General features: G+C 62.5%; 216 protein-coding genes, 4 tRNA genes and 5 pseudogenes (2 of these 225 only partly in view). 127 read left to right on the forward strand and 98 right to left on the reverse strand.

The genetic code is table 11. The features are described 5' to 3' along the window. The 3 genes in view from NLY33_RS17105 to NLY33_RS17115 are tightly spaced (at most 52 nt apart) and all read left to right on the forward strand, a layout consistent with a single transcriptional unit that may run on beyond the window. Positions 1-755, forward strand: the final stretch of a protein-coding gene (locus NLY33_RS17105) for a prolyl oligopeptidase family serine peptidase (RefSeq protein WP_023706072.1). It extends 1315 nt beyond the left edge of the window; the window shows 755 of its 2070 coding nt (coding positions 1316-2070); the start codon falls outside the window, past its left edge; the stop codon is at positions 753-755. Between the two features lie 32 nt (positions 756-787). Beyond that, positions 788-910, forward strand: a complete 123-nt coding sequence (locus tag NLY33_RS17110; protein ID WP_023670422.1) for a hypothetical protein — start codon at positions 788-790, stop codon at positions 908-910. 52 nt (positions 911-962) lie between these two features. Next, positions 963-2342 carry an aspartate aminotransferase family protein gene (locus tag NLY33_RS17115; protein ID WP_023706071.1) on the forward strand — a complete coding sequence of 460 codons (1380 nt, stop codon included), beginning with the start codon at positions 963-965 and terminating at the stop codon, positions 2340-2342. A gap of 424 nt (positions 2343-2766) precedes the next feature. Here the strand turns inward: NLY33_RS17115 and mmsB are convergent, their stop codons facing one another. Next, positions 2767-3651, reverse strand: coding sequence for a 3-hydroxyisobutyrate dehydrogenase (mmsB, locus tag NLY33_RS17120; RefSeq protein ID WP_023706070.1), 885 nt, complete (start codon positions 3649-3651; stop codon positions 2767-2769). 24 nt (positions 3652-3675) lie between these two features. Next, positions 3676-4842: an isobutyryl-CoA dehydrogenase gene (locus NLY33_RS17125; protein ID WP_023706069.1), complete on the reverse strand. Its 1167-nt coding sequence runs from the start codon at positions 4840-4842 to the stop codon at positions 3676-3678. Positions 4843-4990: 148 nt separating this feature from the next. On the opposite strand from NLY33_RS17125, the pseudogene NLY33_RS17130 reads away from it, so the two are divergent. Together NLY33_RS17130 and NLY33_RS17135 are read left to right on the forward strand one after the other, a co-directional pair. Then, positions 4991-5598: pseudogene (locus NLY33_RS17130) on the forward strand (dimethylsulfonioproprionate lyase family protein). Positions 5599-5600: 2 nt separating this feature from the next. Further along, on the forward strand, positions 5601-7076 hold the full coding sequence (locus NLY33_RS17135; protein ID WP_286438807.1) for a cobyric acid synthase: 1476 nt from the start codon (positions 5601-5603) through the stop codon (positions 7074-7076). A gap of 148 nt (positions 7077-7224) precedes the next feature. Here the strand turns inward: NLY33_RS17135 and NLY33_RS17140 are convergent, their stop codons facing one another. Both NLY33_RS17140 and NLY33_RS17145 read right to left on the reverse strand, forming a co-directional pair. After that, positions 7225-7395, reverse strand: a complete 171-nt coding sequence (locus tag NLY33_RS17140; RefSeq protein WP_023670429.1) for a hypothetical protein — start codon at positions 7393-7395, stop codon at positions 7225-7227. Positions 7396-7447: 52 nt separating this feature from the next. Continuing rightward, the gene (locus NLY33_RS17145) at positions 7448-8233 is read right to left on the reverse strand and encodes a TSUP family transporter (RefSeq protein ID WP_023707858.1); all 786 of its coding nucleotides are present in this window, start codon (positions 8231-8233) and stop codon (positions 7448-7450) included. Between the two features lie 196 nt (positions 8234-8429). Here NLY33_RS17145 and NLY33_RS17150 point away from each other — a divergent pair, with 196 nt between their 5' ends. Beyond that, positions 8430-8861 carry a TerB family tellurite resistance protein gene (locus tag NLY33_RS17150; RefSeq protein ID WP_023688142.1) on the forward strand — a complete coding sequence of 144 codons (432 nt, stop codon included), beginning with the start codon at positions 8430-8432 and terminating at the stop codon, positions 8859-8861. Between the two features lie 115 nt (positions 8862-8976). Here the strand turns inward: NLY33_RS17150 and NLY33_RS17155 are convergent, their stop codons facing one another. The 5 genes from NLY33_RS17155 to NLY33_RS17175 form a co-directional block, all read right to left on the reverse strand. Next, positions 8977-10599, reverse strand: a complete 1623-nt coding sequence (locus tag NLY33_RS17155) for an ABC transporter ATP-binding protein (protein WP_023670432.1) — start codon at positions 10597-10599, stop codon at positions 8977-8979. Next, the gene (locus tag NLY33_RS17160) at positions 10596-11465 is read right to left on the reverse strand and encodes an ABC transporter permease (protein ID WP_023706066.1); all 870 of its coding nucleotides are present in this window, start codon (positions 11463-11465) and stop codon (positions 10596-10598) included. The genes NLY33_RS17155 and NLY33_RS17160 overlap by 4 nt, the downstream gene beginning before the upstream one ends. Next, positions 11462-12409 (reverse strand): ABC transporter permease, encoded by a 948-nt coding sequence (locus tag NLY33_RS17165; protein ID WP_023707859.1) that lies wholly within the window; start codon positions 12407-12409, stop codon positions 11462-11464. The genes NLY33_RS17160 and NLY33_RS17165 overlap by 4 nt, the downstream gene beginning before the upstream one ends. Before the next feature lie 244 nt (positions 12410-12653). Further along, positions 12654-14129 (reverse strand): ABC transporter substrate-binding protein, encoded by a 1476-nt coding sequence (locus NLY33_RS17170; protein WP_023706065.1) that lies wholly within the window; start codon positions 14127-14129, stop codon positions 12654-12656. A 121-nt stretch (positions 14130-14250) separates the two neighbouring features. Beyond that, positions 14251-15531 carry an acetylornithine deacetylase/succinyl-diaminopimelate desuccinylase family protein gene (locus tag NLY33_RS17175; RefSeq protein WP_023706064.1) on the reverse strand — a complete coding sequence of 427 codons (1281 nt, stop codon included), beginning with the start codon at positions 15529-15531 and terminating at the stop codon, positions 14251-14253. A 222-nt stretch (positions 15532-15753) separates the two neighbouring features. On the opposite strand from NLY33_RS17175, the gene NLY33_RS17180 reads away from it, so the two are divergent. After that, positions 15754-16185, forward strand: coding sequence for a L,D-transpeptidase (locus NLY33_RS17180; RefSeq protein WP_023681747.1), 432 nt, complete (start codon positions 15754-15756; stop codon positions 16183-16185). Positions 16186-16198: 13 nt separating this feature from the next. Here NLY33_RS17180 and NLY33_RS17185 read toward each other — a convergent pair whose 3' ends face one another. The 7 genes from NLY33_RS17185 to NLY33_RS17215 all read right to left on the reverse strand — a co-directional run bounded on the left by NLY33_RS17185 (position 16199) and on the right by NLY33_RS17215 (position 25025). After that, positions 16199-17206: a lipid A biosynthesis lauroyl acyltransferase gene (locus NLY33_RS17185; protein ID WP_031196351.1), complete on the reverse strand. Its 1008-nt coding sequence runs from the start codon at positions 17204-17206 to the stop codon at positions 16199-16201. A 4-nt stretch (positions 17207-17210) separates the two neighbouring features. Then, positions 17211-18239 (reverse strand): zinc-binding dehydrogenase, encoded by a 1029-nt coding sequence (locus NLY33_RS17190; RefSeq protein WP_023706062.1) that lies wholly within the window; start codon positions 18237-18239, stop codon positions 17211-17213. Positions 18240-18275: 36 nt separating this feature from the next. Beyond that, on the reverse strand, positions 18276-19547 hold the full coding sequence (locus NLY33_RS17195; protein WP_023706061.1) for a beta-ketoacyl-ACP synthase: 1272 nt from the start codon (positions 19545-19547) through the stop codon (positions 18276-18278). 42 nt (positions 19548-19589) lie between these two features. After that, entirely contained in the window at positions 19590-20780 is a 1191-nt protein-coding gene (locus NLY33_RS17200; protein ID WP_023706060.1) for a beta-ketoacyl-ACP synthase, read from the reverse strand. A 55-nt stretch (positions 20781-20835) separates the two neighbouring features. Continuing rightward, positions 20836-21117, reverse strand: coding sequence for an acyl carrier protein (locus tag NLY33_RS17205; protein WP_010909964.1), 282 nt, complete (start codon positions 21115-21117; stop codon positions 20836-20838). A gap of 209 nt (positions 21118-21326) precedes the next feature. Beyond that, positions 21327-21875 (reverse strand): histidine phosphatase family protein, encoded by a 549-nt coding sequence (locus tag NLY33_RS17210; RefSeq protein ID WP_023670442.1) that lies wholly within the window; start codon positions 21873-21875, stop codon positions 21327-21329. A 99-nt stretch (positions 21876-21974) separates the two neighbouring features. Continuing rightward, a complete protein-coding gene (locus tag NLY33_RS17215) occupies positions 21975-25025 on the reverse strand; it encodes a caspase family protein (protein ID WP_023706059.1) in 3051 nt (1016 codons plus the stop codon). A 143-nt stretch (positions 25026-25168) separates the two neighbouring features. Here NLY33_RS17215 and NLY33_RS17220 point away from each other — a divergent pair, with 143 nt between their 5' ends. From NLY33_RS17220 to NLY33_RS17230, 3 genes are all read left to right on the forward strand, one after another. After that, a complete protein-coding gene (locus NLY33_RS17220) occupies positions 25169-26119 on the forward strand; it encodes an AEC family transporter (RefSeq protein ID WP_023709673.1) in 951 nt (316 codons plus the stop codon). A 250-nt stretch (positions 26120-26369) separates the two neighbouring features. Beyond that, entirely contained in the window at positions 26370-27827 is a 1458-nt protein-coding gene (locus NLY33_RS17225; RefSeq protein ID WP_023707861.1) for an NAD-dependent succinate-semialdehyde dehydrogenase, read from the forward strand. Positions 27828-28017: 190 nt separating this feature from the next. After that, positions 28018-29043, forward strand: coding sequence for an aldose epimerase family protein (locus tag NLY33_RS17230; protein WP_023681740.1), 1026 nt, complete (start codon positions 28018-28020; stop codon positions 29041-29043). 4 nt (positions 29044-29047) lie between these two features. Here NLY33_RS17230 and NLY33_RS17235 read toward each other — a convergent pair whose 3' ends face one another. Further along, positions 29048-29968 (reverse strand): sugar kinase, encoded by a 921-nt coding sequence (locus NLY33_RS17235; RefSeq protein WP_023707862.1) that lies wholly within the window; start codon positions 29966-29968, stop codon positions 29048-29050. 154 nt (positions 29969-30122) lie between these two features. Here NLY33_RS17235 and NLY33_RS17240 point away from each other — a divergent pair, with 154 nt between their 5' ends. Both NLY33_RS17240 and NLY33_RS17245 read left to right on the forward strand, forming a co-directional pair. Further along, a complete protein-coding gene (locus NLY33_RS17240) occupies positions 30123-30566 on the forward strand; it encodes a FixH family protein (protein WP_023670448.1) in 444 nt (147 codons plus the stop codon). 4 nt (positions 30567-30570) lie between these two features. Next, complete coding sequence (locus NLY33_RS17245; RefSeq protein ID WP_023706057.1) at positions 30571-31770, forward strand: cytochrome-c peroxidase; 1200 nt, start codon at positions 30571-30573, stop codon at positions 31768-31770. A gap of 1 nt (position 31771) precedes the next feature. Here the strand turns inward: NLY33_RS17245 and NLY33_RS17250 are convergent, their stop codons facing one another. Further along, a complete protein-coding gene (locus tag NLY33_RS17250) occupies positions 31772-32233 on the reverse strand; it encodes an Lrp/AsnC family transcriptional regulator (protein WP_023670450.1) in 462 nt (153 codons plus the stop codon). Between the two features lie 156 nt (positions 32234-32389). Between NLY33_RS17250 and putA the strand changes: the two genes are divergently transcribed. Together putA and NLY33_RS17260 are read left to right on the forward strand one after the other, a co-directional pair. Next, positions 32390-35998: a bifunctional proline dehydrogenase/L-glutamate gamma-semialdehyde dehydrogenase PutA gene (gene putA, locus NLY33_RS17255; protein ID WP_023706055.1), complete on the forward strand. Its 3609-nt coding sequence runs from the start codon at positions 32390-32392 to the stop codon at positions 35996-35998. An 87-nt stretch (positions 35999-36085) separates the two neighbouring features. After that, positions 36086-37150, forward strand: a complete 1065-nt coding sequence (locus NLY33_RS17260; RefSeq protein ID WP_023706054.1) for a glycosyltransferase — start codon at positions 36086-36088, stop codon at positions 37148-37150. 45 nt (positions 37151-37195) lie between these two features. On the opposite strand, the gene hmuQ is transcribed toward NLY33_RS17260, so the two are convergent. The 4 genes from hmuQ to NLY33_RS17280 form a co-directional block, all read right to left on the reverse strand. After that, entirely contained in the window at positions 37196-37510 is a 315-nt protein-coding gene (hmuQ, locus tag NLY33_RS17265; RefSeq protein ID WP_023706053.1) for a heme-degrading protein HmuQ, read from the reverse strand. Positions 37511-37560: 50 nt separating this feature from the next. Next, on the reverse strand, positions 37561-38469 hold the full coding sequence (locus NLY33_RS17270; protein ID WP_023707863.1) for an energy transducer TonB family protein: 909 nt from the start codon (positions 38467-38469) through the stop codon (positions 37561-37563). Between the two features lie 177 nt (positions 38470-38646). Beyond that, positions 38647-39081, reverse strand: coding sequence for a hypothetical protein (locus tag NLY33_RS17275; protein ID WP_023706051.1), 435 nt, complete (start codon positions 39079-39081; stop codon positions 38647-38649). Between the two features lie 5 nt (positions 39082-39086). Then, a complete protein-coding gene (locus tag NLY33_RS17280; RefSeq protein ID WP_031196347.1) occupies positions 39087-41216 on the reverse strand; it encodes a TonB-dependent hemoglobin/transferrin/lactoferrin family receptor in 2130 nt (709 codons plus the stop codon). Between the two features lie 273 nt (positions 41217-41489). Between NLY33_RS17280 and hemP the strand changes: the two genes are divergently transcribed. The 5 genes and pseudogenes from hemP (at position 41490) to NLY33_RS17305 (ending at position 45603) form a co-directional block, all read left to right on the forward strand. Continuing rightward, positions 41490-41696, forward strand: a complete 207-nt coding sequence (hemP, locus tag NLY33_RS17285; protein ID WP_023673860.1) for a hemin uptake protein HemP — start codon at positions 41490-41492, stop codon at positions 41694-41696. Between the two features lie 36 nt (positions 41697-41732). Beyond that, a pseudogene (locus NLY33_RS17290) lies at positions 41733-42793 on the forward strand (hemin-degrading factor). An 11-nt stretch (positions 42794-42804) separates the two neighbouring features. Then, positions 42805-43692, forward strand: a complete 888-nt coding sequence (locus NLY33_RS17295; protein ID WP_031196346.1) for a heme/hemin ABC transporter substrate-binding protein — start codon at positions 42805-42807, stop codon at positions 43690-43692. 4 nt (positions 43693-43696) lie between these two features. Next, complete coding sequence (locus NLY33_RS17300) at positions 43697-44791, forward strand: FecCD family ABC transporter permease (protein ID WP_286438808.1); 1095 nt, start codon at positions 43697-43699, stop codon at positions 44789-44791. Between the two features lie 23 nt (positions 44792-44814). Beyond that, positions 44815-45603, forward strand: coding sequence for a heme ABC transporter ATP-binding protein (locus NLY33_RS17305; protein WP_023707864.1), 789 nt, complete (start codon positions 44815-44817; stop codon positions 45601-45603). A 108-nt stretch (positions 45604-45711) separates the two neighbouring features. On the opposite strand, the gene rirA is transcribed toward NLY33_RS17305, so the two are convergent. After that, positions 45712-46173: an iron-responsive transcriptional regulator RirA gene (rirA, locus tag NLY33_RS17310; protein ID WP_023672640.1), complete on the reverse strand. Its 462-nt coding sequence runs from the start codon at positions 46171-46173 to the stop codon at positions 45712-45714. 295 nt (positions 46174-46468) lie between these two features. Here rirA and NLY33_RS17315 point away from each other — a divergent pair, with 295 nt between their 5' ends. The 3 genes from NLY33_RS17315 (at position 46469) to NLY33_RS17325 (ending at position 48952) form a co-directional block, all read left to right on the forward strand. After that, entirely contained in the window at positions 46469-47764 is a 1296-nt protein-coding gene (locus NLY33_RS17315; RefSeq protein ID WP_023691056.1) for a DUF445 domain-containing protein, read from the forward strand. A 107-nt stretch (positions 47765-47871) separates the two neighbouring features. After that, positions 47872-48294 (forward strand): phasin family protein, encoded by a 423-nt coding sequence (locus NLY33_RS17320; protein ID WP_023706045.1) that lies wholly within the window; start codon positions 47872-47874, stop codon positions 48292-48294. Between the two features lie 160 nt (positions 48295-48454). Next, entirely contained in the window at positions 48455-48952 is a 498-nt protein-coding gene (locus tag NLY33_RS17325) for a MaoC family dehydratase (RefSeq protein ID WP_023681725.1), read from the forward strand. Between the two features lie 15 nt (positions 48953-48967). On the opposite strand, the gene NLY33_RS17330 is transcribed toward NLY33_RS17325, so the two are convergent. Then, positions 48968-50437 (reverse strand): MFS transporter, encoded by a 1470-nt coding sequence (locus NLY33_RS17330; protein WP_023706044.1) that lies wholly within the window; start codon positions 50435-50437, stop codon positions 48968-48970. A gap of 131 nt (positions 50438-50568) precedes the next feature. On the opposite strand from NLY33_RS17330, the gene NLY33_RS17335 reads away from it, so the two are divergent. Beyond that, positions 50569-51462 (forward strand): LysR family transcriptional regulator, encoded by an 894-nt coding sequence (locus tag NLY33_RS17335; RefSeq protein WP_023691058.1) that lies wholly within the window; start codon positions 50569-50571, stop codon positions 51460-51462. A 4-nt stretch (positions 51463-51466) separates the two neighbouring features. Here NLY33_RS17335 and NLY33_RS17340 read toward each other — a convergent pair whose 3' ends face one another. Beyond that, positions 51467-52885: an aminotransferase-like domain-containing protein gene (locus NLY33_RS17340; protein WP_023706043.1), complete on the reverse strand. Its 1419-nt coding sequence runs from the start codon at positions 52883-52885 to the stop codon at positions 51467-51469. A gap of 106 nt (positions 52886-52991) precedes the next feature. On the opposite strand from NLY33_RS17340, the gene NLY33_RS17345 reads away from it, so the two are divergent. Further along, positions 52992-53855 carry a DMT family transporter gene (locus NLY33_RS17345; protein WP_023706042.1) on the forward strand — a complete coding sequence of 288 codons (864 nt, stop codon included), beginning with the start codon at positions 52992-52994 and terminating at the stop codon, positions 53853-53855. A gap of 28 nt (positions 53856-53883) precedes the next feature. Here the strand turns inward: NLY33_RS17345 and NLY33_RS17350 are convergent, their stop codons facing one another. Genes NLY33_RS17350 through NLY33_RS17360 form a run of 3 tightly spaced genes read right to left on the reverse strand, consistent with a single transcriptional unit; the run spans position 53884 to position 56338 of the window. After that, the gene (locus NLY33_RS17350; protein WP_023706041.1) at positions 53884-54924 is read right to left on the reverse strand and encodes a zinc-dependent alcohol dehydrogenase family protein; all 1041 of its coding nucleotides are present in this window, start codon (positions 54922-54924) and stop codon (positions 53884-53886) included. A 36-nt stretch (positions 54925-54960) separates the two neighbouring features. Further along, positions 54961-55611: a maleylacetoacetate isomerase gene (maiA, locus tag NLY33_RS17355; RefSeq protein WP_023706040.1), complete on the reverse strand. Its 651-nt coding sequence runs from the start codon at positions 55609-55611 to the stop codon at positions 54961-54963. A gap of 4 nt (positions 55612-55615) precedes the next feature. Then, complete coding sequence (locus NLY33_RS17360) at positions 55616-56338, reverse strand: fumarylacetoacetate hydrolase family protein (RefSeq protein WP_023706039.1); 723 nt, start codon at positions 56336-56338, stop codon at positions 55616-55618. A 209-nt stretch (positions 56339-56547) separates the two neighbouring features. On the opposite strand from NLY33_RS17360, the gene NLY33_RS17365 reads away from it, so the two are divergent. Further along, a complete protein-coding gene (locus NLY33_RS17365) occupies positions 56548-57231 on the forward strand; it encodes a response regulator (RefSeq protein WP_023672627.1) in 684 nt (227 codons plus the stop codon). Positions 57232-57714: 483 nt separating this feature from the next. Here NLY33_RS17365 and NLY33_RS17370 read toward each other — a convergent pair whose 3' ends face one another. Together NLY33_RS17370 and NLY33_RS17375 are read right to left on the reverse strand one after the other, a co-directional pair. Beyond that, entirely contained in the window at positions 57715-59058 is a 1344-nt protein-coding gene (locus NLY33_RS17370) for an ATP-binding response regulator (protein WP_023706037.1), read from the reverse strand. Positions 59059-59061: 3 nt separating this feature from the next. Further along, entirely contained in the window at positions 59062-60246 is a 1185-nt protein-coding gene (locus NLY33_RS17375; RefSeq protein WP_348625835.1) for an FIST N-terminal domain-containing protein, read from the reverse strand. A gap of 248 nt (positions 60247-60494) precedes the next feature. On the opposite strand from NLY33_RS17375, the gene NLY33_RS17380 reads away from it, so the two are divergent. From NLY33_RS17380 to NLY33_RS17395, 4 genes are all read left to right on the forward strand, one after another. Continuing rightward, positions 60495-60995: a (2Fe-2S)-binding protein gene (locus NLY33_RS17380; RefSeq protein WP_023706035.1), complete on the forward strand. Its 501-nt coding sequence runs from the start codon at positions 60495-60497 to the stop codon at positions 60993-60995. A 123-nt stretch (positions 60996-61118) separates the two neighbouring features. Beyond that, on the forward strand, positions 61119-63464 hold the full coding sequence (locus NLY33_RS17385; protein ID WP_023707866.1) for a xanthine dehydrogenase family protein molybdopterin-binding subunit: 2346 nt from the start codon (positions 61119-61121) through the stop codon (positions 63462-63464). A 105-nt stretch (positions 63465-63569) separates the two neighbouring features. After that, positions 63570-64367 (forward strand): FAD binding domain-containing protein, encoded by a 798-nt coding sequence (locus tag NLY33_RS17390; protein WP_023697650.1) that lies wholly within the window; start codon positions 63570-63572, stop codon positions 64365-64367. A 205-nt stretch (positions 64368-64572) separates the two neighbouring features. Next, complete coding sequence (locus tag NLY33_RS17395; RefSeq protein WP_023688179.1) at positions 64573-65595, forward strand: acyltransferase family protein; 1023 nt, start codon at positions 64573-64575, stop codon at positions 65593-65595. Between the two features lie 66 nt (positions 65596-65661). Here the strand turns inward: NLY33_RS17395 and NLY33_RS17400 are convergent, their stop codons facing one another. The 5 genes from NLY33_RS17400 to NLY33_RS17420 all read right to left on the reverse strand — a co-directional run bounded on the left by NLY33_RS17400 (position 65662) and on the right by NLY33_RS17420 (position 68595). Then, entirely contained in the window at positions 65662-66168 is a 507-nt protein-coding gene (locus NLY33_RS17400) for a GNAT family N-acetyltransferase (protein ID WP_023697649.1), read from the reverse strand. Next, on the reverse strand, positions 66168-66923 hold the full coding sequence (locus tag NLY33_RS17405; RefSeq protein WP_023697648.1) for a copper homeostasis protein CutC: 756 nt from the start codon (positions 66921-66923) through the stop codon (positions 66168-66170). The genes NLY33_RS17400 and NLY33_RS17405 overlap by 1 nt, the downstream gene beginning before the upstream one ends. A 114-nt stretch (positions 66924-67037) precedes the next feature. Beyond that, a complete protein-coding gene (locus tag NLY33_RS17410; RefSeq protein WP_023706033.1) occupies positions 67038-67469 on the reverse strand; it encodes a cupin domain-containing protein in 432 nt (143 codons plus the stop codon). A gap of 78 nt (positions 67470-67547) precedes the next feature. Then, positions 67548-67934, reverse strand: coding sequence for a hypothetical protein (locus NLY33_RS17415; protein WP_023706032.1), 387 nt, complete (start codon positions 67932-67934; stop codon positions 67548-67550). Between the two features lie 64 nt (positions 67935-67998). Then, positions 67999-68595, reverse strand: coding sequence for an alpha-ketoglutarate-dependent dioxygenase AlkB (locus NLY33_RS17420; RefSeq protein WP_023706031.1), 597 nt, complete (start codon positions 68593-68595; stop codon positions 67999-68001). Between the two features lie 146 nt (positions 68596-68741). Here NLY33_RS17420 and NLY33_RS17425 point away from each other — a divergent pair, with 146 nt between their 5' ends. The 9 genes and pseudogenes from NLY33_RS17425 to apnL all read left to right on the forward strand — a co-directional run bounded on the left by NLY33_RS17425 (position 68742) and on the right by apnL (position 78214). Next, the gene (locus tag NLY33_RS17425) at positions 68742-68969 is read left to right on the forward strand and encodes a KTSC domain-containing protein (RefSeq protein WP_023691072.1); all 228 of its coding nucleotides are present in this window, start codon (positions 68742-68744) and stop codon (positions 68967-68969) included. Between the two features lie 136 nt (positions 68970-69105). Then, complete coding sequence (locus NLY33_RS17430; RefSeq protein WP_023707867.1) at positions 69106-69486, forward strand: hypothetical protein; 381 nt, start codon at positions 69106-69108, stop codon at positions 69484-69486. A 423-nt stretch (positions 69487-69909) separates the two neighbouring features. Then, positions 69910-70737 (forward strand): phosphogluconate dehydrogenase C-terminal domain-containing protein, encoded by an 828-nt coding sequence (locus NLY33_RS17435; RefSeq protein ID WP_023706030.1) that lies wholly within the window; start codon positions 69910-69912, stop codon positions 70735-70737. Positions 70738-71060: 323 nt separating this feature from the next. Further along, the gene (locus NLY33_RS17440) at positions 71061-72002 is read left to right on the forward strand and encodes a D-ribose ABC transporter substrate-binding protein (protein WP_023691074.1); all 942 of its coding nucleotides are present in this window, start codon (positions 71061-71063) and stop codon (positions 72000-72002) included. A 91-nt stretch (positions 72003-72093) separates the two neighbouring features. Further along, positions 72094-72737: pseudogene (locus NLY33_RS17445) on the forward strand (DUF2291 family protein). Further along, the gene (locus tag NLY33_RS17450; protein WP_023706028.1) at positions 72734-74281 is read left to right on the forward strand and encodes a sugar ABC transporter ATP-binding protein; all 1548 of its coding nucleotides are present in this window, start codon (positions 72734-72736) and stop codon (positions 74279-74281) included. The pseudogene NLY33_RS17445 and the gene NLY33_RS17450 overlap by 4 nt, the downstream one beginning before the upstream one ends. Next, on the forward strand, positions 74278-75342 hold the full coding sequence (locus NLY33_RS17455; protein WP_023706027.1) for an ABC transporter permease: 1065 nt from the start codon (positions 74278-74280) through the stop codon (positions 75340-75342). Before NLY33_RS17450 ends, NLY33_RS17455 begins: the two co-directional genes overlap by 4 nt. A 2-nt stretch (positions 75343-75344) precedes the next feature. Continuing rightward, on the forward strand, positions 75345-76379 hold the full coding sequence (locus tag NLY33_RS17460) for a Gfo/Idh/MocA family protein (RefSeq protein WP_023672609.1): 1035 nt from the start codon (positions 75345-75347) through the stop codon (positions 76377-76379). Then, the gene (gene apnL / locus NLY33_RS17465) at positions 76376-78214 is read left to right on the forward strand and encodes a D-apionate lactonase (protein ID WP_023672608.1); all 1839 of its coding nucleotides are present in this window, start codon (positions 76376-76378) and stop codon (positions 78212-78214) included. The genes NLY33_RS17460 and apnL overlap by 4 nt, the downstream gene beginning before the upstream one ends. Before the next feature lie 2 nt (positions 78215-78216). Here apnL and NLY33_RS17470 read toward each other — a convergent pair whose 3' ends face one another. Further along, the gene (locus tag NLY33_RS17470; RefSeq protein ID WP_023672607.1) at positions 78217-78930 is read right to left on the reverse strand and encodes a transcriptional regulator NanR; all 714 of its coding nucleotides are present in this window, start codon (positions 78928-78930) and stop codon (positions 78217-78219) included. A 187-nt stretch (positions 78931-79117) separates the two neighbouring features. On the opposite strand from NLY33_RS17470, the gene oiaX reads away from it, so the two are divergent. From oiaX to derI, 15 genes are all read left to right on the forward strand, one after another. Then, on the forward strand, positions 79118-80368 hold the full coding sequence (oiaX, locus tag NLY33_RS17475) for a 3-oxo-isoapionate-4-phosphate decarboxylase OiaX (RefSeq protein WP_023706025.1): 1251 nt from the start codon (positions 79118-79120) through the stop codon (positions 80366-80368). A gap of 4 nt (positions 80369-80372) precedes the next feature. Further along, on the forward strand, positions 80373-81707 hold the full coding sequence (locus NLY33_RS17480; RefSeq protein ID WP_023706024.1) for a four-carbon acid sugar kinase family protein: 1335 nt from the start codon (positions 80373-80375) through the stop codon (positions 81705-81707). Positions 81708-81942: 235 nt separating this feature from the next. Next, a complete protein-coding gene (locus NLY33_RS17485) occupies positions 81943-83460 on the forward strand; it encodes an FGGY-family carbohydrate kinase (protein ID WP_023706023.1) in 1518 nt (505 codons plus the stop codon). Further along, a complete protein-coding gene (locus NLY33_RS17490) occupies positions 83457-84233 on the forward strand; it encodes a DeoR/GlpR family DNA-binding transcription regulator (protein WP_031194761.1) in 777 nt (258 codons plus the stop codon). The genes NLY33_RS17485 and NLY33_RS17490 overlap by 4 nt, the downstream gene beginning before the upstream one ends. Beyond that, a complete protein-coding gene (locus NLY33_RS17495) occupies positions 84230-85942 on the forward strand; it encodes a glycerol-3-phosphate dehydrogenase/oxidase (RefSeq protein ID WP_023706022.1) in 1713 nt (570 codons plus the stop codon). The genes NLY33_RS17490 and NLY33_RS17495 overlap by 4 nt, the downstream gene beginning before the upstream one ends. A 277-nt stretch (positions 85943-86219) precedes the next feature. Continuing rightward, positions 86220-87284 (forward strand): sugar-binding transcriptional regulator, encoded by a 1065-nt coding sequence (locus tag NLY33_RS17500; RefSeq protein WP_245261041.1) that lies wholly within the window; start codon positions 86220-86222, stop codon positions 87282-87284. A gap of 33 nt (positions 87285-87317) precedes the next feature. Continuing rightward, entirely contained in the window at positions 87318-87965 is a 648-nt protein-coding gene (locus NLY33_RS17505; protein ID WP_023681693.1) for a DUF2291 family protein, read from the forward strand. Next, positions 87962-89500: a sugar ABC transporter ATP-binding protein gene (locus NLY33_RS17510; RefSeq protein WP_023706020.1), complete on the forward strand. Its 1539-nt coding sequence runs from the start codon at positions 87962-87964 to the stop codon at positions 89498-89500. The genes NLY33_RS17505 and NLY33_RS17510 overlap by 4 nt, the downstream gene beginning before the upstream one ends. Before the next feature lie 26 nt (positions 89501-89526). Then, on the forward strand, positions 89527-90660 hold the full coding sequence (locus tag NLY33_RS17515) for an ABC transporter permease (protein ID WP_023707868.1): 1134 nt from the start codon (positions 89527-89529) through the stop codon (positions 90658-90660). Between the two features lie 39 nt (positions 90661-90699). Then, on the forward strand, positions 90700-91641 hold the full coding sequence (locus tag NLY33_RS17520) for a D-ribose ABC transporter substrate-binding protein (protein ID WP_081726801.1): 942 nt from the start codon (positions 90700-90702) through the stop codon (positions 91639-91641). Between the two features lie 111 nt (positions 91642-91752). Continuing rightward, positions 91753-93312 carry an FGGY-family carbohydrate kinase gene (locus NLY33_RS17525; protein ID WP_023672596.1) on the forward strand — a complete coding sequence of 520 codons (1560 nt, stop codon included), beginning with the start codon at positions 91753-91755 and terminating at the stop codon, positions 93310-93312. Continuing rightward, positions 93309-94826 carry a glycerol-3-phosphate dehydrogenase gene (locus NLY33_RS17530; RefSeq protein ID WP_023706018.1) on the forward strand — a complete coding sequence of 506 codons (1518 nt, stop codon included), beginning with the start codon at positions 93309-93311 and terminating at the stop codon, positions 94824-94826. Before NLY33_RS17525 ends, NLY33_RS17530 begins: the two co-directional genes overlap by 4 nt. Next, positions 94826-95764, forward strand: coding sequence for a sugar phosphate isomerase/epimerase family protein (locus NLY33_RS17535; RefSeq protein WP_023706017.1), 939 nt, complete (start codon positions 94826-94828; stop codon positions 95762-95764). Before NLY33_RS17530 ends, NLY33_RS17535 begins: the two co-directional genes overlap by 1 nt. Before the next feature lie 75 nt (positions 95765-95839). Next, positions 95840-96607: a triose-phosphate isomerase gene (locus tag NLY33_RS17540; RefSeq protein WP_023701685.1), complete on the forward strand. Its 768-nt coding sequence runs from the start codon at positions 95840-95842 to the stop codon at positions 96605-96607. A gap of 26 nt (positions 96608-96633) precedes the next feature. Beyond that, on the forward strand, positions 96634-97071 hold the full coding sequence (gene derI, locus NLY33_RS17545) for a D-erythrulose-4-phosphate isomerase (protein WP_023672592.1): 438 nt from the start codon (positions 96634-96636) through the stop codon (positions 97069-97071). Positions 97072-97086: 15 nt separating this feature from the next. Here the strand turns inward: derI and dhaL are convergent, their stop codons facing one another. From dhaL to NLY33_RS17560, 3 genes are all read right to left on the reverse strand, one after another. Next, a complete protein-coding gene (gene dhaL, locus NLY33_RS17550) occupies positions 97087-97728 on the reverse strand; it encodes a dihydroxyacetone kinase subunit DhaL (protein ID WP_023706016.1) in 642 nt (213 codons plus the stop codon). A gap of 24 nt (positions 97729-97752) precedes the next feature. Beyond that, on the reverse strand, positions 97753-98760 hold the full coding sequence (locus NLY33_RS17555; RefSeq protein WP_023706015.1) for a dihydroxyacetone kinase subunit DhaK: 1008 nt from the start codon (positions 98758-98760) through the stop codon (positions 97753-97755). A 208-nt stretch (positions 98761-98968) separates the two neighbouring features. Next, positions 98969-99043: transfer RNA gene (locus NLY33_RS17560), tRNA-Asn, on the reverse strand. Between the two features lie 231 nt (positions 99044-99274). Between NLY33_RS17560 and NLY33_RS17565 the strand changes: the two genes are divergently transcribed. The 6 genes from NLY33_RS17565 to NLY33_RS17590 all read left to right on the forward strand — a co-directional run bounded on the left by NLY33_RS17565 (position 99275) and on the right by NLY33_RS17590 (position 106572). Further along, entirely contained in the window at positions 99275-99535 is a 261-nt protein-coding gene (locus NLY33_RS17565) for a PGPGW domain-containing protein (RefSeq protein WP_027050334.1), read from the forward strand. A 335-nt stretch (positions 99536-99870) separates the two neighbouring features. Continuing rightward, positions 99871-99944 (forward strand) — tRNA-Cys (locus NLY33_RS17570). Between the two features lie 109 nt (positions 99945-100053). Continuing rightward, the gene (locus tag NLY33_RS17575; protein ID WP_023706014.1) at positions 100054-100728 is read left to right on the forward strand and encodes a protein-L-isoaspartate O-methyltransferase family protein; all 675 of its coding nucleotides are present in this window, start codon (positions 100054-100056) and stop codon (positions 100726-100728) included. Positions 100729-100912: 184 nt separating this feature from the next. Continuing rightward, a complete protein-coding gene (locus NLY33_RS17580) occupies positions 100913-102298 on the forward strand; it encodes a TolC family outer membrane protein (protein ID WP_023667706.1) in 1386 nt (461 codons plus the stop codon). 327 nt (positions 102299-102625) lie between these two features. Then, a complete protein-coding gene (locus NLY33_RS17585) occupies positions 102626-103522 on the forward strand; it encodes a PopZ family protein (RefSeq protein WP_023706013.1) in 897 nt (298 codons plus the stop codon). Between the two features lie 266 nt (positions 103523-103788). Beyond that, positions 103789-106572: a valine--tRNA ligase gene (locus NLY33_RS17590; protein WP_023706012.1), complete on the forward strand. Its 2784-nt coding sequence runs from the start codon at positions 103789-103791 to the stop codon at positions 106570-106572. Here the strand turns inward: NLY33_RS17590 and NLY33_RS17595 are convergent. Then, positions 106521-106850, reverse strand: a complete 330-nt coding sequence (locus NLY33_RS17595; RefSeq protein ID WP_156932363.1) for a hypothetical protein — start codon at positions 106848-106850, stop codon at positions 106521-106523. The two genes, NLY33_RS17590 and NLY33_RS17595, sit on opposite strands and share 52 nt — an antisense overlap. Before the next feature lie 81 nt (positions 106851-106931). On the opposite strand from NLY33_RS17595, the gene NLY33_RS17600 reads away from it, so the two are divergent. From NLY33_RS17600 to NLY33_RS17610, 3 genes are all read left to right on the forward strand, one after another. After that, positions 106932-108191 (forward strand): OmpP1/FadL family transporter, encoded by a 1260-nt coding sequence (locus tag NLY33_RS17600; RefSeq protein ID WP_023706011.1) that lies wholly within the window; start codon positions 106932-106934, stop codon positions 108189-108191. 290 nt (positions 108192-108481) lie between these two features. Next, positions 108482-110206 (forward strand): dihydroxy-acid dehydratase, encoded by a 1725-nt coding sequence (ilvD, locus tag NLY33_RS17605; RefSeq protein ID WP_023706010.1) that lies wholly within the window; start codon positions 108482-108484, stop codon positions 110204-110206. Continuing rightward, positions 110193-111017: a tetratricopeptide repeat protein gene (locus tag NLY33_RS17610; RefSeq protein WP_023667701.1), complete on the forward strand. Its 825-nt coding sequence runs from the start codon at positions 110193-110195 to the stop codon at positions 111015-111017. Before ilvD ends, NLY33_RS17610 begins: the two co-directional genes overlap by 14 nt. Positions 111018-111218: 201 nt before the next feature. Here NLY33_RS17610 and NLY33_RS17615 read toward each other — a convergent pair whose 3' ends face one another. The 4 genes from NLY33_RS17615 to erpA all read right to left on the reverse strand — a co-directional run bounded on the left by NLY33_RS17615 (position 111219) and on the right by erpA (position 113137). Then, a complete protein-coding gene (locus NLY33_RS17615) occupies positions 111219-111473 on the reverse strand; it encodes a hypothetical protein (RefSeq protein ID WP_245261043.1) in 255 nt (84 codons plus the stop codon). A 116-nt stretch (positions 111474-111589) separates the two neighbouring features. After that, the gene (gene xth / locus NLY33_RS17620) at positions 111590-112384 is read right to left on the reverse strand and encodes an exodeoxyribonuclease III (RefSeq protein WP_023706008.1); all 795 of its coding nucleotides are present in this window, start codon (positions 112382-112384) and stop codon (positions 111590-111592) included. 8 nt (positions 112385-112392) lie between these two features. Continuing rightward, positions 112393-112785, reverse strand: a complete 393-nt coding sequence (locus NLY33_RS17625; RefSeq protein WP_023667697.1) for a VOC family protein — start codon at positions 112783-112785, stop codon at positions 112393-112395. A gap of 4 nt (positions 112786-112789) precedes the next feature. Further along, positions 112790-113137 (reverse strand): iron-sulfur cluster insertion protein ErpA, encoded by a 348-nt coding sequence (gene erpA / locus NLY33_RS17630; protein ID WP_027050337.1) that lies wholly within the window; start codon positions 113135-113137, stop codon positions 112790-112792. Between the two features lie 76 nt (positions 113138-113213). On the opposite strand from erpA, the gene NLY33_RS17635 reads away from it, so the two are divergent. From NLY33_RS17635 to NLY33_RS17695, 13 genes are all read left to right on the forward strand, one after another. After that, positions 113214-114428, forward strand: a complete 1215-nt coding sequence (locus NLY33_RS17635) for a deoxyguanosinetriphosphate triphosphohydrolase (protein WP_023688214.1) — start codon at positions 113214-113216, stop codon at positions 114426-114428. A gap of 62 nt (positions 114429-114490) precedes the next feature. After that, a complete protein-coding gene (argS, locus tag NLY33_RS17640) occupies positions 114491-116254 on the forward strand; it encodes an arginine--tRNA ligase (RefSeq protein ID WP_023706007.1) in 1764 nt (587 codons plus the stop codon). Between the two features lie 103 nt (positions 116255-116357). Further along, positions 116358-119786, forward strand: coding sequence for an SPOR domain-containing protein (locus tag NLY33_RS17645; protein ID WP_023707869.1), 3429 nt, complete (start codon positions 116358-116360; stop codon positions 119784-119786). A 133-nt stretch (positions 119787-119919) separates the two neighbouring features. Then, entirely contained in the window at positions 119920-120939 is a 1020-nt protein-coding gene (gene nagZ, locus NLY33_RS17650; RefSeq protein ID WP_023706005.1) for a beta-N-acetylhexosaminidase, read from the forward strand. A 174-nt stretch (positions 120940-121113) separates the two neighbouring features. After that, entirely contained in the window at positions 121114-121914 is an 801-nt protein-coding gene (locus tag NLY33_RS17655) for a segregation and condensation protein A (protein ID WP_023667690.1), read from the forward strand. Further along, positions 121911-122678, forward strand: a complete 768-nt coding sequence (gene scpB, locus NLY33_RS17660; protein ID WP_023707870.1) for an SMC-Scp complex subunit ScpB — start codon at positions 121911-121913, stop codon at positions 122676-122678. The genes NLY33_RS17655 and scpB overlap by 4 nt, the downstream gene beginning before the upstream one ends. A 180-nt stretch (positions 122679-122858) precedes the next feature. Beyond that, entirely contained in the window at positions 122859-123080 is a 222-nt protein-coding gene (locus NLY33_RS17665; protein WP_023681650.1) for a twin-arginine translocase TatA/TatE family subunit, read from the forward strand. An 86-nt stretch (positions 123081-123166) separates the two neighbouring features. Next, entirely contained in the window at positions 123167-123907 is a 741-nt protein-coding gene (gene tatB / locus NLY33_RS17670; protein WP_023706003.1) for a Sec-independent protein translocase protein TatB, read from the forward strand. After that, the gene (tatC, locus tag NLY33_RS17675; RefSeq protein ID WP_023667686.1) at positions 123904-124779 is read left to right on the forward strand and encodes a twin-arginine translocase subunit TatC; all 876 of its coding nucleotides are present in this window, start codon (positions 123904-123906) and stop codon (positions 124777-124779) included. The genes tatB and tatC overlap by 4 nt, the downstream gene beginning before the upstream one ends. A gap of 116 nt (positions 124780-124895) precedes the next feature. Then, the gene (gene serS, locus NLY33_RS17680; protein ID WP_023706002.1) at positions 124896-126200 is read left to right on the forward strand and encodes a serine--tRNA ligase; all 1305 of its coding nucleotides are present in this window, start codon (positions 124896-124898) and stop codon (positions 126198-126200) included. Beyond that, positions 126200-126961 (forward strand): 5'/3'-nucleotidase SurE, encoded by a 762-nt coding sequence (surE, locus tag NLY33_RS17685; protein WP_023706001.1) that lies wholly within the window; start codon positions 126200-126202, stop codon positions 126959-126961. The genes serS and surE overlap by 1 nt, the downstream gene beginning before the upstream one ends. Before the next feature lie 26 nt (positions 126962-126987). Further along, positions 126988-127641, forward strand: coding sequence for a protein-L-isoaspartate(D-aspartate) O-methyltransferase (locus tag NLY33_RS17690; RefSeq protein WP_023697616.1), 654 nt, complete (start codon positions 126988-126990; stop codon positions 127639-127641). Positions 127642-127998: 357 nt separating this feature from the next. Further along, the gene (locus NLY33_RS17695; protein WP_023667682.1) at positions 127999-129498 is read left to right on the forward strand and encodes a peptidoglycan DD-metalloendopeptidase family protein; all 1500 of its coding nucleotides are present in this window, start codon (positions 127999-128001) and stop codon (positions 129496-129498) included. Between the two features lie 100 nt (positions 129499-129598). Here NLY33_RS17695 and NLY33_RS17700 read toward each other — a convergent pair whose 3' ends face one another. Further along, positions 129599-130474, reverse strand: a complete 876-nt coding sequence (locus tag NLY33_RS17700) for an ATP-binding protein (protein ID WP_023706000.1) — start codon at positions 130472-130474, stop codon at positions 129599-129601. Positions 130475-130745: 271 nt separating this feature from the next. Between NLY33_RS17700 and yajC the strand changes: the two genes are divergently transcribed. The 5 genes from yajC (at position 130746) to NLY33_RS17725 (ending at position 136161) form a co-directional block, all read left to right on the forward strand. Then, positions 130746-131093: a preprotein translocase subunit YajC gene (yajC, locus tag NLY33_RS17705; RefSeq protein WP_023667680.1), complete on the forward strand. Its 348-nt coding sequence runs from the start codon at positions 130746-130748 to the stop codon at positions 131091-131093. 54 nt (positions 131094-131147) lie between these two features. Then, positions 131148-132143 (forward strand): SecDF P1 head subdomain-containing protein, encoded by a 996-nt coding sequence (locus NLY33_RS17710; protein WP_023705999.1) that lies wholly within the window; start codon positions 131148-131150, stop codon positions 132141-132143. 217 nt (positions 132144-132360) lie between these two features. After that, a complete protein-coding gene (secDF, locus tag NLY33_RS17715) occupies positions 132361-134913 on the forward strand; it encodes a protein translocase subunit SecDF (RefSeq protein WP_023705998.1) in 2553 nt (850 codons plus the stop codon). Positions 134914-134924: 11 nt separating this feature from the next. Next, positions 134925-135314 (forward strand): Mth938-like domain-containing protein, encoded by a 390-nt coding sequence (locus tag NLY33_RS17720; RefSeq protein WP_023705997.1) that lies wholly within the window; start codon positions 134925-134927, stop codon positions 135312-135314. A gap of 25 nt (positions 135315-135339) precedes the next feature. Then, a complete protein-coding gene (locus NLY33_RS17725) occupies positions 135340-136161 on the forward strand; it encodes a phytoene/squalene synthase family protein (protein WP_023705996.1) in 822 nt (273 codons plus the stop codon). Between the two features lie 38 nt (positions 136162-136199). On the opposite strand, the gene trmFO is transcribed toward NLY33_RS17725, so the two are convergent. The 3 genes from trmFO to NLY33_RS17740 all read right to left on the reverse strand — a co-directional run bounded on the left by trmFO (position 136200) and on the right by NLY33_RS17740 (position 138464). Continuing rightward, positions 136200-137612, reverse strand: a complete 1413-nt coding sequence (gene trmFO, locus NLY33_RS17730) for a methylenetetrahydrofolate--tRNA-(uracil(54)-C(5))-methyltransferase (FADH(2)-oxidizing) TrmFO (protein ID WP_023705995.1) — start codon at positions 137610-137612, stop codon at positions 136200-136202. A gap of 516 nt (positions 137613-138128) precedes the next feature. After that, positions 138129-138272 (reverse strand): DUF1127 domain-containing protein, encoded by a 144-nt coding sequence (locus NLY33_RS17735; protein ID WP_023667673.1) that lies wholly within the window; start codon positions 138270-138272, stop codon positions 138129-138131. Between the two features lie 51 nt (positions 138273-138323). Next, a complete protein-coding gene (locus NLY33_RS17740) occupies positions 138324-138464 on the reverse strand; it encodes a DUF1127 domain-containing protein (RefSeq protein ID WP_006335194.1) in 141 nt (46 codons plus the stop codon). Positions 138465-138697: 233 nt separating this feature from the next. On the opposite strand from NLY33_RS17740, the gene NLY33_RS17745 reads away from it, so the two are divergent. From NLY33_RS17745 to NLY33_RS17755, 3 genes are all read left to right on the forward strand, one after another. After that, positions 138698-139810 (forward strand): DUF2157 domain-containing protein, encoded by a 1113-nt coding sequence (locus NLY33_RS17745; RefSeq protein ID WP_023705993.1) that lies wholly within the window; start codon positions 138698-138700, stop codon positions 139808-139810. Continuing rightward, complete coding sequence (locus tag NLY33_RS17750; protein ID WP_023705992.1) at positions 139807-140388, forward strand: GDYXXLXY domain-containing protein; 582 nt, start codon at positions 139807-139809, stop codon at positions 140386-140388. The genes NLY33_RS17745 and NLY33_RS17750 overlap by 4 nt, the downstream gene beginning before the upstream one ends. A 75-nt stretch (positions 140389-140463) precedes the next feature. Further along, positions 140464-141912 carry an aromatic amino acid lyase gene (locus NLY33_RS17755; RefSeq protein WP_023705991.1) on the forward strand — a complete coding sequence of 483 codons (1449 nt, stop codon included), beginning with the start codon at positions 140464-140466 and terminating at the stop codon, positions 141910-141912. 101 nt (positions 141913-142013) lie between these two features. Here NLY33_RS17755 and NLY33_RS17760 read toward each other — a convergent pair. Continuing rightward, positions 142014-142098 (reverse strand) — tRNA-Leu (locus NLY33_RS17760). Between the two features lie 352 nt (positions 142099-142450). On the opposite strand from NLY33_RS17760, the gene tig reads away from it, so the two are divergent. From tig to NLY33_RS17780, 4 genes are all read left to right on the forward strand, one after another. Continuing rightward, positions 142451-143926: a trigger factor gene (gene tig / locus NLY33_RS17765; protein ID WP_023681635.1), complete on the forward strand. Its 1476-nt coding sequence runs from the start codon at positions 142451-142453 to the stop codon at positions 143924-143926. Positions 143927-144184: 258 nt separating this feature from the next. Then, positions 144185-144565: a c-type cytochrome gene (locus NLY33_RS17770; protein ID WP_023667668.1), complete on the forward strand. Its 381-nt coding sequence runs from the start codon at positions 144185-144187 to the stop codon at positions 144563-144565. 153 nt (positions 144566-144718) lie between these two features. Then, complete coding sequence (locus tag NLY33_RS17775; protein WP_023705990.1) at positions 144719-145651, forward strand: heme o synthase; 933 nt, start codon at positions 144719-144721, stop codon at positions 145649-145651. Between the two features lie 179 nt (positions 145652-145830). Further along, positions 145831-146652, forward strand: coding sequence for a DUF2189 domain-containing protein (locus NLY33_RS17780; RefSeq protein WP_023705989.1), 822 nt, complete (start codon positions 145831-145833; stop codon positions 146650-146652). Between the two features lie 63 nt (positions 146653-146715). Here NLY33_RS17780 and NLY33_RS17785 read toward each other — a convergent pair whose 3' ends face one another. The 7 genes from NLY33_RS17785 to NLY33_RS17815 all read right to left on the reverse strand — a co-directional run bounded on the left by NLY33_RS17785 (position 146716) and on the right by NLY33_RS17815 (position 153164). Then, positions 146716-147114 carry a cytochrome C oxidase subunit IV family protein gene (locus tag NLY33_RS17785; protein WP_023667665.1) on the reverse strand — a complete coding sequence of 133 codons (399 nt, stop codon included), beginning with the start codon at positions 147112-147114 and terminating at the stop codon, positions 146716-146718. A 9-nt stretch (positions 147115-147123) separates the two neighbouring features. Beyond that, complete coding sequence (locus NLY33_RS17790; RefSeq protein ID WP_023667664.1) at positions 147124-147846, reverse strand: heme-copper oxidase subunit III family protein; 723 nt, start codon at positions 147844-147846, stop codon at positions 147124-147126. Between the two features lie 13 nt (positions 147847-147859). Then, positions 147860-148564: a cytochrome c oxidase subunit 3 gene (locus tag NLY33_RS17795; RefSeq protein ID WP_023681632.1), complete on the reverse strand. Its 705-nt coding sequence runs from the start codon at positions 148562-148564 to the stop codon at positions 147860-147862. Continuing rightward, complete coding sequence (gene ctaD / locus NLY33_RS17800; protein WP_023705988.1) at positions 148561-150330, reverse strand: cytochrome c oxidase subunit I; 1770 nt, start codon at positions 150328-150330, stop codon at positions 148561-148563. Before ctaD ends, NLY33_RS17795 begins: the two co-directional genes overlap by 4 nt. 22 nt (positions 150331-150352) lie before the next feature. Continuing rightward, the gene (locus tag NLY33_RS17805; RefSeq protein WP_023667661.1) at positions 150353-151237 is read right to left on the reverse strand and encodes a cytochrome c oxidase subunit II; all 885 of its coding nucleotides are present in this window, start codon (positions 151235-151237) and stop codon (positions 150353-150355) included. A gap of 226 nt (positions 151238-151463) precedes the next feature. Next, positions 151464-152390 (reverse strand): DMT family transporter, encoded by a 927-nt coding sequence (locus NLY33_RS17810; protein ID WP_023705987.1) that lies wholly within the window; start codon positions 152388-152390, stop codon positions 151464-151466. Between the two features lie 132 nt (positions 152391-152522). After that, positions 152523-153164, reverse strand: coding sequence for a glutathione S-transferase family protein (locus NLY33_RS17815; RefSeq protein WP_031196341.1), 642 nt, complete (start codon positions 153162-153164; stop codon positions 152523-152525). 160 nt (positions 153165-153324) lie between these two features. Between NLY33_RS17815 and NLY33_RS17820 the strand changes: the two genes are divergently transcribed. Next, positions 153325-154239 (forward strand): LysR family transcriptional regulator, encoded by a 915-nt coding sequence (locus NLY33_RS17820; protein WP_023667658.1) that lies wholly within the window; start codon positions 153325-153327, stop codon positions 154237-154239. Positions 154240-154264: 25 nt separating this feature from the next. Here the strand turns inward: NLY33_RS17820 and NLY33_RS17825 are convergent, their stop codons facing one another. From NLY33_RS17825 to map, 4 genes are all read right to left on the reverse strand, one after another. Beyond that, the gene (locus NLY33_RS17825) at positions 154265-154885 is read right to left on the reverse strand and encodes an isochorismatase family protein (RefSeq protein ID WP_023707871.1); all 621 of its coding nucleotides are present in this window, start codon (positions 154883-154885) and stop codon (positions 154265-154267) included. A gap of 171 nt (positions 154886-155056) precedes the next feature. Continuing rightward, the gene (locus NLY33_RS17830) at positions 155057-155455 is read right to left on the reverse strand and encodes a RidA family protein (RefSeq protein ID WP_023705984.1); all 399 of its coding nucleotides are present in this window, start codon (positions 155453-155455) and stop codon (positions 155057-155059) included. Positions 155456-155644: 189 nt separating this feature from the next. Next, positions 155645-156412 carry a RadC family protein gene (gene radC / locus NLY33_RS17835; RefSeq protein WP_023705983.1) on the reverse strand — a complete coding sequence of 256 codons (768 nt, stop codon included), beginning with the start codon at positions 156410-156412 and terminating at the stop codon, positions 155645-155647. Between the two features lie 113 nt (positions 156413-156525). Continuing rightward, positions 156526-157359: a type I methionyl aminopeptidase gene (gene map, locus NLY33_RS17840; protein ID WP_023705982.1), complete on the reverse strand. Its 834-nt coding sequence runs from the start codon at positions 157357-157359 to the stop codon at positions 156526-156528. A gap of 279 nt (positions 157360-157638) precedes the next feature. Here map and NLY33_RS17845 point away from each other — a divergent pair, with 279 nt between their 5' ends. The 8 genes from NLY33_RS17845 to NLY33_RS17880 all read left to right on the forward strand — a co-directional run bounded on the left by NLY33_RS17845 (position 157639) and on the right by NLY33_RS17880 (position 163187). Then, complete coding sequence (locus tag NLY33_RS17845) at positions 157639-157935, forward strand: DUF982 domain-containing protein (protein ID WP_023667653.1); 297 nt, start codon at positions 157639-157641, stop codon at positions 157933-157935. Positions 157936-158081: 146 nt separating this feature from the next. Next, positions 158082-158357 carry a DUF6074 family protein gene (locus NLY33_RS17850; protein WP_023681621.1) on the forward strand — a complete coding sequence of 92 codons (276 nt, stop codon included), beginning with the start codon at positions 158082-158084 and terminating at the stop codon, positions 158355-158357. A gap of 332 nt (positions 158358-158689) precedes the next feature. Further along, positions 158690-159358, forward strand: a complete 669-nt coding sequence (locus NLY33_RS17855; RefSeq protein ID WP_023705981.1) for a DUF2161 domain-containing phosphodiesterase — start codon at positions 158690-158692, stop codon at positions 159356-159358. A 336-nt stretch (positions 159359-159694) separates the two neighbouring features. After that, positions 159695-161068 carry a tyrosine-type recombinase/integrase gene (locus NLY33_RS17860; RefSeq protein WP_023707873.1) on the forward strand — a complete coding sequence of 458 codons (1374 nt, stop codon included), beginning with the start codon at positions 159695-159697 and terminating at the stop codon, positions 161066-161068. A 2-nt stretch (positions 161069-161070) separates the two neighbouring features. Then, positions 161071-161790 carry a hypothetical protein gene (locus NLY33_RS17865; RefSeq protein WP_023707874.1) on the forward strand — a complete coding sequence of 240 codons (720 nt, stop codon included), beginning with the start codon at positions 161071-161073 and terminating at the stop codon, positions 161788-161790. Positions 161791-161904: 114 nt separating this feature from the next. Continuing rightward, positions 161905-162177, forward strand: coding sequence for a helix-turn-helix domain-containing protein (locus tag NLY33_RS17870; RefSeq protein ID WP_023707875.1), 273 nt, complete (start codon positions 161905-161907; stop codon positions 162175-162177). Between the two features lie 42 nt (positions 162178-162219). Beyond that, entirely contained in the window at positions 162220-162993 is a 774-nt protein-coding gene (locus NLY33_RS17875; protein WP_023707876.1) for a YdaU family protein, read from the forward strand. Continuing rightward, positions 162990-163187 carry a hypothetical protein gene (locus NLY33_RS17880; RefSeq protein WP_023707877.1) on the forward strand — a complete coding sequence of 66 codons (198 nt, stop codon included), beginning with the start codon at positions 162990-162992 and terminating at the stop codon, positions 163185-163187. Before NLY33_RS17875 ends, NLY33_RS17880 begins: the two co-directional genes overlap by 4 nt. 17 nt (positions 163188-163204) lie before the next feature. Here the strand turns inward: NLY33_RS17880 and NLY33_RS17885 are convergent, their stop codons facing one another. Then, the gene (locus tag NLY33_RS17885) at positions 163205-163555 is read right to left on the reverse strand and encodes a hypothetical protein (RefSeq protein WP_023707878.1); all 351 of its coding nucleotides are present in this window, start codon (positions 163553-163555) and stop codon (positions 163205-163207) included. Between the two features lie 154 nt (positions 163556-163709). Then, on the reverse strand, positions 163710-163946 hold the full coding sequence (locus NLY33_RS17890; RefSeq protein ID WP_023707879.1) for a hypothetical protein: 237 nt from the start codon (positions 163944-163946) through the stop codon (positions 163710-163712). A gap of 105 nt (positions 163947-164051) precedes the next feature. On the opposite strand from NLY33_RS17890, the gene NLY33_RS17895 reads away from it, so the two are divergent. The 4 genes from NLY33_RS17895 (at position 164052) to NLY33_RS17910 (ending at position 167434) form a co-directional block, all read left to right on the forward strand. After that, positions 164052-164249 (forward strand): hypothetical protein, encoded by a 198-nt coding sequence (locus NLY33_RS17895; RefSeq protein ID WP_023707880.1) that lies wholly within the window; start codon positions 164052-164054, stop codon positions 164247-164249. Between the two features lie 623 nt (positions 164250-164872). Then, on the forward strand, positions 164873-165352 hold the full coding sequence (locus tag NLY33_RS17900; protein ID WP_050590890.1) for a terminase small subunit: 480 nt from the start codon (positions 164873-164875) through the stop codon (positions 165350-165352). 475 nt (positions 165353-165827) lie between these two features. Further along, positions 165828-166967, forward strand: coding sequence for a helix-turn-helix domain-containing protein (locus tag NLY33_RS17905; RefSeq protein ID WP_023707882.1), 1140 nt, complete (start codon positions 165828-165830; stop codon positions 166965-166967). Next, positions 166967-167434 carry a PIN domain-containing protein gene (locus tag NLY33_RS17910; protein WP_023707883.1) on the forward strand — a complete coding sequence of 156 codons (468 nt, stop codon included), beginning with the start codon at positions 166967-166969 and terminating at the stop codon, positions 167432-167434. Before NLY33_RS17905 ends, NLY33_RS17910 begins: the two co-directional genes overlap by 1 nt. A 187-nt stretch (positions 167435-167621) precedes the next feature. Here NLY33_RS17910 and NLY33_RS17915 read toward each other — a convergent pair whose 3' ends face one another. Further along, positions 167622-169373 (reverse strand): adenylate/guanylate cyclase domain-containing protein, encoded by a 1752-nt coding sequence (locus NLY33_RS17915; RefSeq protein ID WP_023707884.1) that lies wholly within the window; start codon positions 169371-169373, stop codon positions 167622-167624. A 521-nt stretch (positions 169374-169894) separates the two neighbouring features. On the opposite strand from NLY33_RS17915, the gene NLY33_RS17920 reads away from it, so the two are divergent. The 4 genes from NLY33_RS17920 to NLY33_RS17935 all read left to right on the forward strand — a co-directional run bounded on the left by NLY33_RS17920 (position 169895) and on the right by NLY33_RS17935 (position 172164). Continuing rightward, positions 169895-170461 carry a recombinase family protein gene (locus NLY33_RS17920; protein WP_023707885.1) on the forward strand — a complete coding sequence of 189 codons (567 nt, stop codon included), beginning with the start codon at positions 169895-169897 and terminating at the stop codon, positions 170459-170461. A 7-nt stretch (positions 170462-170468) separates the two neighbouring features. Beyond that, positions 170469-171005 carry a hypothetical protein gene (locus NLY33_RS29665; protein ID WP_023709233.1) on the forward strand — a complete coding sequence of 179 codons (537 nt, stop codon included), beginning with the start codon at positions 170469-170471 and terminating at the stop codon, positions 171003-171005. A 228-nt stretch (positions 171006-171233) separates the two neighbouring features. Further along, positions 171234-171569: a hypothetical protein gene (locus NLY33_RS17930; protein WP_023707888.1), complete on the forward strand. Its 336-nt coding sequence runs from the start codon at positions 171234-171236 to the stop codon at positions 171567-171569. A 142-nt stretch (positions 171570-171711) separates the two neighbouring features. Further along, a complete protein-coding gene (locus NLY33_RS17935) occupies positions 171712-172164 on the forward strand; it encodes a hypothetical protein (protein WP_023707889.1) in 453 nt (150 codons plus the stop codon). Between the two features lie 134 nt (positions 172165-172298). On the opposite strand, the gene NLY33_RS17940 is transcribed toward NLY33_RS17935, so the two are convergent. Beyond that, positions 172299-172502, reverse strand: a complete 204-nt coding sequence (locus NLY33_RS17940) for a hypothetical protein (protein ID WP_023707890.1) — start codon at positions 172500-172502, stop codon at positions 172299-172301. A gap of 141 nt (positions 172503-172643) precedes the next feature. Here NLY33_RS17940 and NLY33_RS17945 point away from each other — a divergent pair, with 141 nt between their 5' ends. Further along, the gene (locus NLY33_RS17945; RefSeq protein ID WP_023707891.1) at positions 172644-174245 is read left to right on the forward strand and encodes a winged helix-turn-helix domain-containing tetratricopeptide repeat protein; all 1602 of its coding nucleotides are present in this window, start codon (positions 172644-172646) and stop codon (positions 174243-174245) included. Positions 174246-174495: 250 nt separating this feature from the next. On the opposite strand, the gene NLY33_RS17950 is transcribed toward NLY33_RS17945, so the two are convergent. The 4 genes from NLY33_RS17950 to NLY33_RS17965 form a co-directional block, all read right to left on the reverse strand. Next, positions 174496-175749, reverse strand: coding sequence for an adenylate/guanylate cyclase domain-containing protein (locus tag NLY33_RS17950; protein ID WP_023707892.1), 1254 nt, complete (start codon positions 175747-175749; stop codon positions 174496-174498). Then, positions 175746-176135, reverse strand: coding sequence for a response regulator (locus NLY33_RS17955; protein WP_023707893.1), 390 nt, complete (start codon positions 176133-176135; stop codon positions 175746-175748). The genes NLY33_RS17950 and NLY33_RS17955 overlap by 4 nt, the downstream gene beginning before the upstream one ends. Further along, complete coding sequence (locus NLY33_RS17960) at positions 176132-180229, reverse strand: GAF domain-containing protein (RefSeq protein WP_023707894.1); 4098 nt, start codon at positions 180227-180229, stop codon at positions 176132-176134. The genes NLY33_RS17955 and NLY33_RS17960 overlap by 4 nt, the downstream gene beginning before the upstream one ends. A gap of 467 nt (positions 180230-180696) precedes the next feature. Further along, entirely contained in the window at positions 180697-180969 is a 273-nt protein-coding gene (locus NLY33_RS17965; RefSeq protein WP_023707895.1) for a DUF1127 domain-containing protein, read from the reverse strand. 150 nt (positions 180970-181119) lie between these two features. Here NLY33_RS17965 and NLY33_RS17970 point away from each other — a divergent pair, with 150 nt between their 5' ends. Both NLY33_RS17970 and NLY33_RS17975 read left to right on the forward strand, forming a co-directional pair. Then, a complete protein-coding gene (locus NLY33_RS17970) occupies positions 181120-181827 on the forward strand; it encodes a winged helix-turn-helix transcriptional regulator (protein ID WP_023707896.1) in 708 nt (235 codons plus the stop codon). 461 nt (positions 181828-182288) lie between these two features. Continuing rightward, positions 182289-183476 carry an acyltransferase family protein gene (locus NLY33_RS17975; RefSeq protein ID WP_023707897.1) on the forward strand — a complete coding sequence of 396 codons (1188 nt, stop codon included), beginning with the start codon at positions 182289-182291 and terminating at the stop codon, positions 183474-183476. An 823-nt stretch (positions 183477-184299) separates the two neighbouring features. Here the strand turns inward: NLY33_RS17975 and NLY33_RS17980 are convergent. From NLY33_RS17980 to NLY33_RS18010, 7 genes are all read right to left on the reverse strand, one after another. Beyond that, a complete protein-coding gene (locus NLY33_RS17980) occupies positions 184300-184815 on the reverse strand; it encodes a DoxX family protein (protein ID WP_031204935.1) in 516 nt (171 codons plus the stop codon). A 37-nt stretch (positions 184816-184852) separates the two neighbouring features. Further along, the gene (locus NLY33_RS17985; protein WP_023707900.1) at positions 184853-185332 is read right to left on the reverse strand and encodes a tetratricopeptide repeat protein; all 480 of its coding nucleotides are present in this window, start codon (positions 185330-185332) and stop codon (positions 184853-184855) included. Positions 185333-185363: 31 nt separating this feature from the next. Then, positions 185364-186335: an MBL fold metallo-hydrolase gene (locus tag NLY33_RS17990; protein WP_286438813.1), complete on the reverse strand. Its 972-nt coding sequence runs from the start codon at positions 186333-186335 to the stop codon at positions 185364-185366. Between the two features lie 95 nt (positions 186336-186430). Next, positions 186431-186676: a DUF680 domain-containing protein gene (locus NLY33_RS17995; protein ID WP_023707901.1), complete on the reverse strand. Its 246-nt coding sequence runs from the start codon at positions 186674-186676 to the stop codon at positions 186431-186433. 277 nt (positions 186677-186953) lie between these two features. Next, positions 186954-187793, reverse strand: a complete 840-nt coding sequence (locus NLY33_RS18000) for an anti-sigma factor family protein (protein ID WP_023707902.1) — start codon at positions 187791-187793, stop codon at positions 186954-186956. After that, a complete protein-coding gene (locus NLY33_RS18005) occupies positions 187790-188329 on the reverse strand; it encodes a sigma-70 family RNA polymerase sigma factor (RefSeq protein WP_023707903.1) in 540 nt (179 codons plus the stop codon). Before NLY33_RS18005 ends, NLY33_RS18000 begins: the two co-directional genes overlap by 4 nt. Positions 188330-189084: 755 nt before the next feature. Further along, positions 189085-189507 (reverse strand): hypothetical protein, encoded by a 423-nt coding sequence (locus tag NLY33_RS18010; protein ID WP_286438814.1) that lies wholly within the window; start codon positions 189505-189507, stop codon positions 189085-189087. Between the two features lie 367 nt (positions 189508-189874). On the opposite strand from NLY33_RS18010, the gene NLY33_RS18015 reads away from it, so the two are divergent. From NLY33_RS18015 to NLY33_RS18030, 4 genes are all read left to right on the forward strand, one after another. Continuing rightward, positions 189875-190126 carry a GlsB/YeaQ/YmgE family stress response membrane protein gene (locus tag NLY33_RS18015; protein WP_023699916.1) on the forward strand — a complete coding sequence of 84 codons (252 nt, stop codon included), beginning with the start codon at positions 189875-189877 and terminating at the stop codon, positions 190124-190126. A 628-nt stretch (positions 190127-190754) separates the two neighbouring features. Further along, positions 190755-191168: a nucleoside diphosphate kinase regulator gene (gene rnk, locus NLY33_RS18020; RefSeq protein WP_023707905.1), complete on the forward strand. Its 414-nt coding sequence runs from the start codon at positions 190755-190757 to the stop codon at positions 191166-191168. Between the two features lie 420 nt (positions 191169-191588). Next, positions 191589-191846 carry an ATP-dependent DNA ligase gene (locus NLY33_RS18025; protein ID WP_023709230.1) on the forward strand — a complete coding sequence of 86 codons (258 nt, stop codon included), beginning with the start codon at positions 191589-191591 and terminating at the stop codon, positions 191844-191846. 336 nt (positions 191847-192182) lie between these two features. After that, a complete protein-coding gene (locus NLY33_RS18030; RefSeq protein WP_023753839.1) occupies positions 192183-193061 on the forward strand; it encodes a YihY/virulence factor BrkB family protein in 879 nt (292 codons plus the stop codon). A gap of 202 nt (positions 193062-193263) precedes the next feature. On the opposite strand, the gene NLY33_RS18035 is transcribed toward NLY33_RS18030, so the two are convergent. The 3 genes and pseudogenes from NLY33_RS18035 to NLY33_RS18045 all read right to left on the reverse strand — a co-directional run bounded on the left by NLY33_RS18035 (position 193264) and on the right by NLY33_RS18045 (position 194850). Next, positions 193264-193431 (reverse strand): hypothetical protein, encoded by a 168-nt coding sequence (locus tag NLY33_RS18035; RefSeq protein ID WP_023708436.1) that lies wholly within the window; start codon positions 193429-193431, stop codon positions 193264-193266. A 529-nt stretch (positions 193432-193960) separates the two neighbouring features. Beyond that, a complete protein-coding gene (locus NLY33_RS18040) occupies positions 193961-194278 on the reverse strand; it encodes a YMGG-like glycine zipper-containing protein (protein WP_023708438.1) in 318 nt (105 codons plus the stop codon). 198 nt (positions 194279-194476) lie between these two features. Further along, positions 194477-194850 (reverse strand): annotated as a pseudogene (locus tag NLY33_RS18045) (type II toxin-antitoxin system HicB family antitoxin). A gap of 131 nt (positions 194851-194981) precedes the next feature. Here NLY33_RS18045 and NLY33_RS18050 point away from each other — a divergent pair. Together NLY33_RS18050 and NLY33_RS18055 are read left to right on the forward strand one after the other, a co-directional pair. Then, positions 194982-196586, forward strand: a complete 1605-nt coding sequence (locus NLY33_RS18050) for a recombinase family protein (RefSeq protein WP_031196590.1) — start codon at positions 194982-194984, stop codon at positions 196584-196586. Further along, on the forward strand, positions 196580-197422 hold the full coding sequence (locus tag NLY33_RS18055) for a plasmid partitioning protein RepB C-terminal domain-containing protein (protein WP_023709306.1): 843 nt from the start codon (positions 196580-196582) through the stop codon (positions 197420-197422). Before NLY33_RS18050 ends, NLY33_RS18055 begins: the two co-directional genes overlap by 7 nt. A 202-nt stretch (positions 197423-197624) precedes the next feature. Here NLY33_RS18055 and NLY33_RS18060 read toward each other — a convergent pair whose 3' ends face one another. The 6 genes from NLY33_RS18060 to NLY33_RS18085 all read right to left on the reverse strand — a co-directional run bounded on the left by NLY33_RS18060 (position 197625) and on the right by NLY33_RS18085 (position 202659). Then, complete coding sequence (locus NLY33_RS18060) at positions 197625-198317, reverse strand: SOS response-associated peptidase (RefSeq protein ID WP_023708442.1); 693 nt, start codon at positions 198315-198317, stop codon at positions 197625-197627. Positions 198318-198557: 240 nt separating this feature from the next. Then, a complete protein-coding gene (locus NLY33_RS18065) occupies positions 198558-199391 on the reverse strand; it encodes a thermonuclease family protein (protein WP_245261147.1) in 834 nt (277 codons plus the stop codon). Between the two features lie 187 nt (positions 199392-199578). Further along, on the reverse strand, positions 199579-201081 hold the full coding sequence (locus NLY33_RS18070; RefSeq protein WP_023708444.1) for a winged helix-turn-helix domain-containing tetratricopeptide repeat protein: 1503 nt from the start codon (positions 201079-201081) through the stop codon (positions 199579-199581). Positions 201082-201188: 107 nt separating this feature from the next. Beyond that, the gene (locus NLY33_RS18075) at positions 201189-201482 is read right to left on the reverse strand and encodes a helix-turn-helix domain-containing protein (protein WP_084565855.1); all 294 of its coding nucleotides are present in this window, start codon (positions 201480-201482) and stop codon (positions 201189-201191) included. A gap of 391 nt (positions 201483-201873) precedes the next feature. Next, positions 201874-202077 carry a CsbD family protein gene (locus NLY33_RS18080; RefSeq protein ID WP_023673385.1) on the reverse strand — a complete coding sequence of 68 codons (204 nt, stop codon included), beginning with the start codon at positions 202075-202077 and terminating at the stop codon, positions 201874-201876. A gap of 354 nt (positions 202078-202431) precedes the next feature. Next, the gene (locus NLY33_RS18085) at positions 202432-202659 is read right to left on the reverse strand and encodes a hypothetical protein (RefSeq protein WP_023708447.1); all 228 of its coding nucleotides are present in this window, start codon (positions 202657-202659) and stop codon (positions 202432-202434) included. An 84-nt stretch (positions 202660-202743) separates the two neighbouring features. Here NLY33_RS18085 and NLY33_RS18090 point away from each other — a divergent pair, with 84 nt between their 5' ends. Then, complete coding sequence (locus NLY33_RS18090; protein WP_023708448.1) at positions 202744-203604, forward strand: ATP-dependent DNA ligase; 861 nt, start codon at positions 202744-202746, stop codon at positions 203602-203604. Between the two features lie 26 nt (positions 203605-203630). On the opposite strand, the gene NLY33_RS18095 is transcribed toward NLY33_RS18090, so the two are convergent. The 3 genes from NLY33_RS18095 to NLY33_RS18105 all read right to left on the reverse strand — a co-directional run bounded on the left by NLY33_RS18095 (position 203631) and on the right by NLY33_RS18105 (position 204901). Next, positions 203631-204011, reverse strand: a complete 381-nt coding sequence (locus NLY33_RS18095) for a hypothetical protein (protein WP_156932613.1) — start codon at positions 204009-204011, stop codon at positions 203631-203633. Between the two features lie 129 nt (positions 204012-204140). Continuing rightward, entirely contained in the window at positions 204141-204389 is a 249-nt protein-coding gene (locus tag NLY33_RS18100; protein WP_023708450.1) for a hypothetical protein, read from the reverse strand. 359 nt (positions 204390-204748) lie between these two features. After that, a complete protein-coding gene (locus NLY33_RS18105; protein WP_023708451.1) occupies positions 204749-204901 on the reverse strand; it encodes a hypothetical protein in 153 nt (50 codons plus the stop codon). A 476-nt stretch (positions 204902-205377) separates the two neighbouring features. Here NLY33_RS18105 and NLY33_RS18110 point away from each other — a divergent pair, with 476 nt between their 5' ends. Further along, entirely contained in the window at positions 205378-205647 is a 270-nt protein-coding gene (locus NLY33_RS18110) for a hypothetical protein (RefSeq protein ID WP_023708453.1), read from the forward strand. 958 nt (positions 205648-206605) lie between these two features. Here NLY33_RS18110 and NLY33_RS18115 read toward each other — a convergent pair. The 4 genes from NLY33_RS18115 to phaC form a co-directional block, all read right to left on the reverse strand. Then, positions 206606-207088: a hypothetical protein gene (locus NLY33_RS18115; RefSeq protein WP_023708455.1), complete on the reverse strand. Its 483-nt coding sequence runs from the start codon at positions 207086-207088 to the stop codon at positions 206606-206608. A gap of 448 nt (positions 207089-207536) precedes the next feature. Beyond that, a tRNA-Glu gene (locus NLY33_RS18120) sits at positions 207537-207611 on the reverse strand. A 324-nt stretch (positions 207612-207935) separates the two neighbouring features. Then, complete coding sequence (locus tag NLY33_RS18125) at positions 207936-209057, reverse strand: D-Ala-D-Ala carboxypeptidase family metallohydrolase (protein WP_245261149.1); 1122 nt, start codon at positions 209055-209057, stop codon at positions 207936-207938. A 360-nt stretch (positions 209058-209417) separates the two neighbouring features. Beyond that, complete coding sequence (gene phaC, locus NLY33_RS18130) at positions 209418-211253, reverse strand: class I poly(R)-hydroxyalkanoic acid synthase (protein WP_023708456.1); 1836 nt, start codon at positions 211251-211253, stop codon at positions 209418-209420. A 97-nt stretch (positions 211254-211350) separates the two neighbouring features. Here phaC and NLY33_RS18135 point away from each other — a divergent pair, with 97 nt between their 5' ends. From NLY33_RS18135 to recJ, 4 genes are all read left to right on the forward strand, one after another. After that, complete coding sequence (locus NLY33_RS18135; protein WP_023667627.1) at positions 211351-211761, forward strand: hypothetical protein; 411 nt, start codon at positions 211351-211353, stop codon at positions 211759-211761. A 90-nt stretch (positions 211762-211851) separates the two neighbouring features. Continuing rightward, complete coding sequence (locus NLY33_RS18140; protein ID WP_023681615.1) at positions 211852-213069, forward strand: LL-diaminopimelate aminotransferase; 1218 nt, start codon at positions 211852-211854, stop codon at positions 213067-213069. Positions 213070-213119: 50 nt separating this feature from the next. Then, a complete protein-coding gene (locus tag NLY33_RS18145) occupies positions 213120-214433 on the forward strand; it encodes a homoserine dehydrogenase (protein WP_023707143.1) in 1314 nt (437 codons plus the stop codon). A 250-nt stretch (positions 214434-214683) separates the two neighbouring features. After that, positions 214684-216468, forward strand: coding sequence for a single-stranded-DNA-specific exonuclease RecJ (gene recJ / locus NLY33_RS18150; RefSeq protein WP_023708457.1), 1785 nt, complete (start codon positions 214684-214686; stop codon positions 216466-216468). A gap of 15 nt (positions 216469-216483) precedes the next feature. Here the strand turns inward: recJ and NLY33_RS18155 are convergent, their stop codons facing one another. From NLY33_RS18155 to folE, 3 genes are all read right to left on the reverse strand, one after another. Then, positions 216484-217455, reverse strand: coding sequence for a patatin family protein (locus NLY33_RS18155; protein WP_023667624.1), 972 nt, complete (start codon positions 217453-217455; stop codon positions 216484-216486). Between the two features lie 84 nt (positions 217456-217539). Then, the gene (hisI, locus tag NLY33_RS18160; protein WP_023707145.1) at positions 217540-217998 is read right to left on the reverse strand and encodes a phosphoribosyl-AMP cyclohydrolase; all 459 of its coding nucleotides are present in this window, start codon (positions 217996-217998) and stop codon (positions 217540-217542) included. A gap of 35 nt (positions 217999-218033) precedes the next feature. Then, complete coding sequence (folE, locus tag NLY33_RS18165; protein ID WP_023707146.1) at positions 218034-218669, reverse strand: GTP cyclohydrolase I FolE; 636 nt, start codon at positions 218667-218669, stop codon at positions 218034-218036. A 241-nt stretch (positions 218670-218910) separates the two neighbouring features. Here folE and NLY33_RS18170 point away from each other — a divergent pair, with 241 nt between their 5' ends. Both NLY33_RS18170 and tolA read left to right on the forward strand, forming a co-directional pair. After that, the gene (locus tag NLY33_RS18170; protein WP_023707147.1) at positions 218911-219357 is read left to right on the forward strand and encodes an iron-sulfur cluster assembly scaffold protein; all 447 of its coding nucleotides are present in this window, start codon (positions 218911-218913) and stop codon (positions 219355-219357) included. Positions 219358-219397: 40 nt separating this feature from the next. Continuing rightward, entirely contained in the window at positions 219398-219790 is a 393-nt protein-coding gene (gene tolA / locus NLY33_RS18175; protein WP_155923149.1) for a cell envelope integrity protein TolA, read from the forward strand. A gap of 27 nt (positions 219791-219817) precedes the next feature. On the opposite strand, the gene NLY33_RS18180 is transcribed toward tolA, so the two are convergent. Beyond that, positions 219818-220735, reverse strand: coding sequence for a LysR substrate-binding domain-containing protein (locus tag NLY33_RS18180; protein ID WP_023707148.1), 918 nt, complete (start codon positions 220733-220735; stop codon positions 219818-219820). Between the two features lie 94 nt (positions 220736-220829). Here NLY33_RS18180 and NLY33_RS18185 point away from each other — a divergent pair, with 94 nt between their 5' ends. The 3 genes from NLY33_RS18185 (at position 220830) to blaOXA (ending at position 222454) form a co-directional block, all read left to right on the forward strand. Then, positions 220830-220988, forward strand: a complete 159-nt coding sequence (locus NLY33_RS18185; protein WP_023667618.1) for a hypothetical protein — start codon at positions 220830-220832, stop codon at positions 220986-220988. Positions 220989-221111: 123 nt separating this feature from the next. After that, positions 221112-221480 carry a membrane protein insertion efficiency factor YidD gene (gene yidD, locus NLY33_RS18190; RefSeq protein WP_023707149.1) on the forward strand — a complete coding sequence of 123 codons (369 nt, stop codon included), beginning with the start codon at positions 221112-221114 and terminating at the stop codon, positions 221478-221480. Between the two features lie 158 nt (positions 221481-221638). Further along, positions 221639-222454 carry a class D beta-lactamase gene (gene blaOXA, locus NLY33_RS18195; RefSeq protein ID WP_023708458.1) on the forward strand — a complete coding sequence of 272 codons (816 nt, stop codon included), beginning with the start codon at positions 221639-221641 and terminating at the stop codon, positions 222452-222454. A gap of 13 nt (positions 222455-222467) precedes the next feature. Here the strand turns inward: blaOXA and NLY33_RS18200 are convergent, their stop codons facing one another. Further along, positions 222468-223304, reverse strand: coding sequence for an SAM-dependent methyltransferase (locus NLY33_RS18200; protein WP_023707151.1), 837 nt, complete (start codon positions 223302-223304; stop codon positions 222468-222470). Between the two features lie 207 nt (positions 223305-223511). Between NLY33_RS18200 and thrS the strand changes: the two genes are divergently transcribed. After that, positions 223512-225485 carry a threonine--tRNA ligase gene (gene thrS, locus NLY33_RS18205; protein ID WP_023708459.1) on the forward strand — a complete coding sequence of 658 codons (1974 nt, stop codon included), beginning with the start codon at positions 223512-223514 and terminating at the stop codon, positions 225483-225485. A gap of 85 nt (positions 225486-225570) precedes the next feature. Then, positions 225571-226509, forward strand: a complete 939-nt coding sequence (locus NLY33_RS18210) for a lysophospholipid acyltransferase family protein (protein WP_023707152.1) — start codon at positions 225571-225573, stop codon at positions 226507-226509. Between the two features lie 58 nt (positions 226510-226567). Here the strand turns inward: NLY33_RS18210 and NLY33_RS18215 are convergent, their stop codons facing one another. Further along, complete coding sequence (locus tag NLY33_RS18215; RefSeq protein ID WP_023707153.1) at positions 226568-227530, reverse strand: RgsD C-terminal domain-containing protein; 963 nt, start codon at positions 227528-227530, stop codon at positions 226568-226570. 165 nt (positions 227531-227695) lie between these two features. On the opposite strand from NLY33_RS18215, the gene NLY33_RS18220 reads away from it, so the two are divergent. Next, on the forward strand, positions 227696-228280 hold the full coding sequence (locus NLY33_RS18220; protein WP_023701213.1) for a nitroreductase family protein: 585 nt from the start codon (positions 227696-227698) through the stop codon (positions 228278-228280). A gap of 80 nt (positions 228281-228360) precedes the next feature. Here the strand turns inward: NLY33_RS18220 and NLY33_RS18225 are convergent. Further along, positions 228361-229000 (reverse strand): annotated as a pseudogene (locus NLY33_RS18225) (IS256 family transposase) (its annotated part continues 23 nt past the right edge of the window); the annotation flags it as partial.

Below are 229000 nucleotides of genomic sequence, written 5' to 3' on the forward strand. Positions count from 1 at the left end.
ACGGCACCATGATCCCGTATTTCGTCGTCAGGCGGCGCGACCAGAAGGGTCCGGTACCGACGCTGCTCTACGGCTATGGCGGCTTCGAAATACCGCTGCTGCCCGGCTATGCCGGCGTGCGCGGCAGGCTGTGGCTGGAGAAGGGCAATGCCTATGTGCAGGCCTGCATTCGCGGCGGCGGCGAGTTTGGGCCGGCCTGGCATCAGGCGGCGCTGAAGGGCAATCGCCAGACTGCCTTCGACGATTTCGCCGCGGTGGCGCAGGACGTCGTCAGGCGCGGCATAGCCACGGCTGCTTCCCTCGGCATCCAGGGCGGCTCGAATGGCGGCCTGCTTACCGGCGTTTCCCTGACGCAGCATCCCGAACTGTTCGGCGCCGTCATCATCGAGGTGCCGCTGCTCGACATGCTGCGCTACACCGAACTGCCGCCAGGCGCCTCGTGGATCGGCGAATATGGCGATCCGGCAAAACCGGAAGAAGCCAAGTGGCTCGCCGCCTATTCGCCGTACCATCATGTCTCGGCCGATGCCGTCTATCCCCCGGTGCTGCTCACGACATCGACCGCCGACGACCGCGTCCATCCCGGCCACGCCCGCAAGATGGCGGCGAAGCTGCAGGAGGCAGGTCACGGCAAGACGTTGTTCTTCGAGGAGACGGAAGGCGGCCATGGCGGTCGCGGCGACCGCCGGCCGCAAGCGGCGCAAACCGCCATGAAATACGTGTTCCTGCAAAGGGTATTGAGCGGCACCGCTTGAATTCCGGGCCTCGGGCGGCATAGACTGCCGCCATGGTCTACATGAGCACATCCGGCGCCTTCGGGGTCGCGGTGACACCGTCGCCGCGCACGCTGCGCGCCGAACTGCTCAGGCTGTGCGCCCGCATCGGCTATTCGCCGCCCGCCGTCCTCTGACGAAGTCGCCCCGGCAGCTTGCCGGTTTCATTCCAGAGGAAAGAGCAAACCCATGACTTACCAGAATTATTCGCTGAAGCAGCTTCAGCAGATTGACGCCGCGCATCATCTGCATCCCTTCACCGACCACAAGGAATTGCGCGAGACCGGCTCGCGCATCATCACCCACGCCAACGGCCCGTTCATCTACGATGCCGACGGCACCGAAATACTCGACGGCATGGCCGGGCTGTGGTGCGTCAATGTCGGCTATGGCCGCGACGAGCTGGCCGACGCCGCTTACGCGCAGATGAAGGAATTGCCCTACTATAATTCCTTCTTCAAATGCTCGACGCCGACGCCCGTGCTGCTGTCGAAGAAGCTGGCCGAGCTGGCGCCCAAGGGCATCGCCCAGGTGTTTTACGGCTCCTCCGGCTCGGAGGCCAACGACACGGCGCTGCGGCTCGTGCGCCACTATTGGGTGCTGGAAGGCAAACCGGAGAAGAACCGCATCATCTCGCGCAAGTCGGCCTATCACGGCTCGACCGTCGCCGGCACGTCGCTCGGCGGCATGGATTTGATGCACAAGCAGCTCGGCGGGGCGGTTCCCAACATCGTCCATGTGATGATGCCCTATGCCTATGAGTTGGCGCTGCCTGGCGAAAGCGACCATGATTTCGGCCTGCGCGCGGCCAAGGCGGTCGAGGATGCCATTCTGGAGGCCGGCGCCGACAAGGTGGCTGCCTTCATCGGCGAGCCGGTGATGGGAGCGGGCGGGGTGAAAATACCGCCGATGAGCTATTGGCCGGAAGTGCAGCGCATCTGCCGCAAATACGATGTGCTTTTGATGCTGGACGAGGTCATCACCGGCTATGGCCGCACCGGCGAATGGTTTGCGGCGCAGACCTTCGGCATCGAGCCCGACACCATCACCACGGCCAAGGCACTGACCTCGGGCTATCAGCCGCTGTCGGCGCTGCTGGTCGGCGACCGTATCGCGGCGACGCTGGTCGAAAAGGGCGGCGAATTCTACCACGGCTATACCTATTCGGGTCACCCGGTGGCCTGCGCGGTGGCGCTGAAGAATCTCGAGATCATGGAGCGAGAAGGCCTGGTCGACAGGGTCAGGAACGACACTGGACCTTACTTCGCCCAGGCGCTGCAGGAGCGCATTGCCGGCCACGAACTGGTCGGCGAGGTGCGATCGATCGGGCTGATGGGCGCGGTCGAGATCGTCAAGGACAAGGCGACCAAGGAGCGCTTCCTGCCGGCGGGCAGTGCCGCCGTCACCGTCCGCGACCACGCCATCGCGCAAGGCCTGATGCTGCGCGCCACCGGCGACACGATGATCCTGTCGCCGCCGCTGATCTGGACCCGCGCGACGATCGACATGGCTTGCGATCGCATCGCCAAAGCGCTGGATCTGGCGCAAGCGGATTTGCGCAAGAAGTAGATGGAACGACAGCCGGACGCCTTGCAATCAGGGCGCCCGGACTGTGCGCCTGCTTATCGTCAGGGTCGAAGGGGTCAGCGCACCGATCGTGCTGGTCAATGAAGACCATCAGGCAATTCCGAACGCTGCAATCGGAATATAATTCAGATCGAACAGTATAGGACTGCAAAACGCAAAAACCGCGCTCCATCGGAACGCGGCTTTGCCAGATACGCATGGCATTTCGCCAACAATACACTTGCGAAACTTACGGGCTCCGGTACGCGAGACCTGATCCGGAGCGCCGGGCGGATGCGATATGTCCGCCTCGCCATCCGTTATATAGGCACATCGTTACCGCCGGGTTATCGAGAGCTTAAGCAAATCTAAATTTGCAATTTTTCCGCGCAATAAAAATCGAGAAAAGCGCTGCCAAATTCGAAACTTATAGAGAACTGCCGCGAAGGAAATTTATGATGCCGGAAAAATCCGATCCGCCATTTCCCTGGGCGTTGAACAGCGCATAAAGCTGGGCCGCTTCGGCCCCCATTGGCGTCACCGCGCCGGCGCTTTGGGCCGCCTCCTGCGCCAGTTTCAGGTCCTTCAGCATGAGTGCTGCGGCAAAGCCCGGTTTGTAGTCGCGGTTGGCGGGTGAGGCCGGCACGGGACCCGGCACCGGGCAATAGGTGGTCAGCGACCAGCACTGGCCCGACGAAGTCGAGGCAACGTCGAACAGGGCCTGATGCGAGAGGCCGAGCTTTTCGGCCAGCACGAAGGCCTCTGCGACGCCGATCATCGAAATGCCGAGCATCATGTTGTTGCAGATTTTGGCTGCCTGACCGGCGCCGTCGTCACCGCAATGGACGATGCGGCCTGCCATCGGCTTCAGGACCGGTTCGGCCTTGGCGAAGGCATCCTTGGCGCCGCCGGCCATGAAGGTCAGCGTTCCCGCAGCAGCACCGCCGGTGCCGCCGGAGACGGGGGCGTCGATCGAATGCAGCCCGTGCTTCCTTGCTACGGCATGCGCCTTGCGGGCCGACTCGACATCGATGGTCGAGGAATCAATGAACAGGGCGCCTGGTTTGGCCTTGGGTGCGATGTCCTCGTAGACCGAGAGCACGTGCTTGCCGGCGGGAAGCATGGTGATCACGACATCGACGTCCTTCACCGCCGCCACGGCATTCGCCATGACAATGACGCCATGCTCGCGGGCGACGGTGAGGTTTTCCGGCATCAGGTCAAAGCCGTGCACCGCGTGCCCCGCCTTGACGAGATTGGCAGCCATCGGGTTGCCCATATTCCCCAAGCCGATGAAGGCGATCGTCGTCATTGTTCTCTCCTGGTCTTGCTGGCTTCAGCGTCCGATCAACGCCCGCGCGATAATCACGCGCATAATCTCGTTGGTGCCTTCGAGGATCTGGTGGACGCGCAGGTCGCGCACCAGTTTTTCGATGCCGTAATCATGGAGATAGCCGTAGCCGCCATGCAGCTGCAGCGCCTCGTTGGCGACGTTGAAGCCGATGTCGGTGACGAAGCGCTTGGCCATGGCCGACCATTTGCCGGCGTCCGGCGCCTTGCGGTCTAGCTTCGAGGCGGCAGCATAGAGGAAAATGCGTGCCGCCTGCAGTTCGGTTTCCATGTCGGCCAGCCGGAACTGCAGCGCCTGGAACTGGTTGATCTTCGAGCCGAAGGCTTTGCGTTCGCCCGTATAGGCCAAAGCCTTGTCGAGCGCCGATTGCGCGCCGCCGAGCGAGCATGCCGCAATGTTGAGGCGGCCGCCGTCAAGGCCGGCCATGGCGATGCCGAAACCTGCGCCTTCCCCCGACAGCAGGTTTGCAGCCGGCACCTTGCAGTCCTCGAAGATCACCTGGCGGGTCGACTGCATGTGCCAGCCCATCTTGTGCTCGTTGGCGCCGAAGGAGAGGCCGGGCGCATCCTTCGGCACGACGAAGGTGGAAATGCCCTTCGGCCCGTCGGCGCCGGTGCGCGCCATGACGACATAGAGGTCGCTGTCGCCGGCCCCGGAGATGAACTGCTTGGCGCCGTTAAGCACATAGTCGACGCCGCTCTTCACCGCGCGCGTCTTCAGCGCCGCGGCATCCGAGCCTGAGCCCGGCTCGGTCAGGCAGTAGCTCGCCAGCCATTCCATCGAGGTCAGCTTCGGCAGGAAGCGTTGGCGCTGCTCGTCGTCGCCGAAGCGGTCGATCATCGACGCCGCCATATTGTGGATCGAGATGAAGGAGGAAAACGCCGGATCGGCGTGCGACAGTGCCTCGAAGATCAGCACGGCGTCGAGCCGGCCGAGCGCCGAGCCGCCGACATCGTCCCTGACATAGATGCCGCCGAGGCCGAGCGGGCCGGTCTCGCGGATTACATCGGCGGGAAAGTGTCTTGCCCGGTCCCATTCGAGCGCATTGGGCGCAACGCGATCGGCGGCGAAGGCCTGTGCCATCTCCTGGATGGCGCGCTGTTCCTCGTTGAGCTCGAACTGGCTGGTGCTCGCATCGACCGCGGCGTCCATGGCGTGCTCCCTGTGTTCCCCAGCTGGGGTTGGCTTGCTGGCCTGTTGTTTTTGGCTTTGCGCGCCGCTCAATCTAGACCAATGATGCCGCCGCGCAACCCGGCTCGCCGCGCAGCCGCTGTGCATGAATGGATCAACGGAGCATTGCGTGCCGACATATTTCGACGAATTGCTCGACCGCTTCCATGCCTATCTCCGGGGCGTGGACAACGCGCTGGTGCGGGACGCCGTGACCCGGATCGGCTGGAATATGACGGCGCGCGTGCTCGAAGTGCATCCGCTGCCTTGCCTTGGTCTGCTCGACCGCATTGTCGAACTGGCGCCGCCGGACCCGCAGCCTCTGGTGCAACTGCTGGCGGAGCGTCGTGACGATCTGTGCTGGGGCAGACCTACAACGCGAGCGATTTTGGTGAAGCCTTCTTGCAAAAATACGGCTGGCTGGAGGTGTTTGGCACGCGCGGCCATTTCGCCAATGAAGAGGTCGCGGCCGGATTGCTGATCCTGGGACCCGGCATCACCTATCCCGACCATCATCACATTGCCGAGGAGATCTACATTCCGCTGACCGGCGGCACCGAATGGCGCATGGGCGAGGGCGGCTTTCACATCCGCCAGGCGGGCGAAATTATCCATCACGCCTCCAATGTCAGCCATGCCATGCGCACCGGCAGCGAACCGTTGCTGGCGCTCTACATCTGGCGCGGCGGGCCGCTGTCGCAGAAGTCGACCGTTTCCGGCGCGCAGGGCAGGGGCTGAGCATGGCCAAGGCGATCATGCTGCAAGGCACGGGTTCGGATGTCGGCAAGACGGTGCTGGTGGCGGGGCTCTGCCGCGCGGCCAGGAATCGCGGGCTGAAAGTCAGGCCGTTCAAGCCGCAGAACATGTCGAACAATGCCGCCGTCGCCGACATTCCGGGCGACAACCGCCCCGGCGGCGGCGAGATTGGCCGTGGGCAATGGCTGCAAGCGCTGGCGTGTGGTGTTCAGCCGACCGTGCATATGAATCCGGTGCTGCTCAAACCCCAGAGCGATATCGGTTCGCAGGTGATCGTGCAGGGCAAGGTGTTCGGCGAGGCGCGAGCGCGCGACTACCAGACAATGAAAGCGGGGCTGATGGACGCCGTGCTGGAGTCCTGGACGAAGGTCGGTGAGGGCGCCGATCTGGTCGTCGTCGAGGGCGCCGGATCGCCGGCCGAAATCAACCTGCGCAGCCGCGACATCGCCAATATGGGCTTTGCCACGCGCGCCGACGTGCCGGTCATCCTGGTCGGCGACATCGACCGCGGTGGCGTCATCGCTTCGGTCGCCGGCACGCATCTGATCCTGCCGGAGGAAGACAGGCGCATGATCGTCGGCTACCTCATCAATAAGTTCCGCGGCGATGTCTCGCTGTTCGACGACGGCATCCGGTCGATCGAAAGCTTCACCGGCTGGCGCTGCTTTGGCGTCGTGCCGTGGCTGAAGGCGGCGGCGCGATTGCCTTCGGAGGATTCGGTCGTGCTCGAACGCCTGGCATCGGGCGAGAAGCGGGCGTTGAAGGTCGCCGTGCCGATGCTTGGCCGCATCGCCAATTTCGACGACCTCGACCCGCTCAAGGCCGAGCCGCAGGTCGAAGTGGTGTTCGTGCCGCCAGGGCAGCGCTTGCCGGAGGATGCCGGCCTGGTGGTCATTCCCGGTTCCAAATCGACGATCGGGGATCTCATGAAATTCCGCGAGAATGGCTGGGATCGCGATCTCCTCGCGCACCGCAAACGCGGCGGCCATATTGTCGGCATTTGCGGCGGTTTCCAGATGCTCGGCCGGCTGGTGCGCGATCCCGATGGCATCGAGGGCAGCGTCACCGAGGCGGAAGGTCTTGGTCTGCTCGACATCGAGACGGTGATGGAACCGGAAAAGACGGTGCGCAATGTCAGCGCGCGCTCGGTGCCGTTCGGCTTGGCGCTCGAGGGCTACGAAATCCATCTCGGCCGCACCACCGGGCCGGACATGGCGCGGCCGTCGGCTGTGATCAACGGCATCGACGACGGTGCCATTTCCGCCGATGGCAAGGTTTTTGGCAGCTATCTGCACGGCCTGTTTTCCGCCGACGCTTTCCGGGCGAGATTCCTGGAAAGCCTCGGCGTGAAAGGCGGCGGCGTCGACTATCGGGCGGACGTGGAAAACGCTCTGGACGAGATCGCAGCCGAACTGGAGCGCCATCTCGATTGCAATGCGATTTTTGGGTTAGCGAGGTAGGGCCGCCCATCGTTTCGTCATCCTCGGGTCTGCGCGTCCGCTTTGCTTCATGGTCATCCTTCCGCGCGGAAGAGCCTAACAGACCATGCATCCAAAGCAAAAGCGCCCGGCTTTGACCGGGCGCTTCGAATGCAGAAGTCGCGGGTGCCTAGGCGCCGCGCATCAGGCAGGCGGCGGCAAGCACGATGTATGCGATGAGGACAATCCACACCGCAGCCAGAGGAATGAACGCAAGAACGCCAAGCGCGGCGAGCACGCCGATGATGGCGATAACTAGGGATATGATGAAAACAAGCTGAGTGGGTGCACTAAGATTCATGTGTGGTCCCTCCAACATGATTCGTACAACGGCACTCTATCAGGCGTGAGGCTTATACACCAATCAGCTGGCGCAATGGGTTCGCCGGGTCGGCCAGCAGCTTCACCGCCAGCGACAGGCAGATGATCACCAGCAGCGGCTTGATCAGCCGGGCGCCGATGCGGATGGCAAGGCTGGCGCCGAGCCGGGCGCCGAGGAACTGGGCGACGCCCATCATCAGCCCGATCTTCCAGTAGACGACGCCGGCGACGGCAAAGACGATGAAGCCGCCAATGTTGGAGGCGAAATTGAGCAGCTTGGTGTGTGCCGTCGCCTTGAGCACGCCGAAGCCGGCAAGGCTGACGAAGGCCAGCATATAGAAGGAGCCGGCTCCCGGCCCGAACAGCCCGTCATAGAAGCCGACCAAAGGGGCGATGACCAGCCCGAACAGGAAGTGCGACAGGCGCTCGGCGCGGTCGACATCGTTCATGTTGGGTTTCACGGCGAAGTAGATCGCGATGGCGATCAAAAGCAGCGGCAGCAGCGCTCGCAGGAGATCACCCGGCACGAATGCCGCCAGCAAGGCGCCGACGGCACTGCCGGCAAGGGCCAGAAGCGCCGATGGCAGCTGTCGGCGCAGATCGACATGGCCATTCATGGCGTAGTGGATGGTCGCCGAAGCGGTGCCGAAAATGCCCTGCAGCTTGTTGGTTCCAAGTGCTGCGACCGGCGGGAAGCCGGCAAGCAGCAGGGCCGGGATGGTGATCAGCCCGCCGCCGCCGGCTATCGAATCGACAAAGCCGGCTGCAAAAGCGGCCAAGGCAAGCATGATGACGGTCTGGGTGGCGAGGTCGAGCATCGGGATTTTCTGAACATTCCGGCGGGAAAGGTGGTGCCGCGCCTTCTCATGGCCATCCGGTTTGCGCAAGGCCGATTCCGCGCTACGTCCATCCAAGCGCGTTGCGCTTGGATTTCCTGTGGTGCATGTCATTATCTCAGTACCGCTGCGCAGTTTTGGGTCATGTGCGCTGGGCGGGCTCGGGAAAGGGACACTGTTGGCGATGGCATTGCTCGACCAGATACGCTCGATCTTCGATGGTGACCCCGGCGTGCGCAAGGTTGCCGACGACCCTGTGCTGTCGGCGGAGCTCTTGATGCTGTTTCGCATGATCCTGGCCGACGGCTCGGTTTCGGAGAGCGAGATGGTCGCCTTCCGGCGCATCTGCAAGGACGCCTTCGGCATCCCGGAAACCAGCATCGACGCGGTCATCGAATATCTCAATGATTTCGGCTACGAGACCAACGGTTCGCAAGCCATTGCGCTGTTCCGCGATCTCGATGTCGAACGGCGCAAGTTGCTGGCGCTCCACATGGCGGAGATCGCCAAAGCCGATTCCAAACTGGCCGAGAGCGAAGTGCGGCTGTTGCGCCGCACGCTCGATTTGCTCGACATCAGCCCGGTCGATGTGGTGAAGCCGGAGGAGTGAGGCAGACCAGGGGCAACGGCCGCCCAGCCGGGTCCCCGCTGCTTCGCAGCGTCCCAGCGTTTGTGACCTTTCATCGTGCCACTGGCACGATGAATTCGCTGCGCGAACCGGTCACTTACCCCTGTTCCTGCATACGGTGAGCGATCGCCCGATGCAGATCGGGCGCAGCCGCGACCAGCGCCCTGGCCGCCTCCGACTGCGGATGATCGAGCACGTCACCGGTCTTGCCGCGCTCGACGATCCTGCCGTCATGCATGACCAGCACCTCATCGGTGATGGCGCGGGCGACGGTCAAATCGTGGGTGATGAAGAGATAGCCGATGCCGAGCTTCTGGTTGAGCTCTGCGAACAGGTCGAGGATCTGGGCGCGGATCGAGACGTCGAGCGCCGAGACCGGCTCGTCGGCGACGACCAGCTTCGGCCTAGTGATGATGGCGCGGGCGATCGACAGGCGCTGGCGCTGGCCGCCGGAAAACTCATGCGGATATTTGTCCATGTCGCTGGTGCCGAGGCCGACCTCGTGCAGCGCATGCGCCACCATCTCGCGCCGCTCAGCCGGTGTCGGCTTCGTCTCCAGTACATGCAGCGGCTCGGCGACCAGTTTTACGACCTTCTGGCGCGGGTCGAAAGAGCCGTAGGGATCCTGGAACACGACCTGCATGTCGCGCCGCGCGGCTTTGAGCTCCGCCTCGCTTTTGCCGGTTATGGTCTCGCCGCGAAAGCGGATCGTTCCCGATGTCGATTTGTCGAGCGCCAGGATCATGCGGGCAAGCGTTGACTTGCCGCAGCCGGAGCGGCCGACCAGCGCCACCGATTGGCCCGGCGCCAGCGACAAGGACACGTCGTCGACGGCGCGGATCGGAGCCGCTGACTTGAACAGGGAGGTGCGCCGGCCCGGATAGTCCCGTGTCACGCCTTCGACCTCAAGCAGCGGTTTGCCCTGGCCGGCGGCGTGAACCTTGGCGCGCGCGGGCACGTGCATGGAGGCCAGCGCCAGCTGGCGCGTGTAGGGATGCAGCTGTTCCGACAGCGTGCGTGCGGTGTCGCCGGCTTCCATCACCTCGCCATGGCGCAGAATGGTGATGCGGTCGGCCATTTCGGTGACGACCGCGAGATCGTGCGAGATCAACAGCAGGCCCATTCGGTTTTCGCTGACAAGGCCGCGCAAGAGGTCGAGGATCTGCGCCTGCAGCACCACGTCGAGCGCCGTGGTCGGCTCGTCGGCGATGAGCAGCTTGGGTTTCAATGCGCAGGCAATGGCGATGACGACGCGCTGGCGCTGGCCGCCCGACAGTTCGTGCGGATAGCGCGACAGCGGGAATTTGGCCTCCGGCAGGCCAACGCGGTCGAGCATTTTGCGCGCGCGGTCTTCGGCGTCGGCACGGCTTGCCCTAGTGTGCCAGCGTATGCCTTCGGCGACCTGCTCGCCGATGGTCTTGACGGGGTTGAGCGCCGTCATCGGCTCCTGGAACACCATGCCGATGTCGTCGCCGCGCAGCGCGCACATCTGGTCCTCGGTTGCGGCCAGAATATCGATGCCGTCGAAGGTCACGCGGCCGGTGGCGCGCGCCGCATGCGGCAGAAGCTGCATGATGGTCAGCGCCGTCATCGATTTGCCGGAACCGGATTCACCGACCAGGCCCATCACCTCGCCGGGCGCGACGGAGAGCTCGACCCCTTTCAGGATCGGCGTGTCGCCGACGGCCAGCGACAGGTTCTCGATCTGCAGCAGGCTCATCGCTGCCGCCGCGATTTCGGGTCGAGTATGTCGGCGATGCCGTCGCCGAGCAGATTGAGCCCAAGCACGGTGACGACAATGGCCATGCCGGGGAAGATGGCCATCCACGGCGCCACCACCATGCGCGTCTGAGCGTCGAACAGCATGCGGCCCCAGCTCGGCATTGGCGGCTGGGCGCCGAGGCCGACATAGGAGAGGCCGGCTTCGGCCAAAATGCCAAGCGCGAACTGGATGGTGCCTTGCACCAGAAGCAGCGTGGCGATGTTGGGCAGCACGTGCTCGGTTGTAATCTGCGCTTTGCTCTTGCCGGCGGCGCGGGCGGCGAGGATGAATTCGCGCGGCCAGATCGCCAGCGCGCCGGCGCGGGCGACGCGCGCAAACACCGGGATGTTGAAGATGCCGATGGCGATGATGGCGTTGATTGCGCCCGGTCCGAAGATGGCGGTGATCATGATCGCCGACAGCAGCGCCGGGAAGGCGAAGACGAGGTCGGTCAGCCGCATCAGCGCCTCGTCGACCAACCCGCCGCGCGCCGCGGCGAAGGCGCCGAGCGGCACGCCGACGCCCATGCCGATGCCGACCGCGACCAGCGCCACGGCAATCGAGTTGCGGGCGCCGACCATGATCATCGACAGGATGTCGCGGCCGAAATGATCGGTGCCGAACCAGTGCGCCGCAGAGGGCGCCAGCGTCTTGTCCGAGATCACCAGTTTGGTCACGTCGTAGGGCGTCCAGACGTAGGAGATGACCGCTATTGCAGCCACCAGCACCGTGATGGCGAAGCCGATGAGGAAGGAGCGGTTGCGGAAGGCCTTGGCCAGAATGCTGCCCAACGTCTCCTGCGGGATGTCGATGTGCAGCGTCATTGCCGGCCTCGAAGGCGCGGATCGACGATGGCGTAGGAGACGTCGACGACGAGGTTGACCGCAATGACGGCGACGACCAGCAGCATGACGATGCTTTCGACGACGATCAGGTCGCGCTGAGTGATCGCCTGGAACACCAGCCGTCCGAGGCCGGGGAGATAAAAGACGTTCTCGATGATGATGGTGCCGGCGAGCAGGAAGGCGAATTGCAGGCCCAGAATGGTCAGAACCGGGATCATCGCGTTGCGCAGCGCGTGCCGCCACAGCACGGCGCGATAGGGCAGGCCCTTGGCGCGGGCGGTGCGGATATAGTCCTCGTTCAGCACCTCGATCAGCGCCGAGCGGGCAACGCGCGCCAGGATCGCCGCCTGCGGCAGAGCGAGGGCGATGGCCGGCAGCAGCAGCGATTTCAGCGCCGGCCAGGCGCCGGCGCTCCAGCCGGGAAAGCCGCCGGCCGGCACCAGCCGCAGCCAGACGGCAAAGAGGTAGATCAGCATCAGCGCGAACCAGAAGTTCGGGATGGCGACGCCGAGCTGGGCGGCGCCCATGGCGATCGTATCACCGGCCCGCCCGCGCCGGCTGGCGGAATAGAGCCCGACCGGGATGGCAATGATGGTGGACAGCGCCAGCGCGATCAGCGCCAGCGGCAGGGAAACCGCCATGCGCTCGCGGACAATGTCGATGACCGGCACTGAATAAGTGTAGGAGCGGCCGAAATCGAGGCTGAGCAGACCGCCGACCCAGTGGAGGTAGCGCAGGAGAAGCGGCGCGTTGAGGCCCATCTGGTTGCGCAGGAGTTCGACCTGCTCGGCGCTGGCGTTGAGGCCAAGCATCAGCCGCGCCGGATCGCCGGGCAGGATTTCGAGCACGGCGAAGACGACCATCGAGGCCAGGATCAAGGTTGCGATGGCGATTGCGAGGCGTTTGAGGAGGTAGGCGGTCATGGTGGAGGGGCGCCCGGTGCGGCTGCGCCTTGAAAGTCGAGTTCCCGCCCACCCCCCTCTGTCCTGCCGGACATCTCCCCCGCAAGGGGGGAGATCAGCAGGTTCTGTGTCGTCGACCAGCGTTCAACGTTCGCGATAGGCGAAAGCGGAGATGATAGCCCGATCTCCCCCCTTGCGGGGGAGATGCCCGGCAGGGCAGAGGGGGGTGTGACGGAGCGCAAACGCCGCCCTTTGGCCCGCCGCCTCAATCCGTCCACTTCACCTTGGTCAGATCATTCGCCTGGATCGGCGCATTCTCCCACAGGCCCTGCAGCTTGACGTCCCAGACGCCGACCTTCGGCAGTTCATAGAGGAACCCCACCACGGCGTCGTCGGCCAGGATCTTCTGTGCTTCGCCGAGCAGCGTGTTGCGCTTGGCGTCGTCGGAGGTGAGGTTCAGCTCGGCGATGATCTTGTCGAAGGCGGGGTTGTCGTAGTTGAAGTAGTAGTCCTTGCGCGAGTAGATATCGATGTCGTTGGGCTCGGTGTGGGAGACGATGGTCAGGTCGTAATCCTTCTTGGTGAACACCTGATCCAGCCACTGCGCCCATTCGACTGGAATGATTTCCAGGTCGATGCCGACATCGCGCAGCTGCGAGGCGATGATCTCGCCGCCAAGCCGTGCATAGGAAGGCGGCGGCAGCTTCAGCGTCGCCTTAATGCCGTTTTCGAAGCCGGCTTGCTTCAGCAGCTCCTTGGCCTTGTCGACATTGTGCGGGTACAGGCCGGTGAGGTCGACATAGGCCTTGCTGGCGGGCGACATGTGCGAGCCGATCGGCACGCCGAGGCCGGCCGAGGCGCCGTCGATGATCGCCTTGCGGTCGAGCGCGAAGGCAATTGCCTGCCGCACCTCGAGCTTGTCGAAAGGCGGCTTCTTGTTGTTGATCGCCAGAATGGTCTCGCCCTCAGTCGAGCCGATCACCACCTTGAAGCGCGGATCGTCCTTGACCTGCGCGACGCTGTCGGGATCGAAGAAAGGGAAAGCCTGGATGTCGCCGGAGAGCAGCGCCGGCACGGCGGCGGCGGCGTCGGGAACGATGCGGAACTCGGCCTTGTCGAGGAACACCGGGGCGCCCCAGTAAGTGTCCGATTTCACCAGCGTGATCGACGAGCCCTTGGCCCAGCTCTGGAATTTGAACGGGCCGGTGCCGATGGGCTTTTCCTTGTTGGTGTCGGCGCTCTCGGGCGCCACGATCACCGCGTCGCCCCAGCCCAGATTGTAGAGGAACGACCCCTGCGGGTTCTTCAGCGTCACCTTGACCGTCGTCGGATCGACGACTTCGACCGTATCGATGGAGGCGAACAGGGCTTTTTGCGCGTTGACCGAATTGTCGGCGCGGGCGCGGTCGAGCGAGAACTTCACGTCGCCGGCGTCGAAATCGCTGCCGTCATGGAATTTGACGCCGGTGTGCAGCTTGAAGGTGTAGACCTTGCCATCGTCGGAAATGGCCCAGCTCTCGGCAAGGTCGGGCAGCACTTCGCCATTCGGACCGATGCGGGTCAGGCCCTCGAAGACGTTGGCGTAGAGCACTTCGTCGATCGCCGCGGCAGCACCGGCGGTCGGATCGAGATGTGGCGGCTCGAGCGTAATGCCGATCACCAGGTCGGTGCGTGCGGCAAATGCCTGACTGCCGGCCAGTGCCAGCACCGCGGCGGCAAGAATGGTTTTCCACAATTTCATCGTGCAACTCCCAAATGCTCGAACCCTGGTGCGATAGAAGCGTGATTTCGAGGTGGAGTAAATTGCGTTTCGTGCTCCGCAGCGGCGCGGGGAGGAATGTTTTTTCAGCGAAGTCGATGGTTCAGTCCGCGGCCGTGCCCCTAAGCAGCACATTCAGCCCGATCGCCATCACCTTGGCCGACTCCACCATATCAGAGATACCGACCCATTCGTCGGGCCGGTGGGCGAGGTCCAAAATGCCCGGGCCATAGGCGATGCAATCATAGATGTGGCCGATGCGGGCGATGTGCTTCTGGTCGTAAGTGCCTGGTGAAATGACATAATCCGGCTCACGGTCGAAGATCGCCATGATGCCTTGCGCCACCGCCTTGACCACCGGCGCGTCGCGCTCGGTCATCAGCGGCAGCACCTCCATCAGGTCGCGAATCTCGTAGTCGAACTTTTTGCGCTCGCGCTTCAGCCGGTCGAGGATATCGGTCACCTCGCTCTTGACCGTGGCAAGGTCCTCCTCGAGCAGGAAGCGGCGGTCGATGGTCAGCCGGCAGGCGTCGGGCACGTTGGGTGAGGGCAGGCCGGGGCGGAAATCCTCGGTCTGGCCGCCATGGATCGAGTTGATGTTCATGGTCGAGCGCTTTGCGCCTTGGGGCACGACAGGCATGCGCGTCACCTTGCGGTCGAGCGCCGGAAACAGTTCATCCTCGAAGGCCTGCAGCACGGCGCCCATGTGGCGCACCGCATTGTCGCCGAGGAACGGCATCGAGCCATGCGCGATCTCGCCCTTGGTCTCGATCTCCGCCCACCAGACGCCGCGATGGCCAAGACAGATGCGGTCCTTGTTCAGCGGCTCCGGGATGATGACGTGGTCGACCTTGGGTTTCGAGAAATAGCCAAGCTTCGCCAGATGGGCGACGCCGCCGAAGCCGCCGGACTCCTCATCGACCGTGCCCGAAATTTCGATGGCGCCGGGAAAGTCGGGGAATACCTCCATGAAGGCTTCCGCCGCGATGATCGAGGCGGCCATGCCCCCTTTCATGTCGCAGGCGCCGCGGCCGTAGACCTTGCCGTCCTTCACCACCCCGGCAAAGGGATCGACGCTCCAGCCTTCGCCGGCTTCGACCACATCGATGTGCGAGTTGAAATGGACACAGGCTCCAGGCGAGCGGCCGTCGAAGCGGGCGACGACATTGACGCGGGGATAGCGGTCGGTGTCGCCGGGCGTGCCTTCGGCGCGGATGAATTCGGTTTCGAAGCCAAGCCTGCCTAGGCGCGCACCGATATATTCGGCGCAGGGGCGATAGGCTTCGCCAGGCGGGTTGATGGTCGGGAAGCGGATCAGGTCGGCGGTCAGTGCGACCAGGTCATCAACACGGGCGTCTATCGCTTTGAAGAGTCGTTTGTTCATTCCCGGATTTGAGCAGGCAAGGGGGTGGTTTTGCAAGCATCGCGCCACTGGCGCCGAAACTTCGTGTCGCAGCGGCAACTATGGCGGAAAATCGTTCAAATTCGCTGCTTTAGATTGGCGAATTTATCAAGGAGTGTGTGTTAGATCACTCACCTGTCGTTAAAAAGATGAAAAACCGCGTGATGACAGGGCAGGCAAGGGGCATCAAAGGGGTTTGATCTCATGACTAAAATCGTTCTCATGGCAGCTGCTTTTGCGGCGATGCTGTTCGGCACGTCCATCGAAAGCAGGGCTGCCTCGCTGGTGGCCAGCATCGACGTCTCGTCGCAGACCATGACCGTCAGCCAATACGGCCAGGTGCTTTATCGCTGGAGCGTGTCGACCGCCCGCAGTGGCTATTTCACGCCGCGCGGCACCTATCGGCCGCAACGCACGGCGCGGATGTGGTATTCGAAGAAATACCACATGTCGCCAATGCCTTACTCGGTGTTCTTCCATGGCGGCTACGCCATCCACGGCACCGGCGCGGTCAGGCAGCTAGGGCGTCCGGCATCGCATGGCTGCGTGCGGCTGCACACCGCCAATGCCGCGATGTTCTATGCGATGGTGCGCGAAGTCGGCTTCGGCAATACGCGGATCGTTGTGACGAACTGAGGCTTTCGACGACTTAAGATTGACGCTGCCCCTGGCCGGTGGCGTTGGCCTGTCCGCGCCGGCGGCGACGCCGGCCTGAGATTTCCCACCTTTTGTGGAACCACATCCACTGTCCCGGATCTTCGCGCACCCAGCGCTCGACCACGTCGGCGAGCAGTTGGGTGGTGGCCGCGACATCGACGCTGCCGCTTTCATTGCGCGGCAAGGTCAGCTTGTCCTCGATCTCGAGGCGGAAGCGGTTGCCTGGCAGCCGCACACATCGCGCCGGATAGACGTCGCAATCATAGTGACGGGCGAGCATGCCCAGAACCGGATTGCTCTGGCATGGGCGATTAAAGAAGATCGTCTCCAGTCCGCTGGAGAATTTCTGGTCGACCAAAACGCCGATATTGCCGCCTTTCTCCAGAATCGACGCCAACGCGAAGGAGGCGCCGGTCGAAGACGGCAGCAAGGCGCCCATGCTCGAACGCCGCGTCGAATGGATATAATCGGCGAGGTAAGGATTGTTCGGCGGACGAAACAGCGCCGTGATCTTCATGCCGAACGTCGCGGCAGCCACCGGCAGCAATTCAAAATTGCCGAGATGGCCGGTGAACAGGATATGCGGTTTGTCCTCGCCAGCTATCTGATGGAAATGGTCGGCGCCACCGACTTCGACGCGGCCGGGCGTCGCTGCGTTCGGATCATAGTCGAAGAGGGCGTCAAGAAAGATGTATTCGGCGGCGAGCCGGGCCATGTTGCCCCACATGTCGGAGGCGATGGCCTCGATCTCGACATCGCTCTTTTCGGGATAGGCAAGGCGCAGATTGTTGATGGCGACACGGTGGCGCCCGACCCACGGACCGATGCGCCGTGCCGCCCGGTCGGCGAAATTGAGCGCCCTGTCCGCGGGCAAGAGGCGCAGCAGCGAGATGATCGTCATCGCCACGCGCGCCACCAGCCAGTGCTCCATCTGGCGCAGTCTTCGGCCATAGCGGAACATGAAGTCCCGGCGGGCTTTCTTGAACACCTTGCCGACCATAGTCCTAAGAAACGCGCAGGATGATCTTGCCGAACACGTCGCGGCCTTCCATGCGCTTCAACGCGGCGTCGATGCCGTCGAAGCCGACTTCGGTGTCGATGACAGGTGCGACCTGTCCCGCCGCCATCTTCTGCATGGCGTTGGCCATGTTCTCCATGCGGCAGCCGAAGGACCCAAGCAGCTTCAGCTGCTGCTGGAACAGCTGCATCAGATTGATCTGCGTCGACACGCCGGAGGTCGAGCCGCAGGTGACCAGGCGGCCGCCGCGCTTGAGGCACAGCATCGAGGCGGCAAAGGTGTCGGCGCCGACATGTTCGAAGACGACGTCGACGCCCTTCTTCCTGGTGAGCTTGCGCACGACGCCTTCGAAACGATCGTCGCGGTAGTTGATGACATGGTCGGCGCCGAGCGCCTTGGCCTTGTCGATCTTGTCGTTGGAACCGACCGTGGTGATGATGGTGCAACCCATGCGCTTGGCCAGCTGGATCGCCGCCGAGCCGATGCCGGAGCCGCCGGCATGGATGAGGATGGTTTCGCCGGGCTGCAGCTTGGCATTGTCGAACAGCATGTGCTCGACGGTGCCGAAGGTGACGGGGGCGACAGCCGCGCCGACATCGGTCACGCCGGGAGGAGCAGGGACCAGCAGGCGCGCCGGCAGGTTGATCTTCTCCTGCGCAAAGCCGTCGAGATGGAAGCCGTGGACGCCCGAGACATGTTCGCAGAGATTGTCACGGCCTTCGCGGCAGGCGCGGCAAAGGCCGCAGGTGCGCGCGCCGTAGATCGACACCAATTGTCCGGGCAGCAGGCTGGAGACGCCGGGGCCGACAGCTTCGACCTCGCCGGAGGCTTCGGCGCCGACGACCAGCGGCAGCTTACGCTTGGCGAAGGCCATGCCACGCCAGCCCCAGACGTCGATATGGTTCAGCGCCACCGCCTTGATGCGCAGCGTGACTTCGCCCAATGTGGGGGGCGGCGGGGGCGGCAGGTCCACCGTTTCAAGACGGCGGTCCTCGATAAGTTGCAGTGCGCGCATGGAGCCTGTCAGTTCAGTCTGGCTGAAAAAGGTCGCTTAGACCGGTTCCCGCGCCATGACAAGGCAAGTGTTCTGGCCGCCGAAGCCGAACGAGTTCGAGAGCACGGTGCCGACTTCGGCATTGCGCTTCTTGTTGGGCACCACGTCGAGCACGATTGCCGGGTCGGGATTGTCGTAGTTGATGGTCGGCGGAATGACGCTTTCGCGCATGGTCATCAGCGAAAACGCCGCTTCGACAGCACCCGCCGCCGACAGCGTGTGGCCGATCATCGACTTGTTGGACGAGACCGGCATCGAGCCGATGCGATCGCCGAACACGGTCGACAGCGACAGATGCTCCATCTTGTCGTTTTCCGGCGTCGAGGTGCCGTGAGCGTTGACGTAGTCGATCTCGTCCTTGCTCAGGCCGGCATCCGCAAGGGCGGCGCGGACTGCTGCGATCGCCGGGGAACCGTCGGGCTTGGAACGGGTGCGATGGAAATCGTCGGCCTTTTCACCGCAGCCGCGCAGGATGCCGAGAACGCTGGCGCCCCGGGCAAGGGCTGCCTCAAGCGATTCCAGCACCAGAGCGCCGGAGCCTTCGGCCAGCACAAAGCCGTCGCGGTCCTTGGAGAAGGGTTTTGACGCCTTTTCAGGGATGTCATTGTGGGTCGACAGCGCCGAGAGCAACGAAAAGCGGATCAGCGCCTCGGCGGTTGCCGAACCGTCGGCGCCGATGGACAGCGCCCGGTCGCATTCGCCGCGGCGGATCGCTTCGACGCCGAGCTGGATGGCGGTGGCGCCCGAAGCGCAGGCCGTCGACAGTGTGATCGGCAGGCCGCGCGTGCCAAAGCGGTCGGCCAGCCGGTCGGCGATCGCGCCGAACTGCGTGCTTGCGAACGTATCTGTTTCCTTCAGCCCGCGCGCCACCCTGAGCAGCCTTTCGGCGCCGGCGCCTTTGCCGTCGGAATTGTAGAGCGCGAAGCGGTCGTGCCAGTCGAGTTCGACCGGCGGCGAGGCGAGGAAGAGCGGGCCGCCAAAATCAGAGGAATCGAGGCCGGATTCGGCCACCGCCTCATTCGCGGCGGTTTCGGCCAGTTCGTAGGTCAGCAGGCTGGCGCCTTTCGAGCTTGAGTCGAGGAAATCGACCATGCCGGAGATGCGGGTGTTGAGGTGGTCGACGGGAAAGCGGGTGATCGGGTGGATGCCCGATTTGCCGGAGGTCAGTGCCGCCCAGTTATCGGCCTTGCCGATGCCGAGCGAGGTTACCACGCCGATGCCGGTGACGGCGACGATCGGCCTGCCCATGTGATCTCTGAGATTGGCCATCCGGAACCTCTTAACTTTGCAGCACGATCGCGCAGCGCTGCTTCAAGCAGCGTTGACCAGCGCCATGCCCTCGAATTGGTGATAGCCGATCGCCGTTGCGAGCACGGTTTCGGGAATGCCTTCGAACGGCTTCTCGGCCGCGGCGTCGAATACGGGGTAGGCGGCCTTGCGGTCGACGGCCAGGGCGGCGAGGGCGACCGCGAATGGAAACTGCGCTTCCTTCATATGCCCGGTCAGCGTGGCGAAGCCGCGCGCCGATATCGCCGGATTGGCATCCAGCGCTGACTTTTCGGCTGACGTTGCGGTATGCGCCCCGGATGCGCCCGACAGGGCCAGCAACTTGCCGTTCGGGAGAGTTGCCTGTTTGAGCAGTGTCGCGATCTCGGCGTCAAGCTCGCCGCGCGAACGCCGGGCGCGGCCTGAGACGACCGGTCCGAGCTCGGCATAGATTTTGCGGCCGCGGCTTTGCGCGTGTTCGCGCTGCTCCAGCACCAGGAACGCGCCGCCGGAGCCGGAGACGAGGCCGCCGCCCTCGGCGCCCTGTCTCTGCCAGACCGGCTTCCATGGGCCGCGATGCAGATAGCCGGCCAATTCATAGCCGAGCAGCATGTCGGAATGTTCGGTCTGGAAGGCGCCACCTACCAGTATGTGGGTCGACTGTCCGGAGCGGATGCGCGCGGCGGCGGTCTCGACGGCGGCGACGCCGGCACCTTCCTCGCCCATGAAGGTCCTCGACGATCCCGTCACCTTGTGGACGATGGAGATGTTGCCGGCGAGCAGATTGGAGAGCTGGGCCAGGAAAAGCGTCGGCCGCAATTCGGTGGTCAGTTTCTCGTTGAGCAGCACGTCGCGGTCGTTGCGGCTCTCGGACGCTGCGAGGATGGCGGCATCGACCGCCTCGTCTCGCTCGCCGCCGCCGGCAGCGACAACCATGTCCATGGTCGTGCAGAGCTCGTCATTGCCCTTGATGCCGGCGTCGTCCAGCGCCATGCCGGCCGCATAGGTGCCGAGCCGCTGCCATGTTTCCATCTGCCGCTGGTCGCCTCGCTTGGCGATCTGCAGGTTCCAGTCGATCTCCGGCAGTGGATGCACGGTGTAGGGCGCAAAACGCGCGGATTCGAGCACCGGCTGCAGGCCGGGCTGCGCCAGCTTCTGCCAGTGGGTATCCGGACCCTCTCCCAGCGAGGAGACAAGGCCGATACCGGTGATGACGACGTCGCGAGGGCTGCTCATGAGCGGCTTTGTGGGTCAGGCGGCGCAGCCCGTCAAGGCCGCGCGCCAGCCGATATCAGGCGGTCTTGGCGGCGACCAGCGCGTCGATCTTGGCGCACAGGTTCTTCATGACGAAGTAATCGTCGGTCGAAGCCTTGCCGTCATTGACTTCCTGGGTCCACTTTTCCAGCGGCACCTTGATGCCGAATTCCTTGTCGATGGCAAAGACGATATCGAGGAAATCGAGACTGTCGATGCCGAGATCGTCGATCGTGTGGCTCTCGGGAGTGATGGTGTCGATATCGATCTCGCTGGTGTCGGCAATGATCTTGGCGACTTTGTCGAACGTGGTGGACAAGGGCTCTTCCTTCGGTTGCGGGCGGAATCTGTCCGCATCTGGTTTGGGCGCTGTCTAATCGGTTTTTCCCGGCAGGAAAAGGCCTGATGCGCGGGGCGCAGATGGTATGGCCTTCCCATAAAGACAAGAAGGGCTGCCCGACAAGCCGGCGGCCCTTCCAGTTGACGTTACGTCAGATCAGTTTTTAGGGAGCTTGACCACTGGCTTTCTCAGAACGTGACGCGGCCGAGCACGCGCAAGCCATCGCCCTGCGGCTCGACCACCACCGCTTCGCCCTCGCGCGGCGAGACGCCGGTCAGCGCGACGATGTTTTCGAGATGCGTGACCATGACCAGATTGTCGGAACCGGTGTAGGCGCGGATTTCCTTCATCACCGCGTCGAGCTGCGCGGCCTTCTCGGTCGGATCGCTCCTCAGGAGGTCGAGCGGCGCAAAAAGCTCCGGCTCCGCTTCGAAGGCGATGCGGGCAGTGTCGAGGCAGCGGCAATATCGGCTGGACAGCACCCGCTCGATGGGGGCGGCGCGGGCGCCGAACAGCGCGCCGATCTTGCTCGCCTGCTGCTTGCCGCGCGCCGATAGATTGACTTGGGTGGCACAGTTGTCGATGACGAAATTGGCGGGGTCGGTGGTGCCGGTGACCAGCGCGTGGCGAAGCAGCACGACATGGCCGCCGTCACGCAGCAGCGCCCAGCCGGCGTCGGTCGCGTGGGCGACGGCGGGAACAGCAAGCAGGAACAGCGACAGCACAAATCGAATCATCGAAACCTTTTCCGGGAGCCTGATGCCGCTCCGGTCATTCTGATATAGGGATCGGAAAGCCGGCACAAAGACAAGCGAAAGGCGAACCCTCGGTTCGCTTCACATTTTCGCCATTTGCTTCTTCGCCAGCTCGATCTTCTGATCGGTGAGCGGGATAGGGATCGTGTAGCCGGCTTCGGTGAAGCCCTGCTTGGCGTTCTCGAAGAATTCGATCGCCTTGAGATATTCCGGCTTGCCCGCGCCATAGCTGGCGCGGTTCCAGTGGACGTCGCCGATATTGTTCTGCTCGAAGGCCCACTGCAGCGGCTGACTTTCGCGCGTAAACACCTTCAGCGCCGCCGTGAACGCCGCTTCGGCGTCGTTGAGATATTTGTCGGTCCGCTGGAGATTGCCGAGATTGAGCAGGCTCATACCGATGCCATTTTGAGCGTTGGCCCAGTCGACCGGCGCGGCCTCGATGGTGAGTATTTCGAGCGCTGCCCGCCGCGCCGCAATCGAATCCTGCAGCGTCTTGGCATCGCCATTGCTCATGCTCAACCAGTGCAGCGTCGAGCCCAGGCCGGCCTGGGCCATTGCCCATTGCCGCGGGTTCGTCTCGCGCTTGTACTCGCGCAACGCATTGCCGTAGGCGTCGACCGCCTCGCTGTAATGCTCGGGCTTGTCGGTGACGCCGCCGAGAAGCTGCAGCGTGTTGCCGAGATTGTAGTAGCTCATCGCCCAGTCCTGCGGGAACTTCCGCCTGACATAGACCTGCCGTGCCGCCTGGAAGGCTGCCGCCGACTGTTCCAGCTTGGCCGCATCACGGGTGCGCTGACCAAGGGTCTGATAGATCGATCCAAGATTGTTCTGGGCTGACGCCCAGTCCATCGGGAAGCGCTTGCGGGTAAACACCGTCAGAGCGTCGTTGTAGGCAGCTGCAGCTTCTTCCAGCGTAGCCGTGCCCATATCGAAGCGGGCGATACCGCTCAGCGCATTGCCCAGGTTGAGGCGGCTGGTCGCCCAGGACACCGGGAAGGTTTCGCGGGTTCGCACTTCCAGCGCGGCGCGGAAAGCGTTGGCCGCCTCATTGATCTTGGCCTTATCGTTGAGCTGGATGCCAAGGGTGACCAGCGTGTTGCCGAGATTGTTCTCGATCATCGCCCATTCTACCGGCGTTTTTTCGCGCGTGTATTCCTCAAGCGCCAGCCGGTAGGCGGCTTCGGCCTGCTTAAGATGCTCGCCGGTGGGTTCGCGTTCGGAGAGCGCATAGAGGGCGAGGCCAAGATTGTTCTGCGAAGAGGCCCAGTCCAAAGGCAGCTTGTCGCGCGGGCGCCTCTCCAGCGTGGCGCGCATTGCCGCCACCGCATCGTTCAGGCGCTTGGGGTCGCTTTCGCGTTCCCCGATCTTCAGCAGCACATTGGCCAGGTTGTTCTGCGCAGCGGCCCAGTTGCGATCATCTTTCTCGCGCTCGAAAACGGCAAGCGAACCGCGGAAGATCTGCGCTGCCTCTTCCAGATGCGCGGTCTCGGTTTCGCGTTCGCCGATGGTTTGCAGCACGACCGCCATGTTGTTGCGAGTGATTGCCCAATCGCGGTTCTGTTCGCCATTGGGAATGAAGTTCAAGATGACATGATAGGCCTCGATGGACTGTTGTAGTGCATCGAGGTCGCCGGTGGCGTAGCCATAAGCGTTCAGCGCCTCGGCCTCCTGGTTCTTGTAGTTCCAGCGCAGCTTTTCGTCCCACTTCTCGACCAGCGAAAACGCCTTGGCGTAGTCGGTGGCGGCGGATTTGTAGTCGAAGACCAGCGCGGCGGCGTCGGCGCGTTTGGCATAGATGGCGGCGTCGGCGATGCGCTTTTGCCGGAGCAGGTCCTCGGCCTCATCCACCGCACCGCTGTTTTCCTCGATCCGGCCGACCGCGTCGTCGAGGAATTTGCGCGCCGTCACCATGGCGCCCTGGCCTATGGCCTTGTCGGCGGATGCGACCAGGCGACTGATCTCGGGATCGTCGGTGCGTAATGCGGCGCGCTCGGCCATCATCTTCTTCAGACGCTCGGCCTGGCTGTCCAGCACCTTCTGCAGGTCGTTGGGATCCTCAGGGATCTTTTCCGTGCCGAGCGCCTTGAGCACGCCGTAGAGCGCGTCAAGGGGCACGCCGTCCTGGAGAGAAGCCAACTCCACCTGAGCCCGTTTGGGATCGGGCAGGTCGGAAATGGTCAGCAGCAATTGCCGCCTCTCGCCGGTGATCAGCCCGTCGTCGCCGGTCGGTTCGGGCGGCGCGACGCCGAAATAGAGCAGGCGACGCAGGCTCTCGCTGACCCAGGGGCGCTGCTTTGCCTTGGTGTCGAGATAGACCTCCTCGGTTACCATGCGCATGACCGAGCCGAACTCGGTGCCTTTCATCGCGGTGAGGTGGCGCAGCAGGGCGGCGGCGTAGGGGCTGTTTTCGCCGGCGACGCCATCGAGCGCCGGTCGGCCCGGCTCGGCGGCGAAGCCGACCACGGTTCCCAGGCTGGCATCATCCACTGAGGCATCGGCGAGGGCTTTTGCGCCGCGCACCGGTTCCAGCCCGCCGGCGCCGACGGGCTCGGCGGAAGCCGTCGGCCCGCGTCGCACGACCGCGTCCGGCGGAAACGGGTTGGTGCGGCAGGCGTCAAGCAGCACGATCGTCACCGGCATGGTCTTTTTCAGCTCGTCCATGACGGCTGAAATCGGCACCAGCGCCTCACCAGCATTTTTCAACGACGAGACGTCGGCGTCGACCGGCACCAGATAGTTCTCGCCGCCGGCCTCGATGCCGTGGCCGGAATAATAGATGAAGGCTACGTCGGCGCCTTCGGCGTCCTCGACAAACCGATCGAGATCGCGCTTCAGCTTGGCGGCATCGCGATCGGTGACGTTGCGGGCGTCGAAGCCGAGGTCGGTCAGCATCTTGGCCATGTCGCGGGCGTCGTTGGCCGGGTTGGCAAGGGCTGCGATGTGTTCGTATTTCGACTGGCCGATGATCAGCGCCACGCCCTTGAGACTTTTGGTCTCGGCGGCCTGGGCCTCAGATACGCCAAGGCAAAGCAGTATAACGACGAAACCCGCCAGCCACCCCTGTCTGACCAGCCACCCCTGTCTGACCAGCCACTCCCGTCTGAAATGACGCTGTTTCGGCGTCGCGACCATTCTTTGTGTCCGCCCTAATGATCCCAAGCCTGTATAGCGCTGTCACCCGACCATGATCAAATTCAGGCGCCGGCCGGATCGAGGATCGATTTCTGAAGATCAGGGCGATTGCACTGCAATCCGGGCTCGCCTATCCCTGAAAAATGTCGCCGCTCACGGAAACCGTTCTTTTCGTCTTCAGCCTTGTCGCGCTCGGCTATCTCGCCGGGCTCACCGGCTATCTAAAGCCGGCGAGCGGCGAGGGTATCGCCGAGTTCGCCATCAACGTGGCGATGCCGCTGCTGCTGTTTCGGACGATGGTGAATTCCGATTTCCATGGTGTGGCGCCCTGGTCGCTGTGGGGCGCTTACTTCACGGCGGTTGCGATGACATGGACCGCCGGCCATCTGGTGACGACACGGATCTTCGGGCGGGACGCGCGCACCGGCATCGTCGGTGGAGTGTCGTCGTCCTTCTCGAATGTGGTGTTGCTGGGCATTCCCTTCGTTCTCGGCGTATTTGGGTCCAGCGGATTCGAAGTGCTGTCGCTGCTCGTCTCGGTGCATCTTCCGACCATGATGATGGCTTCGATCATCATGTTCGAGATATTTGGCCGCGGTAGCAGCGAGCCCGTACACCCGCTGCGCATCATCCAGAGCTTTCTGAGAAGACTGTTCACCAATCCGTTGATCATCGGCATCCTGGCCGGGCTGGCATGGCGCCTTACCGGCGCGCCGCTGCCGAATCTTGCCACGCGGCTGGTCGATGCGCTGGCTAACACCGCCGGGCCGGTGGCGCTGTTCGCCATGGGGCTCAGCCTGCGCCGTTTCGGCATTTCCGGTAACATCCGACCGGCGCTGGCACTGTCGACGCTGAAACTGTTCCTGATGCCGGCGCTCGTGCTCGGCCTGGTCTGGCTGCTTGGGCTGCCGCCCTTGACGGCCAAGGTGGCGGTCGTGGTGGCGGCGCTGCCGTCCGGCATCAATTCCTATCTCATCGCCGTGCAGTTCAACACCGGCCAGGCGCTGGCGTCGAACCAGATGACCATCGCCACGGCAAGCGCGGTTGTTACAACCGCCTTTTGGCTGACGGTGGTGGTTCATGTCTTTGGGTAGGCTTGGTCTTTTGTAAGGCTGGTCTTTTGTAAGGCTGGTCTTTGGCAAGGCTGGGGCCCAAACTAATTTACATGTGAATTTTCTCTGGCGTTTGGCTGGCCCAAAGCCTATATGCCATCTTGCAATTGCTTGCCGAGCTTGCCCTAGGTAAAGAGCAGTGGCTCAGCGTGTCGGGCATCCAGGCCATTGCGCGCGCTCATCGAAGACATCCACAGACCGGCCCGTCAGTGCGCCGAACGGAGGCTAGACCATGCTGCAGAAAACCAGCCATTTCATGCGCCAGGCCAATCTCATCAATGGCGAATGGGTGCAGGCCGACAGCGGCCAGACGGTCGACGTCAACAACCCGGCCACCGGTCTCAAGATCGGCACCGTGCCGAAGTCGGGCAAGGCGGAAACCCGCCGCGCCATCGAAGCCGCAAGCGAAGCCTTCAAGACCTGGCGCAAGACGACCGCGCTGGAGCGCTCGAAGCTTCTGCGCAAGCTGCATGACGCGATGATGGACAATCAGGATGTGCTGGCCGAACTGCTCACCATCGAGCAGGGCAAGTCGCTCGCCGAATCCAAGGGCGAGATCGGTTCGGCTGCCGCCTACATCATGTGGTTTGCCGAGGAAGGCCGCCGCACCTATGGGGATGTCGTGCCATCACCATGGGGCGATCGCCGCATCCTGGTGACCAAGGAGCCGGTCGGCGTCATTGCCGCCATCACGCCGTGGAATTTCCCCTCCTCGATGCTTGCCCGCAAGCTCGGTCCCGCGCTTGCCGCCGGCTGCACCGCCGTGGTCAAGCCGGCCTCGCAGACGCCGTATTCCGGCCTTGCATGGGGCGCGCTGGCCGAGGAAGTCGGCTTCCCCAAGGGCGTCATCAACATCCTGACGGGCGCCGCCGGCGAAATCGGCGACGAGATCTGCGCCAATCCGCTGGTGTCGAAGATCACCTTCACCGGCTCGACCGAGATCGGCAAGCTGCTGATCCAGAAGTCGTCCGTCACCGTCAAGAAGGTCTCGATGGAACTCGGCGGCAATGCGCCGTTCCTGGTCTTCGACGATGCCGACCTCGATCGCGCCGTCGCCGGCGCCATCACCGCCAAATACCGCAATTCCGGCCAGACCTGCGTGTGCACCAACCGCTTCCTGGTGCAGGCCGGCATCTACGACAAGTTTGTCGAGAAGCTGGCCACCGCGAGCAATGCGCTGAAAGTTGGCTCGGGCCTGGAAGAGGGCGTGCAGCAGGGACCGCTGATCGACGTGAAGGCGGTCGAGAAGGTCGAGGAATTCATCGCCGACGCCACGTCGAAGGGTGGCAAGGTCGTTGCCGGCGGCAAGCGCCACGCGCTTGGCGGCTCATTCTTCCAGCCGACTGTCATCGCCGATGCGAAGCCTGACATGCGCTTCATGAAGGAAGAGATTTTTGGCCCGATCGCCCCGGTGTTCAAGTTCGAGACCGAAGAGGAAGCCATTGCGCTTGCCAACGACACCGAGTTCGGCCTGGCCGCCTATTTCTACACCGGCGATCTCGGCCGCGCCTTCCGGGTCATGGAAGGCCTGAAATACGGCATGGTCGGCGTCAATGAAGGCCTGATCACCACGCCGGAAGCGCCGTTCGGCGGCGTCAAGGAATCGGGCCTCGGCAAGGAAGGCGGACACCAGGGCATCGAGGATTACCTCGACACCAAATATGTCTGCATCGGGGGTCTCGGCCTCTAAATCATTGACGGGGGCAGGCCGCGCGCCTGCCCTTGCCAGACGACATTCAGCCGGACTGGAGCGGTTCAGCGTTTCACGGAAACGCCGAACCGCTCCAGTTCTTTGTTTTTTGCAATTCCGGACGGAAAACCGTTTCACACTTTTCCTGGAATTGCTCTAAGTCGATAGATCGACGAATTAGCATTTGGACATAGCGATGAAGGACGGCGAAGTCTTCGGCACGACGCAGGCAGGCGAACCCGTTCGCCGTTTCACCATCCGGGGCGGCGGCGTCAGCGCCAACATCATCGGGCTCGGCGCAATCATCCAGGATCTGCGGCTCGCCGGGCACGACGCGCCGCTGGTGCTGGGCTACGATCGCTTCGAGCCTTACGAGACTGACCGGGCCTTCTTCGGCGCGGTCGTCGGCCGTTACGCCAACCGCATCCGCGACGGCCGCTTCACCATTGCCGGCCAGCGCTACCAGACCGAGCGCAATTTCCTCGGCAAGCACACGCTGCATGGCGGCTCGGAGGGCTTCTTCCACCGGCCGTGGACGGTTTCGCTGCACGGCCGGGATTTTGTCACCCTGACCCTGCACGATCCCGAGGGCACGATGGGCTTTCCCGGCGCGCTCGACGTCACCTGCACCTACCGGCTGAAGATTCCCGGCACGCTCTCGATGGAACTGACCGCCACTTGCGAGGAGCCGACGCTGTGCAATCTGGCGCAGCATTCCTATTTCAATCTCGACGATGGCGGCGCCGGTGACATTCTCGACCACCGGCTGATGCTGAATGCCGGCGCCTATACGCCGGTCGATGGCGAGATGATCCCGACCGGCGTGGTCAAACCGGTCGACGGCACGCCCTTCGACTTCCGCCAGGCGCGGCCGCTGCGCATGGAAACGGAAGGCGAGCAGCTTCCCTACGACGTCAATTTCTGCCTGGCGTCAGCCCGGGGCCCGCTTCACCAGGTGGCGTGGGCGCAAGGCGCCAATTCCGGCGTCGAGATGGAGGTCTGGACCACAGAGCCCGGCCTGCAGCTCTACACCGGCCAGTATGTCGCGCCAACCTCAGGCGGCCTGGACGGACGGCGCTACAAGGCGTTTTCCGGCTTTTGCCTGGAAGCGCAGACCTGGCCCGACGCGCCGAACCGGCCTTATTTCCCACAGGCCACGCTGTGGCCGGGCCAGATCTATCATCAGGTGACGGAATATCGTTTCAGGCTTCCCTAAGGTCTTAGCCCTCGAAAGCGGTTCTTAGAACCTCGAACGGCGCCAGCGCGCCGCGCACCTGCACGACAGCGGCGGCGACGCGATGCGCGCGCTGCACGGCATCCGCCGGGGCATGGCCGGCCAGCCGGGCGGCGAGATAGCCGCCATTGAAGGAATCTCCGGCGCCGGTGGTGTCGACCGGGGTGGCGACATGCTGGGCCGGAACCGGCTGCAGGGCTCCGCCAGTGGCGATCAGCGCGGGTTCCTCGCCATTCTTGACGACGACTTCGCCGACCAGTTTTCCGAACCGCTCGGCGGTCGCTTGCGGTGCCGAGTCGCCAAACAGCATCTGCTCGTCGGGAAAGGTCGGCAGCGCGATGTCGGCGACGGCAAGCGCGTCGAGGATCGCGGCTTGCGCCTCCTCGCGGCTCTGCCACAGGCGCGGCCGGTAGTTGGGGTCGAAAGCGACGAGCGAACCGGCAGCCCGCGCCTTGGCCACTTCTGCCAGCAACGTCTTGCGCGCGGCGGCATCCAGAATTGCCAAGGTGATTCCGGAAAAATACACAAGCGCCTGGTTTTCAAGGCTTTTTGCCAAGGCGGCTGGATCCGAGGCAAGCCGCCTGGCCGCCGCGTCGCTGCGCCAATAGGTGAAGGCGCGTTCGGCGCCGGTCAAGGTGATGGCGTAGAGGCCGGGCCGCGCGCCTGGGATGACCGGGCTGGCGCCGATGCCGATGCCGTTTTCGGCGAAGAACGAAATCTGGCCCTGCGAGAAGGGATCGTCGCCGAAGGCGGAGACATAGGTCGCCGGCCGCTCGCCGCTCAGCGCATGCAGCGCCCACAACGTGTTGAACGTGTCGCCGGCAAAGCCCATGCGCCAGTTCGGCCCGGCCTGGCCGGACAGCTCGAGCATGCATTCACCGATCGAAGCGACGCCGTCTGCTGCCATGTATCTGTCTCCGGACCAGTTCGCTGCTGTAGCTTTTTGCGGCCGGCAGCGCCATGCTTGGCGGCGGCGGTTTTTTGCGCCAGAAGCGTTTTCCCACAGAAGCGGCGGGACGCGAATTGCTTCGCGAGACGTTATGCCCAGAAGAGGAACCGGTTTGGCATCGATATGGCGTTATCTTCTTGCGGGCGTTGGTCTGGCCGCCTTGCTGGCTGGCATATTGGCGATCGTCTATCTGACCGCGCCGCAGTCGGCGCCGAGCCCCGATGTTTCGCGCTCGAAGAAGACGGCGAACGGCTTGTTTGTCGCCAGCATTCAGCCGGAACGCGGCGTTATCCGGCAAGGCGAACTGCAATCCTGGTTGCTGACCCTGAAGACGGTCAACGGCGATTCCGTGGAAGGTGCGGCGATCTCGGTGTCCGGCGGCATGCCGCAGCACAATCACGGCTTGCCGACCAGTCCGCAGGCGACCGACTATCTTGGCGAGGGGCGCTACCGGATCGAGGGGCTCAAATTCACCATGAGCGGCGTGTGGCAGTTGCGCTTCGCCATTTCGGCGGCGGCCGGTTCCGACACGGTCGTCTTCAACGTGGTGCTGTGAGCGAATGAGCCGCCTGTTGCGCCTTCTGGCATTGGCGGCGGTCGTGCTCGTTGCCGGCTGCGGCAAACCGGATTTTTCCGATGCCGAGAAGAAGACCATCGCCTCGCTGGCGCTGAACACCTTGCCGGCGCTCAAACCCGACACCACCAACCGCTTCGCCGACGTGCCAGCCGCCGCCGCCCTGGGCTCCACTCTGTTCTTCGACCAGGGCATGAGCCGTGACGGGAACGTATCCTGCTCGACCTGCCACAAGATCGACCGGCAATTCCAGGATGACCTGCCGCAATCCGTCGGCGTTGGCCGAACCAACAGGCGCTCGATGCCGCTGGCCGGCATTGCCCGCAATCCGTGGTTCTTCTGGGATGGACGGCGCGACAGCCTGTGGGCGCAGGCGCTGACGCCGCTGGAAAACCCGCTTGAGCAGGCGGGGAACCGCGCGGCCTTCGCGCATTACATCCAGAAGCGGTTCGGCGAGCGCTATGAGCGCATCTTCGGGCCACTGCCGGATCTTTCCGCCGTGCCGGCCAACGCCAGCCCGCTCGGCAGTGAGGCCGAGCAGGCGGCGTGGAAGGCAATGACCGCGGCCCAAATGGACGACGTCAACCGCGTCTTTTCCAACATCGGCAAGGCGATCGCCGCCTTCGAACGGTCGATCGAACCGGCACAGACGCGCTTTGACCGCTTTGCCATCGATCTTGTGTCAGGCGCCAAGCCGAAAGCCGACGATGCCTTTTCGCAGGAGGAGATGCTCGGGCTGAAACTGTTCATCGGCAAGGCCAATTGCGTCACCTGCCATAACGGCCCGCGCTTCACCGACAACGCTTTCCACAACACCGGCGTGCGGCCGGTCAGGGATTTGCCATTGGATCGCGGCCGTTTCGATGCGGTGGCCCAGGTTCAGGCCGACCCATTCAACTGCTTCGGCGCCTTCCGCGATGGCGACGCCGGCGCCTGCGGAGAACTGCGCTTCATCGTCAAGGCAGCACCCGAACTGATGCGTGCCTACAAGACGCCGTCGCTGCGGGGCGCGGCGACACGGCCGCCCTATATGCATGCCGGACAGTTCTCCACGCTGGAGGAGGTGGTGGCGCACTACGCGAAGGCGGAGGCGGCCGTTGAAGGCACCTCCGAAGTGCACCCGTTGCAACTGTCGGACCGCGAACGCGCGGCGCTGGTGGCGTTTTTGAAGACGCTGTCGGAGTGAGCTAGCGATCCTTCACCGTCTCCATGGCCACGAAGGTCGAGGTCTGCGCAACATGCGGCAGTGCCGAGATGCGCTCGCCGAGCACGCGGCGATAGGCGGCGATGTCGGTGGTACGGACTTTCAGGAGATAATCGAAGCTCGACGCCATCATGTGGCACTGCTCGATCTCCGGCACGGCCTGCACCGCGCGATTGAAAGCATCGAGCGCGGCCGAGCGTGTGTCCGACAGTTTGACCTGGACGAAGGCGACATGGCCTTCGCCCATGCGCTCGCGATCGATGATCGCCTGATAGCCCCTGATATAGCCGTCCTTCTCCAGGCGCTTCACCCGCGCCTGCACCGGCGTCTTCGACAGGCCGACCTTGCCGGCCAGTCCAGACATGGATAGCCGCCCGTCGCGCGCCAGCGCCGACAGGATGTTTCTGTCGATGCGGTCCAATTGGTCTTCTGTCACGGATATCATAGTCCACCTGATAACGATTCAACCGTAATGATAGACCGATCGGCCTGCCATGTCGATTTCTTTGGACCGGCCGAAAATGCGGCTCTGTGCTAGCTTGCGCCATTCGGTCCGGCGACCGCCGGCCCGCTCCCAGATGCTTGCTCAGCAGGGACCGCCATGCCGCTCGACACCATTCGCCAGCAGATCCGCGCCAACTACCTGCCCGACGAAGACGCGGCTGTGAAGCGCCTGGCTGCGGCGACAGAACTTTCGGCCGATGACCGCAAAGCCGTCTCGGCCCGTGCCGCGGATCTGGTGCGCGCGGTGCGCGGCTCGTCCGACCCGCGGCTGATGGAGGTTTTTCTCTCGGCCTACGGCCTCTCCACCAAGGAAGGCGTGGCGCTGATGTGCCTGGCCGAGGCACTGCTGCGCGTGCCTGACACCGAGACCATGGACGACCTGATCGCCGACAAGATCGCACCGCATGACTGGTCGGCGCATTCGGGCGGTTCGAGCTCGATCTTCGTCAACGCCTCGACCTGGGCGCTGATGCTGACCGGCCGTGTGCTCGACGAAGGCGAGGGCGGCATTGAAGGCACGCTGCGCTCGATGGTTCGCCGGCTGGGCGAGCCGGTTATCCGCAAGGCGGTCGCCGCCGCCATGCGCGAAATGGGCGAGCAGTTCGTGCTCGGCCGCACCATTGCGGAAGCCGTCAAGCGCGGCAAGTCGATGATCCAGAAAGGTTATCTCTATTCCTTCGACATGCTGGGCGAGGCCGCCCGCACCGAGGCCGACGCGCTGCGCTACCTCAAAGCCTATGCCGATGCGATCTCCTCGCTCGATTCAGGCTCCAACGGTCCCGATATCCGCCAGAACCACGGCATCTCGGTCAAACTGTCGGCGCTGCATCCGCGCTACGAAGAGGCACAGAAGGAAAAGATGCTGCCGGTGATGGCCGAGCGGCTGCTGTCGCTGGCGCTGGCCGCACGCCATTCGCGCATGGGCCTCAATATCGACGCCGAGGAGGCCGACCGGCTCGACCTGTCGCTCGACGTCATCGAGCGTGTGTTGTCCGAGCCGGAGCTTGCCGGCTGGAATGGCTTTGGCGTCGTCGTCCAGGCCTACGGCCCGCGCGCGGCCTTCACCATCGACTGGCTCTATGCGCTGGCGAAAAAGTACGACCGCAACATCATGGTGCGGCTGGTCAAGGGCGCCTATTGGGACACCGAGATCAAGCGGGCACAGACGCTCGGGCTTTCCGGCTACCCTGTCTTCACCCGCAAGGCCAACACCGATGTTTCCTACATGGCCTGCGCCAGGAAGTTGCTGTCGATGACCGACCGCATCTATCCGCAATTCGCCACGCACAACGCCCATACAGTCGCTGCCGTCCTGTCGATGGCTGACAACCGTGACGCTTTCGAATTCCAGCGCCTGCACGGCATGGGCGAGGCGCTGCATGAGACGGTGCGCCAGGCCGAAGGCACGCGCTGCCGCATCTATGCGCCGGTCGGCGCGCACTCCGACCTCTTGGCTTATCTGGTGCGACGTCTGCTGGAGAATGGCGCCAACTCCTCCTTCGTTCATCAGCTCACCGATGAGGATGTCGAGCCGGAGGATATTGCGCGCGATCCGCTCGAGACGGTCGAGAGCCAGGGCTCCGCCGCCAATCCGGCAATCGCTCGTCCGGCGACGATCTTCGGCACTGGGCGGCGCAATTCGAAGGGATTCGACATCACCGACCCGGTGACGCTGGCGGCGATCGACAAGGCCAAGGCGGCCTTTGCCGGGCCCGAGCGCTGGCATGCCAAGCCGATCACGCGCGCCGCCGGCTACGGCAAGCAGCGCCCGGTGGTCAATCCGGCAAAGCCTGCCGAGATCGTCGGCACGGTCGCCGAAGCCGCTGCCAAGCAGGTAGCGACCGCGGTGCGCTTCGCGGTGGAGGCGCAGCCGGCCTGGGCAAAACGCCCCGTCGCCGAGCGCGCCGCCATCATCAACCGCGCGGCCGACCTCTATGAGGCCAACGCGGTCGAGTTCTTTGCGCTGGCTACCAGGGAAGCCGGCAAGTCGCTGGCCGACGGCGTGGCCGAAGTGCGCGAAGCTGTCGACTTCCTGCGCTACTACGCTGCCCAAGCGGCCAACAACGAAGCGGGCACCGAGGCACGCGGCGCGATCGTGTGCATTTCGCCGTGGAATTTCCCGCTCGCCATCTTCACCGGCCAGATCGCGGCAGCGCTCGTCACCGGCAATTCGGTCATCGCCAAGCCAGCCGAACAGACCCCGCTGATCGCCTTCCGCGCCGTCGAGCTGCTGCGCGAGGCCGGCGTGCCGGAAGATGTCATCCAGCTTCTGCCGGGCGACGGTCCGTCGGTCGGCGGACCGCTAACTGCGGATCCGCGCATTGCCGGCGTCTGCTTCACCGGCTCGACCGAGGTTGCAAAGCTGATCGAGAAGCAACTGGCCGAGACGGCCGCGCCGGACGCCATGCTGATCGCCGAGACCGGCGGTCTCAATGCCATGATCGTCGATTCCACAGCACTGCCCGAACAGGCGGTGCGCGACATACTGGCATCGGCTTTCCAGAGTGCAGGCCAGCGCTGTTCGGCGCTTCGCGTGCTCTACGTGCAAAAGGATGTCGAGAAGAAGATGCTGGAGATGCTGAAGGGCGCCATGGAAGCGCTCACCATCGGCGATCCCTGGCAGATTTCGACCGATGTCGGGCCGGTCATCGATGACGAGGCGCAGAACTCGATCCGCGAGTATTGCACCAAAATGGGGCTGCAGGGCCGGCTGATCGCCAAGCTCGAAGCACCCAAAGATGGCCGCTTCGTTGCGCCGCATGTGTTCCGGGTCAAAGGCATCGAGGAGATGGAGCGCGAAGTGTTCGGTCCGGTGCTGCATGTCGCCAGCTTCGACGCCGACGGGATCGACGCCGTCATCGCCGCCATCAACCGCAAAGGCTATGGCCTGACCTTCGGCCTGCACACCCGCATCGAAGGCCGCGTCCAGCATTTCGTCGACGGCATCCATGCCGGCAACATCTATGTCAACCGCAACCAGATCGGCGCCGTCGTCGGCTCGCAGCCCTTTGGCGGCGAGGGGCTTTCGGGCACCGGGCCGAAGGCCGGCGGGCCGCATTATCTCCGGCGGTTCCGCAAGGGGCCGGAGGCGGGCACGGAGATTGCCGAGGGCCACAAGGTGACGGCGACCGAACTGGCCGACAATCTGCCCGATCCGACGCTTGGCGGCTGGTCGACGCGGCCGGACCGCATCGCCATTTTGAGAAAGCATCTGCGCGGCAAGGGCGCTGCAGCGATCGGCGCTGCAGCCGCCATCGATTTCGGCCAGGTCGACCTGCCGGGACCGACCGGCGAGGCCAACACGCTGTCGCTGTCGCCGCGCGGCCGGGTGCTGTGCCTCGGTCCGGACGCCGAAACGCTGCTTGCCCAGACGATCCAGGCGCTGGCCGCCGGCAATGCGGTGCTGGCCGTGGCGCCGGGCGCGCCGGCAGCACTGTCGGCGCTGACCGGCAAGGGGTTGCCGCTGGCGGCCATAGACGGTCGGCCAGACCCAGTCGAAGCGCGTTCGCTGCGCGTCGATGTCGTCGCCTTCTCGGGCAGGCCCGAGGCGGCGCGGATCGTGCGCAAGGTCATTGCCGACCGCGGCGGGCCGATCGTGCCGCTGGTCAGCGAGGTGCTCAACCCGGCGGCCTATGCGCATGAACGCGCTGTCTGCGTCGACACCACGGCTGCCGGCGGCAATGCCAGCCTGCTCGCGGCGGCCTAGGGGGCTTTTCGCGGCTCGCTTGCCTGCGTCGGGTTGCAAGGGTATGCGCAAGGGATAGAGAGCAACTCGAGCGGGGCAGCCGAACAGATGGAAGACACGTCCCGACCGTTTGAGCTGCCGCGCGTGGCGGTGGTCATCACTTGCTTCAACTATCGGCCGTACGTCGAACAGGCGATCCGCTCGGTGCTTGCGCAGACCTACCGGAATTGGGAATGCGTCATCGTCGACGATGCCTCGACGGACGGCTCGGCCGACCATGTCCGACAGCTTCTAAGGGATATAGACGACCCGCGCCTGCGCCTGTTGGCGCGCACGGAGAATGGCGGCCAGACCGCGGGATTCCGCGACGGCTTTGCCGCAACCGACGCGCCCTTCGTCGCGTTTCTCGACGCCGATGACGTGTGGCTGCCGGATTTTCTCCTCGCGCATCTGTCCGCCCACCTCAACACGACGCATTCGGCCGCACTGTCGAGTTCCGATGTGTTCCTTGTCGATGGCGACGGCACCTTGCTGGGCGGTACCTTCCTTGCCTTGCGCAAACCGCGGTCCGGAGCGGATCGCAGTGGCGTCGCCATCGCGCCCGGTGGCCGGCTTGCCGGCATGGCGCCCGGGATCGCCTACGCATCGGAGCATCCGGTAACCTATTTCACACCTGCGGTGACGGGCTGGCTGTGGTCGCAATGCTCGGCGATCATGTACCGGCGTGGCGCGCTGGAACCGGTATTGTCCTTCCCGTTCAAGGCCAAGGTCGGGACGGATTATCTGACGGCGACACTCGCGCACCAGGCCGGCGGCAGCCTCATCCTGTCAGAAGGTCTCGGCCTCTATCGCCTGCATGGCTCCAACCTGTCCACCGGAACTGCCTTTGCTGGCGGCAATGTGCGGCAAACGCCTGCATACAGGAGCTACAGGAGCGTGTTGGCGGCGGATGCCGCAGACTATTTGCTGGCGAATTCTGCCTGGCTCAGCGATCTCAACGGGCGCAATTTCATACCTGCATTCCTGACGCAGCATGTGCGCCAGTTCCCGGAGTTGGCCGGTGATCCGCGGTTGGCGCGCTACCTGACACGCGGACAGCCCTGGCGGCGGCTGCGCCTGCACATTGCCCAGTGGCTTCGGCGACTGGGCGGCCGGAATTCAACCGGAACCTGACGGCATCTGCCCGTCGTCAGATCTCGTCGACGGGTGAAATCTCAATCAGGCGCCTTCGACGACCGAAAAGCCTTCGAACTGCGGATGGCCGAGATAGTGCACCTTCGACGTGCCGGCGTTGCGGTGGGCGGCGCGAAAATTCTCGGATTTGGTCCAGGCGACGAAATCCTCATGGCTTGCCCACACCGTGTGCGAGGCAAACAGCGTGTAACCCTCGGCCTCGTTGACCGGGCCGCGCAGCAAGTGGAATTCTCTGAAGCCTTTCATCTCCGAGAGGCTCGAATCGCGGTTCTTCCAGACATCCTCGAAAGCGGTCTCCGAGCCGTTCTGGACCTTGAAGCGGTTCATGGCGATGTACATTGGGCTTCCTCTTGAATTGATGGACGATTTGGCGAAGGTCTGCGAGCTGGTTAAAACGGACCGATCCGCGCCCTGAACACCCAACTTGATAATCCGGTCTCGGGTGGAATGGGCGGGAACGGGGCTTGCTGGCGCACCAGTTTCAAAGCGAATTGGTCTAGTTCGGCAGACCCTGAACTTTCGACAAGCTGCAAGTCGCTGACGCTGCCGTCGGCCATGACGACGAAATAGACCCTGGCATTGTTGCGAGCCTTGGCTTGAATTTCCTTCGAAACGCGCCGGTTAGCGCGGGCAAGCTTCTTTTGAATTTCACCGCCGTAACGAGATTCCATCGCATTGCCAGCCGCGTCCTGGTTTTTACCCTTGCTGGCAACCGCCGGTGCGTCGCGTTCTTCGCCATCTGCCGCACCGCGGGTATCTCCAGATCCGGCTGGAGGGGTCGGCCGCGGGCTCGGGACTGGTGGTTTGGCAGCAGGCAAATCAACGGCGGGCTCGTCGGCGGGCGGTGCCTCTGAACTTTGCGTTTGAACCCCTGGCGGAGTCGACGTCTCAGCGCTTGGGGCGACAGTTTGATCATTCGGGATGGCGGCCGTCAGTGTATCTGGCGCGGCGGTCGCCTGTTCGGCGGCTTCCGGCGCAGGCTTGGGCGCCGCCGGCTCCTTTACCGGTTGAGGCGCCTCGGTCGGCGGCACGGGTCGAACGGCCTCGGGCTTGGCCGGCCGCGGATCGGTTACCAAGGTAACATCGACCGCGTCGGGAGCCTGGCTGTCCAAGGCGCTGCCGACCACCTCGGCGCCCGATTGCTCGGTGCCTTCGGATTGTATCGCGTTACTGGAATCGAATGTCCCTGCGGGTCCGATGAAGAACGCCGCTGCGGCAGCGGCATGGAGCAGGCAGGACGCGACGATCGCCACAGTCCATTTGCGGTCCGCGGCTGCCGGCTGTGCGAGCTCGTCCATCGTAATCGCCGGTTCGTTGCCGGCGTCGGGGAGGGGGTGATGTCCTGCATGGTTCGCGGCGAGACCTGCCGCGAGCGGGGTGGGATTGTCAAATCAAGATCGGTTGCCGGCCATGACGGCGGAGCTGCGACGGGTCGTGTCGCATTGTCGTGCAGGAAGGCGGGATGCAGGCCCACCTCAGACGCCGAATGCGATACCGGTCTTGGTCTGCGTCTTCAGGCCGCGCATGCAGGCGCCCGGTTTGACGCCGGCGCATTCGGTGGCGCTGTTGATCAGCACGCGGCTGAGTTTGGTGCACTCGGTGCCGGCGAGGTCGAAGCGGATCACCTTGGTCTTGCCGGCCGGCAGGTCCTTGAAGTCGAGCACGCTCAGGCGGTCGACAATGCCGGCCTCGTTGAACAGCGCGATTTCGAATGCCGCCTTGGAAAGATCGGCGCCGAGCGCATTGTTGACCACGAAGGTCAGCCGGCAACCCTTGTCCGAGGGCTGCACGGCATTGAGCTCGAGGCTGAGTTGCGGAGCCGGCGCGGACTGAGCCCACGCCGGCATCAAGCCAAGCGACATCGCCAGCGTCGAGGTCAGGAGGCGAAGCGATGCCGTCAAACTTGTCATCGGTGTCAGCCTCCAAAGCGCATGGTTGCGGCCAGCTTCAGCGTGATGCCGGGTTCATAGATGACGGCGGTGGTGCCGCCGTTCAGCGGGTTGGTGTATTTGACGTCGAACAAATTGTCGGCGCGGAAGTCCACCTTCAGATTGTCGGTGGCCTGGTAACTGGCGAAGGCGTTGACCAGAGTATAATCCTTGGCTACGGGGTTGCCCTTCGGCTTGCCGTTGTACTGCACCTCGCCGCCGACGGTCAGCTTGTCCTGAAGGAAGCGGAAGCCGAGCTGCCCGGTGACCTGCGAGGACGGGATGGTGGCAAGGTCGGCGCGCTCACCTTCATCGGAGATGGTGTGGCCGTTGGTGATCGAGGCGGAGAGCCCGGCATAACCCCAGGCGGCATCGTAGACGCTTTCCAGTTCGAAGCCGTTTATCTTGGCCTGGGCGACGTTCTGGTACTGGAAGCAGATCGGAATGCCGGGGCCGAACGGGCAGCCGCTGGTCGGGTCGAATGCCGACAGTGTGACGCCTTCTATGTAGTCGTCGACATCGTTGTGGAAGTAGGCGGCCTTGAGCCGGAACGCGTCGCCGGCCTCGATAAGGTCGTTCAGCTTGTAGTTGACGCCGAACTCGGTGGTCTTGCCGGTTTCAGGCCGCAGGTTTGGGTTGGGCAGGAACGGGAAGGTGACGCCTGCCGGATGGTTGCCGCTGATCAGCGTTTCGGTCAGCGACGGCGAGCGGTAGCCTTCCGCGTAGGTGCCATAGAACTGCAGGCCCGCCAGGCTGGCGCTTTCGAAAGGCGTGACACCAACGGTGATGCGCGGCGACAGACGATCACCTGACGTTTCGTGGGTGCTGTCTTCGAGGCTGTAATTGTCGTAACGCAGCCCGGCAATGACCTCGAGCCAGTCCCAGGTGAGCTTGTCCTGGATGTAGGCGCCCGAAACACTACGCTTGCCCGATGGGGTGTAGAAGCTGTCGCCGCCGGCGGTGCCGCCGGTCTCGACATCGTCACCCACCCAGTCGCCGCCATAGGTCAATTCGTGCGCAACACCGGCTGTTTCGAAGCGCGACGTGTTCCAGATGTCGACGCCGGCCGTGCCAACGTCGAAGGTCGAGGTCGAACCGACGGGCAGCAGCACGGGAAGGCCGGTCGACGGATCGAAGCGGTTCTGCGGGACCAGCGTGGTGAGGTCGAGATTGGTCTTGTTGTAGGAGGCGTTGATGTGGAGATCGAGCCAGCTCCTGGCGTCGTCGGTGATGTTGTAGCGGGCGGTGAAGGTGTTCGACTTCAGGTCGACGTCGTTGGCCGGCACGCCGCCGCTGGTTTCCGTCCAGCCGTCGCTCGAGCCGACCCAGCCGAGCTTCAATTCGCTGTCTTCGCTGGGGCGGATTGTGGTCTTGAGCAGGCCGCTCAGCAGGTCGAAGCCGGTGCCGTCGACGGTGTCGCCGCTGCCATTCTTGTAGTCGCCGTAGTCGCGGTAGACGATGTTGCCCAGCACATCCAAATCGTCGTTGAATTTGTAGGCGCCGCTGGCACTGGCGGTCCAGCCCTTGCCGTTGCTTTCATAGCGCCCGGTGACGGAGCCGGCCCAGGTTTCGCCCGGTCTGAGGAAATCCACCGCATCCTTGGTGTCGAAGAAGACGACGCCGCCAATGGCGCCGGAGCCGTAGGTGTTGGCGGTCGGTCCGCGAATGACGTCAACGGATTTGATGAGCTCGGGATCGACATAGAAGGTCGACTGCGTGCCGTGGTCTGAGCGCTGGAAATTCTGCCTGGCACCGTCGACGATGACCGCGACGCGACCGAAATCCTGCAGGCCGCGGATGTTGATGCTGGAGCTGACGCGTCGCGCATCGGCCTGCACGGCGACACCAGGCACACCGAGCAGCATTTCGTTCGGCGTCGTCGCCATGCGGCGGTCGAGCTGATCCTGGTCAACATGGCTGGCCGAAGCCAGCGATTCGATTGCCGTCTCGCCGGTGCGGCTGATGACGAGGATCTTGTCCAGCAGGGTCGCGCCGGCGGGCGCCGGCTTGGTGTCCTCGGTTTTCCTGGTCTGGTCGGCCTGGTCAGCGGCCGGTTGAGCGCTGGCCGGCGATGTCAGCAGCGCGATCGTCGCTGCCCCCGCAAGCAAGGCTGCCATTGCCTTTGCCATAGGCCGATGCACCGGATCGGCGTTCGCCAGACCCAGTCGTCCACAATTTCCCAAGCCCATGCCCCAACTCCAAAATTCCAGGTTCGATGCTGGCTGGCTTGGTGCTCGCTGGCATTTTTCATTCTGTCCGGCGTCTTAAATGTTGACTCATTTGGTCCGGTATTGCACTGACTAATAAACATGATAATCCGAGTCAAGAAATGAATCGGCATTTTTGCAACGCCTAGCCAGTTGCCCGGCACAGGAAAGGGATCGAAAGAGATGAACACCCACAATCCCAACGACTTCCGTTACCGCGTCCGCCGTTCCGAGGAGACGCCGACCCGCTTCGACCGGGTGCCGCTGGCGGTGCGGACGCTGTCCTCCAACACGCTGTTCCAGGGCGAGCACGAGATCGGCATCGAGCACCATGGCGCGCTCTATCGGCTGAAGATCACCCGCCAGGGCAAGCTCATCCTCAACAAGTGACGAAACGACCAAACACGGCAGACAGGTAAGCAGGACATGGACCAGCGCGCAAAACCCGCCCCGCATGAAATCCGGCGGGCGCGGGCAGACAATCCGAAAGCGCGCGAGCGCGATCTTGCCGCCGAGCTCGGTATTTCCGAGGCCGAGCTGGTGGCCGCGCATTGCGGCGACGGCGTCGTGCGCGTCGAGCCCAGGGTCAACGATCTTCTGACCGGCCTCGACGCCGTCGGCGAAGTGATGGCGCTGACCCGCAACGAAAGCGCGGTGCACGAGAAGATCGGCGTCTACGACAAGGTTGTCACAGGCACGCACAACGCCATGGTGCTGGGCGAAAACATCGACCTGCGCATTTTTCCCAAAGTCTGGGCGCATGGCTTTGCCGTGGAAAAGCGCGACGGCGGCGACATCCGCCGCAGCCTGCAATTCTTCGACGCGGCCGGCGATGCGGTGCACAAGGTGCATCTGCGGCCGGCGTCCAATCTCTATGCCTACCAGAAGCTCGTGGCCGCACTCGAATCGCCGAACCAGGAGGCGACCGTGTCTATCGCAGGCTTGGCCGACGACGACGCGGAGACGTCGGGCGTTGCCGCAGACATCGATGACCTGCGCGACCGCTGGAGCCGGCTGACCGACGTCCACCAGTTCTTCGGCATGTGAAAGAGCTGAAGCTCAGCCGCCGCCAGGCCGTGCGCATGGTCGGCCAGGACTATGCCTGGCTGCTCGACAATGACGCCGTCAGCGCCATGTTCCATCATGCCGCCGCCGACGGCATGCCGATCATGTGTTTTGTCGGAAACCGCGGCTGCATCCAGATCCATTCGGGTCCCGTCAAGTCGATCAAGCCGATGGGTCCGTGGATCAACGTCATGGACGAGACCTTCCACCTGCATCTGCGCACCGATCACATCCAGGAGGTGTGGGCGGTGCGCAAGCCGACCAAGGACGGTCATGTGACGTCGCTCGAAGCCTATGGCGCCGACGACGGCAAGATGATCATCCAGTTCTTTGGCAAGCGCCATGAAGGCGAGGGCGAGCGTGACGACTGGCGGTTCCTCGCCGAAAACCTGCCGCGCATTCCAAGCCCGACCGCAGCCTGAGGATCACGACGATGATTTCACTGTTCAGGCGCCCGACGCTTGCCGCAGCCATGGGCCTGTCGCTGGCTCTTGCCGCGCCCGCGCCAGCCAGCGAAAACCTCGCCGTCTTTGACGACACGTCGCGGATCGCGGCGATCGGCGGCTCGATCACCGAGATCGTTTACGCGCTTGGCGAAGAAGGCCATCTCGTCGCCCGCGATTCGACCAGCCGCTACCCCGCGGCCGCGGTCGCGCTGCCCGATGTCGGCTATATGCGCCAGCTGTCGCCGGAAGGTGTGCTTTCGGTCAATCCGTCGGGCATCCTGGCGCTGCATGGCAGCGGCCCTAGGGAAGCGGTCGACGTGCTGAAAAAGTCGAGCGTTCCGTTCATCGACGTGCCCGAGCACTACAGCCATGACGGCATCCTGGAAAAGATCCGCATCGTCGGCAAGGCGCTTGGCGTCGACGCCAAGGCCGAGACGCTGGTGGCTGAGACCGACGCCAAGCTGAAGGCGGCCGAGAAGCAGACGGCGTCGATCAAGCAGCGCAAGCGCATCCTGTTCGTGCTGTCGATCCAGGGCGGCAAGATCCTGGCCGCCGGCACCGACACCGCCGGTGACGGCATCATCAAGCTCGCCGGTGCGGTCAACGCCGTCGAAGGTTTTTCCGGCTACAAGCAGATGTCCGACGAGGCCGTCGTAACCGCCAGGCCGGACGTGATCCTGGCCATGAAGAATGCCGGCCCGCCGATTGCGGAGGCCGAGCTTTTCGCCATCCCGTCGATCACCTCGACGCCGGCGGGTGAAGGCCGCAAACTGACCCTGATGGATGGCAGCTATCTCCTCGGCTTCGGGCCGCGCACGGCCGATGCCATCCACGATCTGGCCGCCTCGCTCTATGGCAGCCAGGTCACGGACTGAGCCGATGGTGGATCAGTCGATCGCCGGCGCGGCGGGCAAGGTGGCCGAGGGCGATCGCTCCGGGCGCGCTCGCCTGGTTATTGTGCTCCTGTGTGTGGCGCTTGCCCTTTCGATGTTCCTGTCGCTGAGGACGGGCGCTTCCGATGCATCGGCCGTTGGTGTCATTCGTGACTGGCTGACCGGCGCCATGCCGGACGACGCCGCGCTTGGTGCCCGCGACCGGTTGATCGTCTACGATATCCGCATGCCGCGCGTACTGCTCGGTGTGCTGATCGGGGCGGCACTGGCCGTATCGGGTGCGGTCATGCAAGGCCTGTTTCGCAACCCGCTCGCCGATCCCGGCCTGATCGGCGTTTCCGCCGGGTCGAGCCTCGGCGCGGTCGCCGTCATCGTGCTCGGCACGACGTGGCTGGCGCCGCTCACTCTGGCGCTCGGCGGGCTGGCCTTGCCGCTCGCCGCTTTCTGCGGCGGCCTTGCGGTCACGCTGGTGCTCTACCGCGTCGCCACGCGGCAGGGGCGCACCTCGGTCGCCACCATGCTGCTTGCCGGCATTGCGCTCGCAGCCCTTGCCATGGCGCTGACCGGTATCCTGATTTTCATGGCCGACGACCGGCAGTTGCGCGACCTGACCTTCTGGCAGCTGGGCTCGCTTGGCGGCGCGACCTGGCCGAAGATCGCTTCCGTCGGGCCGATCATCGTGCTGGCGCTTGCGGTAATGCCGTTCCTGGCCAAAGGCCTCAACGCCCTGGCGCTCGGCGAGGCGACGGCCGGACATCTCGGCATCCCGGTACAGCGGCTGAAATACACCGCGATCGTCGGCGTCTCGGCAGCGGTCGGCGCCTCTGTCGCAGTCAGCGGAGGCATCGGTTTTGTCGGCATCGTCGTGCCGCATCTCTTGCGGCTGCTGATCGGTCCGGACAATCGCTATCTCTTGCCGGCATCGGCGCTGCTCGGCGCCTCGATGCTGCTGATCGCCGATGCCGTTGCCCGCGTGGTCGTGGCCCCGGCCGAACTGCCGATCGGCATCGTCACCGCGATCGCCGGCGCACCGTTCTTCCTCTGGATCCTGCTGCGCAAGCGCGGCGTAATCGACTTGTGAGATTTGAAACCTATGAGGCCGGCATGATCGAAGCACGCGATGTCTCGGTAGCGATCGGCGGCAAGCGCATTGTTGCCAATGTCGATTTCGTCGCGCGGCCGGGCGAAATTGCGGCAGTCGTCGGACCCAACGGCTCGGGCAAGACGACGTTTTTGAAGGCGTTGTCGGGCGATCTGGCGTTTGTGGGGACAGTGGCCGTCAACGGGCGCGATCTCACGGCGATGAGGCCGGTGGAGGCCGCCACCGTGCGTGCCGTGCTGCCGCAGGCCGCGACGCTGTCCTTTCCCTTCACGGTGCACGAAGTGGTCAGGCTCGGCCTTATCGGCGGCCGTTCCGGCGTTCTGCCGGGCGAAGATGATCGTCTGCCCGAGCGGGCGCTGGCGCGGGTCGACCTCGACGGCTTTGCCGGCCGCTTCTATCAGGAGCTTTCGGGCGGCGAACAACAGCGTGTGCAGCTGGCGCGCGTGCTGTGCCAGGTCTGGGCGCCGGTGCTGGACGGCAAGCCGCGCTATCTCTATCTCGACGAGCCGGTCTCCAGCCTTGATATCAAGCACCAGCTGATCATCATGAACATCGCCCGCGATTTCGCCCGGCGCGGCGGCGGTGTGATCGCCATCCTGCACGACCTCAATCTGACGGCCATGTATGCCGACCGGATTTTCGTGATGCATCGCGGCCGGCTCGCCGCCGACGGTTCACCGCAGGAGGTGCTGAGCGACGATCTGATCGAAAAGGTGTTCGATTGTCGGCTAAGGGTCGGTGTGTTGCCGGCGGCGAACATGCCGTTTGTCTTGCCGCAGTCAGCCGCCTAAAGCGCGTCGCGTTTGAACGAACTCAGGCGACGCGCTTTAGGTCTTTGTCTTTATGCATGTCGTTGTCTCAAAACCGGGGCCACTTTTGAGCGACATGCACTAGAAAACTCAGGCGGCCGGTGCTCGCTGGACCAGCATGTCGATGCCGAGCAAATGACGCACATTCGGGCGCGCCGCCACCATATCGGCGATGGTGTAGCGGGAGAGTACGGCAAAGAAGGCGTTGAGCGCCTCGCGCAGCGCCGAATTCAGCTGGCAGCTGTCGACCAGCGGGCATTCGGCGGCGTCGTTTTCGAAGCACTCGGCCATGGCGAAGCTCTCTTCGGTCACCCGTACGACGTCGAACAGGCTGATCTGCTCGGCGGGGCGGCCGATCCTCACGCCGCCATTCCTGCCGCGCACCGTCTCGACCAGGCCATGCTCGACCAGCGGCTGCAGGATCTTGAACAGGAAAAGCTCCGACACCGAATAGGCGGCCGCAATCTCGGGGATGCGGCTCAGGCGATCGTTGTTGGCGGCGCAATACATCAGGATGCGCATGGCGTAGTTGGTCTGGCGCGTCAGCCGCATTTAATTCCTCACCCGAGTGCTGGCGCGCTGGAACTGCACCAGATTTTAGATTGTGCTGGTGCGGCTTTCTCACCCGGAGTTTCGGATTCGCCCACACTGGCCTGATCGGAATATGGCCTATACCTTGGAACAATTCCAGACTGGGATTGAATGATAGATGAACATTCTTGTCAACTTTGCGTGCGAAACCGGCAATCCCCGGACGAAATCGGCCCATCCGATCATGCTACGGGCCCAAACACCCCCTAAATAGCCCATGCCAGATAGCCAAGAGATCGATGAGGAGCGGCGTATCATGTCCCAATCGGCTTCGTCCCTGGCGCCTGGCGGTTTTGATGCCGAGACGGGCGCCAAGCTTTTCGCGTTGCGGCGGACAAAGTTCCTCGCCACGGCTGCGCTGGTGCTTTGCGTCGTGGTTTTTGCCGTGGCCAAATCGTCCGAGGCCAAGTATCCGTGGCTGGGCTTCGTGGCGGCCTTCGCCGAGGCGGCGACCATTGGCGGCCTGGCCGACTGGTACGCGGTGGTGGCGCTGTTCAAGCGGCCGCTGGGCCTGCCGATCCCGCACACCGCCATCATCCCAGCGAACCAGAACCGCATCGCCGATAATCTGGGCCGCTTCATCGAGGTCAATTTTCTGGCGCCGGAGCCGGTGCGGGAAAAGCTGGCCGAGGTCGATTTTGCAGCACTCGTCGCCGACTGGCTGACTGACGCCGAACGCTCTGCCGGCCTGTCACGCTTCGTCGTACGGCTGGTCCCGCAGACGCTTGCGGCGATCGAGCAATCCGGCCTGCGCGGCTTCGTCACCAGCCGCATGCTGGAGCAGATCGACAAGGTGCCGCTGGCGCCGCTCGCGGCCGAATTGCTGTCGGCACTGACCGACGACCGCCGCCACCAGAAACTCTTCGACGAATTCACCAGGGTGATCGGCCGGTTCCTGAACGATGAAGAGGCGCTGGCGACCATGCGCGAGAAAATCCGCGAGGAATTGCCGTCGCTGTTCAACCTGTTCAGAGCCGACGCCTATCTGCTGAAGAAGATAGTCGCTTCCGCCGGTTCGCTGCTTGACGAGGTGCGGGCCGACCCCGACCATCCGATGCGCGCCGAATTCGACCGTTTCGCGCACAGCTTCATCGAGCGGCTCAGAACCTCGAAGCAATACGCCAAACGGGCCGAGAAGCTGAAACGCGATTTCCTGGCGCGGCCGGAAGTGAAGTCGCTCGCCGGCGACATGTGGCAGAGCCTCAGCCTGTTCATCGAACAGGACGCCAAGGCGGAGAATTCGATTGTTCGCGCGCATCTCGCCAACATGTTCGTCGAGGTCGGCCGCCATCTCTCAGGCGATCCGCAGATCAGGGCCGACATGAACCAGGGCTTTGTCGTGGCGCTGTCGTCGTTCGTCGAGAGCCAGAAGAGCGGTGTGTCGACATTCATCGCCGACCAGGTCAAGCGCTGGGACCTTGCCCAACTGACGAGGCTGATCGAGATGAACATCGGCAAGGACCTGCAATATATCCGCTTCAACGGCATGATTATCGGCGGATTGGCGGGTATCGTGCTCTACACGGCGGAGAGGCTGTTTCTCGCTGGCTGATGCTGCATTTGCCGCTGAATTGCTTGGGCGTCCGAATGGACACACGGCGCGCGAGTGCTATTGTCCAGAACAGGGTTCAGCATTTGCGACACTGGGGAGCACGAGCAATGGCCAAACAACCCGACTCCGATTCGTTCCTTGACATGTTCAGCCGGTTCGGCCGTGACCTGAAGGTGCCGAATGTCGAGGCGATCCTCGTGCATCATCGCAAGAACCTCGAGGCCCTGGAAAGATCGGCGCGGGCGGGAGCTGCCGGCGCGACCTCATTGTTGTCCAGACAGCGCGAGATGCTGCAGGACACGCTGCGTGAAGTCAGCGACATGGCGCAGAGCTACAAGGCGCCGGGCAATCCCCAGGAACTGATGACAAAACAGGCGGAGTTCGCCAGGAAATCCTTCGAAGCCGCCCTGAAAAATGCCGGCGAAGTGGCCGAGCTGGTCAAGAAATCCGGCACCGAATCGATCGAAATCCTGCGCAGCCGCATCAAGGAAGCGATGGAGGAAATCCGCTCGGGCTATGACAAGAAGTGACTCTCAACGCAACCATGAGAGGAGCGGGCCGGTTGCGGCGCATGAGCATGGACGAGGGACGCTGTTTGGCGGAAAATGGCGGAACGGAATCGCAACGGGCGAATTGACAGGAGCCGTCCGTTCGTGGTCCGAGGCACTGGGAGCCACCGGGAAAGCAGGAATGACGGAACTACGGCCGAAAACGCCGCCGACCTTCGAGCAGTTAAGGGCGATGGCCGGGCAGGAGCTCGGCGTGTCGGAATGGACGACCGTCGACCAGAACCGCATCAACCAGTTTGCCGAATGCACAGGCGACCATCAGTGGATCCACGTCGATCCGGAGCGGGCGAAGCGGCAGAGCCCATTTCGCACCACGATCGCGCATGGCTATCTGACGCTGTCGATCATCGGCGCGCTGGCGCTGGGCATGGGCATCGTCCCCGAAAACACGCAAGCCGCCTTCAATTACGGCTTCGACAAGGTGCGGTTCCTGGCGCCCGTCAGGGTCGGCGCACGCATCCGGCTGCGCACGACGCTGTTGTCGGTGGAGGACAAGGGGCCGGGCCAGTATCTGATGAAGGCCGCCAATACGGTCGAGATCGAGGGCGAACAGAGGCCGGCGCTGACCGCCGAAACGCTGGTCATGCTTTATGAGCGGCGCAAGCGGGCGGGAGCGTAAGCTCCCTATCTTCGGTCATGATGGCTGTTGCCGCACCGACAGCCTGCCGCCGGCGCGGGTCGAGAGCAGTGCCAGCAACAGCGCAGCCACCGCCAGGACCGTTGCCGTCTGAAAGGTAACCTGCATGCCGTGCGCGGCTGCCGCTGAGGTCAGCATGTCCTGGCTTTGCCGTTCTCCCGTCGAGGCAGCCGCAAAAATGGCGCCCATAAGCGATGCGCCGGTGATCAGGCCGAGATTGCGCGACAGATTGAGCAGGCCGGACACCACGCCGCGCTCGCCGGCAGCGACACCGCTCATGACGGCGGCATTGTTGGATGTCTGGAACAGGGCGTACCCGAAGCAGGTGACGGCGATCGGCACGATATAGCTGGCAATGCCGAGTTTTGTTGCGGCGAGCGACAAAAGCAAGGTGCCGTTGACCAGGCCGAATAGTCCGGCGATCATCATCCTGTTGGTACCGAAGCGATCGGTGAGGCGGCCGGCGATAAGTGCCGAGAGCGCGGAGACCAGCGGACCTGTCGACAGGACCACGCCGACCATCGCAGCATTGAGCCCCAGCCCTCGCGACAGATAGAACGGAGCGACCACCAGGGTCGCCATCATCACTGTGGCGACAACGAGGTTCGTGGCGAGGCTGGCGCTGAGCCGGATGTCGTACAACCGGGCAAGCCGGATCAAGGGATTCTTCGCCCTCTTCTGCGCGACGCCGAACAGAACGACGCCGATGCCGGCGGCAACCAGCAGGCCGGTGTTGAGGGCGCCGAAATGGCCGTGGCCGAGCGTCATGGCCAGTGCATAGGCGGCGAGCGTCAGGCCTAGCAAGACCGTCCCGATCGCGTCGAACCCGCCTTGAACGCCCGCAGCCTTGCCGCGGGCAGGCAGGGCCAGCCAGGCGAGGGCAAAGGTCAGGAGGCCGAGCGGCACATTGACGAGGAAGAGCGCCCGCCAGCCAAAGCCGGCGATCAGCAAGCCGCCGAGCGAGGGTCCGAGCGTCGTGCCGATCGCCGACATGGCGCCGAGCAGGCCCATGGCGCTGCCGGTTCTCTCCTTGGTCACGGTCTCCGCGACAAAGGCCAGCGTCAACGCCATCATCAGCGCGGCACCCAGCCCTTGCACGGCGCGCGCCGCAATCAGCAGCCAGAGCGTCGGCGCCAGGCCGCAGAGCACCGAGGCCAGTGTGAACAGCGCGATGCCGCCGAGCAGCAACGGCCGGCGGCCGACCATATCGGCCAGCCGGCCGGCGCTGACGATCAGGGCCGTGATGGCGAGCAGATAGGCGAGAACCACCCATTGCACGGACTGGAACGGCGCACCGAACGCCTGCATGAGGGAAGGCAGTCCGACGCTGGCAATGCTGGTTCCAAGCGACGACAGCAGCGTGGCGAGCGACAGGCTGGCCAATGCCAAGACAGGAGAGTGGGCCAGGCCTGCGGACCGGGTGTTCTGCGGCGCCGATGCGCACTCGTTCTGCTCGGCAGTTGCCATGGCGATTTCCTCCTTGTCAGTCCCGCAACCGGACCTGTCGGAGATCTAGTCGTCAGGGTGGAATGGCGGAAGGCGCAGCATTTGCATCTTATTCGTGCACCAAACGCCATGGCATGCGCTACAATCCGCCAATGACATCGCCCGACCTCAATCTGCTGTTCGCTCTCGACGTCCTGCTGACCGAAGGTAGCGTGGCTCGCGCGGCAACCCGGCTGCGGCTCAGCCCTTCGGCGATGAGTCGCACCCTGGCGCGACTGCGCGAAGCGACCGGCGACCCGCTGCTGGTTCGGGCCGGTCGAGGCCTTGTGCCGACGCCGCGCGCGGAGGCATTGCGGCAGCAGACCGGCCGTGTCGTCCAGGAAGCAGAAACGTTGCTGCGCCCTGCCAGGCCTCTCGATCTCGCGAAGCTGAACCAGATCTTCACGCTGCGCACCAATGAAGGGTTCGTCGAGGAGTTCGGGCCGCGTCTTGTCGCTCGCATCCAGGCCGAGGCGCCGGGCGTGCGGCTGCGATTTGCGCCGAAAGCCGACAAGGATGTCGCCTCGTTGCGCGACGCAGCGATCGATCTGGAAATCGGCGTTGCCGGCGAGACCGGACCTGAAGTGCTGATACAGGCGCTGTTCCGTGACCGGTTCGTCGGCGCCGTAGGAGCCGGCCATCCCTTGAGCGAAGGCGCGGTGACGCCTGAACGCTACGCGGCCGGCCGCCACATCAGCGTTTCACGGCGGGGTCGGGAAAGAGGGCCGATCGATCAGACTTTGGCGCTGCTCGGCCTGCAGCGAACCGTGGCGTGCATGGTCTCCGGCTTTTCGGCTGCACTCGCCATGGCGCGCGCTTCGGACCTTATTGCCAGCGTGCCCGAACGGCACACGCAAGGCGCACGCGCCGGCATGGTCAGCTTTCTGCTGCCGGTCGCCACGGTGGAGGTCACCATCTCGATGCTCTGGCATCCACGGCTCGATGCCGATCCGGCGCAACGCTGGCTGCGAGATTGCGTTCGGAAGGTCTGCGCGGCCTCCCGCTGAGCGCTCAGCGCGCCATTGCCGCCTTGAGCACCCTGAAAATCCGCTCGTCTTGGCATTGGGCAACGTTGAAGCGCAGGAACCGGCTGGCGGTTCCCGACAGGCTGAATGCATTGCCGGGCGCCAGCACGATGTTGTCGGCCAATGCACGGCGAGCAATTTCAGCCGCATCCACGCCATCCGGCAGGCTGCACCACAGGAACAAGCCGGCCGGTTGGTCGATCCAGGGCGTGATGCCGATCGCCTTCAGGCGCGCGCCCGTCTCACCCATGGCGCGGGAAAGCCGCGCGCGCAGCAATTCCATGTGCTTGCGGTAGCTGCCGTCCCTAAGCAGCGTCAGCACCAGTTCGGCCGCCAGCCGGCCGCCGCCGAAGGTGGTGGCAATCTTGAGGTCGGTGAGTTGCTCGATCCAGTCGCGCGGTGCCGCGATGAAGCCGCAGCGAACCGATGCCGATAGCGTCTTGGAGAAGCTACCGATATGGACGACGCGGTTGAGGCCGTCGAACGCCGCCAGCCGGGGCGCGGGACTGTGCTCGAAATCGGCGAAGATGTCGTCCTCGACGATGGTCAGGTCCGACTGGTCGGCGAGCTTCAGCAGCCGGTGCGCGGTGACCGGCGACAGGATCGCGCCGGTCGGGTTGTGGATAGTGGAATTGGTGATGTAGAGGCGCGGCCTGTGCTCGGCGAGCGCCTGCGCGAACAGCTCGATATCAGGCCCCGATGGCGTGTAGGGCACGCTGACGACCTTGGCGCGGTGGGCGCGCAGCAGCGCGTGAAAATTGAAATAGCAGGGGTCGTCGACCAGCACGGTATCGCCCGGTTCGATCAGGAAGCGGCACAGAAGATCGATGGCCTGCGTGCCCGATTCGGTCAGCATGATCTGTTCGGGCGAGACCTCGATGCCGTGGCCAGCCATGCGCCGCGCGAGCAATTGCCTGAGCGGCGGCAGGCCGAGCGGCGTGCCGTAATCGGCTAGGTCGACATCGTCGGCGCGCGCCACGGTGCGCAGCGCCCGGCGCAAGGCCCCCTGCGGCATCCATGAGGCCGGCATCCAGCCGCAGCCGGGTTTCAGCATCTCGTCGCCGGCTTCCAGTGACTGGCGCGAAACCCAAAGCGGATCGACAGCGCGGTCGAGCCGCGGGCCTATCTCGGCCAGCGACAGTGGCGCCAGCGATCCGGCGGCATAAAAACCCGAACCCGGCCGTGAGCGTATCGCGCCTTCGGCAGCGAGCCGCTCATAGGCTTCGACCACGGTCGACTTGGACACCTGCATGGCCTTGGCAAAGGCGCGGATCGAAGGTAGCCGCGCGCCTGGCGTCAGGCTGCGCGCCGATATCCGCTGGCGGATGGTCGCCATGACAGTTTCCACAAGCGTGGTCGCGACAGGAGGGTGCGCATTGCCGGTTTCCAAAATGAGTTCGGTCATCTGTATTGCTCTGATAGCCATTACAGTTTTGCGGAATTGTACTGCATTGTCTCTGGCTGCACCATAGGCACTTGCCCGATAGAGGGCGAAAGCAATGGAGCCTGGAATGGACAAAACCGCGAGCGGCTGGATGAACGGATTCATCGGCGTGCTGATCTTCTCAGGCTCGCTGCCGGCAACGCGCGTGGCCGTGGCCGATTTCGATCCGATATTCCTGACCTCGGCCCGCGCCGCGATTGCCGGACTTCTCGGTCTCGCCATGCTGATGCTGTTTCGGCAGAAACGCCCGGAGCGCGGCGATTTTCTGTCGCTGGTGATCGTCGCCCTTGGCGTGGTTGTCGGCTTTCCCTTGCTCACCGCGCTGGCGCTGAAGCACGTCACCTCCGCCCATTCCATCATCTTCGTCGGCCTGCTGCCGCTGGCCACCGCGATCTTCGGCGTGCTGCGCGGTGGCGAGCGTCCGCGCCCGGCCTTCTGGCTGTTTTCCTGCATCGGCAGCGCGCTGGTCGCCGGTTTTGCCCTGATGCAAGGCGTGACGGCCTCACCTGTCGGCGACGGCCTGATGCTGGCCGCCATCATCGTCTGCGGCCTGGGCTATGCCGAGGGGGCGGCATTGTCGCGCAGGCTGGGCGGCTGGCAGGTGATCTGCTGGGCGCTGGCGATCTCGCTGCCGATCATGCTGGTTCTGACCTTTGCGACGCTGCCGTCGTCCTTCGCCGGCATCGGCTCTCACGCCTGGATGGGTCTCGCCTATGTCTCGCTGTTCAGCATGCTGATCGGCTTCGTGTTCTGGTATCGCGGCCTGGCCCAAGGCGGCATCGCTGCCGTCGGGCAGTTGCAGTTGCTGCAGCCCTTTTTCGGCCTGGCGCTGGCAGCGTCGCTGCTGCACGAGCAGGTCAGCCCGCTGATGGTGGTCGTGACGCTCGGCGTGGTGGCTTGCGTGTTCGGGGCGAAGAAATTTGCGCGCTAGGAGTTTGGTGGTGGAGGGCGACTCCGCCCTAGAACTTCGTCACCACCCCAATGCCAATCCCCTCGAACCCGCCCATTGCCACCAGCGCCGCAGGCGCCTCATCAAGGCTGATCTTCTTGCCGACCAGCAGTTCGGGCTTGAGCTTGCCGGCGCGGATCATTTCCATCATTGCGGGGTAGCGGTAGGCCTGCATGCCGTGACTGCCGAGGATTTCGAGCTCGAAGGCGATAACCTTGTCCATCGGCACTTGCGGGCGGGCATGTTCGCCCAGCATCAGGCCGACCTGCACGTGGCGGCCGCGCCGGCGCAGATTGGCAATCGAGTTGAACGATGTCGTGGGGTGGCCGAGCGCGTCCATCGACATATGCGCGCCGCCATTGGTGATCTGCTTGACCGCCTTGACCACGTTCGGCGTCGTCGAGGCGTTGATGGTCGCCACCGCGCCGATCTTTCTGGCGAATTCCAGTTTCTCGTCGGTGAGATCGATGGCGATGACATTGGCGCCCATGGAACTGGCGATCATGATCGCCGACAGGCCGACGCCGCCGCAGCCATGCACCGCCACCCATTCGCCCGGCGTCACCCGGCCCTGGTCGACAATGGCGCGAAACGAGGTGACGAAGCGGCATCCGAGGCTGGCGGCGGTGGCGAACTCCATCTCCTCGGGCAGGCGCACGAGATTGGTGTCGGCATGCTCAATGGCGACATATTCGGCAAACGAGCCCCAGGCGGTGAAACCGGGCTGCGTTTGTTGTTCGCAGACCTGATGATTGCCCGAATTGCATTCGAAGCAGCGGCCGCAGCCGACGCAGAACGGCACGGTGACGCGTTCGCCGGCCTTCCAGCGGGTCACCTGCTTGCCGACGGCGACGACGATGCCGGCCAGTTCATGGCCCGGCACATGCGGCAGCGTGATGCCGTCATCATGACCCATCCAGCCATGCCAGTCGCTACGGCAGAGCCCGGTCGCCTCGACCTTGATGACGACGCCGTCGGCAGCCGGTTTCGGATCCGGCACGGTCAGGATTCTCGGCGTCTCACCGAATTTTTCGAAGACGACGGCTTTCATCGGCAACTCTCCGTGCTCTGCTCCGGCATTGTGAGCCTATTCGGCATCTATCTGATTCTCCGGCGCCGCCTTCTGAAAGGCCGGCAGCGCCATGCAGGCGGCGTGGATGCGCGAGATCTCGGGGTAGGGTGTCAGGTCGACGCCGAAGCGGGCGTTGCTGGCGATCTGGGCGACCAGGCAGATGTCGGCGAGGCCCGGTGCGTCGCCATGGCAAAATGTGCCGGTCTCATCCGATGAAGCCAGAATCTTTTCAAGCGGCTGGAACCCTTCGTTCACCCAGTGGCGGAACCAGTGGATGACATCCTGGTCGCCGGCGCCGAACAAAGTGCGCAGCGAGGTCAGCACGCGCAGATTGTTCACCGGGTGGATGTCGCAGGCGATCATCTGCGCCAGCATTCGCACGCGCGCCCGGCCGAGCGCGTCCTTCGGCAGCAGCGACGGTTCGGGGTGGGTCTCGTCGAGATATTCGATGATTGCCAGCGACTGCGTCAACAGCGTGCCGTCGCCCAGGATCAGCGCCGGTACCAGCGCTTGCGGATTGACCGCGCGGTAAGCCGGCTCCAGATGGTCGCCATGACGCAGATGATGCGGCACGTAATCGTAGCTTAGCCCCTTCATCTCCAGCGCGATGCGCACGCGGTAGGAAGTGGAGGAGCGGTAGTAGTTGTGGAGGACGAGGTCGCTCATCGGGTCACGGCTTGTCGGTGGAATTTTGGCCGATCGAATCTTGGCCGACAGTGATCTCGATGGTGCCGATGCCGTCGACACCGCCGGTCATCGTCTGTCCCGGCGCCACCGCGCCGACGCCGGCCGGCGTGCCGGTGAAGATCAGGTCGCCCGGTTGTAGTACAACCGCACTGCTGCAGATCGAAACGATATCGGCGATCGGCCAGATCAATTCGGCGAGGTCGCCCTCCTGTTTCACCGTGCCGTCGACGGCGAGCCAGATGCGGCCCTTTTGCGGGTGGCCGGATTTGGCGGCTGATACCAACGGGCCGCAGGGCGCCGAGCGGTCGAAGGCCTTCGACCAGTCCCAGGGCCGGGCTGCTTTCTTGGCCTCGTCCTGCAGGTCGCGGCGGGTGAGGTCGATACCGACGCCGTAGCCCCAGACATGGTCGAGCGCCTGCGCGCGAGGAATGCGGAAGCCGGCCTTGCCGATCGCCGCGACCAGCTCGATCTCGTGGTGCAGGTTCTTGGTCAAGGGCGGGTAGGGGATCGTGGTGCCGGAATCGACCACCGCATCGGCCGGCTTGGTGAAAAAGAACGGCGGGTCGCGTTCGTCATTGCCGAGTTCGCGGGCGTGCGCGGCGTAGTTGCGGCCGACGCAGAAGATGCGGCGCACCGCAAAGCGCTCGGCAGAGCCTTCTATGGCGACCGATGGTGTTGCGGGCAAGGGAAGGACGAAGTCTGTCATGCGGGGTCTCTGCCTGGGTTGTTGCCGGCACATTCGACCGATTTGGACGGCCGGGCAAGGCGTCAGCGCCAGCAAAAGCATCGGCTGCGCCTTGATTGTCGGATAAAGTCGGCTTCGCCTCCGGGGGTTAAGATGGCGATAGACTATTTGCCAATAAGCTGGCCATACCAGCGGGAGTATCGTGCCCACGGAGAACTGAAACGAACACCATGACCGCAATTAACGATCGCGCCCGGTTTCTGATCATCGACGACCATCCGCTGTTTCGCGAGGCGCTGCACAGCGCCGTGCAGATGGCCTATCCGGAAGTCGACACCGTGGAGGCGCGCTCGATCGCCGAGGCGCTCGATCTCCTGGGTGGGATAAAACCGTTCGATCTGGCGCTGCTCGATCTCAACATGCCTGACGTCCATGGCTTCGATGGACTGCTGCAACTCAGGACCCGCCATCCGCGGCTGCCGGTGGTCGTCGTCTCGGGCTATGAGGAGCCGAAGATCATCTCCGAGGCGTTGTCCTATGGCGCTGCCGGCTTCATCCCGAAATCGGCGCGCAAGAGCGATCTTGCGGCCGCAATCCGCTCGGTGATGGAGGGCGCGATCTATGTGCCGGAGACATATGAGGGACAGCCGCCCGACGCCGACAGCGCCGACCGCGCCGATATGGTGCAGCGGCTGGCCAAACTGACGCCGCAGCAGCTGCGCGTGCTGCAGATGCTGCGCCAGGGCCTGCTCAACAAACAGATCGCCTACGAGTTGCAGGTCGGCGAGACCACGGTGAAGGCGCATGTCTCGGAGATATTGCGCAAACTCAATGTGTATAGCCGCACGCAGGCGGTGATCGAGGTGTCGAAGCTCGACAATGCGGAGTTGTTCAGGGATCAGGCGGGGTTTTAGCCTGCGCCAAAAGTGCCGCCATAACCCCTTTATTCTATGGAATTATCTACGATAATAATGTTATTTTCGCCATGATAGACAAAGCTCTCTGGAGAAATTCCGCGCTCAATTACTCTTGATATCCAGATCTCAGATCCATCTGAGAATATGAGGGCCACCGTGTCGGAGTCCATTGTAACATCTATGATGCTAATCGATTGCATGTACGTCATGATGGAGCAAGTGATCTTTGTATTTACTGTAATCGTTGAATCTTTATCAGGAATTATGAAAATGCCGCCATTTTCATAACTGATTGATCGAAGCTCTTTTCCAATAAGATTCTCTTTTAAATAGTTCATGCGATGTTTACTTTCTCGCGTTCCGTTTAAAATATGTGCGAATTGATTTTCCCTTGATCTCGGGCTTCCCCCCAACGCTAGTGCCGCCCCTCATCCGGCTGCCGCCACCTTCTCCCCGTATAGTGACGGGGAGAAGGGAAGCTCAAGCCAACAAATGCGCCAGCAGTGCTCGCAATTGCGCCGGTTTCAGCGGCTTGCGCATCAGTTCGATGCCGGCGGCGCGGGCGGCTTTGGCGACGGCCTCCGATCCGTCGGCGGTGACGATCAGCGCCGGCACGGCGCGGCCGAGATAATCGCGGACTTCGGCGATGGTGGCGGTGCCGAGGTCGCCGTCGTCGAGATGCTGGTCGGCAATGACGATGTCGGGCACCCAGTCGGTGTCGCCAAGCAGGCTGACCGCAGCCTCGGTCGAGGTCGCGGCGCGCACCAGGCACTGCCAGCGCTCGAGCAGGAAAGTCATCGCCTGCAGCACGTCGGCGTCGTTTTCGACCAGCAGCACCTTGGTGCCGAACAGGCCGTAGCCGCGCGGCCGCTCCATTTCGGCAAGGCTGGCGATGGCGTCGGCGCTGGCGCCGATGCCGACCGGCACGTCGATGTGGAAGATGGTGCCGCGCCCAACCCTCGAGGAGAACGTCACGGGATGACCGAGCGCGGCGGCCATGCGCCGCACGATGGCAAGGCCCAGGCCCAGCCCGCCGCCGGAGATTCCGGTGTCGGCTGGAATGGCGGAGCCGCGATGGAACTCCTCGAACACCGCCTCGCGCTGGTCGTCGGGAATGCCGCAGCCGGTGTCGGCGACATCGATGCGGATGGTGTCGCCGCGATGCCTGGTGCCGACCAGCACGCCGCCCGAGCGGGTATAGCGCAGCGCATTGGACAGGATGTTCTGCAGGATGCGGCGCAAAAGCGTGCGGTCCGAACGCACCACGGCGCTGACCGGGCGGAATTTCAGTGTCAGCCCCTTCAGCTTGGCAACCGGCTTGAAATCCGAGCGCAGCGACGAAAACAGCGTCTCCAGATTGACGTCGCCAATGTCGGGCTGGACCACGCCGGCGTCGAGCTTGGAAATGTCGAGCAGCGTGCGCAACAGGTCTTCCATCGTCTCCAGCGAGCGCTCGACCTGACGGACGAGTTTCTTGCCCTCGTCGCTGGTCTGCACTTCGGCCAGTGCCGAGACCGAGAGGTGGGCGGCGTTCAGCGGCTGCAGCACGTCATGGCTGGCGGCGGCCAGGAACCTGGTCTTGGACAGGTTTGCCAGCTCGGCGTTTTCCTTGGCGGCGCTGAGGTCGATGTTCGACTGTTCCAGCCGGCGCAAGGTCGAGTGTAGTTCCTCGGTGCGCATGCGCACGCGGTTTTCCAGTGAAATTGCGGTCTGGAACAGCGAGAAGGCGTTGCCCTGCTGGTCCATCGAGCGCTCGACGCGGCTGACCAGAGCGGCGTTGATCTTCTTCAGCCTGTCGACGTCGTTGATGTCCCTGAGCGGCATGCGCTATTCCGCCGCCTGGCGTTCGCCGAAGGCGATGCCGGTGAAGGTTTGGTTCAGATGCATCGAACGGTACTGTTCGCCATAGGTGCCGAAGCCGATGACATTGTTGACCCGGTAGAGCTCCGAAATGTCGCGGAACACCTGGCGGTTGCGGGCGTCGAGCCGGCGCAGCACGCAATCGAAGCCGAGGATCATGTCGATGCCGCCGAGCCGTTGCTCGACGTCGCGCAGTGCGGCGCGCGTGGATTCCACCATGTCCTTGGGCTGGGCGATGGACAGCACGACGCCGTCGTCTATGGCGCAAAAGAAAGACAGGGAACCGTCGGCATGCATCTTCTGGATCGAGCGGCAGTAATATTCGCCGCCCACTTTCACCACCACCGGGTGCGAGGCGAAGCTCATCGGCGTCAGGTTCTGCGCAACGATGCCGACCGAGGCTGCATATTCCTCAGCCGCGTTGGTGGCGTTGAATTCGCGCACGGTGCGGTGGTCCGGATCGGATGCCGTCACCACCAGCTTCTCGTCGGTTGGGATGAAATTGTCGGTCTTGAAGACATGGAACGGGATCTCGGTGGCGATCAGCACAATGATGGCGCTGTCGGACGCAACCTTGCCGTTCGAAATCAGCCTGGTGGTTTCGAATTTCAAATCGTCGCCCGCCGAACCGCCGATCAGCGGGATGTCGTCCAGCCCCCAATGGATGGCCGAGGTTACAGCTTCCTCGGCAAAGGACAGACCGTCGATGAAGCAGAGCGCGAAGGTGCTTTTGGCATGGCAACTGCCGGTGCGTCCGCGCAGCAACCGCCGCAAGCCCTCGACTTCATCAGTGATCCTGTCCATTCCCGACGAGGAGAGATTGTCGACCATGGTGCTGACCGCCGAAAACGACGCGGAGGGAAAGAGCAGCGCCAGCACATGGCCTTCCTCCAGGCCCTGGGGGGTGATCTCGCCGGCGGTCGAGCAGGCGGCGTAGGCCAGCGTCGGCGCGTGGGTCTTCAGCCCTTGCGAAAGGACGCTCGCGTCAAACAGGCTCTGGGAGAAGAACAGCAGGGCAAAGCCGGCATCGATGGCTGCGGCCTCGACGGCGACCGCCAGGGCGAATGCATCGGCGTCGGGCTCGTCGGTGGTGAGCGCCGACAGACCGGATGCATAGCTCGTCCGTGAACTGGCCAGAGGCTTCCTCCCGATATCCTCCGACGCTTCCTGCGCGCGCCCGTTTTATGTCTCTCGGCGCGCTGGCGTCGAGGGCATTGTTGCCCCCTATTCGCTCTTTGGCAATGGGGCGGACAGGCCCATGATTTTCGTTTTCTCCATGACCGAAAGTACAATGAGCGCCGTGTGTTTTTTGCGCTTTGTGCAGTGTACCAATAGCGCATGGCCGAGCGCCAAAGCCGCATCGGCAGCATGACTACCAAGGTCATACCCAGGGAGGATGCATGTCGGACGTTTCGTTTGTCGTGAACGGAAAACGGATCAGCGGCGCTGCCGAGGACCGAACGCTTCTGGTTCATTTCCTGCGCGAAAATCTTGGTCTCACCGGAACGCATGTCGGTTGTGACACCTCTCAATGCGGCGCCTGCGTCGTGCATGTCGACGGCAAGGCGGTGAAGTCCTGTTCGATGCTGGCCGTGCAGGCCTCCGGGTCGACCGTGGTGACGATCGAAGGGCTTGCCAATGGCGGCGACCTGCATCCGATGCAGGCCGCGTTCAAGGAACATCATGGGCTGCAATGTGGCTTCTGCACGCCGGGCATGATCATGACCGCGACCGACATGGTCGCGCGCCATCCCGAAGGCCTCGATGAGGCGACGGTGCGCGCCGAGCTCGAAGGCAACATCTGCCGCTGCACCGGCTACCACAACATCGTCAAGGCGATCCTCGCCGCATCGCAGACTATGGCGAAGGTGCCGAAGGGCAGGGCGAAACAGGCAGCGTAAGAAAGAAGCGAGTAGCGAATAGGGAGTAGCGAGTAGTCGGTTTAGCCGAACCGCTCCGAGCACAATTCCCTACTCACTAATCACTATTCGCCACTCACTATTCGCTATTCCGGAGGAATTCCTATGGGCATTGAAGGCATCGGCGCTCGGGTCGTGCGCAAGGAAGACAAACGCTTCATCACCGGCGCCGGCCGCTATGTCGACGACATGGTGGTTTCCGGCATGAAGCATGCCGCTTTCGTGCGCAGCCCGCACGCGCATGCTCAGATCAAGAAGATCGACGTCAGACGAGCGCAGGCGATGCCCGGCGTCATCGGCGTCTTGACCGGCAAGGAGCTCAAGGCCGACGGCATCGGCAACCTGATCTGCGGCTGGATGATCCATTCCAAGGACGGCTCGCCGATGAAGATGGGCGCGTGGTCGCCGCTGGCCGTCGACAAGGTGCGCTATGTCGGCGACGCGGTCGTCATCGTGGTGGCGGAAACCAAGGGCCAGGCCCGCGACGCGGCCGAAGCGGTCGAGATCACCTACAAGGAATTGAAGGCGGTGGTCGATGCCACCAAGGCGCTGCAAAAAGGTGCGCCGCAGGTCCATGCCGAAGCCGAGGACAATCTTATCTTCGACTGGGAGATCGGCGATGCCAAGGCGACCGACGCGGCGATCCAGGCGGCGGCCCATGTCACCCGCATGAAGATCGTCAACAACCGGCTGGTTCCCAACGCCATGGAGCCGCGCGCTGCGCTTGGCCATTACGACAAGGCCGAGGACCATTTTACCTGCTGGACGACGTCGCAGAACCCGCATGTCGCGCGGCTAGTGATGAGCGCCTTCTACAATGTCGCGCCGGAAAACAAGCTGCGCGTCATTGCGCCCGATGTCGGCGGCGGCTTCGGCTCGAAGATCTACATCTATCCCGAAGAGATCGTCTGCCTGTGGGCGTCGAAGAAGACCGGCGTGCCGGTCAAATGGGTTGCCGACCGTACCGAAAGCTTTCTCACCGACGCACATGGCCGCGACCATGTCTCGACGGTCGAAATGGCGTTCGACAAGAACAACAAGATCACCGGCTTCAAAGTCGACACCATCGCCAATCTCGGCGCCTACATGTCGCTGTTCTCGTCTTGCGTGCCGACCTATCTCTACGCGACGCTGCTGTCGGGCCAGTACAACATCCCGACGATCCACGCCAATGTGCGCACCGTCTACACCAACACGGCACCCGTCGATGCCTATCGTGGGGCAGGGCGGCCGGAAGCGACCTATTTGCTCGAACGCACAATGGAGACCGCCGCACGCGAACTCGGCGTGTCTCCGGCGGAGCTTCGGCGCGCCAATTTCATCACCGAGTTTCCGCATCAGACGCCGGTCATCATGAACTATGACGCCGGCGACTATGGAGCTTCACTCGATGCGGCGACACAGGCGTCCGACTATGCCGGCTTCGCCAAGCGCAAAGCGGCGGCCGCCAGCCAGGGCAGGCTGCGCGGCATCGGCATGAGCTGCTATATCGAGGCCTGCGGCATCGCGCCGTCGGCGGCGGTCGGTTCGCTCGGCGCCGGCGTCGGTCTGTGGGAATCGGCCGAGGTGCGGGTCAATGCCGTCGGCACGATCGAGGTGCTGACCGGCTCGCACAGCCACGGCCAGGGCCATGAGACGACCTTCGCGCAACTGGTCACCCAGCGCTTCGGCGTGCCGCTCGACTCGGTGTCGATCGTCCATGGAGATACCGACAAGGTGCAGATGGGTATGGGCACCTACGGCTCGCGCTCGGGCGCGGTCGGCATGTCGGCAATTGCCAAGGCGCTCGACAAGGTCGAGGCCAAGGCCAAGAAAATCGCCGCCCATCTGCTCGAGGCCGACGAGGGCGACATCGTCATCGAGAATGGCGAGGTCAAGGTTGCCGGCACCGACAAGAGCCTGCCCTGGTTCCAGGTGGCGCTTGCCGCCTACACCGCTCACAATCTGCCGGCAGGCATGGAGCCGGGACTGAAGGAAACAGCCTTCTACGATCCGGCGAACTTCACTTTCCCGGCGGGCTGCTACATCTGCGAGGTCGAGATCGATCCGGAAACCGGCACGACCGAGATCGTCCAGTTCGTCGCGGCGGACGATTTCGGCAACATCATCAACCCGATGATCGTCGAGGGTCAGGTGCATGGCGGCATCGCCCAGGGTATCGGCCAGGCGCTGCTGGAAGGCGCGCACTATGACGATAGCGGGCAGCTGCTGACGGCGAGCTACATGGACTACACCATGCCGCGCGCGGACGACTTGCCGTCATTCAAGGTGTCGACCTCGAACACGCCGTGTCCGAGCAATCCGCTCGGCATCAAGGGCTGTGGCGAGGCCGGCGCCATCGGCTCGCCGCCGGCGGTCATCAACGCCATCACCGACGCTTTGGGGATTGTGGACATCGCCATGCCGGCCTCGCCGTCGACGGTGTGGGCGGCGATTAGGGCGAAGAAATGAGTGAGTAGGGAGTAGTGAGTAGGGAATGGGCATTACCGGAGATGACAGCGTCCCTACTCCCTACTCCCTACTCACTACTGCCTAACCACTTCAGGGGAGGATCCCATGTACGCAGTCAACTACCACCGCGCCGCCTCGGTCGCCGACGCCGCCAAGCTGGTGAAGAGCGGCGACGCCAGGCTTTTGTCAGGCGGCATGACGCTGATCCCGGCGATGAAGACGCGGCTCGCCGCACCCTCCGACCTGATCGACCTGTCGCGGATCAAGGAACTGCAAGGCGTCAAGGTGTCGGGCAAGACCGTCACCATCGGCGCCGCCACAACCCATTACGACGTCGCCAATGACGAGAAGCTGCGGAAGGCCTGTCCGGCGCTTGCGCACCTTGCGTCGCTGATTGGCGATCCGGCGGTGCGCCACAAGGGCACGATCGGCGGCTCGGCCGCCAACAACGACCCAGCCGCCGATTATCCGGCGGCGCTCTTGGCGCTGGGCGCCACCATCGTCACCAACAAGCGCGAGATTTCAGCCGCGAAATTCTTCACCGGCCTGTTCGAAACGGCGCTGAAAGAAGGCGAGATCATCACCGCGGTGAGTTTTACCGCGCCGGCCAAGGCTGCTTACGAAAAATTCCGCAACCCGGCCTCGCGCTATGCGATCGTCGGCGTGTTCGTGGCAAAGGGCAAGGACGGGGTCAGCGTTGCCGTTACCGGCGCCGGCGATGACGGTGTGTTCCGCTCGAAGGAGATCGAAGCAGCACTGGCGAAGAATTTTGCCGCATCGGCGCTCGACGGCGTGAAAGTGCCGGCGAAGAATTTGATGACCGACCTCCACGCTTCGGCCGAATACCGCGCCAATTTGATCGCCGTGATGGCCAAGCGCGCGGTGAACGCCGCCAACGGTTGAACAGTGCCAATTCGAGACGGGAAGGGGCCATTGCGGCCCCTTTCTTTTTTGCGATCACAAACGTTGGCGCCAACACGCGCCAATCTCAAAGCTTCGCACTTGCACAAAGTTATCCCGCACTGCAATATAAACCGGGCGGGAATACGAGGCGAATCCGTGGCGCAGCGATGCGCGCTGCATCGGTTCTTGAGTGCGAAGGACGGGCATGGCCGACATCTCCGCAGCGTCTGTTGCCCTGCCGCGGGCCACAGCCGACAAAGCAGCTAGAGCAAGACTGGCCTATCTCGATGGCTGGCGCGGGCTTTCGATCGCACTGGTGCTGATCGGCCATTTCTTCCCCGTTCCCGGGATCAATCTCGGCGTGCTCGGCGTCGAGTTCTTCTTCGTGCTCTCAGGCCGGCTGATGGGCGAGATACTGTTCATCGAACGCTTCCCGCTGAAAAAATTCTTCAAGCGCCGCTTTTCGCGCATCTATCCCGCGCTTTTGGTGTTCGTGATATCAGCCATGATCGGGCTCTCCGGCACCTTTATCGCCTTCAAATGGAAGGCGGCGCTGACCGCGCTGACATTCACCTACAACTATGCCGGAATTCTCATCACCCGCGCCGGCGCGCTCGACCACATCTGGTCGCTATGCGTGGAAGAGCATGCCTACATCATCCTGGCGCTGATCAGCGTGGTGGTGACCGGGCGGGGTAATGTCGTTCGGCTGCTGGTGACGCTGTCGCTGCTGGCGATGGCCAATGGCGCCATTTCGTACTGGGTACTCGGCATGGATTACGAGCACAGCTATTGGCGCACCGATGTGCATATCGCCTCGATCCTGCTGTCGGCATCGATCTGCCTGCTCAAGCACGATGATCGGCTGCCGGCATTCCTGAAGAGCCCCTATGTCAGCCTCGTGTCGGCGGCGGCGGCTATATTGCTGTTCCTCGATCCGGTGCCGACGCCGATCCATTACCTACTGGCGGTGCCGTTGCTGGCGCTTGCCGTGAATACGCTGGACACCAGCAACTGGCATCTTACCGGCCTGCTTTCATCCAGGCCGATGGTGATGATCGGGCTATGGTCGTACTCGCTCTATCTCTGGCAACAGCCCTTCTACAAATTCGTCGCCGAGCAGGGCAGTGCGCCGATCCCGATGCTGGCGGCTGTCTTCGCCTGTGCACTATGCAGCTACTATCTGGTCGAGAAGCCCGCGCGGGCCTGGCTGAACCGGAATTGGTGAGGGCTACGGACTCCTAATCTTATGCTGCCGCGACGATCTGCTTGCCGATCATCAGCCAGCGACCCATCAGCCGGCGATCTCCTTGAGGTAGTAGCGCACCGCCTTCTTGCCGCCATGGATCACCGCGTCGCCGACCTCGGCGAAGCCAAGCGCGGCATGGAAGGCGTCCGAAGCCGGATTGGGAGGTTCGGCATTCACCTCGCAGGTGACGATGCTGTGGCCCGCGCGGGCGACTTCCCCGAACAGATCCTCGTAGAGCCGGCGGGCATGGCCGCGGCCGCGCGCTTGCGCCGCGACGACGACGCGGTCGACATAGACGAAGCGTGGATAGCGCTCGCGGAACCAGAGGAAATTCGGGCTGTCGTAGGCCGCATTCTGGTCGAAGGTCATGATGAAGGCTTCGAGCGTGCCGATGCGCCTGACGTAAAACGCTTCGCCAAGCAGGAAGGACAGCCGTTCCAGCTCGAGCCATGACAGTTCGGCGGCGTGCTCATTGTTGAGTGCGAGGATGGCCGCTTCGTCCTGAGGCGAGACACGGCTGATCGGCGACGGCCCAGTCACGGCTTCGCTCATCATGCTCTGGCCGCCGCAATCGTCGCGGCAACCAGCGCCCCATCGGTGACTGTGGTGCGGTATTCGCGGTCGAGATCGCCGCCGCCCATGCCGACTTGCGGGTTGCGGTAGGCCATGGCGCTCGGTACATCCTTGAGCGCGGCGAAGTGCATTTCCGTCAGCCCGGTTGATGCCAGCACCCCGGCGATGTTTTCGGGGTCCAGCGCGCCGCAGCCGAGGATGATGATGCGGCCGTCGGCCTGGCGGACGAGATCCGCCAACAGGCCGGCGCCTTCCACCGCGGTGTCCCTCTGGCCGCTGGTCAGCACGCGGCCGACCTTGCAGCGGATCAGCGCTTCCAGCGCCTCGGCCGGGTCGCGGGTCATGTCGAAGGCGCGGTGGCAGGTGACGGCGAGCGGACCGGCGGCATGGACCAGCGCGCCCATGCGGGTTTCATCGATGGTGCCGTCGGCATCGAGGCAACCGACAACGACGCCGGCGACGCCGAGGTCACGAAGCGCTGCGACATCGGCGAGCATCGAGCTGTATTCGGCCTCGCTGTAGAGGAAATCGCCGCCGCGCGGCCGCACGATGACATGGAAGGGAATTGTCGCGCTCTCGAGTGCGGCGCGCACCGTGCCGAGGCTGGGCGTGATGCCGCCTTCGACCAGGCTGGCGCAGAGCTCGACCCGGTCGGCGCCGGCGGCCTGCGCAGCCAGCAGTCCATCGATGCCTTCGACGCAGATTTCGATCAGGGGGCGAGCATTTCCGACCAAGGGGCGATCCTTTATGATTGCATGACGGCCAGCCCTAGCATCGGCTCGGTTGGTGGGGAAGCCGGAACAGCCAGTCGCTGCTTGGGCCAGCCCGGCAACCCGGCCGATCCGCAATTACTGGCGCAGCACCGTGTTCTTGGCGCCTTGTTCGACCTGGTCGATGACCAGCAGCTTGACCGGGCCGTCGCCGATGTTGGTGGCCTGGTGCCACTGGCCGATCATCTCGATGATGAAATCGCCCGTCTTGTAGGTGTTGCTGTTGCCGGTCTCGACATTCGTCACTTTGAGTGTCCCGGCCTCGACATAGGCGTAGCGGGCAAACGGGTGCTTGTGCACCGGCAGAGTGGCGCCGACCGCAATGTCATAGGTTGAAACCAGGACCTGGACATTTTTCTGCGGCAGCACGATCGGCTGGCCGGACGCCGTCTGGCTGCGATCGGCAAGCGGCGTGACGACAACCGGCGGGCTGGTACTGTCCAGCGCCCGAGCGGGGTTTGCAGATAGCGCCGCCGCGAACAGCAGCATCGATGCCAGGATCTTTCGCATGGTTCCTCCAGGTTTTACCGCCACCGCGCGGGCGCGACGCCAAACTTCTATCTCTCGTCAGTTACTGGAGACACAACGTCATCCGCCGGTGCCGTCGTCCATCATCGTATTCGTGAGCGCTTCATAGATGTTGCTGCATACCTGGGACCGCGGACAGTGTTTTACGATGAATACCGGCACGACAGTCGGTGCGGCGGCGATCAGGATTTGCAGGAAGAGAGGAGCAGGCTCGAAGCGTTTGCCAAACAAGGCTCGGCAAGCGAAGTAGAGACTTTGAGCCAGGCATGCCCAGACAAGGACATGCAACAGCGTGCTCGTTGCTCGGGCATAGGGCGTTATGTATCCGTCGGGAAAGCCGACCATGCCAAGGTCGACGAGCCACTGCAGAGCCAGAACGCAGGACAGGCATGCCGCCAGAAAGAGCGCCACGCGGGTAACCAAAACTCTGCTGCGATCCACGCTCATGTGCGATCGAAGCACAACTGCGCTCGGTCTTCCAGAGCGGCTGCTGCGTGGCTTGGAGTGTGGCCTATTTCAGAGTGCGCAGCGTGATCGAATAGCGGTGCCCGGCGACCGGCGGAATGCTGTGCTCCCACTCGTGGCGCGCCGGGCCGTCCATGAGATAGAGGGACCTCGGTTCGACCTCGATCGTCTCGCGATCCCATTTCGAGCCGTTTTTGCGGCGCAGCCGAAAGCTGCAGGGCGCCAGCAGCGAGACGCCGGCGACGAGATCGAAATGCGGCTTGTCGCGATGCCAACCTATGCCCGCGCCCGGCCGATACTCGTTGATGAGCACTTGCGCGAATTCCGTGGCCTGCCTGCCGGCAAAATCCGCGACCTTGTCGCGAAGCGGCAGCAGGAATTTCGGGATGGGCGGCGCTTCGACGACCTGGCGCCGGTCGTAGTCGTAGCGCCAGCCGAAGCCGGCGACCTGCCGGTTGGCAAGGTGGCCGTGGAAATCGAACGGCTTGAAGGACAGTTCATTGAGGTGACGGACCAGTTCCGCCTCTTCGTCCGTTGTGATCAGGCTAGGCCGGTAAGAAAATCCTTCCGGCAGCGTGTCGGCCGCGCCGAAGAGATCGCCCTGGCTGGCATACGCTGTTGTACTGGATTTCGTCTGTGCCATCTGACGGAGAGATAGGAAGCCTCGCCACCCGGGCAAGATTTTCGGCGTTGTGGTGCGCCTCCCTGTCGGAACCTCCGCATCGTTGCGGCATTACGCATGTTCGAAGCAGGATTTGGAGAAGATTTGGGGACGATGGGATTTTCGACATGCCGTCCACTGCCATCCGCAATACCCACTACGACCCGTCGACGAAAATCCTCTCGGTCTGGTTCGTCCCGAGCGGAGCCCGCTACGACTACGAGGAGGTCGAGCCCGAGACCTACGCGGCGTTCCGCGCCGCCTTCTCGAAAGGGCAATTTTTCAACGAGTTCGTGCGCGATCGCTACCGGTTTCACCTGGTTGAAGAAGGGCGTCCGCGAGCAACCGGGTTCTGAAGGTGCGGTGATCCGTATAAGGTCGCGAACCCCAATTGCTTTTCAAATTGACTTGTTTCAACCTGCTTTGTGGGGACGGACAATGCCGTGGTCGAGATGGCCGTAACATTGGGGGAGGCAGCTTTTGAAATGCATATTGATTCTACTCGGCGTGGTAGGTGTCCTGTCTTCCGCTGCGTCTGCAAAAGATAATCGACAACACATCGACCCTGCCTATCAAAAAAACATCAACTATCTGGCCGGGCTGTCCGACGCCCAGTTGAAATTGGTCGTAACATGGTCAGCTAACGTCATCGCCGTTACGACGCGATGCCCGGCGCTGCAGCTGACTCCAGACGGAAAATCCAAAATAACGGCGATATACATCTTGTACGATGTGCAAGATAAACACCTGATACCCAATCCCCCCGAATTCAAGAGAGCCATCAGGTTTTATGAAGGCGCTTACCGCACGGCGGCGCAACGCACTGACAGCTGTCGGGCGGAGAAAGCCAAGGACCCGGGAAGCTACCGGTAAATAGTTGTCGGCATGATCGACTAGCAGTGATTTGGCTCGCCGGAACCCCGGCGAAGCGCGAATTCTCTATAGCCCCTTCGCCAAATCGCCGCGAGAACTCACGGCCCGAAAACGCGACCGGACCGCGCGGACGCGCTTCGCCTTGCTGGTGACGCCCCCACCGTCACTTCGCAACCGAGCCCCCGCAAAAATGGACCTGGAGGCTTCTAGCGCGGGCATCGATTGTCTGGAAAGGCAACGGCGCACTGGCTTGGTTGAATTATCGGCCGCCACCGCGGAAATCGTGCGGACGGAAGCCAAACGGCGACTGCATAGCCGCTCATCAAAGCCCTGTTCAACTCCTCAATTTGTGGTAAGGTGATCATACCAGTTAATAACGTGACGATCGGCGCGGCCGTCGTTTGAATCGGGAGTAGGGATTACATGACGACGATTGCGCTGCTCGGTGCCGGCGGCAAAATGGGTTACCGCCTGTCGACCAATTTTCGCGGATCGCTCTACACGGTACGCCATGTCGAGGTGAGCGAGGCCGGCCGCGAGCGGCTGAAGACCGGACTGGGCTTTGACGCGGTCAGTGCCGATGCGGCGCTGGACGGGGCGGATATCGTCATCCTGGCCGTTCCCGATACGCATATCGGCAAGGTGGCGGCTGATATCGAGAGCAAGCTCGCGCCTGGCACGATGGTGATAGTGCTCGACGCGGCCGCACCCTTCGCCGGCCATCTGCCCAACCGGCCGGACCTGACCTATTTCGTCACCCATCCCTGTCATCCGCCGATCTTCAACGACGAGACCGACATGGCGGCCAAGAAGGATTATTTTGGCGGCGTCAAGGCCAAGCAGCATATGGTCAGCGCGCTGATGCAGGGGCCGGAAGCGGACTACGCCAAGGGCGAGGCGGTCGCAAAAATCATCTGGGCGCCGGTCATGCGCTCGCACCGTGTCACCGTCGAACAGATGGCGCTGCTGGAGCCCGGTCTCTCGGAGACGGTGTGCGCGTCACTGCTTGTCGTCATGAAGGAAGCCGTCGACGAGGTCGTCGCGCGAGGCGTCGACCAACAGGCGGCGCTCGATTTCCTGCTCGGCCACATGAACGTGCTCGGCGCCGTGATTTTCGGCGAGACCAAGGGCGTATTCTCGGATGCCTGCAACAAGGCGATCGAATTCGGCAAGCCGGTGCTGATGCGCGACGACTGGAAGCGGGTGTTCGAGCCCGAAGAGATCGCCGCCAGCATTCGGCGCATTACCTGAGACAGGCCGAGTCGGGCGCTTGCCGGAGCGCCTCGATGGCTCGACACACCCGCCATGACGAACAGATGTTTTGCTCAGTGGGAACATGTCACCTCAATTAGTGATTGACTCATCATACCAGTTGGCTTAGCTGTTGATGGCTTGGGCAAGGATTCGCGAGAAGTACGAAGCCTGGGCGAGTGGAGGGACGGCGGGGGAGCAGCGATCGTTTGGGAAGCCGGCACCGGCATTCAGCCTGAACGGATTGGCGGCCCGCGTTGCGCGACGAATTCGAGTGCAGAGGCCTTGATTGATCAAGGCAATTTTTCAAACGGGAGGACATCATGAAACTCACACGCAGAATGACACTTGCGGCTTTTGCCGGCATGCTGGCGCTTGGCACGGCGGCGCCCGCCTATGCGGCCGACCTCATTGCCATCATCACGCCCTCGCACGACAACCCGTTCTTCAAGGCGGAAGCCGTCGGCGCCGAAGCCAAGGCCAAGGAACTCGGCTACGAAGCGCTGGTGCTCGTCCATGACGACGATGCCAACAAGCAGTCCGAATTGATCGACACCGCGATCGGTCGCGGCGCCAAGGCGATCATCCTCGACAATGCCGGCGCCGACGCCACCGTCGCTGCCGTGCAGAAGGCCAAGGACGCGGGCGTGCCGTCGTTCCTGATCGATCGCGAGATCAACGCCACCGGCGTCGCCGTGGCTCAGATCGTCTCCAACAACTACCAGGGCGCCCAGCTCGGCGCGCAGGAGTTCGTCAAGCTGATGGGCGAGAAGGGCAATTTCGTCGAGCTGGTCGGCAAGGAATCCGATACCAATGCCGGCATTCGCTCGAAGGGCTATCATGACGTCATCGACGATTATCCGGATCTGAAGATGGTCGCCCAGCAATCGGCAAACTGGAGCCAGACGGAAGCCTATTCCAAGATGGAATCGATCCTGCAGGCCAACCCGGATATCAAGGGCGTCATCTCCGGCAACGACACGATGGCGATGGGCGCGTATGCGGCGCTGGTCGCGGCAAACCGCAAGGACGTCATCGTCGTCGGCTTCGACGGATCCAACGACGTGCGCGACTCCATCACCGCGGGCGGCATCAAGGCGACCGTGCTGCAGCCGGCCTATGCGCAGGCGCAGATGGCGGTCGAGCAGGCCAACGACTTCATCAAGAACAAGAAGTCGCCGGCCAAGGAAAAGCAGCTGATGGACTGCGTCCTGGTCAATGGTGACAATGCTGCCAAGCTGGAAACGTTTGCGCTGACCAACTGAGCCGGCGTGACATGAACAGCGAGGGGCGACCCAAGGGTCGTCCCTCGTCGGCATTTTCCGTGGGTATTGATCACATGCTCAACAAGCCATCATGCTGAACAACAAGCCGACCTGGCCGATCCTTGCCGTGATACTCGGCATCAGCTTGACCGCCTGCAAGATCCTCCCGACCCTTCGGGGGGCAGCGGCAATGCCGCCGTCTTCAATCCGGACAAGATGGTCGAGGAGATCTGGGCGGCGAAGGTCGTGCCTTACCTCCAGCAGAAGGCCGGGCCGTTTGCCGAGGTCCACGCTCTGGCGAAAACCGATCCTGCTTCCGCTGGCGGCAAATATGGCAATCCGAAGAAGCAGGCGAATTCGCCATGGACCTTCGCGGTTCGCGTCGAGGGCAAGATCATCGCCGCCAACACGCAGTCGCGGGCAGCGACCATGGATGTCGATGTCGACGGCGACGGCAAGGCCGATGCGCGGGTCCAGATCGGACCGGCGATGCGCGGAACCGCGCTGCGCGACAGTCTCGATTTCATCCAGTTCAACGATTTTACCAACCAGATCGACTTCGCCCAGTTCGGCAAGGCGTTCAACGCCTATGCCGTCAAGGCCGTGCTTGCCAAACTGCCGCGTGACGCGCTGGAAGGCCGGACCGCCAAGGTCCTCGGCGCCTATACGCTCGAAAACGGCCAGGACCTGCCGCTGGTGACGCCGGCGGAGGCAGAAATCGGGCCGAAGCCATGAGCGCCGCGGTTGCTCACGATGTCGTCTTGAAGCTGGAAGACGTCTCGAAGGTCTATTCCGGCACCGTCGCGGTCAAGCGCGCGAATTTCGAGGTGCGCAAGGGCGCCGTCAATGTGCTGGTCGGCGAAAACGGCGCCGGCAAATCGACGCTGATGAAGATCATCGCCGGCGTCGAACAGCCGACGCTCGGCCGGATCCTCCTGGAAGGGGAGGAGGTCTCCTTCTCGTCATCGGGCGACGCGGTGAACCGCGGCATCGGCATGGTGTTCCAGGAGCTGAACCTGTTTGGCAATATGACCGTCGCCGAGAACATCTTCGCCACGCGCGAGATCACCAACCGGTTTCGCAAGATCGACCGCAAGGAGCAGGAGCGCCGTGCGGCCCAATTTCTCGAACGCCTGCAGGCCGGGATCCGACCGGACATGCTGGTCGAGGATCTGCGCATCGGCCAGCAGCAGCTGGTCGAGATCGCCAAGGCGGTTTCGCTCGATGCACGCATCCTGATCATGGACGAGCCGACCTCGGCGCTGAGTGCGGCGGAAGTCGAGATCCTGTTCAAGGTGATCGCCGACCTCAAGGCGCGCGGCGTGGCCATCGTCTACATCTCGCACCGGCTGGAAGAACTGATCCGCATCGGCGACTACATCACCGTGCTGCGCGATGGGCACATCACCGGCCAGGAGGAGATGAAAAACGTCGACACGCGGTGGATCGTGCGGCAGATGATCGGTTCCGACGCCAAGGATTTCGCCAAGGCCGACGGCCATGTTCCCGGCGAAGAGATATTCCGCGCCGAGGACATCTGCCTGCCGCGGGCTACCGGGGGGCTGGCGGTCGATCACGTCTCGCTGTCGCTGCGCGCCGGCGAGATACTCGGCATATACGGCCTGATGGGCGCCGGGCGAAGCGAGCTGTTCGACTGCATCATGGGCCGCCATGGCCAGGCGACCGGCGCGATCTTCATCGCCGGCAAAAAGGTCAAGGAGCGCGACACGACGCGGCGTATCCGGCGCGGGCTGGCGCTGATCCCCGAAGACCGCCAACGCGAAGGGCTGGTGTCGATCCTCTCCGTCGCCAGCAATCTGACGCTGGCCAGCCTGTCGCGCTTTGTCCGCCTGTTCCACATCCGCGGCGGCCACGAGAAGCAGGCGGTGATGCAGATGGTGCGGGAACTGGCGATCAAGGTCGCCCACCCGGCGCAGGAGGTGTCGTCGCTGTCGGGCGGCAACCAGCAAAAGGTGGTGATCGGCAAGGCGCTGCTCACCGGGCCGAAGGTGCTGCTGATGGATGAGCCCAGCCGCGGCATCGATGTCGGCGCCAAGGCCGACGTCTTCCGCACCATGCGCAAACTGTCGCGCGACGGGTTGGGCATTCTGTTCGCCACCTCGGATCTCGATGAGGTGATGGCGCTGGCCGACCGCATCGCGGTGATGAGCAATGGAAAACTGACCGGCATGTTCGATCGCGCCGAGGCGACGGAGGCAGCCCTTGTCGCCGCCTCGGCACTTGGCCACGGACCGGCCCCGCACACGGAGAACCCATGACTGACATCCCGGCCAAGGCGGCTGTCTCCTCCGTTTCGAGCGGCTCGCTGCTGCTGACGCTGATGAAGGCGAGGACCTTCATCGCGCTGATCGCCGTCTTGATCTTCTTCTCGATCGCGGCGCCGAATTTCCTGTCGACAGCCAATCTGATCCTGATGTCGAAACATGTGGCGCTGAACGCCTTCCTCGCCATGGGCATGACCTTCGTCATCATCACCGGCGGCATCGATCTCTCAGTCGGCTCGATCGTCGGCCTGTGCGGCATGGTCGCCGGCTACCTCGTGCTCAACGGCATCGACCTGCAATTCGGCTACACCGTCCATTGCAACGTCGTCGAGATCGCGCTGATCACGCTGGCGGTCGGCATATTGATCGGCGCCGTCAACGGACTGCTGATCACCAGGCTGAACGTCGCGCCGTTCATCGCCACGCTCGGCGTGCTCTATGTCGCGCGCGGCCTGGCGTTGCTGTCGTCGGACGGCCGCACCTTCCCCAACCTCGTCGGCAAGCCGGAGCTTGGCACCACCGGGTTTGGTTTCCTCGGCGCCGGGCGGCTGCTCGGCCTGCCGGTGGCGATCTGGATACTGATCGTCGTTGCGCTGGCGGCGGCCTACCTCGCCAAATACACCCCGCTCGGCCGCCACATCTTCGCCGTCGGCGGCAATGAACGGGCGTCGCGAATTTCGGGCGTTCGTGTCAACATGGTGAAAATGTTCGTCTACATGTTCTCCGGCTTCTGCGCGGCGATCGTCGGCCTGATCATCTCGTCCGAACTGATGGCCTCGCACCCGGCAACAGGCGAAAGTTTCGAGCTCAACGCCATTGCGGCGGCGGTGCTCGGCGGCACCTCGATGTCGGGTGGGCGCGGCACGATCGGCGGCACCATTGTCGGCGCCTTCGTCATCGGCATTCTTTCGGACGGGTTGGTGATGATGGGCGTGAGTTCCTTCTGGCAGATGGTGATCAAGGGCCTCGTCATCATCGTCGCCGTCGTCGTCGACCAAGCGCAGCGCCGGCTGCAGAGCCGGGTGACGCTGATGCAGATGGCAAAGGCAGGCTGAGCATGGCGGAGTTGCGGGGAGGGCTCATCGGCTGCGGCTTCTTTGCCATCAACCAGATGCATGCCTGGCGCGACATTGAAGGCGCCGCGATGGTCGCCATTTGCGACCGCGACCCGGAGCGGCTGCGCATCATCGGCGACCAGTTCGGCATTGCGAAGCGCTACACCGACGCGGCAGAGATGTTTGCAAGCGAAAGCCTCGACTTCGTCGATATCGCCACCACCGTTCCCAGCCATCGTCCGCTGGTCGAGATGGCGGCGCTGCACCGTGTGCCGGTGATTTGCCAAAAGCCGTTCGCGCCGACGCTTGCCGACGCCAAGGCGATGGTGAGGGCCTGCGTGGAAGCCGGCGTACCGCTGATGGTGCATGAGAATTTTCGCTGGCAGTCGGCGATCCAGGCGGTGCGTGCCGTGCTCGACAGCGGCGAGATCGGCACGCCGTTCTTCGGGCGCATCTCCTTCCGCTCTGCCTATGACGTGTTTTCCGGCCAGCCCTATCTCGCCGAGGGAAAGCGCTTCATCATCGAGGACCTCGGTATCCACAGTCTCGACATCGCCCGTTTTCTACTGGGCGACGTGTCGACGATCACGACGCGAACCGCGCGCATCAACCCCGGCATCGCGGGCGAAGATGTCGCGACGATGCTGATGGACCACAAGAGCGGGGCGACGTCAGTGGTCGACTGTAGCTACGCGACGAAGCTCGCCACCGAACCGTTTCCCGAAACGCTGATCGAGATCGACGGCAGCGACGGCACGATCCGCTTGGCGCAGGGATATCGGCTCACCGTCACCGGCAGGAGCGGCACGAAGATCACCGACGTTTCGCCGCCCGTACTCGCCTGGGCATCGCGCCCATGGCACAACATCCAGGAGAGCGTCGTCGCCATCCAGCAGCACTGGGTCGACTGCCTGGCAAAGGGAACCGAGCCGGCGACCTCGGGCGCCGACAATCTCAAGACATTCGCGCTGGTCGAGGCGGCCTATCTGGGCGCCGCGAGCCACGAACTTGTCCACCTGGATGGCTTGCTGACATGACAGCCGACGCCTTCCTCCTATACGGCACACGCGTGGTCGAGGCCGAGCCGGTTAGGCTGAGTGCGGGCTTGCTCAGCGCCGACTTTGTCAACGGCAGCCTGCGCACCATGCGTTACGGCGGCATCGAAGTGCTGCGCGCCATCGCCTACATCGTGCGCGACCGCGACTGGGGCACCTATGAACCGGCGCTGACGGACCTTGCCGTCGATCAGGACGCCGACAGCTTCTCCGTCAGCTACTCCGCAACTTGCTTAGCGCCGGGCGGAAGCCGGCTCGACTTTCGCGCTACGATCAAGGGCTCCGCCAACGGTAACCTGGTGTTCGACGTCTGCGCGGTCCCTGAAAGCGATTTCGAGACCAACCGCTGCGGTTTCTGCATCCTGCATCCGATCGCCGGCCTCGCCGGCAGTGCGGTGACGGTCGAGCATACCGACGGCAGCGTGGTGGCGACGAAACTGCCGCTGTTGATCGATCCCTGGCAGCCTTTCAAGGATTTGCGCGCGATCACCCATGAGGTCCGGCCGGGCATCACTGCCGAATGCCGGATGGAGGGCGACACTTTCGAGATGGAGGACCAGCGCAACTGGTCGGACGCGTCCTACAAGACCTATGTGCGGCCACTGGCGCTGCCTTGGCCCTATGTGCTGCCGGCCGGCCAAACTGTAAGCCAGACGGTCAGGCTTCGCATCACCGGCGAGGGGGGAATGCCGGCCGCAGCATCTGCCGCCGAACCGGTCAGCGTCGAACTCGGCGAGACCGGGCAGAGGCTGCCGGATCTCGGCGTGATCATCTACCCGGATGAGGTCGAAGCAGCGCTCGCAAATCTTTCGACATTGACCGAGCTCGGCCCGCAGCAACTTGTCTTCCACTACGATCCGACGCGCGGCCACGGTCTCGAAGCATTGCAGTCTTATGCAAGGCTCACCGCCGCCTATCCGGTGCAGACGACGCTGGAATGCGTCGTTGCCTGCGCGGGCGACCTCGATGCCGAGCTGTCAGGCGTTGCCGACATTGTGCGTCAAGCCGGGTTGAAGCTTTCGGCCATTGCCGTCTCGCCTTCGGTTGACCGGCAGTCGACACCGCCGGGCAGTGCGTGGCCGGACTGTCCGCCGCTCGAAGACGTCTATGACGCGGCGCGGCGCGCCTTTCCCGATATCCGGCTTGGTGGCGGCATGTTCAGCTATTTCACCGAGCTCAACCGCAAGCGCGTGCCGGGGGGCCTGCTCGATTTCGTCACCCACTGCACGTGCCCGATCGTGCACGCTGCCGACGATCTCAGCGTCATGCAGTCGCTGGAGGCGCTGCCCTTCATCACCGCGTCGACGCGGGCGATCTTCGGGGCAAAGCCCTACCGCATCGGTCCGTCGACGCTCGCCATGCGCCAGAACCCCTATGGCGGCGCGACCAAGGGCAATCCCGGGGGACAGCGCATCGCCATGGCCGATCGCGACCCTCGTCATGCCGGCCTGTTCGCTGCCGCATGGACGATCGGCTATGCCGCGCGTGTCGCGCCGGCCGGGCTGGAACTGCTCACGCTGTCCGGCTTCGCCGGGCCCTTCGGCGTGCTCGCAGCATCCGGCGAACCCGTCGCGGAAGGATCGCCTCGGCCGATCTTCGATGCCATCAAGGGGCTTTGCGAACTGGCCGGCCTTACGTATGTGGCGACGAAAACGAGCGACGAGACCAAGGTGCTGGCGCTGGCCGGCCGCTCCGCTTCGGGCAAGACCGTGGCGTGGCTGGCGAACCTGACGGCGGACGACGTGACGGTCGACATCTCAGCGCTTGGCCGAGGCCAACTGGTGATGACCCCTTACGCGATCACGCGGATCGGCTGAAATCAGTTGCCGGAGTTCATCACATAAAGCGCGCGCGAGCGCTCGAGGTGCTTGATCATCGCCTTCTCGGCGCCGTCGGCATCCTTCTTCTCGATGCGGCCGATGATCTCTTCATGCTCGGTCAGCGTGAACTGTTCCTTGCCGGTCCAGATCAGCATTTCGGTGTGATATTCCTTCAGCCAACCGAGCATCGCCTCGCTGACGGCGATATAGATCGGGTTGCCTGAAATGGCCGCGATCTGGGTGTGAAACTTCATGTCGGCTGAAATGAAAGCCTCGGAATCGCCGCGAAAGCCACGCTGTTCGGCAATTGTGGCCCGCAGCTGCTCAACGTCCTCGGCAGTGGCATTTTCGGCGGCTTCCCTGACCATGCCGCGCTCGAAGAAGATGCGCGCCGTTTTCAGGTGCTCCAGCGTGTCCTTCGACGACGACAGGATGATCTTGGCTGCGCCGTCGACCTGCTTGATGATCGACTTGGCGGTCAGCTGCAGCACCTTGGCGCGTTCCCCATGCGAGATCGCGACGAGGCCCATATTGCTCAGCGCCTGCATCGCCTCGCGGATCGCGGGACGGCCGACCTCGAAGCGCTCCATCAACTCGCGCTCCGACGGCATGTCGTCGCCCGGCGTCAATTCTCCGCTGGTGATCAGGCGCTTCAGCCGCAAAAACACTTCGTCGGAAAGTTTGCGCCGGACGATCGGCTCCGAACGGTTCATCGTCGCGAATCACTCCCTTGACCTGTGTCTATCTAGCACTGCCGCAGCTGTTCCCGGAATGGCTGTCGCCCCGATCGCCCATAGCCGCCAGACAGGATATTGCTTGCAAAGCTTATGTACTCATTATACCAGATTCCGACGATCAAGGAACTCTTTTCGAACCCCCTGCGGCCTCAGACAACGAACCATGATCACGCTCACCTACCGCATCGAGACATCAGGCAGCATCGAGACGCTGGCAGCCAAGATCGCCAGCGACCAGTCGACTGGAACCTTCGTCGCGCTGCCCGGCGAGACCGAGGAACTGAAAGCCCGGGTGGCCGCGCGTGTCCTGGCCATTCGGCACCTGCCGGACGCACTTCGCCCCTCCATTCCCGAGGCCGGCAACGGGCCGTTCAAGCGCGCGGATGTCGACATCGCCTTTCCATTCGATGCCATCGGCCACGACCTGTCGGCTCTGATGACCATTGGCATCGGCGGCGCCTATTCGATCAAGGGCCTAACCGGCATTCGCGTTGTCGACATGAAGCTGCCGGAGCAATTCCGCGGCGCGCATCCAGGTCCGCAATTCGGCGTCGCCGGCAGCCGCAGGCTGACAGGTGTCACGGATCGGCCGATCATCGGCACCATCGTCAAGCCGGCGCTGGGGCTGCGGCCCCCCGAGACCGCCGCGATGGTGGGCGAGCTGATCGCCGCCGGTGTCGATTTCATCAAGGACGACGAGAAGCTGATGAGCCCAGCCTATTCGCCGCTGGCGGAGCGGGTAAAGGCAATCATGCCGCTGATCCTCGACCACGAGCAGAGGACCGGCAAGAAGGTGATGTATGCCTTCGGCATCTCGCATGCCGACCCGGACGAGATGATGCGCAACCACGATCTGGTGGCCAAGGCGGGCGGCAATTGCGCGGTGGTCAACATCAATTCGATAGGCTTCGGTGGCATGGCGTTTCTTAGAAAACGCTCCAGCCTGGTGCTGCATGCCCATCGCAACGGCTGGGACATTCTTACTCGCCATCCCGGCCTCGGCATGGACTTCAAGGTCTGGCAACAGTTCTGGCGGCTGCTCGGCGTCGACCAGTTCCAGATCAACGGCATCCAATCGAAATACTGGGAGCCGGACGCGTCTTTCGTCGAGTCCTTCAAGGCGGTGACGACGCCGATTTTTGCGCCTGAGGATTGCGCCTTGCCTGTGGCGGGCTCCGGCCAATGGGGCGGGCAAGCGCCCGAGACCTATGAACGGACCGGCCGCACGGTCGATCTGCTCTATCTGTGCGGCGGCGGCATCGTCAGCCATCCGGATGGACCGGGCGCCGGGGTGCGTGCCGTGCAGCAAGCCTGGCAGGCGGCGGTCGACGGCATTCCGCTGGCGGATTTCGCCTTGAGCCATCCGGAGCTGGCGCGGTCGATCGAAAAATTCGGCGACGGCAAAGCGGCCTGAAGCAATGCAAGACCTGCTTCTCAGCTATTATGGCGACGACCTCACCGGCTCGACCGACGTCATGGAAGCGCTCGAACTCGGCGGCGTCCCGACCGTGCTGTTCATGCGCCAGCCGGACGCGGCCATGGTTGAGCAGTTCAGCCATTGCCGCGCCATTGGCCTGGCCGGCACCAGCCGCAGCGAGACGCCGCAATGGATGGACACGCATCTGAGCGATGCCTTCGCTTGGCTGAAGACGCTGAATGCCGCGATCTGTCACTACAAGGTCTGCTCGACCTTCGATTCCAGCCCGGCGATCGGCAGCATCGGCCGGGCGATCGAGATCGGCCGCTCGGTCTTCGCGCAGGACAGCGTGCCGCTGCTGGTCGGGGCGCCGCAACTCAAGCGTTACACTGCCTTCGGTCATCTATTCGCGGCCTATCGTGAAAAGTATTTCCGCATCGACCGCCATCCGGTGATGAGCCGCCACCCGACGACGCCGATGGATGAATCCGACCTGCTGATCCATCTGTCGCGGCAGACGGAGCTCACGTCGGGGCTGGTCGATCTCGCGACGTTGCAGTCGGCGTCGCGCTCGGAAGCCTTCGACCGCTTGCTCGCTGAGGGCACCGACATCGTACTTGTCGATGTCGACAGCCTCGAGACGCAGGCGCTTGCCGGCAAGGAGATATGGCGCGCCCGCAAGCCGGGCGGTTCGTTCGTCGTCGGCTCGTCGGGGATCGAATATGCGCTGCTGGCCGAATGGGTGTCGAACGGGACAGTCAGAGCTGAACCAGAATTTTCGCCGCCGGGTGCCGCCGACCGGATCGCGGTCGTCTCGGGCAGTTGTTCGTCGACGACCGAACGACAGATCCGTCACGCTTTGACTGACGGCTTCGACGGCATCGAGGTCGATCCCGTCGAACTGGTCTCCGAAGCTTCCGGAGATGCGATCGCACGCGCAGCAGCAGCCGGTCGCGCCAGCCTGGAAGGCGGACGCAGCGTCGTTCTCTACACGGCCCTTGGACCCGCGGCCGACAGGGGGGACGACATCGACCGCCAGGAAGGCGCCCGCCACAAGCTCGGGCGGGGCCTCGGCGAACTGCTTCGCGCGCTGACCATCGAGCAGAAGTTGCAGCGCGTGGTCGTTGCCGGCGGCGATACGTCGAGCCACGCGCTCGGCCAGATGGGTGTCGATGCGCTGACCGTGCGGATGCCGTTGCCGGCGTCGCCGGGCTCGCCGCTTTGCGTCGCTCACTCGCGCGTCAAGGCGATCGATGGGCTGGAGGTGGCACTCAAGGGCGGGCAGGTTGGAACCGACCGCTATTTCAGCGCCATCCGTGACGGCCTTAGCAGCTGATTACGCGTCGCCTGGCAACGGCGAGATCCATTCATGCCCTCTAACGGCGCCGTAGCGGTTTTTGTCGCGCATGTTGACGTTAAATTCACATAAAGATATGGGTGTTTTGTCGGGGCAAGGTACTTTTGCCATTTATCCGCCTTGCTCAATCGGGGTTGTCGCCATGTGTTTCGCCCTTGCATCAGACTGCAGGATCGCCCTGTAGCAATCGCCAATGCTGAAAGAGGCGGTGATCATGCCCAGCCTGCTCGGAATCGATAACGGCCTCACGGTCACCAAGGCGGTCATCTTCGATGGCGACGGCACGCAATTGTCCGTGGCGCGTCGCCGGGTGGCGCAATCGATGCTCCACGCGCGCTGGGTGGAGCGCGACATGGCAGGCCTGTGGCAAGCAACCGCCGACGCCATCAAGGAGGCGATCGCGCTCTCCGGCAGGCCGGCGGAAGACATCAAGGCGGTGGCGGCGACCGCGCATGGCGATGGTCTCTATCTGCTCGATCATGATCGTCAGCCTTTGGGACCAGGCATCCTGTCGCTCGACAGCCGCGCCGGCGACATTGTCGACAGGTGGTCCGCCGGTACCGTTTTCACCGATGCGCTGGCGACGACAGGCCAGACGCCGCATGTTTCGGCGCCGTCGGCGCTGCTGGCATGGCTCAAGCAGAACGATCCTGATCGCTATGGCCGCATTGGCCATGTGCTGGCCTGCAAGGACTGGCTGCGCTTTTGCCTGAGCGGCACGATCGGCACCGACCGCACGGAGGCCAGCACCTCATTCACGGATTTTCGCACGCAAGCCTATGCGCCTGAAGCGCTGCGCATCTTCGGGTTGGAGGATCTGTTCGACGCGCTGCCGCCGGTGGCGCATTCGGCTGACATCGCCGGTCAAGTCACCGCCGATGCCGCCGAAAAGACCGGCCTTCGCAAGGGAACACCGGTCGCCTGCGGCCTGCACGACGTGGCCGCCTCGGCGCTTGGCATGGGCGGTCATGAGGACGGCGTGCTCGCCATCGTCGCCGGCACCTATTCCATCAACGAAGTCGTCTCTTCGCAACCGCGCGTCGACCGACGCTGGTTCTGCCGCAACGCCATCGATGCGGGCCGTTGGAACAACATGTCGATCTCGCCGGCCTCGACCGCGAACTACGACTGGTTTCTCGACACGTTTTGCCGCGCGGAGCAGGACAGGACGGATGGCGGTTCCATCCACGAACTGCTGGCGAGCGAGATCGACGCGGCGCTGAAGAAGCCTTCCACCGTCCTGTTTCATCCCTATCTGTTCGGCTCTCCCTATGGCGATTTGGCCAGCGGCAGCTTTGTCGGCCTGCATGGCTGGCACAATCGCGGCGACATGCTGAAGGCGGTTCTGGAAGGCATCGCCTTCAATCACCGCACCCATGTCGAAGCCTTGCGCGACGGCTTTGCTATCAGCGAGATCCGCCTGACCGGCGGCGGCTCGCGTAATCCTGCCTTCGTCCAGATGTTTGCCGACGTGCTGAACGCCCCGGTCACCGTCACCTCGACGGATGAGACCGCGGCTTTGGGTGCCGCGCTTTGCGCGGGTGCCGCGGTCGGCTTGTTCAAGACGCCGCAAGAGGGCGCCAGGCAGGTCGGCATGACGGCGCGGACGTATCAACCCGTGCCCGCTTCCAGTGCTGTGTTCAATGAGCGGTTTTCGCTCTACTGCCGCATAGCCGAGCAGCTGAAGTCGCTTTGGCCTGATATCGAAAGGCTGGCGGGGGTAAACGCATGATCAAGGCCGACGAACGACGCGAAGAGATCGCCGATTATGTGATCAAGCTCGGCCAGGTGCGCATCGATGATCTGGTCGAGCATTTCGGCGTGTCGCGCATGACCATCCACCGGCATATCGACCGGCTGGCGCAGCAGGGCGTGCTGCGCAAGCTGCACGGTGCGGTGACGGTCCAGCCTTCCGGCCTGTACGAGAGCGCTTTCCGCTACCGGGTGACCGTCAATCGAGCCGAGAAGGATGCACTGGCGCGGGCGGCACTGGATTATATCGAGGCCGGCCAGGTGGTGATGCTGGACGATTCATCGACGGCAAACGCGGTCGCGACGCTGCTGCTCGACGTCAAGCCGCTGACCGTCATTTCCAACAGCGTCTCGACGGCGGGCCAATTGATCAATGTGGACGATATCGATTTCATCTGCCTCGGCGGCCAGTATCACGGCACCTACAATGCCTATATCGGCATTGTCTGCGAGAACGCCGTGGCGCAGTTGCGCGCCAATGTGCTGATCTGTTCGGCTTCGGCCGTCACCGGAACCACTGCTTTCATCCAGGATCCGAATGTCGTGCGGGTCAAGCAGGCGATGATGACCGCCTCCGTGAAGCGCATCCTTTTGGTCGACCACGCAAAATTCGACCGGATCGCGCTGCATGTCTTCGACGATCTGACCAGTTTCGACGCCGTGCTGGTGACCGAGGGTCTGGGCGATGCGCAGGCGCAGAGCCTCGAACGGGCGGGGGTGAAGTTGCGCATCGTCAAGACGAAGGCGCCATGAACCCAGCAGATGGAGCCGGGGCGGACAATCCCGCCGGGCGTCTCGCCGCGATGGCCGGGACCGGCGAAGTCGACGTCGTCATTCTTGGCGCCGGCATCAACGGGGCTGGGCTGTTTCGCGATCTGTGCGCGCAAGGTGTCAGCTGCCTGATCGTCGAAAAGGCGGATTTCGGCTCGGGCACCAGTGCCGCGCCGTCGAGGCTCATCCACGGCGGCTTGAAATATCTCGAGACCGGCGAGTTCGGGCTGGTGGCGCAGTCGACGCTCGAACGCAATCTGCTTCTTCAAAACGCGCCGCACTATGTCAGCCCGCTGCCGACCGTCATCCCGATCTTCTCGTGGAGCAAGGGCATGCTCGCGGCGTTGCGAACGCTGTTCGGCTCGACCAGCGCGCCGCGCAGCCGCGGCGCCATGCTGATCAAGATCGGCTTGATGATCTACGATTTCTACGGTTCACGAAACCAGGTCATGCCGCGCCACCGCATGGTCGGGCGGCGGCAGGCGCTTGTTGAGATGCCGGCGCTCAATCCGGCGATCGTCGCCACCGGCACCTACTACGACGCCAAGATAAGTCACCCGGAAAGGCTGGTGCTGGAACTGATCCTCGACGGCTTGCAGGCTCACGCGGCGTCTGCCGGTGCCAACTACACGACACTGGCGGCTTCAGCCAATGGCGCGCTCACCTTCCAGCCGGAAAACGGCGCGGCCTTTTCGGTGCGGCCGAAGCTGGTGGTGAACGCCGCCGGTCCGTGGATCGACGACGTCAACGCGCTGCTTGGTGCTCCATCGAAGATGATCGGCGGCACCAAGGGCTCGCATATCCTGTTAAGGCATGACGAACTGGTCAAAAGCCTCGCCGGGCGCATGCTCTATTTCGAGGCCGATGACGGCCGCATCTGCCTGGTCTACGACTATCTCGGCCTGGCGCTGGTCGGCTCGACCGACATCAAGGCCGACAATCCGGACGCGGTCCGCTGCGAACCCGAAGAAGTCGACTATCTGCTCGACAGCGTGCGAACGCTGCTGCCGGGCATGGCGTTCGAGCGCGACCAGATCGTCTACGCCTATAGCGGCATCCGGCCGCTGCCGACGTCTGAAGCAGCGACGCCCGGACTGATCAGCCGCGATCATTCGGCGCCCGTTGCCGAGCCGGACGGCAACAGGCCCTTTGCAGTCATTTCGCTGGTCGGCGGCAAATGGACGACGTTCCGCGGCTTTGCCGAGGAAGTCACTGATACCGTACTCAAGCGCTTGCAGCGCAGCCGCAAGGTGACGACGCGAGCCATGCCGATCGGCGGCGGGAGGGATTTCCCGGCCAACGCCCCGGCCCGCGCGGACTGGCTGGCCGAGGCACAGCAGGCAACAGGCGCCGGGGAAGGGCGCCTTGATCAATTGCTGTCGCGCTACGGGACCAGAGCCGTTGAGATCGCCAGGCATGGGTCGGATGATGAGGGTCGTCTGCCGGACTCGGACGGCTACGGCAAGGCGGAAATCGACTACATCGTGCGCAACGAATTCGTCGAACATCTGGCCGATGTCGTTATGCGCCGCAGCACGTTGGCGATAGGCGGCTCGTTGACGAGCCGCGACCTGCAGGAGATTGCCGCGATCGCCGGGCGGGCGTTGGGGTGGAGCACCGAGCGCCTCGCGCGGGAGGTCGAAGCCGCTGTTGTCGAACTCGAGGGCAGGAACCTGATGCGGCTGGACTGATCGCTCCATCGCCGACACCTTAGCTTTTCCTGAGGCAATCCGATCGATTTGCCCTTGTTGCGCCGTGTGCATCAACCTTCCCATTTTGCACCCGGATTGGGATTTTGCCGGCGCCCTACGGGTTCATGCCGTCACCTGGATGAGGGAACACAAATTGACGTTAAATTAACACTGCCGTATGGTCGGATTATATGCTTAGCTTCTAATAGGCCCGCGTTGGCTGCCGAACATCGGCTGAGGCAACCATCTGCGGAGGGATTGACAGCGATGCAAAGGTATGAAAATTTTTGCACACAAAGATAATATTATCACCTGGGGAGGGGATGGCTTGAATTCCGGCGGAAGCGCAAACCGCGACCATGAGTCCAGCCTCGCCACGCGCGCGGCCTGGCTGCACTATGCCGGTGGTCTGACCCAGGCCCAGGTGGCCAAGCGGCTTGGCCTGACCAGCCTCAAGGCGCATAGGCTGATCACCAAGGCCAACCAGGAAGGTCTGGTCAGGGTCTTCATCGACGGCGACGTCGCCGAATGCGTCGACCTGGAACAGCGCCTGATCGCCGCCTATGGGCTCCACTATTGCGAGGTGGTTCCCGATCTCGATCAGGACGAACTGCCGCTGAAGGGGCTGGGCATTGCAGGCGCCCAGTTCCTGAAGCGCGAAATCGATCGCGGCGAAGACATGCTGATCGGCGTCGGCCATGGCCGCACGCTTGCCGCCAGCGTCGAATATCTGACGCGCGCAACTGCTGCTCACATCCGTTTCGTCTCGCTGCTTGGCGGCGTGACGCGCAAATTCGCCGCCAACCCGCACGACGTCATGCATCGCCTGGCAGAGCGGACAGGCGCGCAGGCCTTTGTCATGCCGGTGCCTTTTGTCGCCAATACCGCCGAGGACCGTGAAGTGCTGCTTGGCCAACGCGGCATCAGCGATGTGTTCGCTCTCGCCAGCCGGTCCGACCTGATGTTCGTCGGAATAGGCACGGCCGAGCGGGAGGCGTCGCTGGTCGCCACCGGCATGATCGAGCCTTCCGAAATCGATGAGGTCAAGCGGGACGGCGGCGTCGGTGAATTGCTGGCGCATTTCTTCGACGACAAGGGGCGTCCGGTCGAAACGGCGCTGTCGGAAAGAATACTGGCGCTTCCGCGCGATCAGTTGAAGGGCCGCAGGATCGTTGCCGTCGCCGGCGGCAAGGTGAAGGTGCGCGCCATCAAGGCGGTACTCGAAAGCCGTTATCTCAGCGGCCTGATCACCGACGAATGCACGGCCCGCGCGCTGGTCGAGCTCGACGATGCAGCCGGGACCGCGAAGCGCTACGTGAACGGAGGAACTTCGAATGCGTGACAACGGACAATCCGCACCGCTGGTGGTTGCATCATGAGCGCGAAGGCCACCGCCCGGCAAGCTTCGCCCGGCCTGCGCCGGGTGCTTGCCGGCGCTGCGGTTGTGGTTCTGCTCGGCGCCATGGCGCTCGACACCAAGGTGATCAAGATCGGCTCTGCCGGCGATGTTCGCAACGCGGTGTTTTCGGCCGCCGACTACGGCAAGTCTGAATTTCCCAAGGTGCAGGCCGATGTCGAAGCGCGTGCCGCCGACGCCGCGACGGTGGCGGCGGCGATCGCCAAGGACAGGGCGACGGCCGAAAAGGAATATGGCGTGCCGGCGGGAGTCGGACCGGTCATCTCGGTCAAGTTCACCGGCGTCGTCGGCGAGGGAAAATCGGGCATCTACAAGGTCGCCGTCGACGGTTTGCCGGACACGTTGACCGTCCGCGTACAGACTGGGCCGGCGATCAACGGAACCGAGCTTCGCGACGCCACCGGCAAGATCACCTTTGGTCAGTTCACCAACCAGATCGAGTATCAGGACGCCGGCTCGGCGCTGAACAACGAGATGAAGAAGGAGGTGCTGGCGAAAGTCGATACCAGTGCCTTGACCGGCAAGACAATAGCGGTGGTCGGCGTCTTCAAGCTGGTCAATCCGAAGAGCTGGCTGGTCACACCGGTGAGGCTGGACGTCAAATGACAATGGCTGCCGGCACAGAACCCGCGACTGGCGATGCCGTGCTTTCGGCGCGCAATGTCGTCATGTCGTATGGCGGCGTCCACGCGCTCAAGGGCGTCAACTTCGACATCCATCGCGGCAAGGTCACCACCCTGTTCGGAGAGAATGGCGCCGGCAAATCGACGCTGATGAAGATCCTGTCCGGCGTGGTGACGCCGACATCCGGCGACATCGTGCTCGACGGCAATCTCGTCAGCTTTGCCTCGTCTTCGGACGCGCGCGATCGCGGCATTTCGATCATCCACCAGGAGCTCAGCCTGGCGCCGAATCTGAGCGTTCGCGACAACATCTTCATGGGCCGCGAACTGCGCACCAGAACCGGCCTCGACTTCGCCGAGGAGGCGCGCCAGGCGCGGGCGCTGATGGCCGACCTCGAAGAAGACATCGATCCGATGACCCTGGTCGAGGACCTGCGCCTGGGGCAGCAACAGATCGTCGAGATCGCACGCGCGCTGTCGGTCGATTCCCGCATCCTGATCATGGACGAGCCGACCTCCGCACTCAGTGCGACCGAGGTGGAGGTGCTGTTCAAGGTGATCCGCGATCTGACCAGCCGCGGTGTCTCCATCGTCTACATCTCGCATCACCTCGAAGAGGCGCTGCAGATCACCGACTACGCCGTCGTGCTGCGTGACGGGGCGATCACGGCAACGGCCGAGGCCAAGGACATCGACCTCGAATGGATCGTCCGCAACATGGTGGGCGAGAATTTCGATCTCGGCTCGCCGCCGACCGGCCACGAGTTCGGCGCGGTGGCGCTGTCGATCGAGGATGTCAGCGTCACCGACGCTTCGGGTTCAGGCTACGTCGTCGATCATCTGTCGCTGGATGTCAAAGCGGGCGAGATCGTCTGCATCTATGGGCTGATGGGCGCGGGCCGCACGGAATTGCTGGAGGCCGTCGCCGGCCGTGTGCCCATGGCGGGCGGGCGGGCGCTGCTGGAGGGTGAGGACGTTTCGGGACTGACCATTGCCCAGCGCATCGCCCGAGGTCTGGTTCTGGTCCCCGAGGATCGCCAGCGCGATGGCCTGGTTCAGACCATGACCGTCGGCCGCAACCTGTCGCTTGCCAGCATCGAGGCATTCGCCAAGGGGCTCTTCCTCTCCCGGCAGAGGGAGCGCGCACTGATCGACGATTCGATCCGCAAGGTGACCATCAAGACCGCGGGCGGCAACGCCATGATCGGATCGCTGTCGGGCGGCAACCAGCAGAAGGTCGTCATAGGCAAGATGCTGACGACAGATCCCAAGGTCATCCTTCTCGACGAGCCGAGCCGCGGCATCGACGTCGGTGCGAAGGCCGAAGTCTTTCGCTTGCTCAGCGAGCGTGCCGCGCAAGGCCTGGCGGTCGTCTTCTCGACCTCGGAGGTCAATGAGTGCCTCAGCATCGCCCACCGCATCGTCGTCATGCGGCGCGGCAAGATTTCAGCCGAATTCGGCGCCAACGCCACCAAAGAGCAGATCATGGCCGCCTCCGGCGAAGCCGTGGTCGCCTGACCACAGAATTTCCGGAGCCCCGACCCATGAGCGATGTCAGCCAGGCCAGCAAACAGTCCAGCCCCAATGCGGGCGGAGAGGGCTTCGACGTGGCCAAGCTGCTGCTCGAAGGCCGGGCCTTCTTTGCCCTGATCGTCATCATTGTCGTCTTCTCGATCCTGTCGCCCTACTACCTCTCGGTGGCGAATTTCCTGACCATGGCTTCGCATGTCGCCATCTTCGGGATTCTCGCCATCGGCATGCTGCTCGTCATCCTCAATGGCGGCATCGACCTGTCGGTGGGGTCGACGCTCGGGCTTGCCGGCGTCGTCGCCGGTTTTCTGATGCAAGGCGTGACGCTGACCTGGCTCGGCGTCGTTCTCTATCCGCCGGTCTGGGTGGTCGCGGTGCTGGCCTGCATGCTGGGCGCCGCTGTCGGGCTGATCAACGGCGTGCTGATCGCGCGGTTCAAGGTTCCGGCCTTTGTCGCCACGCTCGGCGTCATGTACATGGCGCGCGGCCTGGCACTGCTGATGACCAGCGGCCTGACCTACAACAATCTCGGCGGCAAGCCGGAGTTGGGCAACACCGGTTTCGACGCGCTTGGCTTCAACCGTCTGTTCGGCGTGCCGACCGGCGTGGTGGTGCTGGCGGTCATCGCGCTGATCGGCAGCATCGTGTTGAACCGCACCCCGTTCGGGCGCTGGCTCTACGCCTCGGGCGGCAATGAGCGCGCCGCCGAACTGTCCGGCGTTCCGGTCAAGACTGTGCAGATTTCGGTCTATGTGCTTTCAGGCATCTGTGCCGCCATTGCCGGCCTGATCCTGTCCTCGCAGTTGACCTCGGCCGGACCGACCGCTGGCACCACTTACGAACTGACGGCCATCGCCGCCGTCGTCATCGGCGGCGCCGCACTCACCGGCGGGCGCGGCAACATTCGCGGCACCCTGCTCGGAGCCTTCGTCATCGGCTTCCTGTCCGACGGTCTGGTGATCATCGGCATCTCATCCTACTGGCAGACAGTGTTCACCGGCGCCGTCATCGTGCTCGCCGTGCTCCTCAATGCCGTTCAGTATCGCCGCCGTAGCAAGCTTCCAGCTTCGACGGGCGGCCAACCGACTTCTCAGAAACGGGGGAAGGCCGAACCGGCCAATCCTGCCCAAGGGAAGACTGCCAGCTGACTGGCAGCAAGACCGCGTAAAATCATTGGAGGAATGTACATGAAAATCGTGCTTAGAAGTTTGCTTGCCGCCGCGATGGTGGTCGGGTTTAGCGCAGCCGCATCGGCCGCGGGCCTGATCTCGATCATCGTCAACGATCCGGCCAACCCCTACTGGCTGACCGAAGGCAACGTTGCCAAGGCCGAAGCCGAAAAGCTTGGCTATACGGCCAATGTCGCCGCCCACAAGGGCGACACCAATACCGAAAGCAATCTGATCGACACCGCCATCACCAACAAGTCGGTGGCGATCATCCTCGACCCGGCCAATGCCGATGGTTCGGTCGGCGCGGTGAAGAAGGCGATTGCCGCCAACATCCCGGTTTTCCTCGTCAATGCCGAGATCAACCAGGAAGGTCTTGCCAAGGGACAGCTCGTCTCCAACAACGCCCAGGGTGCGGCTCTCGGCGCCCAGCAGTGGGTGCAGGCGGTCGGTGAAAAGGGCAAGTATGTCGAACTGCTCGGCGCCCCCTCGGACAACAACGCCGCCACGCGCTCGAACGGCTACGCGACTGTGCTGAGCCAGTATCCGGATCTCGAAAAGGCCGCTTCGCAGGTCGCCAACTGGGATCGTACCCAGGGACACGACAAGATGCAGAGCATGCTGCAGGCCAATCCCGACATCATCGCGGTGATCAGCGGCAACGACGAAATGGCGCTTGGCGCGGTTGCGGCGCTGAAGGAAGCCGGCAAGCTCGCCGGCATCAAGGTCGGCGGCTTTGACGGCTCCCCGGATGCGGTTGCGGCCATCAAGTCCGGCGAACTGCAGTACACCGTGCTTCAGCCGGTGGCCATCTTCTCGGCCAAGGCCGTGCAGCAGGCCGACTCGTTCATCAAGACGGGCGCTACCGGCGCCACCAGCGAGAAGCAGCTGTTCGATTGCCTGCTCATCACCAAGGACAATGTGGACAAGTACACCGCACCCTTCGTGCTGTCGGAATAAAAACCTGCTCAGGGGGTGTCCTTCGCGGACACTCCCTGGCTCTTCCATGGCTTCGAGACAACAAAGACTGCTCCTTGTGACTTGCCTTCATAACCATCCGGAACTTGCGGCATGAAAGACCTGCTGATCGGGATCGACGCGGGAACGTCCGTGATCAAATCGGTCGCTTTCGATCTGTCGGGGCGGCAGCTCGCCATGGCATCGGTGACCAACAGCTTCGTCACGCTGGAAGGCGGCGGCGCCGAACAGGACCTTAATCAGACCTGGCGCGACATGGTGCTGACCGTTCTCGATCTGGCGACGAAAATTCCAGACCTCGCGCGGCGAACCGCGGCCGTCGCGGTCACCGGGCAGGGCGACGGCACCTGGCTGATCGATGGCGACGGCATGCCGGTCGGGCGCGCGTGGCTCTGGCTCGATGCGCGCGCCGGACATCTGGTGGACGAGATGCGCGGCGATCCCCGGGATCGCACGCGGTTCGAGATCACCGGCACCGGGCTCAACGCCTGCCAGCAGGGCGCTCAGCTCAGCTGGCTGAAGAAAAACAGCCCGGAAATCCTGGAGCGCGCCGCCACTGCCTTTCACTGCAAGGACTGGCTCTATTTCAAGATGACCGGCGAGCGCGCCACCGATCCTTCGGAGGGAACATTCACCTTCGGCGATTTCCGCGCGCGCAGCTATTCCGACGAGGTGCTCGACATTCTGGATCTGACGTCGCACCGCCGCCTGCTGCCCCCCATGCTCGAAGGCACGACCGACCATCATCCGCTTTCTGCGTCGGCAGCAGGCGAGACCGGCCTGCTTGCGGGCACGCCGGTGGTGCTGGGCTACGTCGACATGGTCAGCACCGCGCTCGGCGCCGGCCTCTATGATCCAAGCGGCAATGTCGGCTGCACGGTCATCGGCTCGACCGGCATCCACACACGCCTAGCGCGCACTCCTGATGATGTCGTCCTCAACGACAATGCCTCCGGCTACACGATCGCCATGCCGGTTCCGGGCGCCTATGCGCAGCTGCAATCCAATATGGCGGCGACGCTCAACATCGACTGGCTGCTTGGCCTGGCGCGCGACGTGCTGACCGCCAGCGGCGCAAAACCTTCGCGCGACGAGCTGCTGAAAGCGCTCGATGTCTGGGTCGAAGGATCGGAGCCGGGATCGCTGGTCTATCAGCCCTATATCTCGCTCGCCGGCGAACGCGGACCGTTCGTTGACCCCGACGCACGCGCGGGCTTCATCGGCCTCTCGGTCAAGCACGGTTTTGGCGATCTGGCGCGCGCCGTTCTCGAGGGATTGGCCTTCGCGGCCCGCGATTGCTACCAGGCCATGGGCAGCATGCCCAGCGAGATCCGCCTGTCTGGCGGCGCGGCGCGCAGTCCGTCGCTGCGCCGTATTATCGCCGCGGCAACCCGCGCGCAGGTCAGAACCAGCAGCCGCCAAGAAGCAGGTGCCGCGGGTGCGGCGATGATGGCCGCGGTCGGGCTCGGCTTTTATCGCTCGATGGATGATTGCTGCGCCGAATGGGTGACGCCGCTTCTGGGCGAATGCGACGCCTATGACGAGGCGCTTTCGCAAACCTACGATGCGCTGTTTCCGTCTTTTGTCGCTGCGCGTCAGGCGCTGCATCCGGTGTGGAAATCGATGGCGCACCGCACAGGAGCTAAGTCTTGAGCGATACAACGGATATTGTCGATCTCTTCGTGATCGGCGGTGGCGTCAACGGCGCCGGCATAGCGCGCGATGCCGCGGGTCGCGGGCTGTCGGTCATCCTGTGCGAGAAGGACGATCTGGCGCAAGGCACCAGCTCGCGTTCCGGCAAGCTGGTGCATGGCGGCCTGCGCTATCTCGAATATTACGAGTTCCGGCTGGTGCGCGAAGCGCTGATCGAGCGCGAGGTGCTGCTTGAGGCGGCGCCGCACATCATCTGGCCAATGCGTTTCGTGCTGCCGCACAGCCCCGAGGACCGGCCGGCATGGCTGGTGCGGCTCGGGCTGTTTCTCTACGACCATCTTGGCGGCCGCAAGCGGCTGCCGGGAACGAGGACACTGAACCTGAGAACCGCGCCGGAAGGGGCGCCGATCAGGGACGAATTCAAGCGTGGCTTCGAATATTCCGACTGCTGGGTCGATGACGCCAGGCTGGTGCTGCTCAATGCGCTCGATGCCAGTCAGCGCGGCGCAAAAGTCTTCACTCGCACGGCCTGTATTGCTGCCAGGCGCGAAGGCGGCCTGTGGTCGATCGACATGCAGGACGGCCGCACCGGTGCTGTGACGAGGGTCCGCGCACGCGGGTTGGTCAACGCGGCCGGGCCATGGGTGAATGACATCGTCAGCCGCGTCGCCGGACAGAATTCCACCCGCAACGTTCGCCTGGTGAAGGGCAGCCATATCGTCGTGCCGAAATTCTGGGAGGGGCGGCAGGCCTATCTGATCCAGAACAACGACAAGCGGGTGATCTTCGTCAACCCGTATGAGAACGATCTGGCGCTGATCGGCACGACGGACATTCCCTACGAGGGCCGGCCCGAAGAAGTGGCGGCCGAGGCCAGCGAAATCGATTATCTGATCAAGGTGGTCAATCGCTATTTCAAGCGACAGCTGACCGCGAAAGACGTGGTTTACAGTTTCTCGGGCGTGCGTCCGCTCTATGACGACAATGCCGACAACCCGAGCGCGGTGACGCGCGACTACATCTTCGAACTCGACGCCCCGAACGGTGGCGCGCCGCTGCTTTCTGTGTTCGGCGGCAAGATCACCACCTTCCGCAAACTGTCCGAACATGCGCTGGAAAAGATCCAGCCCTTCTTTCCGACCATGAAGAAGGCCTGGACAGCCAAAATTCCCCTGCCGGGAGGCGACCTGCCCAACGCGGATTTCGAGCAGTTCCTGGGCGATCTGCACGCCGAGTTTTCGTGGCTTAGCCCGTCGCTGGTGAAGCACTATGCCCGCAGCTACGGCACGCGCACGCGCGCCTTGCTGAAAGGCGTAAAAGGCGAAGCCGATCTCGGACGTCGTTTCGGCCCGGATTTCTATGAGCTCGAAGCTGTCTTCCTGTTCGAGACCGAATGGGCGATGACCGCCGCCGACGTTCTCGAACGCCGGACCAAACACGGGCTGCATATCAATGCGGCCGAGCGGAAAACATTCCAAGACTGGTGCACAAAGACAATGGCGGCGGTGAACTGATGGCCTTCACGCTTTCGCTGAACACCAACCCGCTGGTCAATCGCTTCGCCGATCCCGACGATCTGATCGACGCCATTGCCTATGGCATCGGCATCCGCGACGTGCAGCTGACGCATGAATTCGTCAATCCGGGCTGGCCGGCGGCAACGATCGCCAAGTTCGTTCGCCTGTTCAACAGCGCCCTGGCGCGGACCGGCGTGCGGATCACTTCGGGTATGACCGGTCCCTATGGCCGGCTCAATCATTTCGGCCATCCGGACGCGGATGTGCGCCGCTATTATGTCGATTGGTTCAAGACCTTCGCCGACATCTCCGCCGAACTCGGCGCGTCGGGCATGGGCACGCAGTTCGCCATATTCACCTACAAGGATTTTGACGATCCGCAGCGGCGCGCGGCGCTTCTCGACATCGCGCTCGAATGCTGGCGCGAAGTGGCCGAGCACGCCAAGGCGGCGGGCCTGACCTACCTTTTCTGGGAACCGATGTCGGTCGGCCGCGAGTTTGGCCACACGATCGAAAGCTGCGCCGAATTGCAAGGCGCCGTCGATGCGGCCAAGCTGCCGATCCCGATGCAGATGATGGTCGACATCGACCATGGCGACGTGACCTCGCCCAATCCTGACGACACTGATCCCTATGCCTGGGCGAAAGCGTTCCCGTTGCAATCGCCGATCATCCACATCAAGCAATCGTCGATGAACAAGGGCGGGCACTGGCCGTTCACCGCCGCCTACAACAAGGATGGCCGCATCATCCCGCAGAAGCTGCTCGACGCCGTGCGGGCGGGTGGCGGAACCGACAATGAAATCTGCCTTGAACTTTCCTTCCGGGAGAGGGAACCGGTCGATCATCAGGTTATTGCAATGATCCGTGAGTCGGTGGATTTCTGGGCGCCTTACATCGACAGCGGCCGCGAAAGTCTCAAGCCTCGCGCTTGAGGCAAACCGCCGGCCCGAAGGCGGCGCAGACCCGGAAACACGCATCATTCGAATTTCGGATCGAAGGAGAGAAGAATGGCCCCATATTGGGTCGGCACGAGCTGGAAGATGAACAAGACGCTGGCGGAGGCGCTGCAGTTCGCCGAGGCATTGGCGGCGTTCGTGCCGGGCTTCGATCCGGCGATACAGCCTTTCGTCATTCCCCCCTTCACCGCGGTGCGGCAGGTCAAGGCGGCGCTCGCCAACACCCGCGTCAAGGTCGGCGCCCAGAACATGCATTGGGCCGATGCCGGTGCCTGGACGGGCGAGATTTCGCCGGTGATGCTGAGGGATTGTGGGCTCGACCTGATCGAACTTGGCCATAGCGAGCGCCGTGAGCATTTTGGCGAGACGGACAAGATCGTGGGACTGAAAACCGCAGCGGCAGTCAAGCACGGCTTCGTACCCTTGATTTGTGTCGGCGAGACGCTGGCCGAGCGCGAGGGCGGCCGCGCCGACGAAATCCTGACCGCGCAGGTTTTGGGCGCGCTGCAGGGTCTCGCAAACAATGAGTTGTCGGCAGAGATACTCTTTGCCTATGAACCGGTGTGGGCGATCGGCGAGAAAGGCATTCCGGCCAGCGCCGACTATGCCGACAAGCAGCAGGCGCTGATCAAGCAGGTCGCAGCAACCCGGTTGCCGACCGCCCCGCTTGTGCTCTACGGCGGCAGCGTCAATCCCGGCAACGCGGCCGAACTGATCGGCCAGCCGCATATCGATGGGCTGTTCATCGGCCGCTCGGCATGGCAAGCGGAAGGCTATATCGACATTCTCAAAAAGGCGTCGGCCGCCATCGCGCGCTGACCACGAAAACGAAGGAGTTAATTGCCATGAAGATCGCACTCGGAGCCGACAGCGCCGGCAAGCCGCTGCTCGATGTCATCGCCAAGCATCTCGCCACCAAGCCAGAACTGCAGGTCGTCGATCTCAGCCAGGCCGGATTCTACGCCGATATTGCCGCTGCGGTCGGCCACGAAATTGTCGACGGCAATTACGACCGCGCCATCCTGTTTTGCGGCACCGGCATCGGCGTCAGCATCTCGGCCAACAAGGTGCCCGGAATCCGTGCCGCGCTAACCCACGACACCTATTCGGCGGAACGCGCTGCGAAATCCAACAATGCCCAGATCATCACCATGGGTGCGCGCGTCATCGGCCCCGAACTGGCCAAATCGATCGCCGACGCCTGGCTGGCCTCGGAGTTCGATCCGAACGGTCCCTCTGCCGCCAACGTGCAGGCTGTCGACAAGCTCGACGCGAAGCGCTGAGGATCCGCTCCCGACCTAGCCGGTCAAGGCGATCCGCATCGCCTCGATGACGGTTACGGCGGACGCCGCGCCTGGATCCATATGGCCAAGCGAGCGTTCGCCGAGGCGGGAGGCCCGGCCCTTGGTGGCGATCATCGCCTTGGTCGCCTCCGCGCCGGCCTTTGCCGCCTCGGCTGCAGCCGCGAGGCTGCCGGCCAGCCCCTTGCCGGCGGCCAGTGCCTCGCCCGCAGCCGTCGCGGCCGGCGCCCACGCATCGATCATCGTCTTTTCGCCAGGCTCGGCCTTGCCGCGATCCTGAATGCCTCTGGCCATCGCTTGGAACATAGCGACCGCGTCGGCGTCGTCGAGCGTCGCCTTGCCCTTGACGGCGGCCGCGCCGCGCATGAATGCCGTGGCATAGAGCGGGCCCGAGGAGGCGCCGACGGCGTTGAGGAACGACTTCGCCGCCGTGTTCAGCAAGATGGTCGGATCGGTGGTGCCGGTATCCAATGCGGCCACCGCATCGCGTGCCGCGGAAAATCCAAGCTCCATCGCAATGCCGTGGTCGGCATCGCCGATCACCCCGTCAAGCGCGCACAACCGATCCCGGTCGGCTGACATAGCGTCGGCGATGGCCGCGAACATCGCGGCAAGGCGGGTGGTGTCGATTGTCGTCATCTGTTGTTCCTTGCCGTCCCCAGTTTACCCGGCGCGAAACATGGCGCAGTCGCAAGGGTGGTCGAGCATCGTTTGCAACTCGTCGTCGAGGTGGTGCAGCGTGATCGAAGCGCCGGCCATTTCGAGCGAGGTGCAGTAATTGCCGACCCAGCTTGCGTGAATGGATACACCGATATCGTCAAGCCGCTGCTTCACGCGCCGGTTCATGATGTAGAGTTCCATCAGCGGTGTCGAACCCAGCGAATTGACCAGCACGGCGACCTTCTCGCCGCGTGCCGGCGGCATCCCGGCGAGAATCCTGTCCAGCATTTCGTCGGTGATCTCGTCGGCCGTTTTGAGTTTTCCGCGTGCGATGCCGGGTTCGCCATGGATGCCCATGCCGATCTCCATCTCGTCGGGTCCGATCTCGAAATTCGGCCGGCGGGTTTGCGGCAACGAACAGGGCGCCAATGCCACGCCCATGGTGAATGTGTGGTCGTTGGCCTTCCCGGCAATGCGTTCGCATTCGTCGAAGGACAGCATCCGGTCGCAGGCAGCGCCTGCCGCCTTGAAGATGAAGAAGTTGCCGGCGACACCGCGCCTCTTGTGCCTGTCGCCAACGGGCGCGGAAGCGACGTCGTCGGTGCTCAGAACCGTGCGCACCTCGATGTCGTCCATCGCGGCCATCTCGGCCGCCATGTCGAAATTCATGACGTCGCCGGCATAGTTGCCGTACATGAACAGCACACCGGCGCCGCCGCTCGCCGCCTTGGCGCATTCGAGGATCGGGTCGGGCGGCGGAGAGGCGAAGACATTGCCGATCGCCGCCGCGTCGGCCAGCCCCTTGCCGACGAAGCCGAGAAAACTCGGCTCGTGGCCCGAGCCGCCACCAATGACGAGGCCTACCTTGCCTTTGCGCGGTCCATCGCGGGCGATGATAGAGCGCGGGCTTCCGTCAACGGCTTTGAGATGGCGGGGATGCGCTGCCAGGATGCCTTCCAGCATCTCGTCGACGGCGCGATTGCCCTCATTGATGATCTTCTTGGTTTGCACCGGCATCCTCCCGATTTGGGTATTTTCATAGATGATACAGGGCGTATCAGGCTGCCTCGGGCGGGGGCAGGGGCGCGATGCCCACCAAACTGCCTTCGATCGGCTTCGTAGCTGTTTACCAGCCGTTCTGGCAGAAGCTAAGCGGACCGACGTGCACGGACAATGGCACTGTAGTGTACAAGATCGCACCACGGCTTAGAAAAGGCGGTGGCTCCCCGGGCCGGATTCGAACCAGCGACCAACCGGTTAACAGCCGGTTGCTCTACCACTGAGCTACCGGGGAATAGAGGCTCTCATGTGAGTGGCGCAGCCTATAGCAAACCCTTTTCGGCTTTGCAAAGAAGCATTTCGCATTTTTTAGCGCATTTTCACCCAATGGTTTCTGGCAATCGCCGGATGACACCACATATGAGCCGTCTTGGGCGCCGTCGGACCTTGGTCGGCGGAACCTGAAAGGCGATTGCAGCCTTTAGCGCATATGGCTTTATCGAAGGCAACCGGATCGACTTTCGACATGACTGCAGCAGACGAAAACCAGGCACCGGCGCGGAAAATCTCGGTGTTCGGGCGCGAGTTCACCATGCCGCGCTCGCGCGGGCTGAGGATCGCCATCGGTATCGTGCTGGTGTTTTTCGGCCTTCTCGGTTTCCTGCCGATTCTCGGCTTCTGGATGATTCCGCTCGGCCTTTTGGTGCTTTCCTACGAATTTGCCGCGGTGCGCCGCCTGCGGCGCCGGTTCGTCGTCTGGTGGGAACGGCGTCGCCGGCCAAATTGAAAGCGATGGCGCGCGGTCCCGGTTCAGTGGACGCTTCGCTTCCAGCCCCCCGCAGACCTTCCCCTCGAATATCTCCTTGAGAACGGCAGCCCCTGGTGTCAGCCGCGCGTTTACGGTGAAAGCCAGTTTGCACCCGCTGCGTAAAGCTGCGGGTTCGAGTTTCGCCGGTCGCGCAGCCATGCTTGAGGAGCGGCCAATATGCCGGTGCGCCAAGCGCTGAAATCGCTCGGGAACCACGTTGCGGCGGCTGATGAGGAAAGCGCGCCGGAATGCCGCGCGGACGCTTGACGACCTTTCGCTGCCACCATATTGAGTTCGCTCGCCGGGAGCGATGAGGCCTCGTGGCGGAGTGGTTACGCAGAGGACTGCAAATCCTTGCACCCCGGTTCGATTCCGGGCGAGGCCTCCAATCGCTTCAACTCCCGCATGCCGGGGGCTTGAGTTCCGGTCGAATGCGCCGCAGTGTCGGCGCGACAAGCGCATTTCAGCGCATTGGCTTTTGACGGATTGGTTGGGACATGAGCGCTGATTTCTCCGAACTTCGCGTCAAGATGGTCGACGGCCAGGTCCGCACCACCGATGTGACCGACGCAGCATTGCTCGATGCCATGCTTGCCGTGCCGCGCGAGGCCTTTGTCGGGGCCGGCCAACAGGCTCTCGCCTATATTGACGAGGATATCCGCATCTCCGACGGCGCCGATGGCAGCGGTGCGCGCTACCTCATGGAGCCGTCGCCACTGGCCAAGCTTTTGCAGTTGGCCGAGATCGACGTCGGCGATTCGGTGCTCGATGTCGGCTGCGGAACCGGTTATTCCGCGGCGCTGCTGTCCAGGCTGGCCAAATCCGTCGTGGCGCTGGAAAGCGATACCACACTGGCGGAAGCAGCCAAAGCGGCGCTTTCGGCGCAGGGCTGCGATAACGTCACCGTGGTCACCGGCCCACTGCCGCAAGGTCATGCCGCCAAGGCGCCCTACAATGTGATTCTCATCGGCGGCAGCGTCGAGAAAGTGCCTGCGGCGCTGCTTGACCAGCTTGCCGAAGGCGGCCGGCTGGTGGCTGTGGAAGGGCAGGGCAATGCGGGCGTAGCCCGGCTCTTTTTCAACGCAGGGGGGGTTGTAACAGGAAGACGGGCATTTAATGCGGCAATTAAGCCACTACCCGGATTTGAACGCATTCATGCCTTCGAGTTCTAAGTGATTTTGCCTTGCAGCAAAGACTCTGTCATGTTGGCTTACGATTGAACAATCGTTGCTGATTGGTTAACCGGGGTTTCGGGAGCTGTCAGCGGGGGAACGATAGATCGACGCGGCGCTGGCCGATCCCTAGGGATGGGCTGGCGTGGCGTGGTTCCCGTGCAAAACGAATGAGGGATATAAAGTGCCGTCCTTAGCCAAGAGTCTGTTTGTTACCGTCCTCATTTCCGCGACAGCGCTTTCGCCGATAGCCGCCTCGGCGGAAACCATTCTCGGCGCGCTTTCCAAGGCCTACCAGAACAATTCCTCGCTGAATTCGGCCCGTGCCGGCGTGCGCGTCACCGATGAGGGCGTGGCGATCGCCAAGTCGGGCTATCGCCCGGTGATCACTGGTTCGGCTGATATCGATTACACCTCCAGGCACCTAAACGGCAGGAACGCGAGCCTGGCATTGACCACCGGCAGCTTCGGCGTTCGGATTGACCAGACGCTGTTCGACGGCTTCCAGACCAAGAACAGGGTCGCGTCGGCCGCTGCACAGGTGAGGGCCTCGGTCGAGGGCCTGCGCAACACCGAAGAGAACACGCTGTTCAACGCGGCGAGCGCCTATATGGACGTGATTCGCGACCGCCAGGTGGCGGTGCTGACCGAACAGAATCTGCAGTTCCTGACCGAGCAGGCGCGCGCGGCACGCTCGCGCTTCGAGGTCGGCGAGGGCACGCGCACCGATGTGGCGCAGGCCGACGCGTCTCGTTCGGCCGCGGTGGCGCAATTGAGTGCTGCCCGTGCGCAGGCTCTGGCCAGTGCAGCAACCTATCATCAGATCGTCGGTGACGAGCCGGGCAAGCTCAAGGCCGCGTCGCCGTTGGCGAAGCTGTTGCCGAGGAGTCTCGAGGCGGCGATCGGCATTGCATCGAACGAGCATCCGGCCATCCTGGCCGCCCTACATTCCGTCGATGCAGCGGGATTTGATGTAAAGACGCAGGAAGGTGCGTTGCTGCCGCAGTTGACTGCTAGTGCCGGCCTTTCCCATGCCTATCAAAATACTGTACCTGGCGCGGGGAATTCGGACGGCGACTCCAATGCCGCCACCGTCGGCGCGACGCTGACCGTTCCGATCTATTCGGGCGGCCGTACCTCCGCACTCGTTCGTCAGTCGAAGGAATCGCTCAGCCAGGCTCGCATCGAGGTGGATGTCAGCCGTGACTCGGTGCGCCAGGCCGTGACCTCGGCATGGACGCAATACATCGCAGCGCGGGAAAGCGTCGACGCTAATCGGCAGGTGATCGCGGCCGCACAGTTGGCGCTCAACGGCGTCATCGAGGAGCGCAATGTCGGACAGCGCACCACGCTCGACGTGTTGAATGCCCAGAACGCCGTCATCTCGGCAAAGATCGACCTCGCCAGCTCCGAGCGCGATGTGGTCGTAGCCAGCTACGCCATCCTGTCGGCCATGGGCCGCCTGTCGGCCGATCGCCTGGCGTTGAATGTGGTGAAGTACAAGCCTGAAGAGCACTACAGAGCCGTAAAGGACAAATGGATCGGGCTGCGTACGCCGGACGGTCGTTGAGCCCACCTGGGCGGCTCAAGTCCCGCCAGGGTTGAAGCATTTCACGCCGCGCTTCCCATGGATGCGCGGCGTTTGTCTTTTGTAGCCTAAATTGTTGAAATCCGGCGTCTTCCGAGATTGGGGATTCTCGGATGGCGATCCGTCGGCTACGCTGTCGCCATGATTCGTATCCGGCTTTGCCGGACAGGAATCCAGGAACGGGTCACTACAGCGCCACGCGTCCGATGGATGCGCAAAGGACGCTGTAGAATTTTGATTTGCGCCTGATCCTCTTCGAAAATCGAAGATCGATTTTCGGGATCATGCGCGGGGGCGGCGGATGTGACGATGGCGACGGCAAGCAGCGCACAGCGCGAACCTTCCATGGAAGAAATACTGGCTTCCATCAGGAGGATCATCGAAGACAGCGACACCGGCCGCAAGCTGCCGGGCGACGCCGATGAGTTGCGCCAGGACCTTGTGCCGGCCGCCGGGCCTGTTTCGGATGTTGAGGCCTTCCGCAGCGAATTGCACAGCTCGACCGAAAGCAAGAAGCCGGTGACGCTGGCCGAGGTGCAGGCCCAACTGGCCGAGCCGGTGGTTGCGCGGCTGGAGCCGCGGTCCGAGCCGTCGCCAGTGAAGCCTGCCATTGCGGCAAATGCCACGACCGCCGCGCCACCCGCGCATGCTCCGATGACATTGGCGGAAGTAAGCGCCAGGATAGCCAGTGAGCCAGCTCCCGCCGTCAGGGCAGAAGCTGCAGTGCGGGCAAAGGCGGAAACCACCGACTCGATCGTCACGGATTGGCGCCGCGAAATCGCGGCCGTTGGCAATCAGGCAAAACCGGCTGACACAGTACGGCGGCCCGAGATCAGGCAGCCGAAGATCAGGCAGCCGGAGACTGAAAATCGGCAGGCAGCAATCGCGGAGGTCGAGGCTTTCGAGGACGATCTCGCTGCCGAGCCGGCTTTCGAGCCTCGTCCTTCGCGCAGCGAGCACGCGCGCCCGGCCGATACAACCCCGGCCCGTCCGGCGATCGTTTCGGAACATACGGGACGGCAGGTCGCAGCCGCCTTCGGCGAGCTCTCCGACGCCTTCGCCAGCCGCAGCAAGAAGACCTTCGACGAGATGGCCGAGGAGATGCTGCGGCCGATGTTGCAGGACTGGCTGGACAACAATCTGCCGACGCTGGTCGAGCGCCTGGTACGCGAAGAAATCGAGCGCGTCGCGCGCGGCGCGCAATAGACATCACCATAGCCCGTTCCGGATTAAGGCGCCGCCTTCGGGCGACGCTTTCGCTGCAGGTCAGCTTCCGGCCGATGTCGCGAACACGATCAGCTTACCGTCGGGATCGCTGACGATGAAGGTGCAGGCATGGCCTTCCCGTTGAAATGACCAGGGCCCCGCCTATTTGCGTTGAAGGACTGAGGCCGCCCTCGCGGTTGACTTGGCCAAAACCTTCCGATTTACACCGGGTCAGCAAAACTCCCGACCGCGCGGACCATTTTCCCATGCTTGAAAAGACCTACGACGCCAAGACCGTCGAGCCCAGGATCGCCAAAATCTGGGAAGAGGCGGACGCATTTCGCGCCGGCGCCGGCGCCGAGGAGGGGGCGGAGGCCTTCACCATCGTCATCCCGCCGCCCAACGTCACCGGCTCGCTGCATATGGGCCATGCACTCAACAACACGCTGCAGGACATACTCGTGCGCTTCGAGCGCATGCGCGGCAAAAACGTGCTGTGGCAGCCCGGCATGGATCATGCCGGCATCGCCACGCAGATGGTGGTCGAACGCCAGCTGATGGAAAAGCAGATACATCGCCGCGATCTCACCCGCGAACAGTTCATCGACAAGGTCTGGGAGTGGAAGGCCGAGTCCGGCGGCGCCATCTTCAACCAGCTGAAGCGGCTCGGCGCCTCGGCGGACTGGTCGCGCGAACGCTTCACCATGGATGAAGGCCTGTCCAAGGCCGTGCTCGAAGTTTTTGTCAGCCTCTACAAGGAAGGGCTGATCTACAAGGACAAGCGCCTTGTGAACTGGGACCCGAAGCTGTTGACGGCGATCTCCGACCTGGAGGTCGAGCCGCAGGAGGTCAATGGCAATCTCTGGCACTTCCGCTATCCGATCGAGGGCGAGATTTTCGATCCGGAAAATCCTGGGACATTCATCACCGTGGCGACGACACGGCCCGAGACGATGCTGGGCGATACGGCAGTCGCCGTGCACCCGGACGACGAGCGCTACTGGCATCTGGTCGGCAAGAATGTCGTGTTGCCGATCGTCGGCCGGAAAATTCCGGTTGTGGCTGACGAGTATTCCGACCCGGAAAAGGGTTCCGGCGCCGTCAAGATCACGCCGGCGCACGACTTCAACGATTTCGAGGTTGGCAAGCGCCACAAGCTGCCGGCGATCAACATCCTGACCATCGAGGCGGCAATAACGCTCAGGGATAACGAGGATTTTCTCGCCGGGCTCGACGTGACGCCGGAGCGCCAGGCCGTCTGGGACGAGCTCGACGGTCTCGACCGTTTCGTCGCGCGCAAGAAAATCGTCGAGCTGATGGAGGCCGGCGGCTTCCTCGACAAGATCGAGCCGCATCGCCACGCCGTGCCGCATGGCGACCGCGGCGGCGTGCCGATCGAGCCGTTTCTGACCGAGCAGTGGTATGCAAACGCCGCCGAGCTGGCCAAGCCGGCGATCGCATCGGTGCGCGAAGGCCGTACCAACTTCGTGCCGAAGAACTGGGAAAAGACCTATTTTGACTGGATGGAGAACATTCAGCCCTGGTGTATTTCACGCCAGCTGTGGTGGGGTCATCAGATCCCGGCCTGGTACGGGCCGGACGGCCGCGTCTTCGTCGAGAAATCAGAGGAAGAGGCGTTGGCTGCAGCGATTGAATATTATCTGGCGCTGGAAGGTCCATGGAAGGCCTGGGTCGAGGACAAACTCGAGAATTTCAAGCCGGGCGAGATCCTGAGCCGCGACGAGGACGTGCTCGACACCTGGTTCTCGTCTGCACTGTGGCCGTTCTCGACGCTCGGCTGGCCGGATCAAACGCCGGAGCTCAAGACCTATTACCAGACCGACGTGCTGGTGACCGGTTTCGACATCATCTTCTTCTGGGTCGCGCGAATGATGATGATGGGCCTGCATTTCATGCACGAGGAGCCGTTCCACACCATCTATGTGCACGCGCTGGTGCGCGACAAGAACGGGCAGAAGATGTCGAAGTCGAAAGGCAACGTCATCGATCCGCTCGACCTCATCGACGAGTTTGGCGCCGACGCACTGCGCTTCACGCTGACGGTGATGGCGGCGCAGGGGCGCGACGTGAAGCTCGATCCGGCGCGCATCGCCGGCTACCGCAATTTCGGCACCAAGCTGTGGAACGCGACACGCTTTGCCGAGATGAACGAGGTCGCGCGCAATGACGATTTCTGGCTGAACGACGCCAAGCTGCCGGTCAACCGCTGGATCCTGACCGAGCTGACCAGGGCGTCGCACGCGATGACCGAGGGCATCACCGGCTACCGCTTCAACGAAGCAGCGGGCGCTGCCTACCGCTTCGTCTGGAACCTGTTTTGCGACTGGTATCTGGAACTGCTGAAGCCGGTGTTCATGGGCGCCGACGAGGCGGCCAAAGCCGAAAGCCGCGCCTGCGTCGCCTTCGTGCTCGACGAGATCTACAAGCTGCTTCACCCCATGATGCCGTTCATGACGGAGGAGCTGTGGGCGCAGACGGCAGGTGGGGGCAGGCCGCGCGCAACGCTGCTGTGCCACGCCGCCTGGCCGTCGCCCGACTTCGAGGACGCCGATGCAGCCGCCGACATCAACTGGCTGGTCGATCTGGTCTCCGGTATTCGCTCCGTGCGCTCTGAAATGAACGTGCCGCCGGCGGCGATCGCGCCGCTGGTGGTGGTCGGCGCCAGCGCCGAGACTCACCAGAGGCTGGAACGCCATGCGTCCGCCATCAAGCGGCTGGCGCGGGTCGGCGACATCTCGCTGCAGGACGCCGCACCCAAGGGCTCGGCCCAGATCGTGCTCAACGAGGCGACGATCTGCCTGCCGCTCGGCAGCCTGATCGATCTGTCCGCCGAGGCGGCGCGGCTGCAGAAGGAACTGGCCAAGGTGACCGAGGAAATCGCGCGGTTGCACAAGAAGCTGTCGAACGAACGGTTCGTCGCCAGCGCGCCGGAAGAGATCGTCGCGGCCGAGCGCGAAAAACTCGACGAATACCGCGATCAGCAGGAGAAGCTTTCGGTGGCGCTGACCAGGGTGCGCGACGCCGGTTGACGGCCGGATTCGCGAGACGCTTGCAGCGCTTCGCGAAGGTTCTTTTGCTCGAAAAATAGGCGTTCCGTAACGTTAATATTGACGTAAACGGAAAGTTTCGACCTCATTGTTGCCATAATGTAACAATGGGGCAGAATGCCGGCAAAATAGCTGGTTTTGGGTGCTGTTTTCAGCGGTTTTACCTGATTTGTTCCCCAGTCTGCCGCCCAAATGGTCATTTTCGAACCTACCGGCCAGGCCGCCACTGTGTTCGAAATGCGGTCCGCTAGAGTGTACATGTACGCTATTCGAATTCATTGTTGCGCCGTTAACCCGAATTGGTTCTAGCTTGACGCACTAGTATTTCGGGGAGGACATCCATGAGCAATTTGCGTTTGAAAGCACTGCTGGGGGCAGGGTGTTTTTCGCTGGGTCTGATCGGTTCCGTGCATGCCGGCGGCCTGGAGCGCGGCGGCTATGACATCGATCTGCTGTTCGATCCCGCGCAGGTCACGGGCGAGGTTACCGGCACCTATGTGATGCCGCAGCGCGACCTCAAGAATGTGGTGGACGCGAATCCGGCTGACGGCCCCCTTAACGCGTTGGGCCTTTCCAACAGCGCCCGCGATACCGCAAGTTATTGGGTGCCGAGCGTGGGCATCAAGGCTGGTATGGGCCCGGTCGATTGTCTTGTCGACTATGGCCAACCGATCGGTGCGTACAGCAATCCCGGCGTTAACTGGGCCGGCGCGAACGGCAATATCGTAACCAAGGTCAAGAGCGAGGCCGTGGGCGGAACCTGCTCGTACAAAATGGACGTCGGCAAAGGCCAGTTTCGTTTCATCGGCGGCGTGTTCCATGAGGACGTCTCGGGCTTCAAGGAACAGCTGGTCGCTCCGCTTCCCGTATTTTTGGGTACAGGCATCGGGCGCCTTGATCTCAAGGGAGACGGCTGGGGATGGCGCGTCGGTGCCGCCTATGAAATTCCTGATATCGCGCTGCGCGCCAGCCTGGTCTACAATTCAGCCGTCAAGCTCGACAACCTCTCGGGGACCCTTGATCTGACCCAGGTTCCCGGATTCCTCGACCCAACTAATCCGATTTTGGGTCGCATAACCGACGTAAGCGGTTCTTCGGAGGTGCCTGAGTCTTTGGAACTCAAGCTCCAGTCAGGTATTGCTCCTGGTTGGCTCGCGTTTGGATCCATAAAGTGGGTCAATTGGAGCGTGTTGCAGAGCATACCATTCTGCCCGACCGGCGCCCCGGGGGCTTGCACCACGACCGGCCCCACCCGCGCTACATCGCTTGATCTGCTCTACCGGGATGGCTGGACGGTCTCAGGCGGTATCGGTCACAAGTTCAACGATCAGTGGAGCGGCGCCGCCATTCTGACCTGGGATCGCGGAACCTCCACCGGTCTGAGCGCCCAGACGGACACCTGGACGGTTGGCGGTGGCGTGGCTTACACGCCGACCCAGAACATCGAGGTTCGTCTTGGTGGGGCGCTGGGCGTGCTTACCAGCGGGTCGATCCATCCAGTCGTAGGCGACGATGGCGTCACCTATGGTACGGACTACACCGCTGACTTCGGCAACGATCTTGTGTCGGCCATTTCAACTTCGTTGAAGGTGAAGTGGTAAGCCTTTCAAATTGAAAAGAAAAAGGCCGGTCATCCCCGGTCTTTTTCTTATGCGGGCACCGCGTCGAGCCTTGTCGGCGAGAGTTGGCGTTGCAGATACGCCGCACGGGCGTCGCCTCTCGCGATTGTGACGTTTTGGCAACAGTTTCTGAACAACCCCCGCGCTAGACTTCCGCCCGACCAAATTGCCCATTTCCCGCCATAAACCCGGCGCACCTCGAATTTGTCTCGGGACACGCGCCAAAAGGCTCGGCGATGAGGCAGGCCGCGCCGCCCGCGGCAAGGAAGAGAATGGACGCCAAAGTCATCTCCAAGGCCAAGCTGCCTAGCCGCCATGTGACCGTCGGTCCGGCGCGTGCGCCGCACCGTTCGTATCTCTATGCCATGGGGTTGTCGGCGGCCGAGATCGCGCAGCCGCTGGTCGGCGTTGCCTCCTGCTGGAACGAAGCGGCGCCTTGCAACATCTCGCTGATGCGCCAGGCGCAAGTGGTCAAGAAAGGCGTCGCGGCCGCCAACGGCACGCCGCGCGAATTCTGCACCATCACCGTCACCGACGGCATCGCCATGGGCCACCAGGGCATGAAGTCGTCGCTGGTGTCGCGCGATGTCATCGCCGATTCGGTCGAACTCACCATGCGCGGCCATTGCTACGATGCGCTGGTCGGCCTTGCCGGCTGCGACAAGTCGCTGCCCGGCATGATGATGGCCATGGTGCGGCTCAACGTGCCGTCGATCTTCATCTATGGCGGCTCGATCCTGCCGGGCTCTTATCGCGGCCGCCAGATCACCGTGCAGGACGTGTTCGAGGCGGTCGGCCAGCATTCGGTCGGCACGGTCAGTGATGCCGAACTGCTCGAGATCGAGCAGGCGGCGTGTCCGTCCGCCGGCTCCTGCGGGGCCCAGTTCACCGCCAACACCATGGCCACCGTCGCCGAGGCGATCGGCCTGGCGCTGCCCTATTCCTGCGGCGCGCCGGCGCCTTACGAGATGCGCGACCGCTTCAATTTCGCCTCCGGCGAAAAGATCATGGAGCTGATCGCCAAGAACATCCGGCCGCGCGACGTCGTCACGCTGAAGGCGCTGGAGAATGCGGCGACCGTGGTTTCGGCCACCGGCGGCTCGACCAATGCGGCTTTGCACCTGCCGGCGATCGCGCATGAGGCAGGCATCAAGTTCGACCTGTTCGACGTTGCCGCGATTTTCGAGAAGACGCCCTACATCGCCGACCTCAAGCCGGGCGGCAAATATGTCGCCAAGGACATGTTCGAGGCCGGCGGCATTCCGCTGTTGATGAAGACGCTGCTCGACCACGGCTATCTCCATGGCGACTGCATGACCGTGACTGGCCGTACTTTGGCCGAAAACATGGAGCATGTTGCCTGGAATGATAGCCAGGATGTGGTCCGTCCCGCCAACCGACCAATCACCCAAACCGGCGGTGTCGTGGGCTTGAAGGGCAACCTTGCCCCCGAAGGCGCGATCGTGAAGGTCGCGGGCATGACGGAGCTGAAATTCTCAGGTCCGGCACGGTGTTTCGATTCGGAAGAGGAATGTTTCGAGGCGGTCACGCACCGCAACTACCGGGAAGGCGAGGTTCTCGTCATCCGTTACGAAGGTCCGCGCGGCGGCCCGGGCATGCGCGAGATGCTGTCGACGACGGCGGCGCTCTACGGCCAGGGCATGGGCGGCAAGGTCGCTCTCATCACCGACGGTCGTTTCTCGGGCGCAACGCGCGGTTTCTGCATCGGCCATGTCGGGCCCGAAGCTGCCGTGGGCGGCCCGATCGGGCTCTTGAAAGACGGCGATGTGATTTCGATCGATGCAACCAAAGGCACGATCGAGGTCGATTTGTCCGAGGCCGAACTGGCAACGCGGGCGAAGGCCTGGAAGGCGCGCACGACCGACTATCAGTCGGGCGCGATCTGGAAATACGCACAGACGGTAGGGCCTGCCCGCGACGGCGCGGTCACCCATCCGGGCGGTGCCAAAGAAACACATTGCTATGCGGATATCTGAGTTGTTGAGGTCGTCTGTCCTTCCGGCACTGGTCGCTGTTGCGATCTTTGGCGCCGTGGGCCAGGCCATGGCCTTCGACGACAAGGTGTTCGACGACAAGACCGGCGTGAAGCCGCAATCGAGCCCGTGGGCCGTGTTCCAGTTCGGCTTCTCCGCTTACAAGAGCGGCCACAAGGAACAGGCGGTCGAGGCCTATAAATACGCCGCCGAAAACGGCCAGATCGGCGCCACCTGGAAGCTCGCCCGCATGTATGCCGAAGGCGACGGCGTGACGCGCGACGACTACGCGGCGTTCAAATTCTTCTCCGAGATCGTCGATCAGGATGTCGAGCCGGGTTCGCCGGAGGAAAGCTATGTCTCCGACGCGCTGGTGGCGCTGGGCGACTATCTCCGGACAGGCATCCCCGGCAGCCCGGTCGAGGAAAACGAGGTCGCGGCGCAGGAATATTACATGCGTGCGGCCGCCAATTACCGCAACCCGAACGCCCAGTTCGAGATGGGCCAGATGTTCCTGAAGGGCGAGGGCGGCGTCAAGGCCAGCGTCAAGCAGGCCGGCCGCTGGTTCCAGCTCGCCGCCGAAAAAGGCCATGCCGGCGCCCAGGCGACGCTTGGCAATCTTCTGTTCCAGAGCGGCAAGATCGTGCGCGGGCTGGCCATGATGACCGCCGCGCTCGAACGCGCCTCGCCGAGCGACCAGCCGTGGATCCGCGGCATGCAGGAAGAGGCATTTGCCGCCGCCGGCGAAGCCGACCGCCGCACTGCGATTTCGCTTGCCGACGATATTCTCACCAAGGGCGGCGGCGACCAGTGAAATTGCCAATCTCCCCCCTTGAGGGGGAGATGCCCGGCAGGGCAGAGGGGGGCGCTGTCCCGCTGGCATTTCAGTTGACTAAAGTTTGCCCGGGTTGGACTGAGAGGGTGAGCTTGTTTGACCGAAAGGTCGCGTTTCTTCGCGCCCCCCTCTGGCTTGCCGGCCATCTCCCCCTCAAGGGGGGAGATTAGCTCACATCCATCAGTTCTCGGTGAGTTCCGCCGGCGCCGCTCTGTGTACCGGCATCGAGATCGGCGTGACGTGCAGATGCGGCTTCATCGTGCTGTCGGGGCAGCTGTCGCCGATCTCGGTCCATGAGGTGTTGTTGAGCACCAGGTCGCAGCGGGCCATATGGCTCTTGTCTGAAACCGTCAGGCAGGTGACCTGGCCGACCTGGTAGGACTTGCCATTGGCCAGGCACTGCTGATCGGCAAGTGCCGCTGCAGGAGAGGCCATGGCAAATGCCAGACCGATCGGGCAAAGGAGGAATCGTAGTGCCATGGAACCCCAGCCGCCATGCTGATCTCTGACTGAATGGCGCGATTGTGGCGACATCAGGGTTTCGGCTGATATCAGGCCGGCAGCAGCGCCAGATCGATCGCCACCGGCACATGGTCGGAAGGCTTTTCCCAGGCGCGCACGTGCTTTTCGATCGAGGCCGAGGAAAAGCGGTTGGCGGCTTCGGGCGACAACAGCAGATGGTCGATGCGGATGCCGTTGTTCTTCTGCCAGGCACCGGCCTGGTAATCCCAGAAGGTATAGACATCGGCCGCATCGGTGACGGCGCGGACTGCCTCGGTGAAGCCGAGATTCTTCAGCCGTCGGAAGGCCTGCCGGGTCTGCGGCTGGAACAGCGCATCGCCAAGCCAGTTCTCGGGGAAGCGCGCATCGACCGGCTCGGGGATGACATTGTAGTCGCCGGCCAGCACCAGCGCCTCCTCCAGAAGCAGCCGTTGCTCGGCCCAGCGATGCAGCCGTTCCATCCAGGCCAGCTTGTAGGGAAACTTCTTCTCGTCATCGACCGGGTTGCCGTTGGGCAGATAGAGCGAGGCGACGCGAAGCGCGCCCTGGTCGGTCGAGAACACGCCCTCGATGAAGCGCGCCTGCTCGTCGGTGTCGTCACCGGGCAGGCCCCTGATAACCTCGTCGAACGGAAGCTTCGACAACAGGGCGACGCCGTTAAAGCCCTTCTGGCCATGGGTTTCCACGTTGTAGCCAAGCGCCTCGATCTCGGCGCGCGGGAACTGCTCGTCGACCGACTTGATCTCCTGCAGGCAGACGATGTCGGGCTGGCTTTCGCTCAGCCAGTGGGTGAGGTTGCCGATGCGGGCGCGAATGCCGTTTATGTTCCAGGTGACGATTTTCATGGGCGGCCTCAGGGATGTTCGGGCGAAAGACGTTCGACAAGCCCGATCGTATTGCCTGCCGGGTCCTTTAGAAAGGCCATCCACTCGCTTTCCCCCGCCGTTCCGAACGTGCCTTCGGTGTCGTTGTGGACGAGCGCCGGCGGTGCGGTGAAGGGAACGCCGGACGCTTTCGCCTCGGCGTGGAAGGCTTCGAGCCCGGCTATATCGAGATAGACGGTGCCGGCCGGAACGCCATCGGTGAACAGCAACCTGATATCACCGGCCATGATGAAGGCGATGCCCGGCGGATCGTAGCGGGCGTGAACGTTGAGGCCGAGCACATCGCGCCAGAAGGCCAGCGTCACGTCGAGATCGCGCCCGGCCGACAGTGCGACCTGACGGACCGGGCCGACGCCGGACATCTGCCTAGATGGAGAAACTGGTGCCGCAGCCGCAGGAGGCGACTGCATTGGGGTTGCGGATCTGGAACGATTGGCCCATCAGATCGTCGACGAAGTCGATCACCGAGCCGCCCATATAGACCAGCGACAAATCGTCGATCAGCACGGTGGCGCCGTCCTTTTCGATGGCGACGTCGTCGTCGTTGCGCGTATCGACCAGGTCGAACTTGTAGGAAAAGCCGGAGCAGCCGCCGCCTTCGACGGAGACGCGCAGCGCCGTCTTGCCGGCCTCGCCAGAGACGATTTTCGCGATCCGCCTGGCGGCGGACTCGGTCATCTCGACTTTCATGGCAGTCTTGGCATCAGCGCCCATGGGCGTCACCTTGCTTTCGGTTTCACATGATAGGTATGAAGCGGGAAGGGGCAAGTCAACTGCGGCGGCATCAGCCATGACAAATGAGCTTGGCGACATTGGGTTCGGCTATCGGCCGCGCGCGGCCTATGCCAGCGACCCAGCCAGGTCGCGCGGGCGGCTCTATGACGAGGTCGAGAGCCCGACTCGCACGCCATTCCAGCGCGACCGCGACCGTATCATTCATTCGACTGCCTTCCGCCGCCTGAAGCACAAGACGCAGGTGTTCGTCGCCCATGAAGGCGACCACTATCGCACCCGGCTGACGCATTCGATCGAGGTGGCGCAGATTGCGCGGGCTCTGGCGCGAGCGCTGCGCGGCGACGAGGATCTGGCCGAGGCGGTCGCCTTGGTGCACGATTTCGGTCACACGCCGTTCGGCCATACCGGCGAGGACGCGCTGAACGAGCGGATGGCCCAATGGGGCGGCTTCGACCACAATGCGCAGTCGCTGCGCGTGGTGACGCGGCTGGAGCGGCGCTATGCCGAGTTCGACGGGCTAAACCTGACCTGGGAAACGCTGGAAGGGCTGGTCAAGCACAATGGGCCGCTGACAGATGCCAAGGGAAAAGGGCTCAAAGGCCCGGTGCCGCAGGCGATCCGCGACTATTCCGAGCTGCACGACCTCGAACTCGACCATTTCGCCGGCATCGAGGCGCAATGTGCTGCGATCGCCGACGATATCGCCTACAACACCCATGACATCGACGACGGCCTGCGCTCCGGCTTCCTGACCTTGGACATGCTGGAAACGGTGGCGCTGCCGGGATCGATCCTGGCAAGCGTGCGCGCGCGCTATCCGGGCCTGGACGATGTGCGCACCGGCCATGAGCTGATGCGCCGGCAGATCACGATGATGGTCGAGGATGTCATTGTTTCCACCACCGCCAATCTTGAGCGCATCAAGCCTGACAGCGCCGAAGCGGTGCGGGCGGCGGGCGAAACGATGGTGACCTTTTCCGCTGACGTGGCGGCGACCGAGAAGGAATTGAAGACCTTTCTCTACAAGCATCTCTACCGGCATGACGAGGTGATGCGCGTGCGCACTCAGGCCGAGCAGATCGTGCGCGACCTGTTCGATGTCTATTACGCCGATCCGCGCGCCATGCCGGACGGCTGGCGGGAGGGGCTCGACCGGGCGGAGGACCGCATCAAGGCGCGCAGCGTCGCCGATTTCCTCGCGGGGATGACGGATACCTACGCCTTGAAGGAACACCGCCGTCTGTTTGACCATACGCCCGATTTAAGCTAGGGCGGGCGCGATTTGCCGGCCAATGAGCCGGTTCCCCTGCACAGTCCGCCAGAGCAAGACCCATGAACATCTTCGCCGATTTCAGCGCGCGAATCACAAAAGCCGTCGAAGCGCTGGATTTGAAAGACAGTAATGGCGTTTCGCTCGACCTGTCGCGCATCGCCGTCGAGCCGCCGCGCGACGCCAGCCATGGCGATCTCGCCACCAATGCGGCGATGGTACTGGCCAAGCCGACAGGGCACAACCCGCGGGCGCTGGCCGAGCGGCTGGTGGAAGTGCTGCGCAGCGACGCCGATGTTGCCGAAGCCGCCGTCGCCGGTCCCGGCTTCGTCAATCTCCGGCTCAAGGACGCTTTCTGGCAGGCACATCTGACTGCGCTGCTCGGCGAGGGGCAAAACTACGGCCGCTCGACCATTGGTGGCGGCAAGAAGACCAATGTCGAATATGTCTCGGCCAATCCGACCGGGCCGATGCATGTCGGCCATTGCCGGGGCGCGGTTGTCGGCGACACGCTCGCCAATCTGATGGCCTTCGCCGGCTATGACGTCACCAAGGAATACATCATCAACGACGCCGGCGCGCAGATCGACGTGCTCGGGCGTTCGGCCTTCCTGCGCTACCGCGAAGCGCTGGGCGACGACATTGGCGAGATACCGGCCGGCCTCTATCCCGGCGATTACCTTGTGCCGGTCGGTCAGGCGCTGGCTGCCGAATTTGGCCGCAAGCTCTTGCAGATGCCCGACGATGAGTCGCTGGCAATCGTCAAGGACCGCACGATCGACGCCATGATGGTGATGATCCGCGAGGATCTGGCGTTGCTCAATGTGCATCACGACGTTTTCTTCTCCGAGCGCACGCTGCATGCCGACAATGCCAAAAAAATCCGCTCGGCGATCAACGATCTGACGCTGAAAGGCCATATCTACAAGGGCAAGCTACCGCCGCCCAAGGGCGAGAAGCCGGACGACTGGGAAGACCGCGAGCAGACGCTGTTTCGCTCGACGGCGGTCGGCGACGACATGGACCGGGCGCTGGTCAAGTCCGACGGCTCGTTCACCTATTTCGCCGCCGACGTCGCCTATCTCAAGGACAAGGTCGACCGCGGTTTCGTCGGCCTGATCTATGTGCTGGGCGCCGACCATGGCGGCTACGTCAAGCGGCTGGAAGCGCTGGCGCGGGCGATTGCAGGCGATGATCTGAAGCTGCAACTCACGGTGCTGCTGTGCAATCTGGTGAAGCTGTTTCGCGATGGCGAACCGGTTCGGATGTCGAAGCGGTCGGGCGACTTCGTGACCTTGCGCGAAGCGGTGGAGGAGGTGGGCCGCGATGCGATCCGCTTCATGATGCTCTACCGCAAGAGCGACGCGCCGCTCGACTTCGATTTCGCCAAGGTCACCGAACAGTCCAAGGACAATCCCGTGTTCTACGTGCAGTACGCTTCGGCGCGCTGTCATTCGGTGTTCCGGCAGGCGAGCGAGCAACTGGGCGAGGCCAATTTCGACCGCAACAGCCTGGCCGCGGCCTCGGCGTCGCTCACCGATGAGGGCGAGATCGGCCTGATCCGGAAGCTGGCTGAATATCCAAGGCTGATCGAATCCGCGGCCCTTGCGCTGGAGCCGCACCGGCTGGCATTCTACCTCTACGATCTGGCTTCCACCTTCCATGGACACTGGAATCGGGGCACCGAGAATGCCGACTTACGTTTTGTTAAGGTTAACGACCGACAATTGACTCATGCCAGACTAGGGCTGGTGCAGGCTGTTTCGGATGTTTTGACCTCCGGCCTGACGCTGATTGGGGCTGATGCGCCCACTGAGATGCGTTAGGTTTAACTAAAACACCTGTCACCATTTGCCCACATTGCGCTGGTAAGGGCCAACCCTACGCGACGTCCATGGCGTCCGAATGAGTGCGAGTTCGGGAACAATAATGGCAGACAGAACCCAGCTGAGAGTAGCCGACAACAACGACATCGCCGAAGATGATCCGTTCGCTGAACTGACCAGGATCATGGGTTTCGATCCGCGCCAGCCGGTCAAGCCGCAGGCGCCAGCCGTCGAGACGGCTGCAGACGAGGGCGATTTCGACATCGACCTCGAGAAGGAGTTGATGGGCGAATTCGGCGATGAAGTCGGTTCCATGGAGGCCAGCCAGCCAGCTCCCGAGGTTCACCAGCCTGCCGCTGAACCCTACGAACCTGCTGCCGAGATTCGCGAGCCGGCTTTCGAAACCACCGATGCCGCGATGGACGATGCGCTGGCTGCTTCGCTGGAATATGATTTCGTCTTCGACGATGCCGCCGATCTGGATTTCGGCGCTGCCCCGCAGGCTGCGGCTGCTCCCGTTGAACCCTCGTTTGCCGAACCTTCGTTTGCCGAGCCCGCATTCGACGAAGCTGCATTCGACGATGATTTCGACAATGCTGTCGCCAGCTCGCTGGAAAACGTATCGCCGCTCGAAGACGACCTGCCGATGGATGACGACCTTGCCGCTTCGCTCGAGCAGGGGTTGCTGCTCGATGACGATGCGACCGTCGCCCATGCCGCAGATGTCGCCCAGGTTGCTGCTGCGCCTGCCGACGATGTCGCGTTCGACGATGATTTCGACAATGCCGTCTCGATGTCGCTGGAAGACGAGCTGACGCTGGACGGTCCTGCGCCGGCGCAGGACCAGTATGCCGCGCCAGTAGCCGAGGCGCCGATCCATACCTTCGACGCCGTCGGCGCCGCCGACCACGCTGTTGCCGACGAGGATTTTGCGGTTCATTTCGATGACGCGATGGCCGATGTCGACATGGACTTTGCAGCTCAGGATTTTGCAGCCCAGGATTTTGCAGCCGAGCATTTCGAGCCTCAGGCTTTCGAGGCTCAGCCTGTTGAGGCCGAGGATCCGGAAGAGCGCGATCTGGATGTCAGCGATCTGCAGGTCAGCGCGCCGGTTGAGATGGATGCGCCGGAAGTGGACGAGACGCCGGCCTGGACCGTGGAGGCCAGCCCCTCTCATGAGACTGCGCACGAAGCATTCGACGATTTCGATCTGAGCATCGACGATGCGGTTGCCGATCACGAGCTGGCGGCCGAGATCGCACCCACTCCGGTTCAGCCAACTCCGGTCGCACCAGCCTATGTGGCGCCTACCAATATGGCGACCCCGGCCGCTCCGGTCGCTGACGAACGGACGTTGGAAGATGAACTCAACGCGTTGCTTGGCGCCATGACCACACCACGCCCGGCGCCAGTCGCCCCGATTCCGGTGGTCACCGAGCCCACCAGGGCTGCCGCCATCGAGCCCACCAGGACTTATGAGCCGGTTGCCCCGGTGCAGCGGTCCGTCGCAACGCCGGTCGCTCCGGTCGATAATCTCGACTGGGACCTGGACGAACACGCGCCGGCTCCTCAGGAGGCCCAGGCGGACGATGCCGATTTCGACGATCTGCTTGCCGGCGAACTTGAAGGCCATGTGCCCGCGATCGAGTTCGATGATCACGCCTTCGACGCGGCGCTGGCCAAGGGCATCGATCTCGGTCATGACGATACGGCAGCACCGGTCGCTGGCGATTGGCGCTCGACGCCGCCGGAGCCGGCGCGTTCGTGGAGCCGCGTGACTCCCACCCCGGCCCAGCCTTCCTTTGCAGCGCAGCCGCAACCTTCCTTTGCAGCGCAGCCGCAAGCTTCTTTTGCAGAAAAGCCGTCCATGCCGCCGGCGGCAGCGCCAAGCTATCGCGACCAGCCGGTTGCCGCTGCTGCCTATGTGGCGCCGACGCCATCGCGCCAGGCGCCGCCTCAGGCCTATGACGAGATGCCGGATGTCGAGACGGTCGATGTGCCGGAGCGTGTGGTGGCGATTGCCGACGACCTCGACATTCCAGAACTCAGCTTCGAGCAAGACGAGCCGGCCGCCTATGACGACATCGACGCCGAATTCGCCGGCATGCTCAACGAGATGAACGCGGTGGAAGTGGCGCCGCCCACTGCCGCACGCAGTGCCGGCTATGATGACGATTCCTACAGTTCCGGCTTCGGTTCGGGCCACGAGCTCGACCAGCGCGCCTATGCGGCGCGGCCAGCCGAAGTGCTTGCAGCCACGCAAGCTCACCACGCCGATGCCGCCGGCGGCTTCGACATGGACGATCTGCCCGGCAGCCAGCCGGTTTCGCAGGCCGACGATTTCGCGGTCGACGAACTCGACTACGATCCGGATCTGGACGAGGCAATGGCGGTGCCGGGCCTCGCCGAGCAGGAAGCCGCACGGCCGCGCAGGAGCGGCCTGCTGGTCGCGGGGGTCGTTGCTGCGGTTGCGATTGCCGGCGGCCTTGGCGCCTTCGCCTTGTCGTTCGGCGGCAAGGGCGGCAGCGATGCGCCGGTCATTGTCAAAGCCGACAACAGGCCGATCAAGGTCAAGCCCGAAAATCCGGGCGGCGCCGTGGTGCCGAACCAGGACAACAAGGTTTATGATGCGGTCGCCAAGGGCACCAAGCCGGCCGAGCCGGTTCAGGAGAAGCTGGTCACCAACACCGAAGAGCCGGTCGATGTGAAGGCGCAGGAGCCCGAAAGCCGCGTCGTCGATCTGTCGCCCGACGATACCGACGCTGCCCCAGGCCCCGACGCTGCCGGCAACCCCGAAGCTGCCGTCAACCCCGACGCGGCTGTCGCGCCGGCGCCAAAGTCCGAGGACCGCATCGCGCAGGTGCTGCAGGAAGCCGAGAAGAACCCCGATACGGTCGCCGTCGCCCCGCGCAAGGTGCGGACCATGGTGGTCAAGCCCGACGGCTCGTTGGTGGCCCGCGAGGACTCGACGCCGGCCGCGCCACAGGTTGCGGCGACTGAGCCGCTTGACCCGGCGCCGCAGCACGTCGCCCCTTCGGCCGATGCCGAGCAGACCGGCACCGTGGCGCCTGCCGATCAGGCAAATAGCGACCAGGCAAGTGCCGAGACCGCCAAGCCGGTCAAGCCGGTGAAGCCGGCGGCCACGCCGAAGGCTGAGACCCAGTCCGCCAACACGCCGCAGACGGTTGCCGTGGCGCCGCAGCGCCCGTCTGACCAGCCGGTCGACGTGGTCGGCGAGGTCAAGCCCGACCAGGTTGCCTCCATTCCGGCGACGGCTTCGACATCGGGCGGTTCGTGGTCGATGCAGATCGCTTCGCAGCCGACGGTCGAAAGCGCCCAGGCCAACTACGCCGACCTGCAGCGCCGCTATGGAAATGTGCTCGCCGGTCGCACCGCCAACATCGTCAAGGCGGAGATCGCCGGCAAGGGCACCTTCTACCGTGTCCGGGTGCCTGCGCAATCGCGCAACGATGCGATCAATCTGTGCACTAGCTACAAGGCTGCCGGCGGCAACTGCTTCGTGTCGCGGTAAGGCCGGATCCAATTATCAGAGCCGGTGCGTTCCCAAGGGTCGCGCCGGCTTTTTCATGTGGATGGGCGAGAGGTTGAGGCGCTTGCCGTCCGGGGAGATTCCCTTTGGCGGCGCGAAGCCCTAAACTGGCGGAATGACCGAATCAAAATCCATGATCCTCGGCTGTGCCGGGAAATCGCTGACCCGCGAAGAAATCCGTTTCTATCGCAATGAATGCCCGTGGGGCTTCATCCTGTTTGCGCGCAACATCGGCGAAACCGAGCAGATCCGCGATCTGGTCGCCGAAATGCGCGACTGTATCGGGCGCCCCGATGCGCTGGTGTTCATCGACCAGGAAGGTGGCCGGGTGCAGCGCCTGCGGCCGCCGCTGGCGCCGAACTATCCCGCCGGCGGCGCGCTCGGTGCATTGTGGCGCAAGGACCATGATGCCGGCACCCGCGCTGCCTGGCTGATGGCGCGGCTGCACGCCTTCGACCTGTTGCGCTACGGTATCTCTGCCGATTGCCTGCCTGTGCTGGACGTGCCGATCGAGGGCGCCAGCGACGTCATCGGCGCGCGCGCCTATGGCAAGGAGCCGCGCCCGGTCATCGAACTTGGCCGCGCGGCGGCGGAAGGGCTGATGTCGGGCGGCGTGCTGCCGGTCATGAAGCACATTCCGGGTCACGGGCGCGCCTTTGCCGACACGCATTTCGAACTGCCTGTGGTCGATGCCTCGCTGAGCGACCTGCAGCGGCATGATTTCGCCCCGTTCCGCGAGCTTAGCCATCTGCCGATGGCGATGACGGCGCATGTCGTCTACAGCGCCATCGATCCGAACAACCCAGCTACCACCTCAGGCAAGGTCATCGACGAGATCATCCGCCGCGAGATCGGCTTCGACGGGCTGTTGCTGAGCGACGACACCTCGATGAAGGCACTTTCTGGGGATTTCCCGACAAAGGCGGCCTCGATCCTTGCGGCGGGCTGCGATCTGGTCCTTCACTGCAATGGCGTTTTCGAGGAGATGGCAGGCATCGCATCGCGAACCACGGGACTTGAAGGGACGTCGCTGGAGCGCGCCAAGCGGACGCTGACCTATATAAGGGATCGCGACCGGGCCGACGAAACCGAGATACGCGCCGAATTTGCCACCTATTTCGATGCGGTGGCCTAGAGACGGATGATTTCAGGTCTGTTCGACCTGAAATCTGAATCCGTCTCTAAATTAGATAGAGAGAGCATGATGTCGTCCGAAAACCGCTTCACACTTTTCGGCATCATGCTCTAACCAGAGGTAAAGGAACAAGTGGCGGAAACATTGGACAGCAAGGCTGCGAAGGCCGCACCGATGGACCGTCTGTGGGCCGAGAACGACGATTCACGGGTCACCGGCGACCCGTCGCTTGTCGTCGACGTCGCCGGGTTCGAAGGTCCGCTCGACCTCTTGCTGCATCTCGCCCGCAACCAAAAGGTCGATCTGTCGCGGATTTCCATCTTGGCGCTGGTCGAGCAATATCTGACCTTCGTCGAGACGGCGAGGGCGCTGAGGCTTGAGCTTGCCGCCGACTACCTGGTGATGGCGGCGTGGCTGGCCTTCCTCAAGTCGAAGCTCCTCATCCCCAAGCAGCCCGGCGAGGAAGGCGAAAGCGGCGAGGAACTGGCCGCGGTGCTGCAGTTCCGGCTGAAGCGTCTGGAGGCCATGCGCGACGCCTCGGCAAGGCTGGTCAACCGCAACCGGCTCGGCCGCGACGTGTTTGCACGCGGGATGCCTGAAATGGTCATCGTCGAGAAGCGTAACGCCTATTCGGCCTCGCTCTACGATTTGCTCACCGCCTATGCGCAGCAGCGCCAGAAACAGGCGATCACCAATGTGACAATTGCCCGGCGTGGCGTGTGGTCGCTCAAGGATGCGCGCGATATCCTGACCCGGCTGATCGGCTCGCTGCGCGACTGGACGGCGCTGGACAGCTATCTGATCAATTACCTGACCAGCCCGGACGAACGGCGTACCGCGATTGCCAGCTCGTTTGCGGCGTCGCTGGAACTGGTGCGCGAAGGCAGCATCGAGATGCGGCAGGACCAGGTGTTCGCGCCGCTCTATCTGCGCGGCCGCGCGCAGCCAATCAAGGCAGTCGAGGTGGCATCATGAGCGAACGCGCCAACGCTTCGGTCATTCCGTTCAAGGTCGAAGAAGAGACCGAGGAGGGCATTGTCGCCCAGGATCCGACTGATACCCTGCTTCTGAATCCTGGCGAACGGCTGCATATGGCCGAAGCCATACGCATGGCCGAGGCGATCGTGTTCGCCAGCGCCGAGCCGGTCAGCGAAAAGCAGCTCGCAGCCAGATTGCCCGACGGCATCAGCATAGCCGCTGCCATGGCTGAGCTGCAGCAGATCTATGCGCGGCGCGGCGTCAATCTGGTCCGGGTCGGCGATGCCTGGGCGTTCCGTACCGCCGGCGATCTCGCCTTCCTGATGAGCCGCGACACGGTGCAGCAGCGCAAGCTGTCGCGCGCGGCGCTCGAAGTGCTGGCGATCATCGCCTACCACCAGCCGGTGACGCGCGCCGAGATCGAGGACATCAGAGGCGTCGAGACCTCGAAGGGCACGCTGGATACGCTGCTCGAAACGGAATGGGTGCGCATGCGCGGCCGCCGCCGCACGCCCGGCCGTCCCGTCACCTACGGCACGACAGACACTTTCCTCGACCATTTCGCACTGGAGGAGATCCGCGATCTTCCCGGGATGGACGAACTGAAGGGGGCAGGGCTGCTCTCCGGCCGCATGCCGTCGAATTTCGCCATCCCGTTGCCGCCGGCCGATCCGGACGCGCTGACCGAGGACGAGGATGCGTTGACCGACATCGATCTCGAGGAACTCGGCCTGCTGACGCCGCGCGTCACGGAAGATTGACCGCAAGCCGCTGTCAAAAAGCTGCATTGCTGCGGTAGATGCGCCGATTGGTAGCGGGCAGCTTTGCCGAAAATGCGTGACATAGACCGCGCCTTCATAAACTTTGTCGCTGTTGTGTTTGAATCCCAACGCGAAAACGCATAGATCATCGCCAGGGAAAACATTCGAGAGAGAGTTACAATGGGTTCATTTTCGATTTGGCACTGGATGATCGTGCTGGTGATCGTGCTGCTGGTGTTCGGCCGCGGCAAGATACCCGAGTTGATGGGCGACATGGCCAAGGGCATCAAGAGCTTCAAGAAGGGCATGGCCGACGACGATACCGCCGAAGACAAGCGCACCGTCGAGCACCGCCCGGACGAGACCGTTTCGGCAGTGAAGGAAAAGGCCAGCAAGAGCTGAGCCGAAGGTTGTTGCTTTTGTGCAAGTCGTTGTCCCAAAACCGCTTCGCACTTTTGGGCGACAAGCACTAGTCGGAACTGATTGCCATGTTTGAAGTCGGCTGGACCGAAATGCTGGTGATCGCGATCGTCATGATCGTGGTCGTCGGACCCAAGGATTTGCCCAATATGCTGCGCACCTTCGGCCGCACGACGGCGAAGCTGCGTGCCATGGCCTCCGACTTCCAGAAGCAGTTCAACGAGGCGTTGAAGGAAGCCGAGCTCGACGACGTCAAGAAGTCTGTCGATACGCTGCGCGGCCTCAATCCGGCGGCCGAGATTCGCAAGCAGCTCAATCCGTTCGAACAGGCGGCAGCCGAGGTTCGCTCCGGCGTCGATGCGGTGATGAAGCCGAAGCCCGCCGTCGACCCCTCAACGCCCGCGGCAGAAACACCACAGCCGGCCGAGCCGCTCAAGAACGGCGCGACGGTGATGCCGGGTGTCAACGGACCGGAGACAGCGCCGGCGGCGCCGATCCTTCCGGCGATGACCGACGAGGCGGTGGTGACACCGGCTGCAGCAACAGCAGCGCCACGAAACGCGCGCGCCAAGGGGGCTGCGATATCAAAGGCCCCGGCAACCAAAACAGCGGCAGCCAAGGCAGCACCGGCAAAGCCGGCGCCTGCGGCGAAGGTTGCGGCCAAGCCGTCAGCGGCGCCCGCCAAGGCTGCACCTGGAAAAGCCGCCACCAAGCCCGCTGCTGCACCGAAGGCAGTCGCAAAGGCTGAGCCGAAGCCTGCGCCGGCCACGAAGCCCGCGTCCAAGAAGACGGCGGGGGCCGCCAAGTGAGCATTACGGACAGCGAAAAGGACGAGATCGAGAAGTCGTCGGCTCCGCTGATGGAGCATCTGATCGAACTGCGCCGGCGGCTGATCTGGTCGATCGGCGGTTTCTTCGTCGCCTTCCTCGTCTGCTTCTTCTTTGCCAAGAAGCTGTTCAATCTTTTGGTCGTTCCGTTCAAGTGGGCCACGCAGTGGGCCGGGCTCGATCCGCACAAGGTCGAGCTGATCTATACGGCGCCGCAGGAATTCTTCTTCACCCAGGTCAAGCTCGCCATGTTCGGCGGCATGGTCATCGCCTTTCCGCTGATCGCCACGCAGATCTACAAATTCATCGCGCCAGGCCTCTACAAGAACGAACGCAACGCGTTCCTGCCGTTCCTTATCGCATCGCCGATCCTGTTCCTGATGGGAGCGTCGCTGGTCTATTTCTTCTTCACGCCGATGGTGATGTGGTTCTTCCTCGCCATGCAGCAGGCCGGCACCGACGACCAGGTGCAGATTTCGCTGCTGCCGAAAGTGTCGGAATATCTCAGCCTGATCATGACGCTGATCTTCTCCTTCGGCCTGGTGTTCCAGCTGCCGGTGGTGACCAGCCTGATGACGCGCGTCGGCATGCTGTCGTCGAAGGCGCTGGCCGAGAAGCGCAAATGGGCGATCGTCATCGCCTTCGTCGTCGCGGCGGTGCTGACGCCGCCTGATCCGATGAGCCAGATCGGTTTGGCCATCCCGACCATCCTGCTCTACGAGGTGTCGATCTGGGCGGCCCGGCTGATCGAGCGCGATCAGGTCAAGCAGAAGCTGGCGCGCGAGAAGCAGGAAGCCGCCGAAGCCGTGGCCGAAAAGGCGGCGGACGCGTCCTCAAAGCAGGCTCGTTCATAGGCTGTCGCGTTCGGGTATCCGCGTTAGCGGAAAAACGCGACAGCCGCTGACCCTCATCTTGCATCGATGAAGGATGCGGTTTACCCCCTCAGCCTTATTCTGAGGACGAACCAACCATGCTTGATATCAAATGGATTCGCGACAACCCGAAGGCCCTTGTCGAGGCGCTGGCCAAGCGCTCGTGGTCGGCTGACGAGGCGCAGTCCACGGTCGATGAGCTGATCAAGAAGGACGAAGCGCGGCGCGAGCACGTCACCGAGCTGCAGACCAAGCAGGAACGCCGCAACGCCGCCTCGAAGGAGATCGGCAACGCCATGCGTTCGGGCGACACGGCACTTGCCGAAAAGCTCAAGGCCGAAGTCGGCGATATCAAGACCTTCATCCAGAATGGCGAGGCGCGCGAGCGCGAGCTCGACAAGACGCTGAACGATGCGCTGGCGGTGCTGCCGAATGTGCCGCTCGACGACGTGCCGGTCGGCAAGGACGAGCACGACAATGTCGTCAAGCATATCGTCGGCGAGGTGCCGACTCGGCCGAACTGGGTGAAGGAGCATTTCGAGATCGGCGAAGCGCTCGGCATGATGGATTTCGAGCGGGCGGCAAAGCTGTCGGGATCACGCTTCACCGTGCTGAAGAGCGGGCTGGCGCGGATGGAGCGCGCCATCGGCCAGTTCATGCTCGATCTGCACACGACCGAGCATGGCTATGAAGAAGTCATCCCGCCACTGATGGTGCGCGACGAAGTGCTTTTCGGGACCAACCAGCTGCCGAAATTCGAGGACGACCTGTTCTTCGTGCAGCATGGCGATGGCCGGCTCGGGTTGATTCCAACCGCCGAGGTCCCGCTCACCAACCTGGTGCGCGAAGAAATCACGGCCCATGAAAAGCTGCCGCTGCGCTATACGGCGCTGACGCCGTGCTTCCGCTCGGAAGCGGGCTCCGCCGGCCGCGACACGCGCGGCATGTTGCGCCAGCACCAGTTCTACAAGGTCGAGCTGGTCTCGGTCACCGACCAGGAGTCTTCGCTCGCCGAGCACGAGCGGATGACGCAGTGCGCCGAAGAGGTGCTGAAGCGACTGGAGCTGCCGTTCCGCACCATGGTCCTGTGCACGGGCGACATGGGGTTTGGCGCGCGCAAGACCTACGACATCGAGGTCTGGCTGCCTGGACAGAACGCCTATCGCGAGATCTCGTCCTGTTCAGTGTGCGGCGACTTCCAGGCCAGGCGCATGGATGCCCGCTACAAGGACAGGGACGGCAACGGCAACCGCTTTGTGCACACGCTGAACGGTTCGGGCACCGCTGTCGGCCGTGCGCTGATTGCCGTCATCGAAAACTACCAGAATGAGGATGGCAGCGTAACCATTCCTGAAGTGCTGCGGCCTTATATGGGCGGTCTGGCGAAGATCGAATCGAAGTAATGCGCATCCTTCTGACCAATGATGACGGCATTCATGCCGAGGGCCTGGCGTCGCTCGAACGCATCGCCCGCACGCTGTCGGACGATGTCTGGGTCGTGGCGCCGGAGCAGGACCAGTCCGGCTACGCGCACTCGCTGTCGATCTCGGAGCCGCTCCGGCTGCGCAAGATCGGCGAGAAACACTACGCCGTGCGCGGCACGCCGACCGACTGCGTCATCATGGGCGTCAAGAAGATCCTGCCTGGCGCGCCGGACCTGATCCTGTCCGGTGTCAATTCCGGCGCCAACATCGCTGACGACGTCACCTATTCCGGCACCGTCGCCGGCGCCATGGAAGGCGCGCTGCTCGGCATCCGCTCGATCGCACTCAGCCAGGGTTATTCCTATGTCGGCGAGGACCGCGTCGTTCCCTATGAGACCACCGAGGCGCTGGCGCCGGCGTTGCTGAAAAAGCTCGTCGCCATGCCGCTGCCGGACGGCGTGCTGCTCAACGTCAACTTTCCCAACTGCCTCCCTGACGAGGTTGCCGGCACCGTCGTGACGTCGCAGGGCAAGCTGGTGCACAGCCTTTGGGTCGACGAGCGCCGCGACGGGCGCGGCCTGCCTTATTACTGGCTGCGCTTCGGCCGCGAGCCGGTCGAGGGCAAGCAGGGCACCGATCTCCATGCTCTGCGCAACCGGCTCGTGTCTGTGACGCCGCTGCAGCTCGACCTCACCGCGCATGAAATCCGTGACCAACTGACCAAAGCGCTGTCTGATTAAGGTTTTGGCATGAACAAGGTTTCTGCATGAACATGCCGCTCGACGATCGCGAGGGTTTTGCCGCTTTCCTGCTGCGCCTGCGCGGCCAAGGCGCGGTGCCGAAGGCGCTGATCGCAGCCTTCGAGGCGACGCCGCGGCGCGGCTTCCTCAACGGCCAGTTCCATTCGATCGCCTGGTCGGACGGGATGCTGCCGATCGAGTGCGGCGAGGCGATCGAGGGCGCCGACCTGCAGGCGGCGGTGATTGCGGCCCTGGCAATAGAGCCCGGCAACCGGGTGCTCGAGATCGGCACCGGCTCGGGCTACACGGCAGCGGTGATGTCGCGGCTCGCGGCTCGCATCGTCAGCGTCGACCGCTACAAGACGCTGGCCGAGCAGGCCAGGCAACGCTTCGAGGCGCTCGGCATCGGCAATGTCATCGTGCGCCAGGCCGATGGTTCCACCGGCCTTGCCAACGAAGCGCCGTTCGACCGCATCGTAGCCTGGGCGGCTTTCGACAGCCTGCCGCGCTTCCTGCTCGACCAATTGTCGAGCGGCGGCATCGTCATTGCCCCGATCGGGCCGGAGGAGGGCGAGCAGGTGCTGGCCAAGCTGACCAAGGTCGGCAGCCGCTTCGAGCGCGAGGATATCGGCACCGTGCGCCTGCAGCCGATCCTGCGCAGCGTCGCGGCGGTTATCTGAATTCTGCCTGTCACGCGCTTCGAAGGTAAGCCGAAGCCGATCGTTTCGTCATCCACGGGCGAAGCAAGGAGCGTAGCGACGCAGCGCAGACCCGAGGACCCATGCCGCGCCATCAAGGCGTTGCTACGGCGCAGAATTCTGCTCTGCTGCATTCTTCGGCCAATGTCACGGAATGGATCCCAGGGTCTCCGCGACGGCGCTTCGCGCCTGCTTCGCCCAGGGATGACGACGTTGGTGAAGGCGCCTTACAAAATGTTTTAAGAAAATTTGCGTCTGATTCTATGGGGTTAACCCGCCAGTAACATTAACGCGCTTTAATCATGACCAGTGTGTACCGGTTCTGTGCGGGTTAGTGCGATGCAATTCAGTGTTTTGAAGGCAAACGGGCGTACTCTGTCGCGGGGCTGCGCTGTCCTCATGCTAGCCGGAGTGGCGGCGGGGTGTAGCTCCCAAGTCTCGCGGTTCAATGGTGTCGACGACGTCTTCACCTCCTCGACCAACAATCAGCGCGCCATCATCGACAAGCAGAGCACTGCGCAGCCCTATCCGGGCGATGTGGCGGCCGAGCCGATCGCTGCGGCACCTGTCGATGGCAGCCATAACCAGTCGGTCAGCCGCTCCAGCCTGGAGCCAGTCACCGTCCAGCAGCTGCCGCCGCCGAGCGCGCCCAAAGCTGCTCCGATGCGCACCGCTTCCGCGCCGGCGCTTGCACCGGCACCGCATGTCGACAGAACGACTACCGGCACCGTCCAGCCGGCGAGGCCGTTCAAGAATGCCGGTGACTCCGATCCGAAACCACTTGCGGCTGGTACGCCGCATGCGACCGAGATCGTGGTCAGCGACGGCGAGACCATTTCCGGCATCGCTCATCGCTATCATGTGCCCGCCGACGTGATCATGAAGGTCAACGGCTTGAGCGCCACCAAGGGGCTGAAGACCGGTCAGAAACTGGTCATCCCGGCCTATGCCTATTCAAGCAAGGGGACAGAGCCGAAACTTGCCGACGGCAAGCCGGCAAACAGCCCCAAGGCGCCGGCGCCGGAGAAGGTCGCCGTACTGCCGCAGCAGCCGAAACTCAAGGACGGCAAGTCCGCCGCGCAGGTTGACGCTTCGGCAGCGAACAAGCCGAAGACCGACAAGCCGGCGCAGACTGCCTCGGCCGCGCCAAAAGCCGGCGCGGGCACCTACACGGTCCAGTCGGGCGACAGCCTGTCCTCCATCGCCAGGAAGACCGGCGTTGGCGTCGTGGCGCTGAAGCAGGCGAACGGCATGCAAGACGGCCTGCTCAAGATCGGCCAGACGCTGAAGGTTCCGGCAGGTGGCACCGCAACGGTCGCCAGCGCCAAGCCGGCCAAAGTTGATCCGGTGACGACTGCGACCACCCAACCGGCGGCAAAGCCGACGGAGACGCTCGCCACCTACACGCCGCCGAAGAAGGACGCCAAGGTTATCCAGCAGGCCGAGGACGACGACGCTGTTGCGCCCGATGCCACCGGCATCGGCAAGATGCGTTGGCCGGTGCGTGGCCGCGTCATCTCCAATTTTGGTGGCGGCAAGGATGGTGTCGACATCGCCGTGCCTGAGGGGACGCCGGTCAAGGCGGCCGAAAACGGCGTGGTCATCTATGCCGGCGACGGCCTCAAGGAATTCGGCAATACGGTTCTGGTGCGCCACGAAAACGGGCTGGTCACCGTATATGGCCACGCCAGGTCGATCGAAGTGCAGCGCGGCCAGAAGGTCAAGCGCGGCCAGGAAATCGCGCTGTCGGGCATGAGCGGGACCACCGACTCGCCGAAACTGCACTTCGAAGTGCGCAAGAACTCGGCCCCGGTCGACCCCTCTGGCTATCTCGAATAGAACAATAAACGTTTTGCAGGCCGTCTGACCTCCAGTCCGGCCCGCCGGCTCAGCCCGCTCCGCAAGGGGCGGGCTTTTTCAGTGACCTGACGCAAATCAATCAGTCGTTCAGCGGCTTGCCGAGCCGGCCGGCCAGATCCTGGGTGAACTGCCAGGCGACGCGGCCCGAGCGGCTGCCGCGTGTCGTTGCCCATTCCAGGGCGTCGGCGCGCAGCTGCTCCGGGTCGATAGTGAGCCCGTGATGGCTGGCATAGCTGTTGACCATGTCGAGATATTCGTCCTGCGAACATTTGTGGAAGCCGAGCCACAGGCCGAAACGGTCGGACAGCGAAACCTTTTCCTCGACCGCCTCGGACGGGTTGATGGCGGTCGAGCGCTCATTGTCGATCATGTCGCGCGGCAACAGGTGCCGGCGGTTCGACGTGGCGTAGAAGATGACATTGGCCGGGCGGCCCTCGACGCCGCCTTCAAGGGCTGCCTTCAGCGACTTGTAGGAGGTGTCGTCATGGTCGAAGGAGAGGTCGTCGCAAAACAGGATGAAGCGAAACGGCGCCGCCTTCAGCAGGCCCATCAGCCTGGGCAGCGTGTCGATATCCTCGCGATGGATCTCGATCAGCTTGAGCGGCAGGTCGGATTTGGCCTGGGCGTTGATCTGCGCATGCACGGCCTTGACCAGCGAGGATTTGCCCATGCCGCGCGCACCCCACAACAACACATTGTTGGCGGCATGGCCGGCGGCGAAGCGTTCCGTGTTTTCGACCAGAATGTCGCGCACGCGGTCGACGCCGCGGATCAGGCCGATGTCGACGCGGTTGACCTTGCGCACCGGCTCGAGATAGCCGGGGTCGGCCTGCCAGACGAAGCAATCGGCAACCGCAAGATCGGTTTGCGGCACCGGCGGCGGGGCGAGGCGGGTGACCGCCTCGATCAGGCGGTCGAGCTTTTGGTTCAGGGCCTCGATGGTGCTGTCGGTCATGTCTCGTCTTTTATGTTTCCGCACGAACGTGCGTAGGGGCCGAAATCGTCTTGATCCGGGCGAGATAGAAACTGGTTCCAAGCTTTTGTTTGGGCATGATCTTTTGCGAAAACCACGCCCGTATTCCGGGAGCATGCTCTAACACGGGTCAACCGGCCGGAAAAGCAGCTGAAAGCCCGGCCGCGCAGTTGCATTGGTAACTTTACCCACTATATTCCGGCGAAATTTGGCGAGGCCGCCCTACGGCCTTCTTCGTAACCAGGAGTTCTTGATGTTCGTCACACCGGCATACGCCCAAGCTACCGGAACTCCGCTTGGTCCGTTCGGGGATATCGGCATGATACTCCCGTTCGTTCTGATCTTCGTGATCATGTATTTCCTCATCATCCGGCCGCAGCGCGCCCAGTTGAAGAAGCGCCAGGAGATGATCTCGGCCGTGCGCCGTGGCGACACGGTCATCACCGGCGGCGGCTTCGTCGGCAAGGTGACCAAGGTGATCGACGACAATGAGCTTGAGATCGACCTTGGCGGCGGCACCAAGGTGACGGCGCTGCGCTCGACGATCGCCGATGTTCGGGTCAAGGGCGAGCCGGTGGCCAACCAGAACGCCAAGAAGTAAGCCAGTTTCCCAAGCGGAGCGATCCGCGGGCAGAGCTCTGACAAAAGACGGCGTATGGTCCATTTTTCGCGCCTGAAAATGATCCTGATCTGGCTTGCTATGGCCACAATGCTCGTCGACGCGCCCAGTCTTCACGCTGCCGGCGCGGACGTGCTGCTTCGATTGGACGCGACCGATGTGATCGATCGCCGGTTGGAGGCGACGCGTGACGAAATCAGGACGCTGCTGCGCGATGCAAGGATCGGCTATACTGGTCTTGCTAAGTCGGGTCGGGCCGTTCAGGTGCATATCACCGACGCCGCTCAGGTCGGCGCGGCCAAGATGGCATTGGAGGCGGTGACTGATCCTGTCCTTGGCAGCGCTGGTCCGGTCCAGGAAGTGATCCTGGATGATACCGGAGCAGCGTTGCTCAAGTTCACGGTAACAGACACAGGTATCAAGTATCGGATGTCGATCGCGCTTGCGCAGTCGATCGTGGTCATTAAGAATCGCATGCGTGATCTTGGTGTAGCCGACCCAGTAGTGCGGCCAGAGGGCGAAGACGGTATGCTGGTCCGGACCTCGGGCGTTGCGGATTTGCAAAGGCTGAGGAGAATTCTCACCCGAACCGGAATGCTGACTTTTCAGTGGGTTGATGAGTCGATGCCGGTCGCTGATGCGATCAATGGCCGGACGCCCGCTGGCTCGGTGGTGGTTTATTCGAAGGACGATCCACCGGTTCCCTATCTGGTTGAGAGCCGAACGATCGTTTCCAGTGACGACATTGTCAATGCTCAGGCGACTCCCAACTCCGTCACAAATGAGCCGGCGGTTTCGTTCACCTTCGATTCCAGGGCAACGGCACGCGTTGCGCAGGCGACCTCGCAGAATGTCGGCAAGCTATTTGCGATGATCCTCGACAACCAAGTGCTTTCGGTGCCAGTCGTCCGCGAGCCAATTCTTAACGGCCGCGGCCAGATATCGGGCAACCTTACAAAGGAGAACGCCGATGATCTGGCCTTGCTTTTGCGTTCCGGACCGATGCCTGCACAATTGAAAATAGTCGAGTAGCGCACGATAGCGCCCGGCGGTGATCAGAATTAGAATGGAACCGACAGAGGCGATTGACGCCGAAACCGCTGCCGGCGGCAGCGCCAAATTGACCTCAGCGCGCTCGACAATCGGCGAAGTGCGGGTTAAGGGCGAGCCGGTGGCAAATAAGAACGCCAAGAAATAACCGAATTGTCGGCGGAACGATCCGCCAGTACGCCCTGACGGACAACGCCATATGCTGTATTTTTCGCGCCTGAAGATGATCCTGATCTGGATCGCCGTGGCCGTCACATTCATCCTTGCCGCGCCAAATCTCTTCCCGGCCAGCACATTGGCGCAATTGCCCAACTGGGTGCCGAAGCGGCAGATGACGCTTGGTCTCGATCTGCAGGGCGGTTCGCACATCCTCTTGCAGATGGACCAGAATGATCTCGTCAAGGCGCAGCTGGAAACGACGCGCGACGAGATCCGCACGCTGCTGCGCGATGCCAAGGTGGGCTATACCGGCCTTGGCGGCACCGGCAGGACGGTACAAGTGCGCATCACCGATCCAACCCAGATCGATGCCGCCAAGGCGGCGCTTAAGCCGCTGACCGATCCGGTCGCCGCCGGCCTGTTCACCGGTGGCTCCATCCAGGAAATGTCCCTGGATGATTCCGAAGCCGGGCTGCTCAAATTCACCGTCACCGACGCCGGCATCAAATACCGCACCTCAGCCGCATTGGCGCAGTCGATCGAAGTCGTCGAGCGTCGCGTCAACGAACTCGGCACCACCGAGCCGATCGTGCAGCGGCAGGGCGACGACCGTGTGCTCGTCCAGGTGCCGGGCCTGCAGGATCCGCAAAGGCTGAAGGAGATCATCGGCCAGACCGCCAAGATGACCTTCCAGATGGTGGATACCTCGATGTCGGTGCAGGATGCGCTCAACGGCCGCCCGCCGGCAGGCTCCTCGGTGCTTTATTCGCAGGACGATCCGCCGGTTCCGTATCTGGTGGAAAATCGCGTCATCGTGTCCGGCGAAGATCTTGCCAAGGCGACGGCAACCTATGATTCCCGAAACAACGAGCCGGTGGTTTCGTTCGTCTTCAACTCGCGCGGTGCGACACGGTTCGGCCAGGCGACCCAGCAGAATGTCGGCAAGCCGTTCGCCATCATCCTCGACAATCAGGTGATTTCGGCGCCGGTGATCCGCGAACCGATCCTCGGCGGCAGCGGCCAGATTTCAGGCAATTTCACCGCCGAAAGCGCCAACGACCTCGCCGTGCTGCTGCGCGCCGGCGCGCTGCCGGCAAAGCTGACCGTGATCGAAGAACGCACCGTCGGCCCAGGCCTCGGCCAGGATTCGATCCATGCCGGCAAGGTCGCCGGCATCATCGGCTCCATTCTCGTCGTCGCCTTCATGTTCGTCGCCTACGGACTTCTCGGCTTCCTCGCCAACATTGCGCTCGCCGTGCACGTGGCGATGATCGTCGGGGTTTTGTCGCTGCTTGGCGCGACGCTGACCTTGCCCGGCATTGCCGGTATCGTGCTGACCATCGGCATGGCGGTCGATTCCAACGTGCTGATCTATGAGCGTATCCGCGAGGAGCGACGGGCCGGCCGTTCGGTCATCCAGTCGATCGACACAGGCTTCACCAAGGCGTTGGCGACAATCGTGGATTCCAACGTGACGTCGCTGATTGCCACGGTCGTGCTGTTCTATCTCGGCACCGGACCGGTCAAGGGCTTCGCCATCACCTATGCCATCGGCATCTTGACCACGGTCTTCACCGCCTTCACCTTCACCCGTCTGCTGGTGTCGATCTGGCTGCGCCGTGCGCGTCCGAAGGAATTGCCGCGTGCGCCGGTGACCTTCGTTCCGGCCGGCACGAAAATCCCGTTCATGGGCATCCGCCGCTGGACGTTCGCGCTGTCCAGCCTGCTGTCGGTCCTCTCGGTCGTGCTGTTCATGACCGTCGACATCAACTACGGCATCGACTTCAAGGGCGGCTCGATCATCGAGGTGCAATCCAAGCAAGGCGACGCCGATATTGGCGATATCAGAAGCCGGTTGTCGGAGCTTAATATCGGTGAGGTGCAGGTCCAGCAATTCGGCGCGCCGAATGACGTGCTGATCCGCGTTGGCACCCAGGATGGCGGCGAGAACGCCGAGCAGACCGTCATCGACAAGGTGCGCGGCGAGCTGCAGGACAATTACGATTTCCGCCGCGTCGAGGTGGTGGGCCCCACCGTTTCGGGCGAGCTGGCCAAGCAAGGCACGATTGCCATGATCATCGCGCTGATCGGCATCCTGGTCTATGTCTGGTTCCGCTTCGAATGGCAGTTCGCGGTCGGCGCCATCGTGGCGACAGTGCACGATGTGGTGATGACGCTGGGCTTCTTCGTCATCACCGGGCTCGAGTTCAACCAGTCTTCGCTGGCGGCGATCCTGACCATTATCGGCTATTCGCTCAACGACACGATCGTCGTCTATGACCGTGTTCGAGAAGATTTGCGAAAATACAAACGAATGCCGCTCCCGCAATTGTTGAACAACGCCATCAACGAGACGCTGTCGAGAACGACGCTGACTTCGGTGACGACCATCCTGGCGCTGCTCGCGCTGGTGCTGTTCGGCGGCGAGGTGATCCGTTCGTTCACCATGGCGATGCTGTTCGGCGTCGTCTTCGGTACCTATTCGTCGATCTTCATCGCAGCACCCTTGCTGATCTTGTTCAGGCTCAGGCCGCAGGGAGCGAGCGCCGATGAGGAGAAGCCGGTTGGTGGCGGCAAGGCCATGGCGACCTGACGGCTGCGCTGGTGGCAAAAGGCATCGTCATCCGCGAGGCGCATTTCCCCGGACGGGCGCCGATCGAAGCCTACGGCAATGGCGGGTTCCGCTTCGCCGACATGTCGCATCGCGGCTCGCTTCTTTGCCTGCCCTCCGGCATCCATGGCTGGGAGCCGGCCGATCCGCTGGCCCTGACGGCGGCGGATTTCGACCTGCTGCTGGCCGAGGCCGGCAAGGTCGAGATCCTGCTGGTCGGCACAGGCAAGGATTTGCGGCCCTTGCCGGCAGCACTTCGGGCGGCGCTGAAGGCGGCTGGCATTGGCTCCGACCCGATGTCGACGGGGGCAGCGGTGCGGACCTACAATGTGCTGCTTGCCGAAGACCGCGCCGTGGCCGCGGCGCTCATCGCCGTCGACTGACGTGACCGATACAGCTGACATCGTCATGGAGGCGGTGCGCGCCGGCGACCATGACCGCTATGTCTGCGCACTCTATGCACCGGCCGACAAGCGCGCGGCGCTGTTTTCGCTTTACGCCTTCAATGCCGAGATCGCCTCTGTCCGCGACCGCATCCACGAGGCATTGCCGGGCGAAGTGAGGCTGCAATGGTGGCGCGATGTCATCGCTGCTGAAGCCGCAGCCACAGGCAACCCGCTCGCCGATGCGCTGAAGGCGACGATTTCTGCCCATAGCCTGCCCAAAACTGCCTTCGACAACATGCTCGAGGCCCGCATCTTCGACCTCTATGACGATCCGATGCCGTCGCGCACCGATCTCGAGGGCTATTGCGGCGAGACGGCGGCCGCGCTGATCCAGCTGGCGGCGATGGTGCTCGATCCCAATGAGGCGCCGCGCTTTGCCGAACTGGCGGGCAGGGCCGGCTGCGCCCAGGCGATGACCGGCCTGTTGCTGCTGTTGCCGCTGCATCGCCGACGCGGGCAATGCTTCGTGCCGGCGGATATCCTTGCAGCGGCCGGCTCGTCGCCGGAGGAGTTCGTCAGCGGCGACGGCGGCCCCGGCGCTCAGCGCGCGGTGGCTGCGATGATTGCATTAGCGCAGGAGCATCTCCGCGCTTTCGAGCAAGGGGCGTCCGCACTTCCGGAAACGCTGCGTCCGGCGTTCCTGCCGCTGGCGCTGACCAGCGCCTATCTCGGCAAGATGGCGAGTGGTCGTCGCTCGCCGCTTGGCGGCGCAGCCCGGCTTTCGGCTCTGCGCCGGCATTGGCTGTTGCTCAGGCGCGCAACGCGGGGTTGGTCAGCCAGTTGACGTAAACGTCAATCGTGTTAGGACCCTAAGACTCTTGGCTATTCAGCAGCTTCCGCTGTTTGCGCCGGCAGCCCTAGCCACTCCCGACAATCTGCCCGCGCGCGTGAGGTGATCGCGTGGCGCTTGGCCACCGTCTTGTCCTTGCCGCGCAGGCGTTTGCCTTCGGTCTTCGGCGCTTCGACCGGCGGGAACAGGCCGAAATTGACGTTCATCGGCTGGAACGAGCGTTTGCCCGGCTCGTCGTCGGAAACGATGTGGCCGCCCGTGATGTGGTTGAGCAAGGCGCCGAAGGCGGTGGTGAGCGGTGGCAGCGATGGCGCGTGGCCGAGCCGCTCGGCGGCGGCGAAGCGGCCGGCGAGCAGGCCGATCGCCGCGCTCTCGACATAGCCCTCGCAGCCGGTGATCTGGCCGGCAAAGCGCAGGCCCGGCCGCGACTTCAGCTGCAGCGAGGCGTCGAGCAAGGTCGGCGAGTTGATGTAGGTGTTGCGGTGCAGGCCGCCGAGACGGGCGAACTCGGCGTTTTCCAGACCCGGAATGGTGCGGAACACGCGCACCTGCTCGGCATGCTTCAGCTTGGTCTGGAAACCGACCATGTTGTAGAGCGTGCCCAGCGCATTGTCCTGACGCAGCTGCACCACGGCATAGGCTTTTACCGTCGGATTGTGGGCATTGGTCAGCCCCATCGGCTTCATCGGCCCGTAGCGCAGCGTCTCGACGCCGCGCTCGGCCATGATCTCGATCGGCAGGCAGCCGTCGAAATAGGGCGTGCCTTCCCACTGCTTGAATTCGGTCTTCTGGCCGTCGACCAGCGCCTGTACGAAGGCGAGATACTGGTCCTTGTCCATCGGGCAGTTGATGTAGTCCTTGCCGGTGCCGCCGGGCCCAACCTTGTCGTAGCGCGACTGGAACCAGCAAATGTCCATGTCGATCGTGTCGAAATGGATGATCGGGGCGATGGCGTCGAAGAAGGCCAGCGCGTCGGCGCCGGTTGCCTCGGCGATCGACTGGGCGAGCGACGGCGCGGTCAACGGGCCGGTGGCGATGATCGCCTGGTCCCATTCCGCCGGCGGCAAGCCCGGCACTTCCTCCCGCTCGATGGTGATCAGCGGGTGCGCTTCGAGCCTTTTCGTCACCGCGTCGGAGAAGCCGTCGCGATCGACGGCCAGCGCGCCGCCGGCCGGCACCTGGTTGGCGTCGCCGGCACTCATGATCAGCGAGCCGGCCAACCGCATTTCGGCATGCAGCAGGCCGACGGCATTGTTCTCGGCATCGTCGGAGCGGAAGGAATTGGAACAGACGAGTTCGGCAAGCCCATCGGTCTTGTGCGCATCGGTGCCGCGCACCGGGCGCATCTCATGCAGGACGACGGGAACGCCGGCTTGCGCTGCCTGCCATGCGGCTTCGGAGCCGGCGAGGCCGCCGCCGACGACGTGGATAGGATTTTTGCTCATGAGCGCCGGAATAATCGCTTGGCGCGCCGTTTGCAATTGGCCGGTGCGAGCGTGGGTCATTGTCGTGCAGCGACGGAGCTCGACTTTCTTATGTCCGCGGCGACGGTCTGATGGCGGCGTAAAGCGCCTCGATCGACTGCATGCGCAATTGAAAAGCCTGCCCAAAAACAACAACACCCGCCGCGGGAGGAGGTGCGGCGGGTGTCGTTTTTGGGGCCGATCCTCGGGAGGAGGTGGGGATCGGCCGTATTCGCCATTGCCGGGGAGGAGGTCGGCTTTGACGAAATTCTTTTCGCCGGATCGAGGGAGGCGAAATCCCTGGAAGACGACCTGCGTTCACTTTGAAGACGAACTAGCGTTCGCTTCGGAAAGACGAACTGCGTTCGCTTTGGAAACAGCGCCCGCCGCGGGAGGAGGTGCGGCGGGCGCCGTTTTGGTGGTCAACCCTCGGGAGGAGGTGAAGGCTGACCGTATCCGTCAGGGTCGGGGAGGAGGTCGACCCTGGCGAAATTCTGGTTAGATCGTCGCCCTGCGGGCGATGATCTTGATCTCGTCACGGACGATGCCGAGATCATGGAGCTGACGGTTCGAAAGGCGACCCAGCTCGGTAACGGTGTCGCGGTAAACGCGCCAGTTACGATAGTTGCGGATCAGGTTCATTGTCGTTCTCTTTTTCAAAACTGGTTCGGACCATTTGCGATCCGAAGAGGATTAGACCGCCTTGCGGGCGACGTAGTGGATGTCGCTGCGGCTGATGCCGAGGTCGGTCAGTTCACGGTTCGACAGGCGGCTCAGCTCGGAGACGGTGTCCCGGTAGCGGCGCCAGTTGCGGTAGTTGCGGATCAGGTTCATGGTAGTGCTCGTTTCGTCTTTCTTCGGATCATTCCGTTTGTGTACGAACAGAAAATAGGCTGGGTTATATCGATTTAAAAGTGCTGTTGGCGCATGGCAGCAATGCAAATTGTGCAATGCAACATTAACGCGCGTTCGGCTTCGTCATGAAGAAACCCGAATCGGAAAATGACGTTGCGTCAACGATTTGAGCGGATCGGCTGTCAGAAAGACCAAGGTGGGGGAGAAGCGGCATGGCGAGCTATTCGTCGCGGGCGAGGGCCGATATCGGGCGGTGGCTGCAGGCTGGCCTGATCGACGCGAAGACGGCCGATGCGCTTAAGCGCGACATCGACGCAAACGAGCGCAAATCGCTGAGCTTCGGCACTATATTGGCCATGATGGCGGCGCTGCTGTTCGGCGCCGCGATCCTGCTCTTCGTCGCCGCCAACTGGGACGCCATCCCGCGGCTGGTGCGGGTCGCGGCACTGTTTGCCGTCATTCTCGCCGGCTATGTCGGCGGCGCGGTGCTGAAGATGCGCGACCATGCGGCGATCGGCGAGGCGCTGTGGATCGTGGCCGCCGCGGCCTTCGGCGGATCGATCGCGCTGATCGGCCAGATGTACCATCTCACGGGCGACGAGGCCTCGGCCATCGTCACCTGGGGCATCGGCACGGCACTTGCCGCGGTGGCGTTGCGCTCGAACCCGCTGACGGTCGCTGCCGTCGGCATATCCATTGCCTGGCTGTTCGTGCGCGCGTTCGACTTTTATGACCGCCCCGTATTTCCGGATTTCTTCGTCGTGATGGCGCCGGTGCTTTTTGTCGTCTCATTCTGGACGCGTAGCCAGCCGGCACGCCACTTGATCATTCTCTCGGTCATTTTCTATATCGCGGTGCGCGGCCTGGACCAGAACACGCTCGCCCTGGCTATTCCTCTGGTCGCGGTGTCGGCGCTGCTGTTTGCGGTTTCGATCTTCGCCGCTGGGCCGGCCGACCGGATCTTGCAACTCGGCGGGCGGTTGCCTTTGCACGCCTTGATCGGCTTTCTCACCGGGCTGGCGATGATGCAGATCGAACTGGGCGATGACAACGCCTTCAGCAACGGCTTTGCCATTGCGTCGGTCATCGCACTGGCCGGCATTGCCGCGGCGATCATGCTGGGCGGGCGCGAGAGCAGGGGGCTGCGCTGGGTTGCCTATGCCGGCTTTGCCTTCGAGCTCGCCATTATCTATGTCGTGACCTTGCAGACGATGCTCGGCACGGCCGGCTTCTTCCTGGCTGCCGCAGTGCTGTTCGGCATCCTGGCTCTCGTCATCATCCGTGTGGAAAAACGCATGAAGGCCCCGGAAGGAGCGGCAGCATGATGTCGGGAAAGAAACTTGTCATCTCGGCGCTGGTCCTGGCGCTCGTCCAGATCGGCTTCCTGAGCTGGATCATCGGCGGCCGCGCGGCGATCCTGCGCAACGGCAAGGAGGTCTTGCTGAAAGTCGAGCCGGTCGATCCGCGCGATCTGCTGCGCGGCGACTATATTATCCTCGGCTATGAAATATCGCGCTTGCCGGTGAAGCTGATCGCCAACATCCCGGCCGGCCAGCTCGTGAGCGAGAACACGCCGATCGTGGTCCGGCTGAAGCCGGGTGCCGACGGCTATTGGCATGCGACCACGGCCTGGTTCGGCAAGGCTCCGACGCCGGCGACCGCCGACGAAGCCGATATTGTCGGCCAGGTCGCGCCGGGCTGGACGCTTGATCCTGAATCCACGATCGCACCGCAATACGGCATCGACCGCTTCTACCTACCTGAGGGCCAGGGCATGGCGATCCAGAACGACATGCGGGTGCGGCCATTCGGCGTGCGCATCGCGCTCGCCGCCAGTGGCCAGGCACAGATCAAGGCGCTGATGGACGGCGACAAGACATTGTTTGAGGAACCGCTCTACTAGAAGACATTACCCAGGGCATGGATTTCGGCAACGATCGATCGCTTCGCCCTCATGCAAACCAGACGGGCGAAGACAATGCCGATTACGGTGACGACGCGCGAAGATATCAATCTCGATGCCGTTTTGCGCGTCGCCTGGAGAAACGACACGGTCGAAATCGGCGACAAGGCCTTGCAACGCATTGCCGAATGCCGCGTCTCGTTCCTGAAACTCATTGAGTCCGATCCGCCGCCGGTCATCTACGGCGTCACCACCGCGATGGGCGAGCTGGCAAGCCGCAAGCTCGAACTTGACGAGCGCGACCGCCATGCGCGCATCAAGGCTTTTGCTGCCGCCACATCGTTCGGTGAGCCATTGCCTGAGCGCGTCGTAAGGGCGATCGTGTTGGCGCGGCTGACCAACTTTATCGAAGGCAATGCCGCGACCACGCCGCGCATCGCACGGGCGGTCGCGGCGATGCTCGACGGCGGCCCGATGCCGGTGGTGCCGTCGCAAGGGCAGGGTGGCGCCGGCGAGATCCTGGCGCTCTATCTGCTGTTTGCTGCGCTTACCGCCAGCCTTGAGCTTGAGGTGAAGGAGCGCGGTTCGCTGATCAACGGCTCGCCCTGCGCGGCGGCACTGGTGGCGGACGCAGCACTTGCCGCGCGTCGTCGCCTCGCCATGGCGCACAAGGTGTTCGCGCTGTCGATCGAAGCGTTTCGTGCGCCGCTCGAGCATTATGATGCAGCGCTCGACGGGCTCTGGGGCGACGAACACGAAGCGGCCGCCTTGCAAGGGTTGCGGCAGTTTCTGGTCGGCGCAGGGGATGGACGGCGCAATTATCAGGCGCCGGTCAGCTACCGCATCGTGCCGCGTGTGCTCGGCCATGCGCATCGGGCGCTGGCCGGCGCCGAGCAGGCGGCGACCGTATCGCTGGCCTCGATCTCGGACAATCCAGTCTATATCCCGCCCGACGCGGCGCACCCGCTGGGGCGCTGCATCTCGACCGGCGGCTATCACAATGCCATGGCGACGCCGGCGCTCGACGATCTGGCGGCGATCTGGGCCGATCTCTGCCTGCTCTGCGACCGCCACGCCTCAAAGCTGCTGAACGGCAAGGTGTCGCTGCTGCCCGACCTGTTGATGACCGGGCGGCATTGGGCCGACAACGACGGGCACGGCAATGTCGGCTATGTGCCGATGGCGCTCACCGGCTATCTCGAACAGGCCAAACTCGCGGCGCAGCGCACCTTCATTCCGGGCACCGAATCGGCCGGCGCCGGCCAGGACGACGTCGCCACCACCGCATTCTTCGCCTGGACCAAGGAAGCGACGGCCGGCCGCTGCCTCGATGCGGCAATGGCGATGCTGGCGATGATCGCCTCGCAGGCCCTGTACGTGACTGAACGCGCCGCGCCGCCGGCATTGCAGGATTTTGTCGCGGATATCAGGAAGATCGTGCCGCCGGTCGACGCCGACCGGGTGCTGGGGCCGGAGCTGGCGAAATTGGCGGAGTGGTTTACCGGTCAAGTGTTTGAAGTGTAGGCCGTCGCCACCAGTCCTCCTACGCCACGGCTTCGGAGGACACCCTTCGCTTTATCAAGCTCCTGGGTGGCCTGCCACCCGAAGCTCGATAGAGCGAAGGGTGGTGCGGATGAAGGGACTCGAACCCCCACGCCTTTCGGCACTGGAACCTAAATCCAGGGCGTCTACCAGTTCCGCCACATCCGCATTTGTCGGCAATCCCATGTAGCCATCATTCTGTCAATGTCGGGGCGAAAATGTCTGCCGTTGGGGCGGTCATTCGCTGCAACGCGAAGATGGTTGAAAATTGGCCTCGCCTGTGACAAAAGGCGTGTCAAATGTGACGGGACGCGCCGATCCGCTTCTGCAGAATGTGATAAGAAGTAGGAAAAACAAGAACTTATTCACACCTTGGAACGCAGTTTGGAACAATTTGAGCCGTAATTTCGGTCAAATCACCAGGTTCCGTACCAAAAGCCATTCCCGGCAAGATTGTACCGGCAGGCTGTGAACGGCAAGACGCCGTGGCAGCCTCTTTGGTGAAGATAAAGGTTTTACGATGCAGGTCACCGAAACGCTCAACTCCGGTCTCAAGCGCGAGATCAAGATCACCGTGCCGGCCGGTGATATGGAAGCCAAGCTGATGGCGCGGCTGTCCGACGCCAGGAACAAGGTCCGCATCAACGGCTTCCGTCCCGGCAAGGTGCCTGTGCAGCATTTGCGCAAGGTCTACGGCAAGTCGTTCATGGCCGAAGTGGTCAACGAAATCCTCAACGATTCGACCCGTTCGATCATCACGGGGCGCGGCGAAAAGGCCGCCATGCAGCCTGAAGTGATCATGACGGAAGACGAGAAAGAGGCCGAGAAGATCCTGGCCGGCGGCGCCGACTTCGAATTCCGCCTCAACTACGAGGTCATCCCGGCGATCGAGATCAAGGATTTCTCCGACATCAAGGTGACGCGCCAGGTATTCGAAGTGCCGGACAGCGAAATCGACGAGCAGGTCCAGCGCGTTGCCGAATCGGCGCGCAGCTTCGAGCCGAAGACCGGCAAGGCGGCCGAAGGCGACCGCGTTTCGATCGACTATGTCGGCAAGATCGACGGCGAGGCCTTTTCCGGCGGCGCCGGCACCGACCAGCCGCTGGTTCTGGGGTCCAAGGAATTCATTCCGGGCTTCGAGGACCAACTGATCGGCGCCAAGGCCGGCGACGAGAAGCAGGTCACGGTCACTTTCCCGGAAAACTACCAGGCCGCGCATCTGGCCGGCAAGGAAGCCACCTTCGACGTCACCGTCAAGGAAGTGTCCAAGCCCGGCGCGCTGGAAATCAACGACGAGATGGCCAAGAACCTCGGCCTGGAATCGCTGGAGCGCCTGCGCGACGTGGTGCGCGGCCAGATCGAGAACCAGTTCGGTTCGATGACCCGCCAGAAGGTCAAGCGCCAGCTGCTCGACCAGCTTGACGCGGCCTATTCGTTCGAGGCGCCGTCGAAGCTCGTCGATGCCGAGTTCAACAACATCTGGACCCAGGTCAACCGCGATCTCGAAGCCGCCGGCCGTACCTTCGCCGACGAGGAGACGACGGAAGAAGAGGCACGCGCCGAATATCTGCGGCTTGCCGAGCGCCGCGTGCGTCTCGGCCTGGTTTTGGCCGAGATCGGCGAGAAGGCCGGCGTCACCGTTTCCGACGAGGAACTGCAGCGCGGCCTGTTCGAGCAGGTGCGCCGCTACCCGGCCAACCAGCAGCAGGAAGCCTTCGAGTTCTATCGCAGCAATCCGGAAGCCCTGAACACGCTGCGCGCGCCGATGTTCGAGGAGAAGGTCGTCGACCATCTGCTCAGCCAGATCTCGGTCACCGACGTCAAGGTCAGCAAGGAAGAGCTGATGGCTGACGACGAAGAGGGCGATACCGCCAAGGCCAAGCCGGCGAAGAAGGCCGCTGCCAAGAAGGCCGACAAGGCTGAAAAGGCCGACGACGCGGAAGAGCCGAAGAAGAAGGCAGCCCCGAAGAAGAAGGCCGCCAAGGACGCCGAATAAGCGCCTGACGACAAGATCAGACAAAGGCCGCCCTCGAGGCGGCCTTTTTCGTTGTGGCGGTCTCTTGAGCCACCGCAGCCCACCTGAACCTTTGTACGGTCGACCTGTTCTACCTACCGGCCACATTCTGTGGTACACAGGTGGCGCAATTCCATCTGGGGAGGAGCGGAGAATCTATTCTGCCGTGCAGGGCGCATGCTGGTGCTACCAGCATGTGCAGACCGTCTGAGGCAAATTTGACGATCAGGGAGGAATGCCATGCGCTTGGTTGCGTTTTTCGCCGTCGTTTCCGTTGCAACTTTCATCGCCAATCCATCGCGGGCACAGGACGCCGCGGCGGGCGAGAAGGTCTTTACCAAATGCAAGGTCTGCCACGTCGCAGACCAAGACACCAACAAGATAGGCCCTTCGTTGCATGGCGTTATCGGCCGGACGGCCGGCACGCATCCGGATTTTAAATATTCCGAAGCCATGATCGCGGCCGGCACATCCGGCGTCAAATGGGATGAGCCGACACTGACGACGTATCTTCACGACCCCAAGGCAATGGTCAAAGGGACGAAGATGGCGTTTCCCGGCCTCAAGAAGGACGAGGACGTCGCCAACGTCATCGCCTATCTGAAGCAATTTTCCCCGTAACCTGGCTCTTCGGCCGGCCAGAGCGTTTCACCGTTTCACGGAAACGGCGATCCACTCGATCTCTTTGTTCTTACGCAATTCCGGACGGAAAACCCCATACACTTTTCCTGGAATTGCTCTAGGCTGCCCGGTTTCCATCGATGGTCGTCTCAAATGTCGGTCAAGGAAAGCCTCAAGGATACCGGCGTCCGCCTCTCGGAAGCGACGGTCAGTGATTTCTTTGCGCTCTTGAAGCCTCGGGTCATGGCCCTTGCCGTCTTTACCGCCTTCGTCGGTCTGATGGTGGCGCCCGGCGCGATGAACCCGGTCATCGCCGTGATCGCCATAGGTGCGATTGCGGTTGGAGCGGGAGCGGCCGGCGCGCTCAACATGTGGTACGACGCCGACATCGACGCGCTGATGTCGCGCACGTCAAAGCGGCCGGTTCCGTCGGGCCGCGTCACGGCCGGCGAAGCGCTCGGCTTCGGCCTGGTGCTTTCCGCACTTTCGGTCATGACGCTCGGCGTGCTGGTGGGCTGGCTTGCCGCGTCACTGCTGGCCTTCACAATCTTTTTCTACGTCGTCATCTATACGATGTGGCTGAAGCGCTCGACGCCGCAGAACATCGTCATCGGCGGCGCAGCGGGTGCCCTTCCTCCGATGATCGGCTGGGCGGCGGCCACCGGCGCCATCGGCATTGAAAGCCTGATCCTGTTCCTGATCATTTTCCTGTGGACGCCGCCGCATTTCTGGGCGCTCGCACTGTTCAAGGCCGGCGACTATGCCGCTGCCGGCATCCCGATGATGCCGAACGTGGCCGGCCAGGCCTCGACCAGAAGGCAGATCTTCGCCTATTCACTGCTCCTGGCACCGATCGGCATGCTGCCCTGGGCGTTCGGATTTACGAGCGGGGTCTATGGGATCGTTTCGGCTGCATTGGGCGCGGGTTTCATCTGGCATGCCTGGAAGGCTCTGGTCATACCCGACAAGGAGATGAAGCCGGCCAAGGCGCTGTTTGCCTATTCGATTTTTTATCTTTTCGCGATCTTTGCCGTGCTGCTTGCCGACACCATCGCGATGCGCGCGTTCATGTCAGCCGGAGGGTGACGGCATGACGCTGTGTTCGGAAACCTCGCCTTCCGGGAGCCTTTTGTAAGAACGGGCGACAAGCTCCAGTCAATGGAGTATATTGATTGCGGTGCAGGTCGCGGTTCGCGTGGCCAGTCATGCAGAACGGCAGCACCGTGAAACCGCGACCTTGCCGGACCTGGTCTGGAGGAACGGGCATGACAAGTTTTCACGTGATTGCAGGCGCCAGCGAAACGCTGGAACACACCAAAATCCGAAAAATCAGTGTTTCCGATCTTTTCGATGCGCTCAAGCGCGGTGTTGACGATTTTATGGTCAAACCGTCGCACATCGTCTTTCTCTGCCTGATCTATCCGCTTGTCGGCGTGGTGCTCGCTGCCTGGACTTCGGGCGCCAATGCGTTGCCGATGTTGTTTCCGCTGGTGTCCGGCTTTGCGCTGATCGGTCCATTCGCGGCGATCGGCCTCTATGAGATCAGCCGCAGACGAGAAGCCGGGCTCGACACCTCCTGGACGCACGCTTTCGAGGTCAGGAATTCTCCGGCCCTGCCAGCCATCGCCGCAGTCGGGATCATGCTGGTTGCAATCTTCATCGCCTGGCTTTTGGCGGCGCAGGTGTTCTACGAATATCTCTTCGGCCCGGCTCCGCCTGTATCGATTTCGGGCTTCATCAATGAAATATTTGCCACCGGACGCGGGTGGTCTCTGATTGTCCTGGGGCACGCCATCGGCTTCGTCTTCGCCGTGGTGGTGTTGTGCACGACGGTCGTCGCCTTCCCATTGCTGCTCGACCGCGACGTCGGCGCCTACGAAGCCATCCACACGTCGGTGCGAGCGGTGCTGGCGAACCCGATCCCCATGGCTGTCTGGGGACTGATTGTCGCCGTCGCCCTGATCATAGGCTCGCTGCCGGTGTTTGCCGGGCTGGCGGTCGTGCTGCCGATCCTGGGTCACGCCACCTGGCATGTCTACCGCAAGGTTGTGGAGCCGCCATCGTCCCCGACGCGGGTAGGCCTCTGACCCTGCAGATCAGCTGATGGGAAGCTTCATCTCCGGTCTTTGACCGGAGATGAAGACTGTGCGTCAGGGCCCCGGTCCGAAGAAGGACAACCGGGTGAGAAGCGTGTAGTCCGCTTCGAAGAGCATCATCGCCACGAACACCAATATCAGAAGTGGCGGCAGGATGATCGCATAGGTCAGCGCCAGCCGCTCCCAGGCCATGTGCATGAACACGGCGACGATCAGCCCGGCCTTGAGGATCATGAAGATCAGGATCAGAGACCATCTGAGATAGCCGTGGATGCCGAGATAATCGACCATGTAGGAGCAGGCGCTGAGGATGAACAGCCATGCCCAGACCACCAGATAGAGCTTGATCGGATGTTCCTGATGAACCTCCGCGACGCCGGTCGATGGCCCTTCATGCGCATGATCAGAGTGCAGCGCGTGTTGCCCGAGGCCGTTTGCGGTTGCTTCAGCCATGTCAGCCTCTCACCAAAGATAGAAGAATGCGAAAATGAACACCCAGACCAGGTCAACGAAATGCCAGTAGAGCCCCATGATTTCGACGTTCTCGTAGCGACCCCTGCGGCTGGTGAAGAAGCCGGGACGACCGACGTCGTAGTCTCCACGCCAGACCTTTCGCGCCACGATGATGAGGAAGATCACCCCGATCGTCACATGCGTGCCGTGGAAGCCGGTGATCATGAAGAAAGTCGAGCCGAATTGTGCCGCGCCCCAGGGATTGCCCCACGGCCGTACCCCTTCGGTGATCAACTTGGTCCATTCGAAGGCTTGCATGCCGACGAAGGTGGCTCCTAGCGCTGCCGTCAGAAGCATGAGGATTGCGGTTTTGCGGCGGTCGCGGCGATAGCCAAAATTGACCGCCATGGCCATCGTTCCGCTGCTCGATATCAGCACGAAGGTCATGATGGCAATCAGGATCAGTGGAATGTCCGAACCGCCGATGCGAAGCGCAAAGACCTCGCTCGGATTGGGCCACGGCACACGTGTGGAGACGCGCGCGGTCATGTAGGAGAGCAGGAAGCAGCCGAAGATGAAGGTGTCGCTGAGCAGGAAGATCCACATCATGGCCTTGCCCCAGGACACGTTCTTGAACGCGCGCTGATCCGAGGACCAGTCGGCGGCGATGCCTTGCCAGCCTGCGGGCCGCGTCTCCGTTTGGCCGGTATGCGTCAGTGTCGTTTCTGCCATGCTCCTCGACCTCCTAGGTCAGCAACTGCCGGCAAATATCGATGAACGTCGCGGCCCAGCCGGCTAAAAGAGCGAAGATGGCGAGCCAGACGAAAAGCAGGAAATGCCAGTACATGGCGCATAATTCGACGCTGAGGCGAAGCCGTTCCGGCCGTGCCCCGTTCCAGGCGCCGGCGGTTGTCCTGCCCAGGCCCACCAGCCCTCCCACGATATGCAGGCCGTGCATCCCGGTTATCAGGTAGAAAAAACTGTTGGCCGGATTGGAGGCCAGAAAATAGCCATCGGCGGTCAGGTCCCGCCATGCCATGAGCTGCCCGATGAGGAAGGCGATCGCGGTGAGCCCAGCCGCAGCAAGGCCGAGCCTGACCGTGTCCATCTGGCGCTTGCGCGCCGCGATCGAGGCGCATTGCAGCGCGATGCTGCTCAGCACCAGCATGCCGGTGTTGAGCCAGAGCAGGCGTGGGATGGGTAGCGGCTGCCAGTCCGACAGCGCCATACGCATGAAGTAGGCGCTGGTGAACAGCGCAAACAGGCAGCCGACCACGGCGAGGAAGACACCGAGGCCAATCTTGGCCGTCGGCAGGCTCGATCGGTCGAAGGCGACAAAATCTCCTGCCACACCTTGCTCGAGCCATGGTTTCGCCATCAGCCGCTGATGCGAGAGCCACCAGCCGGCAAAGCCGGCGATCACGAGAAGGAAGACCAGGATGACGCTCATGCCGGCTCCCTGGAGGGGCCGAACGTGCCCGGCATGTTTTGCGGAATGAAGTCCTCCTTGGCGCCCGGCACGCTGTAGTCATAGGCCCAGCGATAGACGATCGGCAGATCCTTGCCGAAATTGCCATGCGCCGGTGGCGTCTGCGGCGTTTGCCATTCGAGTGTCGTGGCCCGCCATGGATTGCCACCGGCCTCGCGCCCATGGCGGATGCTCCAGATAAGATTGAACAGGAAAACGATCTGGGCGAAGCCGACGATAAACGCCATGATGCTGATGAACGAGTTCAGGTGATGCGCCGACTCCGTCATGACCGTCACGTCGGTCAGTTCGGCATAGCGCCGCGGCACGCCCATCAGGCCGATGTAATGCATGGGAAAGAAGATCAGGTAGGCGCCGAGGAATGTGACCCAGAAATGGAACCGGCCGAGCGTCTCGTTCAGCATCCGGCCGGTGACCTTCGGGTACCAGTGGTAGATCGCGCCGAAGATGACGACGATCGGAGCAACACCCATGACCATATGGAAGTGAGCGACGACGAACATCGTGTCCGACAGCGGGACGTCGACGACGACGTTGCCGAGAAACAGCCCGGTCAACCCGCCATTGACGAAGGTGACGATGAAAGCCATGGCAAACAGCATCGGTATGGTGAGATGGATGTCGCCCCGCCACAGCGTCAGCACCCAATTGTAGACCTTGATCGCCGTCGGGATGGCGATGATCAGTGTCGTGGTGGCGAAGAAGAAGCCGAAATAGGGGTGCATGCCGCTGACATACATGTGGTGCGCCCAGACCACGAAGCTCAGCGCGCCGATGCCAACGATGGCCCAGACCATCATCCGGTAGCCAAAAATGTTCTTGCGCGCATGCGTGCTGATCAGATCGGAGACGATGCCGAAGGCCGGCAGCGCCACGATGTAGACTTCCGGGTGGCCGAAGAACCAGAACAGATGCTGGAACAGGATCGGGCTGCCGCCATTGTGCTGTAGCTGTTCCCCCATCTCGACAACCGCGGGCATGAAGAAGGAGGTTCCAAGCGCGCGGTCAAGCAGCATCATCACGCAGGCGACGAACAGCGCCGGAAAGGCGAGCAGCGCCATGATGGTGGCGGTGAAGATGCCCCAGACGGTCAGCGGCAGGCGCATCATCGTCATGCCGCGCGTGCGGGCCTGCAGCACCGTCACGACATAGTTCAGTCCGCCCATGGTGAAGCCGATGATGAACAGGATCAGCGAGACGAGCATCAGGATGATGCCCCATTCCTGGCCGCCAGGTGTGCCGGTCATGATGGCTTGCGGCGGATAGAGCGTCCAGCCGGCGCCGGTCGGTCCGCCGGGCGCAAAGAAGCTCGACACCAGAACCAGCACGGCAAGGAGGTAGATCCAGTAGCTCAGCATGTTGACATAGGGAAAGACCATGTCGCGGGCGCCGACCATCAGCGGGATCAGGTAGTTGCCGAAGCCGCCGAGGAAGAGTGCCGTGAGCAGGTAGATCACCATGATCATGCCGTGCATGGTGATGAACTGGTAGTAGGCCTCGGGGGTGATGAAATCGAACGTGCCGGGGAAGCCGAGCTGCAGCCGCATCAGCCAGGACAGCACCAGCGCGACCAGGCCGATGGCCGTTGCGGTCGCCGAATACTGGATGGCGATGACCTTGGCGTCCTGCGAGAAGACATACTTCGTCCACCAGCTGTGCGGATGGTAAAGCTCCATTTCCGCGACTTCGGCGGGCGGGACGGCATCTGCAGGCGTGATATCGACCATAGGCGGAGCACCTCCGTGCCCTTCAGCGGGACCCGACAGTTTCGAGTTTTGCCGCAACTTCTAGAGCTGACGCCGTCGCGTTGCCCGGCGCCTGTTCCACCGAGCCCGTCTGCTGCGGCGCCGACAACTGCGCGAACGTCTGCTGCTGGTCGAGCCAGGCCACATAGTCCTGCTCGGTATCGACCATGACGATGCCATGCATCATCGGGTGCCCCTGGCCGCACAGTTCGGCGCACAGAACCTGGAAGGTCCCGGTCTTGGTGGGGGTGAACCAGAAATAGGTGACCGAGCCCGGTATCATGTCCATCTTGGCGCGGAATTCCGGAACGTAGAAATCGTGCAACACATCGATCGAGCGCAGCAGCATCTTGACCGGCTTGCCGACCGGCAGATGCAGGTCGGCCGCTTCGACCACGACGTCGTCCTGGCCGCTGGGATCCTTGGCGATCACGCCCAGCGGATTTTCAGCGGTGACGTCGCGGGTGTCGGATGTGCCGAGTTTGCCGTCCTTGCCGGGCAAGCGGAAGCTCCACTGCCATTGCTGGCCGACGACTTCGACCACGGTTGCGTCGCTTGGAACGTTGACGAACCGGCTCCAGACAAACAGGCCGGGAACCAGCATGGCGGTAACACCCACTCCGGTGACGATCGTCAGCCACCATTCGAGCCGCTTGTTCTCCGGTTCGTAGGCCGCCTGGTTGCCTTCGCGGTGACGGAAGCGGAAAACGCAATAGGCCATGAATAGGACGACTGCGGCGAAGACGACGCCGGTAATCCAAAAGGTGATGATGATGGTGTTGTCGATATAGTCCCAATTCGAGGCAATCGGAGTCCACCACCATGGGCTCAGGAAGTGGAACAACACCGAGCCCACGACGATCAAAACGAGTACAACCACTATGGGCATGTCCCGTTCCTCCCGGTATTTCAGGGGGCGCGAAGCCGTCCCGGGAAAATACCAAGTGCATCATGCGTGATTTGCGATCGAAATTCTAGAGCCGGTTGTGGAAGGAGCGAAAAATTGCTTCTGCGGCGCCCGGACCTTGCTTCGTTGGTGACGCCGGAGCGACACCTGACCCCAAATCAGGGAGGGCAGGGGCTGGTTTGATTCGGCTTGCCTTGTTCCAGCGGGATCAAAGCGCCTTGATGATGATGCAGCCGGCCAAAAGCAGCACGACGCCGGCGAGCCGCATGCCGGAGACAAGCCGCTGCGGCAGGCGGAACCAGCCGAAGGTGTCGACGAAGATGCCGGCGACCTGCTGGCCGGCCACCGTCAGGCTGACGGCAGCTGCCGCTCCGATGACGGGGATGGCGGTGAACACGGTCGTGACATAGGTGGCGCCGGCAAAACCTCCGAGCCAGCCCCACCAGGGCATCGACGACAGGCCGGCGAGGCGAGGGCGGGGCGTCTTCGTCAGGGCAAGCGCGATCAGAAGCACCGCGGCCATGGCCAGCATCGCCACCAGGAACGAGATGGTGCCGACCGCAAACGGCGCGCCGCCAAGGTCGTGCCGAAGCAAGGCGTTTACAGCGCCTTGCACTGGAAGCACGGCGCCTGCCAGCAGCGCCAGTCCGATCCACCCTGGTCTTGAGGATGCGGTATTGTCGGCCGCGCCCTTCTGTCCCAGAACGATGAGGGCAGCCCCGGCAAGCAAGACGAGCATGCCGAAGGCAGGCCCGGCTCGCAGTCCGGCTTCGGGGATCCCGAGCCAGCCGAACGTGTCGAGGGCGAAGGATGCAAGCATCTGCCCAGCGATGAAGAGCCCGACGGACACGACGGCGCCAAGGCGAGGGAACAGAAGAATGGTCGAAACGACGTAGAAGGCCGAAGCCATGCCGCCGATCGCATGCCACCATTCGGCTTGCCGAACGGCAAGCAGAGCCGGTGTCGTTCCGGTGAGGGCCGTGATCGACAACAGCACGATGGCGCCGACCGCGAGCTGAAGCGTGGTCGCGGCAAAGGGTGAGCCGACCGCCTTTGAAAGTTGGGCGTTGGCGCCAGCCTGCACTGCGAGCAGGCCACCGGCGACAAGCGCCAGAGGGATGAAGAGGATTTCCACGATCGTATTCCTTGAATGCGGGGTGCGGCGGCTAGGGCATGATCCCAAAAAGTGGGTGCCGGTTTTTGGAAAAGATCATGCTCCAACAAAGGGTTAGGTCATGATGAGATTTCAACCAAATCTCATCATGATCTAAGCGGCCGCTGACGCTTCCGGCAGGGCGGGAACAGCGATCCCTCTGACAACTGCGGAGCGGCGGCCGATGGCCGCATACCAGCGCGCCAGGTTTGGTGTGTCATCGAGGCTGAGGCCGAGCTTGCTGACGGCCGCGTTGATCCATGGCCATGTCATCACATCGGCGATGCCGTAGCTTTTGCCGACAATGTGCTCATGGTGCTTTAGCCGGCTATCGAGAACGCGGAAGACACGTCCGGTTTCGCGCTCAAAACACTCGATCACGTAAGGGATTTTTGCCGGCGCGAAGATTTTGTAATTCCACAATTGGCCAAGCGTCGGGCCGACATGGGCCGCCTGGAACAAGGTCCAGGTCAGCGTATCGTCCGCCTCCTGCGCGCCCACCGGCTGAAGCTTGCCCGACCGTCGCGCCAGGTAGTGTAGGATGGCGCCGGATTCGAAGACCGTGCGGCCGGCGTCCCGGTCGACGATCACCGGGATCTTGTTGTTGGGATTGAGCGCCAGGAAATCAGGCTTGGTCTGGTCGCCCCTTTCGATGTCGACCAAGCGGACCGAGTAGGGCAGGCAGACCTCTTCCAGCATGATCGAGGCCTTGTGCCCGTTGGGTGTCTGGCAGGTGTAGAGTTCTATCGGCGTCATGGCTCTTCTCCGCGACTGTTTCTTTTGTCGTCGGACTCCATATGGCGTGCGTGCATGCGCAGATCGACATGCCGATTCGCCCGCTTGCTCTGCGTTTTTGCACAGCGAAGCGTCATTTTGGCTCGCAGAGCGCAGCGCTTTCTTTTATCTTTCTGCAAGAATGCACAGCTCACGCGATATCGACTGGGAAGATCTGCGCATGGTGCTGGCCGTCGCCGATGGCGCTTCGCTGGCGGCGGCGGCTCGGATCCTGGGCGTGAACCACACGACTGTGCTGCGGCGCGTCAACGCCTTCGAGGCGCGGCTGGGTATCCGCCTTTTCGATCGGCTGCCGACTGGCTATGCCCTCACCGCGGGCGGCGAGGAACTGCTGGGCGCGGCACGCACAATGGCCGAGACGGTCAATGAACTGGCGCGCAAACTGTCGGGGCAGGATCTCAGGTTCGAAGGCAGGTTGCGGGTCACCACCACCGACACGCTGATGGCGTCGGTGCTGCCGCCGATCCTGGCGGCGTTTCATAAGCTCCATCCCGGCATACGGGTCGAGGCGATGACGCAGAATTCCATCGCCAACCTGACGCAAAGGGATGCAGACGTGGCGATCAGGCCGGTGTCGCAACCGCAGGAAATCCTGGTCGGCCGGCGCATTTCGGGCGTCGCCTTCGCCGCCTACGCGACACGTTCCTACGCCGAAACGCTACCCCCGGAGCCGAGATTGGGTGCGCTGCGCTGGATCGCGCCCGACGACAGCCTAGCCAACACCGGCGTCGCCCGCTGGATGCGGTCGTCGCTGCCCGATGTCGAGATCGCCATGCGCGCCGATTCCCTGGTGACGATGTCGCATGCGGCGGGCGCCGGTATCGGGGTTGCGGCGCTGCCCTGTTATCTCGGCGACAGCCTGCCCGGGCTTGTAAGGGTCGGAGGGCTGATCGAGGAGATTGGCTCGGCGCTGTGGGTGCTGGTGCACGACGATTTGCGCCGCACGGCGCGCGTCCACGCCTTCACCAAATTCGTCTCCGGCGAATTGCAGCAGCGGCGCGACCTTCTTGAGGGCAGGCTCGGCGCCGGAGCTTGAGACGCACGCCAGCTGACGCGCGGGCTCAGCTCCGCAACAAGCTCCCAAGCTCTGCGACGGTCATCACGCGCCCGAACACCTTGCCTATGATGTCGAGGGTTGCATTGTGCGATGGCTCGTCCAGTCCGCCATTGGCGTCGCTGATGAAAGCCACCTTGTAGTCGCGCATGAAGGCGCTCCGCGCGGTGGATTCGCAGCAGATGCTGGTCACGGTGCCGATGATGATCACCGTGTCGACCCGGCCTGCGCCACGGATGTTGCGCAACACCGTCTCGATCTGCGTGTTGTGGAAGGCGTCGTAGCGGTGCTTCTTGATGACGACATCGCCGGGCAGGGGCGCAAGCGCGGCGACGATTTCGGCGCCGGCGCTGCCTTCCCGCATTCCTTTGGTTTTCAGCTTCGGCTGGTAGCTGGTTTCCAGCGGCGAGATATCGAAATCGTCGCTGAGCACATGCTGGGTGTAGATCACCGGGACGCCTTGCGCGCGGCAAAGCTCGACCACCTGCCGCATCGCCGGAATGCGATGGCGGGCCATGGCCACTTCCATGACGGCGCCCTCATCGACGAAGTCGCTTTGCATGTCGATGACCAGGAGGGCTGCGCGTTGCTTGTCGAACGGCCATGGTTCGTCGCCGGGCTGGGGCATTGCGTGTTTCCTGTTTCCGACGTTGATCAGGTGAGCAGCAGGCTCTTAATCGAGACATCGCAATTCCTGCCGATGACGATGTGATCGTGGATGGATGGAGAGATCAAGGTCGTGGCGATCTCGCAGCGAGTTCCGGGATTGGTTTCGCGACTTGACGCGTCCTCGCTTGGCCTACGGGTCGATGACCGCGATCGCATCGATCTCTATCAGGTAGCCGGGAGACATCACTGCTATCCCGACCACCACGTTTGCTGGTTTGTGATCGCCGAACAGCTCGATCTGGGCCGCTTCGATGATGGGCACGTGTTCGTCGCGTTTGTAATCGACGATGTAGATCGTGATCTTGCAGACTTGCTCGGGCCGAGCGCCGGCGGCAGCAAGCGCTCGGCCAAGATTTCCGAACGTCAGGCGCGCCTGGACTGCGAAATCACCGTGGCCAACGAGCTTGCCGTGTATGTCTTCTGGCTGCTGGCCCGAGACGAACACCAGCTTGCTTCCTGTCGCAACGACGACCTGGGAGTACATTTCCGGAATCGGCAGATCATTTGGATTTATGCATTCGAGCGTCATTGAATAGATCTCCTGCAATGGCTGTGGCTGCTTCGCATTCGCGGGTCTACCACATTGTCGCCGAAGCGGGCGCTTCCGTCGCAATATCACTTCTACACCGCAAGCGTGGGCATTTGAGCCAAAGCGGAATGTTGCTGATTGGCTCGCGAGCGGTGGCGTTTGGGATGACGGCACCGGCGCCGATCAGGCTCAGATCAGCAGCAGGCCCTTCATCGAGGCGTTGCCTTTCTTGCCGATGATGATGTGGTCGTGGACGGCGATGCCGAGCGGCTTGGCGCTGTCGATGATCTGCTTGGTCATTTCGATGTCCGCACGCGATGGTGTCGGATCGCCGGAAGGGTGGTTATGCACCAGGATGACGGCGCTGGCCGACAGTTCCAGCGCGCGCTTGATCACTTCGCGCGGATAGACCGGCGTGTGGTCCACGGTGCCGACCTGCTGCACCTCGTCGGCGATCAGCACGTTCTTCTTGTCGAGGAACAGGATGCGGAAATGTTCGCGGTTCTCGAACGCCATCGCCGAGCGGCAGTACGCAAGAAGCTGCGTCCAGTTGGACAGCACCTCGCGGTCGCGAACCTCGGTCCGCGCCATGCGCTGCGCGGCAGCGGCAATCACCTTCAGGTCGACCGCCACGGCGGGGCCGATGCCCTTCACCTCCTGCAGCAGCGCCACCGGTGCGCCAAGCACTTCGCCAAAAGTGCCGAAGCGCGCCAAAAGCGCCTTGGCGATCGGCTTGGTGTCGACGCGCGGGATCAGGCGAAACAGCAGCAGTTCGAGAAGTTCGTAGTCGGGCAGGGCGTCCGCGCCGCCGGCAACGAAGCGCTCGCGCAAGCGGTCGCGATGGCCGTGATAGTGTGGCTTGTCCGTCGATTTGTCTCTTGGTGCCTTGTCCTTCGCCGGTGGTTCAAGCCACCGCTCGGAGAAGAACCCCCGTTCGTCGTCACCGCTGTTCCCCATCGACCCCCCACACTCCCCGAAGGCTTCGACGGCAGATTAGAGCGGTAAGCAGCGCGCGGTCGAGTTTTTTCGGCGACGGCGCCTCAAAGCCGCGGCTTGAGGCGATCTTGTTTTCAGCTGACCGGCGGCAGGCCGGGGCGGTCGAGCTTGTTTGGCGACAGGGTGAAAATCTCGCAGCCAGTTTCGGTGACGCCGATCGTGTGTTCGTACTGCGCCGACAGCGAGCGGTCGCGCGTCACCGCCGTCCAGCCGTCCGACAGCACTTTCACATGCGGCCGGCCAAGATTGATCATGGGCTCGATGGTGAAGATCATGCCCGGCCGCATCTCGACGCCTTCCGAGGCGGTGCCATAGTGCAGGATGTTGGGTGCGTCGTGGAACAGCTGGCCAACGCCGTGGCCGCAGAAATCGCGCACCACCGAGCAGCGCTCTGCCTCGGCATAGGTCTGGATGGCGGCGCCGATGGCGCCGGTGCGGGCGCCGGGCCGGACCGCCGCGATGCCGCGCATCAGGCACTCGTGGGTGACTTCGAGCAGGCGTTCGGCGGCGCGCTTGATGGTGCCGACGGGATACATGCGCGAGGAATCCCCGTGCCAGCCGTCGAGGATGTAGGTGACATCGATGTTGACGATGTCGCCATCCTTCAACGGCTTGTTGTCTGGAATGCCGTGGCAAACGACGTGGTTGATCGAGGTGCAGGACGATTTGGTGTAGCCGCGGTAGTTGAGCGTCGCCGGTAGCGCGCCTTGGTCCATGCCGAATTCGAAGACGAAACGGTCGATGGTCTCGGTGGTGACACCCGGCTGGACCATCGGCACCAGTTCATCGAGGCAGCGCGCGGTGAGATCGCAGGCCTTGCGCATGCCGGCAAATCCTTCTTCGGCATAGAGGCGGATCTGGCCGGTATTCCTGAGGGGTGCCGTGGCGGCGTCGAGATAGGTGACCATAGTGTCCGTTTGCCTGTAAGCGGGCGGCGCATACCAGCCCGTTAGAAAATTTCCTCAGATTTGGCACTGCAAGCCGCAAGGTTCAAGGAAGAACTGCCGGCAATGGACTGATACTGGCGATATTCCTAGCTTGCGCGGCCGCTCAGATGACATCCAGGTGCGCGATCTCCTCCGAATGCCGAGATCGCACTGACGACACATTTTCGCGCAAAAGCAGCCAAAGCAACTTTTGACGACGAACGGCGTTGCTGTGGTCGACGCCAGTTCGGGAGATATAGAATGGACAGATTGCAATTCGAGGTGCCGGTGCGCATCGCGCCCGCGCCCGGGCTGCCGGTAGAGGAAATATACAGCGTCGAACAGGCGCTGGATATCCTGCATGACTGGCCAAAGAAGCGACAGGGCAAGGTCTATGAGGCGGCGTTCAATGCCTGCTTCGGGGCCACGGTGGATGTGGTCAAGACTGAGGATGCCTGGCGCGCCTTCATGGCGTTTTGCCGGGTCAGTGGCCTGCTGGCCAGGGATATGATGGTTACGGCCAAGCGCGCCGGCGAGGCGAGGGGCCTGAGGGTCTAGAGTTCTGCTTGGCCTGGAGGCCGGCCAACCGACTCGTTCCAATCGGCGCGGACTCCGCGGCGTTAAGGTTCCGTTTCCGACTTCACAGCTAGGCATGAGCCATAGAGCAGCGTCTGATTCGTTGCGTCGGTTTCATGGTGCAGAACATGTCTTCAGCCAATGTGCGTACCTTCCCGCTAGATCGGCAGACCGTGCTGGTGCGCGAGGTCGCCGCAAGGCTGGGCAGACTGCACGGCGACACGGCCACGTCGTTCTGGAAGGCCACGGCGCGCGAACTCCTCGACAAGGCGGTCGCGGCCGGCTGCGATGCGGCTTCGGCGGCCAACGATGTCCGCCGGTTTTTTGCCGCGGTCCAGGACGAGATGCATTTCAAGGCGGACGATGCCGCACCAGGGCAGCGCCGGACGCGCACCCGCCCCTAGCCTCAAAACACACGCGCTCATCATTGTGTGGCCAACCGTGGACCGGTCTTGGCGTCGACGGATCTCGGGTCCTACGCTGTCGATTGTGCCGTCCCAGCCACGGCGAGCGCCTTGTTGAACGCGAGACAGGCGATGAAATACTGGTCGCGCTCGGCCCTGGCGACGTCGGTCATCGCCAAGGAAATCGTCGAGCGCTATGGCGGGACTATCATGCCGGAGACCTGCCTGACGGATGGCTTTTGCAGATGGTGGGATCGACGCGGTTTAGCGCAAGGCGTCGGCCTCTCGGCCATCCCTGTGCCGACCCGATCCGAATCGGCTATGCCTGCGCGATGCAGGAAACGTCTCTCTACATCCCGGTGAAGCGGTTTCTCGAGAGCCTGGAGTTCACGGTCAAGGGCGAAGTCGGCCACTGCGATATCGTGGCGGTGCGCGACGGCGAGCCGCCTGTGCTGGTCATCTGCGAACTGAAATTGCAGTTCAACCTCGAACTGGTGCTGCAAGGTGTCGATCGCGCCGCGGCATGCGACGAAGTGTGGCTGGCGGCGCGCATGTCGGCGCGTGGCAAGGGCCGCGAGCACGACCGCCGTTTTCGCGCGCTGTGCCGGCGGCTCGGCTTCGGGCTTCTGGCTGTCAGCGGCAAGGGGGAGGTCGAATTGCTGCTCAGCCCGGCGGCTCTGCCGCCGCGCCGCGATCCGAAGCGCCGCTCCCGGCTGATGGAGGAACACCGGCGCCGGCGCGGCGATCCGGTGGTCGGCGGCGGTTCGCGCGCGCCGATCATGACCGCCTACCGGCAGGATGCGCTGGCCTGCGCCGCAGCCATGACCGACGGGCCGAAACGCCCGCGCGATCTGAAAGCGATTTCGCCACGCGCGCCCAGCATCCTCCTGGACAATGTCTATGGCTGGTTCGCCAGGGCCGAGCGCGGCGTCTACGCGCTGACCGAGGGTGGCCACGCGGCGTTACAGCGCTGGCCGCAGGTAGCGCACGACCAAGGGTGAGTGCCGGAGATTGCCGCGAGCAGGCGCCGAGGGAAACCTCGGCACGGCAGCCGCTGTTCGCCGTTTCAACCGATTCGCCGCGCCACCGTTCCAGCCGCTGCTAGTTCGGCGGCTGCCGCGAGGCTTCTTGTTTTCCTGAAAGATCTGGTACGCCCAAGGGGAATCGAACCCCTGTTACCGCCGTGAAAGGGCTGGATTTTCGAGGCTATTGCGTACGCGGTCGTTCGCGGAAATCCATACTATGCAAGGGTTTCGTTTTATAGCGTCCGCCTGTGTACACGGACGTATATTCGACCTATATTCGACTTGTTTCAAAAGTTCCAAGGCGGGAACACGATGGCCAAGACCCTCAAGGAAGCAGCGATCACCACAGCAAGCGCCCGCTCGAAACTGGTGGCCGGCGAATATCCCCGGCGCCTCGATGCCGATGCGGCCGTCTGGTATCGGAAAGGAAAACGGGGTGGCGTCTGGTTTGCCCGCTGGCGCAATTGGGGCGAGGGCGCAAACTACCTTCAATCGTCTGTTGGCCCTGCGAACGATGTCAACGATAAGCCGACGGACGGGCTGCTGACGTTTGCACAGGCAGAAACGCTCGCCCGCCAAATCGTTCAACAGGCTCGTCAGGAGCAAAAGGCCGCGGCGTGCGGCCCGGCTCTCACCGTTCGGGCCGCCGTTGAAACTTACATTGGCGAGCGCGATGCGCGGGACAGCCGCAGGAAAGGCCGTGTGGTGCGTTCTGACGCCGGCCAGCGGCTCCGGCGATATGTGCTTGGGCAGGAAAAGCGCGGTGGTCAGGAAGCCATTTCCGCAGCGCCACTGGCCTCGGTGACCTTGCACATGTTGAAGGAAAGCGATCTCCTTACATGGCGGGCAGATTTGCCTGAAGAATTGAAGGGCTCGACTGCGCAACGACTGATCAACGATCTAAAGGCAGCGCTCAACGGGTCATACGGCACGCATCGGGAGCGTTTAGAGCCGACACTGCCCGCTATCATAAAACACGGTCTCAAGGCTGAGAAGTCGGACAGTGACGACGCCGTGCCTCTTGCGCGTGATAATCAGATTTTGACGGCTGCTCAAGTTGGGACGGTGATCAGCGCCGCCCGTGAGATCGACGCGGAGCAGGATTGGGACGGGGACCTATTTCGTTTCGTCGTGTTGCTGGCAGCGACCGGAGCGCGGTTTTCTCAGATCGCTCGCATGAGGGTCGGCGACGTGCAGCGAGCGCAAGGGCGCCTGATGATACCAAGCTCGCGCAAGGGTAGGGGAGGTAAGATTGCCAGCGTGCCCTATCCAGTCGGTAATGACGTGCTGGACGCACTGCTGCCGGCCACGGCTCGGCGGAGCAAGGATGACATTTTACTGGAGCGCTGGCGCAGCAAACAGGTTGCCGGATCGATTGGCTGGGAGCGCGCTGGCCGCGCCCCGTGGCAGTCACCGAGCGAATTGCAGCGACCCTGGAACCAAGTCCGGCAACGGGCGCGACTGCCGGCGGTGATCCCCTATGGGCTGCGGCACAGTTCGATCGTGCGGGGCATTCGGGCGAACCTGCCGATCAGGCTTGTTGCGGCTCTACATGACACCTCAGTTCCCATGATTGAAAGACACTACGGTCGGTGGATTGTCGATGGCCTCGAGGATCTGGCGGCCAAGGCGGTGGTGCCGCTGGTGCCGGTCCACGACGGCAATGTCGTTCGGCTTAGAGGCTGATCGTGAAGGATTCTACCACCGAGCCAATCGACTGGGACCACGTCGAAGACCTGTGGAAAAAACTAACGCTGGTTTGCGGTCGCCATAGCATTGAACTGACGCCCGACGGGGATGTGCCCTGGGAGGATCTGGCCATAGCTCTTCTTTTCGAGCACGAGCCAAGTTTTCGTCCACACAAGCGCGGCAAGGTTGGCCGGCCGCGAGACTGGAAAAGGGATATCGCCATCATTCTCGATGCCGACCACGTCATTAGTGAACGGCGCTGTTCCGACAGCGGGGCCATTCACATCATGACTACGTCGCCGCGGTTCGCGAAACGATGGAGTGGCGAAAATGAGCGGACCCTTCGAAACAGGCTTAGCGCCGCGCGCAAGGATGAGAAACTCGCGCTCACCATACATGAGGCGCGCGAGGAAGCCCGAGACCGTGGGCTTGGCGATCTTTGGGGACTGATGGACCAGGAATATCGGTTCGCTGGGCAGAACGCCAGCAGGCGAACAGAAATGATCAAGAAGCGCAGCAGGCCGCAGAAGAAGGCCGGGCAGACGATCGAAGCTGAGACGCCAGACGAGGCGAAGGCCGCCGACGGCAGAAGGCCACGGCAGAGCAGCCCAAGCTTCGGAAGCCGCAGAGGCTATAGGGACATAGAGCTGCCAGAGGATTGTGACCAGCGAGGAGCTGGTAGGGCTTATTCATGCCACCCGACATGTATCAATAGGTGACAAAAAACCGTCCCGGAAATTCCTACTTTAATTTCCGGGACGCCCTGTTGTCAGACTTTTTTCAGGTGCCACGCTCCAACGTTGCTCCACGTTAATAGCCCGTGGAGCATTTTCATGAACACCGACAAACTTGGTTTCTCCATCGAGGAAGCCGTTAAATTTTCCGGCATTGGCCGCACGCGGATTTTTGCGGCAATCAATGCTGGGCAACTTGTCGCCCGAAAGTTTGGGCGGCGCACCGTGATTTTGCGACGTGACTTGGAGAGCTTTCTCGGTGAGTTGCCAGCTAGAGCCCCGAAGGCCCCGTCCGTCGTTCCAATCGGGCCACTGGCTTTTTTGCTCAATGGAGAAACTGTTCGTCAAGAGGCGAGTGATGAGCAGAAATGAGCAGGTTTTACATTCATCTGCCGCCATCAACGTAGCCGTTCAATGGCTGGTCACTACGCCAACACGGCAGCGGCCGGCGCCGCTGGTGCCGCCGGCTATGCCGGAAATGTTCAACCTGACCTCTATCGAGGCGTGCGCAGCGATCCGGCAACGCCATCTGACCACAGCGAGGTCGACATGACGACATTGCCTTGGATGCCGGTGTTCCCAGGTGATGAGCTCGCCGAGACTTTGCATTTGTCGTGCGAGGAATACGGCGCCTATGCGCTTCTGAAGATGGCGCTATGGCAGCATGGGGCGATTGCCAACGACGACGATCGCCTTGCGAGAATCACCCGGCTGTCCCTCGAAAAATGGCTCTCAGTCCGGGCGACGATCGAGCCGTTGTTCGGTCCGAAATGGTCGCACGCGAAGCTCGAACACCATCGATCATTGGCGGCTGGACAGCGCGAAAAGAAGTCCGCGGCCGGCAAGAAAGGCGCGCTCGGTCGATGGAGAGAACATGGCAAAGCCAATGCGGTTGCCAATGGCAAAGGCAATGGCACAGCCATAGCAGAAAATGGCAAAGCCATAGGTTCTGACATTGGCGAGGCCAATGCGGATGCCAATGGCCTCCAACCCCAGATGAAGAACTCTGCTTATGAAAAGGAAGTGCTTCCACACGCACACCCGCACGCGCGAGAGACCTTCACGACGAAGCTACAAGCAGGTGAATGGCTGAAGGTCCACACCGACCTTTTCCCCGGATCCGAAGAATTCGATAGCGCAGTCGAGGCAATGCTGCGCGGCAAGTATCCGATGGGAGACACCGCATGACAGCCTACCGGGCCGCCGCTGTCTGGATCGACCAGGCGCTCGGGTGCTGGGCCGAGGCCGTCGAACGCATGCCCGAAGCACGGTGTCTCGCCGAGCACCAAGCCGCGCACGACGCGCCGCGCTCGCCGTCGGGTGATCTCGTTTCCGCGGTGCTCGAGCGTGTTGGCGGCGCTTTCCCGGATGGTTGCGAATGACAGCCCGGCGCACGGACCTAATCAATGCCCCCGCTGCCAAACTTGCGGCCCTTTACGTGCGTCGCCACTTCGAAGTGGAAAATGAGCCGACACAGCCAGTAGACCGCCAACGCCAGGCCGGTGATTGCTGCAAGGGCAATCACCGAACCTTCGAGCGACGCGCGGGCATTCAAGAGGTACGCCGGCATGACGACGATCAAGCCCGCCACGATGATGGCTACATAGAAAAACGTGCCGCGGATTGTCTCCCAGAGGATCCACTCGATGCCTTCGAGCTCGCTTCGTACGATCTCGGGTGCGCGCTCGAAAGGAAGCTTTGCGCAAGCCTCCTCAAATGCGCGATGGTAGTCGGCGCCTGTAAATGCCATTGGCCCTCCTTGCCGCAAGCTACCGAGCGACGTTAGTCCGACGGACGTCATGCGTCTACGAGGTGAGGGCAGGGAGGGTTTGGCCCTTAGGGTAAGGGCCTTTGGCCGTCGGTCAGGCGGTTCGTTCACAGAGCCAGCAGAGGACACAGCCTGCTCAGTCCAGGTCTGTCGCCTGATCTACGTCCACCGAGGAGTCGTAACCGTCGATCCAGTCGATGTGCTCGACCGTCCCGAGCAAATAGGGGTTGTCGTCTCGATCGATCCCCATCCGCGCGGCGAATACGCCACCTTGAAAGGCCCTGGAAACGGGTGGTTTGGCTCTCGTTGCCGACTGCCGGCCGTAGAACAGCGATCTTCCGAAATCGATCAGTTCGCTCCGGTTCGGAAACATGAAACAGCCTCAGCTCGGTTGAACTTCAGGAAGCGAAACATCTTCAGGCTGGGAATGGTTCCAGCACGGCGCGTGACAGGCTGTTGCCGGCGACAGGGGCAGGGCATGACGCCAGCCCAGCAGGATCCAAATCTCGCGACCTTGATGCCGGAAATTCAGGCAGCCGAGGCCGTGCTCGCAGCCAACGTGACCGCAATGCACGTCTACATCCGGCAGGGCGACCTGAAGGCGTTTGCTAGGCTGCGGTACTTGATTGGTTTTAGTCCGCTACCGCCGCACTTATCTAGCCTCCTCGGGTGGTAACAATGTCCTTTCACTCGGTTAGATCGGTCCAGTGGGCGCACTACCCGCAGATCACCTCCTCGAAATCGTAGCGGTTCCCTACAAAGCCTGGCTCTGGCGCTTACCTGACCGACCGCTAGATCGCCTGCGTTGACTTCAATCCAGCTGCAATGAGGTCTGCACGCCCTTCTGCAATCTGCCGAAATGAAGTGCTCTTCGATCTCCGCCATAGTCCGCAGCAGATTTCAGAAGGCACCGCAGGCAAGGTTCTTCGTTCCGGCAGGCTGTGGGCCGAAATCATTGGATGCGTGACGACGCCAATCAACAACCATTGCCGCGCGGAGACTTCACCATCCTACTCATGGCCGCGGTTCTCTGCATGCCCGTTCAGAGTTTATGGGGCAGAATATGTGTACGTGGGTTGGGTTGGAGATCGGGAACCCATGAGCGACCAGGAAAGCAAAGTCGATTCCATCAAGCTTTGCATCTCCCAAAGGGGGAACGCACCTGGGAGGCCGTCGCGCACGGTCGTAAATGGTCGTTGGCCACGCCGCTGCGCTTGGAATTGGGTTATCTGATTGAGCGGGAGGGTCGGAATACCACCTTTCGCTCAGCGAAGTGGCTGATTTGTCTGAGGCAATGCAATGAGAGCACCACTTAGAAATCCGCGTCACGAAGCGTTCGTGCGAGGCTACGTGGAAGGCCTGCCCGCCTATAAGGCATATCTCGAAGCGGGCTACAAATGTACTAGTCGAGCAGCTGCTGTCGAGTCCTCAAAACTCCTGACAAAGCCTGACATCCAGAATCGGCGGCGGCATCTGCTCGAAGGTCTTGCGGAAAGTCTCATGGTCAGCAAGGAGTCTCTTTGCGCAGAGCTCGAACAAGCCCGTGCCTTGGCCCATGAGCATGGCCAGTCAGCGGCGGCGACCGCCGCCAGCATAGCCAAAGCGCGTCTACTCGGGATCGAAGCTCCGAAGGAGCTCAACGTCAATGTCACTGCGACGGTCAACCAGATGACAGACTCGGAGCTTCATTTCGAGATCGCTGCCATGATCAGTGAAATAAGGGCAGCAAAGGGGATGCGCCCCCTGACGGCGCAGGATCACAACGAGACGGAGCACTGATGGCGAAGTGTGCCGGCGGCGATAAGCGGGCAATGCCGGACCCATCCAAGGCTCTCCGAATTCCGGGGGGTCGAACACTTCGTGGCCAAGGCGTCCTGACGTAGTTGCTTTGCGCCTCATTCGGCCGTTCAGCTTTCCGATGCATAAGCCCTGAAGCTGCCGTCCGTCAGCCCACTACGACCGGTGACGTGAATGACCGACCTTGGGGACTTAACCGATAGACAGGTTATCGATGATCTACAATACCACCGGCGACTTCGCGCGGTTCAGATCCTGCTGGGCCACACGAAGATCGAGAAGACCGCGGTATCTCGGCGTCGAAATAGAGTACGCTCTGACCCTCGCAGAACGAACCGAGGTCTGACGGTGGAGTGGCCTTAAGGAGGTGCTCTCCTATGCGGGCGGGCTAAGTGTCGAGTAGTCGCGCAATCTTTGGCATATGAAGAACTGCTTCCCCGTTATACCCTAGGACGAAATGGCAGAGCAGATTCCAATCAATCCCGCCCTCTTGATTTGGGCCCGCCAGCGAGCGGGCCTGAGCCCTGAAGAGGTCGCGCAGAAGTTCAAGCGGATCGCCGACTGGGAGGCAGGTGCGTCCGCGCCGACCTACCCGCAGCTTGAGCAGCTCTCCGACGCGCTCAAGGTCCCGATCGCGGTGTTTTTCTTCCCCGGCCCGCCGGATGTGCCGCCGATCAACGAGACGTTTCGTACGCTGCCTGAGGCCGAGTTGGATCGCTTGCCGAGCCGGGTTCGCATTTTGATGCGCAAGGCAAAGGCCATGCAGATCAATTTGGCGGAACTCACCCAATCACGGAACCCGGCAAAGCGTCTTATCACGCGGGATCTACAGTTCGCTCCGAACGTAGATATAGCCCAAATGGCCGCCGCCGTGCGTCAGTACATTGGGGTGACCGTCCAGCAGCAGCAGGCATGGCACAGTGATGATGCGGCTCTCAAGGAGTGGCGAACGGCTCTGCTGAACGTGGGCGTCTTCGTCTTTAAGGACGCGTTCCGAGCGGACGACTTCTCGGGGTTCTGCCTCTACGACGACGAGTTCCCAGTAATCTATGTGAACAACAGCTCGACCAAGACCCGGCAGATATTCACCTACTTCCACGAACTCGCGCACCTCATCTTCCATACCAGCGGAATCGATATGGTTCGCGACCGATACGTGAATCGGCTCGTCGGCGATGCCCGGCAGATTGAGGTTATCTGCAACAGCTTCGCTGCCCAGGTACTGGTGCCAGAAGACGCCTTCCAACGCGCGATGGTCGGAAGGCAGGACACCGAGGTGACTGCGGAGGCTCTCGCTGCCCAGTTCCACGTCAGCAGGGAGGTGATTTTTCGTCGCCTGTTGGACCAAGGAAGGGTGGCAGAGGACCAGTACGACCAAGCGGTCGAAAGGTGGAACGCGCAGCGCCAGGTCGAGCGCGCGCCGGGCGGAAATCCGTATTGGACCAAGCTCGCGTACCTCGGCCGTGAGTACGTGGCCCTGGCACTGTCGCAGTACCACCAGAACAAGATCGACGAGGGGCAGCTGGCAGACTTCCTCGATACGAAGCCGCGTCACGTTGGGGCTCTGGAGGAGTATTTCAGCCGGGGGGCCTCTTAATGTACGTGTTCGACACCTCGCCCCTCTCAACCCTGTTCAAGAACTACTACCGACGCCGCTTCCCGACGCTTTGGGACCGCTTTGATGGGCTGGTGGCGGATGGCCGGATAATTTCAACCCGTGAGGTACGCCGCGAGTGCGTGGACGGTCCTGTGGAGACCTTGAGGGACTGGGCTGGGGCGCGGGAAGAATTCTTCCACATACCCGGCGCAGCTGAGGGCGCATTCGTGGGCCAGATATACGGGGTCGTGCACTTCCAGCAAAATATCGAGCAGCGGAAGCTGCTCAGGGGCGGGCGCAACGCTGATCCGTTCGTGATTGCGAAGGCGGCGTCGGAGGGACGAGGCGTGGTCACCATGGAGGAGTTCAAGCCGAACGGCGCGAAAATCCCGAACATTTGCCGCCATTTCGAGGTGGAGTGCCTGTCGCTCGAAGAATTCATGGAGCGCGAGGCCTGGGAATTCTAGAGGCACTTGGGCTCAAACCTACGACCTGCTGATTGACAGTAGCTGCGGAGGCCGCGATGGCAGTTTTTGCCAGTCACCGCCCGCCAATCGCGGCCCCCACAGGGGTAGAGAGCCGCGCGTTTCTGCTTTGGCCAATCAAGGCCGAGGAGAGATACAGACCTGTACAAAGTGGCCAAGAAAATTCCTGTCATTCGGGCAGACCCGCATCCTCGAGCCAAGCCATAATTCGCTGCAGGCGCTCGGGATCGCGATAGAACTGTGCGGCGGCAACACCAGAGCGAGTCATCTCCGGATGCTTGCCAAGCAGGACGGTGATGTGACCCCGGGCGGCGTCGAGCCGGCCAGTGGCGGCAGCGGTGATTGCCGATAAGATGTAGGCAAAAGGCTCGTGTGGCTCGCGCGCCAGGTAGAGCGCAGCATCGGACCGCGCTTGCTCCAGATCGCCCTGCCAGAGATCGGCCCAGCCGAGGTAGTAGATAGCCCAGTTGATGGCGTATGGGCTGAGTCGCCGCGAGGTTTTCAGGGTTGCTATGGCTCCCTGAAAATCGCCGCTATAGACCTGTGTCATGCCGAATGCGGCCGCGCAGTAGGCGTCGCTCGGCGCCAGTTCGCCCGCGCGGCGGTGGAATTCAAGGGCTTCATCGTGGCGCCGCTCCATCAGCGCAGCATTTCCCTTGTAGTGCAGAACTGCGCCGGTTTCGCCTACAAGGTCCTCGGCACGCTGAAGGGCCGCCTTTGCTAGCCCAAGAGAGATCGCTGGATCGGGGATGAAGCCAAGCCGCGCATCCAACCAATGGGTGTGTGCCAGCATAACGAAGGCGAGCGCATAGTTTGCATCGTGATGTACGGCTCGTTCGTAGAAGAATCGTGCTTGGATATTGTCGAGCTTTGTGAACTTCAGTATTGCGGTCTGGCCCTGCAGGAAGGCTTCCCACGCCTCCAAGTTGCGGGTCCCTTCGGCCGCGATCCGCGCTGTGTCGCCTTCGGTCAAGTTAACCTGGAGTGCAACGGTGACGGCTTTGGTGATTTCGTCTTGAAGCTCGAAAAAGTCGGTGAGCTCCCGGTCATAGCGCTCGGCCCAAACATGCCCACCCGACGCGCCATCGATCAGCTGAGCCGTTACGCGAATTCTGTTCCCTGCGCGCCTCACACTCCCCTCAAGGATAAAGCGTACCCCCAGATCGCGCGCCACATCCTGAACCCGCACAGTTCGGCCCTTGAACATGAGGGTCGAGTTCCGAGCAATGACCAGCAGATCGCGCAGTCGCGACAGTTGGGTGATGAGGTCCGCGACGATTCCATCGGCGAAGTAGTCCTGCTCAGGATCGCCCGACAGGTTGGCAAACGGCAGCACGGCGATCGAAGGCTTCTCAGGTGTCGAAGTGGTCGTCGCCGTAACCGTCACCGCCGGCGTGTTTGTGACCCGATAGATGCGGACCGGTTCGGCGATGTTCTTGAGAACCCGAGCACCAAGATCGTCAAAGGAAAGCGCGAGCTTATTTCGAACTTGCCGGTAAGCGTCTTCTGAAATCCAAACGCCGCCGGGATCGGCAAGGGCTTCCAACCGCGCCGCAATATTCACGCCGTCCCCGTAGAGATCATCGCCGTCGACTATGACGTCGCCCAGGTTGACTCCAATGCGCAGCACGATCTGGAGACCGTCCGACTGGTCAGCATTTCCGGCGGCCATGCGTTCTTGCAGCCGTGCGGCGCACTCGACTGCGTCCACAGCGCTGGCAAACTCAATGAGAGCACCATCACCTACCAGCTTGATGATCCGGCCACCGTGATTGGCGACCGTCGGTTCGAGAACGGTTTTCCGTCGATCCTTGAGTATCGCTAGCGTGCCGGCTTCGTCCTGCTGCATCATGCGGCTATAGCCGACCACATCGGCGGCCAGGATGGCGGCAAGGCGACGTTGAGCGCGTTGTTCAGCCATACTGTGCGATGGCTCCCAAGGCAGGAACTATCCGTAATTGTATTGCGACGCCGCGGACATGTCCATCTGGCCGGATTTGTCGAATAGGCCAAGAGGGCGGGTTGCCCACCGCCCTGACCACAAAGGTAAGATTTTTCGACGCTGCTGCTAGACCTGGCAGTCGGCGTGCCGCCCAAGGCCTTTTTTGTGGAACGACTGCGCGCGGGAAATGGGGCGGCCAGCCTCTATGGCGGGAAGGGGGCGCTGAGCCGCTGTTGAAGCGGCGGCGCGTCGATGTCCGCAATGGGGTTTGTGCGCAGAACGGGAGCTTACCGCTGGGCGATCCCCGAAACCGGACAGTCAGGAAGCGGCCCAAAGAAGTCATTGCTGCACCGATCCTACGATTCATTGACAGCTGTCCACATGGGCAGGGTCTACCGGACGCCCTGCAACAAGCCCTAGCGCCGTCCAATAAGGTTCCTATTGACTTTTGGACGGCTCTGACTCAAAAGCTTAGAGGCTATTGGGCATTGGAGGGTTGGATGCAGGTCGGCTACGCACGAACTTCAACAGAAGAGCAGGTCGCGGGACTCCAGGCCCAGATACGTGATCTCAAAGCCGCCGGTTGCGAGGAAGTCTTTTCGGAGCAAGTCTCAGCCTTGGGGGATCGGCAGGAGCTCGATCGAACGCTCAAGTTCCTGCGCAAGGGCGACACGCTGGTGGTCACCAAAATCGATCGGTTGGCGCGGAATACACGAACGCTTGGTGACATTGTCGATGGCCTGCATGGACGTGGAGTAGGTCTGAAGGTCTTACAGTTCGGCAAGGAGGTGCTGGACACGACGGGTGCGTACGGTCGGCTGATGCTGAACATGTTCGCCGCTTTCGCCGAGTTCGAGCGGGGTCTGATGAAAGAGCGACAGAAGGAAGGCATCGCGAAGGCGAAGGCAGACAAGAAATACAAAGGGCGGAAGCCGACGGCGCGAGCAAAGGCCGGTGAAGCAGTCGTGCTGTACCAGCAACAGAAGTCCGTGTCAGAAATCGCCGCATCTCTCGGCATCGGTCGGGGGTCAGTCTACCGAGCGCTTACGGCTGCTGGCCTCAGGTAGCTCACTGTTGGCCAGTGTGTCGCGGAACTTCCGGGGCCTACTCCTAATCCGTCTGCGGATCGACGGCCTCGATCTGGTGCAAGACCTCGTATGGATCAAACCCTACTACCTTCGCCAGATCGAGAAACTCGATGAGATCCACACGACGATCGGCGTTTTCTATGTTGGCAATGAAAGGTTGATGTCGATCGAGAGCTTTGGCGACAGCAGCCTGTGTCAAACCCGCCAGCTTTCGCTTCTCAGTCAGCAGCTCAGCAAGTCGCCGATGACGGTAGGAATGCAGGGTTTTGGCCATCCGCTCGTCGAGCAAGTTTCGCTTCGACCTTGCGGTAATCCGAATTTCATATTATCCAAAAAGTGGATTTTCTTCCTTTGCTTGAATTGGATCGGGACGGCACCCATCCGGGCAAAGGCTTTAGCACTGCACCTACGCAACCCGCTTGGGCTTATGGCGGAGTTGTTCGGCTTTGAGTTGATACGCGGCTTGGGCCCAGTTGGCGCGCCAGCCGGATGCATCGCTTCACCAGGAGTACCCGGCAAATGATCATCGATCGGTCAGCCGTAATTCTCGGAGCTGCAATCATCTTCGCGGTTGGGCTGCATCTCTACTTCTCACCCTACCAGCAGTGCGTGCGGGAGGTCTCGGCCGGTGATCGCCTCGAACATGACGTCAGCCTGTCGGGCCCTGCCGAAATCTGTTTGGCGCAGCTGGGTAGGCGATGATCGACTGACCGCTGATTTCTTCCAAGAATGATCACGAAATGGGATCGTTATGAAAGCTCTGATCATTGCTCCCGCCACCGCAATTCTCGCCGCAATCATCCCCGGGCCAGCATTGGCGGGGTGCGCCAATTACACGGACGGCTCGCTCGATGTATCAGCGCCCGAGGCAACGATCTGCTTCCGGCGAGTATGTGAAAAAACCACCGTCGAGTTTGATTGCGCCAACATTCACGGGTCTCAGAAGGGTTACGCTAACGGGTGGCGGGTGTACGTTGACGCCGATCATAAGCCCGCCGTCGTTCATGTCTTCCGGCCCGTGCTCATCCCAAAACCCGACCTGGGCAAAATTACCTGTGAGGGAGACTGCTTCACACTTCCGCAATGATCCGTGCTCGTCGTGATTGTATTTCTGGACCAGTGTCCCTGAGTTGCGGCTTCGCTCGCGCAAGTGTTCAATCGAACAATAGCGGCGATCCTAGATTTAAAGATGAGGGGCTCGGGCCTCGAACCGCGCGAAAGGTGTATGGATGCCCCGCCTGACTCCGCAGCAAAGGATTGCACTGGCTCAGACGCTTGAGGTTCGCGCTGCGACCGGGGAAGGACTGACCCCAGAGAAAAGAATAGAGCTTCGCCGCGCGGCGAAGAACCTGCTCGCGTTGAACGCTATGGAAGAGCGAAGGAACCAGTCGAAGTCCTCGGCTGATGGTCTCGCAAGCATATTCGATCAAGCTGCAGAGCAACGCTGGTCGGAGGACCTGCGCGAGGAGCTCGGCTATCGTCATATGATTCACTTGGCTGACGTGTTCGAGGGTTGGGCTTTCGACAGCCGCATGACGCCTGAATGGACAGCCAAGCTTTCGGGATGGGCAGGGTCAATGCGCACCTTGGCGGAGGAAGTCGGGGCGACATGGGATCCGCCAAGGCCAGCGGGTAAAATCTCCCTTGTCGGATTTATTGGTCGTAGCCTGATGGACGAGTAGAGTAACCGGTTCAAATGTATGCCTTCGGCCTGCTTGGTAGCGGCAGAGGTTCCGTGGCTGCTTTGCGCCTCAACTCCGGCCGCACGAGATCAGTTTGCGACTTCCCGAAAGCAGACCTTCGTCCCTAATGCCCTTTACCAATTCGGATCGCGACGCTGAAGATCAGATGGGTCCGCGAGAGGTGGCCGGCGCGCAATAGCAATGGTCTCATAAGGCATCACGTACGCCATCTCGAAGGCTCCGCCCAGAACCTTGGTCATTGCAAGCAGTGCGGTGCCGAAACCGAGTTTGGGAAGCAGTCTTGAATGGGTGACTCGGTGGGTGGCGATATCGACCATGGCGTCCTCCTGTAGCCACGAGCTTCGCCTAGGTTTACGCACAGGTCCTTGGCGCGAACCTGAAAAATCCTGAACAACACTGAAGTTCGCTTTCGCCGTCGCTTCAGCTAAGCTGCTGTCCTCGGACGGGGCACCTCTCGAATGGATATCCACTTCGGACATTACCGGCTGAAACGCGCGAAACGGCAATTGCTCGGCCCGGACGGACCGGTAGAGCTTCCAGCGCGTTGCTTCGATATCCTCGGCACTTTGCTGAACAAGGCTGAATCTGTGGTCGGGAAGACCGAGCTCTTCGACAGCGTCTGGCCAGACATGGTGGTAGGGGACAATACCCTGCAGGTACAAGTGTCTGCGCTGCGCAAGGCGCTTGACCCCGGCATGATAGTGACCGTTCATGGCCGGGGCTACAAATATGCCGGGCCGCGGCCTGTGGAGGTTGATACCGATGACTTCGATGGATCTGAGCTGCATGGGAGCCTGACCACCGACATTCGGCCTGCCGACCGCAAGACCACAATTGCCGTACTCTCGTTCAGCAACATGAGTGGTGATCCGGATCAGGAATATTTCAGTGACGGGATCACCGAGGATCTAATCACCGAATTGTCGCGATACCGTCCCCTTGCCGTCGTCTCGCGCCACTCCTCTGCCTGCTTCAAGGGGACAACAGTCGACATCAAGGAGATCGGGAGCAGGCTCGGAGCGCACTACGTGGTTGAGGGCAGCGTGCGCAAGATAGGCGCAAGCGTCAGGGTAACTGCCCAGCTTATCGAAACCGTGACCGCCAGGCACGTTTGGGCAGAACGATATGACAGGATGGCTCAGGATTTGTTTGCCCTGAACGACGAGTTGGTCCGAAGGCTTGTCAGCGCCATAGTTGGACAAGTGGAGCAACACACGGAAACCCGGGCGAAGACAAAACGAACTGAAAGCCTTGATGCATATGATCTCTGGTTGCGCGCGATGCATGGGTCCGATGTCTGGACACTCGATGGCAACGCTGCCTGCGAGCGGTTGCTCGAAGAGGCGATAAATAAGGATCCGATGTTCGCGCGAGCGCATGCAAGCCTGGCCTTTTGCCACATACGCACCTCTCAGATGTCACCGGGTTCTCCAAACATCCGCAAAATCGAGGAGGCAGCGCTTCGAAGCGCGGAACAGGCTGTCCGGCTCGATGCAGCGGAGGCGCGAGCACACCATGCGCTGGGATGGAGTCACCTCTATCTTGGTGAGTTCGAACGCGCCCGGTCAAGGTTCGCCATATCAGCTTCGCTCAATCCGAACGACGCAAGCCTCTGTATCGATCGTGCGCTCGCACTGGCGTTTCTCGGCGAGCAAAACGCGGCTGATGAAGCAGCCGAGATCGCTGCGATTCTGCATCCTCTCGGCGGCGATTGGTTCTCCGCCGTGCGAGCAATTGTTCACGTCAGTGCCAGACGTTACGACGCCGCTGAAGAGTACTTCGCATTGGCGCCGAGAACCTGGCCTGACATCCTGGCATTTCATGCCGCGAACCTGACCTACCTCGGCGATCGGCAACGGGCTTCGGAACTCATGCGACAGGCTCTCGAGAGATTTGGCCTGCTGTGGTGCGGATCCTCGCCAGCTGTGCAATATGAAGATTTCATCGGCTGGTTCTTCCACGTCAACATGTTCCGGCGTCGTGAAGATCGAGAGCATGTCGACGCAGGCCTGCCGAAGGCGTATCTAATTGCAGCCGCCAGGCACGATGCGCAAGGTTAGCTACAATGCAGCCGCCCGCCCACAGTCCCATGCCGGGCGATCGCCGCGCGGCGAGGCCGTAGGTCGACGCGCAAGCGCGCGGGGAATTGCCCGGCAAATGGACGATGGGTGGCCCCGATGTGCGCCGAATGGACAGGATTGCAAAACGCCGATGTCCAAGAGCAGCCAGATGCCTGATGGCCGCCAGCGCCCCGCTCCTGCCGTCTAACTATCCGGATAGAATTGACGTCCCATGACGGTCGCGCGAAGATCAGTCGAGGCTGATCCGTGTTCCCTTGGCGCCGTTGAGCAGCCGCTTGAGATGGAAGCTGGCGAGTTGGTCGTCCGGACATTTCCCGATCTGCGCGGCGAAAGCGGTAAGCGCGTTTGAATCTCCGGCCTCCAATCTGCCGAACGCTTCGAGATAGCTCGCCGTCGAAGGATCATCATACTGCTTTGACGACAAAGGCTCGAACGCGCGTAGCGCCTCGGCCCTGCCGCGCAGCATCAGATCGCCGACCGGCCGTCCCCGGAAGCCGTCGACCCTTGCAGCCGCGCTCCCGCTGACGCAGATACGCGTGCCCAACTGCTTGTTGGCGCTTTCCAGCCGCGCCGCGATATTGATGGTGTCGCCATAAGCGGTGTAGTCGAAAAAGCGGCCTCCGCCGAAATTTCCGACCAGCGCCGGACCTGCATGGACGCCGATGCGGGTCGTCCCGACCGCGACGCCCTTGTCGCGCCAGCTATCGCGGAACGATTGCGACAGCGCGTCGAGCTCGAGCGCGCAGGTAACTGCGCGCGCCGCATGGTCCTGCTGCTCGCCAGGCGCGCCGAACAAGACATGCAGCGCATCACCGACGATCTTGGCGACGGTGCCTTCATGCGCGAACACGACGTCGGTCATGCCGGCTAAATAGTCGTTGAGGAGCGCGCCTAGCGTGGCAGGGTCGATCGTTTCCACCAGCGTGGTGAAGCTGGTAATGTCGGTGAACAGCGAGGCGACCTCGCGCCACTGTCCGGCTAGCGCCAACCCGTCGGCGTCGCCGGCCAGCCGCTCGGCCAGATTGGGCGAGAAGTAGCGCGACAGCGATGCATGCGCGCGCTCCGCGACCGCTTGCCGCCGATGCGCCTCGTGCAGCACCTCGCGATGCTTCAAGGTCTTGGCGATCGTGGTCTCGAGGTCGGCAAAGTCGATCGGCTTAGTGATGAAGTCGAAGGCGCCTCGGTTCATTGCGGTGCGGATGTTGGCCATGTCACCGTAAGCGGAGACGATGACGGTCGAAAGCTGCTGCCCCTCGGCCTGCTGCAGCTTCTCCAGGAGCGACAGGCCGTCCATACGGGGCATGTTGATGTCGCACAGCACCATGTCAATGTCGCTGTTGCCGTCGATGACGGACAGGGCGTCCACACCATCGCTGGCGAAGAGAAAAATGACCGCACCGTCGCGGATCTGACGCCGGAACTTCTGGACGATCAAGACCTCGAGATCGGGCTCGTCGTCGACCACGAGGATGCGCGCCGTCACGCCACCATTCCCAGCCGCGTTTCGATCTGTTGCCTGAGAATCGCAAAGTCGATCGGCTTGGTCAGCAGCGCTTCGGCGCCGTTCTCCAACGCCTTGCGCTTGGTTTCGGCGTCGCCATAGGCGGTGATCATGATGACCGGGACGTCGGGCCGCAGCACCTTGATCTTCGGCAGCAGCTCGAGCCCGCTCATGCCGGGCATGTTGATGTCAGACAGCACCAGGATCAATGTCACCCCTTCGGCGTGGTCGATCTGCTCCAACGCATCGACCGCCGATTGCGCGAACTCCATGGTGAAGCGGCTGGCTCGGATGTCGCGGCGGAACTGCTGACGAAATAACGGCTCGACGTCGGGCTCGTCGTCGACAACCAGAATGAGGAGGCTCATGCTTCACCTCCCGATTTTGCGAGCGAGGCGGCAGCGCGCGGCAGCACAATCCGGAACTCGGTGAACTCGCCTGGCTGGCTGTCGACGTCGATCGTGCCGGCATGCTGTTTGACGACGATGTCGTGGCTGAGCGACAGGCCGAGCCCGGTGCCCTCGCCGGCTGGCTTGGTCGTGAAGAATGGATTGAACATCTTCTCCTTCACCTCCGGCGGAATGCCGATGCCGTTGTCGCGGATCCTGATTTCGACACGGTCGCCGAGACTTCTGGTCATAGCGGAGAGCGTCGGCTCATAGCCCGTGCCATTCGTAGCCGCGCTCTGCTTGGCCGTTGCATAAAAGCCGTTGGAGATGAGGTTGAGAAGCACCCGCGTGATCTCCTGCGGGTAGAGATCGACATCCCCCGCCTGCGGGTCGAAATTCCGCGTCAGCGTGATGTTGAATCCTGGCTTTTCGGCGCGCGCCCCGTGATAGGCAAGGTTCAGGCTCTCCTCCACGACGGCATTGATATCGATCGGACGATGATCTCCTGAACCCGCGCGCGAATGCAACAGCATGTTCCTGACGATGGAATCGGCCCGCTTGCCATGCTGGACCACCTTGTCGAGATTGCTCTTGAGCATGCCTGTCAGCTCGGCAACCTCTTCGCGCACGGATGCCTCCAAAGGCGCGCCGGCCAGCACACTGCTCAAATCATCGATGAGTTCGCCGGAGAGCGCTGAGAAGTTGTTGACGAAGTTGAGCGGGTTCTTGATCTCGTGGGCGATACCGGCGGTCAACTGGCCGAGTGAGGCGAGCTTCTCCGTTTGCACGAGGCGGTCCTGCGCGGTCCTCAGATCTTCGAGCGAGCGTGACAATTCGCGGGTACGCGCCTGCACCTCGTCGAACAGCCGGACGTTCTCGATCGCTATGCCGGACTGGTCGGCAAACGTCTCGACGAGCTCGATCTGCCTCGGCGTGAAGTCCCGTACCTGTGACCGCGTCAGCGCGAATACGCCGACCGGCGCGCCTTCGCGCAAGATCGGAACGCATAAAATGGTCCGGTAGCCGCCGAGCTTCTGAAGCTGCGTTGCCCCGTAGTCCGGGTCGGCGAGCACGTCCGACACGTGGACGGCACGGGCTTCGAGGGCCACCCTTCCAGTGATGCTGTCGCGGCTAGGGGCAAAGGGATTGGCTTTGGCGAAAACCGCGGCTTCAGGCAAATTGCCGTACTCGGCCGACCACCGGTAGAGATCGCCGTCGCGTTTGAAGATCACGCTCGTGTCCGCGTCGCACAGCTTGGCCGCTGATTCCACCAGCGTGTCGAGAACCGGCTGCAGGTCGAACGTAGAGCGGCTGATCGCCTTCAGCACGTCGGCCGTCGCCGTCTGCTGCTGCAGCGACTCGCTCAATTCCGCCGTGCGCGTCTGCACCTCCTCGAACAGCCGCGCGTTCTCGATGGCGATGACAGCCTGATCGGCGAAAGTCTCGACTAGCTCAATCTGCTTTGGCGAGAACGGCCCGGGCGCCTTGCGCATGACCAGAAGCAACCCCATCAGCTCCGTGCCGCGCAGGAGCGGAACGCCGAGAATGCAGCGAACGCCGCGCTGCCGCGCCACGTCGGTGAAGGTGAACTCGGGATCGGCTTCGAAATCCGGTACGTGAACGGTTTTCTTTTCCAGCAGAACGCGCCCCGACACCGATTCGCGCCCCGGCCGGCGCATGATCTTGGTATGGGCAGGGGCGGCTTCCGGATCTCGGCTGAAGGTCGTGGTCCACTGAAATCCGTCGTCGACCAGACGATAGAAATCGGCAATGTCCGCGTCGCAGAGGTGCGCGGCGGACTCTGCCAGGGTGTCAAGGACGTTCTGCAGGTCGAAGGCCGACCGGCTGATGACCTTGAGCACGTCTGCTGTCGCTGTCTGCTGCTGAAGCGACTCGCTCAGCTCCGCGGTCCGCGCCTTGACCTCATCAAACAGGCGGACATTTTCGATGGCGATCACGGCCTGGTCGGCGAAGGTCTTCAGAAGTTCGACTTGCTTAGCGGCAAGAAAGCCCGTCTCAGCACGCCCGACTGCTATGCAACCGATGGGCAGGCGGTCACGCAGCATCGGCACGGCAACAGCACTGCGCAGGCCTGAAAAAGCCGCTGCGGCGCGATGCGTGAATTCACTATCCAAGGTGAGGTCCGGGATCTGCGCCACGTCAAGATATAGAATTGCCCTTTCGGCAGCGCTGCCGCGAGTAGGTGCCACGGGAAAGGTGTTGCGCACGATCTCAACGCTTTCTTCGGTGATGCCGTGATGCGCGACGAAATGAAGAAGCTCGCCGTCAAATCTGTAAACAAAGCAGAACTGTGCTTCGCATAGACGGGCGGCGCTTTGCGCGATCATATTAAAAACTGGCTGCCCATCGGTGGGCGAGCGGCTGATAACGCTAAGCACATCGCTGGTCGCCGTCTGGTACTCCAGCGCCTCTGTGGCCTCCCGTGTCCGCTGCTGCACCTCCTCGAAAAGGCGGACGTTCTCGATCGCAATTACGGCCTGGTCGGCAAAGGTCTGGACAAGTTCGATCTGGCTATCGGTGAAGGCCCCGGGTTCAGGTCGCGTCATTGCGAAGACGCCAATTACCGATCCTTCGCGCATTAGCGGTACACAGAGCACAGCCGAATAACCTCCGAGTCGCGGAGCTTCGGGAAGGCCATGTTCTGTGTCCTTGGTAACATCCGGAATATGGACGACTGCCTTGTCGAGTGCTGTTCGGCCGACCCAGGATTGTCGGCTGATCGGACTCGGATTAGCCTCTTCATACGCGCGATACTCCGGAGTTTGGTCGTAGCCTGCCGCAAGCCGGAAGACATCGCCTTCGCGCATAAAGATGCCAGACGTTTTCGCACCGCAGAGCCTCACCGCAGAATCGATAAGTGTCTGCAGGACGCTCTGCAGGTTGAATGCGGAGCGGCTTATGACCTTTAGCACATCCGCGGTCGTGGTCTGCTGCTGTAATGCTTCGCCAAGTTCGGCGGTGCGGGCCTGCACCTCTTCGAAGAGCCGCACATTGCCGATCGCGATGACGGCCTGGTTGGCGAAAGTTTTAAGCAGGCCAATTTGGCTGTCGCTAAAGGGTCGCGCCTCGATGCGCCGGATCATAAGCGCTCCGATTGCTTTTCCTTCCTGCAACAGCGGAGTGGCGAGAATCGCGCGAAAACCAAGACGTTGAGCCATCATTCGGCCGGTTGCAAACTCCTCTCCAGCGATGGTCAAGTCGTGAACGTGGACTGGCACTCGATCCAATACGGCCCGGCCGGTAACGATGTCGCGCGCGACCGGGAAGCCAGCACTGTCAACCGGAATTGGTCCGTGATGCGCTCCCACAGCCAGCCTGTCGGAGCGCAGCAGATAGATCGTTGCGTCATAGGCGTCGCAGAGCCGAGCGGCACTTTCAGCGACGGCGTCCAGTACAGGCTGAATATCCGTGGGAGACCCGGCGATCACTTGCAATATTGCGCCCGTCGCTGTCTGCTGATCCAGCGACTCAGCGAGTTCACGATTGTGCCCCTCGACTTTCTCGATCAGCCGGGCATTTTCGATCGCGATCACAGCCTGGTCGGCGAAGCTCTCGACCAGTTCGACTTGGCGCGGTGAAAATAGCCCGATCGTCCGCCGCGCCATGCCGAATACGCCGATGGTCTCCTGACCCCGCTTCAGCGGGACTGAAAGTACTCCGCGGAAATTGCCGATGATTGCGGCCTCAGGCCTTTCGTATTCCGGGTCTTCAAGCGCATCCGCCACATGGATCGTCAATCCCTCCAGCGCGGCGCGGCCCTGGAACGTCCCTCGTCCCACGACATGTGGGTTGGCCCGTTCGTATGCATGCAGCTCAGCAGCCTGCCCGCCGCCTGCCATGAACCGCAACGTATCGCCAACGCGCAACGTGATTGCGCCGATGTCCGCCCCGGCCAAGCGTATAGCCGAGTCGACTAGCGTCTGCAGTACCGGTTGGATGTTGGTCGGGGACGCGGCGATCACCCTGAGGATAGCACTCGTCGCATTCTGCTGTTCAAGGAGATTGGCGACCTCAGCGGTGCGTACCCGATTTTCTTCGCGCGCCGCTGTCAACTCGGATCGGAGCGAGCTGATCGTGATCTCAGAGTCGGAGTCAGGCCCTCCCACTGAGGTGCTCCTGTTTTTATCTGCTCAGTGTCGGCTTTGGCCAGCCCAGCGTCAAGTTTGTGACCTGCAACGCCTGTTTGTGACGCAGCGCGGCCGGTTGGTGATGCACCTGAGCGCCGGCTTTCGGAGCTATTGCAGATGTGAATATGTCCGAGATGAGGTCGTAGGCAGAGTGCCAGCTTCTTTGGACCTTGTTCTACAACCAGTCGATCAGCTTTCGGCTCAAAAAATCTACCGGTCAGCAATGCGCCTTAACTCGGCCAGAGAGTTCAATTTTGCTGCGGATGGAGACATCGCCGGCAACCACGCCGGACGCCGCGGTTGCGCCTCAAAATCGTTGTTAAAAAATGGGCCCTAATTCGGCTGATCAATTGCCGCCCTCAAGCGGCCTCAGCCCGCGGGGCTTTCCGTTCTCACCAATTTCCCGTCTGGTTCTGCGCTGCACTCTTAAGCGCGAGAGAGGCGGATGTATCGAAACTGTCGGCGCAGGCCGCCTCGACGTCTGCTTTGGTTAAGCCAACGTCGCGCAGAAGGAAGTTGGACAGGTGACCAAGCCCACGCTTTATGTTGCGGCGGGTCCGCCACTCACGGACAAGGGCCAGCAGCCGTTCGAGGTCAAAAAAAGTGCGCGGCACGCGCAGTGCGGTCTCGCCTAGTGTCGTTTGCGTGATGTTACGCCAGGTCATGGGAGCCTCCGTTGGGGATGCACGATGACGACCACCATCATGGCAGAGGACGGGAAGGCGCCAGCGCATCTTCGGAAGCGCTCCGCTTCAGATTGTGAACTGGCCTTAGAGCTCCGCAAGGCCTAACCTGCGGCAAAGGAGCGGTCAGCCATGACGCGACGGCCTTACGGACTGGTCTGCCCGATCTCGCACGCCTGCGAGTTCCTGGAGCCCCGCTGGACGATCCAAATCCTGACGGAACTCTGGAACGGCTCGACCCGCTTCAATGACATTCGCAAGGGGGTGGGCAACGTCTCGTCCGCCCTCTTGTCGAGGCGGCTCAAGGACATGGAAGCGTTGGGCCTGGTCGAGCGGGTCGAGGACGAGGCGACGGGCACCATCAGCTATTTCCGTACCGAAAAGTCGATAAGGCTCGAGCCGGCGATGAACGCGCTGGCGGAATGGGCGCAATGCAACATCGAGGCGGAGATCGCGCTCGCCGACGTGGATGTTTCGACCCTCATGTGGGCTGTGCGGCGAAAGATTGACCTCGCTGAACTGCCGCGGCGGCGCGCCGTCATCCGCTTCCATTTCCGCGACGATCCCCCACCGAGGTGTCCCCATTACTGGTTTGTGGTCGAGCCAGGCTCAGACTTGCCCGAGCTATGCTCGCTCGACCCCGGCCGGGACGTCGATCTTTACGTCGAGACCGGCGTTGTTTCGCTGGGAGCCATCCTGGAGGGCCGCTCCAGCATCGAGCGTGAGAAAGAGAGGGGCGGCCTTTTCCTCAGCGGCGACCCCGGCCTCGCGCGAAGCATGGACCGTTGGCTGCGAATCTCGGTCTACGCGGCGCTTGACGGAATCGTCCAGCTTTCTTGAAAGCCATGTTTGGAGTGCAGCCTTATGCAACCCGGCCCGAAAGAGAAAGCCGTTTGGGCTTGCCTCAAAAGCTATAACGCTATCATACGTTGTTTATTGCTGTGCACTGAAAGCCGCCAGTCCGCATTCGGCCCCCATTCTAGACCTTTCCTGGCGTCCGCTTTGCGCCTCAGATAGGTCTTTGAGCTGGCCCCAGCGGAATCCCAAAAGCAGAGCGCTCAAATAGGACCCTCGCTAACGGAGAGCCGTCCAAACACGGCTCACAAGCTGTCGAGCAGCAGTGCGCCCAATTGTCGCCGTTTGGCGCGGCTGACCGTGCCGGCCTTCAGGGCCACGTGGCCTCGTCCGAAACCCACTTATGGATCGCGGCGATACGAGGGTCGGTCCAGCACTCGTAACCGCAATTCGTCATCGCTCACCGGGTTGACAATCGCTGCTCAGGCGCCATGCTGCAGTGCAACATGGCCAGCTACGAAACCAGCATCATCAAGTCGTCGCGCATCGAATGCCTGGACGGGCTTCGCGCGCTTGCGGCGATCTGGGTGCTGGTCGGGCACTGCATGCTTTTGACCGGCTGGCAGATTCCGGTCGTCGGCGAGCCGGATCTCGGCGTCGACCTGTTCATCATGCTGTCCGGCTTCCTGATGGTGTTCCACTATCAGCTGCGCCAGGAAAAGGAGCCTTGGCAAAGACCGGAAACCTGGCTGAAATTCTGGACGCGCCGCTATTTCAGGATCGCGCCGCTGTTCTATGTCATGCTTTGCCTGGCGCTGGCGCTTGGCCCCTATCTCTACGATTGCAGGATCATAATCGACGATTTCCTCTCCAGATCGCACCAGGCCCCGGAACGCTACCTCGACGGCAGCCTGAAAAACATCGTCGCTCATCTCACGTTCCTGTTTGGGCTGGTGCCGAACCTCGCCTATCGCACGCCGCTGCCTGACTGGAGCCTGGGGCTGGAGATGCAGTTCTATGCCGTGTTCCCGGCCGTCATGCTGCTGGTGCGCAGGCTGGACTGGATCAGGAGCGCCCTTGTGGTCGCGGCGGCCGGCTGCGTCATCGTGTTTGCGATGCGGCTGTTGTCGATCCATTTTCCGATGCCGTCCTTTCTGCCGCTCAAGATACAGATATTCCTGTGCGGGATGCTGCTGGCCGGAGTCGTGCGTCAGAGCCAGCCGCGATCTATCCTGTACTTGGCACTGGCGCTGCTGCTGGCGGCGCTGCCCTTTGGCGGCGACCAGGGGCTGGGCAAGCTTCTGGTGCGCGAAGCGCTGGTGGCGGGCTTCTTTGCCCTGGTTCTCTACCGCATGCTGCCTGGAAGGGCGGGAACGCTGGCGCGAGCGATCGCCGTGACGCTCAGCAACCGGTTCTTCCACCTGATGGGCGAGCTTTCCTTCAGCATCTACCTGATCCATCTGCTGGTGCTGCAGCCCGTCGCGGCGTTCGTCATCAGTGAGTTCGGCCACCAATTGTTGGCGCCGCTGCGCTTCGCCATCGTCGTTGCCGTTGTGCTGCCGACGGTGACGTCGCTGTCCTGGATCACCTACACTCTGATCGAGGTCCCCGGCCAGAAGGCGGGCCGCTTCGTCGTCCAGCGCTTTGGCCGAAAGAGCGGCGCGCCGGCGCTGGAGAAGACCCCGGCGGAGTAGGGCGCAAAGCCAGCCAGTTCCCTAGATTGAATTCACCTACGACTGTGTCGCGCCCTCTTGTGTGCGGCGAGATGAAAGCCGATGCCGCATTAGGGACCGGATATTCTTGTGTAGATCTAATTGGCGACAAGCGCGAGGCCACGAGAACGAGACAGGGCCAGATCAGCTTATCGTCAACTGTCGCTGTGACGAAATTTTTCCGAAGTTCAGCTTAAGACGGTGCGCCGACTCAGCCAGAACGGGCAGGCAAACCCTTACCCTGCGCTGGCGCAATGTCGCGGCGCTTCCCTGTTGTGGTCGATAAGGCAACCGAACCGATGGTCAAGATGAACATAGGGGCTGACCAGGCTAAGCGCTGGCGAGATGAAGCGGTACGCGGGAAGAAAGGCGCTTGTCGCCCGCAACCTCTTCATGGGCAGTGATCTTGGCGGTGATAATCATCTTGGCTGGTCTGATCGCGCACAAGGCGCACATCCTGCTGTAGCGTTCTGATCAATGGATTGCGCCAGCCCTCGACCGGGTCCTGGCATCTGCAAAGCAAAAGCCCGCCGCGTCTGGGTGGAGAGCGGCCGGCCTTCTTATTGCCGAGAGTTGAGCGCTCCTGTCACATGCAACTTTCGCGTTGGTGGACCAGTGCGGGCACGTTCGATGAAAGGCAGCGATGCGCCTCATATCGGCCGATAGGGCGTTCCTATTCGTGCCGAAAAGCGGACGTCGATAAACAACCCGCCATGAACGGCTTTCGTCATCAGGGGTTGCCCGAGGCGTTTGTAGCGTTCGGATCGGGCGGGCGGGTTGATATGGGACCCGGCGTCTTGGCGATTTAGAGTGGAAGCTTGATATCGCCCACCGAGAGAGGCTTACCGGCCGCTATGAGCGCCGCAACCGTCTCTCTGTCCTGTTGCCGGCGCTTCACGAGGCCGTTCAGCACCCTGTCGAGAGATATCGCGCCGGCGCCGGCTATGGCCAGGACGAACATGCCGCCCGCTATGGCGAGATCCTTTTCGAAATGCAGCAATTCGTTCTGGTTGGCGAAATTGGTGTGGAACAAAGCTGCCGTTGCCAAACAGAACAGTCCGAGCGCCACCGCGCCCACACGCGTCAGCAGACCAAGGCCGACCGAAAAGCCAGCTCCCAGCTGCAGCGCTATGGTGGCTATTAAAAGCGGCAGGCTGACGCCGAGCGCCGTCATCGCCTTGGCTGCACCGGCGAAATGCGTCGCCAGCTCCAGGCCTTCATGCGCGAAGAGCAATGAGAGCAGCAGGCGACCCGTCAGCAGGGTCGAGTCGGTGAGATGTGGTTTCCAGGCGGTTTGTGTCGTTGTCACGATGGGCTCCATGGGAAAGGAGCAGGCGCCTTGCAGCGCCTGCCTGGTTTTACTTGGTCACCTTGGTGTCGATGGCCTTGTGGAGGTCTTCGAGTTCTTCACAGCCGGCGGGACACAGCTTCTGCAGCGACGCCAACTGCTCGTTGGCCTTGGCCATGTCGCCGGTCTCTACATAGAGTTCGCCCAGATATTCGCGGGCGGCCTTGTGGTCGGGCTTCAGCTCGAGCGCCTTGTTGTAGTAGGTCAGCGCGGTGGTGAAATCGCCGGTCTTGCGCAACGTGAAGCCGAGCAGGTTGTAGACGTCGGCCTGCTGGTTGTCCTGCGCGAGATCACGCAGATCGGCCAGCGCGCCCTTGTAGTCCTTGACGGCGATCTTGGCCTGGACGGCGGTGAGGTCGGGTGCATCGGTGCCCTCGATGTCGTCGACCGCATAGGCCGGCATGATAGTGGCCACGGGAACGATGGTCAGCACGGCAATGGCGCCAAGCAGGCCAAACAGGGCGTGCTTGCCCAGATAGGATTGTTTCATCATCTTTCTCGCTTGGGTTGGGAGCTCGCGCTCAAATCTGAACTGGGGTGAAACCATAGGCATTGCCGTCTTTCACGAAGACGCCGGTGCCGGGGAACGGGAAATGCGAACCCGAGATCCGGATGTTGTCGGCGATCACGCGATCGATCAGCTTGTGCCGCGTGGTGATCGCCATCGGCCCGTCCTGGTCGTAACTGCCCTGCCACTCCGGATGCGGCGCCAGAAGGGCGGGCACATACATGGTGTCGGCCGAGATCATCAGCTGTTCCTTGCCGGAGTTGGCGAGGTAGACCGAATGTCCCGACGTGTGGCCGGGCGCAGCGATGATCTGGATGCCGGGTGCGACTTCGGCGCCGTCATTGACCAGCTTCCAGTTCTTCCATTTCGGAAAATTTTCGGCGATGCGCTTGCCCGCCGGCTTGCGGCCTTCCGGCAGCTTGGCCAGCCGGCTGGGGTCGGTCCACCAATTGTATTCCGTGGCGTTGACGATCAGTTCGGCATTGGGGAACACCGGTGCATCGGTCCCCTTTTCCATCAGGCCCCAGACATGGTCGGGGTGGAAATGCGAGATCATGATGGTGTCGATCGTCTTATAGTCGATGCCGGCGGCGGCCATGTTGGCCGGCAGATGGGTGGCATTGGTCTGCCATTGGCCGACGCCCGATCCGGCATCCATCATGATCAGCCTGCCGTTCATCTTGAGGACGATGACGGTGAGCGGGATGGGCATGAAGTCTGTCGTCAGGCCGGCCTTGGCAAGCGCTGCCTTGGTGTCCTCGACGGAAACATCCTTGATGAAGGCCGGGTCGTGCGGCTTGCGCCAGATGCCGTCATAGATGGCGGTGACCTCGATATCACCGACCTTGTATTTGTAGAAGCCGACGGTCGGCTCGACCGACGTTTCGGCGAAGGCGGGACGGGTGAGTTCCAGCTTGCCGGCCAGACCGAAGGCGGTCGCGGCGAGCGTGGTTCCAAGCAACGTGCGACGTGTCATCATGAACATAGGTGATCTCCTGCAGCCTTATGGGGTGATGATGGAGAGCCAAAGGTTTGGCTCTCCATCGTGAGTGGTAAGAGAAGATGTTCGGAAGGGTGTCTTCAGCGGCCCCAGATGCCGTCGTTGTTGTGCCTGGTGATGATGTCCTGAACCGACCCCTGGCGCGGCCCGGTCGTCACCATGGTGTCGACGCCGGCTTGGCGCGGGGAGGGGGAAATGGAAGCAGTGGCATTGGTGTCAACGGTAGCGACCGGCTGGTTGGAATTGTTGCCGCCGTGGTCGCTGCCGGCAAAGGCAGCGCTTGAGGCAAGCAGCATGGCAGCCACGCTGAGAGCGAGCTTGGTCATTTCGGTAGGTCCTTTTTTCGTTTCTTGGGTGCGTGCCGGGAAACTGGCCCCGCTAACAAGAAGACCCATCAGGACGTCCCTTTATTCCCGGGCGGCGCGAAATTCTTTTGGAGGTCCCGAAATCAGGGGCGGCGCCCGCCCGGAACTGGGGCCGACGCTGCATGCGCACGTCCAAGGTCGGCACCATGCTGCTGCCGTAGTCTCAGCCCGTGTAAGGAGCTGAGCCAACAGTGACATCGCACTTGATATCGGCTGAAGAGGCTTCGACAGACGGTTATCAGCCCGTCACGATGGCGGCGCGGAAGCGCGCCACGAAGTCGTCGATCTCCGGCCGCTCCATGTCGGAAATTGCCCAGTATGAGAAGGCGCCGTCGCTCCATTGCACAAGCGAAAAACCGCCCTCCGAGAGATCGACCGGGTCGGTAACCACCCCGGCATTTTGCGGCTCGGCCACAAGGGTGATCAGATGTTCGCGGTGGCGATAGACCAGCGCTGGCACCGCCCGGCCGCCGATGACCTCGACCCTGCCACCGATGAGTGCAAATCCGTCCTTGGCCATGTCCGGCGCCGGCGGCGAAAGGCCGAGCCTTGCGTCGAGCCATGGCTTCACCGTGTGTCGGTCCGACGAGACAACATCCACCGGGCTCGTCGCCAGCAGGCTGCGTTGGTGGCCGCTGGCTACCCCTGCGGCAAAGCTATCGGCTACGCTGGGCTGCATCGCCCATTGCGTCGCGCCGCTGGCCAGAACTGCGCTGATCATGATCGAGGCCGCCATGGCGCGCCAATCGAATGATCCGAAGTTGCGCGCCGACCACCACGTTCGAGCCGACTTCGCCCGTATCGGCGCTCTGGGCCGCAGCACCTCGACGCGGCTGGACGCGGCCATGGCTGCAATGCGCGCGCTGAACTCGTCGCTCACTCGGGGCTTCGGAAGCCTTGCCACAGCCCCTTGCAAGACGATGATGCGGGCATGTTCGGCCGCCAGCTTGGGATCGGCGGCGATGCGCCGCTCGACAGCTATGGCCGCGGCGGCGTCGAGCTCGCCATCGACCAGCGCGTGCAGCATCAGGTTCATGCCTGCGGCGTCCTCGGGCAATCCATCGTTGTGCGCGCTCATTGCGCCCTCCCAAGGTCAGAGATCAGCAGGCCGCGCGCCCGCGCCAGCCGTGACATCACCGTGCCCATCGGCACGTCCAGCATGGCTGCGATATCACGGTAGGCCAGGCCATTGACGTCGCGCAGCACGAGCGTTTCTCGAAAGGGTTGCGGCAGAGCGGCGATCGCCGCCTCCAGGGCCGCCACGTCTGCCTTGGCAATCAGGCTCGCCTCCGGACTTTCGCTCTCAGTCGGATCGACTGCGTGAGCGGCGCTCACCTCGTCGAGATCACCGAGGTCGCCTACCGAGACGATGCTGCGCGGGCGATTGCGCGCCAGCCATGTGTAGCACGAGTTGCGAACGATGGTGAGCAGCCAGGCGCGTGCATTCCCTCCGGCATAGCTTGCGATGTTGGCGTGTGCCTTCATGCAGGCGTCCTGCACGACATCCTCAGCGTCGGTGGCATTGCCGGTCAGCCACCGGGCCAGCGAAAGCGCGTCGGCGAGATGAGGCATCACCACTTCGCCGAAGCGGTCGGCCTGCGCATTGCTGCTCAGCATCGGTACACCGTCATATGCGCCTCGCCTCGAGCTCGTACGCTCATTTGGCGAGAATGGTTCTGCGTTGCGATCGAACCCAGAGGAAACATCCCGGGTCGCCACTGCGTTGAATGTGAGGGCAAACGTCGCATTGATGTCAATCACACACTGGACCGCAAACATGCATCCAGATGGATGCTTCTCGAGCACAAGCATTGCCGAATTCACGACCCATTTCGCATCCGCGGCACCTGAGCTTTCCCGATCCCGACCGCGGCAGCACCTTCGGCAGACAGGTGAGCCAGCCGGCCGCAGGCGGCCGACCTATCGCCTTCCAGAGGTCCTGGAACGCGTCGACCGATACCGTCGTGCTCGGCAATGTGTGGGTTTGCAGTGCGGCGTTCCTTCAAGGTCAATCAGCAGCGTATGCATGGAAGACCAGGGCGGCCGGCGTTTTATTCCCGGACAGCGAAAAAAGATGACTGGAGGCCATGCGACAGACGGCACCAGCGGCGCACAGACATTGTCCATCTGGCGTTAGCCGAGAGGGAAGGGAACTCGCAGCTAACCTTCTCCAAGTTCGGAAGGCAATTCCAGAGTCTCGGCATTACTCCTAGCGAGGGCGTTCAGGCACTTGTCGCCCGGCTAACGCGAAGTTCTGACACCGATCACCGACCGACTTCAGCGCCGAAATTGCTACCAAGCCAAAGCGACGTGCGGGCCTTCAAGGCCTCTTCTTATTTCGGCTAAGCCGGCCCGGAGCCCGCATTCAGTCACATCCCTTGGACTTGGGTGCAGAGCTGCTGCATCGAAGCCATTTGAGCAGCCGAGTTCGCGCCCGAACCAGTGCTGTTACTGGCCGTGGTGTTGCTGCCGGTCGAACCAGAGCTGCCTGACGTGCCGGTGGCTATGCCAGAGCCGGTGCCGATACTCGCCGTTGTATCATTGCCGGTCGAACCTGAGCTACCTGCCGTGCCGGTCGTTGTGCCAGAACCAGTGCCGTTACTGGCCGTCATTCTCGAGCAGTCGGAGCGAACCTGTGCCTGCTGTTCAGAGCTCAGGAACGACCAGTTCTTGCGGATCTCATCCTGCGACAGAAGTCTTCCCAAATTGGCGTCGCTGAAGAATGAGCCGGAGAGCTTGCTGTCCCAGCCGCTCGGGATACCGCTTTGGCCGGAGCCGGACGTAGAAGTCATACCCGACCCGCCGATGAGCCGGACGTTCCGTTCGTGCCGCTGGATGTTCCCGACGACTGCGCGAGTCTCCTTTGGGGTTCGACGCCGTTCCTAATCCCGAGAAAAGACACTTGTTCCTGTAAAGAGTGAAATTCAATGTCATGATCTTTTTGCACCAGCCATGGGTCTCAGATGCGATGCTGGGCAATGACCACGCCACCGCATGCAAGAGCTGTCCCTGCTGGGCCGTAGTGGCGATCGCCCGCAAGTCGCGCGCAGCGGCCCGGCGACGCGACTGCTGAGTCTAGCTCAGACAGTCGCGGAACTTTATTGACTTATGGGACGTTTCCCCGCCGAACCAATTTAGGTTCAAGGAAAAGGGGGAACTATGGAAAATCCAGGTGTCGGTTGGATAGCTGCGATCGTCATCGGCGGTATCGCCGGCTGGCTCGCCGAGATGTTCATGAAAAGCAATATGGGCGTGCTCATGAACATCATTTTGGGGATCGTCGGCGCCATCCTCGCCAACGTCCTTCTCGGACTTGTGGGGATATCGTTGACCGGCTGGCTTGGCTATCTTGCCGCCGGCTTCATCGGTGCATGTATTTTGATTGCCGTGGGCCGAATGGTTAGACGCTAGCGACCACTCGACCTTGAAACATTCTGGTTCAGGCGCCTGAGCCTTGCGCTCACGCGCGTTTCTGGTGCTGCACCTGTCGCGGTCTTCACATCAGCGAGTTCGGCTACGTTTAGGCGACCTTTCCGCTTCGAGGCCGTCGTGCTCGTGGTGCTGCCCCAGCGCTTTGGCCGGAAGAGCGGCGCTCGAGACATCAACCGCCGCGCTAGTGGATTGACGCTGCTGATTTCGCCTCCTCTCAGAAGGGGAGTGCGGACTCCTGCCGTTGTTAGTGGTGAACGGTGTCGTACTCCCCCAGATCAAGATCGATCTGCCGGCATCTGGGTTCAGGCTCGCGTGGCCGCCTTGACTCCTCAGATTCCTTTACCAACTATAGGGCTATGTGCGCCGCTGCCAAAATCCGTCGGGATTTCCTTTTCCGGGTTTGCCCCATAGCGGGATCGTAACCCTCGGCTCGGCTGCCATGCGCGCCCCGAGCCGAGGGGTGAACATGTAAAATCGACATGTGACATTGGCGCAGGGCCGCATCGGCCCTGCAACATCGGCGCGTTCAGCATAGATTTCCGTCGCACTGACAATCGTTGGCGATCCCTTGGCAGGTCCGACGCCAGGCAGAAACATGAGTATTCAAATGCAAGTCACCAAGAAAAGCCGGCGCAAGCCGAACATCCGAATCACGCAGTCGGATCACGCACGTTTGTCGGCCCTCGCGAACACCGTTGCCGCACGAACCCCGGAGGCGTCGGATGAGTTGCTCGCCGAACTCGAGCGGGCTCGCATCGTGGCCGATGGCTGGGTCTCCGCCGGCGCGGTCCGGATGGGCTCGACTGTAACGTTCAAGCCCGACACCAGCGATCCGAAAACGGTGACGCTGGTTTTCCCTGGCGATGCGGACATCTCCGAAGGCAAGGTTTCGATACTCACGCCGATCGGCACGGCTCTGATCGGCCTTTCGGCTGGGCAGTCCATCATGTGGACCGCCCGGGACGGGCGTCGGCACGAATTGCTGGTGCTTGAGGTGGGCCAGCCCCCTCCGTCGATGTAGCCGATCGGCGCGCGCCGGCGCCTTCGACCATTGCGGCGGGCTAGACATGGGCGTTTCGATCCGTCTGCTCACTCACGCGGGCAGCCCGGTCGCGGGAGTGTAACCCTGTGCCGGGTGTCCTTGCCCGGCGCAGGGTAGGTTTCCCGCCCGCTCAACTGCTTGACGCCGGATTGTTTCAGAGGCCGGCTGGAAACGTGCCGTGCCCACTTTCGATCGTTGCCAATTGACCACTAAGGACTGCACCATTCTTGAGGTCTTTGCAGGAGCGCCACCACGCCCGCAGTGACACATTCTCGGATTTACCTGACCGAAAGATTACGAGCGCGGTTGTGACGTTTCGGGAAGACATCCCCGAACGTGGTGACCCTCAGCACCCGCGTCGCCTCTCGGGTAAATGACGGCCCTGCTGAAACCCGTATCGTGGCACATGACGAGATGCGCGGTCTTGTTGGCATGCTTTTCTCGAAGCGCCGCGACAGCAAACACCGCAGCGGTCCGTCGACCAACTGGCTGAAGGCAAAGTGCTATGCGATCGACGAGTTCGATCTGCTCGGCGTCGAGCGTGAAGCGGGCAAGCCGGCCTTCGCTCTGATAGCTGAGCGCGGCACCGGGAAATGCGCGAGAGGCTATGGAAACGCGTCCAGGAGCACTCAGGCACGGCGCCCAAGGGCATCATGAAGCGGCCGGCCACGCAATGGGTAAAGCCGGGCCTCATTGGACGCGTGAAGCACCTGCGCGGCGAGGATGACCTGCGTCATGCCTCACTGTAGGATTTCCGCGAGGAAGATTGAACGCTATATCGGAGCCATGCCAGCAGCAGATCGCTGAGAAGCAGGACGAGGCGTTCAAGTTCGTGCTCGGCCGGGGTGCTCGCGTTTGGCTGGCACGGTCGCGGACCGTCATAGGCCGCATCACTGACGTTGCCTGCTCCCCCTGAGGGCGTTAGTAGCCCGCAACCGGAACATCACATGTGCTGGTGCATTGCTAGTGAACGCCAATTCGACTGGGGCGCAAATGCATCGCGCGATCACAAATGCATGGGCAATGGTGCGAGAAGCCGTCGTTGGGTTCGTCAATGACAATGCTCTCAGCCATGGCGCGGCGATCGCATTTTATGCCACAACATCGTTGGCGCCAATTCTGCTCATCGTGGTTGCAATTGCGGGTCTCGCATTCGGTCACGAGGCAGCCCAAGCGGCATTGTCCGCCCAAATCACAGGGATGATGGGTACAGAAAGCGCAAATATCCTGCAAACCGCACTGAAGAGCGCATCCGAAAAGCCATCCGGCGGCACCTGGGCGGCGGTGATTGGCATCATCACCTTGCTTGTGAGCGCTTCCGGGGTCTTCGGCGAAATACAGCAGTCTTTGAACATAATATGGAAGGTCGAAGCGCAGGGCAGTTCGTTGTCGCGCCTGGTGCGCGCACGTGCGGTAAGTCTGGGACTGGTCACCGCACTTGGCTTCATGTTGCTCGTCTCTCTAGTCGCGAGCACGGCGATTTCGGCCCTAGGCAACCTCATCAACGCACAGTTGCCGTTCGGGACACTTGTCCTGGCCGTTATCAACGCGGTCGTTTCTTTTGTCCTCCTCGCAGCTATTTTCGCCGCTATCTTCAAGATCTTGCCTGATCGAACCCTGGAATGGCGGGATGTCTGGATTGGCGCTGTTGTAACCGCTGCCCTGTTCACGCTCGGGAAATCGCTTATCGGTTGGTATATAGGCTCCAGCGCGGTCGCGGCCTCATATGGGGCCGCCGGTGGGCTGCTCGTCATCCTGCTGTGGGCATACTACTCGGCGGAAATTTTTCTTTTTGGTGCGGAAATCACTCGCGCCTATTCCATTCGACACGGCAGCAGGTCCGATCTGGATGCTGTGCTTCACAGTGCTTGACTGCAACACATGCCACTAACTACCAAATCGACTAGGGGCGCGGCGCACCGGCCGGGGCTTCGCGACGCCACATCACCCATGGCGCCGACCGCATCACCGAGCAGGGCACGCGAGCTGGATACGGTCGACACCATATGACGAGTGCAAGTGCGCTGGTTGGTCAAACCATGAGGGTCACAGTTTGAGTTGCGAAAGACGCGGTTCAGTGGCGACGCGGACGGCGGTTGCGTATCGGCTTTGTACTCGCGCGCCTGCCGTCCGGCGCCTTCTTGGCAGCAGCGGAGCGGTACAGGTTCATGAGGCCAATCAGGAGCCGAACAATGGCAATCGCAGTTGCAGCATCGAGCCAGCCCGCAATGCTTTTGAGCATCGGGATTGTTCTCCAAGCTTACGACGTGAAAGCGGTCGAAGGACCTGGGCGGCAGTGCCCCTTCGCCTAGGCGAGGACTGCCACCCATTCGTTGTGGCACTCAGTTGCCAAGCAACATGACATGAAAACGGCCTCCGAAGGAGGCCTTTGGATGGTGTGAGCGAGAATCTCCACCTAACAAATTATCCCACATTTTGTGCATGCAGCGCAAGCCGTTCGCTTGGCCAAGGCGGGCTTGACGCCTTGATGCTTGGCTGCGTGACCGTCACCCCCGCTCTTCGGCAGCAGCCGATGGTCGCTGTCGGCACTTTCAGCAGCCGCAATGCGATGTCATTGTTGGCGCCAAAAACCACCGCTTCACGTCGCTTCCGCGAAATGGGATCCTTGCAAGCACCGAGCGCAAGCTCATGAGGCAGAGGGTGTAAATGGACTGAGCGGGCGTTCTCATATTGTGAAACGCCGAACGGATCCCGGGTCCCTGGAAGGGCGGCACCAAAGGTAAGAGAGCCGCACTTCCAGGGAGGCTGGATCAATAGTCGTTGTTGTAATAGCGATCATCGCAAGGCGCCGTGTAGATCCGGCCGCGGCGGTCCTGGTAGCGGCAAAGCTGTTCGCCGCGGCGCTGCGGCGTGGTCGACTGGCCGATGACTGCGCCGAGCAAGGCGCCGCCGGCGGCACCCACGACCGTGCTTTCGGTGTTGCCGCCCAGTGCCTGGCCGGCGAGGGCGCCGACACCGCCGCCGATGAGTGCGCCTGTGGTTGCCCTCTGCTGCTGTTCGGTCTGAGTCGCGCAGCCTGCAAGTGCTGCAGTCATGAGCACGGCGGCAATGGTTTGTCTGATCATCATCTTGGAACTCCTTTGGAGCCCCAAACGCGGATCGGGGCGAATGGTTGCCAGTTGCTGGCGCATTGCGGCCAAACGGCGGCACGCCCGCTCACGAAATGAGACGTGGTTTCTCGGGCCTTGAAGACAATGGTTGCCAAAGCGGAAACGGCCTGCGCGAACAGGTCAATAGCGCATCGGTTTGAATCCGTTGATGAGCAGCTAGGCTGGCTCGTCGCGTATCGCCTTTTTCGCGGCGGCGGTTAGGAATCCGGACCGGCTATAGCCATGGCGTTCCGCATATCGATCTATCTGGTCGAGGACATCTTCGGGAATGGTGACGTTGACGCGCACCACCTTGGTGGTCTCGGCTTGAGCGCTACCAGGACGGCGACCCGGCTGAGATTGTCATTGTTCGACATGACATCTTCCAGGGATGATGGCTCGGGAATGGCTTCGCCATCCTCGACAAGGCCTTCGAGATGGAAGGCCAGGGCCTCTTCGGCCATGGCGCGGGCGTCGTCGAGGCTGGTGCCGGCGGTGACCACGCCCGGAAAATCGGGAAAGGATACGCCGAAGTCGCTGCCCGCTTGCATGTGGATCAGTCCGGCACGGGTCGGTTCCCCCAAGGAGCGGCTTCGAGGCTCGATCAGACTATCGAGCCATTCGACACAAACTGTCGAGGTATTCCTAATGGGACCGTAGGAAGCTGCCTAGTAGGTTGGGCATGCCCCAGGCAGACATTGCCTGGGCAACGGTCGAGAGTGTGGGGAAAGTGCCAAAGTTAGATGGCGGGCACCAGACTGTGCCTAGAGTTCGCGCCGCGCAGTACGTGCGCATGTCGACGGAACACCAGACCTACTCGATCGACAACCAAGCGGATGCCATTCGCGACTATGCCGATATCATGGCTTACGACATTGTCGCCACTTACGAGGACCTCGGTCGCAGCGGTTTAAACCTTGGAGGGCGCCCCGGTCTTCAGAAGCTGTTGGCCGATGTCGAAAGTGGGCGAGCCGATTTTGAGACGGTTGTGGTCTATGATGTAAGCCGTTGGGGGCGTTTTCAGAACATTGATGAAAGCGCAGCCTACGAATACCGATGCCAGATGGCCGGCGTCCGTATCGAATTTTGCGCCGAGCAATTCGCAAACGACGGCAGCATCGGGTCAGACGTCCTCAAAGCAATCAAACGGAGCATGGCTGCCGAGCAGAGCAGAATGCTCTCGCAAAAAGTCTTTATCGGCCAGGCTAGGTTGATCCGGCTGGGCTTCCGGCAGGGCGGGAAGGCCGCCTTTGGCCTGCGGCGCCTGCTTGTCGATCAACACGGCCGCTCAAAAGGCATCCTTTCATCCCACGAATACAAGAGCCAGCAGACCGATCGAATAGTTCTGGTGCTCGGCCCGCCTGACGAGATTGCGACAGTGAAGTGGATCTTCAGTCACTTTGTCAGAACACGCAAGACAGAGCTGGAGATGGCAAGACTGCTCAACAAGCGCGGCGAGCTCAGCGATTTGGGGCGACCCTGGACGCGGGAATCCGTGCATTCGGTGCTGACCAACGAAAATTACATTGGCAACAGCGTCTGGAACAAGCATTCGGCCCGGCTGAGAAGCCATCAAGTCCGCAATCCCCCGGAACAGTGGGTGCGGGTGGAAAACGTCCTGGAGCCGATCGTCGACCGCAAACTGTTCGATCGGGCGCAGACCGTGCTCAAGACCATCTATCGCCACATGAGCAACGACGAGATGCTGGCCGCCCTTAGGGCACTTCTGGCTCGCCGTGGCGCCTTGTCGTTGGCCATGATCGACGCCGATCCCGGGTGCCCGCCGGCCCAACGCTACCAGTGGCGTTTTGGAACCATTGTCAAAGCCTATGAACTGATCGGATACGAGCCATCGAAAAACTACCGCTTCATCGGCGTGAACCGGCACCTGGAATCAATGAGGCTGCAGGTTATACAGGATCTTGTGGGCGCGATTGATAGGCAGGGCGGGGTTGCTGCCCATGACATGGCGATGGACCTCCTGCGGATAAACGAGGAGATCACGGTGGCGATTACAATGGGCCGATGCAGGGTTTCCGGCTTCGGCTATCCACGCTGGTTTTCGAAGGCCGATAAACGGCCGCTACCCGACATTTTCGTCCTGATCCGTATGAATCCCGGCGACCTGACCATTCGGGACTATTTGATTGCGCCTGCCCATGAGATCGCCGGTAAATCGGAACTGCATGCCATCAATGGGATACCGCTGGACAGCTATATTTTTCCCACGCTCGACCCCATTATCAGGTTGGCAGAGCGAGAGCCTGTCGGAGGCGTGGCTTGGTAGTCAAGCGCTTAGCCAAGGACGCCGCCTACCGTGCGTTGGAAAACGGTGGCGACAGACATGCGAGCAATATTGTTGCTGGCGCATTAGGGTCCAAGAAGAGGCTTCGTTCACACGAATTTTTGGCGACCTACGATACGGAATGCAAACGCATGCGCGATTTCGTCACGCAAGCGGCAAAGTCTGAACAGAGCCTGGACCGGATCGTCGCGGCGCTCCACCTGATGATGCGCGACAAGCAATTTTGCGCCACACTGGTGTCCGAGGGCCTCGGGACAATGCCAAGGCTACTGGCACATAGGGTGCGTGGCGCGACCGGCGAGCCGCAAATGTTCTGCCCTGCCGGAAAGCTCGCTTCCGAGACAGGCGAGAACCGGAAAGCCGTTAACGGGATTTGCCCTGATGTCCTCGACCTGCTTCGCGACGCGCCGGTGAAAACACAAACCTTCGGGTTGCTCCAGAAGGTGCTGCCAGCCAGGCAATTGGAGATTGCCCGGCTGATGGTGGCGATGGACCGGGTCAGGATCACCTACACGAGACTACTCGTCGCTCTGACACCTCAAGCCCTGCTGGCGGAGGGTTTTAATCTCTCAACTATCACCACACAGGCTGAAGACCAGCGCGGCGCGATGGTGCTCGATGTCGGCGCGCTAAGCCTTGCGGTTCTCAGCGCCGCGGAACAGCATGGTCAGGTCGGCCTGGAGCTTGTCGCAGCCAACCGCTTTTTCGACCGGATGATGGATAATTCCAAAGTGGTGCGGTATCTCGCCCGGAACTTTCCGGGGCATTTTGAAGAGTTTCACAGCTTCTCGATGCCATGCCTCGAACAGGGGCGCTAGATGGTCGGACGTCAACTCCTATAGAAACCGATCGCCGTCACCGGGATGCAAACAACAGAACCAATGTGACTTCTGTCCAGGCCTCGAAAAGCCAAACCCGCCGAGCTTGCCGCAGCCAGAATGCTCGCAAAGCGATTTTCGATCGGCTCTCGGCCGCGCGGGGCCGCTGTCATGCCTTCGGCAAGCCGTGTTAGTTCGTCGCTCATAACGGGTTGATCGGCCCGACTAGGCCGGGATGGTCGTTGGGCAATTTGTTGACGGCGCTCGTGTTCACCTCACGCCCAACGCGATTGAACTGCAACTGACCGTCGATGTCGTGGCTGAGAATTTCCTTGAGGCTGTCCTTGGGCGTCGCCGGGTCCAGCCAGGCGTCATAGTATGCCTGGTCGAGAATGAGAGGCTGTCGATCATGCAGCTGCTTCATCGGTTCTGCGGCAGGCTGTGTGACGATGGTGCAGCTGGTTATGTCGAGGTTGGAATTGTAAGCCCAAAGGCCGGCGAACGAGAAGGGCGCGTGGCCTGGCTGGTAGATGTGCCAAGGGTCTTTCTTTCCGTCAGCGGGTGAAACGGTCCATTCATAAAAACCATCGGCAGGGATCAGGCAGCGCTTTGACTTGAAGGCATCGCGGAAGGCGGGCGCCGTATCGATGCCCTCGATCCTCGCATTGAACATCGCCGCCTTGGGCATTTCCTTCGCCCAGAAAGGGACGAGCCACCGACGCCCTTCCCGGAGTCTGTGGCTGCCGTCTTCGCCAGCGGTGACGAATGGAACATCCTGTGTGGGCGCAATGTTGTAGCGCGGCTCGTCGTTGCGGCCGGTTTCCGCCGGCGCAGTCAGGCGGTAGAGCCGGTGGATTTCCGACCACGACAGATATTTGGTGTAGCGTCCGCACATGGCTCTGCCCCAGTTGCGCAGGAGTTCAGGCACGCTGAGCGGGCCAAGGTCGGAATTCTCCTATACTCGTGGCTGCGGCGCCAGACGCCGCGTATCTTGGCGGCGGTGACCGATTGATTGCCTTCGCCAGTACCCTTGCGGAAGGCTCTGGGCGACCGCAGAGTTCCCCTTGGTGTGCGCTGTGGAGCCAAAAAGGGCAAAGTCGACAACGATCATGCAATGTCCCCTCTCACTGCGGACTTAGCAAAGGCTCTCGCAAGGAATGCCGTCCTTGTCGCGGTCGAGCTTGCCGCCCCAAGAGCAGTTGGCCAAATACCAGTTCGCCTCGTTGCATGAGCTGATCTGGAGACAGGTTCGCCGTGGCTGACAAGAATAGCTCTGCGCCACCTGCCCATTACGGATGATGCCGAGTGGTTGTTTTGCTGACGGCCTGGTGGTGCCGTTCGCATGCTCTGCGCGCCAATCCCATGGCGCCTGAAACGCTCCAGCCCACAGACCGACCTTCGCCGCCTGGGCCTTCGCCTGCTGTCTTGCGTAGGCTCCGTGGCTGTAGCGCGGCCAATCTAGTGCCAAGCCCCGCTCGACAAGCCAGCTCTGGACGTTGCGACCGTCGGCGCGATCGCAATCCCCAACAAGCCGGCCGTACCGGTCTCGGTTAACAAAGCTGCAATGCAACGGACGCGATGCAGCCAGGAACTCCTCCAAGGCTTGAGCAGCATGGCGCCCGCAGGCGTATTCGAAGCCCTCAGCGTCGTCGCAATATTGCTTACTCTCGGGCGCATCGATGCCGTTGAAGCGGATGCGCTGTCCGTGGATCTCGATCGTGTCGCCGTCGATCACAGACGCGACACCGGCGATCGGCGCCGGCTTCGAGCCGAACCAATTCGATGCATTGATCTCTGGCAAACTTTCGCTGTGCTGGATGGCGGTTTGCGCGACCAGAGCGCCAGCCGCTACCGCAGTCACCAAAATCAGGCGCCGCGGCACATTCGCCCATCGGTGCGCACGGCTATGCTTGGCACCGGTTCGCTTTCGCCAGCGATCAGATCGATTGTCGTATCGGTATTTGTCCACGCCCTCATCCCCGCAGAGAGGATGCGACTGTTTCAACGAAGAGTCCAGAAGACGAGGCGCGCGGAATGCTAGCCCGGAAGCCGATGCGTGCCGACCCCCTCGACTTCGATCTCTGTTAAGGGGGTTCGATGACCTGTTGGGGTGCATTCGGCTGTCGGGCCTGACCGGCGCGCTCCCGAAGGTGCGTTCACGCGGGAAAACCGGCCTTTCTGAAGCCTGACGTGAAAAGCTCGAGGTCGACTTGGTGGGCGAACGGGAGACGTGAAATCAGCCGGATAGTCAGGTCGTGTTTCCTCATCAGTGCTTCCTGAACTTCAGCACGCGCCTTCTGCGTCTCGCCCAAATGAGCGTACGCCGCTGCGAGAAACGCATGAATGAAGAATTGGTCGCCGGCCTTCTGATACGAACCGACGGCCTCCGAGTACCTTCTTAGCAGGAAGAGGGAGCTGCCCTTCACCTCCCAGAACCATATTGGAGGTAACGGGTCGCGCAGCAGCGCAGATTCAAGCACGTTCAGCGCGCTCTCGGCCCGGCCGCCGTAGTTGAGCCAGCTTGCGTAGTCCCCCGCTATGTTCACGTCCAACGGGTTTAATGAGCGCGCTTGCTCGAAATGCACTCCCGCGTCGCTGTGCTGGCGCATGTGCGTAAGCACCAGGCCCATGCTCTGGTGACACACGCCATCGCTCCTGTCGAGAGCGAGCGCCGTTCGTGCCGAGTCCCAGGCGTTCTGTAGCGTCCGCGGATCGTTGTCGTACCAAAATCTGCCGACGAGCGCCTGCGCGAGGAAGGCGTGGCCTTGAGCGAACGTCGCATCGAGCTCGACACACCGGACGAATAGGGGCTCGGCCATGTCCAGTTCATACCGGTAGAACTGTGCGCGCCCCTGCAGGTAGCAGTCGTATGCATCCCAATCGGCCGGAGGCTTGCGTCTGGTCCTGCTCGTCGAATCGGCCTCCGCTTGGCCTTCGACCATCGAGGCGATGAGAGCCGCAACCTCGTCTTGCAATGCGAAGATGTCGTCGAGGGCCCTGTCGTACCGTTGGGCCCACAGGTGGGTACCGGTGGTAGCGTCAATCAACTGTGTGGTGATCCGAATGCGATCACCGAGCTTTCGTATGCTGCCTTCGACGAGGTAGCGAACTCCGAGTTTGCGATGGACTTCGGCAATGTCCAATGCCGGATAGCGAAACTGAAAAGATGAATTCCGCGCGATGACAAGGAGGGAGCGGAACCTGGCCAGCTCCGTAATTATGTCCTCGGTTATGCCATCGCTGAGATACTGCTGGTCCTGATCGCCGCTCAAATTGGCAAAAGGCAGGACCGCAATCGACGGCTTGCCGGACCCTGGTATCGGTCTGCGGGATGCGCTCGCCACCGGCTCGACAGTCCCGGTGAAGCGGTAGCCGACGCGAGGCACCGTGGCGATCCACTCGCCGCCGTTGTCAGCCGGACCGAGTGCCTTTCTCAGTGTCGCTATTTGGACCGTAAGGTTGCCTTCCTCAACGGAGGTTCCCGGCCAGGCAGCGTCCATCAGTTCGGCCTTGGTCAGGATCTCGCCGGGCCGGGCCGTAAGCGCAGCAAGCAGCGTCAGCCCACGATGCCCAACAACGATCGGGATCTGCTCTTTCAGGAGCGTCCCGATGTCGGGATCGAGTACGAACGGACCAAAAGCGATGCGTGTCCCCTGCATCTGGGCATATTAGACGTTCCGGCGGTTTTCGGAACAGTGTCGGCACCGCTTTAATCCCCGGGCCGCTTTCGAGGCCTATGCCCAGAACGCGGCCACCTGTCCATCGATCAGAAGATAGCGATCGGGGCGCTGGCCGCTGCGCGCGAATGTCCGGAGTGGCTGACCCGACTGCGCATTGGCCTGCGCCGCTGATCAGAGATGGCGAACCGCAGAACTGACCGGAGCAAGGCTGGCGCTAAAGCATTGATATTGTGGGGACGCGGTTTCCGGTATCCGTTCTCAAGATCGCTGATCACGATTTCGCTAAGATTGGCCTTGGCGGCAAGTCGCACACGCGACCAGTTCAGTAGGGCTCGTGCTGCTTTAGATTGATTTGCGGAGGGTACGGTTCGGCTGTCCATAGACAGTCGAACATTCAGTATCGCTAAAATGTTTCTCTTGACCTTCTGCGATTTCTCTAAAGGCGTGAGGCCTGCCTCTCGGATAACGCGGCGGGGTTTTCCAATAATTTTGCGGAACGCTGATCTGCACGCCGCAACGTCTTCTTTTTCGGCTTGGTCTTCTCACCAGATCTGGCCTTTTCGCTATCAGGTAGTCAGCCTTGTTCGTCCGATAGTCTTCTTTGTGGATGGACATTGCTAAGACCCCGATTGGAGATCAACGCGGCTGGAAGCCGACACGTTCCCGAAATCGCTTGTTCAAGGCCGAGCCGAACGGTCCACGGATGCGGAAAACGCGGAAAAGGCGCGGTTCGTGACGGCCCTTTATTTGAACAAGCTCAACTGTCGTATCCTACGAGTCTTGCCGACCATACCAGTCGTCGACGTCTCGCCGCACTCGATCCTTCTCAATGCCGTAGCGTTCCTGGATCGTACCTTCGAGCTGATCGCGGTTGCCGGCTATGCGGTCGAGATCATCATCAGTGAGCTTGCCCCATTGCTCTTTGACCTTACCTTTGAATTGCTTCCAATTTCCTTCGACGCGGTTCCAGTCCATGATGGCGATCTCCTTTCGTTGTCCTTTCGAATAACGGTCGTAGTGGCCGTCAGGTTCCGCTGCAGGTAAGCGCGCTTGCTGGTGATTTAGCAATGGAACCTAATGCCAGTCGCCCGCTTGTGTGCGCCGGCCCTTTCCGTTTTGGGAACACAGTGGGCCTTTTGCCGTTTGGTGCAATGGAACAGCTTCGCAGCCAGATGCAGGTATTGGCCGATCCGGGACTGTGGGTCGCCTTGGCGGCAGTGCTGATCCCTTATGGGATTGGTGTCGCACTGCTTCTCTGGGTAGCCGGTTGACGGACCTGCCGGCCGAAAGCTTTTGCGCATGGCAAAACAGCTGGTCGTCACGGGGTGTCTAGGACTTGATGCTTGGGGAAGGCGGTTTCATCATCACGCGCAATTGCATCTGGTCGATTGTTGCGACGATGGCAGCCGCCAGTGCCTCCGCCTCGTCCATGAGCCCCGGCCCATAGAGGCCATTCACCATCTCTTCGCTTGGCAGCACGCCGGGCGGGCAGTGGTCCTCGATTGTGCGCCGGATGAGCGTCAACGCTGCCCGGCATTCGGCGGCTTCGATCTTCATAACTCTTCAAACATGCAATTCGTCTAAAATGTTCCGGAACCGATTTCGGGGTCGCGGCTTGAATCGCCGGGTGTGGGTCAGTGCATGCGTTTGAAGTTCATCGAGCCGTTGATGCCGACCTTGGTGGAGAAGCCTCCCGAGGGCGATGGATGGACTCACGAGGTGAAGTTCGACGGCTACCGTTCCCAGATGATCATCGAAGAGGACGGCACGCGGATCTACACCCGACGTGGCCTCGACTGGACAACCAAATACCGCGACATAGTGGCCGCAAGCGCAGAGCTCGGAGCCGAGAGCGCAATCATAGACGGTGAGATCGTCGTGTTGAACGATGCCGGCCTTTCCGACTTCGCCGCGCTGCGCAAGGCGATCACACGCCGGCAGCACGACCTCTATTTCGTCGCCTTCGATCTCCTCCACCTCAACGGCCACGATTTGCGGGACATGGGCCTGCAGGAACGGCGTGAAATCCTCGAGAGCATGATCCCCGCCAACATTCGTATCCAATTCAGCCAGCCGCTGCCCGGAGACGCTAAAGCCATATTCCACTTGATCGACGAGGCCGGCCTTGAGGGTATGGTATCGAAGCGCCGCGACAGCAAATACCGCAGCGGCCGGTCGACCGCCTGGCTGAAGATCAAAAGCTACATGGTGGAGGAATACGACCTGCTCGGCGTGGAGCGAGAGCCGGGTAAGCCTGCGTTCGCCCTGATGGCTGATCGGACCACCGGGCAGTATGTCGGCTCAGCGTTCATCAACTCCAGCCGGGCAATTCGCGAACGGCTATGGAAGCGCGTCCAGGAGCACTCTGGGCCGGCGCCGAAGGGCATGAAGCGGCCGGCGACGCAATGGGTCAAGCCGGGGCTGATCGGCCGCGTGAAGCACCTGCGCGGCGAGGACGACCTTAGGCATGCCTCGCTGCAGGATTTCAGGGAGGAGACCTGACGCTTCGCGCTTCGCTCCAGAGCGTTTCAGTCTGGCGATATTGACGCGTTGGTCGTTGGAACCCCTGATCTCAGAAGGCCCTTGATCTTTGTTCCGTCGGGGCCAAAGTGTGCCAAACCCAAATCACACTGATACTTTGACGGCACAGGTTCGGGCACATTTAATACTGGTACTGCTAACGACATTTGTCCGTCGTTCCGAGCAATCGTAATCGAACTTACGTCGTCGGGTAGGCCGAGAGATTTGGCAAAAGCCATTGCCTTTTGAACGTCCAGCTCCAAACCGGGACATTTCTCTGCGTACCATAGCGCATAGAACAAATCCCCCTTGTTCAGGGTTGTCGCATTCGAAAAAGTTGCGGCACTCAGCGAGGCTAAAGACGCCACCAAAACGATACGCCAATTCATCGATTGCCGCTCCCCCCCGAGCCAGACGCCCACAATATTACTAAAGTTGCGGCTCGGCCAGAGGGAAGAAATGCTCGTGATTGTGGCATGACCGACAACACGCCTACGTGATTGATCGGAGCGACTCCCTTAGGTTGAAGGCTTCTCTCCAGGTACCGCCGGTCCTGTCATATTCCATTGGATGAATTCAGCCTTCTTTCCAGTAATCTGCACGATCGCCTCAAGAAGCGGTCCATGGACGCTGCGAAGGGCTTGGTAGTGTTCGCTGTGGTACGCCAGGAGCGGCCCGACGATGCTCTTGTGCAGCGCCTCGGCTGCCGCCAGGAAGCGTTCGATTTCAGCCCGGGAAAGTTGTTCGGAAGGTTTGGTTCTGGCCATTTGGCGATCTCCGTTTCGATGGGGTCGCCGCAACGAGGACTATAATCCTACATGCCAAGCCGTCTGACAAGCGCGTCGCTGGCCTTACCCCGAAGGAAGAGGTAGGGCCACGGCGCCAAGCGCAGCCATCAGGACCACCCGCAAAGATGAGCAACGGCAGGCCCGGCGACCTCCTTTGGACACACACACGGGCACGGAAAGAAGGGCGCCGAGCCTTACCCGGCGCTGCTTTGTGTGAGGGAGACGACGCCGGATGATATGAGAGTATGCGATCATGCTGATCTATGCGAACCATGCGAATGAAGGAAAGCCGTTTGGCAGCGGCAAGCCGCCCATAACTCCCAAGCTGAAAAGAGGCACTACGGCTTCGCCGGCAAGGCCAACACCAGAACCGCGAGCCCAGCCATCAGGAGGCACGCGGCCATACCCACCATGTCCTGCTGCCGGTAGCGCCAGACCGCGCTGGCGAGCATCAGGAGGGCGATGGCTGCTTTGTAGAGAGCTACTGCCAAAGCCTATCCAGAGACTGCAGCAGCACTGACAAGCCGGCCGCGACTGCTGCCCAACTCGCCCATTTACCCTGACGGCCTATGTCGGGCATCATGTCGTCAATGCTGTCTCTGATCGGAATCGTGGCCGCTCTGATGCCTAGCCTTGCGGCAACAACGCTCGTGGCAATTGAGAGGTACGGAACCAACATTTATCTTCTCCTTCAGAATTGCAGATCCCGCAACGCACTGCGAGCAACCAACCATGACGCTGCGGAAAATGCCGCGAAGTATGCAGCTCCGACAAAATTTCCGTTTGGAAAATTGAAAAATCGCAACCAGCGGGTTTGCGATCGCAGGGAATGCGATCACCACGCAAAACCAGAGCAAGAGCAACCTGCCAAACATGTCAAAACTCATGCCGGCAGAAACGGCAGATCCGCGCATCGGTCTGGCACCAGTCGGTCGAGAAGCGGCTCAATGATCTCCTAGACCGCGCCATGAGCCTAATAACGGCGCTGGATATGGAGGCCGATTGCGATCTGGAGGAAACGGCAGACGACGAGCCATCTCTGGGCTGGGCGCATAACGGCGGACAGTCATTCCTGTCCGGAACCGCTCCCAACCTGCCGGCCGGCGACACATGCGATCTAGAGCTAGACAGCGCCGACGACGAGGACGGCGCGGACGCGGAGCCATGCCCTGACACCTACGGCGAAACTGTGATGTGGGGCGAGGACCTGAAATGTCAGCTGCTGGTTTCGCTTTAATCCGCGCACGCCAAACTCTAGAAGCTGAGAGTTTGATTCGCCCGCTGCCGCACGAGGGTGGAGGGCTTTTATATTAGCAATGCATAAAATTCGAGAAGGTCCATGGCATGGTTGTTAGCAAACTCACTGCTATCGTGCCACCTAGTGTCGGTGGATGGGTTTGCAATGCGCGGGGCTGGATGGATCAAGGGCTTAAGGGAAGCTGAGGCTCGCGAACTGCGAAGCGATATCGATCGGCTCGAAATAGACTTGATCGCCGCAGCCAATTGTAAGGGTCAATCTAGGCTGCACGATGTCGCGAACACACTGCGATGCAAGAGAGTACGCTTGGAACGCCTGGAAGAGTTTCTCGGTTCAATGACGTCGAAAGGCCGGCCAGCGATATCCGCAACCCCGCCCAATGAAGGCCGGCGGTAAAAGGCGGCTTATAATTTCCGAAAGAGAACCCGCTGCCTCACGGTGGCGGGCATTTTTTATTGCTCAGCCCCTACGTCTCGACGCCGGCTGCGGAACGCAAACGTCGTGATGTCGTCACGGGAAATCCCGATGTCGCTGAGCATGTCGTCTGGTGATTCGCTCAACTCGTCCGTTGCCTTCAACAGCGCCTTCTGCTCGGCTCGATGACGGACCAATCGACAAGGGGACCAACTGCGACAAGAGGAAGATTCACTAGCATAGGAAGGTTCACAAGCATCGGACCACTCCCTTTACCGCTGCAGGAAACGACGTAGCCTACGCCGATACGTCGATGCGTCTGTGACAAACCTCACAGATCCGTACCGGGCAAAAACTGCCCGGCTGCCTGACGGTGGCGGGCTTTTAATGGTTTCTTGGAATCGCCCACATCGCCGCTCCGTTCTGGGCGAATGTCATCACTGCAAGTTCGTTCCGCGCTCGAATCTGGTTCCAGAGGCACATCGTCAACGAGCGATCAACTTCAGTCGCCCGATCCTTCATGTCATTGCCGTCGGATGCTGCGTGAGCGATATCCAAAAGGAACGATCGGATAATCGCCATACTCCAACATAGTCGGATAATTCAGATCCAGCCAAAAATAGAGCCCGTCTAAGTGGGCCTGCACGGAGCTGTTGGCCATTGCTTCAAGAGCCAACTTTCCAAGCTTCACCCTGTTGAAATAGACACTGAAATTTCGGCCGTACGCAGGCGAGTCCTGATGCAAGAGCCGCAGTTCTGAATGGGGCAACTCCTCAATGCGAAAGCCTCCCCATTTGAGCTTCATATTGAATCTGGTGCCAAAGTCGGCTGTCCTCGCAAATGCCTCTCGATCAGTATCCATGATCAGGGACGCAATCGCCCCGATCTCTATGCTGACCGGCTGCTGGTGGTTTGGCTCGATCGGAAAACCCGCTTCGATCTCCTCCTGAATCTCATCGGGAGACGTCGGCTGTTCGTAATCGTGCTTCTTGCCTCGGCCGAACATGCCAATTCCTTCCAGCCTCCTGTCGCGTTCTAGTCGCGCGGACCTGCCAATAGTCGCAGGAAAGGATTGGCACCGCAATTGGCACCGGACGGCGAGGGAAGGGCAGGGACTGGGTAGGACAGCGGGCCGATGGGGGCAAAGAAAAAGCCCGGAAAATCCGGCTATTCGGGACCGCTCAAGACAAGGCGGGATGGTCGTCACCACGTTTCAAGACCGTGCCCAATCCCGATGTTCACGGGAGTTGGAAGCAGATCGTCTGACAACAGTAGCCTTCGCGCGAGCCGACTACCGGGAGCGACCAAGAAATCTCATCAGCTGGGCTCCCGACCACGGCAATTTTCGGCAAAACGGACGGAATCAACACCCAGCGTCCGCCAATGTTCGCAGGCGTATATTCGACGGACATTCGACGTATCGGAAAAAAGGTAGGCTAAGTGCCTGAAATATCTGGTACGCCCAAGGGGAATCGAACCCCTGTTACCGCCGTGAAAGGGCGGTGTCCTAACCGCTAGACGATGGGCGCGCTCAGACGAAGCGGCTTATAATTGCGTTGTTGCCAACCGGCAACCCATCAGCCGCCAGATGCGGAAACTTTTTTCAAGAGGGGCGAAAACGGCCAGTTTGGTGAGCCAGCGCAGGTTTTCTGGCCTCGCGTCGTTGCACATCTTTGGACGAACGCGCCGCGCAGTCGTCATCCTCGCGTCTGCGCTGCGTCGCTGCGCTCCTTGCTTCGCCATAGGATGACGAAGTCGCGGGTGCCTCGGCTAATCTCGAACGTCGCTGATAGCTAATCGGAAAAAACGGCGGGCTGCTAACAGCCCCTCGGCCCGTTTGCCGAATGGGGATGCTACCCCCGCCGGCGGCAGCGCCAATTCCAGTCGCGCTCGGGGCCGACGTCGACGTGAACGGATTCGGTATGGCAGTAGGTGCCGACGCCGCCGCGGCCGGGCATGGTTCGGATGTAGCTCGCCAGTTCCCATTTGGAGACGCCGGGAACCTGGATGTCGGCGGCGGCGCAATACATGTGCAGCGAATTCTTGGCGCCGTTGGCGCGCCGGTTGCGGGCCGGGTCGCGGTAGCCTGATGTGACCATCATCTTGCGGCCGTAATGGCCTTCGATGGTCTTCAGCACACGCACCAGCGACGGCTTCAGGCAGGCGACGTCGACGCTCTCGTTTTGCTTCAACAGGCCATTGGGCGCCAGCCGGGCGAGGCCGGCGGCGGAGGCCACCTGATAGGCGCCGCCCGAACCCTCGTCCTCGTTCAGGTCGACGTCGCTTTCGTCGTCGAGGCCGGATTTGCGCTTGATCTCGAACAGCGCCGTCTGGCGCACGCCGGGCAAGGCATCGCTGCCGGTGATGTGGTTGCTCTCGTTGCCAAGCGAGGCAAGCTGCAAGGGCTTGTCGGCGGAATTGGCTGACGCTAGCGTGATGATCGGCTTTGCCGGGACGGCCTTCTGGGAAGCAACCGCAGGCTGTTCGCCCGAGCGCGAGTTGACCAGCGGAGCAGGTGCCGCGGAGGCTGGCGTGGTGCTGAACAGTGAGGCCAGGAAGCCCTTCTTCGGCGTGTCGATCTGCTGGGGCGCGGCGGTCACGTAGACCTCGTTGGTCGCGGGTGCCGCTGCCGTCGCTTTCGGTGCGGTCACGCCGGCATCGGCGGCGGCGATCTTCTGCGCCACGGCGTCCGTTGCGGCCGCGGTCTGTGCTGACTGCTGCAGCGACTGCGGCGTCTGGCCGACAATGGTTTCGGAGCCGGCGGGAACATTGACCGGGAAGCCGGTGCCGGGCTTGGCCACCGGCACATAGGCGACCTGCTCGGGCAGTGTCGCATCGCCCGCTGCCGTCATCATCATCTGCGGCCCGGTGGATGTGACCTGCACGGTCGAATCGCCCGGCGCCGCAGGGCTGGCGCCGGAAGCCGCGGAGATGTCAGAAGCGGTCGCGTTGTAGCCAGGCATGCCGACGGACATTGTGGGGTCGCCAGCGGAGGTGCAGGACGCCAGAAGCACGGAGAAAAGCGCTGCCGCTATAGTGCGACCTTCTCTCCCCGCGAGACGCGATCCTACTGATTTCAAAACTAAATTCCCCCTCGGTGTCCGGTCGGCCTGCTATTGGTGCGGCGTCGAAACGTTCACATCCAATAACCTTGTGTTCCCAAACCGGAAACGAGACTTGTGTCAATTCTGCAAGCCTCTGAATTATTTGCTCGTTGGAGGCCAATTGAGGCTTCTTGAAGGTTGACGATACCATTTCGCCCCGTTTTGCCGGCTCGTCAACTCACCAGACATTACATTCCGTTACACACAGGCACCTGCAAAAGGTGCCGGCCGTTACACACGCACCTTCACATAGGTGCCGGGGGCATCACCCAGGGTTTTCATGTGCTTGCCCGGTTTGCGGGCCGGAACGAGGGTGTCGTCCTGGGTCTCGATCCAGTGCTGCCAATGCGTCCACCAGGAGCCGGGATGCTCCACCGCGGAGGCGAGCCACTGGTCAAAATCGCCTGTCGGTTTGCCGCCGGTCCAGTACTGGTATTTCTTGGCTGCCGGCGGGTTGACGACACCGGCAATGTGGCCGGAACCAGCCATCACAAACTCGACCTCACCGCCGAAATATTGCGAGCCGAGAAACACGGAAAGGGCCGGCGCGATGTGATCTTCCTTCGACGCCAGGTTGTAAACCGGGATGGTGACGTCGGCCAGCGACAAAGTGCGGCCGGCGAGTTCCATCACGCCACGCGTCAGATTGTTCTCGAGATAACAGTTGCGCAGGTAGAAGGAGTGGTTGGCGGCCGCCATGCGGGTGGAATCGGCGTTCCAGTAGAGCAGGTCGAAGGGAAGGGGATCCTTGCCGCGCATGTAATTGTTGATGACATAAGGCCAGATCAGGTCGCCCGAGCGCAGCATGTTGAAGGCGGTCGCCATCTTGGTGCCGTCGAGGTAGCCCTTTTCGTTCATCGATTTCTCGACCGCTGCCACCTGGTCCTCGTCGACGAAGACTTTCAGGTCGCCGGCATGGGTGAAGTCGACCTGCGTGGTGAAGAAGGTCGCCGATTTGATGCGGTTGTCGCCTTCCTGTGCCAGCAGTGCGAGTGCGGCCGCCAGCAGCGTGCCGCCGACGCAATAGCCGATGGCGTTGACCTCTTTCTCGCCGGTCGCCTTCTCGATCGTGTCGAGGCCGTATTGCAGGCCTTCCCGTATGTAAGCTTCCCAGCCCTTGGCGCCGTGCCGCTCGTCGGGATTGATCCAGGAGATGACGAACACGGTATGGCCTTGCTCGATCGCCCAGCGGATGAAGGACTTTTGCGGGTTGAGATCGAGGATGTAGAACTTGTTGATCCAGGGCGGGCAGATCAGCAGCGGGCGCTTGAGCACCGTCTCCGTCGTCGGATCGTACTGGATGATTTCGGCGACATCGCTGCGCCCGACCACCTTGCCGGGAGATGTCGCGACGTTCTTGCCGATCTCGAAGGGCGAATAGTCAGCTTGTCTCAGCTTCAGGTCGCCCTTGCCGGCGGCGATGTCTTCGGCCAGCATCTTCATGCCGCGCACCAGGTTTTCGCCATTCGAGGCAACGGTTTCTCGAAACAGCTCCGGATTGGTCAGGATGAAGTTCGACGGCGAGATGGCATTGGACACCTGCTTGACGTAGAAGCTGGCCTTATGGCGGGTGTGATCGTCGAGGCCTTCGGCGTGCTCGACCAGGTCGGCCGCCCAGCGCGAGGTGACGAGATAGGCCTGTTTGAGGAAATCGAAGAAAGCGTTGCGACCCCATTCGGGGTCTTGAAAACGCTTGTCGCCGCGCTCGGGCTTGACCGCATCTTCGGGCGCCTCGGCATTCGGGCTAACCTTCTGGATGGCGTTGCCCCAGACCGTCATGTAGCCGGCGAACAGTCGCGTCTGCGCTTCCAGCGCGCGTTGCGGGTCGGCCAGCCAATATTCGCTGAGCTTGGAAAAGGTTTTTACCATGTCGACCACGGGTTCGGCGACATGATCGCGCACCTCGCCCTTTTCGCGCGGCTCGGCCCAGGCGGAGGCGGCTTTGCCGGCCTGCTCGACCATACGCGCCATGTTCAACGCGAAGCGTTCCGGGTCTTTCACCAGATATTGCTCGACGGTCGAAGATTGATCATCTTCCGCTTTGCTCGAATCAGGTGTTTTGGACATGGCTCGCGGGGTTCCTCCCGAGGCGTTTTCTTGACATATTATCATGGGACATCTGACCGGGTCCAATGCGCTGTACCCCGGCTGCCAGGAAAACAATATGACGATTAACACCGGCGAGACCATTTTTTCGGGGGCAGGCCGCTTTTGCCGCATCGCGGTTGCAATCGCCTGTCTGGCGCCAGGGCTGCTGGCGGCAAGTGGCTGCACGAGCGCCAACACCGGCAACGGGATGAATGTCGGCCTGACCCAGGGCGCGCAGGACACCGGCTCTTATCCCAATCTCAACATCCCACCGCAGGTGGCGGCAAAGCAACTCACCCCTGAGGAGACGCAGGCCAAGCTTGCCCAGTTGAAGGGCGAACAGCAGGGGCAAGTGGCCAAGGGCGGCGGCGGTGCCCCGTCCACCAGCCCGGCGGCGCTGAATTCGCTGGCGAAGAACCATGGCAAGGACACGCTGAAGCAGATCGAAGCCAAATGCGATCCCGCCCTCGACCCTACCTGCAAATAAGGCTATATCGCGCGCCGAAAGCGGTCTTTGCCAAGGGCGCCTAGCCAAGCCAACTGTGCTAAAGCCAATCTTAAATCGTCTGGAACTGACATGGAAGAATTTCACAAGGTCCGCCGGCTTCCGCCCTACGTGTTCGAGCAGGTCAACCGGCTGAAGGCCAGCGCCCGTTCGCGCGGCGCTGACATTATCGACCTTGGCATGGGCAATCCCGACCTGCCGACTCCGAAGGCGATCGTCGACAAATTGTGCGAAGTGGTGCGCGATCCGCGCACGCATCGCTATTCCTCCTCGCGCGGCATCCCAGGTCTGCGCCGCGCCCAGGCTGCCTATTATCAGCGCCGTTTCGGCGTGAAGCTCAATCCCGACACGCAGGTGGTGGCGACGCTCGGTTCGAAGGAAGGCTTCGCCAATATGGCGCAGGCGATCACCGCGCCGGGCGACGTGATCCTGTGCCCCAACCCGACCTATCCGATCCATGCTTTCGGCTTCATCATGTCGGGCGGCGTCATCCGTTCGCTGCAGGTCGAGCCGGATGACGGCTTCATCCCGGCGCTCGAGCGCGGTGTCCGTCATTCGATCCCGAAGCCACTGGCATTGATCCTCAACTATCCGTCGAACCCGACGGCGCTGGTCGCCTCGCTCGATTTCTACAAGGACGTGGTCGCCTTCGCCAAGAAGAACGACATCATCATCCTGTCGGACCTTGCCTATTCGGAGATCTATTTCGACGGCAATCCGCCGCCTTCGGTGCTGCAAGTGCCGGGCGCCATCGATGTCTGCGTCGAGTTCACCTCGATGTCGAAGACCTTCTCCATGCCCGGCTGGCGCATGGGCTTTGCCGTCGGCAATGAGCGGCTGATCTCGGCGTTGACGCGGGTGAAGTCCTATCTCGACTACGGCGCCTTCACGCCGATCCAGGTGGCGGCGGCGCATGCGCTGAATGGCGACGGCGCCGACATCGCCGAAGTGCGCGAGGTCTATTTGAAGCGCCGCGACGTCATGGTCGACGCCTTCAGCCGCGCCGGCTGGACCATTCCGGCACCGGCTGCCTCGATGTTCGCCTGGGCGCCGATCCCGGAGCCGTTCAAGCATCTCGGCTCGCTTGAGTTTTCCAAGCTCCTGATCGAGCACGCCGACGTGGCGGTGGCGCCGGGCATCGGCTTTGGCGAGCATGGCGACGATCATGTTCGCATCGCGCTGGTCGAGAACGAGCACCGGATCCGGCAGGCGGCGCGCAACATCAAGCGCTTCCTGGCGTCCAGCGCCAAGCAGCCGAACAATGTGGTGCCGCTCGCCGCGCATCGCTAAAGTCGCCGCACATCTTATTCGAGTAGATTTTTTGAGGGGCGTCGCCGGGCATGGCTGAAGCGTTGCGTGTTGGAATTGCCGGTCTGGGTACTGTCGGTGCCTCGGTGGCGCGCGTGCTGCGCGACAAGGCAGCGGAACTGACGCGCCAGTGCGGACGCGATGTCATCGTCGCGGCCGTTTCCGCGCGTGATCCCAAGCGCGACCGTGGCGTCGACCTCAGCGCCGCCAAATGGTTCGACGATCCGATCAAGATGGCGCAGGCCGCCGATATCGACGTCTTCGTCGAACTGATCGGCGGCGATGAGGGGGCAGCGCGCGCGTCGGTCAAGGCAGCACTTGAAGCCGGACGTCATGTCGTCACCGCCAACAAGGCGCTGTTGGCCAAGCACGGCGTGGCGCTTGCCGAAATCGCCGAGAAGAAGGGCGTGCTGCTCAACTACGAGGCGGCAGTTGCCGGCGGCATCCCGGTCATCAAGACGATGCGCGAGGCGATGGCCGGCAATTCGGTCACCCGCGTCTTCGGCATCCTCAACGGCACCTGCAACTACATCCTGACCCGCATGGAGGCCGAGGGCATCTCCTTCGACGAGTGCCTGAAGGACGCGCAACGGCTGGGTTATGCAGAGGCCGACCCGACCTTCGATATCGAGGGCCATGATACGGCGCATAAATTGTCGATCCTGACCAGCCTGGCCTTCGGCACCAGGATCGCCGCCAACGACATCTACATGGAAGGCATTTCCAATATCAGCCAGGCCGATATCCGCGCCGCGGGCGACCTTGGCTACCGGATAAAATTGCTCGGCGTCGCCCAACGCACCGACAGCGGCATCGAGCAGCGCGTGCACCCGACCATGGTGCCGACCGCGTCGGTGATCGCACAGGTGCATGGCGTTACCAATGCGGTGGCCATCGAAACCGACATTTTGGGCGAACTGCTGCTCTCCGGCCCGGGCGCCGGCGGCAACGCCACCGCGTCCGCCGTGGTCGGCGATATCGCCGACATCGCAAAGAGCCGGCCGGGCTTCCAGCACGGTCCGGTGTTCGGCCTGCCGGCCAAGGAACTGCGCCCCTACAAGAAGGCGCAGATGCGCAGCCATGCCGGCGGCTATTTCATCCGGCTGACCGTGCACGACCGCATCGGCGTCTTCGCCGCGATCGCCAAGCGCATGGCGGACAATGATATTTCGCTGGAATCGATCGTCCAGCATGCCGTCAGCGGCGAGACGGACGCGCAAAAGACGGTGATCCTGGTCACCCACGAGACGACGGAAGCAGCGGTGCGCAAGGCTGTCGACGGCATCACCAAGGACGGCCACCTCACAGACAAGCCGCAGGTTATCCGCATCGAGCGTGCGGGCTAGGCCAAGTCATTTTTCTCCTTTAACCGATTGATGCTGCTGCTGAAAAGTGGTTCAGACGCCATAATGCTCTATCTCTTTGATTTGGAGCCGGATTGAGATTTCAGGTCGAACCCACCAATCATCATCGGGCTCTGGCGGAGGCGTGACCCGCGAGATCAAGGCGCGTCACCAGGATGTGGAAAAGTTTTGAGACTTTCCTGTTTAGCCGTCGCATATTGCCGGAAATGACAATCTATAGATTAAGCCTCCTATGACGGGCGACAAACGCTTCTTCCTCGATGTCAGGCAGTCGGCGACCGGTGTTTCCTGGGAACACCGGTTGAGCGAGCGGCAGGACATGACTGCGCTCGCCATAGCGCAGGGCCACGGCGTGCCCGACATTGTGGCGCGCGTGCTCGCCGGGCGCGGCGTCACCGCGGACCAGGCCGAGCGCTTCCTCGATCCGACGATCCGCAATCTGTTGCCGGATCCGGCTTCGCTGACCGACATGGGCAAGGCTGCGACCCGCATCGCCGAAGCGGTCATGGCCAAGGAGAAGGTGGCAATCTTCGGCGACTACGATGTCGACGGCGCCGCCTCTTCGGCGTTGCTCAAACGCTTCCTGACGCATTTCTTGGTGCCTTCGGAGATCTACATTCCCGACCGCATCTTCGAGGGCTACGGCCCCAATCCGGAGGCTATGCGCGAACTGGTCTCGCGCGGCGCGACGCTGATCGTCACCGTCGATTGCGGCACCAACAGCGCTGTCTCCATTGATGCCGCCAAGGCCGCAGGCGCCGATGTGGTGGTGCTCGACCACCATCAGGTCGGCGGCCCGCTGCCGGAGGCGACCGCGGTCGTCAATCCCAATCGCGAGGACGACCTTTCCGGGCAAGGCCATCTGTGCGCCGCCGGTGTCGTCTTCCTCACTCTGGTGCAGACGGCGAGGGTCCTGCGCAGCCGATTGCCCGACGCAGCGCCACCGGACCTGTTGTCGTTGCTCGACTTGGCGGCGCTGGCCACGGTTTGCGATGTGGTGCCGCTCATCGGCGTGAACCGCGCTTTCGTCGTCAAGGGACTACAGATGGCGCGGCAGCAGAAGAATGAGGGGCTCGCCGCACTTGCGCGGGTGTCCCGCATCGGCGAGCCGATAAGCACCTTTCATCTCGCCTATCTGATTGGGCCGCGCATCAATGCCGGCGGCCGCATCGGCGATGCAGCACTTGGCAGCCGGCTGCTCGCCACCGACGATCCGGTTGAGGCCGGGACCATTGCCGAGACACTCGACCGGCTCAACCAGGAACGCCAGCAGATGGAGCTGGAGATGCTGGCAGCGGCGCGCGCCGAGGCTGACGCCGAACTTGCCGGCGGCAACGGGCCGGCCATCATCGTCACCGCCAGCACCAATTGGCATCCCGGCATTGTCGGCTTGATCGCCTCGCGGCTGAAGGACCATGCGCGGCGGCCGGCCTTCGCCATCGCCTTCAACGCCAATGGCATCGGCACCGGCTCTGGCCGTTCGGTGTCGGGCTTCGATCTCGGACGGCTGGTGCGCGCAGCCGCCGATGCCGGGCTGATCGTCAAGGGCGGCGGCCACGGCATGGCCGCCGGCATCACGGTGGAACGCGCCAAGCTCGGCGAACTCCGTGCTTTCTTCGAGGAGCGCGCGGCGACCGAAGTGTTCCGGCTGCAGGACGAAGAAAGTCTGGCCGTCGACGGCGCGCTCGCCGCCGAGGGCGCGACGATTGCTTTGCTCGATGCATTGGAAAAGGCTGGGCCTTTCGGCGCCGGCCATGTCGCGCCGGTGTTCGCGCTGCCGCGCCATCGGCTGGCCGACGCGCGGGCCGTCGGCACCAACCACATCCGGGCTGATCTGCAGTCGGAAAGCGGCGGCCGCATCCAGGGCATCGCCTTTCGATCCGTCGATACCACGCTGGGCGAATTCCTGTTCAAGAACAGGGGCAACACGATCCATGTAGCCGGCTCGCTGTCGGGGAATTATTGGAACGGCAACCGCACGGTGCAGTTCCGCATCACCGATGCAGCCAAAGCCTGACATTGCCGAATTGGTTTAAGCGAGAACCGTCTGCAGCCGCTTCAACTCGCTGATCTGCGCCATCGTCGCCTGGTAACCGACGCTGATCGCCTCATCCGCGCGGTGGAATTCGGTCAAGCCGATATGGCTGAGTTTCGGTTGGAGCGACATGTCGGGCGGATCGCCCGCCAGCCTTGCGCGTGAAATCCGGTCCTGGATGATGTTGAAGGCTTCGACCATGACGCCGGTGATGCCGAGACGGCTCTGGTGCGGCTGGTGGTCGGGGCTGGCCTGGCCTGGCCGGGGCGCGTCCTTCTCGATGAGCAGTTCGCCGGCGCTGTGCTTGATGACGGCGGCGCGGCCGAACAGATCGTAGTGAAGGTTGACCGCGACGACCAGCGGCTGCTCGTAGGCGCGGCAGACCGAAACCGGAACCGGGTTGACCAGCGCGCCGTCGACCAGAATGCGGCCGTTGCAATTCACCGGTTCGAACACGCCGGGCAGCGCATAGGAAGCCCGCATCGCGGTGATCAGCGAACCGCTGGACAGCCAGATCTCATGGCCGGTGCGAATTTCGGCGCCAACGGCGACGAAGGGTTTCGTCAGATCCTCGAAGCGGATGCCTGCCATGTGCTCGCGCAGCCTGACGTCCAGTTTCATGCCGCCGAACAGGCCGCTGCCGCGCAGATTGAGATCGAGCAGGCCGAAGATGCGCCGCTTGGTCAGGCTGCGGGCGAACTCCTCGAGTTCGTCCAGCTTGCCGGCGAGATAGCAGCCGCCAACCAGCGCGCCGATCGAGGTGCCGGCGATCATCGAGACTTCGATGCCGGCTTCGTCGAGCGCGCGCAGCACGCCAATGTGCGCCCAGCCGCGTGCGCAGCCGCCGCCCAGCGCGAGCGAAATGCCTGTCTTGCCCGCGGGTTGCGGGTCAGGCACGCCGCCGGACGATGAGGGGCCATTGGCCTCCCGCACGTCCGGTCTGCTACGCAATGACGCCCACTCGAGCATCATGATCTCCCTTGTCCCGCGTCCGTTCTACAGGAAGGACGTTTGAGAATAGTGAATATGAGTGGTTTGCGACTGTTGAATGGTTCACGCGGGCTTCCGATACGTTTTTTCCGCATCGAACAGCGGCGTGCTGCCATCGTCGGCAAGCGTTGCCTTGCCGCCGATTAGCCCCACCGTCCGATAAAAACATGAACGCCGGCCGGTGTGACAAGTTGCGTCGTGGCCCAACACTTTGACGCGCAACCATATGGCGTCCTGGTCACAATCCGTGAGCATCTCGACGACGGTCTGAAAATTGCCTGATGTTTCGCCCTTCTTCCACAGCGTGCTGCGCGAGCGCGACCAGTAGTGCGCGATGCCGGTTTCGAGCGTCAGCGCCAGCGCCTCGGCATTCATATGCGCGACCATCAGCAGCATACCGTCAGCGGCGTCGGTGACGACGACGGTGACCAGCCCGGCGCCATCGAAGCGCGGGGAAAACACCGCGCCTTCTTCGAGAGCCTTCTTGTCCGATGGAGCCTTGGGAAATGTTAGTGCCGACATCGCCGGTCCTTGATCTAGCGATGCCGGCGAGGGGCTTACGCCCCGAGGCCGCGCACCATGGTGATGAAACGGACCTGTTCCTCGGGCGTGTCCTTGAACACGCCGGTGAAGGTCGAGGTCAGCGTGGTGGAGCCCTGCTTGCGGATGCCGCGCATGGCCATGCACATATGCTCGGCCTCGATCATGACGGCGACACCGCGCGGATTGAGCACGTCCTGGATGACGCCGGCGATCTGTGCGGTCATGGCCTCCTGGGTCTGCAGGCGATGGGCGAAGATATCGACCACACGGGCAATCTTGGAAAGGCCGACGACCTTGCCGTCCGGGAGGTAGCCGACATGCGCCTTGCCGATGATCGGCACCATGTGGTGCTCGCAATGCGAGTGGAACTGGATGTCCCTGACGATGACGAGATCGTCATAGCCGGCGACTTCCTCGAAGGTGCGGCCGAGCTCTTCGGCCGGGCACATGTCATAGCCGTTGAACATTTCGAGAAAGGCCTTGGTGACGCGCTTGGGCGTGTCGATCAGGCCCTCGCGGTCCGGATTGTCGCCGGTCCAGCGCAACAGCGTGCGCACGGCGGCCTCGACCTCGGCTTCGCTCGGCCTGTCGGTGACCGGCTTGTCCAGATAGTCGGAAGGGGGCATGATTTTCTTGATGACGGCATCCATAAAGGCGTCTCCCGTAGTTCCTCTCTCAGGAGGAACGAGTTGAACGGACCACGACCTTTCGGGTGCTGAAAACTCGCCCGGTTTCCAGCCCGCAAGCGGCGTGAACGAAATGGGCAAGGACGGCGGCTTTGCGTTGCCTTGTCGATACCCGACTGCCAGCATTATATATGGTCGTGCGCAGCGAATGAAAGACGCCACAGCGGCAATCGCTGTTCGCTTGGCGGCGACGGATTGGAAAAATATGATTGACGACGTCTACAATGCGAAAATTCTGGGTTTTGCCGGAAACATCGCCCGCATAGGCCGGCTCGATCATCCGGATGCGAGTGCCAAGGCTCATTCCAAATTGTGCGGCTCGACGGTAACCGTCGACCTCAAGATGGACAATGGCGTCGTCACCGATTTCGCGCATGACGTGAAGGCCTGCGCCCTCGGCCAAGCCTCGTCCTCGATCATGGCTCAACATGTCATCGGCGCCAGCGCCGACGAATTGCGGGCGGTGCGCGACACCATGCTGAAGATGCTCAAGGAAAATGGCGCGCCGCCGCAAGGCCGCTTTGCCGATCTGAGATATCTGGAGCCGGTGCGCGACTACAAGGCGCGCCATGCCTCGACCATGCTGACCTTCGATGCGGTCGTCGATGCCATCGGTCAGATCGAGAAGAAACGCGCAGAAGAAGCAGCGTGACATAGCGCGGGCTTCGCGCAGGACATGACGGAGGAAGTGTTTGCATTGGTTGATGGTGGCTTCGGGCCTTGTGGTTTCGCTGGTCACGAGTGGCTATGCTGCCGGCGCAGAAAACGCCTCGCAGCAGAAGGCTGCCGCCTACCTCGCTGACAAGCTGGCTGGCTGCTGGATTATCCCCGTCGGCGACGAACTTGTGGCCACACGCGTCAAAATCAGCTTTAACCGGGATGGTTCGCTGGCGGCGCCGCCGAAGGTACTCAATCTTGCAACAGAACCACAGGGCAAGAAGTTCGATGACAGCGCAGTTCGGGCGATTACCCGTTGTGCGCCCTTCATTGGCCTTGCCATTTATGCCGATAGCTACCAGGCTTGGCGCGAGACGACGGTCAATTTCGACGGCCGAGTGATGTCATCCGGCGCGCAGCAGAAATAGAACCGAGGGCTTAAGAAGCACGACGGCTTAGGTCTGCTGTTCCTGCGCCCGTCTGCTTTCGGCAAATTCGCTTCTCACCCAGTTGGCAAAGGCCTTGGCCGGTTCGGGCAAATCCTTCAAACTCCTGGCCACCAGCCAGTAGGCGCCGGATGCGACGTCGATGTCGAACGGCTTGATCAGCGCGCCGGACGCAATCTCCTCGCCGATCTGCAAGAGGTCGCCCAGCGCCACGCCGTGGCCGAGCAGGGCCGCCTGCTTCGACAGCGACACATCCGCCAGCATAGGGCCGCGCGCCGGAATGGCGTCGGCGGCGACGCCAGCGGCCTCGAACCAGCGCGCCCAGCCCTGACGATTTTCCTCGTGCAACAGCGTGTAGCGGGCAAGGTCGAGCGGCTTTTCGAGGGCAGGGCCCGATCCCAGCAAGGCCGGCGACAGGACCGGTGAATCGACGGTCGAGGCTAGCCATTCGGCCTCGCTGCGCGGCCATGAGGTGGCGCGCGCGCTGAAGCGCAAGGCGAGTTCGGGCTGATCGCTGCGGAACTCGATCGGCCTTGGGTCGACTTCGAGGGAAACGTCGATATCGGGCCGCAACTGGCTGAAGCGGTTGAGCCGCGGCAACAGCCATACCGAGGCCAGCGACGGCTCGACGCTGACGCGGACCACCGACTGCGCCGGAACAGCCACCAGGTCCGAAAGCAGCCTGTCGATGTCATCGAAACTCCTGACCAGCTGATCGAGCAGGCGCTGGCCGGCCTCGGTCAACTCGACGCGGCGGTGATGACGGTGGAACAAGGGCTGGTGCAGGAACTGCTCGAGTTCGCGGATCTGCCGACTGATGGCGGCCTGCGAGACGAACAGCTCCTCGGCGGCCCGGCTAAAGCTCAATTGCCGGCCGGCTGCCTCGAAACTTCGCAACGCCGTCAGGGGCAACCGTCCGCGCTTCATTTCGCATAACCCGAAGTTATCCGAACCGGAAATTATACTCGTTTGAAGGCGAAGGCCAGCGGGCGTCTAATCCGCTCTTGGAGGAGACACGGACATGATCCAGTTTCTGGAAATCTTTGGCGATGTGATGCGGATCGCGACGTTTCAATGGCGTGGCGACAGGCAGCATCATGTGCAGCGCACCGAGCAAAGGCCGGCCACCCGCTGGGCGGCTCCAGCGGAGCGGCATCCCTTTCGCCGCTCGCGACCCTGAAGCCGACAAAGAGGCGAGTGAGTGAAGAGGATTGCGTTTGCCGGCCGAAGCTCACATCTATCGGTTTGGAAACGCAAGCTGACCCGGAAGCCGGTTTCGGGTCGCGTTCGGAAAGAGACTGCGGTGGGCGACCAGCATCGGCATGTGCATGCCGCCGGACGGACCCGGCGCGGGCGCAACTGGCCCGGTCCCTGGCGCAAAACACCCGGCCGCATTTTCGGCACGTCGCTGGTGCGCCTCTATCAACTGACGCTGTCCGGATTTGTCGGCAATTCCTGCCGGCATCTGCCGACCTGTTCCGAATACGCGCATGAGGCGATTGCCCGCCATGGGTTTTGGGCCGGCGGCTGGATGGGGCTGTTCCGGGTGCTGCGCTGCGGGCCGTTCGGAACGCACGGCATCGACCGCGTGCCGGAGGTGCTCGATCAGCGCTATGTCTGGTTCATGCCTTGGCGTTATTGGCAGATCGGCAGGAAGCGCGGCGAGGCCTGACGGCGGACGCGCTGGGTCCCTGATATAGATCGCCAGGGCGGCATTTCTTTACGATCCGGTAGGGTTAACAACGGCCTGCACAAAGACTGCGCATTTGAGTCAAAATCGAGCCAAGACACTTCGCTAAGCGCCTCCTGTTCATTCCCAGGAGAGCCCACATGCGTCGGATCGAAACCCATCCCTTCATCATTGCCGCGGTCCTCTTCCTGCTGGCCTGGTTTCTGGGATTTCCGATGCGGGCGCAATCGGCGCCGCTTGGCGATGTCGCCTGTACGCTTATCCAGGACGCGGCGAGCGGCGAGACGCTCTACCAGAATGGCGTCTGCGACCAACGCGTCAGCCCGGCATCGACCTTCAAGGTGCCGCTGGCACTGATCGGCTACGACAGCGGAATCCTGAGCGATGCGCATACGCCGACCTGGGACTACAAGCCTGAATTCAGGGCCGTGAGCCGCGACCACAAAGCCGTCGACCCGACGATCTGGGAGCGCGACTCGATCGTATGGTATTCGCGCGAGATCGTGCGCCGGCTCGGCGCAAAAAGCTTTGCCGGCTACGTCTCGAAATTCGGCTACGGCAACATGGATGTCTCGGGCGATGCCGACAAGGAAAACGGGCTCACGCAATCCTGGATAAATTCCTCGCTTGAGATATCGCCGGTCGAACAGACAGCCTTCCTGCGCCAGCTGCTCGCCGGCAAGATGCCGGTTTCTGCCAAGGCGCATGAGATGACCCGAGCCATCCTGCCGACTTTCCAGGCCGGCGGCTGGACGGTGCGGGGCAAGACCGGCAGCACCAGGCTGGGAAACAGCAAGGACAAGCGCGCGCTGGGCTGGTTCGTCGGCTGGGCCGAAAAGGGCGGCCGCCGGATCGTCTTCGCCCGGCTGGTCGTCGACACCAAGCCGATCGACATGCCGAAAGGCCCGGCGACACGCGCGGCGTTACTGAGGGAGTTGCCGCAACTGGTGAAGTGAACTTGCTTTAGCTTCAAGTGCTCCGGCGGGCACGAAGGATGTGGCCGCCGGAATTCCTTGTCTCCGCCTTTGGCGCCCTGGAGAAGCGGGCAGCGATGTCGCTGCTTTCCAGATCTTCGATCTCATCGAAGCCGAGCTCGCGCAGCGATTGCGCCAGTGCCGCGGGCACGAAGAAGCTGATCCAGGGCTCTCCGGCAGCGGCGACGCGCGCCGCATGGAAAGAGAGGGCAGCCTGTCCAGCCGCATCGCGGTTCTCGGCCGGCTCGCTATAGTCGAAGACGACCTCCGAACCGGGCATGCCGGCAATCCAGGACAGGGTGCTGAAGATTGCGTCCTGGCTCAGATACGGAACGACACCCAGCCAGATGAAGAAACTGGGCTCGGTCTGCCGCAAACCGGCCGATGCCAGTTCATCCGCGGGGCGCTGGCGCTCGAAGTTGACCGGCACGAACATGGTGGCCCGCGGTTCAGCAAGACCAGCATCGGCGATGCATTTCCGTTTCCAGGCCTGTGTCGCCGGGTGATCGACTTCGAACACCGCGACATCAGGGTACGGATTGCGCAGCGAGAAAGTGTCGAGGCCGGCGCCGAGCACCACCACTTGCCGGACGCCCCGGCGCACCGCCGCAGCCAGCCAGTCCTCGGCGAGGCGGGCGCGCGCTGCCACGAACAGGCGCATGCGCCGGCTGCGCTCACCTTCCTGCTCGAGCTCCTGCACCGTCGGTGCGGCATCGCCCAGTATCGCACTCGCATATGGGTCGCGAAACAGCGCCGCCTGCTGCGAGAACTGGTGGAGGGCCCGCATGCGCGCGACGCCCAAGGCGGTTCGGCTGGGTTTTGCGTCTTCCATGCCGGGGATTCCAACCTCGTGTCGGGGAAATTCGCAAGCCTGTGCGACTGGCATGCGACATCTGTCGCGCCATTTCCTGACAGCTGCGCCAACGAGGGCTCTTTACCTGATGCCGCGTGGCCTCTAAAACCCGCCCGCTGCCGGATGCCTCCGGCTTCACACCACGACCACCCGCGCTCGTTTGCGGGACTGGATAGGAGATACCCGATGCTGAATTCCGTTTCCCTGACATTTCCCGATGGCTCCGTCCGCGACTATGACGCGGCGATGACCGGTGCGGGCCTCGCCGAATCGATCTCGAAGTCGCTGGCCAAGAAGGCTGTCGCCTATGCCATCGACGGCACCGTTCGCGATCTTTCCGACCCGCTTGGCAAGTCCGGCAAGGTCGAGATCATCACCCGCAGCGATCCGCGCGCGCTGGAGCTCATCCGTCATGATGCAGCACACGTGCTGGCGGAGGCCGTGCAGGAACTGTGGCCGGGAACGCAAGTGACCATCGGGCCGGTGATCGAGAACGGATTCTATTACGACTTCGACCGCAACGAGCCGTTCACGCCTGACGATTTCCCGGTGATCGAAAAGAAGATGCGCGAGATCATTGCGCGTAACAAGCCGTTCACCAAGGAAGTCTGGTCGCGCGACAAGGCGAAAAAGGTCTTTGCCGAGAAGGGCGAGCGCTACAAGCTCGAGCTGATCGACGCCATTCCCGAAGACCAGGATCTCAAGATCTATTCCCAGGGTGACTGGTTCGACCTCTGCCGCGGCCCACACATGGCCTCCACCGGGCAGATCGGCAACGCCTTCAAGCTGATGAAGGTGGCCGGCGCCTATTGGCGTGGCGATTCGAACAACCCCATGCTGACCCGCATCTACGGCACGGCCTGGGCCGAGCAGGCTGAACTCGACGCCTACCAGACGATGCTGGAAGAGGCAGAGAAGCGCGACCACCGCAAACTCGGCCGCGAGATGGACCTGTTCCATTTCCAGGAAGAGGGGCCGGGCGTCGTCTTCTGGCACGCCAAGGGCTGGAAGATGTTCCAGAATCTGGTCAACTACATGCGCCGCCGCCTCGACGAGCAGGGCTACCAGGAGGTCAACGCACCGCAGGTTCTCGACAAGAGCCTGTGGGAGACGTCGGGCCACTGGGGCTGGTATCGCGATGCCATGTTCAAGGTGACGGTGGCCGGCGACGACACCGACGACGACCGCGTGTTCGCGCTGAAGCCGATGAATTGTCCGGGCCACGTGCAGATATTCAAGCATGGGTTGAAATCCTATCGCGATCTGCCCGTAAAGCTTGCGGAATTCGGCAATGTGCATCGTTACGAACCGTCCGGCGCCTTGCACGGGCTGATGCGCGTGCGCGGCTTCACGCAGGACGATGCGCACATCTTCTGCACCGAGGAACAGCTGGCCGCGGAGTGCCTGCGCATCAACGATCTAATCCTGTCGACCTACGCCGATTTCGGCTTCGACGATGTCAGCGTGAAGCTGTCGACGCGGCCGGATAAGCGCGTCGGCACCGACGAGGCCTGGGATCATGCCGAGGCGATCATGGGCAACGTGCTGGATACAATCAGGACGCGCTCGGGAAACCGCATCAAGACCTCGATCAATCCGGGCGAGGGCGCTTTCTACGGGCCGAAATTCGAATATGTGCTGAAGGACGCCATCGGCCGCGAATGGCAGTGCGGCACCACGCAGGTCGACTTCAATCTGCCGGAACGCTTTGGCGCCTTCTACATCGGTTCGGATTCGGAAAAGAAGCAGCCGGTGATGGTGCATCGCGCCATCTGCGGTTCGATGGAACGCTTTCTCGGCATCCTGATCGAGCATTATTCCGGTCATTTCCCGCTGTGGTTCGCGCCGCTGCAGGTGGTTGTGGCGACGATCACCTCGGATGCTGACGACTATGCGCGAAAGGTCGTCGCACAGTTGAAGGCGGCAGGACTTTTGGCCGAACCGGATCTGCGCAACGAGAAGATCAACTACAAGGTGCGTGAGCATTCGCTGGCCAAGGTTCCTGTGATCCTCGTATGCGGCAAGCGCGAGGCGGAAGAGGAGACGGTCAACATCCGCCGGCTCGGCTCGCGCGATCAGGAATCGCTCAAGCTGGCCGACGCGCTGAAGCTGCTTTCCGACGAGGCTGTTTCGCCCGACCGAAGGCGCAGCGCGGCCTGAGCAATCAATATTTCGGAGAAATGGCGGTGGAGCGATCCACCGCCATTTTCACATGCCTGTCACGCCAACCTTGTAACGAGCCCCCATGCTCAAGCTGAAGATACGGGAAAGGCCGTTTCCCGAACTCTCCTACGCCAATGCGAGCCAGCCGGCGCTGACGCGCTGGTTCATCCATTCCATTGAAGGTCTGTCGGGGCGCGACCGGTATGCCGCGCTCTATGATTTCTGGCGCCGCCAGGTGGCGCCGACCGGCGAGCGCGTGTTCAGCCGCATGCTGGAGCTGATCGACGTCAAGGTGCGCAGCACCGATCGGTGGCCGCCGGCGGGGCTGCCGGACACGCCGCTGGTGATCGTAGCCAACCACCCGTTCGGCATTGGCGACGGCATTGCCGTGCTGTCGCTCGTCGAGCAGCTCGGGCGTCCGTTCCGCGTCATGATCCACAAGGATCTGCTGAAGATCCGCGAGATGGAACCGTATTCGCTGCCGATCGACTTTTCCGAGACCAAGGACGCGGTGAAGAACAACTTGGCGGTACGCCACGAGGCGGTGCGGCTGCTCAGGGAGGGCGTCACCATCGTGGTATTTCCGGCCGGCGGCGTCGCCACCGCGCCGAAAGGCTTTGGCCGGGCGCGCGACCTGCCGTGGAAGATGTTTCCGGCGCGCCTCGTGCAGGACGCCAAGGCGTCGGTGGTGCCGATGCATTTTTCCGGGCAGAACGGCCGGCTGTTCCATCTGGTCAGCGGCCCGATGAACATGGGGGAGCGCGAAGGAAGGCTGGCGAAATTCGTCGGCAAGGCGTCACTGACGTTGCGCCTTTCAATGCTCATCCTCGAATTCGCGCGGCTGTCCGGCAAGGCGATCGACGTGCGCGTCGGCAACCTGTTGAGCTGGGCCGAGCTGGAATCGCTGCGCGATCGCAAGGCGCTGCTTGAGCGTCTTCATCGCGGCGTCTTCGATCTGGCGCCCGACGCGCCGCGCGGCCGGGTCCACTTCCTGCAGCGCCGCCTGCGCAAGGCTGCCTGACGTAGCCCTGAACTACCACTTCAACTGAGAGCCAAACCGATGCCAATGGGCGCGCCGGTCAGTCGGCGCCTTCCTCGGGATCGATGGCCGAGGCTTCGGTGGCCAGCACCTCGATCTCCTGGTTCTGCCCAGCGACCACGGTGAAATCCTTCTGGTAGATGCGGTCGCGGTTCTTGGCGATGATGGTGTATTGGCCTTCGGCCAGCACCATCGAGGCGAAGGCGCCGACGGCCTCCTTGATCGGATCGCCGGATTCGTTGAGCAGCGACCAGGATGTATCGGCGATGGCCTCGCCGCCGGTCTCGCGCACCAGCTTCATGGTCTCCTCCGCCGCGCGATGCTCGACGGTGGCTTCGGTCAGCTTGCCGGCTTCGACACGGATGTCGGAGCGAATAACGGCATTGACCGCGCCATAGGTGGAGACGACATGATAAACGCCGGCGTTGAGCCGCACGACGCTGTTCGGCTCGACATCGGGAATGATCAAAGCGCGGTCGCCATTGGCCTCGGCGGTGCCCTCATAAATGGAGAAGCGCAGTTTTTTCGGCGGAATACGCGCGCCGCCCGACAGCACCGCGTCGAGCTTGAGGCCGCCGGCATCGAGCACCAGGCTTTCGCGCCTGGCGTCCTTGCCGACGGTGATGCGCTTGGTGGCGCCGGCGCGTCCGTATGAGGCGTGGACCAGATAGCTGCCGGGTTCGAGCTGGAACACGGCGCTGCCGCCATGCGCGGAAGCCACCATCGGCAGCTTGCCGTCGCCGGCGGCCTCGGGCTTGAAGACGCGCCAGACGATGCCGCGCGTGATGTCGGCGCCCTTGTCGGTCAACTGCGCCGACAGCGTTATGGCACCGCCGCCACCGAGTGCCAGCGGCGTCTCGCCCTTGGGCGGTGCATAGCTCGAAATATCGGGGAGTTTCAGATTGCCGATGCCGTCGGCATTCTGCGCCATGGCCATCGAGGCCGGCGCAAACAGCGCTACGGCGAGCCAAATCAGGAAAAGGCGCGATCTCCCCTCAAACATGCCTTGCGTTGAAGCCCAAGGCGGTGGCAATTTCAAGGCTTAAGAGTCCGACCGCCTTGGCAACAGGTTCTTTCGTCCGGCGCGCCCGCGCCAATGCCCGAGCCGCCCCGATCCGCAATGGCGCGCTTCAGCTCAAAATCGAGTGCTTTAGGAGACCTGGCCCCCATGGCGTCGCCGATCATCGACTTCCTGCTGACCCGAAACTCCGCACCGATTCCTGAATTGAAGGAACCGGCGCCCAGCGATGGCGATATCGCGACCATGATCGCGGCTGCAAGCCGTGTGCCCGATCACGGCCGACTGGAGCCGTGGCGCTTCATCCTTTATCGCGGCGAGGCGCGATTCGAGATCGGCAGGAAGCTGGCGGCGCTCGCCGAACAGCGCGAAGGGCCGCTGCCGGAAAACCGCCGCAACCAGGAGCTTGCGCGGTTTTCCCGCGCGCCGCTGGTGATCGGCGTGGTGTCGGTTCCGAAGGACAATCCAAAAATCCCGCAATGGGAAATGTTCCTGTCCGGCGGCATGGCGGCGCTGAACCTGATGATTGCAGCCAATGCGCTGGGCTATGGCACCAACATGATCAGCAACTGGTATTCCGATGTGGCCGAGGGCAGGGCGATCCTGGGGTTGGCGCCGCAGGAGCGCGTCGTCGGCTTTATCCATATCGGCTCCTACCAGGGCCCGGCGCCGGAACGGCCGCGACCCGATCCGGCAAAGCTCTATGCCGATTATGAGGGGCCGTGGAACGGCTGACACCCGAAAGCGATTCCCCTTTATTTAAACACAGGCTAAGACAGCGGCTTCGGCGAGCGTTGGGGTTGGCGCATCGACCATAGGGATTTTTTTTTGAGGCCGACGAGGAAGTCCCTCCAGGCCGAGCGGCTCTCGCGATTGGGCATCTCCACGGCCAGGATCTGCCGGCGCCCGTCCCAGTCGATACCGACCGCGATCAGCACCGCCTGGCTCATGACAACACCGGCTTCACGCACCTTCTCGTAGCGCGCATCGAGGATGAGGTAAGGAAACGGCTCTTGAAGGGGGCGCCTGGCAAAGGCAGCGAGGCTCTCGTCCAGCCGCTTGTTGATGGCCGAGATCGACGAGGCCGAGAAGGCATGGCCGCACAGTTCTTCCGTGAACGCCTTCACCTTGCGGGTCGACAGGCCCTGCACATACATCTCCGCCAGTGTCGCCACCAAGGCCCGCTCGGAACGCTGGTAGCGCTCGAACAACTCGGTGGAGAAGCGCCCGGCCCGGTCCTGCGGAACCCGCAGCTCGAGCTTGCCGACCCGCGTCACAAGGGTGCGGCCTTAATAGCCCGAGCGATAGCCAAGCCGTTCGGGCGTGCGCTCGCTCTTCGAGGCACCCAGCGCCTCGTCCATCTCGGCCTCAAGCACCTCCTGCATCACCGCACGGAGCACTTCGTGCAATCCATCCGGGTTCGAAAGCAAAATGTCTTTGACGGCAGCGCTGGCG

It is taken from the genome of Mesorhizobium sp. C432A, from assembly GCF_030323145.1.
In the GTDB taxonomy this organism is placed as follows: domain Bacteria; phylum Pseudomonadota; class Alphaproteobacteria; order Rhizobiales; family Rhizobiaceae; genus Mesorhizobium.

Coding starts and splice junctions, on each gene's coding strand:
- NLY33_RS17725 (WP_023705996.1), top strand. CDS start 135,340: ATGGAGGCGGTGCGCGCCGGCGACCATGACCGCTATGTCTGCGCACTC.
- NLY33_RS17505 (WP_023681693.1), top strand. CDS start 87,318: ATGAGCGCGAAGGCCACCGCCCGGCAAGCTTCGCCCGGCCTGCGCCGG.
- maiA (WP_023706040.1), bottom strand. CDS start 55,611: ATGAGCGACCTCGTCCTCCACAACTACTACCGCTCCTCCACTTCCTAC.
- NLY33_RS17125 (WP_023706069.1), bottom strand. CDS start 4,842: ATGGACGCCGCGGTCGATGCGAGCACCAGCCAGTTCGAGCTCAACGAG.
- NLY33_RS18200 (WP_023707151.1), bottom strand. CDS start 223,304: ATGGAAGACGCAAAACCCAGCCGAACCGCCTTGGGCGTCGCGCGCATG.
- NLY33_RS17525 (WP_023672596.1), top strand. CDS start 91,753: ATGAAAGACCTGCTGATCGGGATCGACGCGGGAACGTCCGTGATCAAA.
- NLY33_RS17770 (WP_023667668.1), top strand. CDS start 144,185: ATGCGCTTGGTTGCGTTTTTCGCCGTCGTTTCCGTTGCAACTTTCATC.
- ilvD (WP_023706010.1), top strand. CDS start 108,482: ATGGACGCCAAAGTCATCTCCAAGGCCAAGCTGCCTAGCCGCCATGTG.
- NLY33_RS17855 (WP_023705981.1), top strand. CDS start 158,690: ATGCAGGAAACGTCTCTCTACATCCCGGTGAAGCGGTTTCTCGAGAGC.
- NLY33_RS17245 (WP_023706057.1), top strand. CDS start 30,571: ATGAGCCGCCTGTTGCGCCTTCTGGCATTGGCGGCGGTCGTGCTCGTT.
- NLY33_RS17635 (WP_023688214.1), top strand. CDS start 113,214: ATGACAAATGAGCTTGGCGACATTGGGTTCGGCTATCGGCCGCGCGCG.
- NLY33_RS18080 (WP_023673385.1), bottom strand. CDS start 202,077: ATGGACTGGAACCGCGTCGAAGGAAATTGGAAGCAATTCAAAGGTAAG.
- NLY33_RS17825 (WP_023707871.1), bottom strand. CDS start 154,885: ATGCCCCAGCCCGGCGACGAACCATGGCCGTTCGACAAGCAACGCGCA.
- NLY33_RS17775 (WP_023705990.1), top strand. CDS start 144,719: ATGTCGGTCAAGGAAAGCCTCAAGGATACCGGCGTCCGCCTCTCGGAA.
- hemP (WP_023673860.1), top strand. CDS start 41,490: ATGAACACCCACAATCCCAACGACTTCCGTTACCGCGTCCGCCGTTCC.
- NLY33_RS17830 (WP_023705984.1), bottom strand. CDS start 155,455: ATGACGCTCGAATGCATAAATCCAAATGATCTGCCGATTCCGGAAATG.
- NLY33_RS17820 (WP_023667658.1), top strand. CDS start 153,325: ATGCACAGCTCACGCGATATCGACTGGGAAGATCTGCGCATGGTGCTG.
- NLY33_RS17870 (WP_023707875.1), top strand. CDS start 161,905: ATGAACACCGACAAACTTGGTTTCTCCATCGAGGAAGCCGTTAAATTT.
- NLY33_RS18015 (WP_023699916.1), top strand. CDS start 189,875: ATGGAAAATCCAGGTGTCGGTTGGATAGCTGCGATCGTCATCGGCGGT.
- hmuQ (WP_023706053.1), bottom strand. CDS start 37,510: ATGTACATCGCCATGAACCGCTTCAAGGTCCAGAACGGCTCGGAGACC.
- NLY33_RS17420 (WP_023706031.1), bottom strand. CDS start 68,595: ATGGCACAGACGAAATCCAGTACAACAGCGTATGCCAGCCAGGGCGAT.
- NLY33_RS18100 (WP_023708450.1), bottom strand. CDS start 204,389: ATGGCCAGAACCAAACCTTCCGAACAACTTTCCCGGGCTGAAATCGAA.
- NLY33_RS17850 (WP_023681621.1), top strand. CDS start 158,082: ATGTCTTCAGCCAATGTGCGTACCTTCCCGCTAGATCGGCAGACCGTG.
- NLY33_RS17990 (WP_286438813.1), bottom strand. CDS start 186,335: ATGTTCATGATGACACGTCGCACGTTGCTTGGAACCACGCTCGCCGCG.
- NLY33_RS17795 (WP_023681632.1), bottom strand. CDS start 148,564: ATGAGCGTCATCCTGGTCTTCCTTCTCGTGATCGCCGGCTTTGCCGGC.
- NLY33_RS18010 (WP_286438814.1), bottom strand. CDS start 189,507: ATGACTTCTACGTCCGGCTCCGGCCAAAGCGGTATCCCGAGCGGCTGG.
- NLY33_RS17180 (WP_023681747.1), top strand. CDS start 15,754: ATGACTAAAATCGTTCTCATGGCAGCTGCTTTTGCGGCGATGCTGTTC.
- NLY33_RS17785 (WP_023667665.1), bottom strand. CDS start 147,114: ATGGCTGAAGCAACCGCAAACGGCCTCGGGCAACACGCGCTGCACTCT.
- NLY33_RS17510 (WP_023706020.1), top strand. CDS start 87,962: ATGACAATGGCTGCCGGCACAGAACCCGCGACTGGCGATGCCGTGCTT.
- NLY33_RS17695 (WP_023667682.1), top strand. CDS start 127,999: ATGCAATTCAGTGTTTTGAAGGCAAACGGGCGTACTCTGTCGCGGGGC.
- NLY33_RS17520 (WP_081726801.1), top strand. CDS start 90,700: ATGAAAATCGTGCTTAGAAGTTTGCTTGCCGCCGCGATGGTGGTCGGG.
- erpA (WP_027050337.1), bottom strand. CDS start 113,137: ATGGGCGCTGATGCCAAGACTGCCATGAAAGTCGAGATGACCGAGTCC.
- NLY33_RS17995 (WP_023707901.1), bottom strand. CDS start 186,676: ATGACCAAGCTCGCTCTCAGCGTGGCTGCCATGCTGCTTGCCTCAAGC.
- NLY33_RS18050 (WP_031196590.1), top strand. CDS start 194,982: ATGCCCCAGGCAGACATTGCCTGGGCAACGGTCGAGAGTGTGGGGAAA.
- NLY33_RS17395 (WP_023688179.1), top strand. CDS start 64,573: ATGGCCGACATCTCCGCAGCGTCTGTTGCCCTGCCGCGGGCCACAGCC.
- NLY33_RS17940 (WP_023707890.1), bottom strand. CDS start 172,502: ATGGTCGATATCGCCACCCACCGAGTCACCCATTCAAGACTGCTTCCC.
- NLY33_RS17975 (WP_023707897.1), top strand. CDS start 182,289: ATGGCCAGCTACGAAACCAGCATCATCAAGTCGTCGCGCATCGAATGC.
- NLY33_RS17900 (WP_050590890.1), top strand. CDS start 164,873: ATGAGAGCACCACTTAGAAATCCGCGTCACGAAGCGTTCGTGCGAGGC.
- NLY33_RS18180 (WP_023707148.1), bottom strand. CDS start 220,735: ATGAAGCGCGGACGGTTGCCCCTGACGGCGTTGCGAAGTTTCGAGGCA.
- thrS (WP_023708459.1), top strand. CDS start 223,512: ATGCTGAATTCCGTTTCCCTGACATTTCCCGATGGCTCCGTCCGCGAC.
- NLY33_RS17930 (WP_023707888.1), top strand. CDS start 171,234: ATGAAAGCTCTGATCATTGCTCCCGCCACCGCAATTCTCGCCGCAATC.
- NLY33_RS17350 (WP_023706041.1), bottom strand. CDS start 54,924: ATGAAAGCCGTCGTCTTCGAAAAATTCGGTGAGACGCCGAGAATCCTG.
- NLY33_RS17415 (WP_023706032.1), bottom strand. CDS start 67,934: ATGAGCGTGGATCGCAGCAGAGTTTTGGTTACCCGCGTGGCGCTCTTT.
- folE (WP_023707146.1), bottom strand. CDS start 218,669: ATGGATGCCGTCATCAAGAAAATCATGCCCCCTTCCGACTATCTGGAC.
- NLY33_RS17370 (WP_023706037.1), bottom strand. CDS start 59,058: ATGCCGCTCAGGGACATCAACGACGTCGACAGGCTGAAGAAGATCAAC.
- NLY33_RS18170 (WP_023707147.1), top strand. CDS start 218,911: ATGATTGACGACGTCTACAATGCGAAAATTCTGGGTTTTGCCGGAAAC.
- NLY33_RS17480 (WP_023706024.1), top strand. CDS start 80,373: ATGCAAGACCTGCTTCTCAGCTATTATGGCGACGACCTCACCGGCTCG.
- NLY33_RS18220 (WP_023701213.1), top strand. CDS start 227,696: ATGGCGTCGCCGATCATCGACTTCCTGCTGACCCGAAACTCCGCACCG.
- NLY33_RS18030 (WP_023753839.1), top strand. CDS start 192,183: ATGCATCGCGCGATCACAAATGCATGGGCAATGGTGCGAGAAGCCGTC.
- NLY33_RS17745 (WP_023705993.1), top strand. CDS start 138,698: ATGGCGAGCTATTCGTCGCGGGCGAGGGCCGATATCGGGCGGTGGCTG.
- NLY33_RS17165 (WP_023707859.1), bottom strand. CDS start 12,409: ATGACCGCCTACCTCCTCAAACGCCTCGCAATCGCCATCGCAACCTTG.
- NLY33_RS17400 (WP_023697649.1), bottom strand. CDS start 66,168: ATGAGCGAAGCCGTGACTGGGCCGTCGCCGATCAGCCGTGTCTCGCCT.
- NLY33_RS17160 (WP_023706066.1), bottom strand. CDS start 11,465: ATGACGCTGCACATCGACATCCCGCAGGAGACGTTGGGCAGCATTCTG.
- NLY33_RS18135 (WP_023667627.1), top strand. CDS start 211,351: ATGACGATTAACACCGGCGAGACCATTTTTTCGGGGGCAGGCCGCTTT.
- NLY33_RS17155 (WP_023670432.1), bottom strand. CDS start 10,599: ATGAGCCTGCTGCAGATCGAGAACCTGTCGCTGGCCGTCGGCGACACG.
- surE (WP_023706001.1), top strand. CDS start 126,200: ATGCGCATCCTTCTGACCAATGATGACGGCATTCATGCCGAGGGCCTG.
- NLY33_RS17460 (WP_023672609.1), top strand. CDS start 75,345: ATGGCGGAGTTGCGGGGAGGGCTCATCGGCTGCGGCTTCTTTGCCATC.
- NLY33_RS17735 (WP_023667673.1), bottom strand. CDS start 138,272: ATGAACCTGATCCGCAACTATCGTAACTGGCGCGTTTACCGCGACACC.
- NLY33_RS18140 (WP_023681615.1), top strand. CDS start 211,852: ATGGAAGAATTTCACAAGGTCCGCCGGCTTCCGCCCTACGTGTTCGAG.
- NLY33_RS17815 (WP_031196341.1), bottom strand. CDS start 153,164: ATGACGCCGATAGAACTCTACACCTGCCAGACACCCAACGGGCACAAG.
- NLY33_RS17220 (WP_023709673.1), top strand. CDS start 25,169: ATGTCGCCGCTCACGGAAACCGTTCTTTTCGTCTTCAGCCTTGTCGCG.
- apnL (WP_023672608.1), top strand. CDS start 76,376: ATGACAGCCGACGCCTTCCTCCTATACGGCACACGCGTGGTCGAGGCC.
- NLY33_RS17260 (WP_023706054.1), top strand. CDS start 36,086: ATGGAAGACACGTCCCGACCGTTTGAGCTGCCGCGCGTGGCGGTGGTC.
- NLY33_RS18060 (WP_023708442.1), bottom strand. CDS start 198,317: ATGTGCGGACGCTACACCAAATATCTGTCGTGGTCGGAAATCCACCGG.
- radC (WP_023705983.1), bottom strand. CDS start 156,412: ATGGGGAACAGCGGTGACGACGAACGGGGGTTCTTCTCCGAGCGGTGG.
- NLY33_RS18000 (WP_023707902.1), bottom strand. CDS start 187,793: ATGAGCGCGCACAACGATGGATTGCCCGAGGACGCCGCAGGCATGAAC.
- NLY33_RS18215 (WP_023707153.1), bottom strand. CDS start 227,530: ATGTTTGAGGGGAGATCGCGCCTTTTCCTGATTTGGCTCGCCGTAGCG.
- NLY33_RS17200 (WP_023706060.1), bottom strand. CDS start 20,780: ATGAGCAGCCCTCGCGACGTCGTCATCACCGGTATCGGCCTTGTCTCC.
- NLY33_RS17305 (WP_023707864.1), top strand. CDS start 44,815: ATGATCGAAGCACGCGATGTCTCGGTAGCGATCGGCGGCAAGCGCATT.
- NLY33_RS17340 (WP_023706043.1), bottom strand. CDS start 52,885: ATGACCGAACTCATTTTGGAAACCGGCAATGCGCACCCTCCTGTCGCG.
- NLY33_RS17790 (WP_023667664.1), bottom strand. CDS start 147,846: ATGGCAGAAACGACACTGACGCATACCGGCCAAACGGAGACGCGGCCC.
- NLY33_RS17585 (WP_023706013.1), top strand. CDS start 102,626: ATGGCGACGGCAAGCAGCGCACAGCGCGAACCTTCCATGGAAGAAATA.
- NLY33_RS17485 (WP_023706023.1), top strand. CDS start 81,943: ATGCCCAGCCTGCTCGGAATCGATAACGGCCTCACGGTCACCAAGGCG.
- NLY33_RS17390 (WP_023697650.1), top strand. CDS start 63,570: ATGTACGCAGTCAACTACCACCGCGCCGCCTCGGTCGCCGACGCCGCC.
- ctaD (WP_023705988.1), bottom strand. CDS start 150,330: ATGGTCGATATCACGCCTGCAGATGCCGTCCCGCCCGCCGAAGTCGCG.
- NLY33_RS17145 (WP_023707858.1), bottom strand. CDS start 8,233: ATGCTCGACCTCGCCACCCAGACCGTCATCATGCTTGCCTTGGCCGCT.
- NLY33_RS17325 (WP_023681725.1), top strand. CDS start 48,455: ATGACGGAACTACGGCCGAAAACGCCGCCGACCTTCGAGCAGTTAAGG.
- dhaL (WP_023706016.1), bottom strand. CDS start 97,728: ATGACGACAATCGACACCACCCGCCTTGCCGCGATGTTCGCGGCCATC.
- NLY33_RS17750 (WP_023705992.1), top strand. CDS start 139,807: ATGATGTCGGGAAAGAAACTTGTCATCTCGGCGCTGGTCCTGGCGCTC.
- NLY33_RS17890 (WP_023707879.1), bottom strand. CDS start 163,946: ATGTTTCCGAACCGGAGCGAACTGATCGATTTCGGAAGATCGCTGTTC.
- NLY33_RS17410 (WP_023706033.1), bottom strand. CDS start 67,469: ATGCGAAAGATCCTGGCATCGATGCTGCTGTTCGCGGCGGCGCTATCT.
- NLY33_RS17250 (WP_023670450.1), bottom strand. CDS start 32,233: ATGATATCCGTGACAGAAGACCAATTGGACCGCATCGACAGAAACATC.
- NLY33_RS17595 (WP_156932363.1), bottom strand. CDS start 106,850: ATGTACACTCTAGCGGACCGCATTTCGAACACAGTGGCGGCCTGGCCG.
- derI (WP_023672592.1), top strand. CDS start 96,634: ATGAAGATCGCACTCGGAGCCGACAGCGCCGGCAAGCCGCTGCTCGAT.
- NLY33_RS17135 (WP_286438807.1), top strand. CDS start 5,601: ATGGCCAAGGCGATCATGCTGCAAGGCACGGGTTCGGATGTCGGCAAG.
- mmsB (WP_023706070.1), bottom strand. CDS start 3,651: ATGACGACGATCGCCTTCATCGGCTTGGGGAATATGGGCAACCCGATG.
- NLY33_RS17170 (WP_023706065.1), bottom strand. CDS start 14,129: ATGAAATTGTGGAAAACCATTCTTGCCGCCGCGGTGCTGGCACTGGCC.
- argS (WP_023706007.1), top strand. CDS start 114,491: ATGAACATCTTCGCCGATTTCAGCGCGCGAATCACAAAAGCCGTCGAA.
- NLY33_RS17300 (WP_286438808.1), top strand. CDS start 43,697: ATGGTGGATCAGTCGATCGCCGGCGCGGCGGGCAAGGTGGCCGAGGGC.
- NLY33_RS17385 (WP_023707866.1), top strand. CDS start 61,119: ATGGGCATTGAAGGCATCGGCGCTCGGGTCGTGCGCAAGGAAGACAAA.
- NLY33_RS17175 (WP_023706064.1), bottom strand. CDS start 15,531: ATGAACAAACGACTCTTCAAAGCGATAGACGCCCGTGTTGATGACCTG.
- NLY33_RS18070 (WP_023708444.1), bottom strand. CDS start 201,081: ATGCAGGGGACACGCATCGCTTTTGGTCCGTTCGTACTCGATCCCGAC.
- NLY33_RS18040 (WP_023708438.1), bottom strand. CDS start 194,278: ATGATGATCAGACAAACCATTGCCGCCGTGCTCATGACTGCAGCACTT.
- NLY33_RS17915 (WP_023707884.1), bottom strand. CDS start 169,373: ATGGCTGAACAACGCGCTCAACGTCGCCTTGCCGCCATCCTGGCCGCC.
- NLY33_RS17980 (WP_031204935.1), bottom strand. CDS start 184,815: ATGGAGCCCATCGTGACAACGACACAAACCGCCTGGAAACCACATCTC.
- NLY33_RS17210 (WP_023670442.1), bottom strand. CDS start 21,875: ATGATTCGATTTGTGCTGTCGCTGTTCCTGCTTGCTGTTCCCGCCGTC.
- xth (WP_023706008.1), bottom strand. CDS start 112,384: ATGAAAATCGTCACCTGGAACATAAACGGCATTCGCGCCCGCATCGGC.
- NLY33_RS17270 (WP_023707863.1), bottom strand. CDS start 38,469: ATGGACGAGCTCGCACAGCCGGCAGCCGCGGACCGCAAATGGACTGTG.
- tig (WP_023681635.1), top strand. CDS start 142,451: ATGCAGGTCACCGAAACGCTCAACTCCGGTCTCAAGCGCGAGATCAAG.
- oiaX (WP_023706025.1), top strand. CDS start 79,118: ATGATCACGCTCACCTACCGCATCGAGACATCAGGCAGCATCGAGACG.
- NLY33_RS17435 (WP_023706030.1), top strand. CDS start 69,910: ATGACGACGATTGCGCTGCTCGGTGCCGGCGGCAAAATGGGTTACCGC.
- NLY33_RS18075 (WP_084565855.1), bottom strand. CDS start 201,482: ATGGACAGCCGAACCGTACCCTCCGCAAATCAATCTAAAGCAGCACGA.
- NLY33_RS17190 (WP_023706062.1), bottom strand. CDS start 18,239: ATGCGCGCACTGCAACTTATCGAGGACCGCCGTCTTGAAACGGTGGAC.
- phaC (WP_023708456.1), bottom strand. CDS start 211,253: ATGTCCAAAACACCTGATTCGAGCAAAGCGGAAGATGATCAATCTTCG.
- NLY33_RS17885 (WP_023707878.1), bottom strand. CDS start 163,555: ATGGCATTTACAGGCGCCGACTACCATCGCGCATTTGAGGAGGCTTGC.
- NLY33_RS18035 (WP_023708436.1), bottom strand. CDS start 193,431: ATGCTCAAAAGCATTGCGGGCTGGCTCGATGCTGCAACTGCGATTGCC.
- trmFO (WP_023705995.1), bottom strand. CDS start 137,612: ATGAGCAAAAATCCTATCCACGTCGTCGGCGGCGGCCTCGCCGGCTCC.
- NLY33_RS17380 (WP_023706035.1), top strand. CDS start 60,495: ATGTCGGACGTTTCGTTTGTCGTGAACGGAAAACGGATCAGCGGCGCT.
- NLY33_RS17590 (WP_023706012.1), top strand. CDS start 103,789: ATGCTTGAAAAGACCTACGACGCCAAGACCGTCGAGCCCAGGATCGCC.
- NLY33_RS17935 (WP_023707889.1), top strand. CDS start 171,712: ATGCCCCGCCTGACTCCGCAGCAAAGGATTGCACTGGCTCAGACGCTT.
- NLY33_RS17875 (WP_023707876.1), top strand. CDS start 162,220: ATGGCTGGTCACTACGCCAACACGGCAGCGGCCGGCGCCGCTGGTGCC.
- NLY33_RS17140 (WP_023670429.1), bottom strand. CDS start 7,395: ATGAATCTTAGTGCACCCACTCAGCTTGTTTTCATCATATCCCTAGTT.
- NLY33_RS17280 (WP_031196347.1), bottom strand. CDS start 41,216: ATGGCAGCCTTGCTTGCGGGGGCAGCGACGATCGCGCTGCTGACATCG.
- NLY33_RS17780 (WP_023705989.1), top strand. CDS start 145,831: ATGACAAGTTTTCACGTGATTGCAGGCGCCAGCGAAACGCTGGAACAC.
- NLY33_RS17360 (WP_023706039.1), bottom strand. CDS start 56,338: ATGACAGACTTCGTCCTTCCCTTGCCCGCAACACCATCGGTCGCCATA.
- NLY33_RS17610 (WP_023667701.1), top strand. CDS start 110,193: ATGCGGATATCTGAGTTGTTGAGGTCGTCTGTCCTTCCGGCACTGGTC.
- NLY33_RS17755 (WP_023705991.1), top strand. CDS start 140,464: ATGCCGATTACGGTGACGACGCGCGAAGATATCAATCTCGATGCCGTT.
- secDF (WP_023705998.1), top strand. CDS start 132,361: ATGCTGTATTTTTCGCGCCTGAAGATGATCCTGATCTGGATCGCCGTG.
- hisI (WP_023707145.1), bottom strand. CDS start 217,998: ATGTCGGCACTAACATTTCCCAAGGCTCCATCGGACAAGAAGGCTCTC.
- rirA (WP_023672640.1), bottom strand. CDS start 46,173: ATGCGGCTGACGCGCCAGACCAACTACGCCATGCGCATCCTGATGTAT.
- scpB (WP_023707870.1), top strand. CDS start 121,911: ATGAGCGAACGCGCCAACGCTTCGGTCATTCCGTTCAAGGTCGAAGAA.
- nagZ (WP_023706005.1), top strand. CDS start 119,920: ATGACCGAATCAAAATCCATGATCCTCGGCTGTGCCGGGAAATCGCTG.
- blaOXA (WP_023708458.1), top strand. CDS start 221,639: ATGCGTCGGATCGAAACCCATCCCTTCATCATTGCCGCGGTCCTCTTC.
- NLY33_RS17970 (WP_023707896.1), top strand. CDS start 181,120: ATGACGCGACGGCCTTACGGACTGGTCTGCCCGATCTCGCACGCCTGC.
- NLY33_RS17805 (WP_023667661.1), bottom strand. CDS start 151,237: ATGCCCATAGTGGTTGTACTCGTTTTGATCGTCGTGGGCTCGGTGTTG.
- NLY33_RS17905 (WP_023707882.1), top strand. CDS start 165,828: ATGGCAGAGCAGATTCCAATCAATCCCGCCCTCTTGATTTGGGCCCGC.
- NLY33_RS17565 (WP_027050334.1), top strand. CDS start 99,275: ATGACTGCAGCAGACGAAAACCAGGCACCGGCGCGGAAAATCTCGGTG.
- NLY33_RS17535 (WP_023706017.1), top strand. CDS start 94,826: ATGGCCTTCACGCTTTCGCTGAACACCAACCCGCTGGTCAATCGCTTC.
- NLY33_RS17195 (WP_023706061.1), bottom strand. CDS start 19,547: ATGGCCAATCTCAGAGATCACATGGGCAGGCCGATCGTCGCCGTCACC.
- NLY33_RS17710 (WP_023705999.1), top strand. CDS start 131,148: ATGGTCCATTTTTCGCGCCTGAAAATGATCCTGATCTGGCTTGCTATG.
- NLY33_RS18090 (WP_023708448.1), top strand. CDS start 202,744: ATGCGTTTGAAGTTCATCGAGCCGTTGATGCCGACCTTGGTGGAGAAG.
- NLY33_RS18110 (WP_023708453.1), top strand. CDS start 205,378: ATGAGCCTAATAACGGCGCTGGATATGGAGGCCGATTGCGATCTGGAG.
- NLY33_RS17440 (WP_023691074.1), top strand. CDS start 71,061: ATGAAACTCACACGCAGAATGACACTTGCGGCTTTTGCCGGCATGCTG.
- NLY33_RS17115 (WP_023706071.1), top strand. CDS start 963: ATGACTTACCAGAATTATTCGCTGAAGCAGCTTCAGCAGATTGACGCC.
- recJ (WP_023708457.1), top strand. CDS start 214,684: ATGACGGGCGACAAACGCTTCTTCCTCGATGTCAGGCAGTCGGCGACC.
- NLY33_RS17425 (WP_023691072.1), top strand. CDS start 68,742: ATGCCGTCCACTGCCATCCGCAATACCCACTACGACCCGTCGACGAAA.
- NLY33_RS17945 (WP_023707891.1), top strand. CDS start 172,644: ATGGATATCCACTTCGGACATTACCGGCTGAAACGCGCGAAACGGCAA.
- NLY33_RS17450 (WP_023706028.1), top strand. CDS start 72,734: ATGAGCGCCGCGGTTGCTCACGATGTCGTCTTGAAGCTGGAAGACGTC.
- NLY33_RS18155 (WP_023667624.1), bottom strand. CDS start 217,455: ATGCTCGAGTGGGCGTCATTGCGTAGCAGACCGGACGTGCGGGAGGCC.
- NLY33_RS17645 (WP_023707869.1), top strand. CDS start 116,358: ATGGCAGACAGAACCCAGCTGAGAGTAGCCGACAACAACGACATCGCC.
- NLY33_RS17965 (WP_023707895.1), bottom strand. CDS start 180,969: ATGACCTGGCGTAACATCACGCAAACGACACTAGGCGAGACCGCACTG.
- NLY33_RS17880 (WP_023707877.1), top strand. CDS start 162,990: ATGACAGCCTACCGGGCCGCCGCTGTCTGGATCGACCAGGCGCTCGGG.
- NLY33_RS17665 (WP_023681650.1), top strand. CDS start 122,859: ATGGGTTCATTTTCGATTTGGCACTGGATGATCGTGCTGGTGATCGTG.
- NLY33_RS17985 (WP_023707900.1), bottom strand. CDS start 185,332: ATGAAACAATCCTATCTGGGCAAGCACGCCCTGTTTGGCCTGCTTGGC.
- NLY33_RS18085 (WP_023708447.1), bottom strand. CDS start 202,659: ATGAAGATCGAAGCCGCCGAATGCCGGGCAGCGTTGACGCTCATCCGG.
- NLY33_RS17330 (WP_023706044.1), bottom strand. CDS start 50,437: ATGGCAACTGCCGAGCAGAACGAGTGCGCATCGGCGCCGCAGAACACC.
- NLY33_RS17335 (WP_023691058.1), top strand. CDS start 50,569: ATGACATCGCCCGACCTCAATCTGCTGTTCGCTCTCGACGTCCTGCTG.
- NLY33_RS17600 (WP_023706011.1), top strand. CDS start 106,932: ATGAGCAATTTGCGTTTGAAAGCACTGCTGGGGGCAGGGTGTTTTTCG.
- NLY33_RS18185 (WP_023667618.1), top strand. CDS start 220,830: ATGATCCAGTTTCTGGAAATCTTTGGCGATGTGATGCGGATCGCGACG.
- NLY33_RS18125 (WP_245261149.1), bottom strand. CDS start 209,057: ATGTCCGTCGGCATGCCTGGCTACAACGCGACCGCTTCTGACATCTCC.
- NLY33_RS17320 (WP_023706045.1), top strand. CDS start 47,872: ATGGCCAAACAACCCGACTCCGATTCGTTCCTTGACATGTTCAGCCGG.
- NLY33_RS17615 (WP_245261043.1), bottom strand. CDS start 111,473: ATGGCCTCTCCTGCAGCGGCACTTGCCGATCAGCAGTGCCTGGCCAAT.
- NLY33_RS17845 (WP_023667653.1), top strand. CDS start 157,639: ATGGACAGATTGCAATTCGAGGTGCCGGTGCGCATCGCGCCCGCGCCC.
- NLY33_RS17515 (WP_023707868.1), top strand. CDS start 89,527: ATGAGCGATGTCAGCCAGGCCAGCAAACAGTCCAGCCCCAATGCGGGC.
- NLY33_RS17295 (WP_031196346.1), top strand. CDS start 42,805: ATGATTTCACTGTTCAGGCGCCCGACGCTTGCCGCAGCCATGGGCCTG.
- NLY33_RS18115 (WP_023708455.1), bottom strand. CDS start 207,088: ATGTTCGGCCGAGGCAAGAAGCACGATTACGAACAGCCGACGTCTCCC.
- NLY33_RS17540 (WP_023701685.1), top strand. CDS start 95,840: ATGGCCCCATATTGGGTCGGCACGAGCTGGAAGATGAACAAGACGCTG.
- NLY33_RS17110 (WP_023670422.1), top strand. CDS start 788: ATGGTCTACATGAGCACATCCGGCGCCTTCGGGGTCGCGGTGACACCG.
- NLY33_RS17185 (WP_031196351.1), bottom strand. CDS start 17,206: ATGGTCGGCAAGGTGTTCAAGAAAGCCCGCCGGGACTTCATGTTCCGC.
- NLY33_RS17365 (WP_023672627.1), top strand. CDS start 56,548: ATGACCGCAATTAACGATCGCGCCCGGTTTCTGATCATCGACGACCAT.
- NLY33_RS17495 (WP_023706022.1), top strand. CDS start 84,230: ATGAACCCAGCAGATGGAGCCGGGGCGGACAATCCCGCCGGGCGTCTC.
- NLY33_RS17225 (WP_023707861.1), top strand. CDS start 26,370: ATGCTGCAGAAAACCAGCCATTTCATGCGCCAGGCCAATCTCATCAAT.
- NLY33_RS17860 (WP_023707873.1), top strand. CDS start 159,695: ATGGCCAAGACCCTCAAGGAAGCAGCGATCACCACAGCAAGCGCCCGC.
- NLY33_RS17215 (WP_023706059.1), bottom strand. CDS start 25,025: ATGGTCGCGACGCCGAAACAGCGTCATTTCAGACGGGAGTGGCTGGTC.
- yajC (WP_023667680.1), top strand. CDS start 130,746: ATGTTCGTCACACCGGCATACGCCCAAGCTACCGGAACTCCGCTTGGT.
- NLY33_RS17490 (WP_031194761.1), top strand. CDS start 83,457: ATGATCAAGGCCGACGAACGACGCGAAGAGATCGCCGATTATGTGATC.
- NLY33_RS18095 (WP_156932613.1), bottom strand. CDS start 204,011: ATGAATTGGCGTATCGTTTTGGTGGCGTCTTTAGCCTCGCTGAGTGCC.
- serS (WP_023706002.1), top strand. CDS start 124,896: ATGCTTGATATCAAATGGATTCGCGACAACCCGAAGGCCCTTGTCGAG.
- NLY33_RS17700 (WP_023706000.1), bottom strand. CDS start 130,474: ATGACCGACAGCACCATCGAGGCCCTGAACCAAAAGCTCGACCGCCTG.
- NLY33_RS17895 (WP_023707880.1), top strand. CDS start 164,052: ATGACGCCAGCCCAGCAGGATCCAAATCTCGCGACCTTGATGCCGGAA.
- tatB (WP_023706003.1), top strand. CDS start 123,167: ATGTTTGAAGTCGGCTGGACCGAAATGCTGGTGATCGCGATCGTCATG.
- NLY33_RS17315 (WP_023691056.1), top strand. CDS start 46,469: ATGTCCCAATCGGCTTCGTCCCTGGCGCCTGGCGGTTTTGATGCCGAG.
- NLY33_RS17690 (WP_023697616.1), top strand. CDS start 126,988: ATGAACATGCCGCTCGACGATCGCGAGGGTTTTGCCGCTTTCCTGCTG.
- NLY33_RS17455 (WP_023706027.1), top strand. CDS start 74,278: ATGACTGACATCCCGGCCAAGGCGGCTGTCTCCTCCGTTTCGAGCGGC.
- NLY33_RS17345 (WP_023706042.1), top strand. CDS start 52,992: ATGGACAAAACCGCGAGCGGCTGGATGAACGGATTCATCGGCGTGCTG.
- NLY33_RS17625 (WP_023667697.1), bottom strand. CDS start 112,785: ATGTCCGGCGTCGGCCCGGTCCGTCAGGTCGCACTGTCGGCCGGGCGC.
- NLY33_RS18145 (WP_023707143.1), top strand. CDS start 213,120: ATGGCTGAAGCGTTGCGTGTTGGAATTGCCGGTCTGGGTACTGTCGGT.
- NLY33_RS17655 (WP_023667690.1), top strand. CDS start 121,114: ATGGACCGTCTGTGGGCCGAGAACGACGATTCACGGGTCACCGGCGAC.
- NLY33_RS17910 (WP_023707883.1), top strand. CDS start 166,967: ATGTACGTGTTCGACACCTCGCCCCTCTCAACCCTGTTCAAGAACTAC.
- NLY33_RS17575 (WP_023706014.1), top strand. CDS start 100,054: ATGAGCGCTGATTTCTCCGAACTTCGCGTCAAGATGGTCGACGGCCAG.
- NLY33_RS17470 (WP_023672607.1), bottom strand. CDS start 78,930: ATGAACCGTTCGGAGCCGATCGTCCGGCGCAAACTTTCCGACGAAGTG.
- NLY33_RS17500 (WP_245261041.1), top strand. CDS start 86,220: ATGAAAATTTTTGCACACAAAGATAATATTATCACCTGGGGAGGGGAT.
- putA (WP_023706055.1), top strand. CDS start 32,390: ATGCCGCTCGACACCATTCGCCAGCAGATCCGCGCCAACTACCTGCCC.
- rnk (WP_023707905.1), top strand. CDS start 190,755: ATGCAAGTCACCAAGAAAAGCCGGCGCAAGCCGAACATCCGAATCACG.
- NLY33_RS18210 (WP_023707152.1), top strand. CDS start 225,571: ATGCTCAAGCTGAAGATACGGGAAAGGCCGTTTCCCGAACTCTCCTAC.
- NLY33_RS17920 (WP_023707885.1), top strand. CDS start 169,895: ATGCAGGTCGGCTACGCACGAACTTCAACAGAAGAGCAGGTCGCGGGA.
- NLY33_RS17740 (WP_006335194.1), bottom strand. CDS start 138,464: ATGAACCTGATCCGCAACTACCGCAACTGGCGCCGCTACCGGGACACC.
- NLY33_RS17235 (WP_023707862.1), bottom strand. CDS start 29,968: ATGGCAGCAGACGGCGTCGCTTCGATCGGTGAATGCATGCTCGAGCTG.
- NLY33_RS17275 (WP_023706051.1), bottom strand. CDS start 39,081: ATGACAAGTTTGACGGCATCGCTTCGCCTCCTGACCTCGACGCTGGCG.
- map (WP_023705982.1), bottom strand. CDS start 157,359: ATGGTCACCTATCTCGACGCCGCCACGGCACCCCTCAGGAATACCGGC.
- NLY33_RS17955 (WP_023707893.1), bottom strand. CDS start 176,135: ATGAGCCTCCTCATTCTGGTTGTCGACGACGAGCCCGACGTCGAGCCG.